The sequence below is a fragment of the Achromobacter sp. SX5 genome, assembly GCF_056711425.1.
The window spans coordinates 2,638,288-2,866,264 of the sequence record NZ_CM160041.1 but is presented as its reverse complement, the minus strand read 5'-3'; the positions used below and the strand labels follow the sequence as shown (position 1 = coordinate 2,866,264).

Annotated in this window: 195 protein-coding genes and 1 pseudogene (2 of these 196 running past the window's edge); 103 read left to right on the top strand and 93 right to left on the bottom strand. The window is 67.9% G+C overall.

Annotation, left to right across the window (positions count from 1 at the left end; genetic code table 11):
- Positions 1 to 45: the 3' portion of a sensor domain-containing diguanylate cyclase gene (locus AC1M14_RS13530; protein WP_348639085.1), read on the top strand. It extends 1,452 nt beyond the left edge of the window; 45 of the gene's 1,497 nt are visible here — the last part of the coding sequence; the start codon falls outside the window, past its left edge; it ends in the stop codon at positions 43 to 45.
- 8 nt (positions 46 to 53) lie between these two features.
- On the opposite strand, the gene AC1M14_RS13525 is transcribed toward AC1M14_RS13530, so the two are convergent.
- Complete coding sequence (locus AC1M14_RS13525; RefSeq protein ID WP_479729795.1) at positions 54 to 788, bottom strand: spermine/spermidine synthase domain-containing protein; 735 nt, start codon at positions 786 to 788, stop codon at positions 54 to 56.
- A gap of 191 nt (positions 789 to 979) precedes the next feature.
- Entirely contained in the window at positions 980 to 1,132 is a 153-nt protein-coding gene (locus tag AC1M14_RS13520; protein WP_168202119.1) for a hypothetical protein, read from the bottom strand.
- Between the two features lie 353 nt (positions 1,133 to 1,485).
- Between AC1M14_RS13520 and AC1M14_RS13515 the strand changes: the two genes are divergently transcribed.
- Positions 1,486 to 1,998, top strand: coding sequence for a GFA family protein (locus AC1M14_RS13515; RefSeq protein ID WP_102771183.1), 513 nt, complete (start codon positions 1,486 to 1,488; stop codon positions 1,996 to 1,998).
- Positions 1,999 to 2,013: 15 nt separating this feature from the next.
- On the opposite strand, the gene AC1M14_RS13510 is transcribed toward AC1M14_RS13515, so the two are convergent.
- Complete coding sequence (locus AC1M14_RS13510) at positions 2,014 to 2,355, bottom strand: Rdx family protein (protein ID WP_102771184.1); 342 nt, start codon at positions 2,353 to 2,355, stop codon at positions 2,014 to 2,016.
- 70 nt (positions 2,356 to 2,425) lie between these two features.
- On the opposite strand from AC1M14_RS13510, the gene AC1M14_RS13505 reads away from it, so the two are divergent.
- Positions 2,426 to 3,625 carry a multidrug effflux MFS transporter gene (locus tag AC1M14_RS13505; protein ID WP_479729794.1) on the top strand — a complete coding sequence of 400 codons (1,200 nt, stop codon included), beginning with the start codon at positions 2,426 to 2,428 and terminating at the stop codon, positions 3,623 to 3,625.
- A 66-nt stretch (positions 3,626 to 3,691) separates the two neighbouring features.
- On the top strand, positions 3,692 to 4,543 hold the full coding sequence (locus AC1M14_RS13500) for an enoyl-CoA hydratase (protein WP_258231311.1): 852 nt from the start codon (positions 3,692 to 3,694) through the stop codon (positions 4,541 to 4,543).
- Here the strand turns inward: AC1M14_RS13500 and chrA are convergent.
- Positions 4,468 to 5,724 (bottom strand): chromate efflux transporter, encoded by a 1,257-nt coding sequence (chrA, locus tag AC1M14_RS13495; protein WP_111825142.1) that lies wholly within the window; start codon positions 5,722 to 5,724, stop codon positions 4,468 to 4,470. The two genes, AC1M14_RS13500 and chrA, sit on opposite strands and share 76 nt — an antisense overlap.
- Positions 5,725 to 5,923: 199 nt before the next feature.
- Here chrA and AC1M14_RS13490 point away from each other — a divergent pair, with 199 nt between their 5' ends.
- Complete coding sequence (locus tag AC1M14_RS13490) at positions 5,924 to 6,403, top strand: carboxymuconolactone decarboxylase family protein (protein WP_102771186.1); 480 nt, start codon at positions 5,924 to 5,926, stop codon at positions 6,401 to 6,403.
- A 1-nt stretch (position 6,404) separates the two neighbouring features.
- Here AC1M14_RS13490 and pdxR read toward each other — a convergent pair whose 3' ends face one another.
- A complete protein-coding gene (pdxR, locus tag AC1M14_RS13485) occupies positions 6,405 to 7,808 on the bottom strand; it encodes a MocR-like pyridoxine biosynthesis transcription factor PdxR (RefSeq protein WP_479729793.1) in 1,404 nt (467 codons plus the stop codon).
- Positions 7,809 to 7,873: 65 nt separating this feature from the next.
- Here pdxR and AC1M14_RS13480 point away from each other — a divergent pair, with 65 nt between their 5' ends.
- The 3 genes from AC1M14_RS13480 (at position 7,874) to AC1M14_RS13470 (ending at position 9,556) form a co-directional block, all read left to right on the top strand.
- Positions 7,874 to 8,341, top strand: coding sequence for a GNAT family N-acetyltransferase (locus AC1M14_RS13480; protein ID WP_479729792.1), 468 nt, complete (start codon positions 7,874 to 7,876; stop codon positions 8,339 to 8,341).
- Complete coding sequence (locus tag AC1M14_RS13475) at positions 8,338 to 8,961, top strand: FMN-dependent NADH-azoreductase (RefSeq protein ID WP_479729791.1); 624 nt, start codon at positions 8,338 to 8,340, stop codon at positions 8,959 to 8,961. The genes AC1M14_RS13480 and AC1M14_RS13475 overlap by 4 nt, the downstream gene beginning before the upstream one ends.
- Positions 8,962 to 9,115: 154 nt before the next feature.
- On the top strand, positions 9,116 to 9,556 hold the full coding sequence (locus AC1M14_RS13470) for a hypothetical protein (protein ID WP_111825138.1): 441 nt from the start codon (positions 9,116 to 9,118) through the stop codon (positions 9,554 to 9,556).
- A gap of 11 nt (positions 9,557 to 9,567) precedes the next feature.
- On the opposite strand, the gene AC1M14_RS13465 is transcribed toward AC1M14_RS13470, so the two are convergent.
- The 3 genes from AC1M14_RS13465 to AC1M14_RS13455 form a co-directional block, all read right to left on the bottom strand.
- Complete coding sequence (locus tag AC1M14_RS13465) at positions 9,568 to 11,178, bottom strand: arylsulfatase (protein ID WP_102771191.1); 1,611 nt, start codon at positions 11,176 to 11,178, stop codon at positions 9,568 to 9,570.
- 77 nt (positions 11,179 to 11,255) lie between these two features.
- The gene (locus AC1M14_RS13460; RefSeq protein ID WP_209165388.1) at positions 11,256 to 12,230 is read right to left on the bottom strand and encodes a transporter; all 975 of its coding nucleotides are present in this window, start codon (positions 12,228 to 12,230) and stop codon (positions 11,256 to 11,258) included.
- A 160-nt stretch (positions 12,231 to 12,390) separates the two neighbouring features.
- Positions 12,391 to 13,965, bottom strand: coding sequence for a TerC family protein (locus tag AC1M14_RS13455; protein ID WP_209165389.1), 1,575 nt, complete (start codon positions 13,963 to 13,965; stop codon positions 12,391 to 12,393).
- 370 nt (positions 13,966 to 14,335) lie between these two features.
- Here AC1M14_RS13455 and AC1M14_RS13450 point away from each other — a divergent pair, with 370 nt between their 5' ends.
- The 4 genes from AC1M14_RS13450 (at position 14,336) to AC1M14_RS13435 (ending at position 18,065) form a co-directional block, all read left to right on the top strand.
- On the top strand, positions 14,336 to 15,049 hold the full coding sequence (locus tag AC1M14_RS13450; protein ID WP_111825546.1) for an MgtC/SapB family protein: 714 nt from the start codon (positions 14,336 to 14,338) through the stop codon (positions 15,047 to 15,049).
- 84 nt (positions 15,050 to 15,133) lie between these two features.
- Entirely contained in the window at positions 15,134 to 15,901 is a 768-nt protein-coding gene (locus AC1M14_RS13445) for an endonuclease/exonuclease/phosphatase family protein (RefSeq protein WP_111825132.1), read from the top strand.
- Entirely contained in the window at positions 15,898 to 17,091 is a 1,194-nt protein-coding gene (clsB, locus tag AC1M14_RS13440; RefSeq protein ID WP_111825130.1) for a cardiolipin synthase ClsB, read from the top strand. The genes AC1M14_RS13445 and clsB overlap by 4 nt, the downstream gene beginning before the upstream one ends.
- Positions 17,088 to 18,065: a lysylphosphatidylglycerol synthase domain-containing protein gene (locus AC1M14_RS13435; RefSeq protein WP_111825129.1), complete on the top strand. Its 978-nt coding sequence runs from the start codon at positions 17,088 to 17,090 to the stop codon at positions 18,063 to 18,065. Before clsB ends, AC1M14_RS13435 begins: the two co-directional genes overlap by 4 nt.
- Here AC1M14_RS13435 and AC1M14_RS13430 read toward each other — a convergent pair.
- The 4 genes from AC1M14_RS13430 to AC1M14_RS13415 all read right to left on the bottom strand — a co-directional run bounded on the left by AC1M14_RS13430 (position 18,062) and on the right by AC1M14_RS13415 (position 21,743).
- Complete coding sequence (locus tag AC1M14_RS13430) at positions 18,062 to 19,171, bottom strand: DUF748 domain-containing protein (protein ID WP_479729790.1); 1,110 nt, start codon at positions 19,169 to 19,171, stop codon at positions 18,062 to 18,064. The genes AC1M14_RS13435 and AC1M14_RS13430 overlap by 4 nt on opposite strands.
- 132 nt (positions 19,172 to 19,303) lie before the next feature.
- Positions 19,304 to 19,642 carry a DUF883 family protein gene (locus AC1M14_RS13425; protein WP_209165391.1) on the bottom strand — a complete coding sequence of 113 codons (339 nt, stop codon included), beginning with the start codon at positions 19,640 to 19,642 and terminating at the stop codon, positions 19,304 to 19,306.
- A complete protein-coding gene (locus AC1M14_RS13420; RefSeq protein WP_479729789.1) occupies positions 19,629 to 19,916 on the bottom strand; it encodes a hypothetical protein in 288 nt (95 codons plus the stop codon). Before AC1M14_RS13420 ends, AC1M14_RS13425 begins: the two co-directional genes overlap by 14 nt.
- 54 nt (positions 19,917 to 19,970) lie before the next feature.
- Positions 19,971 to 21,743 (bottom strand): thiamine pyrophosphate-requiring protein, encoded by a 1,773-nt coding sequence (locus tag AC1M14_RS13415; RefSeq protein WP_479729788.1) that lies wholly within the window; start codon positions 21,741 to 21,743, stop codon positions 19,971 to 19,973.
- Between the two features lie 194 nt (positions 21,744 to 21,937).
- Here AC1M14_RS13415 and glgA point away from each other — a divergent pair, with 194 nt between their 5' ends.
- The 8 genes from glgA to treY are packed head-to-tail and all read left to right on the top strand — an operon-like array spanning position 21,938 to position 40,870.
- Positions 21,938 to 23,503 (top strand): glycogen synthase GlgA, encoded by a 1,566-nt coding sequence (gene glgA, locus AC1M14_RS13410; protein WP_479729787.1) that lies wholly within the window; start codon positions 21,938 to 21,940, stop codon positions 23,501 to 23,503.
- Between the two features lie 12 nt (positions 23,504 to 23,515).
- Entirely contained in the window at positions 23,516 to 26,704 is a 3,189-nt protein-coding gene (locus AC1M14_RS13405) for a maltotransferase domain-containing protein (RefSeq protein WP_479729786.1), read from the top strand.
- Between the two features lie 14 nt (positions 26,705 to 26,718).
- A complete protein-coding gene (gene treS / locus AC1M14_RS13400; RefSeq protein WP_479729785.1) occupies positions 26,719 to 30,078 on the top strand; it encodes a maltose alpha-D-glucosyltransferase in 3,360 nt (1,119 codons plus the stop codon).
- Entirely contained in the window at positions 30,075 to 32,261 is a 2,187-nt protein-coding gene (gene glgB / locus AC1M14_RS13395) for a 1,4-alpha-glucan branching protein GlgB (protein ID WP_479729784.1), read from the top strand. Before treS ends, glgB begins: the two co-directional genes overlap by 4 nt.
- A 38-nt stretch (positions 32,262 to 32,299) precedes the next feature.
- Positions 32,300 to 34,411 (top strand): glycogen debranching protein GlgX, encoded by a 2,112-nt coding sequence (glgX, locus tag AC1M14_RS13390; RefSeq protein WP_111825123.1) that lies wholly within the window; start codon positions 32,300 to 32,302, stop codon positions 34,409 to 34,411.
- Entirely contained in the window at positions 34,408 to 36,195 is a 1,788-nt protein-coding gene (treZ, locus tag AC1M14_RS13385) for a malto-oligosyltrehalose trehalohydrolase (RefSeq protein WP_479729783.1), read from the top strand. Before glgX ends, treZ begins: the two co-directional genes overlap by 4 nt.
- Positions 36,192 to 38,249, top strand: a complete 2,058-nt coding sequence (gene malQ / locus AC1M14_RS13380) for a 4-alpha-glucanotransferase (protein ID WP_479729782.1) — start codon at positions 36,192 to 36,194, stop codon at positions 38,247 to 38,249. Before treZ ends, malQ begins: the two co-directional genes overlap by 4 nt.
- Positions 38,246 to 40,870 (top strand): malto-oligosyltrehalose synthase, encoded by a 2,625-nt coding sequence (gene treY / locus AC1M14_RS13375; RefSeq protein WP_479731771.1) that lies wholly within the window; start codon positions 38,246 to 38,248, stop codon positions 40,868 to 40,870. Before malQ ends, treY begins: the two co-directional genes overlap by 4 nt.
- Positions 40,871 to 40,948: 78 nt before the next feature.
- Here treY and AC1M14_RS13370 read toward each other — a convergent pair whose 3' ends face one another.
- Both AC1M14_RS13370 and AC1M14_RS13365 read right to left on the bottom strand, forming a co-directional pair.
- Entirely contained in the window at positions 40,949 to 41,116 is a 168-nt protein-coding gene (locus tag AC1M14_RS13370; RefSeq protein WP_168202118.1) for a hypothetical protein, read from the bottom strand.
- Between the two features lie 150 nt (positions 41,117 to 41,266).
- A complete protein-coding gene (locus AC1M14_RS13365; protein ID WP_102771207.1) occupies positions 41,267 to 42,181 on the bottom strand; it encodes an EAL domain-containing protein in 915 nt (304 codons plus the stop codon).
- 340 nt (positions 42,182 to 42,521) lie between these two features.
- On the opposite strand from AC1M14_RS13365, the gene AC1M14_RS13360 reads away from it, so the two are divergent.
- A complete protein-coding gene (locus AC1M14_RS13360) occupies positions 42,522 to 43,355 on the top strand; it encodes a universal stress protein (RefSeq protein ID WP_102771208.1) in 834 nt (277 codons plus the stop codon).
- A gap of 43 nt (positions 43,356 to 43,398) precedes the next feature.
- On the opposite strand, the gene AC1M14_RS13355 is transcribed toward AC1M14_RS13360, so the two are convergent.
- Both AC1M14_RS13355 and AC1M14_RS13350 read right to left on the bottom strand, forming a co-directional pair.
- The gene (locus tag AC1M14_RS13355; RefSeq protein ID WP_102771209.1) at positions 43,399 to 43,551 is read right to left on the bottom strand and encodes a DUF3309 family protein; all 153 of its coding nucleotides are present in this window, start codon (positions 43,549 to 43,551) and stop codon (positions 43,399 to 43,401) included.
- 49 nt (positions 43,552 to 43,600) lie between these two features.
- On the bottom strand, positions 43,601 to 43,762 hold the full coding sequence (locus tag AC1M14_RS13350; protein WP_181390871.1) for a hypothetical protein: 162 nt from the start codon (positions 43,760 to 43,762) through the stop codon (positions 43,601 to 43,603).
- Positions 43,763 to 43,862: 100 nt separating this feature from the next.
- On the opposite strand from AC1M14_RS13350, the gene AC1M14_RS13345 reads away from it, so the two are divergent.
- Positions 43,863 to 44,930 carry a DNA topoisomerase IB gene (locus tag AC1M14_RS13345; RefSeq protein ID WP_479731770.1) on the top strand — a complete coding sequence of 356 codons (1,068 nt, stop codon included), beginning with the start codon at positions 43,863 to 43,865 and terminating at the stop codon, positions 44,928 to 44,930.
- Here the strand turns inward: AC1M14_RS13345 and AC1M14_RS13340 are convergent.
- Positions 44,916 to 45,179, bottom strand: a complete 264-nt coding sequence (locus AC1M14_RS13340) for a hypothetical protein (RefSeq protein ID WP_102771211.1) — start codon at positions 45,177 to 45,179, stop codon at positions 44,916 to 44,918. The genes AC1M14_RS13345 and AC1M14_RS13340 overlap by 15 nt on opposite strands.
- 147 nt (positions 45,180 to 45,326) lie before the next feature.
- Here AC1M14_RS13340 and AC1M14_RS13335 point away from each other — a divergent pair, with 147 nt between their 5' ends.
- From AC1M14_RS13335 to AC1M14_RS13315, 5 genes are all read left to right on the top strand, one after another.
- Positions 45,327 to 45,656, top strand: a complete 330-nt coding sequence (locus AC1M14_RS13335) for a four-helix bundle copper-binding protein (protein ID WP_111825116.1) — start codon at positions 45,327 to 45,329, stop codon at positions 45,654 to 45,656.
- Between the two features lie 74 nt (positions 45,657 to 45,730).
- The gene (locus tag AC1M14_RS13330; protein ID WP_102771213.1) at positions 45,731 to 46,072 is read left to right on the top strand and encodes an ElaB/YgaM/YqjD family protein; all 342 of its coding nucleotides are present in this window, start codon (positions 45,731 to 45,733) and stop codon (positions 46,070 to 46,072) included.
- A 75-nt stretch (positions 46,073 to 46,147) separates the two neighbouring features.
- Positions 46,148 to 47,047, top strand: coding sequence for a non-homologous end joining protein Ku (gene ku / locus AC1M14_RS13325; RefSeq protein ID WP_479731769.1), 900 nt, complete (start codon positions 46,148 to 46,150; stop codon positions 47,045 to 47,047).
- 20 nt (positions 47,048 to 47,067) lie between these two features.
- The gene (ligD, locus tag AC1M14_RS13320) at positions 47,068 to 49,536 is read left to right on the top strand and encodes a DNA ligase D (RefSeq protein WP_479731768.1); all 2,469 of its coding nucleotides are present in this window, start codon (positions 47,068 to 47,070) and stop codon (positions 49,534 to 49,536) included.
- Between the two features lie 62 nt (positions 49,537 to 49,598).
- The gene (locus AC1M14_RS13315; protein ID WP_102771216.1) at positions 49,599 to 50,486 is read left to right on the top strand and encodes an SDR family oxidoreductase; all 888 of its coding nucleotides are present in this window, start codon (positions 49,599 to 49,601) and stop codon (positions 50,484 to 50,486) included.
- Between the two features lie 18 nt (positions 50,487 to 50,504).
- Here AC1M14_RS13315 and AC1M14_RS13310 read toward each other — a convergent pair whose 3' ends face one another.
- The 3 genes from AC1M14_RS13310 to AC1M14_RS13300 all read right to left on the bottom strand — a co-directional run bounded on the left by AC1M14_RS13310 (position 50,505) and on the right by AC1M14_RS13300 (position 51,971).
- A complete protein-coding gene (locus AC1M14_RS13310) occupies positions 50,505 to 51,113 on the bottom strand; it encodes a DUF4142 domain-containing protein (protein WP_247747696.1) in 609 nt (202 codons plus the stop codon).
- A complete protein-coding gene (locus AC1M14_RS13305) occupies positions 51,110 to 51,682 on the bottom strand; it encodes a hypothetical protein (RefSeq protein WP_479731767.1) in 573 nt (190 codons plus the stop codon). The genes AC1M14_RS13310 and AC1M14_RS13305 overlap by 4 nt, the downstream gene beginning before the upstream one ends.
- 70 nt (positions 51,683 to 51,752) lie before the next feature.
- Positions 51,753 to 51,971: a hypothetical protein gene (locus tag AC1M14_RS13300; RefSeq protein WP_102771218.1), complete on the bottom strand. Its 219-nt coding sequence runs from the start codon at positions 51,969 to 51,971 to the stop codon at positions 51,753 to 51,755.
- Between the two features lie 125 nt (positions 51,972 to 52,096).
- Between AC1M14_RS13300 and AC1M14_RS13295 the strand changes: the two genes are divergently transcribed.
- Positions 52,097 to 52,477 (top strand): hypothetical protein, encoded by a 381-nt coding sequence (locus tag AC1M14_RS13295; RefSeq protein WP_111825110.1) that lies wholly within the window; start codon positions 52,097 to 52,099, stop codon positions 52,475 to 52,477.
- A gap of 4 nt (positions 52,478 to 52,481) precedes the next feature.
- On the opposite strand, the gene AC1M14_RS13290 is transcribed toward AC1M14_RS13295, so the two are convergent.
- Complete coding sequence (locus tag AC1M14_RS13290; protein WP_479731766.1) at positions 52,482 to 53,858, bottom strand: sigma-54-dependent transcriptional regulator; 1,377 nt, start codon at positions 53,856 to 53,858, stop codon at positions 52,482 to 52,484.
- Positions 53,859 to 54,123: 265 nt separating this feature from the next.
- Between AC1M14_RS13290 and AC1M14_RS13285 the strand changes: the two genes are divergently transcribed.
- Together AC1M14_RS13285 and AC1M14_RS13280 are read left to right on the top strand one after the other, a co-directional pair.
- The gene (locus AC1M14_RS13285) at positions 54,124 to 55,038 is read left to right on the top strand and encodes a sigma-54-dependent transcriptional regulator (RefSeq protein WP_209165478.1); all 915 of its coding nucleotides are present in this window, start codon (positions 54,124 to 54,126) and stop codon (positions 55,036 to 55,038) included.
- Positions 55,039 to 55,231: 193 nt separating this feature from the next.
- On the top strand, positions 55,232 to 56,629 hold the full coding sequence (locus AC1M14_RS13280; protein WP_247747697.1) for an RNA polymerase factor sigma-54: 1,398 nt from the start codon (positions 55,232 to 55,234) through the stop codon (positions 56,627 to 56,629).
- Here the strand turns inward: AC1M14_RS13280 and AC1M14_RS13275 are convergent.
- The 3 genes from AC1M14_RS13275 to AC1M14_RS13265 form a co-directional block, all read right to left on the bottom strand.
- On the bottom strand, positions 56,626 to 59,616 hold the full coding sequence (locus AC1M14_RS13275) for a PAS domain-containing protein (protein ID WP_479731765.1): 2,991 nt from the start codon (positions 59,614 to 59,616) through the stop codon (positions 56,626 to 56,628). The two genes, AC1M14_RS13280 and AC1M14_RS13275, sit on opposite strands and share 4 nt — an antisense overlap.
- Before the next feature lie 55 nt (positions 59,617 to 59,671).
- Positions 59,672 to 60,355 (bottom strand): DUF2325 domain-containing protein, encoded by a 684-nt coding sequence (locus tag AC1M14_RS13270; RefSeq protein WP_479731764.1) that lies wholly within the window; start codon positions 60,353 to 60,355, stop codon positions 59,672 to 59,674.
- Between the two features lie 62 nt (positions 60,356 to 60,417).
- Positions 60,418 to 61,671 carry an MFS transporter gene (locus tag AC1M14_RS13265; protein ID WP_479731763.1) on the bottom strand — a complete coding sequence of 418 codons (1,254 nt, stop codon included), beginning with the start codon at positions 61,669 to 61,671 and terminating at the stop codon, positions 60,418 to 60,420.
- A 127-nt stretch (positions 61,672 to 61,798) separates the two neighbouring features.
- Here AC1M14_RS13265 and AC1M14_RS13260 point away from each other — a divergent pair, with 127 nt between their 5' ends.
- Positions 61,799 to 62,695 carry a LysR family transcriptional regulator gene (locus AC1M14_RS13260; RefSeq protein ID WP_102771226.1) on the top strand — a complete coding sequence of 299 codons (897 nt, stop codon included), beginning with the start codon at positions 61,799 to 61,801 and terminating at the stop codon, positions 62,693 to 62,695.
- A gap of 110 nt (positions 62,696 to 62,805) precedes the next feature.
- Positions 62,806 to 64,446 carry a mucoidy inhibitor MuiA family protein gene (locus tag AC1M14_RS13255; protein WP_479731762.1) on the top strand — a complete coding sequence of 547 codons (1,641 nt, stop codon included), beginning with the start codon at positions 62,806 to 62,808 and terminating at the stop codon, positions 64,444 to 64,446.
- Here the strand turns inward: AC1M14_RS13255 and AC1M14_RS13250 are convergent, their stop codons facing one another.
- Both AC1M14_RS13250 and AC1M14_RS13245 read right to left on the bottom strand, forming a co-directional pair.
- On the bottom strand, positions 64,447 to 65,757 hold the full coding sequence (locus AC1M14_RS13250) for a ferric reductase-like transmembrane domain-containing protein (RefSeq protein ID WP_209165408.1): 1,311 nt from the start codon (positions 65,755 to 65,757) through the stop codon (positions 64,447 to 64,449). It abuts the gene before it with no gap.
- A 127-nt stretch (positions 65,758 to 65,884) separates the two neighbouring features.
- Positions 65,885 to 67,111 (bottom strand): EAL domain-containing response regulator, encoded by a 1,227-nt coding sequence (locus AC1M14_RS13245; protein WP_102771228.1) that lies wholly within the window; start codon positions 67,109 to 67,111, stop codon positions 65,885 to 65,887.
- Between the two features lie 227 nt (positions 67,112 to 67,338).
- Between AC1M14_RS13245 and AC1M14_RS13240 the strand changes: the two genes are divergently transcribed.
- From AC1M14_RS13240 to AC1M14_RS13215, 6 genes are all read left to right on the top strand, one after another.
- Positions 67,339 to 68,460: a 3-deoxy-7-phosphoheptulonate synthase gene (locus tag AC1M14_RS13240; RefSeq protein WP_479731761.1), complete on the top strand. Its 1,122-nt coding sequence runs from the start codon at positions 67,339 to 67,341 to the stop codon at positions 68,458 to 68,460.
- Between the two features lie 31 nt (positions 68,461 to 68,491).
- Positions 68,492 to 68,962: a hypothetical protein gene (locus tag AC1M14_RS13235; RefSeq protein WP_102771230.1), complete on the top strand. Its 471-nt coding sequence runs from the start codon at positions 68,492 to 68,494 to the stop codon at positions 68,960 to 68,962.
- A 256-nt stretch (positions 68,963 to 69,218) separates the two neighbouring features.
- Positions 69,219 to 69,932, top strand: coding sequence for a response regulator transcription factor (locus tag AC1M14_RS13230; RefSeq protein WP_102771231.1), 714 nt, complete (start codon positions 69,219 to 69,221; stop codon positions 69,930 to 69,932).
- 11 nt (positions 69,933 to 69,943) lie between these two features.
- Positions 69,944 to 70,813, top strand: coding sequence for an HpcH/HpaI aldolase/citrate lyase family protein (locus tag AC1M14_RS13225; protein ID WP_111825102.1), 870 nt, complete (start codon positions 69,944 to 69,946; stop codon positions 70,811 to 70,813).
- Positions 70,814 to 70,837: 24 nt separating this feature from the next.
- Complete coding sequence (locus tag AC1M14_RS13220) at positions 70,838 to 71,863, top strand: alpha/beta hydrolase family protein (RefSeq protein WP_111825101.1); 1,026 nt, start codon at positions 70,838 to 70,840, stop codon at positions 71,861 to 71,863.
- 113 nt (positions 71,864 to 71,976) lie between these two features.
- The gene (locus tag AC1M14_RS13215; protein WP_479731760.1) at positions 71,977 to 73,608 is read left to right on the top strand and encodes an ATP-binding cassette domain-containing protein; all 1,632 of its coding nucleotides are present in this window, start codon (positions 71,977 to 71,979) and stop codon (positions 73,606 to 73,608) included.
- Between the two features lie 16 nt (positions 73,609 to 73,624).
- Here the strand turns inward: AC1M14_RS13215 and AC1M14_RS13210 are convergent, their stop codons facing one another.
- Positions 73,625 to 75,217, bottom strand: coding sequence for a sulfatase family protein (locus AC1M14_RS13210; protein ID WP_479731759.1), 1,593 nt, complete (start codon positions 75,215 to 75,217; stop codon positions 73,625 to 73,627).
- Positions 75,214 to 76,176: a Bug family tripartite tricarboxylate transporter substrate binding protein gene (locus AC1M14_RS13205; RefSeq protein WP_479731758.1), complete on the bottom strand. Its 963-nt coding sequence runs from the start codon at positions 76,174 to 76,176 to the stop codon at positions 75,214 to 75,216. The genes AC1M14_RS13210 and AC1M14_RS13205 overlap by 4 nt, the downstream gene beginning before the upstream one ends.
- A gap of 126 nt (positions 76,177 to 76,302) precedes the next feature.
- On the opposite strand from AC1M14_RS13205, the gene AC1M14_RS13200 reads away from it, so the two are divergent.
- Positions 76,303 to 77,241, top strand: coding sequence for a LysR substrate-binding domain-containing protein (locus tag AC1M14_RS13200; RefSeq protein ID WP_111825098.1), 939 nt, complete (start codon positions 76,303 to 76,305; stop codon positions 77,239 to 77,241).
- Here AC1M14_RS13200 and AC1M14_RS13195 read toward each other — a convergent pair.
- A complete protein-coding gene (locus tag AC1M14_RS13195; RefSeq protein ID WP_209165413.1) occupies positions 77,226 to 78,062 on the bottom strand; it encodes an IclR family transcriptional regulator in 837 nt (278 codons plus the stop codon). The genes AC1M14_RS13200 and AC1M14_RS13195 overlap by 16 nt on opposite strands.
- A gap of 114 nt (positions 78,063 to 78,176) precedes the next feature.
- Here AC1M14_RS13195 and AC1M14_RS13190 point away from each other — a divergent pair, with 114 nt between their 5' ends.
- From AC1M14_RS13190 to AC1M14_RS13175, 4 genes are all read left to right on the top strand, one after another.
- Positions 78,177 to 80,531: a cytochrome P450 gene (locus AC1M14_RS13190; protein ID WP_479731757.1), complete on the top strand. Its 2,355-nt coding sequence runs from the start codon at positions 78,177 to 78,179 to the stop codon at positions 80,529 to 80,531.
- 135 nt (positions 80,532 to 80,666) lie between these two features.
- Positions 80,667 to 81,530 (top strand): archaetidylserine decarboxylase, encoded by an 864-nt coding sequence (gene asd, locus AC1M14_RS13185; RefSeq protein ID WP_102771240.1) that lies wholly within the window; start codon positions 80,667 to 80,669, stop codon positions 81,528 to 81,530.
- Positions 81,531 to 81,633: 103 nt separating this feature from the next.
- Entirely contained in the window at positions 81,634 to 82,863 is a 1,230-nt protein-coding gene (locus tag AC1M14_RS13180) for an alpha-hydroxy acid oxidase (protein WP_479731756.1), read from the top strand.
- A gap of 86 nt (positions 82,864 to 82,949) precedes the next feature.
- Positions 82,950 to 84,110: a metallophosphoesterase gene (locus AC1M14_RS13175; RefSeq protein ID WP_479731755.1), complete on the top strand. Its 1,161-nt coding sequence runs from the start codon at positions 82,950 to 82,952 to the stop codon at positions 84,108 to 84,110.
- Positions 84,111 to 84,115: 5 nt separating this feature from the next.
- Here the strand turns inward: AC1M14_RS13175 and AC1M14_RS13170 are convergent, their stop codons facing one another.
- Positions 84,116 to 84,571 (bottom strand): Lrp/AsnC family transcriptional regulator, encoded by a 456-nt coding sequence (locus AC1M14_RS13170; protein ID WP_479731754.1) that lies wholly within the window; start codon positions 84,569 to 84,571, stop codon positions 84,116 to 84,118.
- A gap of 91 nt (positions 84,572 to 84,662) precedes the next feature.
- Here AC1M14_RS13170 and AC1M14_RS13165 point away from each other — a divergent pair, with 91 nt between their 5' ends.
- The gene (locus AC1M14_RS13165; RefSeq protein ID WP_479731753.1) at positions 84,663 to 85,871 is read left to right on the top strand and encodes an MFS transporter; all 1,209 of its coding nucleotides are present in this window, start codon (positions 84,663 to 84,665) and stop codon (positions 85,869 to 85,871) included.
- Positions 85,872 to 85,895: 24 nt separating this feature from the next.
- On the opposite strand, the gene AC1M14_RS13160 is transcribed toward AC1M14_RS13165, so the two are convergent.
- Together AC1M14_RS13160 and AC1M14_RS13155 are read right to left on the bottom strand one after the other, a co-directional pair.
- On the bottom strand, positions 85,896 to 86,873 hold the full coding sequence (locus tag AC1M14_RS13160) for a GGDEF domain-containing protein (RefSeq protein WP_102771244.1): 978 nt from the start codon (positions 86,871 to 86,873) through the stop codon (positions 85,896 to 85,898).
- A gap of 169 nt (positions 86,874 to 87,042) precedes the next feature.
- Positions 87,043 to 87,864, bottom strand: a complete 822-nt coding sequence (locus AC1M14_RS13155; protein ID WP_209165418.1) for a MetQ/NlpA family ABC transporter substrate-binding protein — start codon at positions 87,862 to 87,864, stop codon at positions 87,043 to 87,045.
- 146 nt (positions 87,865 to 88,010) lie between these two features.
- Here AC1M14_RS13155 and rocD point away from each other — a divergent pair, with 146 nt between their 5' ends.
- From rocD to AC1M14_RS13135, 4 genes are all read left to right on the top strand, one after another.
- Positions 88,011 to 89,219 carry an ornithine--oxo-acid transaminase gene (gene rocD, locus AC1M14_RS13150; RefSeq protein ID WP_111825092.1) on the top strand — a complete coding sequence of 403 codons (1,209 nt, stop codon included), beginning with the start codon at positions 88,011 to 88,013 and terminating at the stop codon, positions 89,217 to 89,219.
- A 25-nt stretch (positions 89,220 to 89,244) separates the two neighbouring features.
- Positions 89,245 to 90,186, top strand: a complete 942-nt coding sequence (gene rocF / locus AC1M14_RS13145; RefSeq protein ID WP_102771247.1) for an arginase — start codon at positions 89,245 to 89,247, stop codon at positions 90,184 to 90,186.
- A 208-nt stretch (positions 90,187 to 90,394) separates the two neighbouring features.
- The gene (locus AC1M14_RS13140; protein WP_102771248.1) at positions 90,395 to 91,603 is read left to right on the top strand and encodes an ABC transporter substrate-binding protein; all 1,209 of its coding nucleotides are present in this window, start codon (positions 90,395 to 90,397) and stop codon (positions 91,601 to 91,603) included.
- A gap of 33 nt (positions 91,604 to 91,636) precedes the next feature.
- Complete coding sequence (locus AC1M14_RS13135; protein ID WP_102771249.1) at positions 91,637 to 92,695, top strand: alcohol dehydrogenase; 1,059 nt, start codon at positions 91,637 to 91,639, stop codon at positions 92,693 to 92,695.
- A gap of 6 nt (positions 92,696 to 92,701) precedes the next feature.
- Here the strand turns inward: AC1M14_RS13135 and AC1M14_RS13130 are convergent, their stop codons facing one another.
- Positions 92,702 to 93,211 carry an RES family NAD+ phosphorylase gene (locus tag AC1M14_RS13130; protein ID WP_102771250.1) on the bottom strand — a complete coding sequence of 170 codons (510 nt, stop codon included), beginning with the start codon at positions 93,209 to 93,211 and terminating at the stop codon, positions 92,702 to 92,704.
- Between the two features lie 40 nt (positions 93,212 to 93,251).
- On the bottom strand, positions 93,252 to 93,719 hold the full coding sequence (gene parS, locus AC1M14_RS13125) for a type II RES/Xre toxin-antitoxin system antitoxin (RefSeq protein ID WP_102771251.1): 468 nt from the start codon (positions 93,717 to 93,719) through the stop codon (positions 93,252 to 93,254).
- Between the two features lie 183 nt (positions 93,720 to 93,902).
- Between parS and AC1M14_RS13120 the strand changes: the two genes are divergently transcribed.
- Together AC1M14_RS13120 and AC1M14_RS13115 are read left to right on the top strand one after the other, a co-directional pair.
- A complete protein-coding gene (locus AC1M14_RS13120) occupies positions 93,903 to 94,280 on the top strand; it encodes a DUF423 domain-containing protein (protein WP_102771252.1) in 378 nt (125 codons plus the stop codon).
- Positions 94,281 to 94,347: 67 nt separating this feature from the next.
- Complete coding sequence (locus AC1M14_RS13115) at positions 94,348 to 95,310, top strand: DMT family transporter (RefSeq protein WP_102771253.1); 963 nt, start codon at positions 94,348 to 94,350, stop codon at positions 95,308 to 95,310.
- Here AC1M14_RS13115 and AC1M14_RS13110 read toward each other — a convergent pair.
- Positions 95,261 to 95,899: a glutathione S-transferase family protein gene (locus AC1M14_RS13110; RefSeq protein WP_102771254.1), complete on the bottom strand. Its 639-nt coding sequence runs from the start codon at positions 95,897 to 95,899 to the stop codon at positions 95,261 to 95,263. The two genes, AC1M14_RS13115 and AC1M14_RS13110, sit on opposite strands and share 50 nt — an antisense overlap.
- On the bottom strand, positions 95,896 to 97,065 hold the full coding sequence (locus tag AC1M14_RS13105; RefSeq protein ID WP_479731752.1) for a PQQ-dependent sugar dehydrogenase: 1,170 nt from the start codon (positions 97,063 to 97,065) through the stop codon (positions 95,896 to 95,898). Before AC1M14_RS13105 ends, AC1M14_RS13110 begins: the two co-directional genes overlap by 4 nt.
- Before the next feature lie 116 nt (positions 97,066 to 97,181).
- Here AC1M14_RS13105 and AC1M14_RS13100 point away from each other — a divergent pair, with 116 nt between their 5' ends.
- Positions 97,182 to 97,802: a glutathione S-transferase family protein gene (locus AC1M14_RS13100; RefSeq protein ID WP_102771256.1), complete on the top strand. Its 621-nt coding sequence runs from the start codon at positions 97,182 to 97,184 to the stop codon at positions 97,800 to 97,802.
- Here the strand turns inward: AC1M14_RS13100 and AC1M14_RS13095 are convergent.
- Positions 97,799 to 98,782 (bottom strand): LysR family transcriptional regulator, encoded by a 984-nt coding sequence (locus AC1M14_RS13095; RefSeq protein WP_479731751.1) that lies wholly within the window; start codon positions 98,780 to 98,782, stop codon positions 97,799 to 97,801. The genes AC1M14_RS13100 and AC1M14_RS13095 overlap by 4 nt on opposite strands.
- 132 nt (positions 98,783 to 98,914) lie before the next feature.
- Here AC1M14_RS13095 and AC1M14_RS13090 point away from each other — a divergent pair, with 132 nt between their 5' ends.
- The 3 genes from AC1M14_RS13090 to cuyB are packed head-to-tail and all read left to right on the top strand — an operon-like array spanning position 98,915 to position 102,106.
- Positions 98,915 to 99,892, top strand: a complete 978-nt coding sequence (locus tag AC1M14_RS13090) for a Bug family tripartite tricarboxylate transporter substrate binding protein (RefSeq protein ID WP_102771258.1) — start codon at positions 98,915 to 98,917, stop codon at positions 99,890 to 99,892.
- Positions 99,893 to 99,894: 2 nt separating this feature from the next.
- Entirely contained in the window at positions 99,895 to 101,361 is a 1,467-nt protein-coding gene (locus AC1M14_RS13085; RefSeq protein ID WP_479731750.1) for an N-acyl-D-amino-acid deacylase family protein, read from the top strand.
- A gap of 55 nt (positions 101,362 to 101,416) precedes the next feature.
- On the top strand, positions 101,417 to 102,106 hold the full coding sequence (cuyB, locus tag AC1M14_RS13080; protein WP_247747699.1) for a cysteate racemase: 690 nt from the start codon (positions 101,417 to 101,419) through the stop codon (positions 102,104 to 102,106).
- A 124-nt stretch (positions 102,107 to 102,230) separates the two neighbouring features.
- Here the strand turns inward: cuyB and AC1M14_RS13075 are convergent, their stop codons facing one another.
- From AC1M14_RS13075 to AC1M14_RS13050, 6 genes are all read right to left on the bottom strand, one after another.
- Positions 102,231 to 102,932: an ABC transporter ATP-binding protein gene (locus AC1M14_RS13075; protein ID WP_102771261.1), complete on the bottom strand. Its 702-nt coding sequence runs from the start codon at positions 102,930 to 102,932 to the stop codon at positions 102,231 to 102,233.
- On the bottom strand, positions 102,932 to 103,699 hold the full coding sequence (gene livG, locus AC1M14_RS13070) for a high-affinity branched-chain amino acid ABC transporter ATP-binding protein LivG (protein ID WP_102771262.1): 768 nt from the start codon (positions 103,697 to 103,699) through the stop codon (positions 102,932 to 102,934). Before livG ends, AC1M14_RS13075 begins: the two co-directional genes overlap by 1 nt.
- Positions 103,696 to 104,931 carry a high-affinity branched-chain amino acid ABC transporter permease LivM gene (locus tag AC1M14_RS13065; protein WP_168202115.1) on the bottom strand — a complete coding sequence of 412 codons (1,236 nt, stop codon included), beginning with the start codon at positions 104,929 to 104,931 and terminating at the stop codon, positions 103,696 to 103,698. The genes livG and AC1M14_RS13065 overlap by 4 nt, the downstream gene beginning before the upstream one ends.
- On the bottom strand, positions 104,931 to 105,857 hold the full coding sequence (livH, locus tag AC1M14_RS13060; protein ID WP_479731749.1) for a high-affinity branched-chain amino acid ABC transporter permease LivH: 927 nt from the start codon (positions 105,855 to 105,857) through the stop codon (positions 104,931 to 104,933). Before livH ends, AC1M14_RS13065 begins: the two co-directional genes overlap by 1 nt.
- Positions 105,858 to 106,047: 190 nt before the next feature.
- A complete protein-coding gene (locus AC1M14_RS13055) occupies positions 106,048 to 107,163 on the bottom strand; it encodes a high-affinity branched-chain amino acid ABC transporter substrate-binding protein (RefSeq protein WP_102771265.1) in 1,116 nt (371 codons plus the stop codon).
- 337 nt (positions 107,164 to 107,500) lie between these two features.
- A complete protein-coding gene (locus AC1M14_RS13050) occupies positions 107,501 to 108,406 on the bottom strand; it encodes a LysR substrate-binding domain-containing protein (protein WP_479731748.1) in 906 nt (301 codons plus the stop codon).
- Positions 108,407 to 108,521: 115 nt separating this feature from the next.
- Here AC1M14_RS13050 and AC1M14_RS13045 point away from each other — a divergent pair, with 115 nt between their 5' ends.
- The 3 genes from AC1M14_RS13045 to AC1M14_RS13035 are packed head-to-tail and all read left to right on the top strand — an operon-like array spanning position 108,522 to position 111,546.
- Positions 108,522 to 109,685 (top strand): CaiB/BaiF CoA transferase family protein, encoded by a 1,164-nt coding sequence (locus AC1M14_RS13045; protein ID WP_479731747.1) that lies wholly within the window; start codon positions 108,522 to 108,524, stop codon positions 109,683 to 109,685.
- On the top strand, positions 109,682 to 110,485 hold the full coding sequence (locus AC1M14_RS13040) for a citryl-CoA lyase (protein WP_479731746.1): 804 nt from the start codon (positions 109,682 to 109,684) through the stop codon (positions 110,483 to 110,485). Before AC1M14_RS13045 ends, AC1M14_RS13040 begins: the two co-directional genes overlap by 4 nt.
- 44 nt (positions 110,486 to 110,529) lie before the next feature.
- Complete coding sequence (locus AC1M14_RS13035) at positions 110,530 to 111,546, top strand: Bug family tripartite tricarboxylate transporter substrate binding protein (RefSeq protein WP_479731745.1); 1,017 nt, start codon at positions 110,530 to 110,532, stop codon at positions 111,544 to 111,546.
- Positions 111,547 to 111,631: 85 nt separating this feature from the next.
- Here the strand turns inward: AC1M14_RS13035 and AC1M14_RS13030 are convergent, their stop codons facing one another.
- Together AC1M14_RS13030 and proC are read right to left on the bottom strand one after the other, a co-directional pair.
- The gene (locus AC1M14_RS13030; RefSeq protein WP_102771271.1) at positions 111,632 to 112,186 is read right to left on the bottom strand and encodes a queuosine precursor transporter; all 555 of its coding nucleotides are present in this window, start codon (positions 112,184 to 112,186) and stop codon (positions 111,632 to 111,634) included.
- Positions 112,183 to 113,016 (bottom strand): pyrroline-5-carboxylate reductase, encoded by an 834-nt coding sequence (gene proC, locus AC1M14_RS13025; RefSeq protein WP_479731744.1) that lies wholly within the window; start codon positions 113,014 to 113,016, stop codon positions 112,183 to 112,185. Before proC ends, AC1M14_RS13030 begins: the two co-directional genes overlap by 4 nt.
- Before the next feature lie 194 nt (positions 113,017 to 113,210).
- Here proC and ugpB point away from each other — a divergent pair, with 194 nt between their 5' ends.
- The 4 genes from ugpB to AC1M14_RS13005 all read left to right on the top strand — a co-directional run bounded on the left by ugpB (position 113,211) and on the right by AC1M14_RS13005 (position 117,615).
- Positions 113,211 to 114,524, top strand: coding sequence for a sn-glycerol-3-phosphate ABC transporter substrate-binding protein UgpB (ugpB, locus tag AC1M14_RS13020; RefSeq protein WP_102771273.1), 1,314 nt, complete (start codon positions 113,211 to 113,213; stop codon positions 114,522 to 114,524).
- Positions 114,525 to 114,721: 197 nt separating this feature from the next.
- Complete coding sequence (gene ugpA / locus AC1M14_RS13015; protein ID WP_102771274.1) at positions 114,722 to 115,603, top strand: sn-glycerol-3-phosphate ABC transporter permease UgpA; 882 nt, start codon at positions 114,722 to 114,724, stop codon at positions 115,601 to 115,603.
- An 18-nt stretch (positions 115,604 to 115,621) separates the two neighbouring features.
- The gene (gene ugpE, locus AC1M14_RS13010; RefSeq protein ID WP_102771275.1) at positions 115,622 to 116,473 is read left to right on the top strand and encodes a sn-glycerol-3-phosphate ABC transporter permease UgpE; all 852 of its coding nucleotides are present in this window, start codon (positions 115,622 to 115,624) and stop codon (positions 116,471 to 116,473) included.
- Between the two features lie 53 nt (positions 116,474 to 116,526).
- Positions 116,527 to 117,615 (top strand): sn-glycerol-3-phosphate import ATP-binding protein UgpC, encoded by a 1,089-nt coding sequence (locus tag AC1M14_RS13005; RefSeq protein WP_102771276.1) that lies wholly within the window; start codon positions 116,527 to 116,529, stop codon positions 117,613 to 117,615.
- A gap of 48 nt (positions 117,616 to 117,663) precedes the next feature.
- Here the strand turns inward: AC1M14_RS13005 and AC1M14_RS13000 are convergent, their stop codons facing one another.
- The 5 genes from AC1M14_RS13000 to AC1M14_RS12980 form a co-directional block, all read right to left on the bottom strand.
- Entirely contained in the window at positions 117,664 to 118,554 is an 891-nt protein-coding gene (locus AC1M14_RS13000; protein ID WP_479731743.1) for a MipA/OmpV family protein, read from the bottom strand.
- A gap of 34 nt (positions 118,555 to 118,588) precedes the next feature.
- Positions 118,589 to 119,683, bottom strand: a complete 1,095-nt coding sequence (locus AC1M14_RS12995; protein WP_479731742.1) for a serine hydrolase domain-containing protein — start codon at positions 119,681 to 119,683, stop codon at positions 118,589 to 118,591.
- Between the two features lie 117 nt (positions 119,684 to 119,800).
- Complete coding sequence (locus AC1M14_RS12990; RefSeq protein WP_102771279.1) at positions 119,801 to 121,114, bottom strand: ATP-binding protein; 1,314 nt, start codon at positions 121,112 to 121,114, stop codon at positions 119,801 to 119,803.
- The gene (locus tag AC1M14_RS12985) at positions 121,107 to 121,808 is read right to left on the bottom strand and encodes a response regulator (RefSeq protein WP_102771280.1); all 702 of its coding nucleotides are present in this window, start codon (positions 121,806 to 121,808) and stop codon (positions 121,107 to 121,109) included. The genes AC1M14_RS12990 and AC1M14_RS12985 overlap by 8 nt, the downstream gene beginning before the upstream one ends.
- Before the next feature lie 95 nt (positions 121,809 to 121,903).
- On the bottom strand, positions 121,904 to 123,031 hold the full coding sequence (locus AC1M14_RS12980) for a branched-chain amino acid ABC transporter substrate-binding protein (RefSeq protein WP_111825079.1): 1,128 nt from the start codon (positions 123,029 to 123,031) through the stop codon (positions 121,904 to 121,906).
- Positions 123,032 to 123,299: 268 nt separating this feature from the next.
- Between AC1M14_RS12980 and AC1M14_RS12975 the strand changes: the two genes are divergently transcribed.
- The 7 genes from AC1M14_RS12975 (at position 123,300) to AC1M14_RS12945 (ending at position 139,698) form a co-directional block, all read left to right on the top strand.
- Positions 123,300 to 123,896 (top strand): RBBP9/YdeN family alpha/beta hydrolase, encoded by a 597-nt coding sequence (locus tag AC1M14_RS12975; RefSeq protein WP_102771834.1) that lies wholly within the window; start codon positions 123,300 to 123,302, stop codon positions 123,894 to 123,896.
- 720 nt (positions 123,897 to 124,616) lie between these two features.
- Positions 124,617 to 132,224 carry an SDR family NAD(P)-dependent oxidoreductase gene (locus AC1M14_RS12970; RefSeq protein ID WP_479731741.1) on the top strand — a complete coding sequence of 2,536 codons (7,608 nt, stop codon included), beginning with the start codon at positions 124,617 to 124,619 and terminating at the stop codon, positions 132,222 to 132,224.
- A gap of 7 nt (positions 132,225 to 132,231) precedes the next feature.
- Positions 132,232 to 133,572: an aminotransferase class I/II-fold pyridoxal phosphate-dependent enzyme gene (locus AC1M14_RS12965; protein WP_479731740.1), complete on the top strand. Its 1,341-nt coding sequence runs from the start codon at positions 132,232 to 132,234 to the stop codon at positions 133,570 to 133,572.
- Between the two features lie 120 nt (positions 133,573 to 133,692).
- On the top strand, positions 133,693 to 135,756 hold the full coding sequence (locus AC1M14_RS12960) for a capsular polysaccharide biosynthesis protein (RefSeq protein WP_479731739.1): 2,064 nt from the start codon (positions 133,693 to 133,695) through the stop codon (positions 135,754 to 135,756).
- On the top strand, positions 135,753 to 136,961 hold the full coding sequence (locus AC1M14_RS12955) for a capsule biosynthesis protein (protein WP_479731738.1): 1,209 nt from the start codon (positions 135,753 to 135,755) through the stop codon (positions 136,959 to 136,961). The genes AC1M14_RS12960 and AC1M14_RS12955 overlap by 4 nt, the downstream gene beginning before the upstream one ends.
- 21 nt (positions 136,962 to 136,982) lie before the next feature.
- Positions 136,983 to 138,260, top strand: coding sequence for a Vi polysaccharide biosynthesis UDP-N-acetylglucosamine C-6 dehydrogenase TviB (gene tviB / locus AC1M14_RS12950; RefSeq protein ID WP_479731737.1), 1,278 nt, complete (start codon positions 136,983 to 136,985; stop codon positions 138,258 to 138,260).
- A gap of 61 nt (positions 138,261 to 138,321) precedes the next feature.
- A complete protein-coding gene (locus AC1M14_RS12945) occupies positions 138,322 to 139,698 on the top strand; it encodes a glycosyltransferase family 2 protein (RefSeq protein WP_479731736.1) in 1,377 nt (458 codons plus the stop codon).
- 13 nt (positions 139,699 to 139,711) lie between these two features.
- Here AC1M14_RS12945 and AC1M14_RS12940 read toward each other — a convergent pair whose 3' ends face one another.
- The 14 genes from AC1M14_RS12940 to AC1M14_RS12875 form a co-directional block, all read right to left on the bottom strand.
- Entirely contained in the window at positions 139,712 to 141,091 is a 1,380-nt protein-coding gene (locus tag AC1M14_RS12940; protein WP_479731735.1) for a glycosyltransferase, read from the bottom strand.
- 284 nt (positions 141,092 to 141,375) lie between these two features.
- A complete protein-coding gene (locus AC1M14_RS12935; protein ID WP_479731734.1) occupies positions 141,376 to 145,431 on the bottom strand; it encodes an FkbM family methyltransferase in 4,056 nt (1,351 codons plus the stop codon).
- 51 nt (positions 145,432 to 145,482) lie between these two features.
- A complete protein-coding gene (locus tag AC1M14_RS12930; protein WP_479731733.1) occupies positions 145,483 to 146,142 on the bottom strand; it encodes an ABC transporter ATP-binding protein in 660 nt (219 codons plus the stop codon).
- Entirely contained in the window at positions 146,139 to 146,948 is an 810-nt protein-coding gene (locus AC1M14_RS12925; RefSeq protein ID WP_479731732.1) for an ABC transporter permease, read from the bottom strand. The genes AC1M14_RS12930 and AC1M14_RS12925 overlap by 4 nt, the downstream gene beginning before the upstream one ends.
- A gap of 2 nt (positions 146,949 to 146,950) precedes the next feature.
- Complete coding sequence (locus AC1M14_RS12920; protein ID WP_479731731.1) at positions 146,951 to 147,928, bottom strand: polysaccharide biosynthesis/export family protein; 978 nt, start codon at positions 147,926 to 147,928, stop codon at positions 146,951 to 146,953.
- A 133-nt stretch (positions 147,929 to 148,061) separates the two neighbouring features.
- Positions 148,062 to 149,168: a KpsE/RkpR family capsule polysaccharide export protein gene (locus AC1M14_RS12915; protein ID WP_479731730.1), complete on the bottom strand. Its 1,107-nt coding sequence runs from the start codon at positions 149,166 to 149,168 to the stop codon at positions 148,062 to 148,064.
- A 213-nt stretch (positions 149,169 to 149,381) separates the two neighbouring features.
- Positions 149,382 to 150,977 carry an LTA synthase family protein gene (locus AC1M14_RS12910; protein ID WP_479731729.1) on the bottom strand — a complete coding sequence of 532 codons (1,596 nt, stop codon included), beginning with the start codon at positions 150,975 to 150,977 and terminating at the stop codon, positions 149,382 to 149,384.
- Positions 150,970 to 151,776: an SDR family NAD(P)-dependent oxidoreductase gene (locus AC1M14_RS12905; protein ID WP_479731728.1), complete on the bottom strand. Its 807-nt coding sequence runs from the start codon at positions 151,774 to 151,776 to the stop codon at positions 150,970 to 150,972. Before AC1M14_RS12905 ends, AC1M14_RS12910 begins: the two co-directional genes overlap by 8 nt.
- Complete coding sequence (locus AC1M14_RS12900) at positions 151,769 to 152,842, bottom strand: phytanoyl-CoA dioxygenase family protein (RefSeq protein ID WP_479731727.1); 1,074 nt, start codon at positions 152,840 to 152,842, stop codon at positions 151,769 to 151,771. Before AC1M14_RS12900 ends, AC1M14_RS12905 begins: the two co-directional genes overlap by 8 nt.
- Before the next feature lie 102 nt (positions 152,843 to 152,944).
- Positions 152,945 to 153,445 (bottom strand): Dps family protein, encoded by a 501-nt coding sequence (locus AC1M14_RS12895; protein WP_102771297.1) that lies wholly within the window; start codon positions 153,443 to 153,445, stop codon positions 152,945 to 152,947.
- 117 nt (positions 153,446 to 153,562) lie between these two features.
- On the bottom strand, positions 153,563 to 154,513 hold the full coding sequence (locus AC1M14_RS12890; RefSeq protein ID WP_102771298.1) for a LysR substrate-binding domain-containing protein: 951 nt from the start codon (positions 154,511 to 154,513) through the stop codon (positions 153,563 to 153,565).
- 62 nt (positions 154,514 to 154,575) lie between these two features.
- A complete protein-coding gene (gene recG, locus AC1M14_RS12885) occupies positions 154,576 to 156,666 on the bottom strand; it encodes an ATP-dependent DNA helicase RecG (RefSeq protein ID WP_479731726.1) in 2,091 nt (696 codons plus the stop codon).
- Between the two features lie 42 nt (positions 156,667 to 156,708).
- Positions 156,709 to 157,095 (bottom strand): Rid family detoxifying hydrolase, encoded by a 387-nt coding sequence (locus tag AC1M14_RS12880; protein WP_102771300.1) that lies wholly within the window; start codon positions 157,093 to 157,095, stop codon positions 156,709 to 156,711.
- 45 nt (positions 157,096 to 157,140) lie between these two features.
- On the bottom strand, positions 157,141 to 158,076 hold the full coding sequence (locus AC1M14_RS12875) for a LysR family transcriptional regulator (RefSeq protein ID WP_479731725.1): 936 nt from the start codon (positions 158,074 to 158,076) through the stop codon (positions 157,141 to 157,143).
- 99 nt (positions 158,077 to 158,175) lie between these two features.
- Here AC1M14_RS12875 and AC1M14_RS12870 point away from each other — a divergent pair, with 99 nt between their 5' ends.
- Genes AC1M14_RS12870 through AC1M14_RS12860 form a run of 3 tightly spaced genes read left to right on the top strand, consistent with a single transcriptional unit; the run spans position 158,176 to position 160,916 of the window.
- Complete coding sequence (locus AC1M14_RS12870) at positions 158,176 to 159,537, top strand: acyclic terpene utilization AtuA family protein (protein WP_479731724.1); 1,362 nt, start codon at positions 158,176 to 158,178, stop codon at positions 159,535 to 159,537.
- A complete protein-coding gene (locus AC1M14_RS12865) occupies positions 159,534 to 159,917 on the top strand; it encodes an AtuA-related protein (protein ID WP_111825063.1) in 384 nt (127 codons plus the stop codon). The genes AC1M14_RS12870 and AC1M14_RS12865 overlap by 4 nt, the downstream gene beginning before the upstream one ends.
- 36 nt (positions 159,918 to 159,953) lie before the next feature.
- Positions 159,954 to 160,916 (top strand): Bug family tripartite tricarboxylate transporter substrate binding protein, encoded by a 963-nt coding sequence (locus AC1M14_RS12860; protein WP_111825062.1) that lies wholly within the window; start codon positions 159,954 to 159,956, stop codon positions 160,914 to 160,916.
- A 156-nt stretch (positions 160,917 to 161,072) separates the two neighbouring features.
- On the opposite strand, the gene AC1M14_RS12855 is transcribed toward AC1M14_RS12860, so the two are convergent.
- Positions 161,073 to 161,849 carry a ferredoxin--NADP reductase gene (locus tag AC1M14_RS12855; protein ID WP_102771304.1) on the bottom strand — a complete coding sequence of 259 codons (777 nt, stop codon included), beginning with the start codon at positions 161,847 to 161,849 and terminating at the stop codon, positions 161,073 to 161,075.
- A 338-nt stretch (positions 161,850 to 162,187) separates the two neighbouring features.
- Here AC1M14_RS12855 and AC1M14_RS12850 point away from each other — a divergent pair, with 338 nt between their 5' ends.
- The 3 genes from AC1M14_RS12850 to AC1M14_RS12840 all read left to right on the top strand — a co-directional run bounded on the left by AC1M14_RS12850 (position 162,188) and on the right by AC1M14_RS12840 (position 165,833).
- Entirely contained in the window at positions 162,188 to 163,231 is a 1,044-nt protein-coding gene (locus tag AC1M14_RS12850; protein WP_111825061.1) for a Fe(3+) ABC transporter substrate-binding protein, read from the top strand.
- Positions 163,232 to 163,380: 149 nt separating this feature from the next.
- Positions 163,381 to 165,051: an ABC transporter permease gene (locus tag AC1M14_RS12845; protein ID WP_102771306.1), complete on the top strand. Its 1,671-nt coding sequence runs from the start codon at positions 163,381 to 163,383 to the stop codon at positions 165,049 to 165,051.
- 5 nt (positions 165,052 to 165,056) lie between these two features.
- The gene (locus AC1M14_RS12840) at positions 165,057 to 165,833 is read left to right on the top strand and encodes an ABC transporter ATP-binding protein (RefSeq protein ID WP_102771838.1); all 777 of its coding nucleotides are present in this window, start codon (positions 165,057 to 165,059) and stop codon (positions 165,831 to 165,833) included.
- Positions 165,834 to 165,839: 6 nt separating this feature from the next.
- Here the strand turns inward: AC1M14_RS12840 and AC1M14_RS12835 are convergent, their stop codons facing one another.
- From AC1M14_RS12835 to AC1M14_RS12825, 3 genes are all read right to left on the bottom strand, one after another.
- Complete coding sequence (locus AC1M14_RS12835; protein ID WP_479731723.1) at positions 165,840 to 166,817, bottom strand: Bug family tripartite tricarboxylate transporter substrate binding protein; 978 nt, start codon at positions 166,815 to 166,817, stop codon at positions 165,840 to 165,842.
- 62 nt (positions 166,818 to 166,879) lie between these two features.
- Positions 166,880 to 167,785: a pirin family protein gene (locus tag AC1M14_RS12830; RefSeq protein WP_102771308.1), complete on the bottom strand. Its 906-nt coding sequence runs from the start codon at positions 167,783 to 167,785 to the stop codon at positions 166,880 to 166,882.
- Positions 167,786 to 167,866: 81 nt separating this feature from the next.
- A complete protein-coding gene (locus AC1M14_RS12825) occupies positions 167,867 to 168,565 on the bottom strand; it encodes a pirin family protein (protein ID WP_479731722.1) in 699 nt (232 codons plus the stop codon).
- A 170-nt stretch (positions 168,566 to 168,735) separates the two neighbouring features.
- Here AC1M14_RS12825 and AC1M14_RS12820 point away from each other — a divergent pair, with 170 nt between their 5' ends.
- Positions 168,736 to 169,650, top strand: coding sequence for a LysR family transcriptional regulator (locus tag AC1M14_RS12820; protein WP_102771839.1), 915 nt, complete (start codon positions 168,736 to 168,738; stop codon positions 169,648 to 169,650).
- 21 nt (positions 169,651 to 169,671) lie between these two features.
- Here AC1M14_RS12820 and ntrC read toward each other — a convergent pair whose 3' ends face one another.
- The 5 genes from ntrC to rdgB form a co-directional block, all read right to left on the bottom strand.
- Entirely contained in the window at positions 169,672 to 171,165 is a 1,494-nt protein-coding gene (gene ntrC / locus AC1M14_RS12815; RefSeq protein WP_479731721.1) for a nitrogen regulation protein NR(I), read from the bottom strand.
- Entirely contained in the window at positions 171,165 to 172,229 is a 1,065-nt protein-coding gene (glnL, locus tag AC1M14_RS12810; protein ID WP_102771311.1) for a nitrogen regulation protein NR(II), read from the bottom strand. Before glnL ends, ntrC begins: the two co-directional genes overlap by 1 nt.
- A 159-nt stretch (positions 172,230 to 172,388) precedes the next feature.
- Entirely contained in the window at positions 172,389 to 173,801 is a 1,413-nt protein-coding gene (gene glnA, locus AC1M14_RS12805) for a type I glutamate--ammonia ligase (protein ID WP_102771312.1), read from the bottom strand.
- Positions 173,802 to 173,985: 184 nt separating this feature from the next.
- Positions 173,986 to 175,209, bottom strand: coding sequence for a radical SAM family heme chaperone HemW (gene hemW, locus AC1M14_RS12800; RefSeq protein ID WP_479731720.1), 1,224 nt, complete (start codon positions 175,207 to 175,209; stop codon positions 173,986 to 173,988).
- A 7-nt stretch (positions 175,210 to 175,216) separates the two neighbouring features.
- Complete coding sequence (rdgB, locus tag AC1M14_RS12795) at positions 175,217 to 175,840, bottom strand: RdgB/HAM1 family non-canonical purine NTP pyrophosphatase (protein WP_102771314.1); 624 nt, start codon at positions 175,838 to 175,840, stop codon at positions 175,217 to 175,219.
- A gap of 108 nt (positions 175,841 to 175,948) precedes the next feature.
- On the opposite strand from rdgB, the gene AC1M14_RS12790 reads away from it, so the two are divergent.
- The gene (locus AC1M14_RS12790) at positions 175,949 to 177,799 is read left to right on the top strand and encodes an EAL domain-containing protein (RefSeq protein WP_102771315.1); all 1,851 of its coding nucleotides are present in this window, start codon (positions 175,949 to 175,951) and stop codon (positions 177,797 to 177,799) included.
- A gap of 183 nt (positions 177,800 to 177,982) precedes the next feature.
- On the opposite strand, the pseudogene AC1M14_RS12785 reads toward AC1M14_RS12790, so the two are convergent.
- Positions 177,983 to 179,368 (bottom strand): annotated as a pseudogene (locus tag AC1M14_RS12785) (methyl-accepting chemotaxis protein); the annotation flags it as partial.
- A gap of 230 nt (positions 179,369 to 179,598) precedes the next feature.
- Between AC1M14_RS12785 and AC1M14_RS12780 the strand changes: the two are divergent.
- Entirely contained in the window at positions 179,599 to 180,756 is a 1,158-nt protein-coding gene (locus AC1M14_RS12780; RefSeq protein ID WP_102771317.1) for an acyl-CoA dehydrogenase family protein, read from the top strand.
- 2 nt (positions 180,757 to 180,758) lie between these two features.
- Positions 180,759 to 182,135, top strand: a complete 1,377-nt coding sequence (locus AC1M14_RS12775; RefSeq protein ID WP_479731719.1) for an MmgE/PrpD family protein — start codon at positions 180,759 to 180,761, stop codon at positions 182,133 to 182,135.
- A 39-nt stretch (positions 182,136 to 182,174) separates the two neighbouring features.
- On the opposite strand, the gene rph is transcribed toward AC1M14_RS12775, so the two are convergent.
- On the bottom strand, positions 182,175 to 182,930 hold the full coding sequence (rph, locus tag AC1M14_RS12770; RefSeq protein ID WP_102771319.1) for a ribonuclease PH: 756 nt from the start codon (positions 182,928 to 182,930) through the stop codon (positions 182,175 to 182,177).
- A gap of 165 nt (positions 182,931 to 183,095) precedes the next feature.
- Between rph and AC1M14_RS12765 the strand changes: the two genes are divergently transcribed.
- From AC1M14_RS12765 to AC1M14_RS12715, 11 genes are all read left to right on the top strand, one after another.
- Positions 183,096 to 184,037, top strand: a complete 942-nt coding sequence (locus tag AC1M14_RS12765; RefSeq protein WP_102771320.1) for a YicC/YloC family endoribonuclease — start codon at positions 183,096 to 183,098, stop codon at positions 184,035 to 184,037.
- A 189-nt stretch (positions 184,038 to 184,226) separates the two neighbouring features.
- Entirely contained in the window at positions 184,227 to 184,511 is a 285-nt protein-coding gene (locus AC1M14_RS12760; RefSeq protein ID WP_479731718.1) for a helix-turn-helix domain-containing protein, read from the top strand.
- Positions 184,512 to 184,733: 222 nt separating this feature from the next.
- Positions 184,734 to 185,774, top strand: a complete 1,041-nt coding sequence (locus tag AC1M14_RS12755; RefSeq protein ID WP_479731717.1) for a sugar ABC transporter substrate-binding protein — start codon at positions 184,734 to 184,736, stop codon at positions 185,772 to 185,774.
- The gene (locus AC1M14_RS12750) at positions 185,771 to 187,285 is read left to right on the top strand and encodes a sugar ABC transporter ATP-binding protein (RefSeq protein ID WP_479731716.1); all 1,515 of its coding nucleotides are present in this window, start codon (positions 185,771 to 185,773) and stop codon (positions 187,283 to 187,285) included. The genes AC1M14_RS12755 and AC1M14_RS12750 overlap by 4 nt, the downstream gene beginning before the upstream one ends.
- 7 nt (positions 187,286 to 187,292) lie before the next feature.
- Positions 187,293 to 188,312 carry an ABC transporter permease gene (locus tag AC1M14_RS12745; RefSeq protein ID WP_479731801.1) on the top strand — a complete coding sequence of 340 codons (1,020 nt, stop codon included), beginning with the start codon at positions 187,293 to 187,295 and terminating at the stop codon, positions 188,310 to 188,312.
- A gap of 37 nt (positions 188,313 to 188,349) precedes the next feature.
- A complete protein-coding gene (locus AC1M14_RS12740; RefSeq protein ID WP_479731715.1) occupies positions 188,350 to 189,627 on the top strand; it encodes an L-fuconate dehydratase in 1,278 nt (425 codons plus the stop codon).
- A 3-nt stretch (positions 189,628 to 189,630) separates the two neighbouring features.
- On the top strand, positions 189,631 to 190,515 hold the full coding sequence (locus AC1M14_RS12735; protein ID WP_479731714.1) for an L-fucono-1,5-lactonase: 885 nt from the start codon (positions 189,631 to 189,633) through the stop codon (positions 190,513 to 190,515).
- 23 nt (positions 190,516 to 190,538) lie between these two features.
- Positions 190,539 to 191,315 carry an SDR family oxidoreductase gene (locus tag AC1M14_RS12730; RefSeq protein ID WP_479731800.1) on the top strand — a complete coding sequence of 259 codons (777 nt, stop codon included), beginning with the start codon at positions 190,539 to 190,541 and terminating at the stop codon, positions 191,313 to 191,315.
- Between the two features lie 11 nt (positions 191,316 to 191,326).
- Positions 191,327 to 191,677 (top strand): L-rhamnose mutarotase, encoded by a 351-nt coding sequence (locus tag AC1M14_RS12725; RefSeq protein WP_102771326.1) that lies wholly within the window; start codon positions 191,327 to 191,329, stop codon positions 191,675 to 191,677.
- A gap of 61 nt (positions 191,678 to 191,738) precedes the next feature.
- Positions 191,739 to 191,990: a type II toxin-antitoxin system Phd/YefM family antitoxin gene (locus tag AC1M14_RS12720; protein ID WP_479731713.1), complete on the top strand. Its 252-nt coding sequence runs from the start codon at positions 191,739 to 191,741 to the stop codon at positions 191,988 to 191,990.
- Positions 191,987 to 192,409, top strand: coding sequence for a PIN domain-containing protein (locus AC1M14_RS12715; protein WP_479731712.1), 423 nt, complete (start codon positions 191,987 to 191,989; stop codon positions 192,407 to 192,409). Before AC1M14_RS12720 ends, AC1M14_RS12715 begins: the two co-directional genes overlap by 4 nt.
- A 49-nt stretch (positions 192,410 to 192,458) precedes the next feature.
- On the opposite strand, the gene AC1M14_RS12710 is transcribed toward AC1M14_RS12715, so the two are convergent.
- Positions 192,459 to 193,946: an amino acid permease gene (locus AC1M14_RS12710; RefSeq protein ID WP_246842422.1), complete on the bottom strand. Its 1,488-nt coding sequence runs from the start codon at positions 193,944 to 193,946 to the stop codon at positions 192,459 to 192,461.
- Positions 193,947 to 194,176: 230 nt separating this feature from the next.
- Positions 194,177 to 195,676, bottom strand: coding sequence for an AMP nucleosidase (locus AC1M14_RS12705; RefSeq protein ID WP_440130614.1), 1,500 nt, complete (start codon positions 195,674 to 195,676; stop codon positions 194,177 to 194,179).
- Positions 195,677 to 195,937: 261 nt separating this feature from the next.
- On the opposite strand from AC1M14_RS12705, the gene AC1M14_RS12700 reads away from it, so the two are divergent.
- A complete protein-coding gene (locus AC1M14_RS12700) occupies positions 195,938 to 196,537 on the top strand; it encodes a C40 family peptidase (protein WP_102771329.1) in 600 nt (199 codons plus the stop codon).
- Between the two features lie 40 nt (positions 196,538 to 196,577).
- Here the strand turns inward: AC1M14_RS12700 and AC1M14_RS12695 are convergent, their stop codons facing one another.
- On the bottom strand, positions 196,578 to 197,348 hold the full coding sequence (locus AC1M14_RS12695; protein ID WP_479731711.1) for an SDR family oxidoreductase: 771 nt from the start codon (positions 197,346 to 197,348) through the stop codon (positions 196,578 to 196,580).
- Positions 197,349 to 197,546: 198 nt separating this feature from the next.
- On the opposite strand from AC1M14_RS12695, the gene AC1M14_RS12690 reads away from it, so the two are divergent.
- The 5 genes from AC1M14_RS12690 (at position 197,547) to AC1M14_RS12670 (ending at position 202,441) form a co-directional block, all read left to right on the top strand.
- Complete coding sequence (locus tag AC1M14_RS12690) at positions 197,547 to 198,236, top strand: c-type cytochrome (protein WP_479731710.1); 690 nt, start codon at positions 197,547 to 197,549, stop codon at positions 198,234 to 198,236.
- The gene (locus tag AC1M14_RS12685) at positions 198,233 to 199,147 is read left to right on the top strand and encodes a c-type cytochrome (protein ID WP_479731709.1); all 915 of its coding nucleotides are present in this window, start codon (positions 198,233 to 198,235) and stop codon (positions 199,145 to 199,147) included. The genes AC1M14_RS12690 and AC1M14_RS12685 overlap by 4 nt, the downstream gene beginning before the upstream one ends.
- Positions 199,148 to 199,243: 96 nt before the next feature.
- The gene (gmk, locus tag AC1M14_RS12680) at positions 199,244 to 199,876 is read left to right on the top strand and encodes a guanylate kinase (RefSeq protein WP_168202110.1); all 633 of its coding nucleotides are present in this window, start codon (positions 199,244 to 199,246) and stop codon (positions 199,874 to 199,876) included.
- A gap of 44 nt (positions 199,877 to 199,920) precedes the next feature.
- Entirely contained in the window at positions 199,921 to 200,124 is a 204-nt protein-coding gene (gene rpoZ, locus AC1M14_RS12675; protein ID WP_102771334.1) for a DNA-directed RNA polymerase subunit omega, read from the top strand.
- Between the two features lie 22 nt (positions 200,125 to 200,146).
- Positions 200,147 to 202,441: a RelA/SpoT family protein gene (locus tag AC1M14_RS12670; protein ID WP_111825041.1), complete on the top strand. Its 2,295-nt coding sequence runs from the start codon at positions 200,147 to 200,149 to the stop codon at positions 202,439 to 202,441.
- A gap of 12 nt (positions 202,442 to 202,453) precedes the next feature.
- On the opposite strand, the gene glnQ is transcribed toward AC1M14_RS12670, so the two are convergent.
- From glnQ to glnH, 3 genes are all read right to left on the bottom strand, one after another.
- On the bottom strand, positions 202,454 to 203,182 hold the full coding sequence (gene glnQ, locus AC1M14_RS12665; RefSeq protein ID WP_102771335.1) for a glutamine ABC transporter ATP-binding protein GlnQ: 729 nt from the start codon (positions 203,180 to 203,182) through the stop codon (positions 202,454 to 202,456).
- Entirely contained in the window at positions 203,179 to 203,835 is a 657-nt protein-coding gene (glnP, locus tag AC1M14_RS12660; RefSeq protein ID WP_102771336.1) for a glutamine ABC transporter permease GlnP, read from the bottom strand. The genes glnQ and glnP overlap by 4 nt, the downstream gene beginning before the upstream one ends.
- Positions 203,836 to 203,909: 74 nt before the next feature.
- Complete coding sequence (gene glnH, locus AC1M14_RS12655) at positions 203,910 to 204,662, bottom strand: glutamine ABC transporter substrate-binding protein GlnH (RefSeq protein ID WP_102771337.1); 753 nt, start codon at positions 204,660 to 204,662, stop codon at positions 203,910 to 203,912.
- Positions 204,663 to 204,824: 162 nt separating this feature from the next.
- On the opposite strand from glnH, the gene AC1M14_RS12650 reads away from it, so the two are divergent.
- Positions 204,825 to 205,859, top strand: a complete 1,035-nt coding sequence (locus AC1M14_RS12650) for a C45 family autoproteolytic acyltransferase/hydolase (RefSeq protein ID WP_479731708.1) — start codon at positions 204,825 to 204,827, stop codon at positions 205,857 to 205,859.
- Between the two features lie 36 nt (positions 205,860 to 205,895).
- Here the strand turns inward: AC1M14_RS12650 and AC1M14_RS12645 are convergent, their stop codons facing one another.
- From AC1M14_RS12645 to nudC, 3 genes are all read right to left on the bottom strand, one after another.
- Positions 205,896 to 209,519: a hydantoinase B/oxoprolinase family protein gene (locus tag AC1M14_RS12645; RefSeq protein ID WP_479731707.1), complete on the bottom strand. Its 3,624-nt coding sequence runs from the start codon at positions 209,517 to 209,519 to the stop codon at positions 205,896 to 205,898.
- 102 nt (positions 209,520 to 209,621) lie between these two features.
- Positions 209,622 to 210,131: a winged helix DNA-binding protein gene (locus tag AC1M14_RS12640; RefSeq protein ID WP_102771340.1), complete on the bottom strand. Its 510-nt coding sequence runs from the start codon at positions 210,129 to 210,131 to the stop codon at positions 209,622 to 209,624.
- Between the two features lie 130 nt (positions 210,132 to 210,261).
- Positions 210,262 to 211,032, bottom strand: a complete 771-nt coding sequence (nudC, locus tag AC1M14_RS12635; protein ID WP_102771843.1) for an NAD(+) diphosphatase — start codon at positions 211,030 to 211,032, stop codon at positions 210,262 to 210,264.
- A gap of 280 nt (positions 211,033 to 211,312) precedes the next feature.
- On the opposite strand from nudC, the gene AC1M14_RS12630 reads away from it, so the two are divergent.
- The 4 genes from AC1M14_RS12630 (at position 211,313) to AC1M14_RS12615 (ending at position 215,481) form a co-directional block, all read left to right on the top strand.
- Complete coding sequence (locus AC1M14_RS12630; protein WP_111825036.1) at positions 211,313 to 212,287, top strand: TRAP transporter substrate-binding protein; 975 nt, start codon at positions 211,313 to 211,315, stop codon at positions 212,285 to 212,287.
- Positions 212,288 to 212,294: 7 nt separating this feature from the next.
- Positions 212,295 to 212,795: a TRAP transporter small permease gene (locus AC1M14_RS12625; RefSeq protein WP_111825035.1), complete on the top strand. Its 501-nt coding sequence runs from the start codon at positions 212,295 to 212,297 to the stop codon at positions 212,793 to 212,795.
- On the top strand, positions 212,788 to 214,089 hold the full coding sequence (locus AC1M14_RS12620; protein ID WP_102771343.1) for a TRAP transporter large permease: 1,302 nt from the start codon (positions 212,788 to 212,790) through the stop codon (positions 214,087 to 214,089). The genes AC1M14_RS12625 and AC1M14_RS12620 overlap by 8 nt, the downstream gene beginning before the upstream one ends.
- A gap of 321 nt (positions 214,090 to 214,410) precedes the next feature.
- Positions 214,411 to 215,481 carry a porin gene (locus tag AC1M14_RS12615; protein ID WP_111825034.1) on the top strand — a complete coding sequence of 357 codons (1,071 nt, stop codon included), beginning with the start codon at positions 214,411 to 214,413 and terminating at the stop codon, positions 215,479 to 215,481.
- A 37-nt stretch (positions 215,482 to 215,518) separates the two neighbouring features.
- Here AC1M14_RS12615 and AC1M14_RS12610 read toward each other — a convergent pair whose 3' ends face one another.
- From AC1M14_RS12610 to AC1M14_RS12580, 7 genes are all read right to left on the bottom strand, one after another.
- Positions 215,519 to 216,319 carry a putative hydro-lyase gene (locus AC1M14_RS12610; RefSeq protein ID WP_440130615.1) on the bottom strand — a complete coding sequence of 267 codons (801 nt, stop codon included), beginning with the start codon at positions 216,317 to 216,319 and terminating at the stop codon, positions 215,519 to 215,521.
- 2 nt (positions 216,320 to 216,321) lie between these two features.
- A complete protein-coding gene (locus AC1M14_RS12605; protein ID WP_479731706.1) occupies positions 216,322 to 217,674 on the bottom strand; it encodes an amidase in 1,353 nt (450 codons plus the stop codon).
- A 54-nt stretch (positions 217,675 to 217,728) separates the two neighbouring features.
- Complete coding sequence (locus AC1M14_RS12600) at positions 217,729 to 218,412, bottom strand: DUF2848 domain-containing protein (protein ID WP_209165458.1); 684 nt, start codon at positions 218,410 to 218,412, stop codon at positions 217,729 to 217,731.
- A 73-nt stretch (positions 218,413 to 218,485) separates the two neighbouring features.
- Positions 218,486 to 219,769 (bottom strand): TRAP transporter large permease, encoded by a 1,284-nt coding sequence (locus AC1M14_RS12595; protein WP_102771346.1) that lies wholly within the window; start codon positions 219,767 to 219,769, stop codon positions 218,486 to 218,488.
- A complete protein-coding gene (locus tag AC1M14_RS12590; protein ID WP_102771845.1) occupies positions 219,766 to 220,386 on the bottom strand; it encodes a TRAP transporter small permease subunit in 621 nt (206 codons plus the stop codon). Before AC1M14_RS12590 ends, AC1M14_RS12595 begins: the two co-directional genes overlap by 4 nt.
- 141 nt (positions 220,387 to 220,527) lie before the next feature.
- Complete coding sequence (locus AC1M14_RS12585; protein ID WP_102771347.1) at positions 220,528 to 221,574, bottom strand: TRAP transporter substrate-binding protein; 1,047 nt, start codon at positions 221,572 to 221,574, stop codon at positions 220,528 to 220,530.
- Between the two features lie 334 nt (positions 221,575 to 221,908).
- Positions 221,909 to 222,814: a LysR family transcriptional regulator gene (locus tag AC1M14_RS12580; protein WP_102771348.1), complete on the bottom strand. Its 906-nt coding sequence runs from the start codon at positions 222,812 to 222,814 to the stop codon at positions 221,909 to 221,911.
- An 86-nt stretch (positions 222,815 to 222,900) separates the two neighbouring features.
- Here AC1M14_RS12580 and AC1M14_RS12575 point away from each other — a divergent pair, with 86 nt between their 5' ends.
- Both AC1M14_RS12575 and fabV read left to right on the top strand, forming a co-directional pair.
- Positions 222,901 to 223,860, top strand: a complete 960-nt coding sequence (locus tag AC1M14_RS12575) for a DMT family transporter (RefSeq protein ID WP_111825031.1) — start codon at positions 222,901 to 222,903, stop codon at positions 223,858 to 223,860.
- 75 nt (positions 223,861 to 223,935) lie between these two features.
- Complete coding sequence (gene fabV / locus AC1M14_RS12570) at positions 223,936 to 225,126, top strand: enoyl-ACP reductase FabV (protein WP_479731705.1); 1,191 nt, start codon at positions 223,936 to 223,938, stop codon at positions 225,124 to 225,126.
- A 1-nt stretch (position 225,127) separates the two neighbouring features.
- Here fabV and serB read toward each other — a convergent pair whose 3' ends face one another.
- On the bottom strand, positions 225,128 to 225,838 hold the full coding sequence (gene serB, locus AC1M14_RS12565; protein ID WP_102771351.1) for a phosphoserine phosphatase SerB: 711 nt from the start codon (positions 225,836 to 225,838) through the stop codon (positions 225,128 to 225,130).
- 9 nt (positions 225,839 to 225,847) lie between these two features.
- Positions 225,848 to 226,756 carry a LysR substrate-binding domain-containing protein gene (locus tag AC1M14_RS12560; protein WP_479731704.1) on the bottom strand — a complete coding sequence of 303 codons (909 nt, stop codon included), beginning with the start codon at positions 226,754 to 226,756 and terminating at the stop codon, positions 225,848 to 225,850.
- Between the two features lie 250 nt (positions 226,757 to 227,006).
- On the opposite strand from AC1M14_RS12560, the gene AC1M14_RS12555 reads away from it, so the two are divergent.
- Positions 227,007 to 227,977, top strand: partial view of an ABC transporter ATP-binding protein gene (locus tag AC1M14_RS12555; RefSeq protein ID WP_209165462.1) — the 5' portion only. It continues 106 nt past the right edge of the window; 971 of the gene's 1,077 nt are visible here — the first part of the coding sequence; it begins with the start codon at positions 227,007 to 227,009; its stop codon lies beyond the right edge, outside the window.

Below are 227,977 nucleotides of genomic sequence, written 5' to 3'. Positions count from 1 at the left end.
GCCAAGCAGCAGGGCCGCAACCGCGTGGTGACGCACGCGCCCTGACCCGTCTTTCAGTCCACGACGGGCCACAACCCGGGCGCGATGCGCGTCCACAGCTCGGCGCTCATGGCCTCGGGCTTGTGCGCGGGCAAGCGGGTGCGGCGCTTGAGGCGGCCGCCCTTGCAGGCGAACACGATGCGATGCGCCAGCGAGGTGTCGCTGACCTCCACCACCGATCCGGCAAAGCGCTGCCGGATGCGGCCGAGATAGCGTTGGGTATTGAAGTCCGACGCATGGAAGTTGCACACCATCAGCCCCTCGGCGGCCAGGGCGCGCCAGCACGCTTCGTAAAAGTCCGCGCTCGCCAATTGCGGCGCGATGCCGCCGATCTGGAAACCGTCGACCAGCACCGCGTCATACTCGTCCCGGTAGTTCCGGATCAGCTCGGCGCCGTCGCCTTGCAGCACCGTGAAACGCTCGTCGTCGTCGGGCACCAGGAACGAATCGCGCAAGGCGATGACCTGCGGATTGATCTCGTAGACGTCGATGCGCGCCGACGGCAGATAGCGGTAGCAGAACTTCGCCAGCGACCCGCCGCCCAGGCCCACCATGGCGATGCGGCGCGGCTCGGGATTGAGCAGCAGAAACCCCATCATCAGGCGCGTGTACTCCAGGTTCAGCGCGTAGGGATCGCCGGTCCACATGCGGCTCTGTATCTCTCCGCGCGAGAACATCAGGGAACGCGAGGTCGGCGTGACATAGATGAAGGGCCTGACCATCGGGCGGCTGAAGGGGCTTTCAGGCATACCGGGTGCTCGCTATCGGAAAAGTCGCGCCAACGGCGGCGCAGGCGCAGGCCGCCGCGCGGCGCGTGGGCCGCAACGGCGGGAACTGCGGTGCGTGAATGCAGCACCGCCTGCGGCGGCGCGGCGCGCCATCGCAGGCGGATACGTGGAGAGGGCCGGCCCGGACGGGCCGGCCGACACAGGCTTGGGGCTTAGGCCGTCGAGCGCGAGGCCTCGCGGTCCTGGTGGGCGTCGGCCTTGGCCGCGGCGGTCTTGGCGTCGGTGTCCTGCTTGGTCTCGGGCGCCTTCCAGTTCAGCGGCGGAATCTCGAAGCGCGACTTCTTGCTGGCCAGTTGATGAGACATGGGCGTTCTCCTGTTCAGGGCGTATGGCTTGCCCGGCACAAGCGCGATACGCAGGATTCAAGCGCGCCCGGGATGCGGCTCCCTGGCGGGATGCGGGCGCATGCTAGGCGGGCGGCGCTGGCGAAGCAACGGCCGGAACGCGCCCGGCCATCGCTGGAAAGTTCTGGCTTGCGTTGTTGATATTCGTTGTTGATATTGTTCGTTGGCTGCCAGATAAAGAATTTTAGCATCATTTTGCGCGAAATAGAAGCCCCTGACGCAATCGCCCCGCTACCTTGTCGCGATTGCCACTGCCCTCGCCCGTGACGCGCCGATACACTGGCCGCGTCGATTCCTGCTCCTGGAGATCCGCGATGTCCGACGCTCCCATCGAAGGCGGCTGCGACTGCGGCGCGGTCCGCTACCGCCTGGCCAGCCCGCCCATGTTCGTGCATTGCTGCCACTGCACCGTATGCCAGCGCCACTCGGGCAGCGCCTTCGGCATGAACGCACCCATCGAGACCGACCGCGTCACGCGGTTGAGCGGCGAGCTACGCCGCTACCCGGCCGGCAAGACGGCCGACGACGGCGAAACGGCGGTGGTGGTGCGCTGCGCCGCCTGCGCCGGCTATCTGTGGAGCCACCACCCGGCGTTCGGCGAGGCGGTGGCCCTGATCTACGCGGGCACCCTGGACCGCCCCGCCGACTTTCCGCCGGGCGCGCATTGTTTCGTGCGCTCCAGGCAGCCCTGGCTGCGCCTGCCCGAGGACGTGCCGGCGGCCGACGAGTTCTACGACCAGGAAGCCTGCTGGCCCGAGGCCAGCAAACGGCGCCTCGAAGCGGCGCTGGCCGCCAGTCGGCGGCGGCCGTGGACGCCCAAGGCGTGAACGCGGGGTCCGGCGTCAGGCGTCGGGCTGCTTGCGGGCAATGGCGGCGGCCGCGCCGTCGTCGCGCTCGTGGCCGTCGATATGGCCCAGCGGACGGCCCGGGTCGAGCCGGTCGCGCACGCGCTGCTTGAGGATCTTGGCTTCGGGAAATCCGCCGTCGCTCTTGCGGTCCCAGATCAGGTCGCCGTTGTAGGTGACCTGGAAAATCCCGCCCGTGCCCGGCTGCAGCACCACCTCGCCCAGGTCGGTCGAGAAGGTGGACAGCAGCTCCTGGGCCATCCAGGCCGCGCGCAGCAGCCACTGGCACTGGGTGCAATAGAGGATCACGATACGGGGTCGCAGGGCGGGCGCGTTCATGAGGCGATTCTCCTTCGTTCATGGATAATATCGGGTTTTCCCGGGTTCGCAACGAACCCCGAGCCTGTCCATGAAGTCTGCATTATCTCCCCGTGGCCAACGCTGGCTGATCGGCCTCCTGATGGGGCTGGTCACGCTCACGCCGATGGGCATCGACATCTACCTCCCTTCCCTGCCGGCCATGGCGCAGGATTTCGGCCGGCCCGTCACCGCGCTGCAGGCCAGCATCACGCTGTTCATCTTCGCCGTGGGCGTGGGCCAGGTGCTGATCGGCCCGCTGGCCGACCGCTACGGCCGCCGCCCGGTGGCGGTAGGCGGGGTGCTCGCCTATCTGCTGGGATCGGCGCTGGGGGCGGCGGCCGGCTCGCTGGAAGTGTTCTACGCGGCCCGCGTGATCCAGGGGCTGGGCGCGTGCTCGGCCTCGCTGGTGGCCTTCGCGGCGGTGCGCGACTGCTTCAGCCCCGCGGTGGGCGCGCGCGTCTACAGCTATCTGAACGGGGCGTTGTGCACCGTGCCCGCGCTGGCGCCGCTGGTGGGCGGCGCGCTGGCGGTGCATGCGGGCTGGCGCAGCACGTTCGCGTTCATGGTGCTGTTCGCGCTGGGGCTGGCGGCGCTGCTGGCGTTGCGGTTCGAAGAGACGCGGGCCGCGCCCGGCCGGCCGCAAGGCCCGCTCTACAGCCTGCGGCGCTACGCGCCCATCGTGGCCAGCGGCCGCTTTCTGTACTTCGCGGCGTTCGGCATGGCCGGCATGGCCATGATCCTGGTGTTCGTGGCGGCCGCGCCCGTGGTGCTGGTGCAGGAACTGGGCTATTCCGAATTGGGATTCTCGGCCTGGTTCGGCGGCAACGCGGCCATCAATATCGGCGCGTTCTTCCTGGCGCCGGCCTTTATCGCGCGCTTCGGCCGCCACGCCATGGTGCGGGTCGGCATGGCCGCGCTGCTCGCGGCCGCGGCCATGCATCTGGCGGCCTGGCTGTGGCTGCCGCTGTCGGCCGGGGCCTTCATGCTGCCGGTCGCGGTGCTGACCGTGGGCTTTTCGCTGGCGCTGGGCTCGGGCCTGAGCCTGGCGCTCGAACCCTTCGCCGAACGCGCCGGCACCGCGGCCGCGGTCTACGGCCTGTTCCAGATGAGCGGTTCGGCCCTCATCGCCACGCTGCTGGTCGACAGCGGCATGCCGCCGCAGGCCGCCATGGCCTCGATCGGCGCGGCTATCGTGGCGCCGCTGCTGTTGCTGTCGGGCGGCATGGCGCGCCGCCTCGCGGCCGGCTGAGCCGCCGGTTTTCTTTCCACCACGCAGGGCTTAGTATCTTCCGGGAAATCACAACCTGGAGGAGACATGGAGAGCCCGATTCTCGAGCGCACGGACGAAGGCGGCGTGGTGACCCTGCGGCTGAACCGCCCGGGCCAGTTCAACGCGCTGTCCGAAGCCATGCTGGCCGCGTTGCAGGCGCAGATCGACGCCCTGGCCCGCGACGCCGACGCGCGCTGCGTGGTGCTGGAATCCGCCGGCCGGGCGTTCTGCGCCGGCCACGACCTGCGCGAGATGCGCAGCCAGCCGTCCCTGGACTATTACCGCGAGCTGTTCAGGAAGTGCGGCAGCGTCATGCAGGGACTGCAGGCCCTGCCCGTGCCCGTCATCGCCAAGGTGCGCGGCGTCGCCACGGCGGCCGGCTGCCAGCTGGTGGCCAGCTGCGACCTGGCGGTGGCGGCAGATAGCGCCACGTTCGCGGTGTCGGGCATCAACGTGGGGCTGTTCTGCTCGACGCCGGCGGTGGCGCTCAGCCGCAACGTGTCGGCCAAGCGCGCCTTCGAGATGCTGGTGACCGCCCGCTTCATCGACGCGGCGCAGGCGCGCGACTGGGGCCTGATCAACGACGCCGTGCCCGAAGCGGAATTGGACGCGCGCGTGCAGGCCCTGGTGAACGACATCCTGGCCAAGAGCCCCACCGCGATCCGCTACGGCAAGCGCATGTTCTACAAGCAGCGGCAGATGGCGCTGGCCGACGCGTACGATTATGCCGGCGACGTGATGGCCCGCAACATGATGGAGGCCGACGCCTGCGAAGGCATCGACGCTTTCCTGCAGAAACGGGCGCCGCGCTGGCAGGACGTTCAGCCCAGCCAGCCCAGCGCCCAGCCGCCCGCGGCGGCGATCAGCACCACCCAGACCGGCGACCATCGGGCGTAGACCAGCAGCGCGAACAGCAGCAGCGCCAGCGCGAAGTCGGTGCGCCCGCGGATGGCGCTGGCCCAGACCGGATCGTACAGGGCCGACAGCAGGATGCCGACCACGCTGGCGTTGACGCCCGCGATCAGGTTGCGCACGCCGGGCCGCAGCCGCAGGCTTTCCCAGAAAGGCAGCGCGGCCGCCACCAGAAGCGCCCCGGGCAGGAAGATGGCGACCAGCATGGCCAGCGCGCCGGCCCAGCCCGACAGCGGCCCCGGCGACATCGCGCCCAGGAAGCCGGCGAAACCGAACAGCGGCCCCGGCATGGCTTGGGCCGCGCCATAGCCGGCCAGGAACTCGGCGTCGGACACCATGCCGCCGCCGACCGCGGCCGATTCCAGCAGGGGCAGCACCACGTGTCCGCCGCCGAACACCAGGGCGCCGGCGCGGTAGAAGCCATCGAGCTGGCGCGCCAGCGGCTGGCCGGTCAACGCCGCCCAGGCCGGCAAGGCGGCCAGCAACAGCACGAACAGGGCCAGCGCGGCGTAGCCGGCGCGGCGCGACACGGCCTGGCGTTCGACCGCCAGCGCCGGGCGCGCCGGCACTTGCAGCGTGGCCGCGCCGATGACGGCGCCCAGCAGAATGGCGGCCACCTGCCCCAGCGCGCCGGGCACGGCCAGCGTGACGAGCGCGGCCGCCACCGCCAGCGCGGCGCGCGTGCGGTCGGGACAGAGCGAGCGGCCCATGCCCCATATCGCCTGCGCGATGACGGCGACCGCCGCGACTTTCAGGCCGTGGATGGCGGCTGATCCGGACAGCCAGCCGAACTGCGCCAGCCCCGCCGCGAACAGCCCCAGCGCTACGGCCGTGGGCAGCGTGAACGCCACCCACGCGGCCAGCATGCCGGCCCAGCCGGCGCGCTTCAGGCCGATGGCCATGCCGACCTGGCTGCTGGCCGGCCCGGGCAGGAACTGGCACAGCGCCACCAGATCGGAATAGGCGTATTCGTCCAGCCAGCGGCGGCGCTCCACGAATTCGGCATGGAAGTACGCCAGGTGCGCCACCGGTCCGCCGAAAGAGGTCAGGCCCAGGCGCAGGAAAACCAGGAATACCTCGAAGACGGAACCCGGACCGGGCTGGACGCGGGCGGGCGCGGTGGACTGGCTGGCGACGTGTTCGTCGTGGGAAGGCGGCTGCGGCATGGGACGGGGCTTCATCGGCTACGGGGCATGAGTATCCTGCCCTCGCTTCAAGCTTATAGCCGGGCGCCGCGGCGGATTCAACCGGCGCCCGCCCGAATATGGCCCATAACGAAATACCGTTCATGGCACTTCTGCGCCGGGCGCGCCGGCCGCATGCTACGGGCTCTGGATTTCTCCCGAGACATCGACAGGAAGCAATATGACTCAGCGATTGAATTACTTCGAGACCACGCCCGAACTTTCGAAGAAATACCTGGAATTCAGCACCGCGCTCAAGAAGTCGGCGGTGGTCCGGGAATTCGGCCATCTGGTCGATATCCGCGCCTCGCAGATCAACGGCTGCGGCTTCTGCCTGGACATGCACGTCAAGCAGGCCAGGATCGAAGGCGAACGCGAACTGCGGCTGCACCACGTCGCGATCTGGCGCGAATCCACCCTGTTCTCGGCGCGCGAGCGCGCCGCGCTGGCCTGGACCGAGGCCGTGACCACGCTGGCGCCGACCGGCGTGTCCGACGAAGCCTACCGCGCCGCGCGCGCCGAGTTCAACGAGGCCGAATTGTCGGAACTGACGCTGCTGATCGTCGGCATCAACGGCTGGAACCGCCTGAACGTGGCGTTTCGCACGGCGCCCGGCTCGGCCGACGCGGCCTATGGCCTGGACAAGGCCGGGCTGAATTAACTCACATCAACGCGCGGATGCGCAGGCCGAGTTCGCGGGCCTGCGCCGCCGACGCGATGTTGGTGAAGCTGAGCAGCAGCCCCGGCTGCCCGCCCGGTCCGGCATACCAGCGCGACACGGCTTCGGCGAAGAGGCCATGCTCGACCATGCGCTGCGCCAGGCGCCGGTCCCCCTGGCCGGCCCGCAGGCGCGCCACCATGTGCATGCCGCCCGGTTGCGGCTCGATCCGCAGGCGCGTGCCCAGCGCCTCGGCCAGCCCGGCGGCCGCGGCCTCGCGGCGCTGCGCGTACAGCCTGCGCATGCGCTGGATATGGCGGCCGAAATGGCCTTCGGCCATGAATGCCGCCAGGATGGCCTGAGTCAGGCCCGGCGCGCCGCCGCCCAGCCAGCACAACTGCTCGAAACGCGCGCTCAAGGTTTCGGGCACCACCAGATAAGCCAGCCTGAGCCCGGGAAACAGCACTTTGCTGAAGGTGCCCGCGTACAGCACGCGGCCCTGCCCGTCCAGGCTTTTCAAGGCCGGCAAGGGCCGGCCCACGTAACGGTATTCGCCGTCGTAATCGTCCTCCACGATCCACGCGCCGCTGCGCTGCGCCCAGTCCAGCAGCGCCTGGCGGCGCGGCAGCGACAGCGACATGCACAGGGGGCTTTGGTGCGCGGGCGTCACCACCGCGCCGCGCGCGCCCGGCGCGCGTTCGATGCCGGTATCGACCATCAGGCCGTCCTGATCCACCGGCACCGGCGCCGGGCGCAGCCGCGCCTGCTCCAGCAGCAGCCGCGTCGGCGGATAGCCGGGATCTTCCATCCAGACTTCGTCGCCCGGTTCGAACAGGGCCTGCAGCACCAGGCGCAGCGTGTGGTTGTAGCCGGACGTGATGAACACCTGCGCAGGCTGGCAATGGATGCCGCGCGCCACCTGCAGATAGGCGGCGGTGGCGGCGCGCAAGGCCGGCAGGCCGCTGCTGGGCGGATAGGCCAGTTCCGTGGCCTGCAGCCCGCGCAGCTGCCTGGCCCCCAGCCGCGCCCACAGCTTGCGCGGAAAGGCGTCCAGCGCCGGCAGCCCCATCTGGAACGGCAGGATGCCGGACCAGCGCGGCCAGGCCGGCACGTCGTGCGCCGGCGGCTCGGGCGCGGGCGGCGCCGGCGCGCCGGCCTGCGGCTGCAGATCGGGCGAGACCACCGTGCCCGCCTGGCCGCGCGCCTGGATATAACCCTCGGAGGCCAGCAGCGAATACGCCACCTCCACCGTGCCGCGCGCCACGCCCATCTCCTTGGCCAGCGAACGCGCCGACGGAATGCGGTCGCCCGGCTTGAGCGTGCCCTGGACGATCGCGCCGCGAAAGCGCTCGTAGACCTGCCGGTACAGGGGGCCGGCCTCGCGGTCCTGGGGAGATGCACGACTCATGGCATAGTCCAAAAATCAAAATATGGCTCTGGGAATTATGGCATGCGCCGCCTACCATGGCAGCCATGACACCTGATCCCGACCTCCCCCTGCGCCACCTCGAAACGCCCGACGAGGTGAGCGCCTGCCTGCCGCTGATGCGCGAGCTGCGGCCCCACCTGGACGATGCCGAAGACTTTCTGGAACGCGTCGCCCGCATGCGCCACGAACGCTACCGACTGCTGGCCGTCATGCGCGACGGCCAGGCCGTGGCGCTGGCCGGCTACCGCTTCCAGGAAAACCTGGTGTACGGCCGTTTTCTGTACGTGGACGACCTGGTCGTCTCGCCCGCGCTGCGCGGCGGCCGCCACGGCGCGCGGCTGCTGCAGGCGCTGGACGAACTCGCCCGCGGCGCCGGCTGCGCCCGGCTGGTGCTCGACACCGGCCTGGGCAACGCGCTGGCCCAGCGTTTCTATTTCCGCCAGGGCCTTTTGACCAGCGCCATCCGTTTCGGCAAATCCCTGCACGTACCCGTGGAGACCCCCGCCCCATGAGCATTCTGCGCATTATCTGCAGCCCGCGCGGCCGCGCCTCCGAAAGCTACCGCCTGTCGCAGCGCATCGTCGAGCGCATCGCCGGCGCGGCCTCGGCCATCGTCGACGTCGACGCCAATACCCTGCCGCACGTGGACCCGGACTATGCCGCCGCGCTCAGCGCGCGCCAGGACCCCGGCGGCCCCGCGCTGGAGCGCGGCGCGCTCAGGCGCTCGGCCGAACAGATACGCCTGTTGCGCGAGGCCAGCCACATCGTGATCGCCACGCCCATGCACAACTTCACGGTGCCGTCCTCGCTGAAGGCCTGGATCGACCACGTGGTGCGGGTGCGCCATACCTTCAGCATCACGCCCGAGGGCAAGGTCGGCAGCCTGCCCGGGCGGCCGGTGTACGTGGCGATCGCGTCGGGCGGCGACTTCTCCAGCAGCGATCCGCGGCGCCAGCAGGACTTCCTCACGCCCTATCTGCGCTATGTGCTGGGCACCGTCGGCCTGACGGACGTGACGTTTTTCTCGGTGCAGGGATCGGTGCGCAGCCCGGTGGAACTCGAGGCGGCGCGCGGCCGCGCCGAGGCGGCGATCGCCGCGCATCCGTTCGAGGCGCGCGCCATCGCGGCCTAGCCTCAACCTTAGGGATACCCCCTCTCATGCTTGCGGCTACCGCCGCAAGCAGGGTCCATGCGCGGCGCATTGACACTGCCGAATGGCGGGCACTACGCTTTTTGCAACACGCTCTCCACCTAAGGATGGCGGGGCTTACGTGCAGGAGCGGACCATGATTTTGCATCGAGCGGTGTTGTGCGCGGCCGCCGTCCTGGCCTTGAACGGCTGGGCGGCGCCGAGCGCCGAGGCGGCGTGCAGCGAGGAGAAAATCCAGGCCATGGCCGAGGACGGCCGCTCGACCCGTTCCATCGCGCGCGCCTGCGGCATGTCCAACGCCAAGGTGCGCGGCGTGATCGAAGGCATCGAAGCCGGCGCGGTGGTCAAGGCGCTGCCCGTGGAACCGGCCAAGCCGGTCCAGGTCCCGGAGCCGGACCCGGCTGCCGGCAAGCTGCCCGCCGGCAGCGCCCTGGCGCGCTGCGATTGCCAGGGCTGGATGCCCGCCGGCGAGAAGGCCCCGGAAAGCCGCTGCCAGAGCGGCATGTCCATCACCGCGCCGTGTCCCGGTTACTGCCCGCCGCGCGGCATCGCGCCGTGGCGGCGGGTCTGCAGCTGACGCAGCCGGCCCTACTTCGCCTCTTTCTTGTCCTGCGCCTTGAAGTGATCGGCAATGGACTTGTGCACGCGCTCCTGCACCTGGTCGATGCTGAAGCTGGCGGGCCGCTGGCTCGGCGGATAGGTCACGAAGGTTTCCATGAACGCGGTGGCCTTCATCGTGCCGATCTCGGTCAGGTAGGCGTTCTTGCCCAGCCAGTCGTTGTATTGGTCGGACGTGATGTCCGCGCGCTCGTACGGGTCCATTCTCAGGTTGAAGACCTTGGGCACCCGCAGGCAGACGAACGGTTCCTGCCAGATGTTCAGATTGCCCGGCGCGCGCTGTTCGCAGAACACGACCTTCCAGTCGTCGTAGCGCATGCTGACCAGGATGCCGTCATCATTGAAGTAATAGAAATCGTTGCGCGCGCTCTTGTCCGACTTGCCGGTCAGGTAGTCGAGCTGGTTGTAGCCGTCCAGGTGCACCTTGAAGTTGGTGGGGTTTCCAGGCGGCGTCCAGCCCTTGAGCAAGCGGTCCTTGATGGACGTATCGCCAGCGGCCGCCAGCAGCGTCGGGAACCAGTCCATGCCGGACACGATGCCGCGCTTGATCTGGCCCGCCGGGATCTTCCCGGGCCAGCGGACCATGGCCGGCACCCGGAAAGCGCCTTCCCAGTTGGAATCCTTCTCGCTGCGGAACGGCGTGGTCGCGGCGTCCGGCCAGCTCCACTGGTTGGGGCCGTTGTCGGTGGTGTACACCACGATGGTGTTGTCGGCGATGCCCAGGTCATCGAGCTTTTTCAGCAGCTTGCCCACGTCCTCGTCGTGTTCGAGCATGCCGTCGGCATAGTCGTTGCCTGGCATGCCGCTCTTGCCCTTGTTCTCCGGACGGACGTGGGTATAGACGTGCATGCGCGTGGTGTTCATCCACACGAAGAACGGCTTGTCGCCCTTGCCGTGCTTGTCGATGTAGTCCAGCGCCGCGCCCACGGTCTCGTCGTCGATGGTCTCCATGCGCTTCCTGGTCAGCGCCCCGGTGTCTTCCACCTTGCCGTCGGCCGAGGCCTTGACCACCCCGCGCGGCGAGAAGTTCTTCACGAACGGATCGTTGGAATCCTTGGGCCAGTACGGGCGCTCGGGCTCTTCCTCGGCGTTCAGGTGGTACAGGTTGCCGAAAAACTCGTCGAAGCCGTGCCGGGTCGGCAGGTATTCGTCCTTGTCGCCGAGGTGGTTCTTGCCGAACTGCGCCGTGACATAGCCCTGCGCCTTCAGCGCTTCGGCGATGGTGATGTCGCCTTTCTGCAGGCCGACCGAGGCGCCCGGCGCGCCGACCTTGGTCAGCCCCGTGCGCAGCGGCGATTGCCCGGTGATGAAGGACGACCGGCCGGCGGTGCAGCTGTTTTCACCGTAGTAATCGGTGAACTTCACGCCCTCCTTGGCGATACGGTCGATGTTGGGCGTCTCGTAGCCCACCACGCCTTCGCCATAGGCGCTGATGTTGGTCTGCCCGATGTCGTCGCCGAAGATCACCAGGATGTTCGGCTTCTTGCCCGACGCGTCCTGGCTCTGCGCTTGTGCGCCGCCCGTGGCCGCGAGGCCTGCCGCGGCGACAAGCGCCGCACTCAACAGCTTTCTTGCATTCATCGCTTTTCCTCGGAAGATCAGGCCAGTTCAGCGGCCGGCCGTGCCGCCAGGCGGGAAACCGCCCCGCCCGCTACGCCTCAGAACACCAGCGTGGCGGTCGCCATGACCGTGCTGGTGCTGTCCAGGCGGTTGGTGCTGCTGATCGTGGGCACCCATCGCAGCGACAGCGACAGCGAACGCTGGTCAGCCAGCTTTCTGTCGTAGGTCACGATGGGGCCCAGCGCCCAGTCCCTGCCCTTGAACCCGTTGAGCCGGTCGGCCGTGGGGCCCTTGTCGCTGCCCAGCTGCTGGATGGTGCCCAGGATCAGGCCGGCGCTGAAGCCGTTGCTGAAGACCTTGCGGCCCATCACGTCCATGCTGAACAGCGGCGCGTTGCGGTAATCGGTGGCGCTGTTGCGCGTATAGAACTGGAAGCCGGCGACCGTGTCGATCTGGAAGCCGGACTCCGGAAAGATCCCCGTGTAGGCCACCTGCGGGATGAAGGTCCAGTTGTTCAGGCTGGGGTTGGCCATGTCGTTGGCGTTGTACTTGCCGGTGGGCGCCCACACGTTCAGGCTGAGCGCCAGGTGCGAGGTCTCGGAGAAGTGGTAGCCGGCGATGATGGGCGAGAAATACAGGTCGAACAGGTTCGACGCGGTGTCGTCCTGGCTGACGCTGCGCCCGCCCGCGCCGGCCAGGGTGGAGGTCACCTTGTTCCACACGTAGGGCACGGTGATGCTGGAAGCGAAGTTCCAGCGTCCCGGCCCGGTGTCCCAGGTCTTGAGCAGGGTCGCCAGCGTGAACGAGACTTCGGCGTCCAGGCCCAGCGAGGTCCGGCCCGCGACCGGCACCTCGCGGCTGCCGCCGATGCTGCCGTCAAGGTAGATCTGTGAAAGATTGACCGCCCAGATGGGTTGCGGCGAGACGATGCCGGCGTTGGGCTGGACATTGGTGCCGGTGATCTGCCGTCCCAGCGCGCCTTCCGTGGCGTGCGCGGCGCCCGGGGTCGCCAGCGCGGCCAGCGCCGCGCAGAGCGCGGCCGTGCCCTTGAATCCAGACCTCGTGTTGCCCATGCGATGTACCACCTGTAGCGATAACCAAAAGCAAAGACACTAACTGAGCCTGGAGCGGACGCGCTGCCCGGGCTGCGGATAAGACCAGTCAAATCCTCAATACAGGGTCAGATAATCGCACAACAGCGACAGTTTTTCCAACTACCCGGACGCGCGGATTTCAATCGTGGCCGGCGCCCACATCGCCGCGGCTGGCCCGCACCTGGTCGATGCGCAGGCCGTCGCGCCGCGTCACCTCGAAGCGCCAGTCGCGCCAGGCGATCGTGTCGCCCGGCTCGGGAATGCGGCCGGCGGCGCGCAGCAGGCAGCCCGCCAGCGTGGCGTCGGGGTAATCGTCGGCCAGCGCCGGCGCCTCCAGCAGGCGCGCGGCCTCGCCCACCGCCAGCCGGCCGTCCAGCAGCCAGGAGCCGTCGGACAGGCGCAGCGACTCCGACAGGTCGGCCTGGTGCTCGGGCAGATCGCCCGCCACCGCGGTCAGCACGTCCATGGGCGTGACCAGCCCCTCGCAGACGCCGTGCTCGTCCACCACGATCAGCATGTGATCGCGGCTGGCGCGCAGCTCGTCCAGCACCTTGAGCACCGGCATGGTCTCCAGTACGTAGCGCGGTTCGCGCGCCAGCTCGACCAGGTCGATCGGGCCGGGGGTCTGCAGCCTGGGCAGCACGTCCTTGAAGTGCAGCACGCCCAGCACGTTGGCCGGGTCGCCCGCGCACAGCGGCAGGCGCGAATGGCCGCCGCCGAACTTGCGGACCACGTCCTCGGGCGTGTCGGCCACGTCCAGCCAGGTGATGTCGCCGCGCGGCACCATGATGGAACGCACGTCGCGCGCGCCGATGGACAGCACCCGTTCGATCATGGTGCTCTCCTCGGGCGCGAAGGCCGGCTCCTCGCCCGCGCCGTCGACCAGCGCAACCACCTCGTCTACCTGCGCGCCGGCCTGGCCGGCGGGGCTGGCGCGCAGCAGCCGCAGCACGGCCTGCGCCGTGCGCTGGCGCCGGCCCAGCGCATGCGCGCCGCGGGCGCGGTTGCGCCGCGCCAGCTGGTTGCACAGCTCGATCAGGATCGAGAAGCCGATGGCGGCGTACAGATAACCCTTGGGCACGTGAAAGCCCAGCCCTTCGGCCACCAGGCTGAAGCCGATCATCAGCAACAGGCCCAGGCACAGGATCACCACCGTCGGGTGGCGCGCCACGAAGGCCATCAGCGGACGGCTGGCCAGCATCATCACCGCCATCGCCACGATCACGGCGATCATCATGATGCTCAGGTCCTGCACCATGCCCACCGCGGTGATCACCGAGTCCAGCGAGAACACCGCGTCCAGCACCACGATCTGCAGGATCACCTGCCAGAACACGGCGTGCTGCGGCCGCTGGCCGGCGTCGTGGGCGGCGCCGCCTTCGACGCGCTCGTGCAGTTCCATCGTGCCCTTGAAGAGCAGGAACAGGCCGCCCAGGATCAATATCAGGTCGCGCCCGGAAATCTCCGCGCCCAGCAGCGTGAACAGCGGCTCGGTCAGCGTCACCACCCAGGCGATGCTGGCCAGCAGGCCCAGGCGCATCACCATCGCCAGCGTCAGGCCGATCAGGCGGGCGCGGTTGCGCTGCGCCGGCGGCAGCTTGTCGGCCAGGATGGCGATGAACACCAGGTTGTCGATGCCCAGCACAATTTCAAGCACGACCAGGGTCGCCAGGCCCAGCCAGGCGGTGGGGTCGGTCATCCAATCGAAAATCATCGAAGTTCCACGTATAGCGTGATGGAGCGCGCCAGCGCGCTCCCGGAATCGTCAGGGGAATGGCGCAACGGACGCGCGCGCGGCGGCGCGCGGCAGCCCAGGCGCGGCGTGGCGGCCCCGGATCGGGCCAGACGGATATCGTGGAACGGCCGCGGCATGCGGCCGGAGGAAGGGGTCGGGCGCCGGCGCGGCGCCGGCCTAGAGGGAGGCTCTTCGTTCATAAATGGCGGACGGCCGGGACTGCCTGCCGTCCACCTTGCTCTCTTTCTTACTGGAACCTGAATATTACCTGAATCTGGCCCATCGCCCGGTGTCATCAAACAAACCGCATGCATGCCCGATCATGGCGCGCCGCCGTACCGAGGACACCATGAAGAATTTCGACAACATCCAGCTGCTCACCCTGGCCAATACCCTGGTCAGCCTGCTCACCGCTTTCGTGCTGGGCGCGGTGGTCGGTTTCGAGCGCCAGTTCCGCCAGCGCACGGCCGGGCTGCGCACCAACGTGCTGGTCGCGGTGGGCGCGGCGATCTTCGTGGACATGGCCTTCCTGGTGGGCGGCGACGACGGCGGCGCGCGCGTGATTTCCTACGTGGTGTCGGGCGTGGGCTTCCTGGGCGCCGGCGCCATCATGCGCGAGGGCGGCAGCATCCGCGGCCTGAACACCGCGGCCACGCTGTGGGGCTCGGCGGCGATCGGGGCGTGCGCCGGGGCCTCGCTGATGCTGGAGGCGGTGGCCGCCACCGTGTTCGTGCTGGCCGCCAACACCCTGCTGCGCCCTGTGGTCAGCTACGTCAACCGCCAGCCGGTCGATGCGCAGACCACGGAAGTGACTACCGTCATACACCTGATCGCCACCACGGCGCAGCGCCAGGCCGCCATGATGGTGCTGGAAGACGTGCTCGAGGCCGAGCAGCTGCCGCTGTCCGAGCTGAAGATCGACCAGTTCGGCGAAGACGAGGTCGAGATCGAGGCCGCGCTCAGCGAAGCCTCGGTCGACGAACTGGACCTGGACCGGGTGGTCGCCAGCATCGCGGCCTCGCCGGCCGTGCGCACCGCGTTCTGGGCGGCCAGGACGGTGTAAAGGCGGCGACGCGGGGTTACGCCCGCTTACCTTCCGGGCACGCGGCTTGCTCGGCAGGCGCGGATCGCCCATTCCGGAGCCCGCATGCCCGCCTCGCACTATATCGACGCCACCACGCTGACGGTGCTGACCGTCAACACGCACAAGGGTTTCACCAGTTTCAACCGCCGTTTCATGCTGCACGAACTGCGCGACGCGCTGCGGGCGGCGGGCCCGGACATCGTGTTCCTGCAGGAGGTGCTGGGCGAACACCAGGGCCATGCCGAGCGCCACCGCTCCTGGCCCGCGCTGTCGCAGTACGAGTTCCTGGCCGACACGCTGTGGACCGACTACGCCTACGGTCGCAACGCGGTCTATCCGGCGGGCCACCACGGCAATGCGGTGCTGTCGCGCTACCCCATCGAACGCTATGAAAACCACGACGTCAGCGTCAGCGGCCACGAACGCCGCGGCATGCTGCACTGCGTGCTGCGCGTGCCCGGGACGCCGACGCCGGTGCACGCGGTCTGCGTGCACCTGGGGCTGCTGGAGCGCCACCGGGGCCGCCAGCTGGCGCAATTGTGCGAACTGGCGGCCGACGGCGTGCCGGCCGCCGAACCCCTGCTGATCGCCGGCGATTTCAACGACTGGCGGCTGCGCGCCGACGGCCCGATGCGCGACTGCGGCACCAGCGAAGTCTACAGCTCGCGGCTGGGCCGGCCGGCGCGCACCTTTCCGGCGCGCTGGCCGCTGCTGCGGCTGGACCGCATCTACGTGCGCGGCGTGCGCGACTGGCGGCCGCTGCCCATGGCGTCGCGCGTCTGGTCGCGCCTGTCCGACCACGTGCCGATCAGCGCGGAGATCGCCCTATGAACCTGAGCTGGCGCGGGAACAACCGCTACACGCTGCTGGAAAACGGCACCGGCTATTTCCCCGCGGTGCTCGACGCCATCGCGCAGGCCCGCAGCGAAGTGCTGGTCGAGACCTTCATCCTGTTCGACGACACCGTGGGCCGGGAGATCCGCCAGGCCCTGATCGACGCGGCGCGCCGCGGCGTGAGCGTGGACCTGACCATCGACGGCTACGGTTCGGACGAACTGAGCGAGGAATTCCTGGGCGGCATGACCGACAGCGGCATCCGCGTCCACATCTTCGACCCGCGCCCGCGGCTGCTGGGCGTGCGCACCAACGTATTCCGGCGCATGCACCGCAAGATCGTGGCCGTCGACCGCCGCTGCGCCTTCGTGGGCGGCATCAATTTCTCGGCCGACCACCTGCCCGACTTCGGCCCGCAGGCCAAGCAGGACTACGCCTTGCGCGTCGAGGGGCCGCTGGCCGCGGATATCGCCGACTATGCGCGCGCGCAGCTGGGCGGCGAGCGGCCGCGGCGGCGCGGCCGGCGGGCCGCCATCCTGGAGCAGATGCCGGCCGGCGACGGCGGTGGCCGCCTGGTGGTGCGCGACAACGTCGATCACCGCAACGACATCGAGCGCCATTACCGCGCCGGCGTGCGGGCGGCGCGCCACGACGTGCTGATCGCCAACGCCTATTTCTTTCCCGGCTACCAGCTGCTGCACGACCTGGCCGACGCGGCGCGGCGCGGCGTGCGGGTCAGGTTGCTGCTGCAGGGCGAGCCCGACGTGCTGGTCGCGCGGCTGGCTGCCTCCATGCTGTACGACTACCTGATCGACGCCGGCGTGGAGATCTACGAATACTGCAAGCGGCCGCTGCACGGCAAAGTGGCCTGCGTGGACGGCGACTGGGCGACCGTGGGGTCCAGCAACCTGGACCCGCTGAGCCTGGCGCTCAACCTGGAGGCCAACGTGATGGCGCGCGACCGCGCGCTCAACGCCGAGCTGCGCCGCAGCCTGGAGCGGCTGATCGAGCAGGACTGCCGCCAGATCGAAATGTCGGTGGGCTCCAGGCGGCGCCTGCGGCGGCTGTGGATAGGCGTGGTGGTGTTCCACTTCCTGCGGCGCTTTCCGGCCTGGGCCGGCAGCCTGCCAGCGCACAAGCCCAGGCTGCAGTCCCTGCCCCTGCCCACGGAAAGAGAGACGGCATGAGAGTCTTCCGCTCCACCCTGACGCGGGCGCTGCGCCATCGCTGGCCGCGCCTGAAGCGGATTCTGCCGGCGCTGGTGCTGGCGGTCGTGGCCGCCCTGCTCATCCACTTCGGCCGCGCCGTGGACTGGCCCCAGGTCTGGGTCTCGATGCGCGCGATTCCGGGGCGCACGATCATGCTGGCCTGTGCGCTGGTGGCCGCCGGCTACCTGGCCTACGGCGCCATGGATCTGCTGGCCAAGCGCTACACCCGCCACACCCTGCCCTGGCCCAAGGTGCTGGGCGTGGCGATGACCAGCTATGCGCTGAATCTCAATCTCGGGGTCCTGCTGGGCGGGCTGGGCGCGCGGCTGCGCCTGTATGCGCGCCTGGGATGCCGCAAGTCGGTCGCCACCCGCGTGGCGCTGTTCTCGGCCGCGACCAACTGGATCGGCTTCGGCTGGCTGGCCGGCGCGCTGTTCGTGGCGGGCGCGGTGCCGTTGCCGCAGGGCTGGGGCCTGCGTCCGGACGTGCTGCGCCTGCCGGGCGCGGCGCTGCTGGCGCTGGCCGCCGCCTACGTGGGCTTCTGCGCGCTGGCGCGCCGCCGCAGCTGGACCTGGATGGGCCAGCATGCCAGTTTGCCGCACTTGGGCATGGCGGTCGCGCAAAGCCTGGTGGCGGCAAGCTCGTGGGCCATCATGGGCGCCATCATGTACGTGCTGCTGCAAGGCAAGGTCGGCTATCCGGCGGTGCTGGGCGTGCTGATGTGCACCAGCTTCGCGGCCGTGCTCATCCGGGTGCCGGGCGGGCTGGGCACCACCGAAGCCATCTTCGTCGCGGCGCTGGCGCCGGGGATTCCCGCGCCCGAGGTGCTGGGCGCGGCGCTGGTGTACCGCGCGCTCTACGCCTTCGCGCCGCTGTGCCTGGCCCTGCTGGCCTTCGGGCTGGCCGAATGGCGGCTGCGACACGGGCCGCACGCCTCCACGCCGGCGGCCTAGGGAGTAGGATCGAGCAGGTCCGACAAGGCGTTGCCCAGGCTCTTGACCGCGCCCGCCACGCCTTCGGCGGCGCCCTCCGCGCCCACCCCTATCGCATGCCCGAAGCCTTGCGCCACCTGGGCGGCGAAGCCGCGCGTGACCGAGAACCTGGGGCTGTCCAGGTCGCCCGACAGCGCGAACTCGAAGCGCACCGCGCCGGCCTCGTCCTTGAGCGCGGCCAGCACCGCCTTGCGCGGCAGCGAAAACAGCGAACCCTCGCCGCTGAACCTCAGGCCGCGCAGCGCCACCGTGCCCGCGGCCCGCAACTGGCGGCGTTCGATCACGGTGTTCATGTCCAGGTCCATCGCGCCGGCGGCCAGCGAGCCGGCGCCGTTGTCGGCCAGGTAAGGCGCGGCGTGGCGCACGCCCATGTTGCGCACGCTGACCTTGATGTCGGCGTCCGTGCCGCCCACCACCAGCCAGCCTTGCGCGCTGACCGTGGCGTTGGCCCCGCCCTGCTGGTCGATCCGTCCGTTGAACTCCATTTCGCTGCGCGCGCCGTCGTCGGGCATGACCAGCGGGCGCAGCCGCGCCTGCACGCCGGTGAAGGCGATGCGGTGCGGCGGGCGCGATATCGCGGCGTCTTCGAAAGTCAGGCGGCCGTCCTGCAACTGCAGATCGGCCACCCGTATCGGCTGGCGGTCCCGCCCGCGGCCGTCGCCGGCATCGCCGGTGCGCAGCGCCGCCTGCAGGGCCGGCGCGATGTGCAGGCTGCCGTCCGGCTGGCGCAGCACCGCGAAGTCGAAGCCTTCGACCGACACGCGCGTGAACACGGTTTCATGGCGCAGCAGCGCCGGCCAGTCCGGCTCCAGCACCACGCGGCGCGCCCGCACGTCGGCCTGGCCGGCCGCGCCGCGCACGATCACGTCGGTCAACACCACCTGGCGGTATCCCACCTCCACGTCGGCCACTTCGCTGCGCGGCCCCAGCAGGTTGGCGATGCGCTGCTGCGCGATGCGCAGCGCCGCGAACGCCAGCACCGCAGCCACCGCCGCAAACAGCACCAGCACCGCCAGGGCGTTGCCCCACGGTGACCGGCCGCTCGGCGCGACTGCGTTCGTGCTCATCGTGCGTTCCCGAAACAAGGAAAGGAACCGGGCCGTGGGGCCTCGCTCGCGCGCGGCCCCGCACCCGGCACAACCTGTGCATCCTCCTGGATACCTCGCCGATCATCAATGGGTTAAATGGATGAGGCCCGCTCAACGGCGGCGGTGGTCGGACATCATGCAGACGCCGGCCAGCACGCCGACCAGCGCCGCCGCCGCGATGCTTTTCCACGCGTTCTCGTGCACGTACTCGTCGGCCGCGTGCGAGGCGTGGCGGGCCCGGTCCCAGGCGAGGCGCTCCCAGCCGCTGGCCTGTTCGCGCGCGGCCTCCAGCTGCTGCTTGAGGCGGTCGCGGGCCGCTTCGATTTCGGACCCGCCGTAGCTGGCCGTGCTGCGCAACAGCGCCTCCGTTCCGGAGATGAGGTCGCGCACCGTGCGCGCCGAACTGTCGGCCGGATGGAATATGCCGCGCAATCCTTCATGCTTGCTCATAGGGTCTCCTTGAAAAACTCCGCCGCCCGCCCTGTGCGGCGCGGATGCGCACGCATTCCGCAAGCGGCGTGCCCGCCAGCCGGTCTATGCCCGGCGTCTGCTGCGGGTCCAGGCCCGGCATGGGATTGGGCAGGCTGTCCGGCGGCCAGCGTCCGTTCTTGTCGGTCTTGCGGCCGCCCGGATCGGGCGTCGGCTGCTCGGCCGGGCTCTGGTCCGGCGGGGACTTGCCGCCTTCGGCGTTGTCGGGGGAACCGGGCGATTTGGGTTCTGCCATGATGGCCTCCTGAACTGTGCGCAAACGCAATATGCGGAGCCGGCGGGCGCGGCGTCAGCCCGCCCACCACTGCTTGATCGTGGCGCGCAGCGCCGCGCCGCCAGCGGCCGCGTCTTCCTTGCGCAGCGCGCGCACGTAGGCGGCGACCTGCTTGGCCGGTATGTGCGGCGGCAAGGGCGGCATCTCGGGATCGGTCACCATCTCCAGCACCACGGGCCGGGCGGCGGCCAGCGCGCGGTCCCAGGCGGGGCCCACGTCCTGCGGGTTCTCGACCCGTATGCCTTCCAGGCCCAGCAGCCGGCCGTAGTCCGCGTAGGAAAACGCCGGCAGCCATTGCGAGTCCGCGAAACGCGGGTCGCCGCCCATCACGCGCTGCTCCCAGGTCACCAGGTTCAGGTCGCCGTTGTTCAGCACCATGACGATCAGGCGCGGATCGGCCCAGTCCTTCCAGCGGTGCGAGATGGTGATCAGTTCGTTGATGCCCAGCATCTGCATGGCGCCGTCGCCCACCAGCGCCACCACGGGACGCTCGGGATAGGCCAGCTTGGCCGCCACCGCGTAAGGCACGCCGCAGCCCATGGTGGCCAGCCCGCCCGACAGCGAGCCCATCATGCCCTCGCGCAGGTCCAGGTCGCGCGCGTACCAGTTCGCCGCCGAGCCCGAGTCGCAGGTGACGATGCACTGCTCGGGCAGGCGCTGCGACAGTTCCAGGAAGGGGCGCTGCGGATTGAGCGGACGAGCCTCGACCATGGCGCGCTCGCGCACCGTGTCGCGCCAGCGCGCCACCTGCTTCTCGATGCGTTCGCGCCAGCGGCGCGCCGTCTTGCGTTCCAGCATCGGCATCAGGGCCTGCAGGGTCAGCCGGCTGTCGCCCACCAGGCCCAGCTCGACCGGATAGCGCAGGCTCAGCTTGCGGCCGTCGCGGTCGATCTGCACCGCGCGCGCCTGCCCTTCCTCGGGCAGGAACTCGGCGTAGGGAAACGAGGTGCCCACCATCAGCAGCGTGTCGCACTCGTTCATCATGTCCCAGCTCGGCTGGGTGCCCAGCAGGCCGATGCTGCCCGTCACGTAAGGCAGGTCGTCGGGCACCGCGGCCTTGCCCAGCAAGGCCTTGGCCACGCCCGCGCCCAGCAGCTCGGCGGCCTGGCGGACCTCGGCGCCCGCGTCCAGCGCGCCCGCGCCCACCAGCATGGCGACGCGCTCGCCGCGGTTGAGGATCTCGGCCGCATTGCGCAAGGCCGCCTCGTTCGGCACCGCGGCATGCGAAGTCACGCCGATGCCGGTGTACACGGCGCCATGTTCGCGCGGCGGGCTCTCCACTGCCGGCAAATCCTGCACGTCGTTTGGAAAAATGACGCAGGTCACCGCGCGCCGCTCCATCGCGATGCGCATGGCGCGGTCGATCACGTGGCGCGCCTGCCCGGCGGTGGCGGCCATCTGCACGTAGTCGTGCGCCACGTCCTTGAACAGGCTGACCAGATCGACTTCCTGCTGGTTGTCGCCGCCCAGCGCGCTGCGGGCCTGCTGCCCCACCAGCGCCACCACGGGCTGGTGATCCAGCTTGGCGTCGTACAGGCCGTTGAGCAGATGGATCGCGCCTGGCCCCGAGGTCGCCATGCACATGCCCACCTGTCCCGTGAACTTGGCATGCGCGCAGGCCATGAAAGCGGCGCTTTCCTCATGCCGGACCTGGACGAACTCCAGCGGTTCCTGCGTGCGGCCGAAGGCGCCGATCAGGCCGTTTATCCCGTCGCCGGGATACCCGAACACCCTTCTGACGCCCCATTGGGACAGCCTTTCGAGGACGAAGTCCGACACAGTTTTCATACCCAGCTCCTGTCATGGTCGCGGTCCGTGGACACGACGCCAGCGGCAGCAAGCCCCATTCCTGCTGCGGGGCGCTCGGATACAAAAGAAAACAATGCGGCGGCGGTTTGGGCACGGCGCTTGCGGCTGTCAGGGTTTTCCGCGGCTGCGTCGCACTTTTTTATCCGGCGCGGCCCGATACACCGGGAGCAGGCATGGCGAAGACTAGAACCCTGATCGTGGCCGGCGAGGCATTTCCCCTGGCCAAAACGGGCGGCCTCGGGGACGCCATCACGGGCATGGCCCGCGCGCTGGCCCAGGCAGGCACGCCGCTCATGGTGCTGCTGCCCGCCTACCGCGGCGTGCGCGCCCGCCTGGAGCGCGTCCGCGTGGTGGCGCCGCTGCACAACCTGCCGGGCGGCGATGCGCGCCTGCTGGCCGGCCGCTGCCCGCAGTCGGGCCTGGATTTCCTGCTGCTGGAGAACGACGGGCTGTACGACCGCGCCGGCATCTACCTGGACGAACAGGGCGTCGAATACGCCGACAGCGCGCTGCGCTACGCGGCGCTGGCCCATGCCGCCGCGCGCGTGGCCGGCGGCCTGCCCGGCGTCGCGCGCCCCAATCTGGTGCATGCGCACGATTGGCACGCCGGCCTGGTGCCATTGCTGTTGCATGCGCAGGGCCTGCACGCGACCCGCAGCATCATGACCATCCACAACCTGGCGTTCCAGGGCCGCTTCCCGATGGAGTGCGCGGCCGAACTGGGCATTCCCGAACGCTACCGCAACGGCGAAAGCATAGGCGCCTGGGGACAGCTGAATTTCCTGAAGGCCGGCATCCGCTATGCCGACCGCGTGACCACGGTCAGCCACAACTATGCGCGCGAAATCATGACCCCGGCCTTCGGCTGCGGGCTTGACGAACTGCTGCGCCGCCGCGCCGACGACCTGCTGCCCATTCCGAACGGCATCGACAACATCCTGTGGAACCCCGCCCGCGACCCGCACCTGGGCGCGCTGCGCTATTCGGCGCGCGACCTGTCCAACAAGGCGCGCTGCAAGGCCGCGCTGCAGCATGAGTTCGGCCTGGACGTGGACGCCGGCACCACGCTGATGGCCATGGGCAGCCGCCTGACCGAACAGAAGATGGCCGACGTGGCCGCGGCCGCCCTGCCCGAGGCGCTGGAACGCCATCCCGGCCTGCAGGTCACGATCCTGGGCCAGGGCGACCACCGTCTGGAACAGGCGCTGCAGGCGCTGGCCCAGCGTTATCCCGGACGCTGCGCGGCCCATATCGGTTATGACGAGGCGGCCGCGCACCGCCTGCATGCCGGCGCCGACATCCTGCTGCACGCGAGCCGTTTCGAGCCCTTCGGCCTGACGCCGCTGTACGCCATGCGCTACGGCGCGCTGCCCATCGGCTCGCGCGTGGGCGGCATGGCCGACACCATCGAAGATCCGGGGCCGCGCGCGCCGCTGTCGGCGATGGCCTCGGCCAACGGCCTGCTGTTCGACGGCGACAGCCCGGCGGCCATGGCCGAGGCGATCGCGCGCGCTATGGCCCTGCGCGAGCACGCCATGCTCTGGCGCACCATGCAGCGCAACGCCATGAGCGCCGACTTCAGCTGGCGCTCGGCCATCGGCCTGTACGCCAGCCTGTACCGCTCGCTGGCCGAACCCGAAACCCTGGAAGCCATGCCGGCGCGCGCCGACCGCGCCGCGGGCGCGGCCGCGCTGGGCGTGCGCCAGCCGGCCGGCGGCGCCGTGCCGGCGCCCGTGTAAGGAGACCGCCAGGTGCCGCCCACGACCGCCGCCATCGCCACCCAGGCGCCGCTGCGCCTCTATCACGCCCGCGGCGGCGCGCGCGAGCGGGAGCCCGCGGCTGCGCTCGGCCCGCGGCTTTACGAGCGCCTGCGCCAGCGCGGCTTCAACGCCGTGCTGCTGCCGGCGCCCTGGCTGCTGGATGAAGAAGGCGGCACGCAGGCCCCGCGCGACGCCGACCGCGCCCTGCTCGACGGCACCGAAGTTCCCATCACCGAGTGGTATCGGCGCGTGTCCGCCGAGCTGGCGGACCACGGCCTGGCGCTGTACGTGGATGTGGTGCTGGACCGCTCCACGCACGACGCGGTGGCCGCCACCGTCGGCCCCGACTGGTATCTGCCGCCGGCGGGCGACCCCGCGCGCGATCCGCGCCAGCCCGCGCAGGCGCGCCGGCTGCGCTATCTGCGCGACGGTCCGCTGCCGCCTGGCTTTCTCGCGGCCTGGACCGAACGGCTGGAACGCTGGGCCAGCCACGGCGTCACCGGTCTGGCCTTCCATGCGCCGCAACGTCTGGCTGGCGCGGACTGGGCCAGGCTGGCCGCGCAACTGCGGCGGCATCACGCCGGTCTGCAGCTGCTGGCCTGGGCGCCGGGCCTCACTCCGGCGATGCTGGCCGGACTGCGCGAGGCCAATTTCGACGGGCTGTTTTCCTCGCTGCCGTGGTGGAACTTCAAGGCCGAATGGCTGGCCGACGAAGACGCGCGGCTGCGCGCGCTGGCCCCGGTCATCGCCGCGCCGCCCCACCCCGCCGACACCCCGCCGCCGGCGCGCGGGCGGCGCGCCATCTGGTCGGCCGCGCTGTGCGCCGACGGCCTGATGCTGGACGACCGCGACGAACGCGAACTCCCCGATGTGGAGGCCGTGAACCAGTGGTTCGCGGACGCCCGCCTGCAAGGGCCGCTGCGCGTGGCCGGCGGGCGCGACGGCCGCTGCACCGTGCTGCTGCGCGGCACGGCCGAAGGCGCCACGGCAGCATTGGCGCTCAATCCCTCCACCGACGCGCAGGCCCTGCTGGACTGGGACGCGCTGGCGCCGATGCTGCCGCCGGCCGACATCGTCCCGCTGTCGCCGCCGGTGGGCGCGGCCGCGCCGGACAGCGCGCCGGCCGCCATGCTGCCGCCGGGCGACTGCGCGCTGTTCCTGCTGGAGCCGACGCTGCCGGTGCGCGAGCCGTCGCGCCGCCACCGTTCGCGCGCCGACGGCAGCGGCAATCCGCGCATCGCGGTCGAACGGGTCAGCCCGGCGGTCGACGACGGCGCGTTCGCGGTCAAATGCATTCCGCACGAGCGCATCGCCGTCCATGCCGACATCTACATGGACGGCCACGAACAGCTGGCGGCCGAACTGCGCTGGCGCGCGGCCGACGAAACGCGCTGGCGCGCCACCCCGCTGGCGCGCGGCCCCAACGACCGCTGGGAGGCCGTGTTCCGGCCGCGCCGCGTGGGCGCGCATGAATTCGTCGTCAGCGCCTGGCTGGACGCCTGGCAGACCTTCCGCCACGACCTGGAACTGAAGCACCGGGCCGGCCTGGACCTGCGGCTGGAGGTGCAGGAAGGCATGCAGCTTTTGCGCGAGGCGCTGGCGCGCGCCGGTTCCGCGGCCGACGCCGACGCGGTGCGCGAGGCGATCGAGCAGCTGGGCGCGCAGCCGCTGGCCGCCGACCCGGTCGCCGTGCTGCTGGACGAAGGATTGGCGCGGGCCATGCGGGCGCTGGACGACCGGCCGTTCGAGACCGTTAGCCCCACGCCCTATCCGCTCTGGGTGGACCGCTGCCAGGCGGGTTTTTCCAGCTGGTACGAGCTGTTCCCGCGCTCGCAGTCGCCCCATCCGGGCCGCCACGGCACCTTCGACGACGTCATCGCGCGCCTGCCGGACGTGCGCGCCATGGGCTTCGACGTGCTGTACATGCCGCCCATCCACCCCATCGGCCAGCGCAACCGCAAGGGCCGCAACAACAGCCTGCGCGCCGAGCCGGGCGACGTCGGCAGCCCCTACGCCATCGGGGCGCCCCAGGGCGGGCACGACGCGATCGAGCCGCAGCTGGGCAGCCTGGAGGACTTCCTGCGGCTGGTGGCGGCCGCGCGCGAGCAGGACATGGAGCTGGCGCTGGACTTCGCGATCCAGTGCTCGCCGGACCATCCGTGGCTGGCGCAGCACCCGGACTGGTTCTCCTGGCGCCCCGACGGCACGCTGCGCTACGCCGAGAACCCGCCCAAGAAGTACGAAGACATCGTCAACGTGTCGTTCTACGGCGCGCCGCCGCGGCGCGCGCGCCGGCTCGCGCTGTGGCGGGCGCTGCGCGACGTGGTGCTGTTCTGGGTGCGCCACGGCGTGCGCATCTTCCGCGTCGACAATCCGCACACCAAGCCGCTGCCGTTCTGGCAATGGATGATCGCCGACGTGCACGCGCAGTATCCGGACGTGATCTTCCTGTCCGAGGCCTTCACCCGCCCGAAGATGATGTACCGGCTGGCCAAGATCGGCTTCACCCAGTCGTACACCTACTTCACGTGGCGCAACGAAAAGACGGAACTGGCGGCCTACCTCGAGGAAGTGTCCAGCCCGCCGGCCGCGGACTTCTTCCGCCCGCATTTCTTCGTCAACACGCCCGACATCAACCCGTATTTCCTGCAGACCTCGGGCCGGCCCGGCTTCCTGATCCGCGCGGCCCTGGCGGCGCTGGGTTCCGGGCTGTGGGGCGTGTACAGCGGATTCGAACTGTGCGAGGGCGCGGCCCTGCCCGGCAAAGAGGAATACCTGGATTCCGAGAAATACGAGCTGCGCCAGCGCGACTGGCACGCGCCGGGCAATATCCGCGCCGAGATCGCGCGCCTGAACCAGATCCGGCGCTCCAACCCGGCGCTGCAAAGCCATCGCGGCCTGACCCTGGCCGACAGCGGCAACGACCGGGTGCTGGCCTTCTACAAGAGCACGCCGGGCCACGGCAACGTGGTGCTGGCCGCCATCAGCCTGGACCCGTTCCAGCCCCAGGCCGCGCGCGTCGAGGCGCCGCTGTGGCTGTTCGGCCAGCCCGACGCGGGCGCGCTCGCCGCCGAGGACCTGCTGGCCGAAACGCAGGAGTCCTGGCAGGGCAAGATCCGCGCCGTGACGCTGACCCCCGACCAACCCTATCGCGTGTGGCGCCTGTCGCTGCACGGATAAAGGCTACTCTTGCCATGACTAGCGAAACCCCGCCTCAGCACGACGACGGCCTCTGGTACAAGGACGCGGTCATCTACCAGCTTCACGTCAAGTCCTTCTTCGACTCCAACGACGACGGGGTGGGCGACCTGCCCGGGCTGATATCGAAGCTGGACTACATCGCCAACCTGGGCGTGAACACCATCTGGCTGCTGCCCTTCTATCCGTCGCCGCGGCGCGACGACGGCTACGACATCGCCGACTACCGCGGCGTGCATCCCGACTACGGCACCGTGGCCGACGTGCGCAAGCTGATCCGCGCGGCCCACGCCCGCGGGCTGCGCGTGATCACGGAACTGGTGGTCAACCACACTTCGGACCAGCATCCCTGGTTCCAGCGCGCCCGCGCCGCCAAGCCCGGCTCCGCGGCCCGCAACTTCTATGTCTGGTCCGACAACGACAAGGCCTACGCCGACACGCGCATCATTTTCTGCGACACGGAAAAATCCAACTGGACCTGGGACCCGGTGGCCAACGCGTACTTCTGGCACCGCTTCTATTCGCACCAGCCGGACCTGAACTACGACAATCCGCAGGTGCTCAAGGAAGTGCTGGCCGTCATGCGCTACTGGCTGGACATGGGCGTGGACGGGCTGCGGCTGGACGCGGTGCCCTACCTGGTCGAGCGCGAAGGCACCAACAACGAGAACCTGCCCGAGACCCACGCCGTGCTCAAGCAGATCCGCGCGGTGATCGACGCCGAATATCCGCACGCCCTGCTGCTGGCCGAGGCCAACCAGTGGCCGGAAGACGCGCAGGAGTACTTCGGCGCGGGCGACGAATGCCACATGTCTTTCCATTTCCCGCTGATGCCGCGCATGTACATGGCCATCGCCCAGGAGGACCGCTTTCCGATCACCGACATCATCCGCCAGACGCCGGACATCCCCGCCACCTGCCAGTGGGCCATCTTCCTGCGCAACCACGACGAACTGACGCTGGAGATGGTCACCAGCCGCGAGCGCGACTACCTGTGGAACGTCTACGCGGCCGAGCCGCGCGCCCGCATCAACCTGGGCATCCGGCGCCGGCTGGCCCCGCTGCTGGAACGCGACCGGCGGCGCGTGGAACTGATGAACAGCCTGCTGCTGTCCATGCCCGGCACGCCGGTGCTGTACTACGGCGACGAACTCGGCATGGGCGACAACGTGCACCTGGGCGACCGCGACGGCGTGCGCACCCCCATGCAATGGTCGCCGGACCGCAACGGCGGATTCTCGCGCGCCGACCCCGAGCGGCTGCCGCTGCCGGTGCTGATGGGGCCGCTCTACGGCTATGAGGCGGTCAACGTCGAGGCGCAGCAGCGCGACCCGCATTCGCTCCTGAACTGGACCCGCCGCCTGCTGGCGCAGCGCCGCCAGAGCCATGCCTTCGGCCGTGGCGCGCTGCGCTTCATCTTCGCCGGCAATCGCAAGATCCTGGCCTATCTGCGGCAATGGCAGGACACCACCATACTGTGCGTGGCCAATCTGTCCAACGCGGCCCAGCCGGTCGAGCTGCCGCTGCAGGAATTCTCCGGGCGCGTGCCGGTCGAGATGCTGGGCGGCACGCCTTTTCCCGCCATCGGCGAACTGCCCTATCTGCTGACGCTGCCGCCCTACGGCTTTTACTGGATGGACCTGAGCGTGGACGCCGCCCCGCCGGACTGGCACGCCACGGCGCCGGCCCAGATGCCTGAGCTGATCACGCTGGTGCTGCGCGCGCGCGGCGGCGCGGCATTGACCGACGCGTCGCGCGAGACGCTGGAGCGCGAAATCCTGCCGCAGTACCTGGCGCGCCAGCGCTGGTATCCGGCCAGCCAGCCCCCGGCCCGCGCGCGCCTGGCCTACGCCACGCCGTTCGGCGCGGCCGAGGGCGAGTACTACTGGGCCGAGGTCGAACCCGAGGACGGCGTCAGCGGCCTGCGCGCGCAGGCGCCCTTCGTGCTGTCCTGGGACGAAAGCGCCTTCATCCAGTACGCCATCGCGCGCGTGCGCCGCGGCGCCGAGGTCGGGCTGCTGGCCGACGCCTTCCTGCAGCCGGGCTTCGTGCGCGCCGTGATCGCGGCGCTGCGGGCCGGCAAGGAACTGGACGGACGCAGCGGCGGCAAGCCCGGCGACAAGCCGGGCGTCATCCGATTCCTGCCCGAGTCCGGCCTGGCCGATATCGAGATCCCCGACGACGCCGAGCTGCGCTGGCTCACCGCCGAGCAATCGAACAGCTCGGTCATCGTCGGCGGCGAACTGATCCTGAAGCTGATCCGCGCGGTGCAGCCCGGCGGCTCGCCCGAGGCCGAGATGACCCGCTACCTGACCCGCGCCGGCTACGCCAACGTGCCGGCGCTGCTGGGCGAGGTGCAGCGCGAGGACGCCGACGGCGTGATCCATACGCTGGCCATCGCCCACCGCTACGTCATCAATGAGGGCGACGCCTGGAACTGGACGCTGGACACGCTCAAGCGCACGCTGGCCAACGCGTTGCTGGTCGGCCAGGACCCCGGGGAATTCGAGCAGGGCCTGCAAGGCTATGCGGTGATGGCGGCCACCATCGGCGAGCGCCTGGCGCAGATGCACGCCGTCCTGGCCCAGCCCTGCGACGACCCGGCCTTCCGGCCGCGCCGCTGCAGCCAGGCCGACGCCGAGGCCCGCGCGCGCCAGATCCAGCGTCTGCTGGACCGCGCCGAACGCGACCTGCGCGCGCAGTACGACAAGCTCGAAGCGCCGTCGCGCGCCTGCGCCGAATGGTTCTTCGAGCACCGTGCCCGGCTCGCCGAACACGTGGCCGCCATGGCGCAGGCCGAGGCCGGCACCCTGCACCTGCGCATTCACGGCGACTTCCATCTGGGGCAGGTGCTGGTGGCACAGGCCGACGCCTACCTGATCGACTTCGAGGGCGAACCGGCCAGCAACCTGAAGGCGCGGCGCGCGCTGGCCTCGCCCTACCGCGACGTGGCCGGCATGCTGCGCTCCTTCGACTACGCGGCGGCGACGATGGCGCGCGCCGACGCCCTGGGCGGCCCCGCGGCCGACGCCAATGCCGGCGCGGGCGAAACCCCGGGGGACCCCGCCGCGGCAGCCGCCGAACTGCGCGACGCGCTGCTGGCGCGCTTCCGCCTGCGCGCGGCCGAAGCCTTCCTGCAGGGATACCGCGAGGCCCGCCCCTCCGACCTGATACCGGCCGATGCCCGCGAAGACTCGCTGCTGGCGCTGGCCCAGCTGGAGAAAGCAGCCTACGAAGTCAGCTACGAAGCCGCCCACCGCCCGGACTGGATCTCGATCCCGCTGTGCGCGCTGGCCGAACTGGCGCGCGGCCAACTGATGTCGGCCGCCATCGACGCCGAAGGAAAACCCTCATGAGCCAGGACGCCCCGACCGACACCGGCGCCGTGGACGCCGCGCAACTGGCCGCGCTGGCCGCCGGCCGCTGCCAGGACCCCTTCGCCATCCTGGGGCCGCGGCAAGGCTGGCTGCGGGTCTACGCGCCCGGCGCGCTGGCGGTCGAAGCGCTGGACGGCGACGGCATGCGCACGCCGCTGCGCGAACAGGCGCAAGGGCTGTACGCGGGCCGCGTGGATCACGCCCGCGCCGGCGACGGCGCCTCGTACCGGCTCGCCATCCGCTGGCCGGACGCCGAGCAGATCACCGCCGATCCCTACGCCTTCGGCCTGCTGCTGGACGAGGCCACGCTGGAGGCGCTGGCGCAAGGCAGCTGGCACGCCGCCGGCGAAGCGCTGGGCGCCCGGCTGGTCGATATCGACGGCGTGTCCGGCCTGTGCTGCGCGGTATGGGCGCCGAACGCCCGGCGCGTGGCGGTGGTCGGCGACTTCAACGGTTGGGACACGCGCCGCCACGGCATGCGCCTGCGCCACCGCGCCGGCGTCTGGGAGATTTTCATTCCCGGCGTGCGGCCCGGCGAGCGCTACAAATACGCCATCACCGACGCCGGCGGCCTTCAGCGGCTGAAGGCCGACCCCCATGCGCGGCGCAGCGAGGCGCCGCCGGACACCGCCTCCGTGGTGGACGACCCCGCGCCCTACGCCTGGAACGACGAGGACTGGATGCGGCAGCGCGGCGCGCGCCAGTCGCCCGGCGCCCCGCTGTCGATCTACGAAGTGCATGCGGGGTCCTGGGCCGCGCCGGCCGGCGGCGCCTGCCTGTGGGACCAGCTGGCCGACAAGCTGCCCGCCTACGCCCGCGCCATGGGCTTTACCCATATCGAGCTGATGCCGGTCATGGAGCATCCCTTCGGCGGCTCGTGGGGCTACCAGCCGCTGGGCATGTACGCGCCCACCGCCCGCCACGGCCCGCCCGAGGCCTTCGCGCGCTTCGTCGACCGCTGCCACCAGGCCGGCGTCGGCGTGATCCTGGACTGGGTGCCGGCGCACTTCCCCGATGACGCGCACGGGCTGGCGCGTTTCGACGGCTCCGCGCTGTACGAGTACGAAGACCCGCGCGAAGGCTATCACCCCGACTGGCACACGCTGGTCTACAACCTCGGCCGCACCGAGGTGAAGGCCTTCATGATCGCCAGCGCGCTGCACTGGCTGGGGCGCTTCCACGTGGACGGCTTGCGGGTCGACGCGGTGGCCTCCATGCTGTATCGCGACTACAGCCGCCAGCCGGGCCAGTGGATACCCAACCGCTACGGTGGACGCGAGAACCTGGAAGCCGTGCAGTTCCTGCAGGACCTCAACGGCGCCGTGCGCCAGGACCACCCCGACGCCATCATGGTGGCCGAGGAGTCCACCGCCTGGCCCGGCGTGACCGCGCCGGTGGCCGAGGGCGGGCTGGGCTTTCACTACAAATGGAACATGGGCTGGATGCACGACACGCTGCGCTACCTGGCGCACGATCCGGTGCACCGCAAGCACCATCACCACGACATCACCTTCGGCATGGTGTACGCCTACAGCGAGCGCTTCATCCTGCCGCTCTCGCACGACGAGGTGGTGCACGGCAAGGGATCGTTGCTGGCCAAGATGCCCGGCGACCTGACCGCGCGCCTGGCGACCCTGCGCGCCTACCTGGGCTTCATGTGGGCGCATCCGAGCAAGAAGCTGCTTTTCATGGGCGGCGAACTGGCGCAGCCGGCCGAATGGAACCACGACGCCGCGCTGGACTGGAACCTGCTCGACCAGCCCGGCCATCGCGGCGTGCAGCGGCTGGTGGCCGACCTGAACCGCCTGTACCAGGCGCTGCCGGCGCTGCACGCCACCGACGCCGATCCGGCCGGCTTCGCCTGGGCCGTGCTGGACGACGCCGACAACAGCGTGGTGGCCTTCGTGCGCGGCGACGGCCGCAGCCACCTGCTGGCGGTGTCGAACTTCACGCCCGTGGCCCGCCACGGCTACCGCATCGGCGTGCCGCGCGCCGGCCGCTGGGCCGAGGCGCTGAACACCGACGCCGCCGACTACGGCGGCAGCGGCCAGGGCAACCTGGGCGGGGCCAGCACCGGCGACACGCCCGCCCACGGCCAGCCCCAGGCGCTGTCGCTGACGCTGCCGCCGCTGTCCACGCTGTTTCTGCTGCACGAAGGCTGAATGGCCAAGGACCCCCCTGCTTCTATGGACCGACCGCTATGGATCCCACGCAACTGACCCGCATCCAGGGCGGCCAGCCCTACCCGCTGGGCGCGACCAGCGACGGGCTGGGCGTCAACTTCGCCGTGTTCTCGGCCAACGCCACGCGCATCGAGCTGTGCCTGTTCGACGCCAAGGCGCGCAAGGAACTGCGCCGCTTCGACCTGCCGGAATGCACCGACGAAGTCTGGCACGGCTATCTGCCCGACGCCCATCCCGGCCTGGTCTACGGTTATCGCGCGCATGGGCCGCACGATCCGCGCAATGGCCACCGCTTCAATCCGCACAAGCTGCTGCTCGACCCCTACGCGCGCCAGCTGACCGGCCCGCTGCGCTGGAGCGATGCGCTGTTCGGCTACCGCATGAACCACGCGCGCGGCGACCTCAGCATCGACCGGCGCGACAGCGCACCCGCCATGCCCAAGGCCATCGTGCCCGAGGAAGCCCCTTTCATCTGGGGCAACAGCCGCCCGCCGGCCACGCCGTGGCAGGACACCATCATCTATGAAGTGCACGTGCGCGGCGCCTCCATGCTGCGCGAAGACCTGCGCCCGCCGCTGCGCGGCACCTGCGCCGCGCTGGCCGATCCGCGCTTTATCGAGCACTTGCAGCGGCTGGGCGTGACCGCGGTGGAGCTGCTGCCGGTGCACGCCTTCCTGCAGGACCGCTTCCTGACCGAACGCGGGCTGCGCAACTACTGGGGCTACAGCACGCTGTCCTACTTCGCGCCCGAGCCGGCCTACCTGCAGCACAACCCGAACGAACTGCGCCAGGCCATCCGCCGGCTGCACGCCGCCGGCATCGAGGTGATACTGGACGTGGTTTACAACCACACCTGCGAAGGCAACGAAATGGGCCCCACCCTGTCCTGGCGCGGGCTGGACAACGCCAGCTACTACCGCCTGGTGCCGGGCGACGAGCGCTACTACATCAACGACACCGGCTGCGGCAACACCGTCAACCTGTCGCACCCGCGCGTGCTGCAGATGGTGACCGACTCGCTGCGCTACTGGGCCAGTTCCTACGGCGTGGACGGATTCCGCTTCGACCTGGGCGTCACGCTGGGCCGCGAAGGCACGGGCTACGATCCCGGCTCCGGATTCTTCGACGCGGTGCTGCAGGACCCGGCGCTGGCCCGGCTCAAACTGATTTCCGAACCCTGGGACGTGGGCCCGGACGGCTACCAGCTCGGCAATCATCCGCCCGGTTTCGCGGAATGGAACGACAAGTTCCGCGACGGCGTGCGCCGCTACTGGCGCGGCGACGACGGCATGCGCGGCGAGATCGCCGCCCGTCTTTGCGGCTCGCGCGAGCTGTTCGACCGCCGCCACCGCCGGCCCTGGGCCACGGTCAACTACGCGGCCTCGCACGACGGCTTCACGCTGGCCGATATCGTGTCCTACGACAACAGCCATAACGAGGCCAACGGCGAGAACGGCAACGACGGGCACGGCGAGAACTACAGCCGCAACTGGGGCGAGGAAGGCCCGACCCAGGACGCCGCCATCCTGGAAACCCGGGCGCTGGCGGCGCGCGCCATGCTGGCCTGCGTGTTGCTGTCGGACGGCACCCCCATGCTGCTGGCCGGCGACGAATTCGGCAACAGCCAGGACGGCAACAATAATGCGTACTGCCAGGACAACGCGGTGTCGTGGCTGGACTGGACCCAGGCGCAGAGCGACGCGGGGCGCGAACTGACGCGTTACGTCGCGCGCCTGGTCGCGCTGCGCCGCGCCCATCCCAGCGTGCGCGCCGCCCGCTACAGCGACGCCGCCCGCGAGCCCAGCCCGGGCGTGGCCGCCATCGCCTGGTTCGACGCCGCCGGCGCGCCGCTGGACCAGGCGGCGTGGGACGCCGAACAGGAACGCGTGCTGGCGCTGCGCCGCGCCGCCTCGCGCGAAGACGGCGGCGTCGACCTCACCCTGCTGCTGCTCAACCCGGGCGACGAGGCCGCGGTGTTCACGCTGCCCGCGCCGGCCGCGGCCTGGATACGCGAACTGGATTCGGCCACGCTGGCCCCGGCCGCGCCGCTGGCCGACGCCGCGGTCACGGTGGCGGCGCACAGCGTGGTGCTGCTGGCGGCCGCGCAGCTGAACGGAGACGCATCATGACGGCGGCCGGCGGCGGTTTCGGCGCCACGCTGCTCGACAGCGGCGTGACGCGCTTCCGGCTGTGGGCCCCCACCGCGCCGGCGGGCCTGGCGCTGGAGGTCGAAGGCCATGCCCCCATCGCGCTGCGCCCGGGCGCCGACGGCTTCGTGCAGGCGGACGTCGATTGCCCGCCCGGCGCGCGCTACCACTACCGGCTGGACGCCGATACCGTCATGCCCGATCCGGCCTCGCGCCTGCAGGACGGCGACGTGCACGGCGACAGCATCGTGGTCGCGCCCGACGGCTATCCCTGGCGCCACCCGGACTGGCGCGGCCTGCCCTGGGAACAGAGCGTGCTTTACGAAACGCACGCCGGCCTGGAAGGCGGCTACGCGCAGCTGGAGGCGCGCCTGCCGGCGCTGGCCGCGCTGGGCGTCACGCTGCTGGAACTGATGCCCATCGCCGATTTTCCCGGCCCGCGCAATTGGGGCTATGACGGCGTGCTGCCCTATGCGCCCGACACCGCCTACGGCACGCCCGAGGAGCTGAAGCGGCTGATCGACACCGCTCACGGCCTGGGCATGGGCGTGATGCTGGACGTGGTCTACAACCACTTCGGGCCGGACGGCAACTATCTGGCGCGCTACGCCGCGCCCTTCTTCCGCAAGGACGCGCACACGCCCTGGGGCGACGCCATCGACTTCCGCCAGCCGGCGGTCAGCCAGTTCTTCAAGGACAACGCGGTGTACTGGCTGACCGAGTACCGCTTCGACGGCCTGCGGCTGGACGCCGTGCACGCCATCGTCGGCCACCGGTGGCTGCACGAGTTGGCGGCCGAGGTGCGCCGCCGCGTCCCGGCCGAACGCCGCGTGCATCTGGTGCTGGAAAACGACGACAACCGCGCCAGCCTGCTTTGCGGCGACTATGACGCCCAATGGAACGACGACGCGCACCACGTGCTGCACCATCTGCTGACCGGCGAAACCCAGGGCTACTACGCCGACTACGCCGATCGCCCGGCCGAGGCGCTGGCGCGCTGCCTGTCCGAGGGCTGGCTCTACCAGGGGCAGCCCTCCCCCTACCGCGGCGGCGAGCCGCGAGGCGAGCCCAGCGCCGGCCTGCCGCCGACCGCCTTCGTGCTGTTCCTGCAAAACCACGACCAGACCGGCAACCGCGCCTTCGGCGAACGCCTGACCAGCCTGGTCGACGAGCCGGCGCGGCTGCGCGCCGCGGTCGCGCTGCAGCTGCTGGCGCCGCAGATTCCCTTGATCTTCATGGGCGAGGAACACGGCTCGCGCACGCCTTTTCTTTATTTCACCAGCCATGCCGATCCGGCGCTGGCGCAGGCCGTGCGCGACGGCCGGCGGCGCGAGTTCGCGCGCTTCGCGCAGTTTGCGGGGGCCGACGCGGCGCGGCGCCTGCCCGACCCGAACGACCCCGCGACCTGGCTGGCCAGCCACGCCGAACCCGGCGACGACGCGCGGCAATGGCTGGAGACCTATACCGCCCTGCTGCAGCTGCGCGCCCGCCTGATCGCGCCCAGGCTGGCCGGCGCGGTCAGCCTGGGCGCCAGCGCCGTGGGCCGCCACGGCGTGTTCGCGCGCTGGCGGCTGGCCGACGGCGCGCGGCTGGAGGTCTACGCCAACCTGGGGCCGCGCCGCCTGCCGCTGCCGCAGGCGCTGCTGCCGGGCGCGGACCTGTACGCCACGCTGCTGTTCGAATCCCTGGCCGGCGGACGCGATGGCCTGGCGCGCGGCGAACTTTGCGGCGACACCACCGTGTGGCTGCTGGAGGAGCCGGCATGAGCGCGGACGACGCTTTGTCGGCGCTGGCCGCCAGGGCCGGCATCGCGGAACACTGGACCGACGCGCGCCAGCGCCCGCAGCGCGTCTCGCCCGACGCCTTGCGGGCGCTATTGGCCGCCCTGGGCCTGCCCGCGGCCAGCGCCCGAGACATACGCGAAAGCGCGGACCGGCTGGACGAGGAAGCGGCGCGGCTGCCGCCGCTGCTCGCGGCGCGCGCCGGCGATCCGCTGAAACTGCCGCGCGACGCGCGCGGCGCGTATCAGATCCGCTGCGAGTCCGGCCGTTTGATCGAGGGCGCGGCCGGCCCCTTGCTGACCGCGCCCGACGAGCCGGGCTATCACGCGTTGTCCTTCGCTTCGGGACAGGACGCGGTGCTGGCGGTCGCGCCGCGCCGCACGCCGGGCATGGCGGAGCTGACCGGACAGGCCCGTCCGCGCAGCTGGGGCCTGTGCGCGCAGGTCTACAGCCTCCGGCGCGCGCCGGTCCCGGGCGGGCCGCAGCCGGAGGACGACTTCGGCGACTTCGGCGCGCTGCGCGAACTGGCGCGGCTGGCCGGCGCCCAGGGCGCCGACGCGCTGGCCATCAGCCCGGTGCACGCCATGTTTGCGGCGCAACCGGCGCGTTGCAGCCCCTACGCGCCGTCCAGCCGCTTGTTCCTGAACACGCTGTACGCCAATCCGGTGGCGGTGCTGGGCGCCGCGGCGCTGCGCCGCGCCCAGGTCGAGGAACCCGGCGGATACGGCGCGGCGCCCTGGATAGACTGGCCCCACGCGGGCGCGCGGCGCCAGCGCCTGCTGCGCGCCCTGCACCGCCAGTTCCAGGCGGTGGCCGCGACCGACCTGCGCCAGCAATACGCGCGCTTCTGCGCCGCGCAAGGCCAGGCGCTGCGGGATCACGCGGTGTTCGAAGCGCTGCACGCGGCGCGCGGCGGCGAGGATACGTCCTGGCCGCAATGGCCGGCGCAATGGCGCGACCCCGAGTCGCCTTGCGTGCGCCGCTTTGCCCGCCTCCATGCCCAGGAGGTGGATTTCCATTGTTTCGCGCAATGGCTGGCGGCCGAAAGCCTGGCGCAGGCGCACGCCGCGGGCCGCGAGGCCGGCATGCGGATCGGCCTGGTGGCCGACCTGGCGGTGGGCGACAGTCCGGACGGCAGCCACGCCTGGTCGCGCCAGGCCGACCTGATGCCGCGCATGGCCATCGGCGCGCCGCCCGATATCCATAACCCGCAGGGGCAGAACTGGGGCCTGACCGCATTCTCGCCGCGCGCGCTGGCGGCTTCCGGCTACGCCGCCTTCATCGACATGCTGCGCGCCACCCTGGCGCACGCCGGCGGCGTGCGCATCGACCATATCCTGGGCATGGCCCGGCTGTGGCTGGTGCCCGATGGCGCGCCGGCCGGCGGCGGCGCCTATCTGCGCTATCCGCTCGGCACGCTGCTGGCGCTGACGGCGCTGGAAGCGTGGCGGCACCGCGCGCTGGTGATAGGCGAGAACCTGGGCACGGTGCCCGCGGGCTTCGACGACACGCTGGCCGCGCACGGGGTGCTGGGCATGGACGTGCTGTGGTTCATGCGCCGGCCCGGCGAATCCGCCCCGTTCCTGCCCGCAAGCGCGTGGCCGCCGGCCGCCGCGGCCATGACGACCACGCACGACCTGCCCACGCTGCGCGGCTGGTGGGCCGGCCACGACATAGACTGGCGCGCCCGCCTCGGCCTGCTGGGCCCGGGACAAAGCGCCGACACGCTGCGCCGCGAACGCGCCGCCGACCGTGCGCTGCTGGCGCAGGCCATCGGCGCCGACGAGCGCACGGCGCCCGCCGCGCCGCCCGTGCCCGCGCTGCTGCGCTTCGTGTCTTCCGCGCCCTGCCCGCTGCTGCTGGCGCCGATGGAGGACCTGGCCGGAGCACTGGACCAGCCCAACATGCCCGGCACCATAGACCAGCATCCGAACTGGCGCCAGCGCCTGCCGCTGGACAACCGCGCCTGCTTCGAAGAGTCCGGCGCGCGGCTGCGGCTGGACGCGCTGCGCGCCGGCCGCGAGCGAGGCCCGCCATGACCGCCCCACGCGCCACCATCCGCCTGCAATTGCACGCCGGCTTCACGCTGGACGACGCCTGCGCGCGCGTGGGCTATTACGCGGACCTGGGCGTCAGCCACCTGTACCTGTCGCCCATCACCCGCGCGCGCGCCGGCTCCACCCACGGCTATGACGTGATCGACCACGGCTGCGTCAATCCCGAGCTGGGCGGCGAGCCGGCGCTGCGGCGCCTGGCGCAGGCGGCCCGCGGCCGCGGGCTCGGGCTGATCGCCGACATCGTGCCCAACCACATGGCCGCCCACCCGGACAACCGCTGGTGGCGCGACGTGCTGGCGCACGGCGCCGCCAGCGCGCACGCGCGCTGTTTCGACATCGACTGGGACCCGCCGGACGCCGCGCTGCGCGGCAAGGTGCTGCTGCCGGTGCTGGCCGAGCCCTATGGCGAGGCGCTGGCGCGCGGCGCGATCCGGCTGCGCCACGATCCGGACGGCGGCGCGCCCGCGCTGGAGGCCGCCGGCGCGCTGTATCCCGTGGCCGCGCCCTCGATTCCGCGCGGCCTGTCCGGCGCGTCGCTGGAGGATATGTACGACCCCGCGCGGGACGCGGGCCGCCGGCGCCTGCACGAACTGCTGGAACGCCAGCATTACCGGCTGGCGTGGTGGCGCACCGCGCCCGACCAGATCAACTGGCGCCGCTTTTTCGAAATCAGCGAACTGGTGGGCGTGCGCGTCGAGGACGAAGCGGTGTTTGAGGCGGTCCACGCGATGGTGCTGCGGCTATACGCCGAGGGCATCCTGGACGGCCTGCGCATCGACCACATCGACGGGCTGGCCGCGCCGGGAGCCTATCTGCGCCGCCTGCGCCAGCGCCTGGCCCGCGCCGGCGAGCCCTATGTGGTGGTGGAAAAAATCCTGGCCCCCGAAGAAAGCCCGGACCCGCGCTGGCGGACGGACGGCACCACCGGCTACGACTTCATGGACCAGGTCGGCGCGCTGCTGCACGCCCCGGACGCCGAAGCGCCGCTGCGCGTATTCTGGCAGGCCCTGACGGGCGACGTGCGCGCCCCGCGCGAGCAGCTGGAAGCCGCGCGCCGCCGCATGCTGGCGCGCCATTTTCCGTCGGAACGACTGGCGCTGGCGCGCTGCCTGGCGCGCATCGCCCGCCAGGACCTGCGCACCCGCGACTGGAGCGCGCAGGCCATCGACCGCGCGCTGTCGGCCGTGCTGACGGCATTTCCCGTCTACCGCAGCTATGCCGAAGACGGCGGGCGCGGCCAGGCCGACCGCCGCGTATGCCGCGCCGCCTTCGCGCGCGCGGCGCAACTGCTGCCGGCCCCGGCCGGCGGCGCCGACGCGGCCTTGCTGGAATTGCTGGACGGGTGGCTGGACGGCTCGCCGGGACCGGACCCCGAGGCCCGCGCGCTGGCCTTGCGCCGCTTCCAGCAACTGACCCCGCCGTTGGCCGCCAAGGCGCTGGAAGACACGCTGTTCTACCGTTACGGACCGCTGCTGTCGCGCAACGAGGTCGGCGCCGCGCCCGACTGCTTTGCGCTGGCGCCGGCCGAGTTCCTGGCGCGCACGCAGGCGCGCGCCCAGGCGCATCCGCGCGCCATGCTGGCCACCGCCACGCACGACCACAAGCGCGGCGAAGACGCGCGCGCCCGCCTGGCCGCGCTGAGCGAAATGCCGCAGCGCTGGCGCGATACCGCGCTGCGCTGGATACAGGCGCTGCCCGCGGCGAACGACGCGCCGACGCTGGCCGACCGCTATCTGCTGGTGCAGACCCTGGTGGGCGCGTGGCCGGCCGATTGGGGCGCGGGCGACGACATGCCGGACGACGCGGCGCTAGCGGACTGGTTCGGGCGCATCGGGCAATGGCAGACCAAGGCGCTGCGCGAAGCCAAGCTGCACACCAGCTGGACCGATCCGGACCCAGCCTACGAGGACGCCGCCCAGGGCCTGCTGGACTTCCTGCGCGCCGATCCCGCGGGCCGCGGATTGCTCGAAGAGATCGCCGCGTTCGCCGCCGGACTGGCGCCCGCCGGCATGGTCAACAGCCTGGTCCAGACCCTGCTGCGCAATACGCTGCCGGGCGTGCCGGACCTGTATCAGGGCACGGAGCTGTGGGACTTCAGCCTGGTCGATCCCGACAACCGCCGCCCGGTGGACTACGCCCGCCGCGAGGCGCTGCTGGCGCAGGCGCGTGCGGCTTCGGCCCCGGACCTGTCGGACGCGGCCTGGCGCAGCGGCGCGGTCAAGCTGGCGCTGATCCAGCGGCTGCTGGCGGCGCGCGCGCGCACGCCCGCGCTGTACGCCGGCGCCGATTGCGAGGCGGTGCCCGTGCACGGCCCCCGGTCCGGCCAGGTGCTGGCCTGGCTGCGCCGCCACGCCGACGGCGACGTGCTCATCGTCGCGCCGCATCTGTGCGCACTGGCGCTGGCGGACTATGCGCGCGGCCGCGCCGACGCCGCGCGAGGCTACTGGGCCGATACGGTGCTGCGCCTGCCTGCCGCCCGCTGGCGCAACGCGCTGGACGGCCGGCGCATGACGCTGCTGGCCGACGGCAGCCTGCCGCTGGCCGAAGCGCTGCGCGACCTGCCGGTGGCGCTCTGCCTGTCGGGGCCGCCTGGCGATGAATAGATAAAGGCCCTGCCCGGCAACCCGGACAGGGCCTGCGCCAGCGTCGCGCCTTGCGGCGCGGCGCGCGGCCTTGGGGCGTCAGCGCGGCATCTTGCTTTGCTGCCCCGGCGCATGGCCTTGCTGCTGGCGGCCCTTGTCGGCCTGCTGGCCGGATTGCTGCCCCGGCTGGCGACGGTCCCGCTGGTCTTCCTGGCTCTGCTGTTTCTGGGGCTGCTTCTGCTGGTCGGGCTGGTTCTGAGTCGACATTGCACGTCTCCTGATGAAGCGGACACACTCCGCCGGACTATGCAGAGCAACCCGCGTGCCCAAGGCCGACGGCCGGGCAACCCGACATGCAAGAGGGAAAAAACGCCAAGGACCGCGCGCCGGCCCGGTAAATTCTGCGCGGGCGCGCCGCTATTGCGTGGTGACGTGGCGCGTGCGACGCGCCGGCGGCGCGTCCTGGCGGGCGTCGTCATAGGCGTCCAGCCAGGTCGAGGCGTACGGGATGGGCGCGGCCAGCGCCTCGCCGCGCTCGCGCTGCGTGCGCAGGCGCATCATCAGTTCGTCCAGCGGCATGGGCCGGCCCAGCGCGAAGCCCTGCCCGTAGCGGCAGCCCGCGGCGCGCAGCGCGGGAATGTCGGCCACGTTCTCCACCCCTTCGGCGACCACCCGCCGGCCCAGCCGGTTGGCCAGCTCGGCCGCCGCCCGCAGCACCTCGAACGCTACGGCGCTGCGCCGCATACGGGTGACGAAATACTGGTCGATCTTGACTTCGGACAGCGGAATGGCCGAGAGCAGTTTCAGCGACGCGTGGCCGGTGCCGAAATCATCCAGGCTGACCTCGCAGCCCGCGTTCTCCAGCTTGAGCAGCGCCGCGCGCAGCACGTCGAGTTCGCGGATCGGCTGGTCTTCGGTGAGCTCCACGCGCAGCAGCGAAGCCGGCAGTTCGGCGGCGTGGATGCGGCCCAGCAGGAAGTCCACCGCGCGCTCGTCCGACAGCGTGGACGCGGGCGCATTGACCGCGAGGGGCACCGCGATGCCGGCGCGCCTGAGGGTGAGCAGCATGTCGATCGCGCGCAGGGACACGCGCTCGAAGAAGGCCCTGTCCAGGCCCAGCCGGTTGATTGCGGGAATGAATTCGCCGGGCATGACGATGCCCAGTCTCGGATGATGCCAGCGCGCCAGCGCCTCGGCCGACACGATACGGCCCGTCAACAGGTCCACCTGCGGCTGCAGCAGCACGCGCAGCCCATCCTTGCCATTTACCAATGCGGCGATCTCGTCGTCGCTCGCCACCGAGCCTGTGGAAGCCTCGTGATTCGACGTCATGCCGACGCTCCTTGCGTGCCACCGGGCAGAGCCTGCGCTGTCCGGGCGCAGAAAGCGGCACATTTGGACATGAGTATTCCCAGCTACAGCGTTTTTTATGCGATTTCCTATGTTTGTTCCAGGCAAATTTTCATATTTGACGCGGCAAAGATACAGAAGTGTGTCCATATGTACTCCGGCGGTCTTTAACGCGATGGCCGACACTTTTGGTTGCCAATGCGATGGCGGGGAGTTGCGGCCGTTCGTGGAAACTGAGTACGGGTTGACCCTTATCAAGGGCCGATCGCACCGAACGCGCAACCATGTTGTTGACCGATCACGTTCAACCCAGGAGGCCATCATGTACCGCCGCATTTCCGTACACCTCGATCACGGATTCGACTGTAAGCGCCGCACCGACGCCGCGCTCGGGCTGGCCCGCCGCCACAAGGCCGAGCTCGTCGGCATTTACGCCAACGCCGCGCCGCCGCAGTACTACTACGGCGAATCGGTGCTGATGTCGCGCGCCGCCAGCGTCATGGAGCAACTGCAGACCCAGAGCCGCGATGCGGTGCTGAACGGCTTTCTCGCCTCCGCCGCGGCCGCCGACGTGCCGGCGGCGGTGCGCGCCGGCGAAGCCTCGCCCAGCGCCACCGTCGCGGCGCTGGGCCGCGCCAGCGACCTCATCGTCGTCAGCCAGGAGAACCGCGAAGACGTCGAAGCCGCGCACGAGATCGAGTTCGTCGAGCAGACGCTGCTGACGGCCGGCCGTCCGGTGCTGGTGGTGCCGTCCATCGGCGCCTTCCCGGTCATCGGCGAGCGCGTGCTGTGCTGTTGGGATGGCAGCCGCGAAGCCGCCCGCGCGCTGGCCGACGCCGCGCCCATGCTGCGCCTGGCTTCGACCCTGATCGTGCTGACCATGGAGGAAGGCGAGTCGCGCGGCAAGGCGCAGATCGCGTTCGAGGACCTGGCCAGCTTCTGCGAAGCCCACGGCATGCCGGCACCCGAGCACGTGCGCCGCGACGTCAAGGGCGTGGGAGTGGGCAGCACCATCCTGAACGCGGCCGCGGACTTCAGCGCGGACCTGCTCGTCATGGGCGCCTATGGCCACAGCAAGCTGCGCCAGTGGGCGCTGGGCGGCGCCACCGCGTCGATCCTGAAAAACATGACCTTGCCGGTCATGTTCTCCCACTAGCGGGAACCGGGCGCGCGGTGTCCGCGCGCCCGCCGCCGCGCGCCTACAAGCGTCCGGTCAGCAGCATCACGATCAACACGATCAGCAGAATGCCCAGGATGCCGCTGGGGAAGTAGCCCCAGCCCCTGCTGTACGGCCAGGCCGGCACGGCGCCTATCAGCAGCAGGATGAGGATGATCAGCAGAATGGTCGACATGGCGACTCCTCGTCTTTATCGATTCGAGTTCTGGAACGACGGGCGGACATCACTTCCCGGGCGGGGTGATTTCCTTGCCGGGCGGCGACAGCGGGGGCAGATCGACGTCCGGTTCGTCGGTATCGGGGTCCACGGGCAGGTCGCCCGGCGGCGAACCCGGCGGAATCGGATCGGGTTTGGGTGGGACGTGCATATGGAAAAAAGTTTGCATGGCGGCCTCCTTCGGGAATCCCAGCCGCTTGCAGCAAGCGGCGTGCCCGGGCACGCGGGATGCTGCTTGCCGCGCTTCCTTCCACGCCTGCCCTGCCCGCATGAAATCCGTCCGCTCCACCGCTGCGTCCGCGCCGTCCGCCACCGCCGAGGCGGGCCTGGTCTATGTCGACGACGCCCGGCCCGGCTATACCCGAATGCGGGTCAACGGCCGCGCCTTCGCCTATCTGGACACGCAGGGACGCCGCATCCGCGACGCGGCAGAAATCGCGCGCATCGACGCGCTGGCGATACCGCCGGCCTATGAAAACGTGTGGATCTGCCCCACCCCGCGCGGACATCTGCAGGCCACGGGCCGCGATGCGCGCGGCCGCAAGCAGTACCGCTACCACTCCGACTGGACCGCGGTGCGCGACGCCGACAAATACCAGAGCCTGGCGGCCTTCGGGCTGGCGCTGCCGCGCGTGCGCAGGCGCGTGCAGCGCGACCTGGCCGCGCCCGGGCTGTCGCAGGACAAGGTCATCGCCACGCTGGTGCGGCTGCTGGAGACCACGCTGATCCGCATCGGCGCGCGCGAATACGCGCGCCAGAACCGTTCCTACGGCCTGACCACGCTCAAGCGCCGCCACGCCAGCGTGGCCGGCGGCCGCATCCGTTTCCGCTTTCACGGCAAGAGCGGCGTGGCGCACGACGTCAGGCTGGCCGACCGGCGCGTGGCGCGCGTGATCAAGCGCTGCATGGACATTCCGGGGCAGCAGCTGTTCCAGTACCTGGACGATGAAGGCGAGAGCCATCCGGTGGATTCGGGCGCGGTCAACGCCTATTTGCGCGAGGCCGGCGCGGGCGATTTCACCGCCAAGCATTACCGCACCTGGGCGGGTTCGGTGCTGGCCTTCGCCGCGCTGCAACGCCGTCCCGAGCCGGACCCGGCCCGCGCCCGCCAGGCGGTGGTGGAGGTCATCCGCCAGGTGGCGCAGCGCCTGGCGAACACGCCGGCCGTGTGCCGCGCCTGCTATGTGCATCCGGCCATCCTGGAGGCCTATCTGGAAGGCCGGCTGCCGCCGCGCGCACGCGCGCCGGACGGCCCGCGCGGGCTGGACGCCGACGAGCGCCGGCTGCTCGCCTTTCTGCAACGAGGCGGCCCCGGGCCTGGCTCAAAGAATCGATGAACGCGCGTTCTTGGCGCGCGGCTGCGGCGCCGAGCCGTCGGCCCAATTCGATTCGGTGCGATTGTCCACCACGGCGCGCCGGTCGCGCGCGGCTTCGTCCGGTGTCGAGGCGTCCGGCTTGTCCGGCATGCGCGGAACGTCGACGGGACCGCGAGGCGGCAGTATCTTAACGTTGTCTTGCGCGCCGTCCTGTGGCCCCTTGCGGGCGCGGGCGGACTTGCCATGTCCGGATTTGGCTGCGGGTTTCATGCGTATCTCCTTCCGGTTCCGGTCTTTCATGCTACGGCGTCGCGTGCGCCGGAAAAGCCCCCGGCGCGGCGAAATTGCAAGCGGATGTGCCCGCCCCGGCCGGGCACGCCGATTGCCGGCAGGCACGGCGGCTCACAAGGAGATGCAATGCGAGACTCAAATTTCGGCCTGTGTGTGCAAGCCTGCTACGAATGCGCCGTGGCCTGCGACGCGTGCGCCGCGATGTGCCTGCGGGAAGACGCCGCCGGCATGCAGCGGGCCATCGGCCTGTGCACGGATTGCGCCGCCGTCTGCCGGCTGTGCGCGGCCATGCTGGCGCGCGACGGCGAGTTCGCCAAGGGGCTGTGCGCCTTGTGCGCCCAGCTCTGCGACGCCTGCGCCCGCGCGTGTTCGGCGTCGCCGGCGCAGCATTGCCAGATCTGCGCCGGCGCCTGCCTGGGCTGCGCGCTGGCCTGCCGCGACATGCTCGGGCCCTGATCCCGACCCGTCTTGCGCGCCGTCCCGGGCCGGCTTGCAAGACGCTTTTCCAGCCCGACCGCCAGGAGCTTGCGATGGCCACTACCAACACCCCCCTGCCCTCCGATTTTCCCGAGAACGGCCCGGACAACAGCAGCCTGCGCCGCCGCGCGCGGCATCCGGAATCCTGGATCGACGAACTGGAGGCCACCCTCAACGATAAGGAAGCCACCGATCTGGAGGCGCTGCGCGAGCGGCTGTCGGAGCAGCTGCGCGCCACCCGGCGCAGCCTGCGCGACGCTTCCGACAATGCGGGCGACCTGATGCGCGAAACCATCGATTGCACCGAGGAGTACATCCATGCCCGGCCGTGGCAGGCGATCGGGCTGGTGGCCGGCGCGGCCTTTCTGTTCGGCGTGGTGGTCGGCCGCCAGTAGCGCGGCCGCGGCCGCATGCCCGGCGCCGGGCATGCGGCTTGCTGCTCATCGCGTCCCCGACCTCTGGAGGCGGCCATGCCGCGTACCATCTGGAAAGGCGCGATCTCGTTCGGCCTGGTGCACGTGCCCATCGTGGTGCATGCGGCCACGCGGCCGCAGCGCCTGGATTTCGACTGGATAGACCGGCGCGACGACGCGCCCGTCGGCTACCAGCGCATCAACAAGCGCACCGGCAAGCCGGTCGCCTCGGAAGACATCGTCAAGGGCTACGAGTACGAAAAAGGCGAATACGTCTACATGAACGACGAGGACTTCAAGCGCGCCAACGTCGCCGCCACCCAGACGGTGGAGATCCAGGGTTTCGTCGACGCCGCCGAAGTGCCGATCTATTACTACGACACCCCTTACTACCTGGCGCCGGACCGGCGCGGCGAAAAAGGCTACGTGCTGTTGCGCGAGGTGCTGCGCCAGGCCGGCAGGCTGGGGCTGGCGCGCGTGGTGCTGCACACGCGCCAATACCTGTGCGCGCTGCTGCCGCAGGGCGACGCCCTGATGCTGATCACGCTGCGCTACGCCGGCGAGATCCTGTCGGCCGAGGACCTGGACCTGCCCGCCGGCAAGACCGCCGCGCCGGCCGCGCGCGAACGCGACATGGCGTTGCGGCTGGTCGAGGACATGACCGGCCCCTGGGACCCGCAGGCCTATCGCGACGATTATCGCGAAGACCTGCTGGCGGCCATCGAAAAGAAGATCAAGGCCGGCCGCACCCACGTGCTGGCCGAAGCCGAGGACGGCGCGAAGGCGCCGCGCGAATCGGCCAAGGTGATAGACCTGATGTCGCTGCTCAAGCAGAGCATCGAGCAGCGCGGCGGCGCCCGCAAGGCGCCGGCCAAGCGCGCCGCGCCGAAGAAAAAGCCCGCCGCCAAGAAAACTGCCGCCAAGTCCGGCGCGTCCGCCAGGCGCAAGGCGGCGTGAGCCGGTCATAAGGAGTCCCCATGAGCGAACCGCTGGCCCAGTACCGCAGGATGCGCGACTTCACCGGCACCCGCGAACCCGCCGGCAAGGCGCCGCGTGCGCGCCGCGCCGGCGACCTGTCCTTCGTGGTCCAGCGCCACGAGGCGCGCGCGCTGCACTACGACTTCCGCCTGGAACTCGACGGCGTGCTGGTGAGCTGGGCCGTGCCCAAGGGCCCCAGCCGCGATCCGGACGTCAAGCGCCTGGCCATCAAGGTCGAGGACCACCCGGTCGAATACGGCAAGTTCGAGGGCGACATCCCCAAGGGCCACTACGGCGCCGGCCACGTGGACATCTGGGACCGCGGCACCTGGACGCCGGACGGCGATCCCAGGCGCGGACTGGCGCGCGGCCATCTGCGCTTCACGCTGCACGGCGGCACCCTGAACGGCGCCTGGGCCCTGCTGCGCCTGGGCAAGGAAGACAAGCAATGGCTGCTGCGCAAGCTGGACGACGACGCGGCGCTCGAAGGCGATGACGCCGAGGCGGCCCGCAAGGCCGAGGCGAAAAAGCCCGTCAAGGCGGCGAAGACGACGAAAACGACCAAAAGCGCCCGGCCGGCCACGCGCCGCGCGGCGCTGCCGGCCACGCTCGCGCCGCAACTGGCCACGCTGGTCGAGGCCCCGCCGCAGGGAACGGGCTGGTCCTACGAGGTCAAGTACGACGGCTATCGCATCCTGTGCCGCGTGCACGGCGGACGCGCGCGCCTGGTCAGCCGCAGCGGCATCGACTGGACCGCGCGCATGGCCGTGCTGGCCGACGCCCTGGATGCGCTGGACCTGCCCGACGGCTGGATCGACGGCGAGGTGGTCTGCCTGGACGAGCGCGGCATATCGGACTTCCAGCTGCTGCAGAACGCGCTGGACGGCCGCACCCAGGACCTGTCGTTCATGGCCTTCGACCTGCCCTACTGGGACGGCGAGGACCTGCGCGATCTGCCCCTGTCCGAGCGCCAGGCGCGCCTGGAGCAGGTGCTGGCCGCGCTGCCGGACGGCGTCCCCTTGCAGATGACGCAGCGCCTGGAGGTGGCCGACGGCACCGAAGGACGCGCGGCCTGGTCCGAAGCCTGCCGGCTGAGCCTGGAAGGACTGATCTGCAAGCGCCTGGATTCGCGCTACGTGGCGGGCCGGGGCACGGCCTGGCTGAAACTCAAGTGCCGGCCGCGCCAGGAATACGTGATCGGCGGCTACACCGCGCCGGCCGGCGCGCGCAAGCATTTCGGCGCGCTGCTGGTGGGCCTGCGCAAGGGTCGGAAGCTGGAATACGCGGGCCGCGTCGGCACCGGCTTCACCGCCGCCACCCTGGCCTCGCTCTACAAGAAGCTGCACGCGCTGGAGACGGACGCCAGCCCGTTCGCGGGCGAGCTGCCCGGCCCCGGGCGCTACGGGCAGAGCGCGGGCGAAATCCATTGGGTCAAGCCGGAACTCGTGGCGGAAATCCGCTACGCCAGCGTCACCCAGGACAAGCTGCTGCGCCAGGCTTCCTTCGTCGGGCTGCGCGAGGACAAGCCGGCCAGCGAGGTCGAGGGCGAACGGGTAGCCCCCCCGCCCGAGCCCCCCGCCGCCAGGACGGACAAGGCCGCCGACAAGGTGGGCCAGGTCCGCATCACGCATCCGGGCCGGGTCATCATGCACGATCCGGACACCACCAAGCTGGACCTGGCGCGCTATTACGAGTCGGCCGGCGATCTGATCCTGCCGCATCTGCGGGGCCGGCGCATCGCGCTGCTGCGCTGCCCGGACGGCACCGACGCCACCTGCTTTTTCCAGAAGCACATCAGCGGCCGGCTGCCCGAGGGCCTGGAACGCGACGGCGAACACCTGCTGATCCGCTCGCTGGAAGGCGTGCTGGCCATGGTGCAGCGCGGCGTCATCGAGTTCCATACCTGGGGCGCGCGCCAGCCGCGGCCCGACGAGCCGGACCGCATCACCATAGACCTGGACCCGGGCCCCGACGTGCAATGGCAGGCGGTCGCCGAAGGCGCGCAGCTGGCGCGCGGCCTGATGCAGGAAATCGGCCTGACGCCGTTCCTGAAGACCACCGGCGGCAAGGGCCTGCACCTGGTCGCGCCGATCCGCGCGACCCAGCCCTGGGACGTGGTCAAGGGCCTGGCGCGCGCGCTGGCCGACGAACTGGCGCGGGTCATCCCCGAGCGCTACACCTCCAATATGTCCAAAGTGCGCCGCCACGGGCGCATCTTCGTGGACTATCTGCGCAACGGCAACGGCGCCACCGCCATCGCGGCCTACTCGGCGCGCGCCCGCGCCGGCGCGCCGGTGTCGCTGCCCGTGGGCTGGGACGCGCTGGAATCCGGACGCGACTGGCGCGGCGCGGCCTGCAATATCCGCAACGCGGTCGAGCTGGCGCGCGAACTGGGCGATCCCTGGCAAGGCTACGAAGCGGCCCGCAAGACGGTGGGCCCGCGCATGCTGAAGAAACTGGGCCTGTAGCGCCGGCCGGCGCGGGAACGCGGATTGCTCGGTGGGTGCAGACACGCACCCAGGAGAGACATATGAGCAAACCCACCCAGGACAACACCGGCGCGCGGCCGCACCCGACCCCACCCATGCCCGGCCAGCATCTGGACAAGCCCGGCGAAGAAGCGGACATGGCGCTCAAGCCGCAGTACCAAGCCCCTTCCTATCGCGGCAGCGGCAAGCTCGAAGGCATGGCCGCCATCGTCACCGGCGGCGATTCCGGCATCGGCCGCGCGGTCTGCGTGCTGTATGCGCGCGAAGGCGCCGACGTGGCCCTGGTCTACCTGAACGAACACGAAGACGCCGAAGCCACCTGCCGCGCAGTCCAGGAAGAAGGCAGGCGCTGCGTGCTGATCGCCGGCGACGTGCAGGACCCGGCCTTTTGCGAGAGCGCGGTGCAGCAGGCGGTGCAGGCCTTCGGCAGGCTGGACATCCTGGTGAACAACGCCGCCTACCAGCAGCACACCGATACGCTGCCGGAGATCGATAACGACAAATGGGACCGGACGCTGCGCACCAACATCACCGGTTATTTCTACATGGCGCGCTCCGCCCTGCCTCATCTGAAGGCCGGCGCCGCCATCATCAACACCGGCTCGGTGACGGGCCTGCGCGGCAGCGCTAGACTGCTGGACTATTCCACCACCAAGGGCGCGATCCACGCATTCACGCGCTCGCTGGCGGCCAACCTGGCCGGCCAGGGCATACGCGTGAACGCGGTGGCGCCGGGTCCGGTGTGGACGCCGCTGAACCCGGCCGACCAGAGTCCGCAGGCCATCCGGGAGTTCGGCAAGAACACGGATTTCGGACGCCCGGCGCAGCCCGAGGAAATCTCGCCCGCCTACGTGTTCCTGGCCTCGCCGGTCTGTTCCAGCTACATCACCGGCATCGTGCTGCCGATCACCGGCAGCGCCGGCGACTGAGGCCGGGCCGCCGCCCCATCATTTGGGCGGCGCGATCGAGGCCGGCGCGTCGCGCGAGGCGGGCGACACCGCCGGCGCCTCGCCCTTGACCGGCGGCTGGATCTTGTCGCCGTTGGCGGGCCGGCCCTGCTGCAACTCGCGGCTCATGGCCAGGTGCTGGGTCACCACCGGCAGCACGCGCGTGGCGAAATCGCGCACCTGCGGGTCCTCCGACTCGCGCGCAGCGGTCTCGTACAGGCGGTTGGCCATGACGTGCGCGTCCACCGCGGCCCGCTTGGCGTAGACCACGTCGAAGTCCGCCCCGCTGCGGTTGCGCAGTTGTTCCAGCGTGCTGCGGTCCGGCTCGGACGGCTGGTCGGGCAGCGTCACCTGCTTGCGCTGCGCCAGCGTCCTCAGTTCTTTGTCGATGGCGCGATGCTGCTCCAGCATCTGCGCCGCATAGGATTTGACCGCGCGGCTGTCGGCGCGCTGCTGCGCCAGCCTTGCGGCCTCGATCTCGAACATGCCCGAGCCCGCAGCCGCCTGCAGAAAGCGCGCGTCGGACTCGGGCAGGTCCTGCGCCTGCAACGGCCCCAGCGCGGCCAGCAGCAGCGCCGCGGCCCAGGCGCGCATCCGCGGCGTGCTCATGCCGCTCTCCGGGGCGGGGTCAGGGGATCGAAGTCCTCCCACTTCCCTTCCAGCCAGCGGCCCTGCGCTCTTTCGATGTCCTTGCCGCCGGCCTGCCGCAGCACGCTGCGCGCCAGCGCATCGCGGTCCGGCGCGACGTGCAGCGCCAGCATGACGCCGGCCGGCCTCAGGTCCGGGTGCTCGTCGGGCGCGGCCGGCACGCCGGCACGTGCGCGCCGGCCGCGGCCCACGACCCACAGCGCGCCGGCCAGCGCGCCCAGGTAGGCGCCCACGCCGGCCGCGGCGATCACGACCAGGATGGAGGCGGCCAGCCGCGCCGCCACCAGCCCGCCGGCCAGCGCGAACAGCAGGCCCAGCACGGAAGCGCCGGCCACGGCGCCGAAGTGCCCGCCCTTGGCGTCGGGGTCGGCGACGCGGTCTCCGCCTATGGGAAACCGCGCGTGCTCGCCCGCCGTGTTGATGTAGAACGTATGGATGTCGTCCTCGGTGAAGCCCTGGTCGAAGAGCTGACGGGCCGCCACGGCGGCCTCGTCGAAGGTGTCGAATCGGGCGGCGACGATCAAGGCCATGGGAAACCTCCGGTACGGGAATGGCTTGCGGCTAGCCCAGCAACCGCCATGCCCGCGCGCCGGCTCCCGCCTATTTGCCGCCGGGACGCTTGCCCGGGTATTGGCCGCCCTCTTCGAACTCCGGCCCCTTCTCGTTCGGTTTCTTGTCGGCCGGGCGCGCCGGATGCGCCGGCGGCTTGCCGAAGCCCGGCTTGTCCGCGCCCAGCTTGCCGCTGCGATGCGCGGCTTCGGTCTCGTCCTGCGGCGTATTGGCGCGCGCGCCGCCGTCGCGTTTACGTTCGGTATCCATGCCGATCCCTCTCTTGCTGCAACGCGAACGGGTCTGCAAGCCGCATGCCCGGCCCGCCGGGAACGCCGCTTGCGTGTCGACGCCCGGGTCCGCGCGTGGTCGGACCACAACCCGAGGAGTCAACCATGAAACTGTCCCTAGCCGTTCTTCCTGCCGTGGCCCTGGGCCTAAGCGCGCTCGCCTTCCAGGCGCCGGCGCAGCCCGCGTCGGGCGCCGCCGCCGTGCGCAGCGACGACCAGATCGACGATCAGTACAAACTCGACAAGAAGCGCTGCGACGCGATGAAGGGCAACCAGAAGGACATCTGCCAGCAGGAGGCGGAAGCCTCGCGCGACAAGGCCAAGGCCGAGGCCAAGGCCGGCAAGCAGAAGGCCGAAGCCAACCGCGATGCCGCCAAGACGCGCAACGACGCCGACTACAAGGTCGGCAAGGAGAAATGCGACGCCATGTCGGGCAACGCCAAGGATGCCTGTATCGCGGACCTGAAGGCCCGCTACGGCAAATAAGGCCTTAGCGCCGCGGCGGGCGGGCCCCGGGCTCGCCCGGCAGCACGTAGCCCGCCGCGGCGTATTCCTCGAGCCGGTTGTACAGGGTTTTGGGGCTGATGCCCAGCATCGCCGCCGTCTGCTTCTTGACGCCGTTGCAGCGCTCCAGCGTGGCCAGGATGAGCCGCCGGTCCACCTCGGCCAGCGTCTCGCCCACCGGCACGCTGACGCGCCCGCCCGCGGCCGAGGCGCCCGACGGAGACACCTGCGGCGCCAGCATGTCGGCCTCCAGCACATTGCTGTCGGCCATGATGAAGGCGCGGCGCACGAAGTTCTTCAGCTCGCGCACGTTGCCCGGCCATTCGTACTGCTGCAGCCGTTGCAGCGCGGCCGGGGAAAAATCCTTGCTGGTGCCGGACTCCTGGTTCTGCGTGGCGAGAAAGCGCCGCGCCAGCAGCAGGATGTCGTCGCCGCGCTCGCGCAGCGGCGGCAGCTCCACCGGGAACACGCTGAGCCGGTAATACAGATCCTCGCGCAGCTTGCCGTCGCGCACCGCCTGTTCGGGGTTGCGGTTGGTGGCGGCCACGATGCGGATGTCGCAGGCGATTTCGCGGTTGGTGCCCACGCGCATGAACTGGCCCGTCTCCAGCACGCGCAGCAGCTTGACCTGCAGGTCCAGCGGCATCTCGGTCACTTCGTCCAGGAACAGCGTGCCGCCGTCGGCGCGCTCGAAGTAGCCCTTGTGCTGGCGGTCGGCGCCGGTGAAGCTGCCGCGTTCGTGGCCGAACATTTCGCTTTCGATCAGGTTGGGCGAAATCGCGCCGCAATTGACCGCGATGAAGGGCCGCTGCCGGCGCGGGCTGAGTTCATGGATGGCGTGGGCCGCCAGTTCCTTGCCGGTGCCGCTTTCGCCGATGACCAGGGTGGTGACGTTGGTGGGCGCCACGCGTCCCAGCTGGCGGTACAGGTCCCGCATCCGTTCGGAAGCGCCGTACATCTTGCCGAAACGTCCCGGCTCCTCGAACGGCTGGCCGGCCAGGTCGCCGCCCGCGCCCGCGGCGATGCGCGTGAGGATATCGTTCAGCCGCTCCATGCAGATGGGCTTGACCAGGTAGTCGGTGGCGCCCAGCCGCAGCGCCTGCACGGCGTTGTCCACCGTGCCGTGGCCGGTCATCACCACGACCTCGGCGCTGGCCGCGGCCGCGTTCTTGAAGATGTCCATGCCGCTGCCCTCGGGCAGGCGGACGTCGGTCAGGACCAGATCGGGCGCCTGCCGTTCGAGTTGGATCATCGCATCCTTGATGCTCGCGGCCAGCGCCACCGAAAAGCCGCTGTCCCGGCCTATTTCGGCCAGCGTTTCGCGTATCGCGGCGTCGTCGTCGACGATCAGCAAATGGGGCATTCCCTGCTCCTTGTTGAGCCACGGTTCAGCATAGCGGCTGGCGTCGCGCGATGGGTAAATATTGGATACTTTCCATCAACGTTTTCGAATACTTGCAACTGGTCGCATACGCCGCCGCGGCCGCCCTCTACGATGCAATCTGGACAACGGCCCGCGCCCGGGCCAAGGAATCCGCATGGCCAATCGCACTGTCAATGCCGCCGCGCGCGATGCCGCCGCCGCCTCCCCTTCGGCGCTGATGGACGCCGACGGCCTTTCGCCGGCGATGCAGAAACTGGCCTCCCAGCTCCGGCTGGCGGCCGCCACCGACGCCAGCGTCTTCATCGTGGGAGAAAGCGGCACCGGCAAGGAAATCGTCGCGCGCGCCATCCATGAAACCAGCGACCGCCGCGACCAGCCGTTCGTGGCCGTCAATTGCGGCGCCATCAGCGGCACGCTGGCGCACGCCGAATTGTTCGGCCACGAAAAAGGCAGCTTCACCGGCGCGGTGGCGCAGAACGCCGGCTATTTCGAGTACGCCAGCGGCGGCACGCTGTTCCTGGACGAAGTGACCGAAATGCCGCCCGATATGCAGGTGCATTTCCTGCGGGTGCTGGAATCGGGCACGTACCAGCGTGTCGGCGGGGCCGACCTGCTGCGCGCCAACGTGCGCGTCATCTGCGCCAGCAACCGCGACCCGCAGGCCGCCGTGGCCGAAGGCCGGCTGCGGCAGGATTTTCTGCACCGGCTGCTGGTGGTGCCGCTGCGCGTGCCTCCCTTGCGCGAGCGCGGCGACGACGCGCGGATACTGGCCCAGCGCTTCCTGGACGCGCTGAACCGCGAGCACGGCACGCAAAAAACCTTCTCCCGCGCCATGCAGGATGCGATTGCGCAGCACGATTGGCCGGGCAATGTGCGCGAGCTGCGCAACACGGTGCAGCGCGCCTATATCCTGGCCGACGCCGAACTCGACGCCAGCGCCCTGGCGCGGGCGCGCGACGTGCCTCGCGGCGAGCTGCGCGACGGCACGCTATGTCTGCCCGTCGGCATGCCGCTGGAACGCGCCCAGCGCGAGTACATCCTGGCCACGCTGGCCCACCACGAGGGCGACAAGCGGCTGGCGGCGCAGACACTGGGCATCAGCCTCAAGACCCTTTACAACCGGCTCGACGCCTACGGCCTGGACGTAGGCGAAAGCTGAACCGGCCGGCTGGGCAATTCTTACCGCGGCTTTGTAATACCGGCCCTGCGCGGCGCGTGCGGGCCGCCTGCCCGCCCGCCGCCGCGGCTGGCACGGAATTTGCATGTATACCAGGGTGCGCTGCCGTCCGGCGGCCCTCATCCTGGAGTCTCGATTGGGCTACCCTACGCAAGAATTGCGCCTGCGCCAGCAAATGACTCTGGCGCCCCGCCTGCAGCAATCGGTCAAGCTGCTGCAGATGACAGCCTTGGAATTCACCACCGCGGTGGAACACGCGCTGGCCACCAACCCGTTCCTGGAAAATCCCGAGGACGAACAGGACGGCGCGCCGGCGCCTGCCCCGCAGGCGCACGCCGCCCACGAAGCCCCTGCGCCCGAAGCGCCGGCGCCGGCTTCCGACGCCGACCAGCCGCCGCCCGATGCTCCTTCCTATTCGGGAGACTATCCCACCCGCGCCGCCGGCGACGGCTCGATCGACCAGGCCCAATGGGTCTGCGCCACGCCGTCCATGCACCAGCGCCTGTCGCAGGAACTGGGCAACTACCACCTGAAGCCGCGCGACCGCCTGCTGGCGGAGTTCATCATCGACGCGCTGGACGACGACGGCTATCTGCGCACCTCCCTGTGCGAGCTTTGCGGCAATTCCCAGGGCGAGTTCGATCCGCCGCCCGAAGAGACCGAATGGATGATGGCGCTGCGCCTGGTCCAGCAGCTCGACGCGCCCGGCCTGGCGGCGCGCGATCTGTCCGAATGCCTGATGCTGCAGCTGGCCGCCGACACCGAGGCCGCGCCGGAGACGCTTGCGCTGGCCCGCGACATCGTGCTGCGGCATCTGCCGCGCCTGGCCAAGAACGACAGCGCCGGCCTGCGGCGCGCCCTGGGCTGCACCGAGGACGCGCTGCGCCAGGCCTGCGCGCTGATCCGCAGCCTGGACCCCAAGCCCGGCGCGCGCTACAGCGCCGAGGCGCCGGCCTATGTGATTCCGGACGTGTTCGTGGACAAATGGCAGGCGCGCTGGCGCGTGCTGCCCAACCGCAACGCCATGCCCCAGGCCCGGCTGCACCGCACCTACGCCGACCTGTTCCGGCGCGCCCGCCTCGACGACCGTAGCCCCATGGCCCAGGAACTGCAGGAGGCCCGCTGGCTGGTGCGCAACGTCGAGCAGCGCTACACCACCATCCAGCGCGTGGCCGAGGCCATCGTCAAGCGCCAGCAGACCTTTTTCGAGTACGGCGACGTGGCCCTGCGCCCGCTGATGCTGCGCGAAGTGGCCGACGACCTGGACATGCACGAGTCCACGGTATCGCGCGCCACCGTGGGCAAATACATGGTGACGCCGCGCGGCGTGTTCGAGTTCCGCCACTTCTTCTCCCGCGAGCTGGCCACCGAATCGGGCGGCTCCTGCTCGGCGGCCGCGGTGCGCGCCCTGATCAAGGAAATGGTCGAGGCCGAGGACCCGGCCATGCCGCTGTCGGACGTGGCGCTGACCCAGCAACTGGCCGCCAACGGCATCCTGCTGGCGCGCCGCACGGTATCGAAGTACCGAGGCCAGTTGCGCGTGCCGCCGGCCGAGCTGCGGCGCCAGCATTAGGCGCCGGGCGCTCCCGCGGTCTGGAGCATGCGCTGCACACGTTCGCCCAGCGTGGCCAGCGAGAACGGCTTGACGATCAGTTCGATGCCGCGCTCCAGCAGGTCGCCGTTGCGTCCGGCCTTGCCGGCGTAGCCGGTCATCAGCAGCACCTTCAGGTCGGGATAGGCCGCCCGCGCCGCGTCGGCCAGCTGCCGTCCGTTCAGCCCCGGCAGGCCCACGTCGGTCACCAGCAGGTCGATGTCGCGCGTGGACAGCACCAGTTCCAGGCCGGCCTCGCCGTCGACCGCGGTATGCACCTGCAGGCCCTGCTCCACCAGGCATTCGTGCACCATGTCGCGCACGTTGGCGTCGTCCTCCACTACGACCACCACCGCCTTGCACTTCAGCGGCGGCGCCGGCTCCGCGGGCGCCGCGCGCCGCGGTGCGCATTCCTCCGCGCCTTCATGGCGCGGCAGCAGCAGCCGCACCGTGGTGCCCTGGCCCAGCGCGCTTTGCAGCGTCGCCGCGCCGCCGGCCTGCCGGGCGAAGCCGTAGATCATCGACAGGCCCAGCCCGGTGCCCTCTCCCTGTGGCTTGGTGGTGTAGAACGGATCGAAGGCGTGCGACAGCACTTCCGGCGTCATGCCGCAGCCCTCGTCGGAGACCGACACTTCCACGAACGGCCCCGGCTGCACTTCCAGCGCCTGCCGCAGCGACGGTTCGTCGCCCCGCAGGTTGCGCGCGGCCACCGTCAGTACGCCGCCTTGCGGCATGGCGTCGCGCGCGTTGATGACCAGGTTCAGCATGGCGTTCTCGAACTGGTTCTTGTCGCAGCACACGGTCCACAGGCCGGGCTCCACGTCGAAGGTGAGCCGTACCCGTTCGCCCGTGTAGCGGCGGAACAGATCGGCCATGGACTGCAGCGCCGACGCCACGCTGAACGGCTTGGGGTCTATCGGCTGGCGGCGCGAAAACGTCAGCAGGCGCTGGGTCAGATGGGCCGCGCGATTGGCAGAATCCATCGCCACCGCGACGAAGCGCAGCGCCTGTTCCGGCGTGCCCGCGCCGAGCTTGCGCTCGATCAGGTACAGGGCGCCGCTGATGCCTTGCAGCATGTTGTTGAAATCGTGGGCGATGCCGCCGGTCAGGCGGCCCACCGCCTCCATCTTCTGCGATTGGCGCAAGGCGGTCTCGGCTTCGCGCAGGGCCTCGGCCTGCAGCTTCAGGTCGGTGTCGTCGCGGCCCGCCATGTACAGGCTGTCGTTCGACCAGGACATGCTCCACGTGATCCAGCAATGGCCGCCGTCGCGCTTGAGCACGCGGTTCTCCAGGTGCCGCACGGTCTGCGCCGGCTCGCCGTCGGCCGGCCGGACCCAGGCCGCCAGCGTGGCCGCCAGGTCCTCGGCATGGATCAGCTCAGGCAGGCTCATGGACAGAAACTGCTCCGCGCTCCAGCCGAGGATCGTGCGCACCGCCGGGTTGACGCTGACGAAGCGGCCCTGCCGGTCGACCACCGCCAGCAGTTCCGGCGACAGCCGCCAGATGCGGTCGCGCTCGGCGATCGCGTCTTCCACGCGCTGTTCCAGCACGCGCGCGTACTGCGAACGCTCGACCGCGCCGCACATGCGCTCGACCACTTCTTCGATGAACGCGATGTCGGCGTGGCGCAGCCGGCTGCCGGCCTGCGGGCGCGCCAGCAGCGCCGCGTCCGACCGGCCCCAGCGGCGGGTCGGCACCACGATGGCCCACGGCCGGATATCGCCCTGGACCTGCGCCAGCAGAGGCTGCAAGTAGGTGGTGCGCCCGTGCTCCAGCGCGGCGTAGTATTCCTCGCCCAGGCGGTCCAGTTGCAGCGGCTCCAGGTTTTCGCTGTCCGCCGCCGAGCGCCAGCAGGCCGACAGCGCGGGCGGCGCCTCGCCGCCAGCCCCGTCCAGCACCGCGACCAGCCCCAGCGCCAGGTGCTGGCCCAGGCTTTCGCAGGCCGCCTGTTCGATGGCGGACTGCAGATGCAGTTCGCGCATGCGGTCGCCCAGCGCCAGCAGCAGGTTCTTGCGGTGCTGCCCTTCCCACAGCTCGCTTTCGGCCGCCTTGCGCGCCGTGACGTCCAGAAACAGCGCCATGATGCGGTCCGCTTCCACCTTGCGCACGCGCGCCTCGTACCAGGCCTGCCGGGGTGCGGGCACGGCGAACTCGAACTGCGCCGGTTCGCCGGTTTCCACCACCCGCGCGAAGGTGTCCATGATCTGGCCGGGCACGCCCGGGATCATCTCGCGCAGGGTGTGGCCCAGCGTGTCGCCTTCCTGCATGCCGCTCTGGCGCTCGAAAGCCGGGTTGACCTCCAGGAAGCGGAAGTCGACGATGCGCCCGTTCTCGTCGCGCAGGGCTTCGCTGAGGAAGAAGGCCTCCTGCATGCCTTCGAACATGGCGCGCCAGCGCTGGCCGCTGCGGCGCAGCGCGGATTCGGTCAGGTGGCGTTCGATGGCCAGCGCGGCGCTGCGCGTCACCAGCGCGATGGCGTCGATATCGTGCGCCGACGGCGCGCGCGGCGTGCCGTAGTAATTGGAGAACACTCCCAGCAGCCGGCCGTCGGGCGCCTTGATCGGAGTGGACCAGCAGGCGCGCAGCCCGTTGGCCAGCGCCAGGTCGCGCCAGCGCGCCCAGATCGGGCTTGTGGCGATGTCCTCGACATAGACCGGGCAGCCGGAGTGCGCGGCCGCGCCCCACGACGCCATGTCCGGGCCGATGGCCGCGCCGTCGACCGCGGCGTTGAACGCGGGCGGCAGGCTGGGCGCCGCGCCTTGCCGCAGGCAGCCCGCGGCTTCGTCGAACATCGCGATGGAAGTCCGCAGCTCCACGCTGGATTGCGCCTCGATGGCGTGCAGCACGTGCTCCAGCACCTGCGCCAGCGGCACGCCGGCGGCGATGCGTTCGAGCATGATGCGCTCATCCTCCAGACGGGCCAGGGTGTCCGTCCAGGGCAGCGCGACGCGGTCTCGCTTGGTCAGCATTTAGGCTCCCCCACCACCAAGACTGTATTGCGGGGGACGCCGGGCTGCCGAAACGCTAGGTAACTCGACGCAACGGTTCCCTGTCCAGCCGCAGCGCGCTCAAGGCTTCCGGCTTGTCGACCAGCACGCACTGCTTGCCCGTGCGGGTGCAATGGTTCTTCACGCGCCAGTAAGCGCCGTGGCTGACGCAGCCGGTCTGGCAGATGACCAGATCGGCCTGCACCAGGCTGGCTTCCAGCGCTTCGGCGCTGTGCGCGTCGCCGCTATGGCCCAGGTAGCGTCCGCCGGCCGTCTCCACCACCTTGCGCGTGAGCGCCAGGGCCACGGCGTCGGCGCCCACGCACAGCACGGACTTGCGCCGCAACGCCATCGCCGCCGGCATGCCGGCGGCGTCGGGCGGCCGCGCGCCGCCGCATTGGCTCTGCCAGGCCAGCCGTTCGCGCGACAGCGTGCGGATGCGTTCGATCAGCTGGGTCACGGTGCGCGCCAGCGCCGCGCGCCTGGGCAGCCCGGGCGCCGATAGCTCCAGCGCCTCGCGGTCCTGGCGCGCCCAGGCCAGCGCCGTATCGCGCACGATGACGGCGGCGCGCAGCCGCATGGTTTCGGCTTCGAGGTGGAGTATGCGCGCCGCCTGCGCGGTCAACAGGCGGCTGCAATGGGATTGGGCCTGGCCGTAGGCGGCCAACAGCGCGGCGTGTTCGCGCCGCAGGGTCTGGCAATCGGAGATGGAATCAGGCATCGCGGCTCTCGGATCGGAATGCATCAAGCCACGAGTTTAAATGAGAATTAATCGCTTTTGTGCTATGCCTGCTGCAAGGCGGCCGCTCGAGCAGCGCGCCGGTACAGGCCGGCGCTGATCGCCAGCGCCAGCGCCAGCAGCCCGCCGGTCATCGCCGCCACCCCGCCCCAGGCGCCGTCGGCCCAGAAGTGTCCGCCCAGGGAGCCCAGCACGCTGGAGCCCACGTAGTACACCAGCAGGTACAGCGCCGCCGCCAGCGCCTTGTAGCCCCGGGCCATCTGCCCTACCCAGCCGCTGGCCACCGCGTGGGCGGCGAAAAAGCCGAATGTGAACACCACGATGCCGGCGATCAGCACGGGCAGCGAGTCCGACAGCGTCAACAGCAGCCCGGCCAGGGCCAGGCCGGTGGCCGCGCACAGCATGAGGCCGCGGCCGTGGCGGTCGGCCAGCCGGCCGCAATAGGTGGAGGCGAAGATGCCCACCAGGTAGACCACGAAGATCGAGCCGATGAAGGTCTGGCTCAGCGAAAACGGCGGCTGCAGCAGCCGGAAGCCGACATAGTTGTAGACGGTGACGAAGGCGCCCATCAGCAGGCCGCCCAGCGCGAACAGCGCGCACAACGGGCCGTTCCGGAGGTGGGCGCCCACGCCGGCACGCACGTCGGCCCAGACGCCGCCCCAGCCGCGCCCGCGCTGCGCGCTGAAGCGGCGTGAAGCCGGCAGCAGCCAGGCGAACAGCAGCGCGGCCGCCATGCCCAGCACGCCCAGCGTGCCCAGCGCCGCGCGCCAGCCGAAATGGTCGGCCACCAGCCCGGTGATGACCCGGCCCGACAGCCCGCCGAAGGCGCTGCCGCTGATATACAGCCCCATCGCCAGGCCCAGCGTCTCCGGTTCGACTTCTTCGGCCAGATAGGCCATCGCGACCGCCGGCACCCCGCCCATCGCCACGCCCTGCAGCGCGCGCAGCGCCAGCAGGCTGTGCCAGTCCGGCGCCACCGCCGCGACCGTGCCCAGCAGCGCCGAGGCCGCCAGCGACAGCGTCATGACGCGCTTGCGCGGCAGCGACTGCGAAAACAGGCCCACCAGGAAAATGGCCGCGGCCAGCAGTCCCGTGCACAGCGACAGCACCAGGCTGCTTTGCGCCGGCGACACGCCGAATTCGTGGGTGAACAGCGGCATCAGCGGCTGCACGCAATACAAGAGCGAAAACGTGGAGAACCCGGCGGCGAACAAGGCCCACTGGGCGCGGTGCAGGCTGGGCGTTCCGCGGACGAGGTAATCGGAAGGTGCGGCGGGAGAAGGTATGGCGGCGGACATCTGGGTTCTCGAAAAACATCGGGCCGGAAGGACCGGCGCGCCCATTCAAGATAGACTTTTCCCTTGCATACGTCCAATATATGAAACTGCTACCCACCATATTTAATAACGATAGAACCGCGCCATCATGGAGTTGCGCCACCTGCGTTACTTCACCGCCGTCGCCGAAGAGCTGCATTTCACCCGCGCGGCCGCCAGGCTGGGCATCGGCCAGCCGCCGCTGAGCCAGCAGATCCAGCAGCTGGAACGCGAGATCGGCACCCCGCTGTTCCTGCGCCTGCCGCGCGGGATCGCGCTGACCGAGGCCGGCGCCCAGTTCCTGGAAGACGCGCGCGCCATCCTGGCCGGCGCCGACCGGGCCGTGGACACGGCGCGCCGGCTGGGCCGCGGCGAGCGCGGCGCGATCACCGTGGGCTTCACCGCCTCGGCCGTGTTCCATCCCTACCTGCCGCGCGCCATCCGCGCCTACCGCGACCGCTATCCCGGCGTGCGCATCACGCTGACCGAAAGCACCAGCGTGTCGCTGCTGCGCAGCCTGCGCGCCGGCGAGGTCGACGTGGCCTTCGTGCGCCCTCCCTATGTCGCCGACCCGGAGTTCGAGTCCGAGCGCGTGCTCAACGAGCCCATGCTGGTCGCCCTGCCGCCGGACCACAGGCTCGTGCGCAAGCGCGCCATCCCCATGGCCGCGCTGGCCGACGAGGACTTCGTGCTGTATCCGCGGCCCATCGGCGCAAGCCTGTACGACGCCATCCAGTCGGCCTGCCAGCGCGCGGGCTTCACGCCGCGCGTGATCCAGGAAGCTCCGCAGATGGCCTCCATCGTCAGTCTGGTCGCGGCCGGGGTCGGCATCTCGGTGGTGCCGGCGGCCATGCGCCACATGGGCGCGCAAGGCATCGAATACCGTCCGATCAAGGGCGACGCGCCGCACGCGCTGCTGGACATGGCCTACCGCCGCCACGACCGCTCCGCCGCGGCGTCCAACGCGGTCGAACTGCTGCGCGAGCTGGCGCACCCCGATTCCTGAAGTGCTTTGACACCTTCTGTAAAACCGGCGCCAGAGGGGCAATGTAAATTGTCGCGCTCGCCGGGTCCGCGGCCCGGCGCCGCTTCGAACTTCCATATAAAGGTGATCCCGTGCGACGTACTCTTCTGGCCCTGGCCATTGCGACGATTCCCGGCCTGGGCGCGGCCGCCGGGCTGCCCTCTTCCATCGGCGCCGTGACGGTCTACCAGGACCGCGCGGTCGTGACACGCAGCGCCAGCAGCGCCGAGCTGCCCGCCGGCGAGCACGAACTGGTGCTGGAAAAGCTGCCCGCATCCCTGCAGGAAAACTCGGTCCAGGTTTCCGCCAACAGCACCGGCCAGGCCACGTTGCTGGACGTGAAGGTCAGCGACGCCTTCCAGGCCGACGCCGCCAACGCCCGCGTCAGGCAGCTCGAAGACCAGTTGCGCGAACTGGAAGGCCGGCATGGCGCGCTTGAGGACGAGGCCGCGGTGCAGGACAACCAGCGCGAGCTGGTGCTGATGATGCAGCGCGGCGCCACCGAGCCGGGCAAGGACGGCGCGCGTCCGACGCTGGAAGAATTGAAGGCCATCCAGTCGCTCAGCGCGGACTCGCTTGCCCGTACGCTGGCCGCGCTGCGCCAGGTGGGCGAGCGCAAGGCGGGGCTGGAGCGCGACATCGAAGCCTTGCGCAACCAGCTGGCCCGGCTGCAGGACACGCAGGCCCGGCGCAGCAAGACCGTCACGCTGCGCGTGAACCTGGCGCGCGCCGGCAAGGTCGACCTGAACCTGACCTACGCCGTGGGCGGCGCCCACTGGACGCCGGCCTACGACGCGCGCCTGCGCCTGGCCGAGCGCAGCGTGGACCTGGGATATTTCGGCGTGATCCGCCAGAACACCGGCGAGGACTGGAACAACGTCAAGCTCACCCTGTCCACCGCGCGCCCCTCGCTGGGCGGCGGCGCGCCGGCGCTGCAGCCCTGGATCGTCGACGTGGCCGCCCCGCCGCCTCCGCCCGCGCCCACGGCCCGCAAGCAGGCCGAGATCGCGGCCGAGAGCCGCGCGCGCAGCGGCGCGCCGATGGAGGACGCCGCCTACACCCTGGCCAGGCCCGCGCCCCGGCCCGTGGAGGTCGTCACCGCGCAGGTGCAGAACGAAGCCACCAGCGCCTCGTTCCAGATCAAGAACCCCGCCACGCTGCCTTCGGACAACACCACCCAGCGCGTGGCCATCGCCGCCGCCAAGCTGCCGGCCACACTGCAATACCAGTCCACCCCCGCGCTGCGCGAAACCGCCTACTTGACCGCGCAGGCCAGCAACGACACCGCCTTCCCGTTCCTGGCCGGGCCGCTCAATACCTACCTGGACGACGCTTTCGTGGCCGCCGGCCGGCTCAAGGCGGTGATGCCGGGCGAGAAGATGGACCTGGCGCTGGGCGCCGACGACGGCGTCTCGATCAAGCGCGAACTGGTCAACCGCTATACCGAGAGCACCGGCTTTTCGGGCAGCGGCCAGCGCGTGACCTACGAATACAAGTTCACGGTCAAGAACAACAAGGCCACCAAGGAGCGCATCAGCTTCAAGGACCGCCTGCCGGTCTCGCGCAACGAGAAGATCACGGTCAAGCTGCTGTCGCCGGCCGAGCGCGACATCAAGCGCGAAGCCGACGGCCGGATCGCCTGGGACTGGGAACTCGAACCGGGCAAGACGCGCGAAACCGTGTTCAAGTTCTCGGTCGACTACCCGGCCGACGTCGAGGTGTCCGGCCTCTGATCAGCGCATCTGGAAGGCTTCCTGGTGGAAGAGCTCGCCTACCGGCATGCCGCGGCGATGCAGCCCGTCCTTGAGCGCGTCGGCGAACCCGATCGGACCGCAGAACCACACGCTGGGCCAGGGCATGCCCGGCTTGTGGTCCGCGGCCAGCTCGGCCGCGCTGAGCGGCCGTTCGGTATCGCTGTAGCGGATCTTCAGCGTCACGTTGGGAACGTGCGCGCACAGCGTCTTCAGCCGTTCGGCGAACGGCGCCTCGTCGGCGTTGCGCACGCAGTAATACAGCGTGGCGTTCGGCGCGCGGGCCGGCTCGGCCTGCAGCGACTCCAGCCATGAGATGAACGGCGTGACGCCGATGCCGGCAGCCACCCAGATCTGCGGGCGGCCATCGTCGCGCTCGAAATCGAAGCAGCCGTAAGGCCCCTCTATGGTCACGGCCTGGCCCACCTTCAGGCTTTTCTGCAGCCGCCGCGTGTAGTCGCCCAGCGCCTTGATCGAGAACTCCACGCGGCCCGTGCCGTCGTCGGCGCCCGACACCGTGAACGGATGCGCGCCTTCGCGCCGGTCCGCCGTCAGGAAGGCGAACTGCCCGGCGCGGTGATGCCAGTCGCCCTCCACCCTGCAGGTCAGCGACAGGATGTCGTCGGACAGCGCGTCGATGGCCAGCACCTGGCCCTTGTAGCGCCGCGAACGGCCGATCAGCCCGGCCAGCGCCATCAGCGCGCACACGCCGCCCACCGCCGTACAGGCGGCCAGCACCCAGCCGACCGGCTGGCTCCACCATGCCGCCGGCGCCAGCACCACGCCATGGAACGCCACCACCAGGAAAATCACGGCCGAGATCCGGTGCACCTGCCGCCAGATGTGATACGGGAAGCGGCGCCACAGCGTCAGCAGCACCAGCGCCACCAGTATCCACACCGCCCATTCGCCGATGTCCTTGGCCGAGCCGCGGAACATGTCCAGCAAGGCGGCCGTGCGCGGCGTCTTGGGTACGGGATCGAACATGGCCAGCAGCACCGGCTTGCCCACCTTGATGAGGTAGTGGGCCGCGGCCAGCGCCGTGGCCAGGATGCCGCTCCATTTGTGCAGCCGGTACATCTTGTCCAGCCCGCCCAGCCGCGTCTCCAGCCACATCGGCCGCACCGCCAGCAGCATGATCAGCGTCATCACCGCGTAAGCGGAAAGCCCGGTCAGCAGGATCAGCTGATCGCGCACGATCCAGACATTGAGTTCGGCGAGGGGCAGCGCGCTATAGGCACCGGCCCACGCCAGCAAACAGACCAGCAGCACCGCAGCAAGGATGCGTCGCATCGTTCCATCGCTCCATTTGAAGGTCCGGGCGCCCGCCGACCGGCAAGGCGTCCCTATATCAATGGTAGCGCGGCGCGGCCGCCTGCCCGCCGGCCCGCGGGCAAGCGCTTGATTGCGGTCAAGCCGTTCAGTGCTGGCGACAGAATTCGATGAAGGCGTCCGGCTCCAGCGGCATGGAGATGCCGTAGCCCTGCGCCACGTCGCAGCCGAGTTCGCGCAGCAGCTGCAGGTCGCGCTCGTGTTCCACGCCTTCGGCCACCACGCGGCGGCCCAGCACGCGGCCCATTTCGATCGCGGCGGCCACCACCGCGCGCGAGGCCGGCTCGCGATGCATGTGCACGATGAAGTCGCGGTCTATCTTGAGCTCGGTGAACGGCATCGCCGAGAACAGCCGCATCGAGGCGATGCCGGCGCCGAAATCGTCCATCGCCAGCTCGAAGCCGCGCACCCGCAGCAGGTTCAGCACCGAGGACAGCGCCAGCCAGTCGGTGACCGGCTCGTCCTCGGTCAGCTCGACCTTGACCAGCCGCGCCGGCAGGCCGGCCTGCCCGACGCGCTGCTCCAGCAGCGCGGGCAGGTCGCGGGTGCACAGCGTGGACGCCGAGGCGTTGATCGCGATGGGCACCGCGATGTCCTGGGCATGCATGCGGCCGAGCACCTCGATGACGCGGTCGGTGACACGGCTGAACAGCATGCGGTCCAGGCCCAGCCGGTGCGCGGCCGGCACGAAATCCACCGCCGGTATGGCGCCCAGTTCGGGATGCTCCCAGCGCGACAGCGCCTCGGCCGCCAGCACGCGGCCGGTGGACAGACTCATCTGCGGCTGCAGCACCACGCTCATGCCCTGGCCGGTGATCAGCGCGTGCCCCAGCGCCACTTCCATCACGTCGCGGCGCACGGCATTCGGCTGCGGCGAGGCCGCGTCGTGTTCGTCGATGCTGCGCAGCGCGGTCTTCATGGCCTGTTGCAGGGCGCTGCGCGAAACCGGCTTGGACAGCGCCTGGGCCGACGGGCAGCCGGCCTGCAGCGCCAGGCGCACGTGCGATTGCAGCAGCTCGTCGCTGAGGCTGCTGATCCAGATGATGGGAGGCATGCGCTTGAGGCGGCCGGCGTCGACCAGGCGGCGCAGCTCGTTGGGCAGGCGCGTGCCGTCGCCCTCGCCCACCACGATGTCGCTGATGACCACGTCGTAGAACTGGCGCGTCAGCGCGCCGACGGCCTCGGCGCTGCTGCCCAGCCCCGCCACCCGCCGAAAACCGAACGCCAGAAGCACGTTCTGCAGATAGGCGCGTTCGACGGGATGGTCTTCCACGAGAAGAATCCGTCGGGTCGCGCCGGCGTCGGTCTTAGGCATTGTCTACCGTCCTAGTCGAATAGGGCGGGCCCTTGCAGGCGGCCGCAGGAACACTGTAGCCGCAATGCTACGTTATCGGTGCAGGACCTGTCCTTATCGCTAACGGGTTAATGCCATAGCGTCGCCGATAGACGTAGAAATCGGCCCATCAGCCGGACGTAGGCAACCGGACGGCTGCGCGGTGCGATAATGGCGGTCTTTCCCGCATCTACGGCACGGAGCTTCCCTTGACCCGCATTGACGATCCCCTGCACGACCGCGAGGTCGGCACGGCCGACTCCACCCAGGACAATACGCGCACGGACGACACCCGCATCGGCGCCGTGCGGCCGCTGATCTCACCCGCCCTGCTGCAGGACGAACTGCCGGTATCGAGCGAGATCCAGATGCTGGTCGAACGCAGCCGCGCCGAAATCGCCGACGTGCTGCACGGCCGCGACGACCGCCTGGTGCTGGTGGTCGGCCCCTGCTCCATCCACGACCGCGACCAGGCCATGGAATACGCCGGCCGCCTGCGCGCCGCCGCCGAGCAGTACCGCAAGGATCTGCTCATCGTCATGCGCGTCTACTTCGAGAAGCCGCGCACCACGGTGGGCTGGAAAGGCTACATCAACGACCCGCGCCTGGACGGCAGCTTCCGCATCAACGAAGGCCTGCGCCGCGCGCGCGAACTGCTGCTGGACATCAGCGGCCTGGGCCTGCCGATCGCCACCGAATTCCTGGACCTGCTCAGCCCGCAGTACATCGCCGACCTGATCTCCTGGGGCGCCATCGGCGCGCGCACCACCGAAAGCCCCAGCCACCGCCAGCTCGCCTCCGGCCTGAGCTGTCCGCTGGGCTTCAAGAACGGCACCGACGGCGGCGTGCAGATCGCCGCCGACGCCATGGTGGCCGCCAGCGCCAAGCACGCCTTCATGGGCATGACCAAAATGGGCATGGCCGCCATTTTCGAGACCCGCGGCAACCAGGACACCCACGTCATCCTGCGCGGCGGCAAACAGGGCCCGAACTACGACGCCGCCAGCGTCGACGCCAGCTGCGCCGCGCTGCGCGCCGCCGGCCAGCGCGAACAGGTCATGATCGACTGCTCGCACGCCAACTCCAACAAGTCGCACCTGCGCCAGGTCGACGTGGCGCGCGACATCGCGGCCCAGCTGGCCGCGGGCGACGCGCGCATCACCGGCGTCATGATCGAAAGCCACCTCGAAGAAGGCCGCCAGGACCTCAAGGCCGGCCAGCCGCTGCGCCACGGCGTCTCCATCACCGACGCCTGCCTGGGCTGGATCCAGACCGAGCCGGTGCTCGACATGCTGGCGCAGGCGGTGCGCCAGCGCCGCGCCCGGGCGTAAAAGGCGGCGTCACAGGCACGGTGTCTTCGATATGGAAAGCAGCTTCTCCGCCCCGCCCCTCCCCACCATCTTCCTGTACACGCAGGAGCAGCGCGGCAACCAACTGGTCGAGTCGCGGGTGATCGGCATGCTGTCCGACGTCTCCGGCTCGGACAAGCTCATCGTGGTGCAGGACCCGCATAGCGGCCTGCAGTTCATCTACCGCATCGACCACGAAAGCAGCAACCTCGACGCCGCCGCGCTCACCGACCAGGACGCCTCGCGCTTCGACGGCAGGCACACCATCCAGATCGACGCCATGTCCTACCGCCTGGGCACGGCCGAGAACGCGATGAAGCTGCTGCGCGGCAAGACCCAGTGGGTGCAGGACAAGGGCGCGGTGCTGTCCGTCCTGCTGCAGAATGCCGCGGCGCGCAAAACGCGCTTTTCCGCGCTGCGCATCACGCGCGACCGGCTGCGCCAGGTGCCCGCGGGCGTTCCGGTCGAGCGCCTACCCGCCTGAAGCGGCGGTATCCACAGGTCCGGCGCTTATCCACAATTTCTGTGGATAAGAATGGCTCGCGCGCACGGCTGATGGCCTTTCGGGCGATGCCGCAGGGGCTGCTCAATTTTTGACCACCCCTGCCTGCGCCCGCTTGCCGATGCCGCAGTGCGGCGTTGATGATATTCTCCGCCGATAACAAGCCTCGGATGGAAGGAGCGGATAGCGTGTTAGCCCTTGGAGCGCCCCTCGTGCAAGCGCTGGCGCCATATTCGCCGTGACCATCGTCATCGTCGACGACCACCGGGACTGGCGCGATACCATCGCCGAGTTCATCGCCGACCTCGGCCTGGGCGGTCCCATCCTCACCGCCGGCTCGCTGGCCGAGCTGGACCGCCTGCTGCTCGACGTGACCCCGGGCATCCTGGTGCTGGACGCCATGCTGCCCGACGGCGACGCGCTGACCCGCGTATCGCACCTGCGCACCAGCTTTCCGTCCATGGGCATCATCATGCTCACCGGACGGCTGCTGAGCGAAGACAAGGTGTCCGGCCTGAGCCTGGGCGCCGACCACTACCTGACCAAACCCGTCAACCTGGCCGAGCTGGGCGCCACCCTGGTGGCGCTGGCCCGCCGCCTGCGCGTGGTGCCCGGCGACGGCGAGGCCCGGCCCGGCGGCTGGCGCTTCGATCCGGCGCGCCGCGTGCTGCTCTCGCCCGGGCAGGTGCGCGTGGACATCACCGACACCGAAAGCCGGCTGGTCGGCGCCCTGGTCCAGGCCGCCCCGCTGCCGCTGTCGCGCGCCCGCCTGATCGAGGCCCTGGGCGCCAGCGCAGCGGCCTACGACACCCACCGGCTCGATGCGCACGTGCACCGGCTGCGCCGCAAGCTGCGCGAACAGACCGGCGGCGACCTCGGCATCCGCACCGTCTACGGCGTGGGCTACGTCTGCACCGAACCCGTGCAGATCGTCGGCGGCGTCCAACCCTGAGAATCCCGACCATGCACTCCCCTATCCGTCCCCGCCGTTCCGTCCTGTACATGCCGGGGGCCAACGCCCGCGCGCTCGACAAGGCGCGCAGCCTGGACGCCGACGTCCTGATCCTGGACCTGGAAGACGCCGTCGCGCCCGACGCCAAGGCGCAGGCGCGCGAACAGGTCGCCGCCGCCCTGCGCGCCGGCGGCTACGGACGGCGCGAATGCGTGGTGCGCGTCAACGCGCTGGACACGCCCTGGGGCCGCGACGACGTACGCGTCATCGCCCGCGCCGGCGCCGACGCCGTGCTGCTGCCCAAGGTGCAGTCGGCCGCCGAACTGGCGGCGCTGGCGCAGGCGCTGGACGAAGCCGGCGCGCCCGCCGGCCTGCCGCTATGGGCGATGGCGGAAACGCCGCTGGGCTTTCTGCGCCTCGACGCCATCGCCGGCGGCCATCCCCGGCTGGCCGCCATCGTGGTCGGCACCTCCGACCTGGTCAAGGACCTGCACGCCCGCCACACGCCGTCGCGCGAAGAAACCCTGCTGGCGCGCTCGCTGGCGGTGATGGCGGCGCGCGCCCACGGCCTGGCCGTGCTGGACGGCGTGCACCTGGACCTGCACGACGACGCCGGCCTGGCCGCGGCCTGCAAGCAGGGGCGCGACCAGGGCTTCGACGGCAAGACGCTGATCCACCCGAAACAGATCGCGGCCGCCAACGCCGCGTTCGCGCCCACCGAGGACGAACTGGCCGGCGCGCGTCGGCGCCTGGAAGCCTGGCGCGCGGCGCAGGCCGCCGGCCAGGGCGTGGCCGTGGTCGACGGCGCGCTGGTGGAAAACCTGCACGCGCAGGAAGCGCTGCGCGTGCTGGCGCTGGCCGAGGCCATCGCGCGGGCTTGAAATGCGCAAGTCAGGAGGGTATCTATGGAAAGCTCCAAGGTCGGCTATCGGCAAGGCCATGCCTACGATGCCTCTCGCCGGAACTGGTCGAATGACGGACCACGCCCTATTCGCTGGCACGCGTGGTACACCGCGACCCCCGATGCGGTCGAACGACCGCTCGCAGTCCCCTCCACGGAGCCCCTGTTCCTCATGGGAACGGTCGCGCGCGACGCGCCGATCAACGAGAAATGGCGGCAATACCCCGTCGTGCTGCTCTCGCACGGCACCGGCGGAACGGCGACGAGCCTGGGCTGGATCGCCCGAGCCTTGGCTGCCGCCGGGTATGTGGTGATCGGTGTCGATCATCACGGCAATACCGCTTCTGAGCCATACCGACCCGAGGGTTTCCTGTGCTGGTGGGAACGTCCGCGGGATCTATCCGTAGCGCTCGATTCGCTCGCAAACGAGGGGTTTTTCGCTGGCCGCCTCGATACCTCACGGGTCGCGTGCGTCGGCTTCTCTCTTGGCGGATATACGGCTGTCTCCATTCTCGGCGCAATCACCGATATGGATCGCTTCAACCAATGGGCTGGAACTTCAGACTCCGGCCGGGTGCCGCGCGAATTTCCGGGCCTCGGTGGTCATATTGAACCGTTGCTGCGTGATAGCGCGGTCTTTCGAACATCGTGGGAGCGCCAGTCCGCTTCCTGCGCCGACCCGCGGGTAAGGGTCGTTGTCGCCCTTGCTCCCGCGCCGCCGGTGCGCGCCTTCACGCCGAACAGCCTCGCCGAGATCGCGGTTCCCGTGACCGTGCTGGCGGGAGAAGCCGACCGTGAAGCGCCTATCGAACCCTGCGCCATGTGGCTGGCGGAACGACTGCCGCGTTGCAAACTGCATTCTCTTGGCGCTCATGTCGGACACTACACCTTGCTCTGCGCCGGGACCGAGGCTGGACGCAAGCTGGAGCCGGAACTGTGCATCGACCTCCCCGGCGTCGATCGTCAAGAAGTTCACAAGTCCGCCGTTCAACTTGCCCTGCAGGCGCTTGCCGCCGGTCTGCCAAGGTGAGGACCCGATCGCGGGCTTAGGGCGCCTACCGGGGATCTGTACAATACCGACCCTTCCCCGGTCCCTCTTTGCGCCGCAGCCTGCGGCGGGAGCGCGGCCGCGCCAGCTCCTCCATGATCCGCTTCCAACAAGTTTCACTCGCCCGCGGCGTCAAGCCGCTGCTCGACCGCGCCGACCTGCTCCTGAACCCGGGCGACAAGATCGGCCTGATCGGCGCCAACGGCGCCGGCAAGTCCAGCCTGTTCGGGCTGCTGCGCGGCACGCTGCACGCGGACCAGGGCGACCTGGACTTCCCGGCGAACTGGCGCATGGCGCACGTGGCGCAGGAGACGCCCGCGCTGGACCGTCCCGCCATCGAATACGCGATCGACGGCGACGTCACGCTGCGCCGCCTGGAAGCCGAGCTGGCGGCCCTGGAGGCCGAGCCCGAAAGCGCCGAGAACGGCCTGCGCATGGCCGACATCTACGCCGCGCTGGCCGACGCCGACGCCTACACCGTGCATTCGCGCGCCGAACAGCTGCTGACCGGCCTGGGCTTCACCCAGGCGCAGATGCATCTGCCGCTGACCAGCTTCTCCGGCGGCTGGCGCATGCGCCTGAACCTGGCGCAGGCGCTGATGTGCCCGTCCGACCTGCTGCTGCTGGACGAGCCCACCAACCACCTGGACCTGGACGCCATCATCTGGCTGGAGGACTGGCTCAAGCGCTATCCCGGCACGCTGATCGTGATCTCGCACGACCGCGATTTTCTGGACGGCGTGGTCAACGTCATCGTCCATATCGACGAACGCAAGCTCAAGCGCTACTCCGGCAATTATTCGTCTTTCGAACGCCAGCGCGCCGCCCAGCTCGAACTGGCGCAGGGCATGATGGAGAAGCAGATGCGCCAGCGCGCGCACCTGCAATCCTTCATCGACCGCTTCAAGGCGCAGGCCAGCAAGGCGCGCCAGGCGCAAAGCCGCATCAAGGCGCTGGCGCGCATGGAGGAAGTGGCGCCGCTGCGCGCGGCCGCCGAGTTCTCGTTCGAGTTCCGCGAGCCGCTGCGCGCGCCCAATCCGCTGCTGACCATGGACCGGGTCAGCGCCGGCTACCGCAGCATCGACGAGGACACGCAGGCCGCCTCCGACAAGATCATCGTCTCGGGCATCAATTTCTCGCTGCAGGCGGGCCAGCGCATCGGCCTGTTGGGCATCAACGGCGCCGGCAAGTCGACCTTCATCAAGACCATCGCCGGCGAGCTGGATACGCTGGCCGGCGACACGCAGTTCAACAAGGGCCTGTCGATCGGCTATTTCGCCCAGCACCAGGTGGAGATGCTGCGCCACGACGAATCGCCGCTGTGGCACATGACCAAGGCCGCGCCCAACGTGCGCGAGCAGGAGCTGCGCAGCTTCCTGGGCAGCTTCAATTTCAACGGCGCCATGGCCACCAGTTCCATCGCGCCGTTCTCCGGCGGCGAAAAGGCGCGGCTGGCGCTGGCGCTCATCGTGTGGCAGCGCCCCAACCTGCTGCTGCTGGACGAGCCCACCAACCACCTGGACCTGGAAACCCGCGAGGCGCTGACCTCGGCGCTGGCGCAGTTCGAAGGCACGCTGGTGCTGGTGTCGCACGACCGCCACCTGCTGCGCGCCACCACCGACCAGTTCATCATCGTGGCCGACGGCAAGGTCAGCCCCTTCGACGGCGACCTGGACGACTACAAGAACTGGCTGTACCAGACCAAGCTGGGCGCCAAGGCCGCGTAAGCCGTCCCCGGGGCGGTCAGGCCAGCGCCGTGGGATACGGGCTGGTGTCGATGTGTTCCAGCATGCCGTAGGCCAAGCGCTCCATCAGCCGGGCGCGCACGCCGGCGTGGGCCGGGTCGTCCCACAGATTGCGCGTTTCATGCGGGTCCCGCGCCAGGTCGTACAGCTCGCCCCAGCGCGCGCCGTCGTACACGGTGGCGCGAAAGCCCTCGGCCAGCAGCGTGCGGCAGCGGATGCGGCTGTCGAAGCCCAGGATCACGCGCTGGCCTTCCTCTTCGATCATCAGCGCGTCGCGCAACGCCGTCTCGCGCCCCGCGATCAGGCCCGCCATATCGCGGCCCTGGATGCCGTTATAAGGCTGCACGCCGGCGCGCGCCAACACCGTGGGCGCCACGTCGATGGTGCTGAGCAAGGCTACGCTGGCCGCGCCCGGGCGGCCGGCCGAGGCCGGATCGCGCCAGATGAACGGCACCCGCGTCAGGCCGCGGTAGTGGATCGGCCCCTTCAGCATCAGCTGGTGGTCGCCGAGGTAGTCGCCGTGGTCGCTGGTGAAGATCACCACCGTGTTGGAGGCCAGGCCCAGCGCGTCCAGCTCCGCCAGCACGCGGCCGATCTGGTTGTCGATATTGGCGATGGACCCGTAGTTCAGCGCCAGGGCCTCGCGCGCCTCGCGCTCGTTGCAGGCGAAGATCGCCGGCGTGTGCCTGATCGCCGTGCCGGCGTCGCGCTGGGCGCGCAGCCAGGCCACGTGGGGAGGCGGCGGCTCGCCCGAATGGAAGGACGCCGGCAGCTCCATGTCCTCGGGCCGGTACATGTCCCAGAACCGGCCCGGCGGCGTGAACGGATGGTGCGGGTCCGGAAACGAACACTGCATGAAGAACGGCCGCCCCTGCGCCGCGTAGCCGCGCAGCGCCTCGATGCTGCGGTCGGCGATGTAGGCGGTGGGATACAGCGCTTCCGGCACGCGCGTGCGCCAGGCCTGGCGGATCTGCGTGAGCGCGTATTCCGGCGCGGGCGTGGCCTGCGCCGGGCCGATCATGGCTTCCACCTCGGGATACTCGCGGCGCAGCCAGCGGCGGTAATGGCCGTGCACGTCGTCGCTATGGTCGTCGACCAGGTCCACCTGCTCGAAGCCGTAGTACGGCAGGCTCAGGTCGTGGTCGTCGCGCTCCAGCCACAGCTTGCGCAGCTCCTGGTCGTAGCGCCCGGCGTCGGGCGTCACGGCCTCGTGCGGCAGCCGGTCTTCGGCCCGCACCGGCCAGGAAGGCGCGATGTCGGTCATGTTCTGCAGGTGCACCTTGCCGACCAGCGAGGTGCCGTAGCCGGCCTGGCGCATGGCTTCGACGAAGGTGCGGCTGCGCAGCGACAGCGCGATGCCGTTGTGGCGCGCGCCGTGCGCGGAAGGGTAGCGCCCCGTCATCAGGCTGGCCCGGTTTGGCATGCAGATGGGCGTGGCCACGTGCATGTTGTCGGCGCGCCAGCCGCCGGCGGCCAGCCGGTCCAGGTTGGGCGTGCGGACCACGCGGTTGCCATAGGCGCCGACATGGTCGGCGCGATGCTGGTCGGTGATGAACAGCAGGAAGTTCACGGGCTGGGCGGCCGGGGTCATTGCTTCGCTCCGGACTGTTCCACCGCGGCGCGCCAGGCCGGCATGTCGCGCGCGACCATGTCGCCGAACGCCTGCGGCGTCATGTAGATGGGCACCATGCCCAGCGGCTGCAGCGCCTGGGCGAAGGAAGCGTCGGTCAGCACGGCCCGCAGGTCCTCGCTCAGCCGCAACAGCACGGCCTGCGGCGTGCCCGCGGGCGCGAACAGGCCGATCCACGAACGCACCCCGACGTTGGCGGCCACGTCGGAGAACAGCGGCACGTCCGGCAGCGCGGCGTATTTCTCGGTATTGGCCACGCCCAGCACCTTGACGCGGCCCGACGCCAGGAACGGAATGGCCGGGGCGATCCCGCCTATCATCAGCGGCACGTGCCCGGCCACCAGGTCGGCCATGGCGGGCGCGGCGCCCTTGTACGGCGCATGCACCACTTCCAGGCCCGCGGCCCGCTTGAGCTGTTCCATGGCGAGCTGGTGCACCGTGCCCAGCCCGGGCGAGCCGTAGGTGTACTTGCCCGGGTTCTGCTTGAGCAGGCTGACGGCCTCGGCCAGCGTGGACGCCGGAAAGTCGGCGTTGGCCAGCAGCACCACCACGTTGTCCGCCACCAGCCCGACCGGCGCGAAGTCGCGCAACGGGTCGTACGGCAACTTGTCGTACAGCGCGCTGTTGATGCCGTGGGTGTTGGTGGTGCCCATCAGGAGCGTATAGCCGTCCGGCGCGGCCCGCGCCACCTGGCCGGCGGCGATATTGCCGCCCGCGCCCGGCTTGTTCTCCACCACCAGCGTGTAGCCGCGCGGCTCCAGGCGCTGCGCGAGCTGGCGCGTCAGCACGTCCACCGCGCCGCCCGGCGCGAACGGCACCACGATCTGCACCGGCCGCGCCGGATACGCCTCGGCCGCGGCGCCGGGCGCCGCCATGCCGCAGGCCCAGCCCGCCGCCAGGGCCATCCACAACCTTTTCATTGCTGTCTCCATCCCGGCGCCCTGTCCCGGCGCCTGATCTATCGAGCGGCAAGTATGCCCAGCCGGCTCGGGCGCTGTGAAATGAAATAAACTGAACTATTCATAACCGCAAGGATATGTTCGGCCATGACCAAGCGAGCCGGCACCCACCTCAAGCGGCGCCACGCCGAACTGCTGGTCGCGCTGGACGACGAGCGGCATCTCGGGCGTGCCGCCGAGCGCATGCACATGTCGCAGCCCGCCGCCTCCAAGGCCCTGGCCCAGCTGGAAGAACAGGTGGGCTATGCCCTGTTCGAACGCGGAACCCAGGGCAGCCACCCCACCCATGCCGGAATGGTTATGGTGCGCCACGCCCGCTACAGCCTGGGCGCGGCCGACCGGGTCGCCGCCGAACTGCAGGCGGCCGAAGAGCGCGGCGCCAGCCTGCTGCGCCTGGGCACCCTGCCCTCGGCCGCGCCCAGGCTCGCGCCGCAGCTGGTCGCGCACCTCATGCCGCAGGTCGAGCGGCTGGAGATCAAGCTGGTCGAGGGCGCGCTCAACGAATTGCTGGAAAAGCTGGCCCGCGATGAACTCGATATCGTGCTGGGACGCCTGGCCAGCCGCATGCTGCCGCCGGACTGCGACGTCATCCGCCTGTACGAGGAACCCATCGTGGCCGTCGCGCGCCCCGACCATCCTCTGGCCGGCCGCGACACCCTGGAAACCGGGGAACTGGCGCGCTGGCCCTGGGTGCTGCCGCTGGAGGACACGTTGATGCGCGAGCGGCTGGAAGAGGCTTTTCTGCGCGCCGGCGTGCGCGCGCCGGCGTCCAGCCTGCAGTCCAACTCACTGCTTGCGACGCTTGCGCTGCTGGCGCAGCACGACTGGCTGGCGGCGTTGCCCCGGGCGATCGCGCGCTATTGCGAACGGCAAGGCGGCGTCGCCATCCTGCCGCTGCGGCTGGAGGCGAACTTCGGCGACATCGGCGCCGTGATCAACCGCAACTCGGCCGGCGCGCCCGCAGTGCAGGCGGCCCTGGCGTGGCTGCGCGGCCAGGCCGCGGACGGATCTCAGCCGGCCCGGTAGCCCAGCAGCGCGCTGGCGGCCTCGGCCTCGCGCCGCAGCGCCCGGGCGATGGGCCCGTCCGGCGATGGATCGAAACCCCCGGTGGCGCCCAGCGCGGTCAGCGCCGCGCACGGCCGGCCGTCATGATTGAGCAGCGGCGCGGACACGGCGCTGATGCCCTTGAGGTTGGTGTCGCGCACCGTGGCGCAGCCCTGTTCCAGCACCTCGCGGCGCAGACGGCCGATCGGATCGGCGGGGTCGAGCTGCGCGCGCAGCTCGGCCGGGGCGCGCGCCAATTCCGCCTCCGCCAGGGCGCGCACCCGCGCGTCGTCCTGCAGGGACAGGAACACCCGGCCCGTGGCGGACCACAGCATCGACAGCACCGAGCCCATGCGCACGTTCACCGTGACCGGCAGGCCCGGCTCTTCGAAGCGCACGATGGTCGGCCCCTTGTTGCCCATGACCGCGATGAAGCAGGTCACCTCCAGCCCTTCGCGCAGCCGGATCAGCCCGGGTTCGGCCAGGCGGATGGGATCGGCCTGGCGCAGGGCCGCCAGGCCCAGCAGCATCGCTTCCAGGCCCAGGAAATACTGCTGGCTGGCGGCGTCCTGCGCCACCAGGCCCGCCTCCATCAGGCTCACCAGATAGCGGTGCACCTTGGCCGGGCTTTCCTCCAGGCGCGTGGCCAGCAGCGTCAGGCTGGCGCGCCCGCCCAGGCGGCCCAGCTCCTTCAACACCGCCATGCCGGTTTCGGCGGCCTGCACGCGCTGGCGCCGCTGGCGCGGCCGCGGCGCGTCGGCGGACGGGACGGAATTGGGGCTGGATTCGGAAGTCTGACTCATGGCGGCGCGAGGGATAGGCCGTCAGCCGGCGGCTGACCTGCCCGGAGATTACCCCAATTGAAAATTTACGCTATGCGTATATGATTTACGCAATTGTAATCCGGAGTGATCGTCATGGCCCAGCCCTCCCCGCAATCGCCTTCGCCCGCCGGCAACGCCGGCGGCTGTCCCGTCGACCACGCCGCCCTGGCCGCGGCCCGGGGCTGTCCCGTCAGCCCGCGGGCGGCCGAGTTCGACCCCTTCGGCGACGGCTATCAGCAGGACCCGCCCGAATACGTGCGCTGGGCGCGCGAACAGGAACCGGTGTTCTACAGCCCCAAGCTGGGTTATTGGGTGGTCACGCGCTACGACGACATCAAGGCCGTGTTCCGCGACAACCACACCTTCAGCCCGTCCATCGCGCTGGAAAAAATCACCCCCACCGGCCCCGAGGCCAACGCCGTGCTGGAAAGCTACGGCTACGCCATGAACCGCACCCTGGTCAACGAAGACGAGCCGGCCCACATGGCGCGCCGGCGCGCGCTGATGGACCCGTTCACGCCCGAGGCCCTCAAGCACCATGAGCCCATGGTGCGCCGGCTCACCCGCGAATACGTGGACCGCTTCATCGACGACGGCCGCGCCGACCTGGTCGACCAGATGCTGTGGGAAGTGCCGCTGACGGTCGCCCTGCACTTCCTGGGCGTGCCCGAGGAAGACATGGACCGGCTGCGCGAATATTCCATCGCGCACACCGTCAACACCTGGGGCCGGCCCAGGCCCGAAGAACAGGTCGCCGTGGCCCATGCCGTGGGCAATTTCTGGCAGCTGGCGGGCAAGATCCTGGACAAGATGCGCCAGGACCCCGACGCGCCGGGCTGGATGCAGTACGGCATCCGCAAGCAGCGCGAATTCCCCGACGTGGTCACCGACTCCTATCTGCATTCGATGATGATGGCCGGCATCGTCGCCGCGCACGAGACCACCGCCAACGCCTCGGCCAACGCCATCAAGCTCCTGCTGCAGCACCCCGAGGCCTGGCGCGAGCTGTGCGAAGACCCGGGCCTGCTGCCCAACGCGGTCGAGGAATGCCTGCGCCACAACGGCTCGGTCGCCGCGTGGCGGCGCCTGGCCACGCGCGACACCGAGATCGCCGGCGTCGCGATTCCCGCCGGCGCCAAGCTGCTGATCGTGTCGTCCTCGGCCAACCACGACGAGCGCCATTTCGCCGACGCCGACTTTTTCGACATCCGCCGCGAGAACGCCAGCGACCAGCTGACCTTCGGCTACGGCGCGCACCAGTGCATGGGCAAGAACCTGGCGCGCATGGAAATGCAGATCTTCCTGGAAGAGCTGACCCGCCGGCTGCCGCACCTGCGCCTGGCCGAGCAGCGCTTCACCTATGTGCCCAACACCTCGTTCCGCGGCCCCGAACACCTGTGGGTGGAATGGGACCCGGCCGCCAATCCCGAACGCCGCGATCCCTCGCTGCTGGCGCGCAGCCAGCCGGTGCGCATCGGCGAACCCTCCACCCACGCCATCAGCCGCAAGCTGGTGGTGACCTCGGTCGCCGCCGCGGCCGACGGCGTCGCGCGCATCCGCATGGCCTCGCCCGACGGCAAGCCGCTGCCGCGCTGGACGCCCGGCTCCCACATCGACATCGAATGCGGCGACACCGGGCTGTCGCGCCAATACTCGCTTTGCGGCGACCCGGCCGACAGCGGCGCGCTGGAGATCGCGGTGCTGCGCGAGGCCGATGGCCGCGGCGGCTCGGCCTGGGTGCATGAACACCTGCGCCCCGGAAGCAGCGTGCGGGTGCGCGGGCCGCGCAATCATTTCCGGATGGATGAAAGCGCCGCGCGCCTGATCCTCATCGCGGGCGGCATCGGCATCACGCCCATCAGCGCCATGGCGCGCCGCGCGCGCGAACTGGGCCTGGACTACCAGCTGCACTACAGCGGCCGCAGCCGCCGCTGCATGGCGCTGCTGGACGAACTGGCCGGGCTGCACGGCGAGCGCCTGCACCTGCACATCGGCGACGAAGGCGGCCGCAACGATTTCGCCGCCCTGCTCGCCCGGCCGGACGCCGGCGCCCAGATCTACGCCTGCGGTCCCGAGCGCATGCTGAGCGCGCTGCAGCAGGCCTGCGCGCACTGGCCCGAGGACGCCTTGCGCGTGGAGCATTTCCATTCCAGCCTGGCCACGCTGGACCCGTCGCGCGAGCATGCGTTCGAGGCGGAGCTGAAGGACTCCGGCATCGTGGTGCAGGTGCCGGCCGGCCAGACCCTGCTGGCGGCATTGCGCGGCGCCAACATCGACGTGCAGAGCGATTGCGAGGAAGGGCTTTGCGGGTCTTGCGAGGTGCGCGTGCTGGACGGCGCCATCGACCATCGCGACGTGGTGCTCACGCGCGCCGAACGCGAGGCCGGCCAGCGCATGATGGCCTGCTGCTCGCGCGCCCGCGAAGGCCGCATCGTGCTGGAGCTGTAGCGCGCGCCGCGCCGCAATACCCGGCGCCGCGCATTCGCCTGAAACGGGCCTGAACGCGTTACAATCCATGCCCCGCTCATCACGACGTCCCGCAACACGCGGGACGCGTTTTTTTGTCGCCGGGCCTTCCCAAGCATGCCGATCAAAGACCAATTATTTCTCGCCAGCCAGTACCTCGCGCCCCACCACCTGGTGTCGCGCCTTTTCGGTCTGGCCGCCGACTGCCGGGAACCCGCGGTCAAGAACTGGATGATCTCGCGTTTCGTGCGCCGCTACGGCGTGGACATGCGCGAGGCCCTGCAGGAAGATCCGCTGGCCTACGATTGCTTCAATGATTTCTTCACCCGCGCGCTCAAAGAAGGCGCGCGCCCCTGCGACGACGAGCCGGGTTCGGTGGTGTGCCCCGCCGACGGCGCCATCAGCCAGATGGGCGCCATCGAGCACGGCCGCATCTTCCAGGCCAAGGGCCATTCCTACGGCCTGGCCGAGCTGCTGGGCGGCGACGCCGAACGCGCCGCGCCGTTCCAGGGCGGCGAATTCGCCACCGTCTACCTCTCGCCCAAGGACTATCACCGCGTGCACATGCCGGTCGCCGGCACGCTGCGCGAAATGATCCACGTCCCGGGCCGCCTGTTCTCGGTCAACCCGCTGACGGCGCGCAACGTGCCGCGCCTGTTCGCGCGCAACGAGCGAGTGGTCTGCATCTTCGACACCGAATACGGGCCGATGGCGCTGGTGCTGGTGGGCGCGATGATTGTGGCCTCCATCGAAACCGTGTGGGCCGGGCTGGTCACGCCGCACAAGCGCCGCGTGCGCGCCGTGCGCTACGACGACGCCGCGCGCGCGCCCATCCATCTGGCCAAGGGCGCCGAAATGGGCCGCTTCAAGCTGGGTTCGACCGCCATCGTGCTGTTCGGGCCGGGCAAGATCCGCTGGGCCGACACGCCCGCGGTGCTGGGCCCCGTGCGCATGGGCGAACTGATGGCGCTGCCGGCCTGAAGCCGGCAGGGCTTGTTCTCCAAAATCGAATCTGGATGTCGGGATTTATTCGCTTTATGCGATGAATCCGCGTTGCTAGATTACGGGCTTTTGCGGGCCCGCCATGACATCCATCCTTCCGTCCGTCACCGTTCCCGGCAGCAGCCCCGCCGAGGCCTCGCGGCCGCTGCCGCGCGCGCTGCAACGCATGCTGTCGCTGGATGATTTCGAGGCCGCCGCGCGCCGCCGCCTGCCGCGCCCGATCTTCGGCTACATCGCCGGCGCGGCCGAAGACAACCAGTCGCTGCGCAGCAACCGCGAGGCCTTCGGCCGCTACGCGTTCGCGCCCCGCGTGCTGGTGGACGTGTCGCGCCGCAGCCAGCAGACCGAACTGTTCGGACGCCGCTACGCCTCGCCCTTCGGCATCGCGCCGATGGGCATCAGCGCGCTGTCGACCTACCGCGGCGACATCGTGCTGGCGCGCGCCGCCCGCGCGCAAGGCATCCCGGCCATCCTCAGCGGGACTTCGCTGATTCCGCTGGAAGACGTGATCCGCGAAGCGCCCGGCACCTGGTTCCAGGCCTATCTGCCGGGCGATCCGCAGCGCATCGACGCGCTGGTCGAACGCGCGCGCCGCGCCGGTTTCGAAACCCTGGTGCTGACGGTGGACATCCCGGTGTCGGCCAATCGCGAAAACAACGTGCGCACCGGCTTTTCCACGCCGCTCAAGCCCAGCCTGCGGCTGGCCTGGGACGGCGTCACGCGCCCGCGCTGGCTGGCCGGCACCTTTCTGCGCACGCTGCTCAAGCACGGCATGCCGCATTTCGAGAATTCCTTCGCCACGCGCGGCGCGCCCATTGTCTCGGCCTCGGTGCTGCGCGACTTCAGCGCGCGCGACCACCTGAACTGGGAACACGTGGCCCGCATCCGCCGGCAATGGCCCGGCGCGCTGATCATCAAGGGCATCCTGCACCCGCAGGACGCGGCGCTGGCCCGCAGCCACGGCGCCGACGGCGTCATCGTCTCGAACCACGGCGGCCGCCAGCTCGACGGCGCGATCTCGCCGCTGCGCGCGCTGCCCGGCGTGGTCGCGGCCGCCGGCGACATGACGGTGATGATGGACAGCGGCATCCGCCGCGGCAGCGACGTGCTCAAGGCCCTGGCGCTGGGCGCGCGCCACGTGTTCGTGGGCCGCCCCTTCAACTATGCGGCGGCGGTCGGCGGCGAGGCCGGCGTGGCGCACGCCATCGGCCTGCTGCGCGCCGAGATCGACCGCAACATGGCCATGCTGGGAATCAATACCTTGCGCGAAATGGACGCAGGCCTGCTGGCCCGCGAGAGCCTGGCAGATTAAGGCAGATTCGTATCGGCGGCGCTCCGGCCCCGGCATAGAATGGCGGTTCTTTTGCCATGCGCGCCCCGGGCGCGCCCGCGCCGCCGATGTCGCTACGCCAATCCACGTTTTTCCTGCGTTTCCTGACCCTGGGCGCGCTGGCCCACGTCTATGTGGGCGCACGCCTGATCCCCGACGCCCTGCTGGGCGGCGCCGGCTCGGCGGCGGCCATACTGTTGCTGGCGCTGTCCTGCATCCTGATTCCGCTGGGCATGCTGGCCCGCTCCTCGATGCACGCGCCCTGGGGCGACCGCAACGCCTGGGTCGGGCTCTTCGCCATGGGGCTGTTCTCGTCGCTGTTCGTGCTGACGGTGATACGCGACACGCTGTTGCTGCTGGGCTGGCTGGCCACGCTGCCGCTGGACGTCTCGCCGCCGTGGCGCGCGCTGCGCCAGGTCAGCGCCTGGGCGGTCGCGCTGCTGGCGCTGTGCGGCACGCTGGTGGGCCTGGTCAACGCGCGGCGGCGCGCCCGCATCGTCGACGTGGACGTGCCGATTTCGAACCTGCCGCCCGACCTGGACGGCTTCACCATCGTGCAGATCAGCGACATCCACGTCGGTCCCACCATCAAGCGAAACTACGTCCGCGCCATCGTCGACGCCGTCAACGGGCTGCTGCCCGACATGGTCGCCATCACCGGCGACGTGGTCGACGGCAGCGTGGAGCAGCTGGCCGCCCACACCCGCCCGCTGGGCGATTTGCGCGCGCCCTACGGCGTCTACCTGGTCACCGGCAACCACGAATACTATTCGGGCGTCACGCCCTGGGTGGCGGAGTTTCGCCGCCTGGGCCTGCGCGTGCTGATGAACGAGCATGCGGTGATCCATCCCCTGGGCCTGCCGATGGTGGTGGCCGGCGTCACCGACTACGGCGCCGGCGCCTACGATCCCCGGCACGGCAGCAGCCCCGCCGGCGCGCTGGCCGGCGCGCCGGCCGACGCCCGTCCCCGCATCCTGCTGGCCCATCAGCCGCGCAGCGCCGCCGCGGCCGAAGCGCTGGGCTTCAACCTGCAGCTGTCCGGCCACACGCATGGCGGCCAGTTCTTTCCGTGGGGATACTTCGTGCGCTTCCAGCAGCCCTACACCGCCGGGCTGCACCGCCTGGGCAATATGTGGGTCTACGTCAGCCGCGGCACCGGCTATTGGGGCCCGCCCAAGCGCCTGGGCGCGCCCTCCGAGATCACGCGGCTGCGGCTGCGCTCGTGTTGAACGCCTCAGGCGTTGTCCGGCAGCGGCCCGCGCTCCAGGTAGCTGGTCAGCGCGATGTCGCTGGTGGTGTTGGTGATGCCCTCGATCTGGTGGATGCGCGCCAGCAGCAGCTCCAGCGCCTGGGTGTCGCGCACCCGCACCTTCAGCAGCATCGCGCTTTTGCCGGTGATGGTGTGGATCTCTTCCACCTCGTTCAGTTCGGCCAGCCCCAGCACCTGCTGCGTGATGGTCCAGTTGGCCGTGTCCACGTGCACGAACGCCAGCAGCGGGCGCCCGATGCGCGCGCCGTCCAGCCGGGCGGCGATGCCCTTGATCAGCCCGTCGCGCTTGAGGCGCTTGGCCCGCTCGTGCACCGCCGGGGCGGAAAGGTTCAGCATCTTGCCCAGCTCCGCATAGCTGGGCGTGGCGTCGGCCGCCAGCAGCGTTAACAGTTTTCGGTCGCGGTCGTCTAGGTCTGACATTGGAATCGTGTTCTGCCGAACGGCATTCGAACTTTTATGGAATAAGGGAATATAGGAGTTAACCCTTATTTTATTCCAATAAAATCCCGGGATGCCGAATCGTGACACCCCCAGCAGTTCGCTGTCCAAATCCCCAGTTTCTTCCGTCCCCGCGCTGATGTTCGCCGTCAGCGTGGTGGGTTCCAACGGCCTGGCGCTCAGTCCGATCCTGAGCGACGTGGCGCGTTCGTTCTCGACCTCGGCGCTGACCATCAGCACCGCCATCTCGGCCTACGGCGCGGCCACGGCGGCCAGCGCCTTCCTGCTGGCCGCGCGCATCGACCGCATCGGCATCCGGCGCGCGCTGCTGTGCGCCATGGCCGTGCTGATCGCCGCGCTGGTCCTGTCCGCGGCCGCGCCGCACTGGATCGTGCTGACGCTGGCCCAGGCCCTGGCCGGCGGCGCGGCCGGCGTGATCCTGCCGGCCGCCTACGGCTCGGCCTCCCTGATCGCCCCGCCGGGACAGGAAGCGCGCACGCTGGGGCGCGTGATCGCCGGCTGGTCGGTGTCGCTGGTGGCCGGCGTGCCGCTGTCGGCCCTGATTTCCGACGCAGTGGGCTGGCGCGCCACCTACGCCACGCTGGCGCTGTGCGCCGCGGTCGCCGTGCTGGGCCTGCGCCGCCTGCCCGAGCGCCGCGCGGCCAACCCCGCTGCGCTGCGCCTGTCGCGCCTGCTGGCGCCGCTGTCCTACCGCGACGTGCCGGTCCTGCTGCTGGGCTGCCTGGCGTTCTCCGCGGCCTTCTACGGCGTCTACGCGTTCCTGGCCGATCACGTGCGCGCGCTGCTGGCGCTGTCGGCCGGACAGGTGGGCTTTATCGCGTTCGCCTATGGCGCGGGCTTTCTGCTGGCCGGCGTGACCGGCGCGCCGCTGATCGAACGCGCCGGTCCGCGCCGCGCGCTGCCGCTGGCGCTGGGCGTGATCGCCATGGTCTACCTGGGCCTGCTGCCGGCGGCCCATTCGCTGGCCGCGGTGCTCGCCGTCGCCGTGCTGTGGGGCGCCGCCTCGCAGCTCAGCCTCAACCTGCTGGTGCTGCTGCTATCGCGCGCCCGCCCCGACGAACGCGGCGCGGTGCTGGGCCTGAACACCTGCACCACCTACCTGGGTTCCAGCCTGGGCACCGCCATCGCCGGCACCATCTATACCCACGCCGGCTTCGAGGCGCTGGGACTGGCGGCCGCCGCCGCCCTGGCCTGCGCGGCCGCGGGCCTGCACTGGCGCCTGAACCGCGGGCGCGCCGCGCGCGGACGGGCCGCCGCCTGACCGGCGGGGAGGCGCTTCGGGGATTCAGATGCGGTATTGCACCGCGCAATCGCGTCCGGCGCGCTTGGCCTGATAAAGCGCGAAATCGGCCCGACGCAGCACGTCCGAGGCATTCGCGTCGTCGGGCGAAAACCGCGCAATGCCGCCGCTGACCGACAGCGTCACCGCTTCGCCGTCGATCTCGGCCGGGTTCTGGCGCAGGCTGGCGCGCAGCCGCGCGTAGACCGCCTGCGCCACGTCCACGTCCGCGCCGGCCAGCAGCACCAGGAATTCTTCCCCGCCCAGCCGGCCGATGGAATCGCATTCCCGCACGCAGGCGCGCAGCTGATCGCAGAAATGGCGCAGCGCGGCGTCGCCGCCCAGGTGCCCGTAGCGGTCATTGACCTGCTTGAAATAGTCCATGTCCAGCATCAGCACCGTATTCGGCCCGTCTTCGCCATGCCGGGCTTCAGCCTGCCGGTCTTCCACGCGCTTGAGGATCTCGGCCCGGTTCCAGCAATCGGTCAGGCTGTCGACCCGCGCCATGCGGGCCAGCGCGGCCTCGGTGCGCCGGCTGTCGGTGACGTCCATGCCGATATTGATCACCCTGCCGTCGGGCAGGCGGATGTTCGACCACAACACCGACAGGCGCTCGCCGTTGCGCGCCAGCGGATGCCATTCGCGAAACGAGCGGCTGGGCTGCGGGCCGACGGTGTCGATGACCCGCTGGCGCAGCTGCGGATCGGGATAGAACAGCGCCAGCGGCTCGCTGGCGGCCATAATCTCGGCGCTCGACCAGCCGAAACGCCGTTCGCAGGCTTCGTTCCACAGCGTGCAGCGGCCGTCCGGCCCGAAAGCGTTGATCAGCACCGGCGCCGTCTGGAACAGGGCCTCGTACTGGGCCACCACCTCGCGCAGGCGCTGCAGTTCCTGCCCGCACTCCGTCGCATCCAGCCCGGCCGGCGATCCTGGGGCCAGCGTCTGGACGCTGGCCGCGACGATATTGAACGGAGTACTGAGCATGGCTCTGCGATCGGTGGATGGCGGCGGCCGGCCAGGCCGGCGGATAAGCCGGACCGGTTACGCGGCATCGACGGCGCCGTCGTGCCTGGCTGGGATATGTCCGAGCCAGTATACGTTCGATATCCGCCGGCGACTGCCAAGAATCGTCAACGCCCGTCCGGGGAATTCCCTACCAGGGAAAGTCGATCAGATCGCCGTACAGGCTGCGCAGCTTGGCCTTGACCTCGGGCGACTGCTGATAGATGGAGATGAAGCGCAGCAGCCGCGGATCCTGCGCCCCTGCGGGCGTGGCGACCCAGCGGATGGCGTAGCGGCGCACGTTGACGGGGTCGGTGTTGTCGAACGCCAGCCCGTCCTTTTCGTCTATGCCCGCCTGCTTGGCGAAAGTGGTGTACGTGACCGACGCGGTCACGTCGTCGAAGGTGCGCGCCGACTGCGAACCCTCGATCTGTACGAACTTCAGCCGCCTGGGATTGTCGGTCACGTCTTCCAGCGCCGCCCGGTGGGCCACGCCGGGCTTGAGCTTGATCAGGCCCATGGACTCCAGCAGCAACAGGGCCCGCCCGGTGTTGACCGGATCGTTGGGCACCGCGATGGTCGCGCGTTCGGGCACCGCGTCGCCCTTTTTCAGCTTCTTGGAGAACAGCCCGATCGTGGTGGAATAGCCATAGGCCACCGGCACCAGGTTGGCGCCGCGGCGCTGGTTGAACAATTGCAGAAACGGTTCGTGCTGGAAGAAATTGGCGTCCACCGAACCGTCGGCCACCGCGATGTTGGGCAGCACCCAATCGTTGAATTCCACCAGCTCCACGTTCAGCCCTTCGCGCCTGGCCTGCTCGATGGCCAGTTCGGTGGCCGCGTTGGCCACGCTGGGGATCACGCCGATGCGCAGCGGCTTGTCCTGCGCCGTGGCGGCGCCCGCCGCGGCCAGAGCCAGCACGGCCGCGGCCGCGCCGCGCGTCAAAGTCGAAATCAGTCGTTGCAGCAGCATGAAAACCTTCCAGGAAGAAAACCGGCGCAGGCGCTATTGTGCAGCAGGCGCCGGCCGCGGCCGGCAAAGGCCTTGGTCATGCAATGGCAATCCAACGACCGGCCAGGAGCGCTAAGATGGCAGCAGTACGACCTCGGGAGAACCGCATGAGCGCCGTATTGACATCCCACCGCGACATGGTCGAAGACCAGCTGGGCGCGCACAACTACCACCCGCTGGACGTCGTGATCGCGCGCGGCAGCGGCGTCTGGCTCTACGACGTGGACGGCCGCCGCTACCTCGACTGCCTGTCGGCCTATTCGGCCGTCAACCAGGGCCACTGCCACCCGGCCATCCTGGCCGCCATGACGGAACAGGCGCAAAAGCTCACGCTGACCTCGCGCGCCTTCCGCCACGACCAGATGGCGCCCTTCTACGAAGACCTCGCCCGCCTGACCGGCGCGCACAAGATCCTGCCCATGAACAGCGGGGCCGAGGCGGTGGAAACCGCCATCAAGGCGGTGCGCAAATGGGGCTACGAAGTGCGCGGCGTGCCGGAGAACCGGGCCGAGATCATCGTCTGCGCCAATAATTTCCATGGCCGCACGCTGGGCATCGTCGGATTCTCCACCGACCCGGACGCCTACGGGCATTACGGCCCCTTCGCGCCGGGCTTCAAGATCGTTCCCTTCGGCGACTACGCGGCCTTCGAGGCCGCCATCACGCCCCATACCGTCGCCTTCCTGGTCGAACCCATCCAGGGCGAAGCCGGCGTGATCCTGCCCCCGGCCGGCTATTTCTCGCGCGTGCGCCAGCGCTGCACCGAACGCGGCATCACGCTGATCCTGGACGAAATCCAGACCGGCCTGGGCCGCACCGGCCGGCTGCTGGCCGAAGAGCACGAAGGCATCGAGGCCGACGTGACGCTGATCGGCAAGGCCTTGTCGGGCGGCTTCTATCCCGTGTCCGCGGTGCTGTCCAACGCCGACGTGCTGGGCGTGTTCCAGCCCGGCCAGCACGGCAGCACCTTCGGCGGCAACCCGCTGGCCTGCGCCATCGCGCGCGCCGCGCTGCGCGTGCTGACCGAGGAAGGCATGATAGAAAACGCCGCCGTGATGGGCGAGTACTTCCTGGAGCGTCTGCGGGCGCTGCCCGGCCCGGTGCGCGCCGTGCGCGGCCGCGGCCTGATGCTGGCCGTGGAGCTGGAACCGGACGCCGGCGGCGCGCGCCTGTGGTGCGAACGCCTGCAGGCACGCGGGATGCTGGTCAAGGACACCCACGGCCATACCCTGCGCCTGTCGCCGCCCCTGATCGTGACGCGCGACCAGATCGACTGGGCCTGCGACCAGCTCACCGCGGTACTATCCGCCCCCTGACCACGCCTTACGTCCGGAGCGCCACTTGCATCCCCATACCGCCAACCTGCCCCGCCGCATCGCGCTCATCGGCGCGCCCACCGACATCGGCGCCGGCGCCCGCGGCGCCTCCATGGGCCCCGAGGCCCTGCGCGTGGCCGATCTGGGCCCCGTGATCGAAGCCCAGGGCTTCGAGGTCGTCGACCGCGGCAATCTGTACGGCCCGGCCAACCCCTGGCAGCCGCCGGTCGAAGGCTACCGCCACCTGGACGAAGTCGCGGCCTGGAACCGGGCGGTGCACGACGCCGTGCACGACGAACTGAGCCAGGGCAACCTGCCCATTCTGCTGGGTGGCGACCATTGCCTGGGCATCGGCTCCATCAGCGCCGTGGCGCGCCACTGCCGCGCGGCGGGCAAGAAGCTGCGGGTGCTGTGGCTGGACGCGCACGCCGACTTCAACACCAACGCGCTCACGCCCACCGGCAACATCCACGGCATGCCCGTGGCCTGCCTGTGCGGCTACGGTCCGGCCCAGATCACCGGCCTGTCGGGCCAGACCCCCGACATCGAAGCCGGCTGGGTCCGCCAGATCGGCATCCGCAGCGTGGACCAGGGCGAGAAGCGCCTGGTCCACGAAGCCGGCCTGGAAGTGTTCGACATGCGCTACCTCGACGAAATGGGCATGCGCGCCACCATGCAGGCCGCGCTTGCCGGCCTGGACGACGACACCCACCTGCACGTCAGCTTCGACGTGGACTTCCTCGACCCCGAGATCGCCCCCGGCGTGGGCACCACGGTGCCGGGCGGCCCCACCTACCGCGAAGCCCAGCTGTGCATGGAGATGATCGCCGACACCGGCCTGATGCGCTCGCTCGACGTGGTCGAACTGAACCCGGCCTTCGACGTGCGCAACAAGACCGCGGAGCTGGCCGTGGACCTCATCGAAAGCCTGTTCGGCAAGTCCACCCTGATGCGCCGCGGCGTTTGAGGCAAGCAAGCCGCATTGCGGCACGCGCCCGCGCGATCCACCTAATTGACTTTGCCTGTACGTGAAAATAAATTCACGTGCAGGCATTTTTATTCACACTACAGAAAAAATTTTCAGTCGGCTGGAGCACCGACCGTCAGGCCAGATACACCGCGTCCCCAACCCCAATACCAATAATCGGCTCGCGCGCGGGCCGGGAGGCAAGCAGATGCGTATCACCCCCCTGTTGGCGGCCTTGGCCGCCGTCCTGGCCGCAGGCGCGGCCCAAGCCCAATCCGACGTGGTGCGCCTGGGCGTATCCAACGACCGTTCCGGCATTTACTCCGACCTGGGCGGACTGGGCTCGGAAATGGCGGTCCGCATGGCGGTCGAGGATTTCGGCGGCAAGGCGGCCGGCAAGACCGTGGAGGTCGTGGGCGCCGACAACCAGAACAAGGCCGACGTGGCTTCGGCGCTGGTGCGCCGCTGGTTCGACACCCAGAACCTGGTCGCGGTGGTGGACGGCGGCGCCAGTTCGGCCGGGCTGGCCGCGCAGGGCGTGGCCCGCGAAAAAGGCGGCACCGCGCTGATCAGCGGCGGCTTCGCCGGAGACTTCAGCGGCAAGCAGTGCAGCAACCTCAGCACCCAGTGGGCGCCCGACACCTACGCGCTGGCCAATGCGGTGGTCAAGAGCGTGGTCGAAAGCGGCGGCAAGTCCTGGTACTTCATCACCACCGACTACGTGTTCGGCAAGTCGCTGGAAGGCAACGCCACGCGTTTCGTGCAGAACGCCGGCGGCAAGGTCCTGGGCAGCACGCGCCATCCGCTGGGCGCGCTGGACTTCGCGTCCTTCCTGGTGCAGGCGCAATCGTCGCGGGCCGACGTGGTGGGCCTGGCCAGCGCCGGCGGCGACCTGGTCAACCTGATCAAGCAGGCCCAGGAATTCGGCCTGACCGGCGGCAAGCAGCGGCTGCTGACCTTCCTGACCTTCATCAACGACGTCCAGGCCATGGGCCTGCCCGTGGCCCAGGGGCTGACCTTTCCCACCGGCTTCTACTGGGACGCCGACGAGGACACCCGCGCCTGGACCCGCCGCTGGCAGGAAAAAATGGGCGTGACCCGCGCGCCGTCCATCGTGCAGGCGCTGAGCTACGTCGCGACCACCCATTATCTGCAGGCCGCCCAGGCCGCGGGCACCTTCGACGGCGCGGCCGTCAACCAGAAGATGCGCGAGCTGCCCATCACCACCAAGCTCATCAAGAACGCCCGCATCCGCCCCGAGGACGGCCGGGTCATCATGGACCTGTATCTGGTGGAAGTGAAAAAACCCGCCGAGTCCAAGTACGCCGGCGACTTCTACCGTATCCTGTCGACAGTGCCCGGCGACAAGGTATTCGTGTCGCTGGCCGACAGCGAATGCCCCAGCGTCAAGAAGTAATACCCCGGCAATACCTCACAACAGGAGACACCCATGAAGTGCTATTGCGTCGTGAACTTCCGCCAACCGCTAGAGGAAATGAACCCGCCCACGCCCACGCCGCAAGGGACGCAGGTGCTGCTCAAGGTTCGCGCGGCCGGCGTTTGCCACAGCGATATCCACTTGTGGGAAGGCGGCTACGACCTGGGCCAGGGCCGCACGCTGTCCCTGAAGGACCGCGGCGTTTCGCTGCCGCTGACCATGGGCCATGAAACCGTCGGCGCCGTGGTCGCGGCCGGCCCCGAAGCGCAGGGGCTGGCGCCGGACCGCAACTACCTGGTGTACCCCTGGATCGGCTGCGGCAAGTGCGCGCCCTGCCTGGCGGGCATGGAGAACCACTGCTCCGCCCCGGCCTGCCTGGGCGTGCACCGCGCCGGCGGCTACGCCGACCACATCCTGGTGCCGCACCCGCGCTACCTGATAGACATCGGCGACCTCGACCCGGCGCAGATCGCGCCCTACGCCTGCTCGGGCCTGACCACGTATGCGGCGCTCAAGAAGATCGGCGCCGACGTCTACCGCGAGCATCCCGTGGTGATCTTCGGCGCCGGCGGCCTGGGGCTGATGAGCCTGACCGTGCTCAAGGCGCTGGGCGGAGCCGGCGCCATCATGGTCGACATCGACCCGGCCAAGCGCCAGGCCGCGCTGGACGCCGGCGCGCTGGCGGCGATCGACGGCGCCGCGCCCGACGCGGCGCAGCAGATCATGGCGGCCGCGGGCGGCAAGCCGGTGCAGGCCGCGATCGACCTGGTCGGCGCGCCCGCCACCACTTCGCTGGCCTTCGACTTCCTGACCAAGGGCGGCAAGCTCGTCATCGTGGGACTGTTCGGCGGCGCCTCGTCGTGGCCGATCGCGCTGATCCCCATGAAGGCGCTGTCCATTATCGGCAGCTACGTGGGCAACCTGGCCGAACTGCAGGAATTGATGGAACTGGTGCGCGCCGGCAAGGTGCCTCCCATTCCGGTGCGCCGCCACGCCCTGGCCGAGGCCGACAGCGTGCTGGCGGCGCTGCGCGCCGGCAAGGTGGTGGGCCGCGCCGTGCTGACCGACTGAGCCGCCCTACCCGCGCAGCCGCGGATCGTAGATGAAGCGTTCGCGCCGCACCACCTCGATGCGGGCGGCGTCTGGATGCGCGGGGTTGATGAGCAGGTTGCAGTCCGGCACGCCGCGGCTGGCCACGATGGCGCTGGGCAGTTGCAGCAGCGCCGACACGCCCGAGGCGACCCAGTTGTCGCCCACGCCCTGCGCCGCCTCGGCAAAGGGCACCGCGTCCCAGAAGGGATAATCCTGCTGCAGCTGGTCGATATCCAGCACCTGCCTGGCTTCATAGACGGCGTGCGGCACGGCCAGCTCGATCAGGTAGCGGTTGGCCTGCTCCGAGGCGCGCGCCGCGAAATGCACCACCGTCTCCAGCACGGCCAGGGCCACGCAGGACGAGGTATAGACCACCGGCGTGCCCGGGCTGTTGTAGCGCCCGCCCACCGCGGCCGCGCCGCCGCCGCTGAGATCGTCGGCCCGGTACTTGCCGGCGGTGGTGCCGATGCGCCACAGCGAAACCTTGGCGCTCATCGGGCCGCGCCTTCAGGCCGTGTCTTTCGATACGCGCGGCTCATGCATAAACGCCCGCTGCCGCGCGCGCCAGCGTGTCCTCGACGATGCGGCTGCTGGCGTCGGACGTCAGCAGCGACAGCGGCTTGACGTTGCCCAGCGCCGGCACCGGCGTGTTGAGCCACTGCACCGCCTCTTCCTCGCTGCCCAGCACCTGGCGCGCCACCCTCACCACCCGCGCCACGCGGGCCAGGCGGTCGGATTCGCCCAGGGGCAGCATCAGGCCTTCGCGGGCCCAGCGCGACAGCGAGGCCGCCTTGACCTCGGTGATGGCCATGATTTCCGACTTGGGCACTTGCAGGTAGTCGGCGGCGTCGTCCACCATCTGCGCGGGCAGGCCGCGGCTGACGTCGCGCGCCATGTCGATCAGCGGGCTGTCGACCAGGCCGCGGAACAGCTGTCTGGTCCGCCTGGCGACAGGGCGCGCCGGGCGCTTGGTCGGGGCTTTATCGGCAAGGACGAGGGTCATGGGACGCTCCTGGGCCGCGCGGCGGCCTGTGTTCCAAATTGAATTTATGATAGCTCATTTGGAATTCAACCGGCAAGCCTCCGATCCCGGACCCGGCGCGGGGCGCGCGGTCCGGCCGGGGCCGGATTTGGGCCTATCATAGGCAGCTGTAACACGATTAGTCAGACACACGAAGGACAGACGATGACGGACCGGCAACTTACGATACTCGCAGCGTTGAATCTCCTGGTGGCGGTAGGCGCCGGCGCCTTCGGCGCCCACGGACTCAAGCGCATGATCACGCCCGAACTGCTGACGGTCTGGCAGACCGGCGTGCTGTACCACCTGATCCACGCGCTGGGCCTGCTCGCCATCGCCCTGCTGGGCGCGCGCTACGGTTCGCCGCTGCTGTCGGCCGCCGGCGTGGTGATGTTCGTGGGCATCGTGCTGTTCTCCGGCAGCCTGTACGTGCTGTCCTTGACCGGAACCCACCGCCTGGGCATCGTGACGCCTTTCGGCGGCGCGGCCTTTCTGGCCGCCTGGGCGATGGTGGCGCTGGCCGCCTACCGCGCCCAGCCCTGATCGCGCGCCGCGCCTTTTCCGTTTCCCCATACCCGGCGGCAGGAACCGCCGCTTTCCCAGGCTGTAGATGTCCACTTCCACCGCATTGCCCGCCGCCCAGAATCCATCCGCCGCCGCAGGCATCGCCTGCGTGGTGGGCGGCATTTTCTTCCTGACCCTGAGCGACGCCAACGCCAAGTGGCTGGGCGCCAGCTACAACCCGCTGCAGATCCTGTTCCTGCGCGCGCTGATCGCGCTGCCCTTCGTCATGACGCTGGCGCTGTGGCTGGGCGGCCGGCGCGTGCTGCGCACCACGCATCCCGGCCTGCACCTGACGCGCGGCGTCATCAACGTGGTGTCGGCCTGTTGCTTCTACCTGGGGCTGCGCGCGCTGCCGCTGGCCGAGGCCACGGCCATCGCGTTCGCGGCGCCGCTGTTCGTCACGGCGCTGTCCGTACTGGTCCTGAAAGAACGCGTGGACGGCAGGCGCTGGCTGGCGGTGCTGGCCGGATTCGCCGGCGTGCTGATCGTGGTGCGCCCCGGCACGCAGGCATTCCAGATCGCCACGCTGTATCCGCTGACCACCGCCCTGCTCTACGCGGTCATGATGATCACCGCGCGCGGCATCAGCCGCGGCGAAGGCATGCTGACCACCACGTTCTACATCGTGCTGGGCCAGTTGGTGTGCAGCGCCGTGGGGCTGCCCTGGGTCTGGCAGACGCCCGCCATGCAGGACCTGCCGTACTTCGGCGCCGTGGCGCTCTTCAGCACGCTGGGCCTGGCCCTGATCACGCAGGGCTTTCGCATCGGCCCGGCCTCGGTGGTCGCGCCCTTCGACTACACCGGCCTGATCTGGGCCACGGTGCTGGGCTGGATCTTCTGGCGCGAGGCGCCAGACGCCTACGCCTACCTGGGCGCGTTGTTCATCGCCGGCAGCGGCGTGTACATCGCCGTGCGCGAGGCGCGCGGCAAGTCGCGCGCGCGCCGTCCCGCGCCCGCGGTCACTCGGTCGGCGGCGGAAAATTCCGGCGCAGCACGCGCGCCACGTTAGGCTCCTGCGCGGCCTCGCGCGCCACCGCGGTCAGGGCCGGACAATTCGACTCGAACCAGGCCTGGCCGGGACGCCAGTGCGTCATCACGGTCACGTACAGGTCCAGCGCCGAGAAGCGCCGGCCCAGCATGTGGGGCGCGCCGGCCTGCCGCTCCAGTTCCTGCCACAGTTCGGCGCGCCGCATGTGCACGCGTTCGCGCAGCAGCTCGGCCGGCGCGCCTGCGGTGGTCCATTGCGGCGGATCGTCGCCATACGTGAAAGTGGGGTAGATCGCGCCCACCAGCCGCACCAGCAGGTTCAGGAAGCGCGCGCGCTCGGGCTTGCCCGGCGGCGGCGCCAGGCCGGCCTGCGGCGCCACGTCGTTCAGGTGCAGGATCATGGCCGCGCTCTCGGTCATGACCTCGTCGTCCGGCAGGATCAGCGTCGGCACCTGCCCCAGCGGATTCAGATGCAGCAGCCGGTCGCGCTGCGGCCCGGGCTTCAGATACGGAACGTCGGTCAGCGTGTGCGGCACGTTGGCCAGCACCAGCGCCATCTCGACGATGGCCGAGCCGCAGCCCGCGGACCCGATCAGCTCATACGGTTTCATCGCGTTCCTCCTCCCGATTGCGCCGGCGCCACCCGCAGCAGCTCGCCCGGCGAAGCGTCCGTCAACACGTACACATAACCGTCCGGCCCCAGCCGCACGTCGCGGATGCGGCTTTTGCGCTCGGCCAAAAGCCGTTCCTGCGCCACCACGCGATCGCCCTCCAGCGTCAGCCGGATCAGGTCCTGCGAGCCCAGCGCGCCGATGAATACGGAATTGCGCCACGCCGGAAAGCGATCGGCGTCATAGAACGCCATGCCGCTGATGGCGGGCGACTTGGGCCACCAGTACAGCGGCGGCTCCATGCCGGGCAGGCGCTCGCCCTTGGCCTCGGGTATGGGCCGCCCGGAATAATCGATGCCGTGGGTCGCCAGCGGCCAGCCATAGTTCTTGCCCGGCTGCACCAGGTTGATCTCGTCTCCGCCGCGCGGCCCGTGTTCGTTCTCCCAGATCTGGCCGGTCCACGGATTGAGCGCCAAGCCCTGCGGATTGCGGTGGCCGTAAGACCAGATCTCCGGCCGCGCGCCGGCCCGCCCGACGAAGGGATTGTCCGGCGGCACCGAGCCGTCGGCGTTGAGCCGCAGCACCTTGCCCTGCAGCTTGTCCAGGTCCTGCGCGGTGGGACGCTGGTTGTTCTCGCCCAGCGCGACAAACAGGTAGCCCTTGCGGTCGAACGCCAGCCGCGCGCCGTAATGCATGCCCGACGACAGCTTGGGCTCCTGGCGCAGCAGCACCTGGAAGTTCTCGAGCGCCGCGCCGTCGGCCGACAGGCGGCCGCGGCCGACGGCCGCGCCGCTCTTGGCGCCGCCGGCTTCGGCATACGAAAGATAGACATAGCGGTCGGCGGCGAAATCGGGCGAGAGCGCGACGTCCAGCAAACCGCCCTGCCCCTGCGCCAGCACCTTGGGCACGCCGGCCAGCGGCTGGGACAGCCCGCCCGAGGCGCGCCACACCCGCAGGCTGCCGGAACGTTCGGTGATCAGCATGTCGCCGCCGGGCAGGAAGGCCATGGACCAGGGGTGATCCAGCCCGCGCGCCACCACCTCGACGCGGGCGGCCACGGCGGGCGCCTCGGAAGCAGGATCGGAAGCCGCCGCAGCGGGGGCCGCGCACAGCGCGGACAGGGTCAGGAGCAAGGCGCGCGCGTGGGCGGCGTATCGTGGCGGCATGGACATCTCCGGCGGCAACTCGGTTGAGGCGTTGTGTCGGACCCGGCGCGCCGGTGGCGTACCATATCGGCCAGGGACAGGAGTCTCCTGTCCTACCTCCGTGGAGCACCCATCAGATGAAACTGTACTACATGCCCGGCGCGTGTTCGCTCGCTTCCCACATCGTCCTCGAATGGCTTGGCAAACCCTACCAGACGCACAAGCTCAGCCGCGATGAGCTCAAGGGCCCCGAGTTCCTCAAGGTCAATCCGCTGGGCGCCGTGCCCGCGCTGTCCGACGGCGACTGGACCGTGACGCAGAACGCCGCCATCCTCGAATACCTGGCCGAGCAGGCGCCGGAATCCGGCCTGATGGGCGACGGCAGCGCCCGCTCGCGCGCCGAAGTGCGCCGCTGGCTCGGCTTCATCAATTCCGACGTGCACAAGACCTTCTCCATGATCTTCGGCGCTTCCCGTTTCCTGGGCGAAGAAGGCGCGCAGAAGGAGCTGGCGGGTTCGGCCTCCAAGCTGCTGACCAAACTGTTCGCGCAGCTCGACGGGCAACTGGCCGGCAAGTCCTACCTGGTGGGCGACAAGCCGTCCATCGCCGACGCCTACCTCTACGTGGTGCTGCGCTGGGCGCATGGCAAGTCGGTCGACCTGACCGGCCTGGACAACCTGGCCGCGTTCTTCAAGCGCATGGAAGCCGACAAGGGCGTGCAGGCCGCGCTCCAGGCCGAAGGGCTGCAAGCCGCCTAAGGCGTAGCGACGCCCGGCGCAGCGGCGCCCGGCGTGGCGACGCCCGGCCCCTCGGCCTCCAGCGTCTTTTTCACCGCCGCCAGAAAGCGCCGCGCCAGCAGCGGCGGCGCGCTCAGGTTGGAATGCGTGGCCCAGATGTCCACCGAGGCCGGCGGCTCGATCGGGCGCAGCGCCATGTGCCCGGCCTGCTCCGGCGTGACGCACCAGGCGTCCACCAGCGCCGGCCCCAGCCCCTGCTGCACGAAGGCGCAGGCGGTCACCGGCGAATGCACCTCGATCGCGGCCGGACAGGCCGCCTGCCCGCCGAAGAACGGCTGCAAGGCGCGCGCCAGCGGCGTATCTTGCGGATAGCCGATCCATGCCGCCGTCGAAAAGTCCTCGGGGCGCACCACGGCGCGCGCGGCCAGCGGATGCGCCGGCGGCAAGGCGCAGACCACCGGCGCCTGCGCCAGGCGCAGCGAGGTCAGGTTGGGATGGTCCGGCGGCTGCATCGAAATGCCGATGTCCGCCTGGCCCGACAGAAAATACGCGGCCAGCTCGTCGAAAGTCACGCTGCGGAAATCGACCCGCGCGTCCGCGTTGCGGCTGCGCAGCCGCTCCAGCGCCCTGGGAATCAGGCGCTGCCCGAAACTGGCGCTGGCCACGATCTTCAGCATCCCCGCGCCCGACTGCGCCAGGCTGGCGGCCAGGTCGTTGACCCGCTGGATGCCGCCGTACACCTGCTCCACCTCGGCGTACAGCCGGCGGGCCTCGGCGGTGGGCGACAGCCGGCTCTTGACCCGGTCGAACAGCCGGTAGCCCAGGCGGCTTTCGGTCAGCGCCAGCACGCGGCTGACGGCCGGCTGCGACACGTGCAGCATGCGCCCGGCCCCGCTGATCGAGCCGGACATCATGATGGCCCGGAACACCTCTATCTGCCTCAGGTTCAAGGGTCTGCCGGCAGTCGGTCCGACCTCGTCCGAATAGGCGTCCATCTCCATTTTTCCCCCGCTCAGTCGCGCCAGATCGATAACGGCCGATTATAGGTTTTAGACATTTTTCGATGACGGCGCGGCCCGGGCCCGGGTGTAACCTGCGGCCACGATCACCATACAAACCAGGGGAAATCCATCATGCGCAACCGCTACCTCCGCGGCCTGGCCGCACTGGCGCTTGGCGTCACGCTCTCGGCCAGCGCCTTCGCCGCCGCCTATCCCGACAAGCCCATCACTTTCGTGGTGCCGTCCGCGGCCGGCGGCTCGCCCGACGTGCTGTCGCGCCTGATCACGACCCAGCTGGCGCGCGACACCGGCGCCACGCTGGTCATCGAAAACCGCCCCGGCGCGGCCGGCAACATCGGCATCACGCTGGTCAAGCGCGCCGCGGCCGACGGCTACACCGTGGGCTACGGCAACATCAACACGCTGGCCGTGAACCGCTCGCTCTTCAAGCGCCTGCCCTACGACGTGGACCAGGACCTCACGCCCGTCGCGCACCTGTTCGACCTGTACAACGCGCTCATCGTGCCGGCCGACTCCCCGGTCAAAACCGTGCAGGACCTGATCGACCGCGCCCGCAAGCAGCCCGGCCGGCTGTCCTACGGCGCCTCGGGCGTGGGCACCACCGGCCACATGGGCGGCGAACTGTTCAAAAGCATGGCCAAGGTCGACGTGATGTTCGTGCCCTATAACGGCGGCCCTGCGGCGATCCAGGACCTGCTGGGCGGACGCCTGGACTACCTGTTCGTCAACACCTCGGAGGCCGCGCCGCTGGTCAAGGCCGGCAAGGTCCGCGCCATCGGCGTCAGCAGCCTGAAGCGCCTGCCGCTGATGCCCGAGGTCCCGACCCTGGACGAAGCCGGCGTCAAGGGCTACGAGACCGTCTCCTGGGGCGGCGTGGTCGCGCCCAAGGGCACGCCGGACGACGTGGTGGCCACGCTCAACGCCGCCATCCAGAAGGCGCTGCAGGCCCCCGACGTGCGCGCCGGCCTGGCCACGCTGGGCGCCGAGCCCGCCGGCGGGTCGCCGGCCGACTTCAAGAAGCTGATCGACCGCGAAACCGCCAAATGGCGCGGCATCATCGAATCCGCCGGCATCGAGAAACTAGACTGAACATGACCGCAACGCGCTTGCAAGCAGACTTCATCGTGGCGGGCGCCACGCTCATCGACGGCGCCGGCGGCCCCGCCCGCCGCGGCGACCTGGCCGTCAGCGGCCAGCGCATCGCCGCCGTCGGCGAATTCGACCACCCGCCCGGCGCGCCCGTCATCGACGCGCGCGGCCTGGCGCTGGCGCCCGGCTTCATCGACTCCCACACCCACGACGACGGCTATCTGCTGGCGCATCCCGACATGCGGCCCAAGGTGTCGCAGGGCGTGACCACCGTGGTCACCGGCAACTGCGGCATCAGCCTCGCGCCGCTGGCGCGCGCCGAGATTCCGCAGCCGCTGGACCTGCTCGGCCCCGCCCCGCTGTTCCGCTACGCCAGTTTCGCGGCCTGGCTCGATGCGCTGCGCGCCGCGCCGCCCGCCGTCAACGTGGCGCCGCTGGTCGGCCACAGCACCTTGCGCGTGGCCGTCATGCAGGACACCTCGCGCGCGGCCGACGAGGCCGAGCGCGCCGCCATGCGCGAACTGCTGCGCGAGGCGCTGGACGCGGGCGCCTTCGGCGTGTCCACCGGCACCTTCTACCCGCCCGCCAGCGCCGCCACCACGGACGAAATCATCGACGTCTGCGCGCCGCTGCGCGGCCGCCCCGGCGTCTACGCCACCCATCTGCGCGACGAGGCCGACCATATCGTGCCGGCCATGGAAGAAGCGTTGCTGGTCGGGCGCGAGCTGGGCTGCCGCGTGGTGTTCTCGCACCACAAGCTGGCTGGCGAACGCAATCACGGCCGCAGCCGCGAAACGCTGGATCTGATCAGCCGCGCCGCCGCCGCGCAGCCGGTCTGCCTGGACTGCCACCCCTATCCTGCCACCTCCACCATGCTGCGGCTGGACCGCGCGCGGCTGGCCAGCCGCACGCTGATCACCTGGTCCAAGGGCTACCCGGGGGCCACCGGCCGCGACTTCGTCGAGGTCATGGCCGAACTCGGCCTGGACGACGCGGCCGCCGTCGAGCGCCTGGCCCCGGCCGGCGCCATCTACTTCCTGATGGACCCGGCCGACGTGTCGCGCATCTTCGCGCACCCGCTGACCATGGTCGGCTCCGACGGCCTGCCCTTCGACCCGCATCCGCATCCGCGCCAGTGGGGCACCTTCACCAACGTGCTGCGCACCATGGTGCGCGAGCAGCGCCTGCTGTCGCTGGAGTCGGCCATCCACAAAATGACCGGCCTGGCGGCCGACCAGTACGGCATCGCGGACCGCGGCCGCCTCCGGGAGGGGTATCATGCCGACTTGGTGCTGTTCGATCCCGCCACCGTCACAGACGTGGCCACTTTTTCAGCTCCCATTCAGGCAAGCCAGGGCATCCAGGCAGTTTGGGTCAATGGCAAGCGCGTGTGGGACGGGGAACGGACCGGCGCCGAACGCCCGGGCCAGGTTCTGACGCCCGGTGCAGCATCAGCTCGGAGTGAATAAAGTGAATAGCCATTCCCAGGGTTGTTACCTGGGTGTTTTGGGCGGCATGGGCCCCATGGCCGGCGCCGCTTTTGCCCTGCGCCTGGCGGCCCTGACGCCCGCCGCCGTCGACCAGCAGCACATCCCCACCCTGCTGCGCAACGATCCCCGCATCCCCGACCGTTCCAGCGCCCATATGGCGGGCGGCGAAAGCCCCTTGCCCTATATGGTCGAAGGCGTGCGCTTCCTGGAACAGTCCGGCGCGCAGCTCATCGCCATCCCGTGCAACACGGCCCACCTGTGGTACGAGCAGATCGCCGCCGCCACCCGCCTGCCGGTGCTGCACATCATCCAGGCCGTCATCGACGACCTGCGCCGGCTCGGCCTGCCGCGCGGGCGCATCGGCCTGATGGGCACGGCCGCCACGCTCAAGCTGGGCCTGTACCAGCAGCGCCTGCAGGCCCAGGGCTACGACTGCGTCGTGCCCGACGAGGACGAGGTCGAGCGCTACTGCATGGAATCGATCCGCGCCGTCAAGGCCAACCGCCTGGAAGACGCCTACGCGCCGGCCGCCGAATGCATCGTCCGCCTGCGCGCCCGCGGCGCCGACGCCGTGGTGCTGGGCTGCACCGAACTGCCGCTGGCCGTGCCGCACGCGCTGCGCCCCAGCCTGGGCGTGACCCTCACCGACTCCATCGACGCGCTGGCGCTGGCCGCCATCGGCCATTACCAGGCGGACCGGGAGCGGGAGCGGATCGCTGCATGATGGGTGCAGCGCGAGAATCCCGAAGCAAGAACCCGACTGTCGAACGCGCGAAACCCATCGCCCCCCAAAAACAAAAAAAGGCGCATCTCCCGATGCGCCCAATCTCCCTTCGCGGGGAAAAACCTCAACCGCCCAGGTACGCCTTGCGCACCTGGTCGTTGACCAGCAGGTTGGCGCCGCTGTCCTGCAGCACCACCCGGCCGTTCTCCAGCACGTAGCCGCGGTCGGCCACGCCCAGCGCCTTGTTGGCGTTCTGCTCCACCAGGAACACGGTCACGCCCTGCTCGCGGATCTCGCGGATGATGTCGAAGATCTGCGCGATCACCAGCGGGGCCAGGCCCAGCGTGGGCTCGTCCAGCAGCAGCAGGCGCGGACGCGTCATCAGCGCGCGGCCGATGGCCAGCATCTGCTGCTCGCCGCCCGACATCAGGCCGGCGCGCTGGCTGGCGCGCTCCTTGAGCCGCGGGAACAGGCCGTAGACGTGGTCGATGCCCGCCTCGATCTCGTCGCGCTTGGAGAAGAAGCCGCCCATCTTCAGGTTCTCGGCCACCGTCAGGTCCTTGAAGACCCGCCGCCCTTCGGGCGAGATGGCGATGCCGCTGCGCATGACGTGGTGGGTGTCCTTGTGGGTGATGTCCTCGCCCTCGAAGGTGATCCTGCCCTCGCGCGCCCGGGGATTGCCGCAGACCGTCATCAGCAGCGTCGTCTTGCCGGCGCCGTTGGCGCCGATGAGCGTGACGATCTCTCCCTTGTTGACCTCCACCGACACGCCGTTGAGCGCCTGGATGGCCCCGTAGTAGGTATGTATGTTTTCCAGCTTAAGCATCATTCCTCCCCGAGGTACGCCTTGATGACGCGCTCGTCGTTGCGCACCTGCTCGGGGGTGCCGGTGGTGATGGGCTTGCCGTGCTCCATGACGAGGATGCGGTCGGAAATGCCCATGATCAGGCTCATGTCGTGTTCGATCAGCAGCACCGCCACGCCGAACTCCCGCCGCAGCTGGTCGATCAGCGCCTGCAGGTCGCGCTTTTCCTGCGGGTTCAGGCCGGCGGCTGGCTCGTCCAGCATCAGCAGGCGCGGCTTGGTGATCATGCAGCGCGCGATCTCCAGGCGGCGCTGGTGGCCGTAGGCCAGGTTGCCCGCCTCGCGGTTGGCATACTCGCGCAGCCCCATGAAATCCAGCCACTGGGCCGCGCGCGCCAGCGCATCGGCCTCGGACTGGCGATAGGACTTGAGCTTGAGCAGCCCCGGCAGCAGCCGCGACTCCACCTGCGTGTGCTGGGCGACCAGCAGGTTCTCCAGCACGGTCAGCTGCTTGAACAGCCGCACGTTCTGGAACGTGCGCACCAGGCCGTGGCGCGCCACCTTGTGGCTGGGCAGGCCGGTGATGGCCTGGCCGTCCATGATGATCTCGCCCGCCGTCGGCGAATAAAAGCCGCCCACGCAGTTGAACACGGTGGTCTTGCCGGCCCCGTTGGGGCCGATGATGGCGAACACCTCGTCGGATTTGACTTCGAACGCCACGCTGTCGACGGCCAGCAGGCCGCCGAACCGCATGGTGAGCCCGGAAACTTTCAGCAATGCCTCGCTCATTTGGCCAGCTCCACGTGGGGACGCTTCATGGGCAACAACCCCTGCGGACGCCACATCATCATCAACACCATCACCAGGCCGAACATCAGCATCCGGTACTCGGCGAACTCGCGCGCCACCTCGGGCAGCACCGTCAGCAGCACGGCCGCCAGGATCACGCCCACTTGCGAGCCCATGCCGCCCAGCACCACGATGGCCAGGATCAGCGCCGATTCGATGAAGGTGAAGGACTCCGGATTGACCATGCCCTGGCGCGCCGCGAAGAACGCGCCGCCGAAGCCCGCGAACATCGCGCCCAGCGTGAACGCCGAGAGCTTGATGCGCGTGGGGTTCAGGCCCAGCGAACGGCAGGCGATCTCGTCCTCGCGCAGCGCCTCCCAGGCACGGCCGACCGGCATGCGGATCAGCCGGGTCGACACGAACAGCGTGATCAGCGCCAGCAGCAGCGCCATCAGGTACAGATAGATCACCATGTGCTGGTTCTCGAAGGTCCAGCCCATGAAGTCATGGAACGTGGTGCCCCCTTCCGTGCTGGCGCGGCGCGTCATCTCCATGCCGAACACCGTCGGCTTGGGAATGCCGGAAATCCCGTCCGGGCCGCCGGTCAGCGTGTTCAGGTTGATCAGCAGCAGCCGGATCATCTCGCCGAAGCCCAGCGTCACGATGGCGAGGTAGTCGCCCCGCAGCCGCAACACCGGAAAGCCCAGGATGAAGCCGAACAGCGCCGCCATCGCGCCCGAGAACGGCAGCGCTTCCCAGAAGCTCCAGCCGCCCCAGTGGTACAGCAAGGCGTACGTATAGGCGCCCACCGCGTAAAAGCCCACGAAGCCCAGGTCCAGCAGGCCGGCGAAGCCCACCACGATGTTCAGGCCCAGGCCCAGCATCACGTAGATCATCACCAGGGTGGCGATGTCCACCGAACTGCGGCCGGCGAAGAACGGCCAGATCACCGCGATCGCCAGGAGCAGCAGCGCCAGCGGCTTGTGGCTCTTGGCCGGCGCCGCCGGCAAGGTGGGCAGGCCCGTCTTGAGCTTCTGGAAGGGTTTGGCGATCCAGGGCCGCAGCAGCTGGAACACGAACACCACCGCGGCGGCGATCGCCACCAGCGACCAGTTGGCCTCCATGCTGGTGCGCGCGCCCTGGCGGATCAGTTGCAGGCCGAAGACCGGCGTGACGATGACCGCCGTCAGCACGGCCGCCATCGTGGCGTTTTTAAGAGTGTTGTTCGACATCAGACTTTTTCCACCTCAGGTTTGCCCAACAGCCCGGTGGGACGGAATAGCAGGATCAGGATCAGCAGCGAGAACGCCACGATGTCCTTGTACTGCGACGAGATGTAGGCGGCCGCGAAGGTCTCGGCCAGCCCCAGCAGCACGCCGCCGAGCATGGCGCCCGGGATGCTGCCGATGCCGCCCAGCACCGCCGCGGTAAAGGCCTTGATGCCTGCCAGAAAGCCGATGAAGGGATTGAGCTTGCCGATGGTGATGGCGATCAGCACGCCGCCCACCGCCGCCAGGATCGCGCCCATCACAAAGGTGAACGAGATCACCCGGTTGGTGTCGATGCCCAGCAGATTGGCCATTTGCATGTCCTGCGAGCAGGCGCGCGAGGCGCGGCCCATGCGCGAATACTTGATGAACAGCGTCAGCGCGATCATCAGCAGCACCGTCACCACGATGATCATCAGCCGCGAATACGGCACCGTCACATCGAAGTCGGAGCCCATCTGGAACTGCCAGGCGCCCGAGACCAGCGAAGGCACGGCCATGTCGCGCGCGCCCTGGCCCAGGGCCACCCAGTTCTGCAGGAAGATCGACATCCCGATGGCCGAGATCAGCGCCACCAGGCGTGGGCTGCCGCGCACCGGGCGGTAGGCCACCCGTTCCACGGAAAAGCCGTAGATGCCGGTGACCACGATGGACACGACCAGCATGGCCGCGATGATGAACGGCATCGGCAGGCCGCTGTTGGTGCCGATGGCGGTCAGTGTGACCAGGCCGACATAGGCGCCGATCATATAGATTTCGCCGTGGGCGAAGTTGATCATACCGATGATGCCGTAGACCATTGTGTAGCCGATGGCGATCAACGCATAGATCGCGCCCAGAGACAATCCATTGAAGAATTGCTGGGTAAGTTGGGGTATGAGGTCAGACATTATTTATCTTGCTCCAAATAGTTCCGGCTCCGGTAGAGAGACCCGGAGCCGGAAACCTGGGCGTATTTTATAAGGGCCTGCCGCCGCTTCCCGCCGCCCCCGCAGCGCTTTTGGCGCTTGCCATGCGGATGGCGGCAAAACGAGGACGACAGACCCTACACGCCGGCGAGCCGCCGGCGGGATCGCGAGTTTACAGCTGGGTCTTCTTGCCGTTCTTGTCCCACTTGTAGACCGCGAACTCGAAGTTCTTTAGGTCGCCCTTGGCGTCGTACTCGACCTTGCCGATCCCGGTGTTGAAGGTCGTCTTGTGCATGTAGTCGGCCACCTTGGCGGGGTCCTCGCCCACCGCGTTGATGCTGTCGGCCAGGATCTGCACGGCGGCGTACGCCGGCATCTGGAAGGCGCCGTCCGGATCGCGCTTGGCGTCCTTGAACGCCTTCACGATGCCTTCGTTGCCCGGCAGCTTGGTGAAGTCGGCCGGCAGGGTCACCAGCAGGCCTTCGATGGCCGGGCCGGCGATCGCCACCAGGTCCTGGTTGGCCGTGCCTTCCGGGCCCATGAACTGGACCTGCAGGCCCTGCTCGCGCGACTGGCGCAGCAGCAGGCCGAGCTCGGGGTGATAGCCGCCGAAGTACACCAGGTCCACGCCGGCCGACTTCAGCTTGGTGATGATGGCCGAATAGTCGCTGTCGCCGACGTTGATGCCTTCGAACATCGCCACGTTCACGCCTTCCTTGGCCAGCGTGTCCTTGACCTGCGTGGCCACGCCCGAACCGTAGGTCTGCTTGTCGTGCAGCACGGCGACCTTCTTGGGCTTGAGCGTCTTGGCGATGTAGTTGGCGGCGTACGGACCCTGCTGGTCGTCGCGGCCGATGGTGCGGAAGAAGAAATGCGGCTTGATGGTGTCGGTCACCAGCGGCGAGGTCGCGCCCGGGGTGATGCCGACGATGCCCTCTTCCTCATAGACCTTCACCGCGGCCACGGTCACGCCCGAGCACGCATGGGCCACGGCGAACTTGGCGCCGGAGTTGACCACGCGGTTGGCGGCGGGCACGGCCTGCTTCGGTTCGCAGCCGTCGTCGATCAGGATGGGCTCGAGCTTCTTGCCCTTGACCCCGCCCTTGGCGTTGATGGTCTCGATGGCCGTCAGCGCACCGGCCTGGATCTGGTCGCCGTACTGCGTGTTGGGCCCGGTCATGGGCTGGGGAATGCCGATTTTGATCGTGTCGGCTGCATGCACGGCGCCGGCCAGGGCAAGTGCACCAAGCGCGACGGCTACCGGGGTAAGACGATGCAGAAACTTCATGCGGAGTTCTCCAGCGAGGTTGTGAGCGGCTCTGTTCGGCACGCATTTACGGCATTTATTCCGATATTGCGCGACGCCCGTCGCCGGCTTCTTGGGCGAAATCACGATGTGGGCGGTATTCTGGAAGCAAGCCGCCACACTGTCACTGCGTGTAATCCCCAATATTTTTCGAGCCGCCTTTAATCGTGACGGATTGGCTCCGCAAGCCCATGAAATCGCAGGAGAATTCGCGAACAGAGCTTGCAAGACCGCTGGCGCACCCCACGAAAATCGTGCATGCGGGTTTATATGCGATGGCCATTAATACGACGTTTAACCGCGCATTCGAATACAGTACTTACTCGGGACTTACGGATAATGCGGCCTGCCCCAGCGCGCGCCTGCGCAATAGCGCCACGAATGCGCGGCATGCGCGGCTTTGCGGATGCGCATTATTGAATAGCAGGCCCGGCGTGCGCATGGGCGTGGGATTTTCCATGGGTATCAGGCGCAGCCCGGGGTCCGGCGCGATCGCGCTGGCCGCGGCGATGGCGCCCACGTTCATGCGCGCGACCATGCCCAGCATGGCGGCGATAGTGTTCATCTCCGCGACGACCTCGGGCGCCGCGCCCGCGGCCTGGAAACACTCGTCCAGGATCCGCCGCGTCGAAAACCCGGCCGGCAGCATCACCAGCGGCTCGCGATGCAGCTCGATCATGCGGATGCGCCGCCGCCCGGCCAGCGGATGGCTGGCCGACACCACCAGCACCAGTTCCTCGTTGAACAACGGCTCGAAGCGCAGCGCGCTGGCGCCTTCGGGCCGGTAGGCCACGCCGATGTCCAGCCGGCCGGCCTCCAGCTCGCTGGCGATGGCGTCTGCCGGCAACTCTTCGATCAGCACCTTCACCCCGGGGCTGCGCTGCAACAGCTGCGCCACGCAATCCGGAATGAAATTCAGATTGAAGGTATGGGTGGTGCCGACCCGAACCAGGCCCGTCACCAGCGCGACGTCCTGCTTGATCGCGCCCAGCCCCTGGTCGATCTCCCTGAGCGCGCGCTGGGCGTAGGCCAGGAAAGTCTCCCCCGCCTCCGTCATCACCACGCGCTTGCCGATGCGGTCGAACAGGCGCTGCCCCACCTCGTCCTCCAGTTGCCGGATCTGGTGGGACAGGGTCGATTGCGTCACGTGCACGCGCTCGGCCGCCCGCGTGAAATTCAGCGACCCGGCCAGCGCAATGAAGTACCGGAGATGCCGCAGCTCCATGTCTTGCCCCCAAACAATCGATGGCATCAATGATGATGGATGATATTAATCATTTTCATCTTTTCTCGGCGGCCGATAGTCTTGCGGTTCGCAGCAATCCGCAAGAGGAACACTCATGTCCAAGGTATTGGATGGCATCACCGTCATCGAACAGGGAACCTTCATTACCGGCCCCGCGGCCGCAATGCTGCTGGCCGACCTGGGCGCGAACGTCATCAAGGTCGAGCAGCCGGGCACGGGCGACCCGTTCCGCGCCTTCAAGGGCGGGCTGTACAGCCCGCACTACCAGACCTACAACCGCAACAAGCGCAGCATCGAACTCGACGCCAAGAACCCCGAGGACGCGCGCGTATTCGACGAACTGATCCGCGAGGCCGACGTCTATATCCAGAATTTCCGCCCCGGGGCCGCCGAGCGCCTGGGCGCCGGCGAGGCGCGGCTGCGCGCCATCAACCCGCGCCTGGTCTATTGCGCGATCAGCGGCTTCGGCCAGACCGGCCCGGCGGCCGGACGCCCGGCCTACGACACCGTGGCCCAGGCCGCCAGCGGATTCCTCAACCTGCTGGTGAATCCGGAACATCCCCGCGTCGTGGGGCCGGCCATCGCCGACTCGCTCACCGGCTTCTACGCCGCCTACGGCATTCTCGGCGCCCTGGTCGAACGCGCGCGCACCGGCGCGGGCCGCAGCGTCGAGGTCTCCATGCTGGAGGCCATGTGCCATTTCAACCTGGACGCCTATACCCATTACTTCGCCGAGAACGAAGTCATGGGCCCCTACAGCCGGCCCAGCGTCTCGCAGTCCTACGCCCTGACCTGCGCCGACGGCAAGAAGCTGGCCCTGCACATGTCATCGCCCGAGAAATTCTGGCGCGGCCTGGCCGACGCCATGGAACGCCCCGACATCCTGCAAGACCCGCGCTTCGCCACGCGCGAAGGCCGCATCGCCAACCATGCGGCGCTGATCGCCGTGCTCGACGGCGTGTTCGCCGGCCGTACCCGCGAACAATGGTGCCGCCGCCTGACCGAAGCGGACGTGCCGCACGCCCCCATGTACGACACGGCCGAAGCCCTGCAAGACCCGCAGGCGCGCCACCTGCAACTCGAAATCGAAGGCACGCATCCCACGCTGGGCCCCTGGCGCACCGTGCGCTCGCCCGTCAGCTTCGACGGCCAACGCGCCTGCGACGTGACGCCCCCGCCCCTGCTGGGCGAACACAACTCCCAGATCCGCGCCGCGTTGGCCAGCCGCAACCCCACTACCCCCCAGGACCCGTCATGAAAATCGGCAAAAGCACCATCCCCCGCACCGCCATCTGCACCTCCGACGAACACACCATCGTGGTGCGCGGCGAAGACCTGTGCAAAGACCTGATCGGCCGCATCTCCTTCACCGACTACTTCCATCTGCTGGTCACCGGCCGCCGCCCCGACGCCGCGGCCACCGCCGTGCTGGACGCCACCCTCGTCGCCATCGCCGAACACGGCTTCGTGCCCAGCGTGCAGGCCGCCCGCATGACGCTGGCCGCCGCGCCCGACGCCATGCAGGGCGCGGTCGCCGCCGGCCTGCTGGGCTGCGGCTCGGTCATCCTCGGCGCCTCGGAAACCGCCGGCCGGCTGTTGGCCGAAATCAAGGACTGCGCCGAACAGAAACAGATCGACCTGGACGCCGCGGCGCTCGACATGCTCAAGCGCTACCGCGCCGAAGGCAGGCCCATCCCCGGCTACGGCCATCCCCTGCACAAGACCCGCGACCCCCGCGTGGCGCGGCTGTTCGAGGTGGCGCGCGACTGCGGCTCGGACCAGACCTACGTCGAAATCGCCGAAGCCGTCGAACGCCAGATCCCCGAAGTGCTGGGCAAGGCCCTCAAGCTCAACGTCTCCGCCGCCATCCCGGCGGTGCTGCTGGGCGCCGGGTTTCCGCTGCAGGCCCTGCGTGGCGTGCCGCTGCTGGCCCGGACCGCCGGCCTCATCGCCCACCTCAACGAAGAACTCCAGCAGCCCTCGGGCTTCGCCCTCTCTTACCAGGCCACCCGCGAACTGCAATACGACGGCGAGGTGCCGGAACACCCCGCAGCATGACGCCCACCATATACGGCGCTAAAAACACACAGGAGACAAACATCATGCAACCGACCACCGCCCGCCCGCGGCCCGTCCGCCCCAACCCCATGCGCCGCGCCCTTGCGGCGCTGGCCCTGGGCGCCTGCGCGCTGGGTCTCGTCCCACAGCCGGCGCGCGCCGCCGCCTTCCCCGAACGCCCGATAAAAATGATCGTCCCGTTCGGCCCCGGCACCACCACCGACACCGTGTCCCGCATGCTGGCCGACGCCATGTCCAAATCGCTGGGACAACCCGTCATCATCGAAAACCGCGCCGGCGCCGGCGGCTCCATCGGCACCGAACTCGTCGCCCGCGCCCCGGCCGACGGCTACACCCTGGTCATGGGCACGGTCGGCACGCACGCCATCAACAAAGCCCTCTATCCCAAGCTCGGCTACGACCCCTTGCGCGACTTCAAGCCGGTCGCGCTGGTCGGCTACACCCCGACCCTGCTGGTGGTCGGCGCCGGCTCGCCGGTGCGCAGCCTCCAGGACCTGGCGGCCGCCGCCGCCAAACCCGGCGGCATCAGCTTCGCCTCCGCCGGCACCGGCACCTCCGGCCACCTGGCCGGCGAACTGCTCAAGTCGCGCCTGGGCGGCACCATGGTGCACATCCCCTACAAAGAAGGCAGCCAAGCCCTGACCGACGTCATGTCCGGCCAGACCCAGTTCATGTTCTACCACCCGCTGGCCGTGCTGCCGCACATCAAGTCCGGCAAGATGCGCGCGCTCGGCACCTCCGTCATGCGCCGCAGCGCCTCCGCGCCGGACGTGCCCACCATCGCCGAACAGCTGGGCGGCGAATTCGACCTGCAGGCCTGGTTCATGCTGTACGCCCCCGCCGCCACGCCCGCTCCCGTCCTGCAAACCCTGCGCGACTCCGCCGCCGCGGCGCTGTCCAGCCCGGACATCGTCGCCAAGCTCGAAGCCCAGGGCCTGGAGAAAAGCGACGTGGCCATGAGCGGCATCGACAAATTCGGCCAGGACGAACTGGATAAATGGTCCAACCTGATCCGGCAATCGGGAGCGCAGGCGAATTGAGGATCGCGGCGGTGTGGCGCGAGCGTGCCGCCGTTCGCCATGTGCCCATCCTCGCGGGCGGCTTGCGGTTCCCCGGTGTGGGCTTTCAGGCGTTGGCCGGTTTGGCCAGGTTCCACATCAGGGCGCGGAACGGCGCCAGCATGCTGACGTTGACCGCCAGCTTGACCGCCAGGTCGCCCAGCATCCAGGTGACCCAGGGCGCGCCGGTGGCGGCGAAGGCGACGCTGAAGAACACGGCGGTGTCGAGCATGGCGCCCAGCGTGCCGGAGACCAGCGGCGCGCGCCACCAGCGCTGGTCGCGCATGCGGTCGAAGACCTGGATGTCGGCCAGCTGCGCGCAGATATAGGCCAGGCCCGAGGCCAGCGCGATGCGCGGCGACGCCACCCATACCGATACGATCAGCGCAGCGGCAAAGCCGCACCAGGCCACGCGGCGCGCGGCCGCGGGACCGAAGCGGCGGTTCAGCAGGTCGGTGACCAGGAACGCCACCGGGTAGGACAGCCCGCCCCAGGTCAGCCAGTCGTTGAGCGGCACCTGGACCAGGATGTTCGAGCCCACCACCACCAGCAGCATGCACAGCACGGCGATGCCGAACTGCGTGCGGCTCATGGCCGGGAAGCGTCGCGCCGCCGTGCTCATTTGCCGAACTCCTGCGCCAGCTCGCGCGAGCGCCGCGCGGCCGCGGCCATGGCGTCTTCCACGATGCCGGCGAAGCCCGCGGCGCCGAAGGCGTCGAGCGCGGCGGCGGTGGTGCCGCCCTTGGACGTGACGCGTTCGCGCAGCGTGGACAACGGCTCGGACGATTCGGCGGCCAGGCGCGTGGCGCCGGCCAGCGTGCCCAGGGCCAGCTGCTTTGCCTGCTCGGCCGTCAGCCCGACCTTCTGGCCGCCGGCGACCAGCGCCTCCAGGAACAGGAATACGTAGGCCGGGCCGCTGCCGGACAGGGCCGTCACGCCATCGAGCGCGGCGTCGTCCTTGACCCAGACCACCTCGCCCACGCTGGACAGCAGTTCTGCCGCCAGTTCGCGGTCGGCCTGGCCGACGCCGTCGAGCGCGGCCAGCCCGGTCATGCCCGCGCCCACCAGGGCCGGCGTGTTGGGCATGCAGCGCACCAGGCGCTTGAACGGCGCCTCGGGCGTGCCCAGCCAGCCGGCCAGCGTGTCGGCGCGGATGCCGGCCGCGACGCTTACCACCAAAGTGTCTTCGCGCAACCACTGACGCGTGGAAGCCACAACGTCTTTCATGTTCTGTGGCTTGACAGCGAAAACCCATACGCGGGCGCGCGCGAGGGCCTCGTCGGGGGCCGTCGCGGTGGTCATGCCGCGGGCCTGCCAGGCGGCATGGGCCTCCTGGTTTATGTCAATGACATGGATGCGGTCGGCGGCGCATACTTTGCCCGCCAGGCCAGATGCCAGGGCGGCCGCCATATTGCCGCCACCAATGAACGCAATCGAAAGTTCGTTTTTCATAGCCGGCGATTGTAATCGGTAGTTCCCGTAGGGGAAAAAAGGAAAAATGTTCGTTCGCGCCTAAAACGCGCAATTTGACAGGCGTTTAGAGTGATGTGAAAGTCACGGTTTTGTCACAAACAATTCATAAGGTGTCGTGTTTTTCGTGCCCGGACACCCCGGTCGCAACACGCCCAACCTGGAGGAACCTCTCTATGCGATCCCACCGTATTGCCTTAACTTTTGCCGCCATCATGACGGCTTTTGCCGGCGCCTCGGCGCAGGCAGCCACCGAGATCCAGTTCTGGCACTCGATGGAAGGCGCCCTGGGCGACCGGGTGAACGGCCTTGTCGAAGAGTTCAACAAGAAAAACCCCGATTACCAGGTCAAGGCAGTTTACAAGGGCAACTACGGTGAATCCATGAACGCCGGCATCGCCGCGTTCCGCGCCGGCAATGCGCCCGACATCCTCCAGGTGTTCGAAGTCGGCACCGCCACCATGATGTACGCCAAGGGCGCCATCAAGCCGGTGCAGCAGATGTCCGAGGAAGCCGGCAACCCGATCGATCCGAAGGAATTCATCGGCGCCGTGGCCGGCTACTATTCGTCGGCCGACGGCAAGCTGGTGTCGATGCCCTTCAACAGCTCGACCGTGGTGTTCTACTACAACAAGGACGCCTTCAAGAAGGCCGGCCTGGACGCCGACAATCCGCCCAAGACCTGGGAAGAACTGGCCGCCGCCGGCCAGAAGCTGAAGGCCGCCGGCCAGGAATGCGGCTACACCACCTCGTGGCCGTCGTGGGTCCAGCTGGAGACGTTCTCGGCCTGGCACAACGTGCCGTACGCCACCAAGGACAACGGCTTCGGCGGCCTGGACGCGCGCCTGGCGGTCAACACCCCGCTGCACGTGCGCCACCTGGACAACCTGGCCAAGCTGGCCAAGGACGGCATCTTCATGTACGGCGGGCGCGGCGACGAGCCGAACTCGCTCTTCATCAGCGGCAAGTGCGCCATGATCACCGGCTCGTCGGGCCTGCGCGCCAACATCGCGAAGAACGCCAAGTTCGAATTCGGCACCTCGACCCTGCCCTACTACGCCGACGTGCAGGGCGCGCCGCAGAACACGATCATCGGCGGCGCCTCGCTGTGGGTCTTCGCCAACAAGAAGCCGGAAACCTACAAGGGCGTGACCGCGTTCTTCAAGTTCCTGGCCAGCCCGGAAATCGCCGCCCGCTGGCACCAGCAGACCGGCTACGTGCCCGTCACCAAGGCCGCCTACGAGCTGACCAAGAAGGAAGGCTTCTACGACAAGAACCCGGGCACCGAAGTCGGCGTCAAGCAGCTCAACGTCGAGACCACCGCGCAGTCGCGCGGCCTGCGCCTGGGCTTCCTGCCGCAGATCCGCGAGATCGAAGACGCCGAAATCGAACGCATCGTGTCGGGCAAGGTCTCGGCCAAGGACGGCGCGGAGAACATCGTCAAGCGCGGCAACGAGCTGCTGGAAAAGTTCGAGAAGAGTGTAAAGTAACGCCCCTCTGAATTGCCGGCCCGGTTCTATCAATCGGTATTTTCCATGCCGTGACAAGGACTTGGGTCATTCAGCACCACGCAGTACAAGGCTTAAGGCCCTGCTTTTCTGGGGCTTTAAGCCTGTCGCATTTTATGAAGGCGGTTTCAGGCGGCGGTTAATCCAACCGCCGTTTTTGTGTACCTTGGGTTCCCCCTATGGAAAAACGCGTTGTATTCGGGCACAAGACCCTGCCCTATCTGCTGCTCCTGCCGCAGATTGCCATTACGGTGGTCTTCTTCTTCCTGCCCGCCGGACAAGCCATGTGGCAGTCCATGCGGCTCGAAGACGCCTTCGGCCTGTCCTCCGAATTCGTCGGGCTGGATAATTTCATCGACCTGTTCTCGCAACAGGCGTACCTCGATTCCTTCCGCGTCACCGCGGTGTTCTCCATCCTCGTGGCGGTGGTGGGCCTGGGCGTGTCGCTGCTGCTGGCCGTCATGGCCGACCGCGTCATCCGCGGCGCCGGTCTCTACAAGACGCTGCTGATCTGGCCCTACGCCGTGGCGCCCGCCGTGGTCGGCGTGCTGTGGCTGTTCCTGTTTTCGCCTTCCGTCGGCATCCTGGCCGTGGCGCTGCGCCACGCCGGCGTCGACTGGAACCCGCGCCTGGACGGCAACCAGGCCATGCTGCTGGTGCTGATCGCCGCGGTATGGAAGCAGGTGTCGTACAACTTCCTGTTCTTCCTGGCCGGCCTGCAGTCGATTCCGCGCTCGCTCATCGAAGCCGCCGCGATCGACGGCGCCAGCCCGGCGCGCCGCTTCTGGAGCATCGTGTTCCCGCTGCTGTCGCCCACCACCTTCTTCCTGCTGGTGGTCAACATCATCTACGCCTTCTTCGACACCTTCGCCGTCGTCGACACGACCACGCAGGGCGGTCCCGGCACGTCGACCTCGATCCTGGTCTACAAGGTGTACAGCGACGGCTTCCGCGGCCTGGATCTCGGCTCGTCCGCGGCCCAGTCGGTGGTGCTGATGTTCATTGTGATTGCCTTGACGGTCGTGCAGTTCCGCTACGTCGACCGCAAAGTGCAGTATTGATTTTCGAGGCTGATAACAATGGTTGAACGCCGTCCCTGGCTGGATATTCTGGCCCACGTCATTCTGCTCTGCGGCGTGGCGATGGTGGCATTTCCGCTCTACGTCACTTTCGTCGCGTCCACCCAGACCGCGCAGGAAGTGGCTTCCGCGCCGATGTCGCTCATTCCCGGCAAGCATTTCGTCGACAATTACATGCAGGCCCTGTTCGGCGGCTCGTCGGGCGGCTCTTCGGGCGCGCCCGTGGGCCGCATGATGTACGTCAGCCTGATCATGGCGCTGGCGATTTCCATCGGCAAGATCGCCATCTCGCTGCTGTCGGCCTTCGCGGTGGTGTACTTCCGCTTCCCCGGCCGCATGTTCTTTTTCTGGATGATCTTCGTCACGCTGATGCTGCCGGTCGAAGTGCGCATCGCGCCCACGTACAAGGTGGTGGCCGACCTTGGCCTGCTCAACAGCTACGCCGGCCTGACGCTGCCGCTGATCGCCTCGGCCACGGCCACGTTCCTGTTCCGGCAGTTCTTCCTGACCGTGCCGGACGAGCTGATCGAGGCCGCGCGCATCGACGGCGCCGGGCCCATCCGCTTTTTCCGCGACGTGCTGCTGCCGCTGTCCAAGACCAGCATCGCCGCCCTCTTCGTGATCCAGTTCATCTACGGCTGGAACCAGTACCTGTGGCCGCTGCTGGTGACCACGCAGGAAGACATGTACCCCGTCGTCATCGGCATCAAGCGCATGATCAGCGGCGGCGACAGCGTGACCGAATGGAACATCACCATGGCCACCGCCATGCTGGCGATGATCCCGCCGGCGCTGGTCGTCATCCTGATGCAGAAATGGTTCGTCAAGGGTCTGGTCGACACTGAAAAGTGACCCCCGCTCTCCCGCCCTCGCCGCCCCAACACGACTCCGTATACGAATAACACATGGCTACTCTCAGCTTTCGCAACGTCAAGAAAACCTATGCCGGCAATGTGCCGGTCATCCATGGCATCGACATGGACGTCAAGGACGGTGAATTCATCGTCATCGTCGGCCCGTCGGGCTGCGGCAAGTCCACCCTGATGCGCATGGTCGCCGGCCTGGAGACGGTCACCAGCGGCGAGATCCTCATCGAGGACAAGGTCGTCAACAACCTGGAGCCGGCCGAACGCGACATCGCGATGGTGTTCCAGAACTACGCGCTCTACCCGCACATGACCGTGTTCGAGAACATGGCCTATGGCTTGAAGATCCGCAAGTTCTCCAAGGAAGAGATCAAGAAGCGCGTGGACGCGGCCGCCCAGATCCTGGAGCTGTCGCACCTGCTGGACCGCCGCCCGCGCGCGCTGTCCGGCGGCCAGCGCCAGCGCGTGGCCATGGGCCGCGCCATCGTGCGCGAGCCCAAGGTGTTCCTGTTCGACGAACCGCTGTCGAACCTGGACGCCAAGCTGCGCGTGGCGATGCGCCTGGAAATCATGAAGCTGCACCGCCGCCTGGGCACGACCAGCCTGTATGTGACGCACGACCAGGTCGAGGCCATGACCCTGGCCCATCGCATGATCGTCATGTACCAGGGCGTGCCCGAGCAGATCGGCACGCCGATGGAAGTGTTCGAAAAGCCCGCCTCCACCTTCGTGGCCGGCTTCATCGGCTCGCCCCCGATGAACCTGATGGAAGTGAACGTAGCCGGAGACGGCACGATGGAGACGGTGGACGGCACCCCGCTGGAAATCTCGCCGCTGGACGTGCCCGCCCCGGTGCGCGGCCGCAAGGTGATCCTGGGCATGCGCCCCGAGCACATGCTGCTGAACACGCAGGGCGTGCCGGCCGAAGTGGAAATGGTGGAAACGCTGGGCTCCGAGCAGCTGGTGCACTGCCGCTGCGGCAAGGCCACGCTGGTGGTCCGCTGCACCACGCGCCAGCTTTCGGAATCGTCGGCCAAGGTCGGCAACCGCGTCAACGTGGGCTCGGACGGCCGCCACCCGCTGCACTGGTTCGAACCCGATACCGGCCGCCGCGTGCAAGGCCTGTAAGCCTGCACATGCATCCCCGGCCCCGCGCGGGGCCGGCATTACTCCTGCTCAATACGTGTAGGTCACCATCGTGCCGATGGTGTATTGGTTGCGCTCGCGCACGATGGGACTGTCGGCGGCGTCGCCGAACAGGCGCCGCGCCTCCGCCCCCACCGTCCACGACCATGACTCGTCCAGCGGCAGCGTCCATGTCGCGCCCAGGCCCACGCTCTCCAGGCCGCCCTTGGGACTGTAGCGGCGATAGCCGGAATTGGCCGACTGGCGCGCGCTGACGCCATACCAGGTACGCATGTAGTTGCCGTCGCCGAAGGTGCCCGACAGCGCCACCGACACCAGGCCGGCCGCGCCTTCGTAGACCGTGGCGCCGGCGCCCAGGGTCAGCATGGTGTAGGCGCTGCCCACGTCGCTGTCGCCGCTCTTCTTGAAGGCGTGCGCCAGCGTCGCCGACAGGGTCACCGGGCCCAGCGTGGTCTCGGCGTCCATGCCGATCTGCGCGCGGCTTTTGATCTCGCCCATGCCGCGCAGCTTGTCCGACCCCTCGAAGCCATGCTTGCGGTCCTTGCGCGACGCGCTGGGCGCCAGGTAGAAGCGGAAGGTGCTGTCCAGCGCCTCGGTCTCCCAGCCCAGCCCGTGATCGGTGCCCAGGAAGAAGCCGTGCGGCCCGCGCACCCCCAGCCCGACGATGGGCACCGCCGAGCCTTCGTCGCTGCCGCTGTAGCGCGGCGCGTAGCCCACGCCCAGCGTCCCGTAGAACAGCCATTCGCCGGCCGGCCCTTGCGCGTCGGGCACGGTCAGGCCGCGTGAAGTGGCCCCGCGCTGGCCATAGACCGAATTGACGGCGACCTCGTCGGCGGCCAGGCACAGGCCCGGGCCCAGCGAGAGCAGGCAGGCCGCGCCGACGCGGCGCACGGACACGGACGAGCGAAGAATACGCTTCATGGGAGGGTTCCTGGAAACAGGTTGAGGAAAGGATTCAGTCGGCGTCGCCGCGCTGCCTGGCCTGGCGCATCAGCGCCATCGCCACCGCGGAGATCGAAGCCACCAGCGGCTCGCAGGTGTCGGAATTGCCCATGACCAGGACCGCCAGCTTCTCCCGCGGCGCCAGCACCCAGCGGGAATGGAAGGCCTCGGTCGCGCCGCGATGCATGCGCAGCGGCGCTTCGTCCATCATGTCCGCGCAGGGCGCGGCCAGCCACGACAGCGCCAGCCGGCATTCCAGGCCCATGCCGCTGGCCACCGTCTCCAGGTCCAGCACCGCGTGCGCCGAGCCGGCGCTCAGCACCCGCCTGCCCTCATGGGCGCCGCCGGCGAACAACATGCTGGAGAAACGCGCCATCTCGGTCGTGCTGAGCCACAGTCCGTCGGCCGGCGGATTGGCCTGCGGCGCCTCGGCCCACGGGTGGCCGCGCCGATAGCCCGCCGCGCGCAGCTGCAGCATGCGCGGCCCCGGCTCGAAGCCGGCGCGCGGCATGTTCACCGGCCGCAGGATGGCGCGGCGCATATAGGCGTCGAAGGGTTCGCCGGCCGCCTGCGCCAGCATGTCGCCCAGCAGCGCGTAGGCCATGTCGGCGCGGGCCCGGCCCATGGTGTCTTCCGGCGCGTCCGGACGGACCGCCATCAGGCCGCGCGCGGTGAAGGGATGCGCGCCCAGCCACTGCATGGCGTTGCGGCGCGGCTGCAGCTCCCAGTCCGGCAGCGCCTGCGAGGCCGGCCGGTCCAGCCCCAGCGCGCCGTCATCGGCGGCGCGCAGTACGCCGGCGGCGGTGACGACCTTGCTGATGGCCCCGACCCGGTACAGCGTGTCGCCGCTGGCCTTGCGGTGCCGCGCCACGTCGGCATAGCCGAAGCCGGTGCTCCAGACCACGCGCTGGTCGTCGACCAGCGCGATGGACAGGCCGGGCACGTTCTGCGCGTCCATGTCGTAGGCGATGCGCTGGGCCAGGTAGCCGATCACCGCCGCGTAGTCGCCCGGCGCGACGGCGGCGGGCGCGGCGGGCGGCACGCCCTGGCAGCCGCCGATCACGGCCAGCAGGGATGCGACGGCAAGCAGGCGGCTCAGGCAAAACATGGCGGACGGCGGCTCCTCTGAACGAAAGTGCCGTCATGCTAGCCATGCGCCTGCGCGCGATCTTTCCCGCTTTGTATGGAGTTTGTGAAGATCGTCGCGGGAGTTTGTGAAGTTGCTTTACGTACTGCGGCCCGGCGCGGAAAGCGCCTTCCACGCGATGACGAAGCGCGCCCCGCCCAGCGGGCTGTCTTCGGCGCGCACCGAGCCGTTGTGCCAGCGCGCCACCCGGCTCACGATCGCCAGCCCCAGGCCGACGCCGCCGGTTTCGCGATCGCGGCTTTCATCCAGGCGGATGAAGGGTTCGAAAATGCGCTCGCGATCCGCCGGCGCGATGCCGGGGCCGTCGTCGTCCACCATCAGCACGTACTCGCGCGCCGAACCGCCCAGCAGGCTGACCTGGACCCGGCCGCCCGCGTGCCGGATGGCGTTCTGCAGCAGATTCAGGAGCGCGCGCGTCATGTAGCGCTGGTGCAGATGCACCTCGGGCACCTGGCACTGCGCCACCTCGCAGCGCACGCCCGCCACGCCGGCCTCGAAACCCGCGTGCTGCACCACCGATTCGAGCCAGCCGCGCGCGTCCTGCGGCTGCAGCGCGACGCCGTCGCCCTTGTGCTCCAGCCGGGCGTACATCAGCAGTTCCGAGGCCATGCTGTCCAGCTCGGCCACGTCGCTCTTCATTTCCTCAACCAGGCGCCGGCGCGCCTCGGGATCGTCCTCGCGGTCCATCATGTCCAGCTCGAACGACAGCCGCGCGATCGGCGTGCGCAGTTCGTGCGAGACGGCGTTGGTCAGTTCCCGCTGGTTGCTGACCAGCGCGCTGATCCGCTCGGACATCTGATTGAAGGTGTCGCCCAGGCCCCGTATGGTGGAATGCCGCGACAGCCGGGCGCGCGCCTGCAGGTCGCCCTGCCCCATGCGCTGCGCCGCCGTCTTCAGCGCCTCCAGGTCGCGCCAGGTGGGCAGCGCCCACACCAGCATGAAAGCGCCCAGCAGCAGCGTCAGCGCCGAATACACCGCCACCAGCACCCAGGGCCCGACCGGCGGCTCGGCCGGCAGCTTCATTTCCAGCCATTGATCGCCCGGCCCCGGCAGCGCCGCCACGAAGGTCTGCATCTCGTCGCGGATGAAAAAGCTGCCCGCGGCGATGAGTTTGCGTTCGGCCTCGCTCGCCTCGAAGCTGGCGGCCGGCGCCACCCTCAGCCCCAGACCGTAGTGCGGCGCCAACCGGTCGCGCACATAGGCCTCGCGGTCGGCGGCGGGCACCTGGCCCAGCTCGCGCACCAGGCTGTACATCTGGCCGCGCACGGCCTGGCGCGTATAGCCTTCGCTCAGCGGCTCGAAAAGGTAGGAGGCCGAGCGGTCCACCACCTGGCTCGAAATCACGAACCCCACGGCCAGCACCACGAACAGCCGCAGGATGAACCTAAGCATCGTCGCCCTCTTGCGCCCTGGGCGAGAACAGATAGCCCTTGCCCCAGACCGTCTTGATGCGCGCCGGATCGCGCGGATCGTCGTCGAGCTTGCGGCGCAGCTTGCTCACGCACACGTCCACGCTGCGATCCAGCCCGTTGAACTCGATGCCGCGCACCGCGTTGAGCAAGTCGTCGCGCGTGAGCACCTGGCCGGCCTGGCTGGCCAGCGCCCACAGCATCTCGAACTCCATCGTGGTGAGATCGACTTCCACGCCGGCATGGACCACCGCGCGGTTGCGCCGGTCGATGGCCAGCGGGCCGAACTCCAGGCGCTCGGGCGGTTCGTCGGCCTGGCCGTGGCGCCGCAGCAGCGCCCGCACCCGCGCCAGCAGCACGCGCGGCTCGACCGGCTTGATCACGTAGTCGTCGGCGCCCGACTCCAGGCCCAGGATCTGGTCCAGGTCATCCTCGCGGGCCGTCAGCATCAGGATCGGCGCCGAGGAAAACGCGCGCAGGTCGCGGCAGACCTGCAGCCCGTCGCGGCCCGGCAGCATCAGGTCCAGGATGGTGATGGCGGGATCGTGGCGGCGAAACGCCTCCACCGCCTGGTCGCCGCGAAAGGCCTGCGCGACGTTGAAGCCGTGCTGCTCCAGGAACTGGGCGATCAGGCGCGAGAGTTTCGGATCGTCTTCGACGAGCAAAGCCTTGGTCATGGGTGTGCAGGATGAAATCGATGGCGAAATAAAAACCGGGCCGCAAGTCTAGCTCACGGCCCGGTCGGCATCACTGGGCGGCAGGCCGCCCGGGATTACTTGTAGACGGTCTTGGAGCCGTCCTTGTGCCAGACGAACACGTCGAACTCGAAGTTCGTCAGGTCGCCCTGCTTGTTCCACGACACCTTGCCGATCGGGGTATCGAAGGAGTTGGCGTGCAGGTACTTGGCGACCTTGGTGGGATCGTCCGTGCCCGCGCCCTTGATGCCGTCGGCGATGACCTGGGTGGCCGTGTAGGCCGTCATCTGGAAGGCGCCCGCGGCGTTGCGCTTCTTGGCCTGGAAGGCCTTGACGATGTCGGCGTTGGCGGCGTTCTGGGTGAAGTCGGCCGGCAGCGTCACCAGCATGCCTTCGACCGCGTCGCCGGCGATGGCGTTGATGTCCGGGTTGCCCGTGCCTTCCGGACCCATCCACTTGGCCTTCACACCCTGCTCGGCCGCCTGGCGCAGCAGCAGGCCCATTTCAGGGTGGTAGCCGCCGTAGTAGACGAAGTCCACGCCCTGGCTCTTGAGCTTGGTGATGACGGCCGAGTAGTCGCTGTCGCCAGCGTTGATGCCTTCGAAGAACGCCACGGTGACGCCGCCCTTTTCCAGGTCGTTCTTGACCGCGGTGGCGATGCCCTGGCCGTACGATTGCTTGTCGTGCAGCACCGCGACCTTCTTGGGCTTGATCTTGTCCAGGATGAACTTGGCGGCCGCAGGACCCTGCTGGTCGTCGCGCCCGATGGTGCGGAAGATGAACTCGTAGTTCTTGCCGTCGGTCAGGGCCGGCGACGTGGCCGAGGGGGTCACCATGACCACGCCCTCGTTGTTGTAGACGTCGGCGGCGGCGATGGTGGCGCCCGAGCACACGTGGCCCACGACGAAGCCGATCTTGCTGTTGACCACGCGGTTGGCGGCGACCGGGCCCTGCTTGGGCTCGCAGCCGTCGTCGATCACCACGGTTTCCAGCTTCTTGCCGTTCACGCCGCCGGCGGCGTTGATGCGCTCGATTGCCGTATCGACGCCCTCACGGACCATATCGCCATACTGGGTGACCGCGCCGGTGGTGGGGCCGACGACGCCGATCTTGATGGTTTGCGCCTGCGCGGCCGCGCCGAACGCCATGCCCGCGGCGACGCCCAGCGCGGCGATGACCGGGGTCAGACGGAATACTGGCTTCATGTTGGACTCCTCTAATGATTTGTAATCGTTAGTTCCGCACCCGTGCGCACGCCGGTTGTTTCCGTGTTCACGCCCGGTTACGGTGCATTAGCACGGCAAGCATACACTGAAAAATACCCCTGTTTGCAGGGCGCGCGACCCGCTTTTAGACGAGGGCGGCGCGTAAACCGCGGCGGCCGCCGCGCTCGCAGCCTTATGCCCGTCGCCGTATATGCAAAAGACGATTTATTCGTTTGAGTTACTAAAGCGGCGCGGCATGATGGCCGCCATGAGACTCCAACCGATCATCGTCCCGGGCTGGAAAAACTCCGGACCCGACCATTGGCAATCGCGCTGGGCCGCGTCCCTGCCGCTTGCGGTCCGCCTTGAACAGTGCGACTGGCAGAACCCGGTCGCCGCGCAATGGATCGCCACGCTGGCCGCGGAAGTGGATCGGGCCCGCAGCCCCGTGCTGCTGGTCGCTCACAGCCTGGGCTGCCTGGTCAGCGCCGCGCTGCCGGTGCCGCTGCGCGCCAAGGTCGCCGGCGCCCTGCTGGTGGCGCCGGCCGACGTGGAACGCGCCGACGCGCCCGAGTGCCTGCGCAGCTTCGCGCCCGTGCCGCGCCAGCCCTTGCCCTACCAGAGCGTCGTGGTCGCCAGCGACGACGATCCCTATTGCAGCCTGGACCGCGCCCGCGCCTTTGCCGGCGACTGGGGCAGCCGCATCGTCATCCTCTCCGGCGCCGGCCACATCAACGCCGACAGTGGCCTGGGCGACTGGCCGCAAGGCCTGAAACTGCTCGGCGCCCTGCGCCGCCGGGCGTCCTGGCGCATTCCCACCCCCGCCAAGCGCATCCCGCCCATTCCGCTCTACGACGCGTCCTAGACGCCCGCAGCCGTGCTGCGCGGTCATCCTGGTTGCGTAAAATCACGCATCCAGACTACTGTTTGCAACAGAAATGCACCGGAAATTCTTGTAATCGCCGGATGATTTCCGCAAACCTTTCAGCACACGCCACTTGCGCAACAACCCTTACGCCCAGTTGAAGCGTTTTGATTAATCTTGCTCCAATTTGGTTACATATGGTTGTTATCCTAGCGGCCGGGAACATCGGGGACAGGGAAATGACAGCTTACGCGCGCGCGGCGCTACGGGTTAACCCCGTCCGCCGCCATTCCTTCCCGGATTTAGCTGAATCTTATACATACAGTAAAATCGGCTCATATTCATCTAAATGTCACGGCGATTCGCCCGCGTCCAAACCATGCTCGCCGGTTATCGAGCAGGTTCGGCAGGCCATATCTCGTCGCCAGATCGACAAAATAAAAAATGAGAATGCAGAGCAATACTCTCGCGCCCCGGCTTCGGCGCAACCGCGGCGCCGGCGTCGCCATAACGCTATTCGCAGCGCCTGGACGGGAGCTTCCGGCCATCCCAGGCCGTCTATCCCGCGCCTGATTTTCCGGCGCGGGCTTCCCGCACTCCCGATCGTCGCAGCCGCCGGCCGTCCCGGCGCCGCAGCCTCGGCCGGCCCCGACCGCCATTGCGGTTCGACCGCCCTCATTTACCATCCCCCGCCGCGTGGCGGGGCCAGAAGGACTCTGCATGCGTAAGCGCGTTGCCGTCGTTGGACTTTCGTTTCGGTTTCCCAGCACCACCCATGACAGCTACTGGCCGGCCCTGCTGGAAGGCCGCGACCTGGTCACCCACGTCGAACAGGACCGCTGGTCCGCCGACGCCTACCTGCATCCCGCCAAAGACCATCCCGGCACCGCCTACACCTTTGCCGCCGGCTCCATCGGCGACGTCTCCGGGTTCGACGCAGGGTTCTTCGGCATCTCGCCGCGCGAAGCCGCGCTGATGGACCCGCAGCAGCGCCTGCTGCTCGAAATGAGCTGGGAAGCCCTGGAAGACGCCGGCATCGCGCCCTCCACCCTGCGCGGTTCGGACTGCGGCGTGTATATCGGCATCGCCAGCTCCGACTACGCCTACCGGCTGGCCGAAGACCTGAACGCCGTCGACGCCTCGATGGCGACCGGCAACACCGCCAGCATCGCCGCCAACCGCCTCTCCTACTTCTTCGACCTGCGCGGCCCCAGCATCGCCATGGACACGGCCTGCTCGTCCTCGCTGGTCGCCTTCCACCAGGCATGCCGCGCCATCCTGTCGGGCGAATGCACCCAGGCGCTGGCCGGCGGCGTCAGCCTGCACCTGCACCCCTACGGCTTCATCACCTTCTCCAAGGCGTCCATGCTGTCGCCGCGCGGGCGCTGCAACGTCTTCGACGCCTCCGGCGACGGCTACGTCCGTTCCGAAGGCGGCGGCATCTTCGTGCTGAAGGACTACGACCAGGCGGTCGCCGACGGCGACGCCATCCTGGCCGTGGTGGCCGGCAGCGCCGTCAACACCGACGGCCGCAAGTCCGGCCTCACCGTGCCCAGCGTGCAGGCCCAGGCCGCGCTGATGCGCCAGGTCTACGAACAGGCCGGCATCTCGCCCGCCGAGATCGACTATCTGGAAGCGCACGGCACCGGCACCGCGGTCGGCGATCCGATCGAAACCCGCGCCATCGGCCTGGCCCTGGCCCAGCAGCGCGGCAAGGACGCGCCGCTGCCCATCGGCTCGGTCAAGAGCAACCTGGGCCACCTGGAAGCCGCTTCCGGCGTGGCCGGCCTGGTCAAGGCCCTGTACGTGCTGCGCCACCGCGAGGTGCCCGCCACCATCGGCATCAAGACCCTCAATCCCAAGATCGAGTTCCAGGACTGGAACCTCGACGTCGTCACGCAGAACCGCAAGCTGCGCCCCGCCGGCAAGCTGGTGGTGGGCGTGAACTCCTTCGGCTTCGGCGGCGCCAACGCGCACGTCATCCTGGAAAGCGCCCCGCCGCGCAGCCCGGCCGCCGAAGGCAAGATGGCCAAGACCGCCCCGATCCCCGTTGTGGTCTCGGGCAAGACCCTGCCCGCGCTGCGGGCCGCGGCCGGCCGGATGGCGCAGACGCTGCGCGACCAGCCCGCCAAGTTCCTGTACAACGCCGCCTACCACGCCGCCATGCGCCGCGACTGGCACGGCGAGCGCGCCGTGGTGTTCGGCACCCAGTGCAACGCGGTGGCCGACCTGCTGCAGCAATACGCCGACAGCGGCGACGCCAAGCCCGGCCTGGTCGCCGGCAGCGCGCTGCCCGCCGCGCGCGGCCCGGTGCTGGTCTATTCCGGCAACGGCTCGCAATGGGCCAACATGGGCCGCCGGCTGCTGGCCGATCCGGTGTTCGCCGCCGCCATCGACGAAGTGGATGCGCTGTTCGCCCAGTACGCCGACTTCTCGCTGCACAAGGAACTGGCCGGCGAGAACGGCGACGACCGCTACGAACGCACCGAAATCGCCCAGCCCGCGCTCTTTGCGCTGCAGGTCGGCATCACCCGCATGCTGGCCCAGCACGGCGTGGTGCCGTCGGCCGTGATCGGCCACAGCGTGGGCGAAGTCGCCGCCGCCTGGGCCTGCGGCGCGCTGTCGCTGCCCGACGCGGTGCGCGTCATCTTCCAGCGCAGCCGCCTGCAGGGTCAGACCAAGGGCCAAGGCCGCATGACGGCCGTGGGCGTCAGCGGCGAAGAAGCGCTGGCCCTGATCGCCGAACATGGCCTGGGCGCAAGCGTGTGCGTGGCCGGCTTCAACAGCGGCCGCGGCGCCACCCTGGCCGGCGCGCCCGAAGCGCTGGCGGTGCTGGAAGCGGCGCTGGCCGAACAATCCCTGTTCCATCGCCGCCTGGACCTGGACTACGCCTTCCACAGCCCGGCCATGGACGCCATCGAGGCCGGCATCCGCGAATCGCTGGCCGGCATCGCACCGCGCGCGGCCGACGTGCCCTTTTATTCCACCGTCACCGGCGCGCCGCTGGACGGCGCCGGGCTGGACGCCGGCTACTGGTGGCGCAACGTGCGCGAAGCCGTGCGCTTCGAACAGGCCGCGCAGCAGCTGGTGGCCGAAGGCAATAACGTCTACGTCGAAGTCGGCCCGCACCCGGTGCTGCGCTCGTACCTGAACGACGCCCTCAAGGCCGGCGACCTGCAAGGCCGCGTGCTCAGCACCGCCACGCGCGGCGGCGACGATCCCGAGAAAATCTGGAACGCCGCCGGCCAGGCCATCGTCAGCGGCGGCCAGCTCGACCTGCAGTCGCTGTTCCCGTGGGCCGGCGCGCCGGTCGAACTGCCGACCTATCCCTGGCAGCGCGAACGCCACTGGCACCCGGTCACCCCCGAATCCCAGGGCCTGCTCACGCGCCGGCTGGCGCACCCGCTGCTGGGCTATCCCATGCAGCAGCACGAGCACACCTGGGAGAACCGGCTCGACACGCAATCCCATCCCACGCTGGCCGACCACGTCGTCGGCGACGCGGTCGTGTTTCCCGGCACCGGCTTCGCCGAAATCGCGCTGGCCGCCGCGCTGCGCTGGCAAGGCGGCGCCACCGACTGCGCCGAACTGGAAGAGCTGGAAATCCACGCGCCGCTGCTGCTCAGTGCCGCTCCCGGCAAGCTGCTGCGCCTGCTGCTCGATGACGGCGACGGCCGTTTCCGCATCACGTCCAAGGAAACCGGCAGCACCGAACCCTGGACCCGGCACGCCAGCGGCCGCCTGTTGCGCGAGCCGCGCCTGACCCGGCTGACCCGGCCCGCCCTGGTCCTGCCGGAACGCGCGCCCGACTTCACCGGCGACAGCCACAACGCGCTGACCCGCGCCGTGGGCCTGGACTACGGCCCGGCCTTCCGCGCCGTCAAGCACGGCTGGCTGGAGTCCGACGCCAGCGTGCTGGCCGTGCTCGAGCCCCAGCCCTGCCTGGCCGCCGAACTCGAAACCGCCCACCTGCACCCGGCGCTGCTGGACTGCGCGTTCCAGCTCATCATCCAGCTGCTGCGCGACGACCCGGCCATGGGCCTGGGCATCGCCTACGTGCCCGCCAAGATCGGACGCCTGAGCCTGCGCGCCAACGCCGGCCAGCCGGCCGCCGCGCGCGTGCGCCTGGAGCGCCGCGCCCCGCATTCGCTGACCGCCAGCTTCGAGCTGTACAACGCCGCCGGCGAGCAGATCGCCGCCGTCGAACAGGCGCGCTTTCGCAGCATCCGCCTGCGCAAGGCCGCGGCCGACCACCTCAGCTTCCTGGACAGCGTCGCCACGCCGCGTCCGCGCGCGCCGTTCGGCCCCAACCCGGTCGAACTCCAGACCCTGCGCGCCGCGCTGGCCGAAGCCGTCGCCGCCTGCACCGAAGGCGGCGCGCACGCGCGCTATGCCGACGAAGTCGATCCGCTGCTGGAAAGCCTGTGCGACAGCTTCGCGCTGGACGCCTTGCGCGCCATCGCGCCCGACGGCCGCCTGCTGCCGCAGGCCCTGATCACCGAACTGGGCCGCCACGCCCCGCAGGCCGCGCCCCTGCTGCGACATATCGCCGCCCGCCTGACGGCCGCCGGCTACGTCGAAGCGCAGGCGGCCGGCATCGCGCTGCCCGCCGACGACAACGGCGAAGGCGGCGCCACCGACATCTGGAACACGCTGCTGCGCGAATACCCCGACCACGCGCAGATCGTCCACGCCGTGGGCCGCATCGGCCTGCACCTGCCCGCGCTGCTGCGCGGAGAGGCCGACGTCGACCAGATCTGCCCGCGCGCCACCACGCCGGCCGTCATCAACCGCAGCCTGCTCGGCGCGGCCAGCGGCCAGCGCCTGGGCACGGCCCTGCGCGCGGTGCTGCAACAGGCCCAGGCGGCCCGCCTGCCCGGCCAGCGCCTGAGCGTCATGGAAGTCGGCCAGGCCGCGCCGCTCTTCAACTTCAACTGCTGCGACGCGCTGGACTTCAACGTCGCCGACTACTGCTACGCCTCGCCCGACGCCGACATGCTGGACCACGTCGGCCACCAGCAGGCGGAACGCCATCCCAACGCCCGCACCGAACGCATCGGCGAAGACGGCGACGCCCCGGCCGCGCGCTGCGACCTCGTCATCTTCCACTGCGAATTCGACACCCTGGACGCGGCCCTGGCCGCGCTCAAGCACGCCCGCGCCAGCCTGCGCGCGGGCGGCGTGCTGCTGTTCTGCGGCGCCCATCCGGCAGCCTGGGCCGACTTCGTCTTCGGCGCGCGCCAGCAATGGTGGCAGGCCGGCGAGAACGGCGAACAGCTCTCCACCCAGCAGCCTGCCGCCTTCTGGCAGGAAACCCTGCAATCCCTGGGCCTGCAATGCGACAGCCCGCTGGAATTCAGCCAATCGCCGGCCACCGGCGCCTATCTGCTGACCGCCAGCCTCGAGGCCGCGCAGTCGGCCGACACCGCGGCGCAGCCCGCCACGCCGGCGCGCTGGCTGATCCTGGCCGACCGCAACCCGGAACACGGCGCCGGCCTGGCGCCCGCGCTGCAGGCCAGCCTGGCCGCGGCCGGCCACCAGGTGCGCCTGGAGACCGGCGTCGCGCCCGAGGCGCTGGACGCCCTGCTGGCCGGCGACGCCGACGGTCCGGTCGAACACATCGTGCACCTCGACGGCCTGGCCTGGGCCGACGCCCACGAAACGCCCGACGAGCTGCTGGCCAAGCAGACCCGCCGCTGCGCGCTTGCCGCCGCCGTCATCCAGGCCTGCGAACGCACCCAGACGCCGGCCACCGTGTGGCTGGTCACCGCCGACGCCGCGCAATACCTGCGCCATGCGCCGGCCCCCGCCGCCATGCACGCGCTCAACGACGCCGCCCTGTGGGGCTATGGCCGCACCCTGGCCAACGAGGCGTCGAACTTCCGCATCCGCATGGTGGACCTGCCGCTGGCCCATGCCGGCGGCCTGGCCGACGCCCTGGCGCGCGAATTGTCCGCCATGGACGACGAAGACGAAATCCTGCTGGGCCCCGACGGCGAACGCTATGCGCCGCGCCTGCGCCTCGCCGCGCGTCCGGCGCCGGCCAGCCAGGCCACCGGGGCGCACGCCGTGCGCCTGGGCTTCGAATTCCCCGGCCAGCTGCGCAACCTGCGCTGGGAAGCCTGCCCCGCCCCGGCGCCCGCCGGCGACCAGCTCGAAGTGCGCATCGAAGCCACCGGCCTGAACTTCCGCGACGTCATGTACGCCCTGGGCCTGCTGTCCGACGAAGCCATCGAGAACGGTTTCGCCGGCCCCACCCTGGGCCTGGAGTTCGCCGGCACGGTCACCCGCGTCGGCCCGGACGCGGCCGGCTACCAGGTCGGCGACGCGGTCGTGGGCTTCGGCCCGGCCAGCTTCGGCGACCGCGTGCTGACCCGCCCCAGCGCCATCTCGCACATCCCCGAAGGCTTCTCGTTCGAAGCCGCGGCCACCATTCCCAGCACCTTCTTCACCGTCTACTACGCGCTGCACCACCTGGCGCGCCTCGAAGAAGGCGAGAAGATCCTGATCCACGGCGCGGCCGGCGGCGTCGGCATCGCCGCCATCCAGTTCGCCCAATGGCTGGGCGCCGAGATCTACGCCACCGCCGGCTCCGACGAAAAACGCGACCTGCTGCGCCTGCTGGGCGTGCGCCACATCTACGACTCGCGCTCGCTGTCCTACGCCGACGAGATCCTCGCCGACACCGACGGACGCGGCGTGGACGTGGTGCTCAACTCCCTGGCCGGCGAAGCCGTCAACCGCAACCTGCGGGTGCTCAAGCCCTTCGGCCGCTTCCTCGAACTGGGCAAGCGCGACTTCTACGAGAACACGCGCATCGGCCTGCGCCCGTTCCGCAACAACATCAGCTATTTCGGCATCGACGCCGACCAGCTGATGAACGAGCGCCCCGACCTCACCCAGCGCCTGTTCGCGGAGATGATGGCGCTCTTCCGCCAGGGCGCGCTGCATCCGCTGCCCTACACCGTCTTCGACGCCAACGACATCGTCGACGCCTTCCGCTACATGCAGCAGGCGCGCCAGATCGGCAAGATCGTGGTCACCTACCGCAACGGCATCAGCGGCGTGCACCATCCGGCGGCCCAGGCCGATCACAGCCTGGCGCTGCCGGCCGACGCCAGCTACCTGGTCACCGGCGGCCTGGGCGGCTTCGGCCTGCGCACCGCGCAATGGCTGGCCGAGCGCGGCGCGCGCAACCTGATCCTGATCAGCCGCAGCGGACCCGCCAACGACGCCGCGAAAGCCGCCATCGCCGCCTTCGAAGCACAGGGCGTGCGCGTCCACGCCGCCGCCTGCGACGTCACCGACCGCGACGCCCTGGCCGGCCTGCTGCTGGACACCGCCGCCACGCTGCCGCCGCTCAAGGGCGTGGTCCACGCCGCCGTGGTCATCGACGACGGCCTGGCCCGCAGCGCCAACGCCGAACAGATCCAGCGCACCCTGGCCGCCAAGGTCCTGGGCGCGCAGCACCTGCACGAACTGACCCGCGCGCTGCCGCTGGACCTCTTCATCTGCTATTCCTCGGCCACCACCCTCTTCGGCAACCCGGGGCAAAGCAACTACGTCGCCGCCAACGCCTGGCTCGAACGCCTCGCCGCCCAGCGCCGCGCCGAAGGCCTGCCGGCCACCTGCGTGCGCTGGGGCGCCATCGACGACGTGGGCTTCCTGGCCCGCAACGAAAAAATCAAGGACGCCCTGCAAAGCCGCATGGGCGGCGGCGCCCTGGCCTCCCAGACCGCGCTGGACGCGCTCGAAGCCATGCTGGCCGCCGACGCCTCCGGCCTCGGCGTGCTGGAACTGGACTGGCGCGCGCTGGCCCGCTTCCTGCCCACCTCCGGCCTGCCCAAGTTCTCCGACATCGCCCGCCAGGCCGGCGACGCCGGCGAAGAAGACAGCGGCGCCGACGACATCGCCCACCTCATCGCCACCCTGGACGACGAGGCCCTGCATGAGCGCTTCACCGACATGCTCAAGGCCGAGATCGGCGAAATCCTGCGCGTCGCGCCCGACAAGATCGAAGCCACCCGCTCGGTCTACGACATGGGCCTGGACTCGCTCATGGGCGTGGAACTGGTGGTCGCGCTGGAGAACCGCTTCGGCATCCGCCTGCCCGTCATGGCGCTCAACGAAAGCCCCACGCCGGCCAAGCTTGCCGAACGCCTGGTGCTGCTGCTGCGCGACGAACACGACGCCGGCGACGCCCTCACCGCCAGCGTGCAGCAGGTCGTCGCGCACCACGCCGCCGAAGTCGGCGCCAGCTCGGTCTCCGAATTCGTCGACGAGATCAAGCAGAACGGCAGCCTTCCCAAGCAACGCATGATCCAGTAGGCAAGACTTGAGCACCGTAAAAAAGCTGCCCGGCCTTGCCGCCGGCATCAAAGACAAACTCATCCAGCAAGCGCTGGAGCGCAAGCTGCGCCAGGCCGCCGCGCCCGCCGGCCAGGCGCTGGCGCGCCCCGCGGAAAAGAAAGCCGAGATCCCCGAGGAACACTACCGCTTCCATCTCCACCCCGGCTACCAGCAGCTGCGCATCATCAACGACGGCGCCAGCCGCCTCGGCGTCAAGAACCCCTTCTTCAAACTGCATGAAGGCACCGCCGGCGCCGCCACCCGGATCAGCGGCAACGGCTACATCAACTACGCCAGCTACAACTACCTGAACATGTCCGGCGATCCGGACGTGATCGCCGCGGCCAAGGCCGCCATCGACCGCTACGGCACCTCGGTGTCCGCCAGCCGCCTGGTCTCGGGCGAACGCCCCGTGCACCGCGAACTCGAAACCGAGATCGCCGCCCTCTACGGCGTGGACGACGCCATCACCTTCGTCAGCGGCCACGCCACCAACGTCTCCACCATCGGCTACCTCTTCGGCCCGCGCGACCTGGTGCTGCACGACGAACTGATCCACAACAGCGTCCTGCAGGGCATCCAGCTCTCCGGCGCGCGCCGCCTGCCCTTCCCCCACAACGACTGGGAAGCGCTCGACGCCATCCTCAACGACCAGCGCCGCCAGTTCGAACGCGTCCTCATCGTGCTGGAAGGCATCTACAGCATGGACGGCGACTACCCCGACCTGCCGCGCTTCATCGAGGTCAAGCAGCGCCACCGCGCCTTCCTCATGGTCGACGAAGCCCACTCCCTGGGCGTCATGGGCACACGCGGCTACGGCATCAGCGAACACTTCGGCGTCGACGGCAAGGACGTCGACATCTGGATGGGCACCCTGAGCAAGACGCTGGCCGGCTGCGGCGGCTACATCGCCGGCGAAACCGCGCTGGTCGAACACCTGAAATTCCTGGCCCCCGGCTTCCTGTACAGCGTCGGCATGCCGCCCAGCGTCGCCGCCGCGTCGCTGGCGGCGCTGCGCAAGATGAAGCAATCGCCCGACCGCGTGGCCGCCCTGCAGGCCCGCGGCCGGTTCTTCCTGCAACAGGCCCGCGCCGCCGGCATAGACACCGGCACCAGCACCGGCCTGGCCGTCGTGCCCGCCATCACCGGCAGCTCGCTGAAAGCCACGCGCGCGTCGGCCGAACTCTTCAAGCAAGGGATCAACGTGCAGCCGATTCTGTATCCGGCCGTGCCCGAGAAGTCGGCAAGGCTGCGGTTTTTTATTTCTTGTATGCATACGGAAGAGCAGATCGTGGCGACGATCAAGGCGTTGAGCTGTATTGGTTGATTGCTTTTTCTGATTGGGTTTGATCGCCAACCACCGAGTCGGACGCATCCGATCATTCCCGAAGTCACACCAAACGGTCCTGCGGCAACCTGGTCCCGATCGAATATCTGAGGAAAGTAAGTGCTCGGCACGTTCTCCAAAAAGCTCGCACAGATCCCTTGCTTACAGGCCCTATTGGGGCAGTCAGTAACGCATCTGCGGCGTGTGCGAGATGTCAGCAATCACGATATCAAGGCGATCATAGGCTGGGGATACCGCCCTAGTACCAGCAAGCCTAGAGAAACGGCCGCAAAGCTGAATATTCCGTTTATCGCGCTGGAAGATGGGCTGCTTCGCTCCTTCGGTACCGGAGCAACCCACCCTACGCTGTCCATGGTGGTAGATCATTCCGGAATCTACTATTCGTCCCTAAGCGCCTCCGACCTGGAAAAACTGCTGTCCTCGCCTGACGATGTGCTGGCCGGCGCCGGCGAAGCGCATGAAACTGCCCGCCGCTTGATCGTCGAGCACAACCTGAGCAAATACAATGCCGCTCCCGAATTGACTGCCCTGCCGGGCGATCCGACACGCCCACGTGTTCTGATCGTCGACCAGACGAGAGGGGATGCCAGTATCGAATATGGCATGGCGGACGCCAGTACGTTCCACACCATGCTGGCTTGCGCCCGCGCGGAACACCCGACGGCGACAATCTACATAAAGACGCATCCGGAGGTTAGCCGCGGCGACAAGGCTGGCCATTTTTCGGACATTTCCGCTGACGATCGCACCATACTACTGCGCGACCCGGTCAATCCCATGAGCCTGGTCAAGCGGATGGATCACGTATACGTCGTCACTTCGCAACTGGGCTTTGAAGCGTTGCTTGCAGACAAGCCAGTAAGCTGCTTTGGAATGCCTTGGTATGCGGGCTGGGGAGTAACAGATGACCGCCAGCAATGTCCTCGTCGCAAGCGCGCGCGCAATGTCGACGAGCTGTTTGCTGCGGCCTACCTGCACTACACGCGCTACCTCAATCCGGAAACGCATCAACCAGGCACGATCTTCGACGTAATAGCCTGGCTGCTTCGCCAGAAGGCGATGCAGGTCGATCAGCCAGGACGGACAATCGCCGTTGGATTTCGTCGATGGAAGTCCACAAATGTCGCGCCGTTTTTGGGCTTGGATGACCGCAAGATCCTCTTTGTCAAAGATGCTTCGGCCGCGGAAGAATTGAAACCCACCGCCCAGGACAGAATTGTCGTCTGGGGCGCAAAACCGGTTCCGGAACTGCAGAATCTTATCGAAGTATCTGGATCACGGCTGATCCGCATGGAAGATGGTTTCATACGGTCGGTTGGGCTGGGCTCTGACTTCATTCCTGCGCATTCGCTCGTGCTGGACAAGAGCGGCCTGTACTTCGATGCCCGCCAACCGAGCGACCTCGAAAAGCTGCTGAGCACACAATCATTCACTGTCGACGATCGGCTGCGCGCTCGCGCAGCCCGCCGACTGATCATCGACAATCAACTCACGAAGTACAACATTGAACCTGTTCAAGAACCGGAGTGGCGACAGCCAGGGCGCCATGTCGTACTCGTGCCGGGTCAAGTAGAAGATGACGCCTCGATCCTCTACGGCGCGGGAAACGTGCGGGACAATTTATCTCTCTTGAAAGCCGCCCGGGAAGCATGTCCGCGCGCGTTCATTGTCTATAAGCCACACCCGGACGTAGCGGTGCGCAACCGGAAAGGACGTATTTCCCAAGCCGAAGCGCTGCGTTATGCCGACACGGTTGAGACGAAAAGCTCCATCGTCAGTTGTGTCGCTGCGTGCGACGAACTGCACACCATGACGTCACTGAGCGGGTTTGAGGGTCTGCTTAGACGAAAGAAGGTTGTTGTCTACGGGCGGCCCTTCTACGCAGGCTGGGGACTGACAGAGGACCGCGATTTCGAGCCTGGACGGCCACGCAAACTTTCCCTGGAAGAGCTCATTGCCGGGACGCTTTTGCATTACCCCATCTATTGGGATTGGACGCTGAAAGGCTACACCACATGCGAAGCCGCATTACGGCAGATCATCAAGAAACGCGATGACCTGGTGAAGAAAGACAACCTGGCTGCGGTACGCAAAACTTATGTACAACGCCAATGGCACAAAATCGCGCTCTGGGCCAGAGCCGGCTTCGCGGTTTCCAAATGAGCACTAAGCGCCAATTCCTATTTCTACAGGGTGTGTGCTCTCCGTTCTTCCGCTGTCTGGCCGTCGCCTTGCAGCGCCGAGGGCACCGGGTACACAAGATCAACTACACAGTTGGCGACCGCGTTTACTGGCGCATGCCAAATGCGACCTCATATCGCGGGTCGCGCGGAGATCTGCGCGAGTTCTATCTGAAGCAATACAAAGAACTCGGCGTCACTGACATCGTGCTTTTTGGTGATTGCCGCCCCGTTCACAGGCCGGCGATCGATCTGGCCAGACAGTCAAATATCAATGTACATGTCTTCGAAGAGGGATACTTTCGTCCTTACTGGGTGACGCTGGAAAGGAATGGGGTTAATGGACATTCAACTCTCCCCAGAGACCCTGACTACTATCGCATGCGCGGCAAGGAAGTTCCGCGTTACGACAATGGTTCTGCGTTCATTTCTCCCTTTTGGAAACGCGCGGCTTACGATGTTGGCTACAACTTCTGGGCAGGACTGAATCCGATACTTCATCGCGGCGTCCAACGCCATGTGCCCTATTCTCCCGCGATCGAGTACGCAAGCTATGTCCGCAAGAGTTTGGGCGCCAAGCTCTGGAAGCACCACGCCCACCGCACGCAGCGCCGACTAACGGTTAGCGCCGGAGAACGCCCGTATTACCTTTTCCCCCTGCAGCTGACTACGGACTCCCAGATCACTCATCACTCCGACTTTTCGAATATGAGTGAAGCGATTTCACACGTGATTCAGTCCTTCTCTCAGCATGCCCCTGAACATGCTCGACTGCTGATCAAGGCGCACCCCCTCGATCCAGGTCTGCACAACTATTCACGGCAGATCCGGAAGCTCGGCAAGACCCACGGAGTCAAGGAACGGCTCACGTATATAGATGGAGGTCACCTGCCCACCTTGATAAACGCCGCCGAGGGCGTGGTGACCATCAACAGTACGGTTGGCGCCTCTGCAATCCTCCACGGCCGCCCGACGAAAGCCCTAGGCCGCGCGATCTACAACATGCCCGGGCTGACCTATCAGGGTGACCTTAACGAATTTTGGTGCGCCAAAGAGCAGCCGGACATTTCTCTCTTCAAAAGTTTCCGAAACGTCGTCATCCACGACACTCAGATCAACGGCGGCTTCTATTGCCGGACAGGAATCGAACTGGCCGTTGAAAACGCGCTCCCCCGCATACTCGCGTAATACGGAAGGCACCAGGCACAAATGAACAGGCTAGAAAACATCAATATCGCAATTATCGGGCTCGGCTACGTCGGACTTCCCTTGGCCGTAGAGTTCGGCAAGAAGCGTAACGTGACAGGCTTTGACATAGACGCCGACCGTGTCGCCGAGCTTCGCGCCGGCCATGATCGCACTCTTGAAGTAAGCGATGGCGAACTCAAAGAAGCGCTGCGTCTGACGTTTACGGACAACCGAGAAGCCCTCCGGCAGTGCAACGTTTATATCGTCACCGTGCCGACGCCAATCAATGAGTACAAGCAGCCCGACCTGACGCCGCTGGTCAAGGCCAGCGAGACCATCGGCGCGGTGCTCAAGCGCGGCGACATCGTCATCTACGAATCCACCGTCTATCCGGGCGCCACCGAAGAAGACTGCGTGCCGGTGCTGGAGCGCGTCTCGGGCCTGAAGTTCAACGTCGATTTCTACGCCGGCTACAGCCCCGAGCGCATCAACCCGGGCGACAAGGAACACCGCGTCAACACGATCAAGAAGGTCACCTCCGGCTCCACGCCCGAAGTGGCCGAGCTGGTCGACCAGCTGTACCGCGAGATCATCACCGCCGGCACGCACAAGGCTTCCAGCATCCGCGTGGCCGAGGCCGCCAAGGTCATCGAGAACACGCAGCGCGACGTGAACATCGCGCTGATCAACGAGCTGGCCCTGATCTTCAACAAGATGGGCATCGACACCGAGGCCGTGCTGCAGGCCGCCGGCACCAAGTGGAACTTCCTGCCGTTCCGTCCGGGCCTGGTGGGCGGCCACTGCATCGGCGTGGACCCGTACTACCTGACCCACAAGGCGCAGTCCATCGGCTATCACCCCGAGATCATCCTGGCGGGCCGCCGCCTGAACGACGCGATGGGGATTTATGCCGCAAGTCAGCTAGTCAAGGAGATGATACGACGCCGGATCCATGTGGATGGCGCGCGCGTGCTGATAATGGGCTTGTCCTTTAAAGAGAACTGCCCTGACTTGCGCAACACGCGCGTTATTGACATATACAAGGAACTCCAAAGCTACAACGTCGAGGTCGATGTCTACGACCCGTGGGTGAACTCGGACTCGGCATTTCACGAATATGGATTCAGGACGCTCGCGATTCCGCAGACCGGTGCGTACGACGGAATAATCATAGCCGTGGCTCACAACCAATTTCGAGAAATGGGAGCTGAGCAGATAAGACAGCTAGGCAAGACCGACCACGTGCTGTTCGATCTAAAGAATTTGTTCAGGAAAGAAGAAAGCGATATCCGGCTATAGCTTCCACGATAACCGATTGCGGGCGATCTCTGACACGACTATCGGAGTTTGGCATTGAACCATGCTCTATAAAAAGCTAGAACTTCTGCTGTTGCACCGCCTCATCCCTGGCCGCTGGCGCTCGCCCTATCAGCGTATCGCCTACGAACTCATGGGGCCGGCGCGTCAATCGTCGATACATCGCCTGCTGGACTGTGGTTTCAATGAGCGAGCGTCTCTGATACTGGAAGATTCGAACCTGGCCACGCCAGCGCTACTGGCGAGGAGCGCTTACGCCCGTGGCGACATTCAGTCCGCGCGCCAGCACCTTAATGTCGCACTCCGCCAGGCCACCACTACCCGGCTAGACGAAAAATATTCTATCAAGCTTCTTGCACGCCTCTTTCCTAGTGACGCGGGCGACTGGGCTCAACACCGAGGTGAAACGCGTTTGGCTGCGCAGATCTATGCAGCCATGCAGCCCAAGAAGGCGAGCAGCTTGCTCGCGCAGTACGAGCGAAATGGAGATGAGCACCTGCTAGTCGCCAACTCGTGTGACCGTCCATCCGAAAAGCTTGCCCACCTGAATCAATATTTCAACGAAATGGGCCTTAAGCCAATCCGGCTGGCGGACGAAAGCGGCCCATTTGATATCAACAATCTGCTACCAGAGGAAAAAGAACTACTCAGTGGAACGTCCAATCAGGATCTCCCCGAAATCTCGGTGGTAATGACAGTACACAACGGAGCCAACTACATCCGTAGCGCCGCTCTCTCGGTGCTTAACCAGCGCGACGTAGCAGCAGACCTGATTATTGTTGACGATGCCAGCACCGATGCAACTGCGTATGAAATATCGAGGTTGATCGCCGAAAATCCCCGCTGCGTTCGCACTCTTCGCCTTCCAAAAAATGTCGGCACCTACCGCGCAAAAAATATTGCGCTTCCCCTATGCGACAAGAAGTACGTAGCATTTCAGGATTCAGATGATTGGTCGCATCCCCAACGTCTCGCAACCGCAGTTTCCTGGCTTGAAAAATCGCCTCAGCACGTTGCGGCGACATGCCGATATGTGCGCCTCGGAACGGATGCCAATTTTTATTCACCCGCGAACTGGCCATTGCGCCAGTGGTCTCCAAATACCCTGATTTTCAAGAGAGAGACAGTTCTCAGCAAAATCGGTGGGTTTGACCCCGTAAAAACGGGAGGCGACACAGACTACTTTGAGCGTTTGCGCGCCGTCTTTGGCGACAAGCAGCTTGTCTATCATCAACAGCCACTCTTGATCGCCATGGGCCTGCCCTCGTCGTTAATGCACAATACGCTTACCGGAATCGATACGAGAGGATACTCAGCCCAGAGATTGGCTTACCGTGAAATGTGCGCCGAAAGAATATTAGCTTCCATAAAAAATAAAGGCAGCTTAACGCTGCCCATTAATACAGAAAACGATAGCTAGCATTTTCACAACGTTAGAATCGCTCCGACTTAAGGCTGCCTCCATAGCGGTCACGCTCTGCCTCTTCAATCAATCCGCCCCAGATCTCCGATATCCTTTCTCTACTGAAATCCTTCGATTTCATGTAGCAGTTTCGACGCAATCTGGTAGAGGTGTCACTTTTATCCAAAATTCTAATTATCCCCGCGGCCAGATCGTCAACAGCCCCAAACGGAACCTTGTACCCCGTTACCCCGTCTTCAACAAGCTCATGCGGGCCATAATTCACATCAAATGAAACCACAGGGCAAGAAAAAGCGTAGGACTCGAGGATGGGCATGCCGAACGACTCTCGCTCACTTGTCAAAATGGACACGGCAGCGCCTCTAAGTGCCTTCTGAGCGTTGATGCTATAACCCATCAAAAACACGCTACTTTCTAAAGACAAGGTTTTGATGAGTTCTTCAAGCTTTTGATGCTCTCCGCCTTGCCCATAGATTTCAAACCGCGCCGAAGGAACACTTTCAACAACCCGCGCGAACGCCCTGATCGCCATATCGACATGCTTTAGAGGCGTCAGAGAGGTTATATATACGCAGGTATCACTGCTGCGCTCCGTATAGCCCACGTCGTCGATACCACTTTCATGGGGAACTACTACCAGCCGGCTGTCCTGCCCTTGACTGGCAATCCAATGCTCGCGCTGATTATTAGTAAGGAAGACAAGAGCAGTAAAATCTTTCCAATGCTCATCGACGTTACCCCACGAAGGAATAGCAGCAGAATCCTTTTTCCTTATATTTACTTGTGTAGCCCCATGCGCGACCCTGTAATTGTAGAATCTCTTTCCTTTCTTTATGGCGCAGAATTTATCCCGAGTGTCGCCTTTCTCTATGTAAGAAGCGTCCTGAAAAACATGCACATGTTCAGCCTCTACAGAAACCTCTTCAATAAAATGCGCCCAAAATTCGCGAGAACCATGGAACCGTCTAATCAACGAGTTTCCGTCCACCAGTTCCACTTCCGGCGTATAGTCCCATAAGAAATTTTCTCCCAACGTAACCGCTCGCAGATAAACAGCATCGCTGTTCGGCCGGTAAAACTCAAATACGTTTCTTCCGTCCGGGAAGCTATACTTTTCACACCAATTCGCGCACCTTCTTTTTTCAGCGTAATTGCCTTGGCGAAGCAATCTCGCGATACTCGATTCACCCCGGATTTCCCCGGGAAAAACCTCTCTTGAAGCAAAATAATTGAATATATTGAAAAATTCGCAGCCTTCCAGATATCCCACGCCGCGCAAGTGATTTACGATGTACGAGTAATCTTCGCAATAATCAAAGGTAAGCACACACGATTCGGCAATTTTATACTCATTCAACGCGCTCGCTCGCCGCAAGGCGGAAATTGCCACACCACGAACCAGTGTCCGCAGCGAACTAAGCAGGAAAACTGCCTTTCTATTCATAATATTGATTAAGCCTATATTTTAATTATAACGGCAATTAAGCCTTTCCCCGGATAGCGCCGTACGGCACATCGAACCAGACAGCTACCATCATTGCGGCACAACTCTGCGGCCAGATTCACATTCATCCCCGTGGGCCTGCCCCTACGATATCGCACCGCGCGCAAGAATCAGAACAAACGCCCCGACCCTCGCGTCTCGGATTAATCAGGGCAAATCTTAGTCGCCTACTACGCCCTTCCCAATGTGAGCTGCATATGCAGTGATGCAGCGACCTGGCCAATATGTGCGCTTCTTGCCCGCGCGATCGCTGCACTACTATACATATTCCAAAGCGTGGAATCTTGATATATCGCCGCGCATGCCGCTGCAAACTCCTCGGGCGTATGCACCTGAATACCCGCAGTTGAGAGGCTTTCAGAATGAGATTGGGGCATTGGACGATATACCGAAGGCACGCCCAATCCTCCCGCCTCGACTGGAATCATTTCGTACGTTGCATGCGGAGTCAAGCAGCAGACAATTCGCTTCGCTGCGAGCCATTCCTCCCACGACCTGCCATGCGTATACGGCAGCACCGTCAGGCCGAGCTCCCTATCGATCTTGCCGCCATACTGCCGCACCGCATACAGCTTAACACCAGGAAGAGCGTGGCGAAGCGCCGATATCCAATCTTCAATCGCACCATTTACCAGCTTGTGGTTCAATAACTTTTGAAGATCGCCAAGAAATATCCCCTCAGTACTTCGGAAGCGAGCTCGAATGTCCGGACTAAAGTCGATAGACTTCGGAATACAAATCAGATTACTCCGGACATCGGCGAACGCCGCCTCATTCAATGCCGCGTACGTGAAAAGGCATGCTTTCACTCTATTTCCGTAGGACTTTGCCCATGCCTTGAGCTTCATGCGTATCCAATGCGTACGCGACTCCATCAAGTTGTAGGAGAGATTGACGTAAACCTGTTTTCCCGCCTTTGCGGATTGTTCAATAAGCGCTTCAACCGGCTCAAAATCTGGGCGTTCAGGATCTCCCGGATAAATCCAAACGATATCTGCTGGCTTGGCTTGATCAGATATGGTTTTAAATGGCTGAGATATCTCTACATCGATTACCCGGTGGCCTAGTGCGCGCAACGCCTGCGTGATAAGTCCTCCCGACTTGAGGATCCCTCCCTTCTTCCATCGATCGGCGTCAACACGGCCGACGTATGCGATTGTATGCGAAGCGCGAGAATACACTGGCTCAGGCTTATCTGCGCGCCAGTCCAACCATTCTTTGACGCATCTATTTTGGATTTCTCTGGTGTCGGCGCGAGAACCGGTTTTCTGCATCGACTCCCTATGGATCGGCTTGTCATCGGGAATATCGAGCGGAAGCGCTTCCGCCGCGTCATGCTTGATTACGACAAATGGCACTCGTTGCTTTTGACCAAGCAGAGCAAAGTACACATCTGCCATATTCGCAGTTAGAAAATCCCCATAGCGAACTTTCAGCGTGTCCGTGTGAAAAGACGAGCATCCTGTTCCCAAAATATGCACCGCAATATCTTCTGGCCGCCCCGACCTAAACGAGAAAACACGGCGCGAATCAGGACTATAGTAGTCGACGAACGGAGTTTTAAGTACCGAACCATGCCAACCTACTACGGCCTTTCGCCCATACTTTTCAATTGCATCAATGCAGTGTTGTACATAATAAGGTGGATATTCGATATCGTCGTCACAAGTAAAGAAGTATCCCGAGAAATTATCTACGTCATAGAACTTTCCCCGATCGCCCACGTCACCCTGCTGGTAAACGACACGAATCTTATCGCGTTGCAGAAATTTCGGGATCTCCGAATAGTCATTAAGATAAACGAGAATTTCGTCAGCCTGATCGTACAGACAATCAATTACACGAGATAGAGCCGTTCGCCTGATTTCTATCGACGCAATTCCTATTCTCACACGATCCCGATGAGAGTCTGCATCCGACGCGGCGGTTTGTGGCACCGTAGGAGGCAGGGTATTCGGCAGCGCCCTCGAAGAGAGAGGCGGATCCGACTTAATTCTCAATGAAGCTCTCTGAAGAGCGTTGGCATGTAGCTTCTTGAAGTCCTGTACTTCCCGAACTACTCTAGTTTCCAGCCGCTTCTCGAAAGACGCCCACGTTTCATATGGCTTGACAAGACCAAAAGTCAACGGCGAGATCAATTTCCTGACCTTTCCTACTGCCGCCCGCACTCCCGACGTATACAGCACGTTCAACCGCCGTGCAACGTAACGCGCGCGAACGCGCTCCGTCTGCACGGCAATAAGCAAACGGTTGACCTCCTCTTGCAGACGCCGCTCTTCCAGAAATGCGCGCTCGAGTTCTTGTTCCTTCGCCGCCAAGATCTGATTATTTTCAATACGAATGGCGTCCGAAGCTCTTGAGAACGCCTCCATTCTGTCGGACACGCCGTTCAGAAGTTGAGTTTCGAGCTGCTCAATCTTCTCGGAAAGCGTTGGAAGATCCTGCTTTGCCTCTCGTTCTATACGGGCTGCCAAAATGCTTCCAAGTCGCGATATCTCTCGCTGAACATGTTCCATCTTGCTTTCGACGGAATTGCTCAAGAGATGAACTGCCCCCATACTGCGCTTGATAAGCTCCTGATTCCTGGACGAATCGTCTCTCAATACACCCACAACCTGGTCGGACAACACTCCACCCAAAGCCGAAATTTTCTCATCTAAATCACGGAGTTTCTTCCCGAGATTCTCGACGGTTATTTTGAAAGACTGCGAGTGTTTTTCCAGAGATGCCTGCTGACGTGCGTCGCTTTCGGAGGCCTGGTTAACGATATTCGTGGACAGGGATTCGACGAGCCGAGTTACGACATCTGCAAGCGATGTCAATTCGACAACAAATTTGTCCGCAATCGCATGCAACGACAGCTCGCTGCGCTCCAATATTTCATATTGCCGAGCGGAGCTTTTCTCTTGCTTGATAAGTTCGGTGCCTAGTGTGCGAACGACCTCTTGTATGCTGTCAGCGAGCTTGCTGCCTTCTTCACTTATGGACTTCGCCAAAAGTTGAAAAACCTGCTCCTGCCGATCAATCCCTCGCGCCTGCACAACGGAGGTCGATTCCAACTTTTTCGAAAGGTCTGCGACGATTTCATTGAAGCTAGATTTATGAGCGACAGCTTCGTCACGCAACTCTTTGGCGAGTCTATTATTGGATTCCTCAGCCCGTCGCAGTTCCACATCGAACGACTTCGTCCGTGCTTCGTTATATGTCGCCAGTTCGCTCGATAAAATTCGAAACCGATGCTCAATAACCTCCGACAGCAGCTGATTCCGATGCCCTTGTTCTACGACGATCCCGGCCACAGCCGCCTTCAGTTCTCCGGATAGGATATCCAGATGTCTGAATACGGGCGCTGAGGATCCTGAAACGGCTTGAATCAGGTCTTTATGCCGGGCTTCAAAGGTGGAAGCCAGCTTGTCCAACTCCACCTTCGTAAGAACACCGCGCAGGTTCGACTCAATTCTGGCCAAATAGCTTTGCAGTATCCTTCTATTATGATCGACGTCATTCCTAATATAGAATAGTGATCGTTCCTGAAACTCGTCGAGTTTGGATTGGTGAACAAAAAAGTACGTCGGCGTAATTCCCCGCATGGATACGGGCACATACTGCAATTCGCCCAGAAAGTCGCTAATTTTTCCAAAGGCCACGCTGGTCTGGCCTTCGACTACAAGAACCGGGGCATCGCGTTTGAGAGTCTTCACTGCGCCTCGGAGAACATCCAGTTCCAAGCCCTCAACATCAATCTTTATCAGCGCAATAGATTGATTCTTTTCATAGAGCATCGAATCCAGGGTGGCCAGTGCTACATTGCCGTCTTGATCAGCGGTAAAGCTAGAAGCTCCGAGATTGCCTGCAACAATCTTCATACAACCACGCCCTTGTTCCGCGCCAAGGGCGACACGATGACATGACACTGAATCTTCTACTCGGTTCAGATGTACGTTCTGCACAAGCTGAGCAAATGCATTCTCGACTGGCTCAAATGCCACAACTCGCCTATTCAGGACAACCGAGAAGAATAGCGAGTGGTTTCCAATGTTCGCACCAACATCAACAAATAAGCCCTCGCCTACTCCAAGAGCCGCGATTTCATCTAAAACGTCGGATTCATAAAAAACTTTAGAATCAATAATTTTCTTTGCTATATAGTCAGCAGGATCTGTAAATTGAAAAGAGACAGACCTACCAGAGTGGGCGACACCATATATATTTCCGGAATTGTTCATTTCTTTTTAATTGGCAGGTAGTACGACAAATTTTTTAAAGAGGCAAATGCACTAAAGATTCTGGTAGGCCGCGATTCCCTTCTCCACATCTTCATATTGCTCGACTATCCCGCCCGCCTTAAGCAACACAACATAGTCACACATTTTCCGAACCTGCCCCATGCCATGGGTAACCAGTATGAGATTCGAAGTTCCGGTCCTTTCGGTAAACAGCTGTTGTGCTTTTTCCCGAAAATGAGCATCACCAACTGAAATGGCCTCATCAACGAGATAGTAGTCAAAGTTGAAGGCCAAGCTGAGCCCGAAAGCGACACGCCCCCTCATGCCTGATGAATACGTGTTCACAGGCAAGTCAAAGTACTCACCGATCTCGGCAAATTCCTCGACAAACTGAACTACTTTGCGAAGCCCATCACCATATGTGCCCTGCACTCTAGCAACAAATTTCACGTTTTGTCGGCCGGTTAACGATCCTTGGAATCCACCAGCCAAGCCGACTGGCCAGGAGATCGAGCTGTCGGTAACTATTCTTCCACTATCAGGGACATCTTGGCCGCCAAGCAGACGCATGAGAGTGGACTTGCCTGCCCCGTTTCTCCCAATTAGGGCAATATTTTTCTTTGAAGGCAACGAAAGGCAGAGATTCCGGAAAACGAACTTTCTGCCCTTGTTCGTCAAATATGATTTTGTGACGTTATCGACATTTATCATACGGCCACCAAATTCAACCGACGCAGCCGGTACAAAGCAAGACCAATAAATAGTGTCCCTAGAGAAACCGAGCATGCATACCACATACTTATGCCCAGAGTCTTTGGATAATTAGAGAACACATTGGCTCGCAATGAATCGATCAAATGCAGGTACGGATTCCACATCATGAACTTGTGAAAGCGCTCTGGAATCAGCCAAAGGGGGACCACGATGCCAGACAGAAAATATAGCGGCATGTACGAAAGCCGAATAAATGTTTTTGCTTCAGGCAACGCTTCGCCAACAATGCAAAATATCAGCCCCAACCCAAATGAGAACAAAACGCCAACGCCGATAACCAATGCCCACTCAATGGGACGATGTATGGACACGTCAGTTCCTACCCACATGCCCAAGCCGAATAGAACTAGTGCATATATACATGCCATTAATGCACACTCTACTACGACTCGGGCGATGATCGTATCGACAGGCTTTATCTGGCGATAAGCAAACAGTCCCTTATTTGCATTTACCGCCTCCATTCCCTTCAACGATATATTCTTGAACAATATGAATGGAATTATTCCTGCCACTAGAAACAACAAGAGGTCTAGCCCATTACTCGCCCGGCCACGCACCAGCGCATAAATTAGCATCAAAGCCACCATATGAGCCAAAGGCTCGAATAGTAGCCAGAACGCACCAAATCGATGCGAACCAAACCGTCCCCGCATTTCGCGTAGAACCAGTGCAAAAATCACTGCCCGCACGATTCTTATCGGGCTACGACGCTTTAGATTTGCTGCTGCCTGACCTTGCATTTTTAGAAATTCTCAATCGTTCGTCCGAGGACGAGTACCTGCACGATTGGCGAAATAATTTTTTGCCACTCGTATACGGCAGCGTTTGTCACATAAACCGCGTCTTCCGCCTGGACAAGAAATTGTCTGGCCAGAAACATGGATGCAGGTTCTTTTAGATTCAACCTAAAGACCTGCGCTACAGGTTTATCCTCGCCGTTCTGCTTGGCTAGTCGAAAAACGAATACTCCAGCAGCATCCGCTTTCACTTCATTAAGGCCCTTCACACTGCCTAACACCTCCAGCAAGCTCGGATTGTTGGACGGCAAGTCATGCAATCCCGGCTCGCCGACTGCCCCCATCGCAACGAATCGTTTACGTGCCCGTTCAAGGACAACCTCAGCTCCCGGCGACAAAACTTGATTATTTCCTGCAAGCAGATCTTCGTAGTTGAACTGATATGACTTCTTACCCGTGCGGACGATTACTCTAATAAGATGTGGCTCTAAGACCGGCCCCCCCGCTTGATTTATTGCGTCCAGCAGGGTCAATGGTCCTTGCAGGGCGGAAAATCGACCCGGTGCTTTTACAGCCCCAGCAACCAACACTGAGCCAGACAAATCCCCAGTAAGGGTTACCTGAACCTGCGCGTCACTCGTGATGCCTTTAAGCCTTTTCCGAATCAACGACTGCACATCGTCTGGAGTTTTTCCAGCCACATGTTCTCGACCGACGTAAGGCAGCGAGATAGTCCCCTTGCTGTCAATCCGAACATTTTCGAATACAGTCCCACCGGTGGCCAGCGGCGCAAAGACGGCTCCCTCAGTCGCCGAATCGGCGATCATAATTTTTAAAACGTCACCCGGGACTAGCTTGATGTCGGGCACTGTCGGCAAGGCCACAGTTCCGCTTGGCTCAGCCTCCGGCAATCTCATGTATGGACGAATCGTTTCCGCACTCAAATCTACCAATACGTAGTCTTGAGATTTTTCACTATTCATTACTGCGTACCGCGACGGGCCTGCCGAAGAAAGTAAGCTACCGCAACCGCTGAGTAGGAGCGGCAAGCATATCGCCGCAGCACGCAAACGTGACTGCCAAATTATTCTGTTCATGCTCAATATCACGGAAATTTTAGTCGCGATGATCCTCGATCGTTGCAATAACGAAACGAGCTATCCCATAAAAAAGCAGTAAGGCGAAGAATAAGGTAACGAGGTTGTATATTCTTTCCGGATGGTTGGCTCGGTCCGGCTTATTGGGAGAGACAACCGTGACGAGGCTCCGAAGTTTCTTGCTGGCCTCTATACGCGCTGATTCAACTGAACTCACGGCGAATTTGTATGCTTCTTCTGCAATAGCCGCGTCAATACTGAGATTACGGTAGCGCGAGGCTACCACGTTAAGCTTGTCGCCGTCCTTTTGAGAAACCAATCGCTGAATTTCAGATGCCAATTGCTGTTCCAGGGCACGGATCCGGTTCCTCTGCTGACGCACTTGGGGAGTATCGGCATTTAATGTGGCAGATAGTCCCTTCAGAGCGGTTCTTTCTTTAGTCAGGCTTGCCTCTAGCTCCGCAATGATTCCCGCCCTTGCTTTCGCAGCAGCTTCGGCATCAAGTAAATTGTTGGTACTTTGAAATGCCAACATATCTTCGCGCCGTTGCTCATACACTGCACGGGCCTTGGCTAGTTCGCCCTGTGCAAACGCCATTTGCTCCCGAGCCATGCGGTGCGATAACTCATTCACAAAGCGTTCGCTTTCTCCCAGCATTACCTTGAGAACATCCTCGGCAAAACTTGAATCAAACGCTTCGACGCTTACGGTTAATAGGCCCGTTTGCTCATCGAAATAGGCATTCACTATGCGGCGGTAATATTCCAGAACATCCTCTTGGGCAGCATCTTCAGCCAAAAAGAATAACGGATCGCGCCACCTGCCGGCGTAGTGAGAAGACCACTGCAACTTCTTTTGAAGTACATTCAACATATCTTGCGAAGTCAAAAATTCGCGAAGGTATAGAGTTTCTTCCCGGGAAGTCGGATTCAATCCGCTGAGCATCACTGCCAACCCGGGAATCTGAGGCGCTTCGTTGTTGCCAACTTGCCGCACAGCAACTTGGGCGGTGCTGACATAGCGGTCCAGGGCAAAGAAACTGTAGTAAAGAACAGCCACAATCATCGGAAGCCCGACAAGCCACAAAAATAGGCGTTTTGATTTTATTTTTTCGAAATTAATCATCTAGTCAGTTTTCAGAAATTCTACGAATTACGCCAATTGCTTCTTTGTTATTCTAAATGTATCCTGCATACTGTAACTTGTTCGTTGCGCGGGCATTGTACCGATATCTTTCAACTCAGCCGTTACGGGTACGCCCAGCGGAATTAAATAAATGAGTCTAAACATATTTGGTTGTAACTTTTCTTTGCTTGATAGCTGTAAAGGCCGTCTCCTTCAGCCCATCACCAAAGCCGCCCTGCGCAAGTAAGCTAACGCGATGTCGGCGATATGTCCCGACACCTCTTCCCCCCGCTTGCCCCCGCCGATTTGCCAGACGACGTAGCCTGTAGCCACCCCGAACACGCCAAGCGTTCGATACACCCCCGGCATGATCGGCACATGATCCCCAAAGATGCACAACGAAGCCGGCCTGCCCCGCCCCATCAGCACCTCCCTCACCCTCCCAAACATCGCATCCGCATTGCGCAGATGCCGCGCATAGGCCACCAGGTCCCGGCAACCGTCCGGCATCGGTCCCTTGAACACGTCCGCCACATCCGCCTCATCCACGCTCTCCCAATGCAGCGGTCCATGGTTCTCCATGGTGATCACGTGCAGATACAAGGGTTGGTCTGATTCTTGTTGCAGCATGTGAGCGATGTAATCGCCCAGCGCCCTGTCCCCCACGTAGGGGCCGTCCCGTCTGGCGTGCTGGAAGGCTTCGATGCCGATGAATTCGTCGAATCCCAGCAGCGGCAGGACCTTGTCCCTCCGGTAGAAGCTGCGGTGGTACGGATGGACGCAGACGGTGCGGTAGCCCAGCGACTTGAGGTATGACGCGATCGTCGGAAAGCCCTGGCCGGCCAGTCTGCGGTAGGGGTTGTATTGGTGGATGCCCAGTTCGTCCGGCCCCATGCCCGACAGGAAGGCGAATTCGGTGCGTACGGTGTTGGCGCCCCAGGCCGGGACTTTCAATTGGCCGTGGGCGATGGCTTCGGATTTGAGCTGGTCGAAGTTGGCCAGGATGTCTTCGCGCAGGATCTGGGGATAGGCGCGGCGGGCGTCGAAGAAGGACTCGCTCTGGATGACGACGAGGTCGGGCAGCGGGTCCGGCAGGGCGTCCGGGGGTTTGGCGTTGGCGAACGGGGCGCGGCTGCGCAGGTCTGCGTTGGGCTGGCGTTCGGCGCGGCCGTAGGCCCAGAGGGCCGCGATCAGGCCCAGGCGCCGCAGGTCGTTGCAGGCGTCGAAGCTGACGGAGTTGCGCCTGCCGGCAAGCATGGCCAGGGCCAGGCCGGCGATGGCCAGCGCGGCGGTGTGAGCGAAGAACGGGATGAGCGGCGCGGTGGGATCGAACAGGTGTTCCTGGGGCAGTTCAACGAACGATACCAGCCACAGGCCGGCGCCCGCGGTGACGGAGTCTTCCAGCGCCAGTCCGGCCCACAGGGCGGCGCCGTACCCTCCTCCGGCGGCCAACGCCCGCGCCAGGCCGAAGAACGGCAAATACAGGCGGGGATGCTTGATGGCGTCGGTGAAGTATTCGAAGTCGGGGTAGACGAAGGGTTCGCGCAGCGCGTGGTATTTGGCGTTGTTGACCAGGACGATGAGGAGCTGGATGGCCAGGACGTTGGCGACGGCGAAGTACGGGCGCCGGAACAGGGCGAGTTCGAGCGCGAAGGCCAGGGTCCAGACGCCGAGGTGCGCGCCCAGCGCGGCCGCGGGCCGGCGCCACGGGGCGACGGGGCGCGGCACGAGCAGAGTTTCGATGGCCCAGGTGAGCGCCAGTCCTATCAGGTAAGGCGGCAGCAGCGGGATCCAGAAGGCTTCAATCACCGTAGCCCAGCCTTTTCAGTATCCAGCCGGATACCGCGGGGTGGATGACGGAGAGCAGGAAGCATCCCAGGTTCAGCGGGAAGGGAAAGCTGATGCGGGCGCGGTTGGCCTGCAGGCCGCGGCGGATGACGCGGGCGGCTTTGTCGGCTTTCCAGAGGAAAGGCTTGGGGCCCGGCATGTCGAAGCACATCTGGGATTCGACGTACCCGGGCATGACGACGTTGAAGCGGATGCCCTCGGCGTCCAGGGCGTCGCGCATGGCTTCGCCGTAGGCTTTGACGGCGGCTTTGCTGGCGCTGTAGCTGGGGGTTTCGGGCAGGCCGCGCCAGGCCGCCAGCGAGCTGATGAGGGCGATCTGGCCGTGGCCGCGCCTGCGCATGGCGGGCAGCGCGCCGTGCACGGTGGCGAATACGGCTTTGACGTTGACGTCGAGCAGGCGGTGCACGTCGCGCCATTGTTCGCCTTGCTGCTGCGGGCCGGTGTTGATGTTGACGCCGGCGTTGGCGATGACGAGTTCGGGCATTTCGGCTTCGCACACGTCGGCCAGCCAGGCCATCAGCGCGTCATGGTCGCGCACGTCGAGTTCGTGGGTCAGGACGCGCGCGCCCAGCGCCTGGCAGGCGGCGCGCAGTTCCTGCAGGCGGTCGGCGTTGCGCCCCTGCAGGATCAGGGTCTTGGCGCCGGCGGCGGCGTATTCGAGCGCCAGGGCGCCGCCTATGCCGCCGGTGGCGCCGGTGATCAGGACGCAGCGGGGGAAACCGGGTTCGCGGGTTTCGGCACGGGGGTGGACGCTATTCATGGCCAGTATCGGTAGGCGCGACGCGGCGCCACGGGTTGCGGCGCAGGCCCAGGGCTTCGCCCAGGTCGCGGGCGCGCCAGTAGAGCGGCACGGTCCTGCCCTTCAGGCCGGGCAGGCCCTGGAGGTCCCAGCCGGTCCAGGGCAGGAAGGGGTTGCGGCGGCCGTAGCCCCAGATTTCGATGCGGGTGGACGGATGGCGGCTTGCGCCGCGGGCGTGGAAGCCGGAGGTGTCGGCGACCACCAGGGTGTTTTTCTTGACGGCGAAGGCCCGCGGCTCGGGGTAGCCCATGCGGCGCAGCGCGGTGCGCGAGACGCGCAGCGAGCCGCGTGCGCTCATGCGGTCGAGCGTGCAGGCGTCGATGGACTGGCGGCGCAGCCAGGCGAGCCTGCGGCGGTTGATGCGGTGCGAGCCGGGCACGTAGACGAAAGGCCCCTCTTCCGCGCCCACGTCGTTCAGGAACAGCCAGGCTTTCACGGTGGGATGGAAGGTGTCGGAATGCAGCTGCAGCTGCGGGTCCGCAGGCGCCGGGCGCGCGTGCGCCAGGATGGTCTGCAGGTAGTTCATGGGATGGCAGCGGAACGACCCGGCATAGCTGAGCAGCCCCAGCCATTGTTCGCCTTGCAGCAGCTGGCGCGTGGCCGGCATGTGTTTGAGCGCGCCGGCGTCCAGCGACATGCGGCGGGTGATGGCGTCGCCCTGCTCCATTTCGCGCACCTGGCCGGCGGCGCTGGCCAGTTCCCGTTCGACGGCGGCCAGCGTGGCCGCGGGCAGGAAATCGGGCTTGAGGATGAAGCCGTCGCGGTCGAAGTCGTTGCGGTCCTGTTCGTCCAGCAGGTGGGCCAGGCGTTTACGGCGACTGTCGGCCAGCCGCTGCGCCAGCCGCACGCGGGCGATGTGCAGGCCGGCGCGGTTCAGCCTGCGGCTGCCGAGGATGGGATTGTCTTTGAAGGATTTGGCTTCGGTCGCCAGCGCCAGCACCCACACCGGCGCGCAGAGCCAGCGCAGCCAGTGCGCGGCGGATGGGAAGGTGGCAGAACGTGGCGTCTGGGGCGTTTTCTTTGGCACGTCGCATAGACATGGCCGCCTCTCGGCGGCCATTGTCGGGGTTCACAAAGATCCGGCCGTCGGTAAGGACGGCCGGCCATTGTAAGCGAATCGCACTAAATTTTATTGAAGCAGGCTGCGCAGCATCCATGCGTTCTTTTCATGCACGTCCAGGCGCTGGGTCAGCAGGTCGGCCGTGGGCTGGTCGTTGGCGGCGTCGGCCTTCTCGAAGGCGGCGCGCGCGGTCTTGGCGACGGATTCGTTGGCGGTGACCAGCAGGCGCACCATTTCCAGGGCCTCGGGCACGGCGTCCGGCTCGGAGATGGACGAGAGCTTGCTGAATTCGCGGTAGGTGCCGGGCGCGTAGTGGCCCAGTGCGCGGATGCGTTCGGCGATGCTGTCGAGCGCGTTCCACTCTTCGGTGTACTGGGTCATGAACATCAGGTGCAGCGTGTTGAACATGGGTCCCGTGACGTTCCAGTGGAAGTTGTGCGTCATCAGGTACAGCGTGTACGAGTCGGCCAGCAGTTTGGACAGTTCGCCTGCGACGGCGGCGCGGTCCTTGTCCGAGATACCGATGTTGATGCGCGGAACGCTGGAGGTCTTCTTGGGGGACTTGGCCATTGCTAACTCCTGTTGGTGAAATTGCAAAACAAGAATACCACTGCGGGGATGATGATTTGCGGCAAAGTTGAGCGCCGGCGCCGTCAGGCGCGGCAGGTGTTGACGATGCGCAAGCGATCAGTCCTGCATCGCCGCGACTTCGTCGGTCAGCATCCGGACGCCGGGCAGTTCGCAGGCGTAGACGGCCTGCGCCAGCGCCTCGATGGCGGCCAGCCTGGGGAAGCTGCGGCGCCAGGCCAGCACGATGCGGCGCTCGGGCACCTGGCCTTCGAACGGCAGGTAGCGCAAGAGGCTGTTGGCCGGCGGCTGCTCGGGCACGGCGGTCACGGGCAGGACGGTGACGCCGATGCCGGCGGCCACCATGTGGCGGATGGTTTCGAGGGAGGAGCCTTCGAAGGTGCGCTGGATTCCGTCGCTGGCGGCGGAGAAGCGCGAGAGTTCGGGGCAGACTTCCAGCACCTGGTCGCGGAAGCAGTGGCCGCTGCCCAGCAGCAGCATGGTCTGCTGCTTGAGGTCCTGCGCGTCGATGGCCTTGCGCCGCGCCAGTTCGTGGTCGTTGGGCACGGCCACGACAAAGGGTTCGTCGTACAGGGGCTGCATGACGAGGCCGGCTTCGGGTAGCGGCAAGGCCATGATGGCACAGTCGATTTCACCCTGGCGCAGCAGTTCGACCAGCCGCACGGTGAAGTTCTCCTGCAGCAGCAGCGGCATCTGCGGGGTGCGCGCGATCTGCACCGGCACCAGCCTGGGCAGCAGGTACGGGCCGATGGTGTGGATGACGCCGACCCGCAGCGGGCCGGCCAGCGGGTCGTGGCCCTGGCGTGCGATTTCCTTGATGCTGGCGCTCTCTTCCAGCACTTTCTGCGCCTGGGCGACGATGCGCTGGCCGATGGGCGTGACGCCGACTTCGGCGCCGCCGCGTTCGAAGAGCGTGACGCCCAGTTCGTCTTCGAGCTTGCGGATCGCGACCGAGAGCGTGGGCTGGCTGACGAAACAGGCCTCGGCCGCGCGGCCGAAGTGGCGCTCGCGCGCGACGGCGACGATGTATTTGAGTTCGGTGAGAGTCATGGTGGACTACGCCCCCGCGGGTTGTGCGCCGGCGGCAGCGCCGGCGGTCGGTAGGTAATGGTTCATGTGCGCAGGAAATCCTCGCGCCCGCGCATCCAGCGCGCCAGATGGGCCTCGACGGCCTCGGGGTGTTCGGCGCGCAGCCATACGGCGGCGTCGCGCGCATCCTCGGCGATGGCGGCGTCGGTTTCCAGGTCGGCGAAGCGCAACAGCGCCATGCCGGACTGGCGCGTGCCCAGGAATTCGCCCGGGCCGCGCTGTTCCAGGTCGCGCCGCGCGATTTCGAAGCCGTCGGAGGTTTCGAACATGGCGCGCAGGCGTTCGCGCGCGACCTGCGACAGCGGGGTCTGGTAGAGCAGCACGCAGACCGATTCGGCGGTGCCGCGCCCTACCCGGCCGCGCAGCTGGTGCAGCTGGGCCAGGCCGAAGCGCTCGGCGTGCTCGATGACCATGAGGGAGGCGTTGGGCACGTCGACGCCGACTTCGATGACGGTGGTGGCCACCAGCAGGTCGATGTCGCCGTCGCGGAACGCCTGCATGACAGCGGCTTTTTCGGCTTGCGGCAGGCGGCCGTGCACCAGCCCGATGCGCAGGTCCGGCAGGTCGGCGCGCATGCCTTCGTAGGTGTCGACGGCGGTTTGCAGCTCCAGCGCCTCGCTTTCCTCGACCAGCGGGCAGACCCAGTAGGCCTGCTGGCCGCCGCGCGCGGCCTGGGCGATATGGGCGATGACTTCTTCGCGGCGCGCGTCCGAGACCAGCTTGGTCAGGACCGGCGTGCGCCCCGGCGGCAGTTCGTCGATGACGGACACGTCCAGGTCGGCGAAGAACGTCATGGCCAGCGTGCGGGGTATGGGCGTGGCGCTCATGTTGAGTTGATGCGGCACGATGCGCCCGCGCACGGTTTCGCCCTTGCGGGTGAGCGCCAGGCGCTGGCCGACGCCGAAGCGGTGCTGTTCGTCGACGATGGACAGGCCCAGGCGGTGGAATTCGACATGGTCCTGGATCAGGGCCTGCGTGCCGACCACCAGTTGCACGCTGCCGTCGGCGGCGGCGGCCGCGGCTTCGCGGCGCGCCTTGGCGGTGAGGCTGCCGCTGAGCCAGGCGACGTTGACGCCCAGCGGCTGCAGCCAGGACACCAGCTTGCGGAAGTGCTGTTCGGCCAGGATTTCGGTGGGCGCCATCAGCGCAACCTGGGCCCCGCCGGCGATGGCCTGGGCGGCGGCGATGGCCGCCACCACGGTCTTGCCGCTGCCCACGTCGCCCTGCAGCAGGCGGTGCATGGGGTAAGGCTTGGCCAGGTCGGCCGAGATTTCCTGGACCACGCGCTGCTGCGCGCCGGTGAGCTTGAACGGCAGCGCTTCGTACAGGCGCGCGACCAGGCCGCCGGGCTCGTTGCGCACCGGCAGCGCCTCGGCTTCCTTGACGCGGCGCGCGGCGCGCGCGGCCGCCAGCGAGAGCTGCTGGGCCAGCAGTTCGTCGAACTTGATGCGCCGCCAGGCCGGATGCACGCGGTCCAGCAGCGCGGCCTCGGATTCTCCCTGGGCGGGCGTGTGCAAGGCGCGGATGGCGGGCTCGAAAGGCGGCAGGTCGTAGCGGGCGCGGGCGGCTTCGGGCAAGGTGTCCGACAGGTCGGCGCGGTCCAGCGCCTGCGCGATGGCGCGGCGCAGCGTCAGTTGCGGCAGCCCTTCGGTGCTGGGATAGACGGGGGTCAGCGCGGTGGGCAGCGGCGCGTCGGCGCTGGTCATGCGCGGGTGGATCATCTCGCGGCCGAACAGGCCGCCGCGGACTTCGCCGCGCGCGCGCAGGCGCTTACCCACGGTGACTTGTTTCTGCTGGCTGGGATAGAAGTTCAGCCAGCGCAATTGGAGTTCGCCGCTCTCGTCGGCCAGGGTGGCGGTGAGCTGGCGCCGAGGGCGGTACAGCACCTCGGATTTGGTGATCTCGCCTTCGACCTGGGCCGGAAAGCCGGGCCTGAGCGTGGAGATGGGGACGACGCGGGTTTCGTCTTCGTAGCGCAGCGGCAGGTGCAGCACGAAGTCCTCGGGCAGCACCAGGCCCAGGTTACGGAGCTTGCGCTCCGTATCCGTCATGGCCTTGCCGGCGCCTTGGGTGTCGGCGCCGGATCGCTTGGAGGCTGCTGCCGCGGCCGGCATGAAGAAATAGACCCCCTGGGTGCGAAACGTCCCGGGCGGGTCCTACAGGACCAGGATGGCTTCGACCTCGAACTGCGCGCCCTTGGGCAGGCTGGCCACGCCGATGGTGGAGCGCGCCGGGAACGGCTGCGGAATGATCTCGGCCATGATGGCGTTGGCGGCGGTGAACTTGCCCAGGTCGGTCAGGAACAGCGTGAGCTTGACGACGTTGTCGAGCGTGCCGCCGGCCGCCTTGATGACTTCCTGCATGTTGGCGAAGGCCTGGCGCACCTGGGCGTCGAAGTTCTCGGAGACGAGGTCGCCGGTGCCGGGTTCGAGGCCGATCTGGCCCGAGAGGTAGACAGTCTTGGTGCCGCTTGCGGCAACCGCTTGCGAGTAAGGGCCGACCGCGGCGGGCGCGGTGTCCGTATGGATGATTTGCTTGCTCATGGGCGGAATCCTTGGGTGACGGATAGAAGCTACAACTATCGAAGTTTAAACAGCAATAGACATTCGCGAAAGTGGCGGAATGCCCGGTCCCTGATCGATATCTCCCCTGTGCTCGCGCAGCAGGTCGTACAGCGCCTGCGCGGCCACCGACAGCGTGCGGCCCTTGCGCCGCACCAGGTAGAGCGGCCGGGTCAGCGCCTTGCCGGCCAGCGGCACGATGCGCAGGTCCGGGCCGCCGAAATGGAACAGCGTCATGGCGGGCACCACCGAAATGCCCAGGCCGGCCCGCACCAGGCCGGTGGCGGTGGCCAGGTGTTCGACCTCGAAGACCGGCGCCGGCGCGTCGGCGCCGAAGGCCTGGTCCAGATGCTTGCGCACGCTGCTGCCGCGCGCCAGGTGGATCAAAGGATAGCGCAGGATGTCGCGCAGCCGGACGGCGCCGGCCTGCGCCAGTGGATGGTCGGCGCGGCACACCAGGTAGTAGCGGTCGGCGTGCAGGAATTCGCTGTCCAGGTCGGCCATGTCGGGGCGGCGCGAGGCCACGGCGAAATCCACCTGCCCGCCCTGCACCATGTCCAGGCACGGGTCGAGCAGCGCATCGCGCAGGTCCACCACGATGCCGGGATGGGCCTCGCGAAAGCGCGCCAGCAGCCCGGGCAGCCAGCCCGCGGCCAGCGAGGGCAAGGCCGCCAGGGCCACGCGCCCGCGGCGCCGCGCGGCGTGGTCACGCAGGTCGTCCATCACCAGTTCCATGTCGGCCAGCAGCCGCCGCGCGGTGGCGTCGAGGATGCGCCCTTCGGCGGTGAGTTCGACGTTGCGGGTGTCGCGGTCGAACAGGCGCAGGCCGGCGCTGTCTTCCAGCTGCCGGATCAGCGCGCTGAAGGCCGGCTGCGTCAGATGGCAGCGCTGCGCCGCGCGGGTGAAGTGCTTTTCTTCGGCCAGGGCCACGAAGGCGCGCAGCTGGCGGGCAGATAGATTCATGGCTTTTCTTTATGAATTGATCTGATCTTTCTATTTTACTGATTAGCTGGCGCTGCCTATAGTGGCCGCATACAGTGATTTCACCAGGCGGTTTTCTCCATGCCTTCAAGCTCTCCCCTGCTCATCGGCTGCGCGTCCGGGTTCTCCGGCGACCGCAGCGACGGCGCCGCGGCCGTGGTGCGCACGCTGGCCGCCCGCGGCGGCGGCGTGCTGATCTTCGAGACCCTGGCCGAGCGCACGCTGGCGTTGGCGCAGCTGGCCCGCAACGACGACCCGGAACGCGGCTACGAGCCGCTGCTGGACGAACTGGTCGGGCCGGTGCTGGGCGACTGCCTGCGCCACGGCATCAGCATCGTGGGCAATTTCGGCGCGGCCAATCCGGCCGGCGCGGCGCGCCGCATCGCCGCGCTGGCCAGCGAGCAAGGCCTGCCGGCGCCGCGCATCGCGGTGGTGCATGGCGACGCGCTCACCAGCGCCGCGCAGCGCGATGCCCTGCGCCAGCGCCTGGGCGCGGCGCTGGACGGGCTGGACGTGGTCAGCGCCAATGCCTATCTGGGCGCGACCGAGATCGCCGAGGCGCTGACCGCGGGCGCGCAGGTGGTGGTGGCCGGCCGCGTGTCCGACCCGTCGCTGACGCTGGGACCGGCGCTGGCCCATTTCGGCTGGCGGCTGGATGACTGGCCGCGCCTGGGCCGCGCCACCATGGCCGGCCATATGCTGGAATGCGGCCTGCAGGTGACGGGCGGCTATTTCTGCGTGCCGGGCCTGAAGGACGTGCCCGACGTGCACGCCGCCGGTTTCCCGATAGCCGAGATCCATGCCGACGGCGAGTTCACGATCGGCAAGGCCGACGCCACCGGCGGCATGGTGGATGCGCGCACGGTCAAGGAACAGCTGCTGTACGAAGTCCACGACCCGGCGCGCTATCTGACGCCGGACGTGGTGGCCGATCTGAGCCAGGCTACGGTGGAGGAACTGGGCGGCGACCGCGTGGCGGTGCGCGGCATTACCGGCCATGCACGGCCCGACGAACTGAAGGTGAACGTCTGCTACCGCGGCGGCTGGCTGGCCGAGGCCGAGATTTCGTACGCGGGCGTGCAGGCCGAGGCCCGTGCGCGGCTGGCCGCGGACATCGTGCGCAAGCGCGTCGATCCGGCGCTGCGGCTGCGCGCCGACCTGATCGGCGCCATCAGCATCCTGGGCGACGACGCCGGCGAGATGCGCCGCGCCCTGCCCGAGGGGCATGCGCGCGACGTGCGCCTGCGCATCGCCACCGAACACCTGGACCGCAAGCTGGCCGAGAGCGTGCTGCGCGAGGTCAACGCGCTCTATACCTGCGGCCCGGCCGGCGGCGGCGGCGTGCGCACTGCGCTGCGTCCGCGGCTGAACATGCTGTCCTGCACCCTGCCCCGCGCCGCCGTGCCCAGCGGCTGGTCTTTTCTCGAGGAGGCCGCGCAATGAGCCCCGAGCTGGTTTCCGTGCCCCTGTACCGCCTGGCGCACAGCCGTTCCGGCGACAAGGGCGATATCTCCAATCTCAGCCTGATCGCCTGGGACCCCGAATGCTATGAGGTGCTGGCCGCCCAGGTCAGCGAGGCCCGGGTCGCGGCCTGGTTCGGCTACCGGCGCCCGAAGCGGGTGACCCGCTACCTGCTGCCCACGCTGCACGCCATGAATCTGGTGCTCGAAGGCGTGCTGGACGGCGGAGTCAACGACGCACTGAATCTCGACACGCACGGCAAAAGCCTGTCGTTCCGTTTGCTGGACATGGCGGTGGACGTCAGCCCCGAGCTGGCCAGCCGGCTGCCCGACATCCCCGGCGACCGCCCAGCGGCCGCCTGATTGCAGTCCTTATAAGAAACACCACAGGAGACACCTATGCGCATTGCTTTCAAGGGCCGCCTGGCCCTGCTGCTGGCCGCCGCCCTGCCGTTGCCGGCCCTGGCCCAGTTCCCGGCCAAGCCCATCACCTTCATCGTGCCGTTCGCGGCCGGCAGCGCCACCGACCAGATCGGCCGCGCCATCGGCCAGGGCGTCACCGAACAGACCGGCCAGGCCGTCGTCATCGAGAACAAGCCGGGCGCCAGCGCCATGATAGGCGCGGCCGCCGGCGCGCGCGCCACGCCCGACGGCTATACGGTGCTGATCACCACCAACACCACCCATGCCGCCAACGAGCACCTGTACAAGAGCCTGACCTACGATCCGGTCAAGGACTACGCGCCGCTGACCCTGCTGGGCAAGGGCGGCCAGATCATGGTGGTCAACCCCGCCTCCCCGGCCAAGACGGTGGGCGAGTTCCTGGCGCAGGCCAAGAAGCAGCCCGGCAAGCTGAGCTTCGGCAGCGGCAGTTCCAGCAGCCGCATCGCCGGCGAGCTGCTGCAGCAGATGGCCGGCATCCAGCTGCTGCACGTCCCGTACAAGAGCAATCCGCTGGCGGTCACCGACCTGCTGGGCGGCCAGATCGACATGATGATCACCGACACCGCCACCGGCCTGCCCCAGGTGAAGTCGGGCAAGCTGCGCGCGCTGGGCGTGACCGGCACGGCGCGCTCCGCCCTGGCGCCCGACGTGCCCACCATCGCCGAAGCGGGCGTGCCGGGTTACGAGATGGGTTACTGGTTCGCGGCCTACGCGCCGGCCGGCACGCCGCCGGACGTGGTCAAGCGCCTGAATGAATTGCTGGTGAAGGCCACCCAGAGCGCGGCCGCCAAGCAGTTCTATACCCAGACCGGGACCGATCCCGCCACGTCGACGCCGGCGGAACTGGCGCAGTTCCAGCAGGGCGAGTCGAAGAAGTGGGGGGAGATTATCAAGAAGGCGGGGATACAGCCGGAATAAGGAAACGGGTCCATGTTTCTCGTAGGATGGGTATAGCGCGAGAGAGATTTCACAAGAACTCGAATATCAAGCGCGCGAAACCCATCATTACCCAACAAAAAACCCATCGCCATATACGCGATGGGTTTTTGTTTTCTTCCGGACAAGCGCAGCGGCTTATTTGTCCACGAACGCCCGTTCGACGACGTAGTCCCCCGGCTGGCCCACGCCCGGCGAGACGACGAAGCCGCGCTTGTCCAGCATGGCGCTGATGTCGGCCAGCATATGCGGGCTGCCGCAGATCATGGCGCGGTCGGTTTCGGGATTGATCTGGGGAATGCCGATGTCCTCGCAGAGCTTGCCGCTTTCCATGAGCTCGGTAATGCGGCCCTGGTTGCGGAACGGCTCGCGCGTGACGGTCGGGTAATAGACCAGCTTTTCGCGCACCACGTCGCCGAAGAATTCGTTGTTCGGCAGTTCGCGCTCGATGAAGTCGGCGTAGGCCAGTTCGCTGACCCAGCGCACGCCGTGCACCAGGATGACCTTGTCGAAGCGTTCGTAGACGTCCGGGTCCTTGATGATGCTCATGAAGGGCGCCAGGCCGGTGCCGGTGCCGAACAGGAACAGGTGCTTGCCGGGCTTGAGGTCGTCGACCACCAGCGTGCCCACCGGCTTGCGGCTGACCAGGATGGTGTCGCCCTCTTTCAGGTGCTGCAGGCGCGAGGTGAGTGGGCCGTTCTGCACCTTGATGCTGAGGAATTCGAGGTTTTCTTCGTAGTTGGCGCTGGCGATGCTATAGGCCCGCAGCAGCGGCTTGCCTTCGACTTCGAGGCCGATCATCACGAAGTGGCCGTTGTGGAACCGCAAGGCCGCGTCACGCGTCGTGGTGAAGGAAAACAGGGTGTCGTTCCAGTGGTGCACGCTCAGTACGCGCTCAGTATTGAAAGCAGCCATGTCGCATCTAGTTAGGGGCGGACGGCCCCCGGGCGTTGGGCCCGGCTTGCGCCGCGGGGTCAGGTCCCTACCGCACAAAAGACGCGGCAGGCATTAGGGTTGACCCTATTCTACAGGGTCTCGATGATAATTGCTCTCATTATTCCGTAATACCCTTATGCCGTCTTGATGGGGATCAAAGGATCGGCGCGTCCACTGACAGATAGTTGAATGACGCAAAGCTTCCTGGTATCGTCGCCTTCCAATTTGATAATCATTTTCGTTAGCAGACCGTTTTTGAGCAGCAGCAAGACGCCCGGCGCGGCTTGCTGCCGCAGCCCTAGCCGGAGCCCCTCCTCATGATCAAGCGTCCCCAATTGAATTCGCTGCTGCGCGCCCTGGCGCTGGCCGGCGCAGCCGCCTTCACCGTGTCGGCCAACGCCGCCGAGGAAGTCAGCCTCTACACCACCCGCGAGCCCAAGCTGATCCAGCCGCTGCTCGACGCCTTCACGAAGGAAAGCGGCATCAAGGTCAACACCGTGTTCGTCAAGGACGGCCTGCTCGAGCGCGTCAAGGCCGAGGGCGCCAAGTCGCCGGCCGACGTGCTCATGACCGTGGACATCGGCAACCTGCTGGACCTCGTGGACGGCGGCGTGACCCAGTCGATCAAGTCGCAGACTCTGGAATCGGTGATTCCCGCCAACCTGCGCGGCGCCGACGGCAAGTGGTATGCGCTGTCGCTGCGCGACCGCGTTCTGTACGTGGAAAAGGACCTGAAGCTGGAGAGCTTCCGCTACGAAGACCTGGCCGACCCGAAGTGGAAGGGCAAGGTCTGCATCCGCTCGGGCCAGCATCCCTACAACACCGCGCTGGTCGCCTCCATGATCGCGCATGACGGCGCCGAGGCCACCGAGAAGTGGCTGCGCGGCGTCAAGGCCAACCTGGCCCGCAAGGCCGCCGGTGGCGACCGCGACGTGGCGCGCGACATCCTGGGCGGCATCTGCGACATCGGCCTGGCCAACGCCTACTACGTGGGCCACATGAAGAACGCGCAGCCCGGCACCGACGCGCGCAAGTGGGGCGACGCCATCAAGGTCGTGCGCCCCACCTTCGCCAACGCCAAGAGCGGCGGCACCCACGTGAACGTCAGCGGCGCGGCCGTGGCGGCGCACGCGCCCAACAAGGCCAACGCGATCAAGCTGCTGGACTTCCTGGTTTCCGAACCGGCCCAGGCCCTGTACGCACAGGCCAACTACGAGTATCCCGTCCGCAAGGGCGTGAAGCTGGACCCCGTCGTCGCCAGCTTCGGCGAACTGAAGGTGGACCCGCTGCCGCTGACCGAGATCGCCAAGCACCGCAAGCAGGCCAGCGAACTGGTGGACAAGGTCGGTTTCGACAACTGATAAGCTCCCGGCGTGCCGCGCCATGCCGCGCGGCCGCGCCTTGGGGCAGTAACAGGCGCGCGGACGTATTTTGCCGGTCCGCGCGCAGGGCCTGCTCCCCTCTTTCGCGGGGGAGCAGGCCTTGCCTTTGATGCCATCGACTTTGAAGCATGCACACAGAATCTTTGCCCCGGCCGCTGCGTCTGCGCTGGACTGAACGCGGGGCCGGCTGGCTGGCCGGCGCCGCCCTGATCGCGCTGGCCGTGCTTGCGCCCGTCCTGACGCTGGGCTGGTGGGCGCTGGGCGGCGAACTGGCCCACTGGCAGCACCTCGCCCACTATGTATTGCCGCAGGCGCTGGCCAATACCGCCATGCTGCTGGCCGGCGTGGGCGTGGTGGTCACGCTGCTGGGCACGGGCGCCGCCTGGCTGGTGACGGCCTATGAGTTCCCCACCCGCCGGGTGCTGACCTGGGCGCTGCTGCTGCCGCTGGCGGTGCCCACCTACATCATCGCCTTCGCCTATCTGGACCTGCTGCATCCGATCGGCCCCATCCAAAGCGCGATCCGCGCGCTGCTGGGCTACGACAGCCCGCGCCAGTTCCGCCTGCCCGACCTGCGCTCGATCTACGGCGCGATCTTCGTGCTGGGCTTCGTGCTGTATCCCTATGTCTATCTGAGCACCCGCGTCATGTTCATGACGCAGGCCGCCAGCCTGCTGGAAGCCGCCCGCACGCTGGGCGCTGGCCGCGTGGCGGTGTTCTGCCGCGTGGCCCTGCCGCTGGCCCGCCCCGCCATCGTGGTGGGCGTGAGCCTGGCGCTCCTGGAAACCCTGAACGATATCGGCGCCTCGGAATTCCTGGGCGTGCAGACGCTGACGGTATCGGTCTACACCACCTGGGTGACGCGTTCCGACCTGGCCGGCGCGGCCCAGATCGCGCTGACCATGCTGGCGATCGTGATCGGCCTGATCCTGCTGGAGCGCCACGGGCGCAAGCGCCAGCGCTACGCCAATACCCAGCGCATGCGCCCGATGCAGCCGCGCCGGCTGCGCGGCACGGCTGCCGCGGCCGCGGTGGCGCTGGGCTGGATTCCGGTGCTGACCGGCTTCGTCGCTCCGGCGCTGTACCTGGTGGTGGAAACCTACAAGCGCCTGCATCTGGTGGGCGGCGTGTCGGACCAGTTGCTCAGGGGCTTGAGCAATACGCTGATCGTGGCCTTCAGCGCCACGCTGGTGACGCTGCTGTGCGGGCTGGTGGTGGCCTGGGCCGGGCGCACGCTGCGCGAAAGCTCGGGCTTCAATCCGGGCCGCGCCTGTGCCCGCATCGCCAGCCTGGGCTACGCGGTGCCCGGCACCGTGCTGGCCATCGGCCTGCTCACGCCGTTCGTGTGGATCGACACCGCGGTCGCCAAGGTGTTCGGCACCGGCGGCCTGTTCCTGATGGGCTCGATGGGCGCGCTGGTGTGCGCCTACGCCATCCGCTTCCTGGCCATCTCCACCGGGGCGCTGGAAGCCGGCCTGGCGCGCATTCCACCTTCGCTCGAACAGGCTTCGCGCCTGCTGGGCGAAAGCTCGGCCGGCACGCTGCGCCGCGTGCACCTGCCGCTGTTGCGCCCGGCGCTGGCCGCCAGCGCGCTGCTGGTGTTCGTGGACGCCATGAAGGAGCTGCCGGCCACGCTGCTGCTGCGCCCGATGAATTTCGACACGCTGGCCACCTGGCTTTATGCGGAAGCCGCCCGCGGCACGTACGAGGAAGGCGCCGTGGCGGCGCTGGCCATCGTGCTGGCCGGCCTATTTCCCGTCATTCTGCTGGCGCGGACCAATCTGAAAATGGGACATTGATCATCGTGCCCGATCTGTTAGAACTCGATCACCTTTCCCTGGCCTACGACACGCCCGCCGGCCTCAAGCCCGTGGTGCAGGACCTGACGCTGGGGCTGCCCGTGGGCCATATCGGCTGCCTGCTGGGCGAATCCGGCTGCGGCAAGACCACCGTGCTGCGCGCCATCGCCGGCTTCGAGCCGGTGCGCGCCGGCCGCATCCTGCTCGACGGCGCCGTGATCTCCTCGCCCGCCGTGCAGGTGGCGCCCGAGCTGCGCCGCGTCGGCATGATGTTCCAGGACTACGCCCTCTTCCCGCACCTGACGGTGGCGCTGAACGTGGCCTTCGGGCTGCGCAAGCTGGCGCGCGCCGAGCGCGCCCGCCGCGTCGAGGAAATGCTGGAACTGGTGGGCCTGGCGCATGCGGCCAACAGTTACCCGCACGAGATTTCGGGCGGGCAGCAGCAGCGCGTGGCCCTGGCGCGCGCGCTGGCGCCCTCGCCCGACCTGCTGCTGCTGGACGAACCGTTCTCCAACCTGGACGTGGACACGCGCGAGCGGCTGGCCTTCGAGGTCCGCGACATCCTCAAGAGCACCGGCCACACCGCCATCCTGGTCACGCACAACCAGGCCGAGGCCTTCGCCATCGCCGACCGCATCGGCGTCATGGCCAAGGGCTGCGTGGCGCAGTGGGACACGCCCTACAACCTGCACCACCATCCCGCCAACGACTTCGTGCGCGATTTCATTCGCCGCGAGGCGCTGGAAGAGCGGCGCGAGCAGGCCTACGCCCGGGGCCGCTGATTTCCCTCAGTCCGCCGACAGCTTGACCTTCTGCGACAAGGCCTTGAAGGCCTCGTGCTGGCTGCGGGTCAGGCGCTCGACCTCTTCGGGCGTGGAGCCGTAGGGCATGAAGCCGGCCTGCTCCAGCTTGTTCTTGACCTCGGGCAGCGCCAGCGCCCACTGGAACGCCTCGCTCAGCGCGCGGGTCGCCTCGGGCGGCATTTTCGCCGGGCCATAGACGGCGAACCACGGGTCCACCACCGCGGCCTCATAGCCCAGCTCGGCCAGCGTCGGCACCTCGGGCAGCGCGGGCGCGCGCTTGCTGCCGGTGACCGCCAGGGCCCGCACCTTGTCTGCCTTGATGTGCGGCAGCGAGGCCGGCAGGTTGTCGAACATCACCGGCAGGTGTCCGCCCAGCAGATCGTTCAGGCCCGGGGCGCTGCCCTTGTACGGCACGTGCTGCATGCCGGCGCCGGTGAGCTGGTCGAACATGACGCCGGCCAGGTGCATGGAGGTGCCGGTTCCCGGCGTGCCGTAGGACGTGCCCGGGTGCTGCTTGGCGTAGGCCACCAAGTCCTTGACGCTGCCGACCTTCAGGGCCGGGCCGGTTTCCAGCACCACGGTGGACGCGCCCAGCATGCTGACGCCGGTGAAGTCCTTGGTGGGATCGAACGGCATCGACGGATAGACGAAGGGATTGAGCGCGTTGGTCGAGATCGCGCCGAAGCCTATGGTGTAGCCGTCGGGCGCGGCCTTGGCCACGGCGTCCATGCCGATGTTGCCGCCCGCGCCCGGACGGTTCTCGATGATGACGGGCTGGCCCAGTTTTTCGGCCACTTTCTGGCCGGCCGTGCGCGCCACCAGGTCGGTGGTGCCGCCGGCGGTGTACGGAACGATGAAGGTGATCGGCTTGGCCGGATAGCCGGCGGCGAGCGCCGCCGAGGCGCCGTGGATCAGCGCCAGCGCGGCCAGGCCGCGCAGCGCGTTGACGGTGTAGCGATGCATGGTGTCTCCATCCCGGATTGTTGTTGAGTCGGGACGGGCATCATACCGCCGCGCCGGGCCGTTCAGGCGCGCGGCGCGGGCAGCGGGATGTACTCGGTTTCGTCGCCGGGCACCACCTGGTCGAAGCGGTTGCGCTGCCAGTCCTGCTTGGCCTGTTCGATGCGGTCCTTGCTGCTGGAGACGAAGTTCCACCAGACGAAGCGCGGGCCGTCCAGCGGCTCGCCGCCGAGCAGCGCGAAGCGCGCGGCGGTCTTCGCGCGGATCTGCACCGGCCGGCCCGGCGCGAAGACGATGAGACGCCCGCCTTCGAATTCCTGGCCGTCGACTTCCACGTTGCCTTGCGACACATAGGCCGCGCGCTCTTCATGCTCGGCCGGCAGCACCACGGTGGCGCCGGCCTGCAGCTGCAGGTCGCCGTAGAACAGCGGCGACAGCGTCTTGACGCCCGAAGTCTTGCCGAACAGCGAGCCGGCCACGACCTGGGCGCGCACGCCCTCGCCTTCGACCACCGGCTGCACGTCCAGCCCGTAGTGCGTAAAGCCGGGATCGGTTTCCTCGTGGGCCTTGGGCAGGCCGACCCAGATCTGCAGGCCACAGAGCTTCTGCGACGACTGCCGGCTTTCGGGCGAGGAACGCTCGGAATGCACGATCCCGCGGCCCGCGGTCATCCAGTTGACCTCGCCGGGCAGGATGGTCTTGACGCTGCCCACGCCGTCGCGGTGCACCATCGACCCCTCGTACAGATAGGTCACGGTGGACAGGCCGATGTGCGGGTGCGGGCGCACGTCTATGCCGGAACCCGGGGCGAATTCGATCGGGCCCATGTGGTCCAGGAACACGAACGGGCCGACGGCGCGGCGCTGCGCCGAGGGGATGGCGCGCCGCACAGAAAACCCGCCCAGGTCGCTGGTGCGCGGGACGACCACGGTTTCGATGGCGCTATCGCCTGCTTCGGACAAGGTGGACATGATGAGACTCTCCGGGTGTGGAAGTTGGGGCCTGCGGCCATCTTAAAGCCTGCCGGGCGCGGGATCGCGCCCGGCTTGGCCTCATGCCAGGTCGAACACCAGCACTTCGGCGTTCTTGCCGCCGCTCAGTTCGACGCGATCGGCGTCGGTGATGGCGGCCGCGTCGCCGGCCGCCAGCTCGACGCCGTTGACCACGATGCCGCCGCGCGCCACGTGCACCCAGGCGCGCCGGCCGGCGGCCAGTTCCAGCGTGGCCGATTCGGCGCCGTCGAACAGGCCGGCGTAGAGCCGCGCGTCCTGGTGGATCTTCATCGAGCCGTCGACGCCGTCGGCCGACACCAGGGCTTGCAGGCGGCCGCGCTTTTGCGCATCGCTGAACTCGCGCTCTTCGTACTCGGGCGCGATGCCGGCGACGTCGGGCTCGATCCAGATCTGCAGCATGTGCGTCTGCGTGTCGGGCGACGGGTTGAACTCCGAATGCATCACGCCGCGTCCGGCGCTCATGCGCTGCACGTTGCCGGGCAGGATGGTCGAGCCGCTGCCCATGCTGTCCTTGTGCGCGATCGCGCCATCCAGCACGTAGGTGATGATTTCCATGTCCCGGTGCCCGTGCGTGCCGAAGCCGCGGCCGGCGGCGATGCGGTCGTCGTTGATCACGCGCAGCGCGCCGAAACCCATATGGGCCGGGTCGTAGTAGTTGGCGAATGAAAAGGTATGGAACGAATCCAGCCAGCCGTGGTTGGCATGGCCTCGTTCGGCGGCGCGGCGTACGGTAAGCATTGCGGACTCCTTATTTCAATAATGTGAATGGTATTGCTGCCCAGCGCCTCGTTTCGTGCCTGGATGCCTGGGCTGCAACACCGGCATGAGTGATATTGTGCGCTCGCCGGCGGCCAGATTCAGCGTTATATTTTGACGGAATCATTCAAATAAATTGAATATAATTGGCCATGCAACCGATCACCCCTGAACTCCTGATCCTGGTCGACGCGATCGCCCGCCACGGCAGCTTCGCCAAGGCCGCCCGCGAACTGGGCAAAGTGCCTTCGGCCGTCACCTATTCCATCCGCAAGCTGGAGGACGGGCTGGACGTGCTGCTGTTCGACCGTTCCGGCCACCGCGCGCTGCTGACGCCGGCCGGCGAGACGCTGCTGCGCGACGGCCGCCACGTGCTGCAGTCGCTCGACGACCTGGCCTGCCGCGTCAAGCGCATCGCCACGGGCTGGGAGGTGGAGTTGCGCATCGCCGTCAGCGCGGTGCTGCCCTGGCGTCCGCTATACGACCTGATCGAGGAATTCCAGGCGCTGGAAAGCGCCACCACGCTGCGCTTTTCCAGCGAAGTGCTGAGCGGCGCGTGGGACGCGCTGACCGGGGGCCGCGCCGACCTGGCGATAGGCGCCGGCGCGGCCGGCGAACCCACCGGCCCGTATCGCTCGCAGGCCATGGGCCAGATGCAGTTCGCGTTCTGCGTGGCCGCGCATCATCCGCTGGCGAGTCTGCCGCAGCCGCTGTCGCGCGCCGACGTCACGCGCTATTGCGCGGTGGTGGTGGCCGACACCTCGCGCAACCTGCCGCCGCAGACCCGCGGCATCCTGGCCGAGCAGCCCACGCTGGTGATGCCCACGATGCAGGCCAAGATAGACGCCCAGGTGCGCGGCCTGGGCTGCGGTTATCTGCCGCTGACGCTGGCCGCGCCGTACCTGGCGCAAGGCGTGCTGGTGGCGTGCGAAACCGACGAAGGCATGTCGCCGACGGAACACCTGGCCTACGCCTGGCGCGCCGAGGCGCCGGGCGAGGCCTTGAAATGGTGGCTGCAGAAGCTGAAATCCCCGCGGCTGTGCGAAAGCCTGCTGGGCCTGGGCTGAGGCGTCCGCTCGTGGGCGGGCTTATTCGTCCTCGATGCCCAGGTCGCGCAGCTTGCGGGTGATGGTGTTGCGGCCTATGCCCAGGCGCGAGGCGGCCTCGACCCGGCGGCCGCGGCTGGCGTCCAGCGCGCTTTGCAGCAGGATCTTCTCGAACTGGCGGGTCAGCGTGGCCATGACCGCGGGTTCGCCGCGCTCGAGCCGGTATTGCGCGTCGCGCAGCAGCGAGTCCTGCCAGTTGCGCGCCGCGGCCTCGTCCTCGGCCGGCGCAGGCGCGGCCAGCACGGTGCAGCCGCCGGCCACGGGCGCGGCCGGGCGCGCCGCGGGGCTGGCGTAAGGCGGGTGCTCCATGGCGCGGATCTCCGGCGGCAGGTCGGCCGGCTCCACCGTCTGGCCCGGCGCCATCACCGTCAGCCAGTGGCAGAAGTTCTCCAGCTGGCGCACGTTGCCGGGAAAGTCGAACTTGGTCAGCACCGCCAGCGCCTCGGGCGTCAGGCGCTTGACCGGCACGCCCAGCGCGCGGGCGCTGGCGCTCAGGAAGTGGGCGGCCAGGGCCGGAATGTCCTCGGTCCGTTCGCGCAGCGGCGGCAGCCGCAGCCGGATCACGTTCAGGCGGTGGAACAGGTCTTCGCGGAACAGGCCCTGCTCGACCCGCTGCTCCAGCGGCTGGTGGGTGGCGGCCACGATGCGCACGTCGACCCGCACCGGCTGCGCGCCGCCCACGCGGTAGAAGCTCCCTTCGGCCAGCACGCGCAGCAGGCGCGTCTGCAGCTCGATCGGCATGTCGCCGATTTCGTCCAGGAACAGGGTGCCGCCGTGCGCTTCCTCGAAGCGGCCGCGGCGCAGGCTGCTGGCACCGGTGAAGGCGCCGCGCTCGTGGCCGAACAGTTCGGCTTCGAGCAGATCGCGCGGAATCGCGGCCGCGTTCAGCGCCACGAAGGGACCGCCGGCCCGCACGCCGTGCCCGTGCAGCGCGCGCGCCACCAGTTCCTTGCCGGTGCCGGATTCGCCGGTGATCAGCACCGTGACCTTGGACTGCGCCAGCCGGCCGATGGCGCGGAACACTTCCTGCATGGCGGTGGACGAGGACTGCGTCATCATCCAGCGTTCGTTGTTCTGGGCCGATTCGCCCTGCCCTTCGGCGCTTTCGGGCTGCGCCGATTCCTGCACGGCGCGCTGGATCAGCGCCACCGCCTCGTTCACGTCGAACGGCTTGGCCAGGTAATCGAAGGCGCCGCCCTGGAAGGCGGATACCGTGCTGTCCAGGTCGGCGAACGCGGTCATCACGATGACCGGCAGGCCGGCGTGGCGCTCCTTGAGCTGGCGCAGCAGTTCCAGGCCGTTGCCGCCGGGCATGCGGATATCGGACACCAGCGCGGCCGGCGTGTCGCGCGACAGCGCCTCCAGCACGTCGGAAGCCTGCGAGAAGCTGCGCGTGGGCACGCCGGCTCGGGCCAGGGCTTTTTCCAGGACCCAGCGGATGGCCTGGTCATCGTCGACGATCCATACGGGTTTCATCAGTGTGCGGGCTCCATCGGAAGAACCAGGCGAAACTCGGTGCGCCCGGGTCGGGATTCGAATTCGATGATGCCGCCGTGCTGCTGCACGAAATCCTGGGCCAGGCTCAGGCCCAGCCCGGTGCCGCCGGCGCGCGCCGTCACCAGCGGATGGAAGATGCGGTCTCGGATATGGTCCGGCACGCCCGGACCGTTGTCGATGATGGACAGCTCCAGCGCCAGGCGGTGCTGCCTGTGCGCCAGCATGACCTGCCGCGCCACGCGGGTGCGCAGCGTGACCACTCCGGGTTCGGTGTGCGGGCCCGCGGGCCGCGCGACCAGTTCCTGCGCGGCGTTGCGCGCCACGTTCAGGACGGCCTGCATCAGTCGGGCGGCATCGCCCTTCAGGTCGGGCATCGACGCGTCATAGTCGCGCAGCAGCGTGACCTCGTTGCGGAACTCGGCCTGGATCAGTGCGCAGACGCGCTCGCAGATCTCGTGGATGTTCACCGGCCGCGCATTCAGCGGCACCCGCTGCGGGCCGCTCAGGCGGTCCACCAGCGCCTGCAGGCGGTCGGCTTCGGAAATGATGACCTGGGTATATTCGGCCAGCGCCGCGCTGGGCAGCTCGGCCTCCAGCAGTTGCGCGGCGCCGCGCAGCCCGCCCAGGGGATTCTTGACTTCATGCGCCAGGTTGCGCAGCAGTTCGCGGTGCGCTTCGATTTCGTCGACCAGGCGGTGGTTGCGGTCGGCCAGCACGCGCTGCTCGATTTCGCGGGTTTCTATCAGCACGGGCCAGCGCTGGCCCGTCAGCCCGACGGTGGTCACCGAGACCTCGACGGATTCCGCGGCGCGGCGCAGGCTGCCCAGCTGCCTGACGTCGCCGTAACGGCCGGCGGCGGCGCGGTCGATGGAGGACTGTATGTTTTCCGGACTGTCGAACAGCGTGGCGGCGGAGTGCCCGCACAGCTGTTTGCGCGAGCGGCCGAACAAATCCTCGGCGGCCGCATTGGCGTATTCGATATGGCCGCGTTCGTTGACCAGGAAAACGGACGTCGCCAGCAGATCGAGAGCTTCTACATTCATTTTCTACATACCCGAATGTGAGGGGAAAGCGGCACCCGGCCCGCCCGCCGGGCGTGCGCCTGGCGGGCGTCGGACCGGGCCGCGAGCCGGCGGCGCCGGCGCGGCGGGCCCTGGTTTCTGCCCGTCACGCCGCTTTCCGCCGGCCGCAACCTCGAACGATCAGAGGCTGTAGTACATGTCGAATTCGACCGGGTGCGTGGTCATGCGCAGACGGTTCACGTCGCCCATCTTCAGGTCGATGTAGGCCGACAGCATGTCGTTGCTGAACACGCCGCCGCGGGTCAGGAACTCGCGGTCGTTGTCCAGCGCCTCCAGGGCCTGCTCCAGCGACGAGCACACGGTCGGGATCTTGGCGTCTTCTTCCGGCGGCAGGTCGTACAGGTTCTTGTCGGCCGGATCGCCCGGGTGAATCTTGTTCTGCACGCCGTCCAGGCCGGCCATCATCAGGGCCGAGAAGGCCAGGTACGGGTTGGCCAGGGGGTCCGGGAAGCGCGCTTCGACGCGGCGGCCCTTGGGGTTGCCCACGTACGGGATGCGGATCGAGGCCGACCGGTTGCGGGCCGAGTAAGCCAGCTTGACCGGGGCTTCGTAGTGCGGGACCAGGCGCTTGTACGAGTTGGTGCCGGGGTTGGTGATGGCGTTCAAGGCGCGGGCGTGCTTGATGATGCCGCCGATGTAGTACAGCGCGAATTCCGACAGGCCGGCGTAACCGTTGCCCGCGAACAGGTTCTGGCCGTCCTTCCAGATCGACTGGTGCACGTGCATGCCCGAGCCGTTGTCGCCGACAATGGGCTTGGGCATGAAGGTGGCGGTCTTGCCGTAGGCGTGGGCCACGTTATGGATGATGTACTTGGTGATCTGCGTCCAGTCGGCGCGCTGCACCAGCGTGCTGAACTTGGTGCCGATTTCGAGCTGGCCGGCGCCGGCCACTTCGTGGTGGTGCACTTCGACCGGCACGCCCATCTGTTCCATCAGCAGGCACATTTCCGAGCGCATGTCCTGGAACGAATCGACCGGGGGCACGGGGAAGTAGCCGCCCTTCACGGCGGGACGGTGGCCGGTGTTGCCGCCTTCGAAGTCCAGGCCGGTGGACCAGGAGGCCTCTTCCGACTTGATCTTGACGAAGGTGCCGGACATGTCGGTGTTCCAGGTCACGCCGTCGAACACGAAGAATTCGGGTTCCGGACCGAAGTAGGCGGTGTCGCCCAGGCCCGAGGACTTGAGGTAGGCTTCGGCGCGCTTGGCCAGCGAGCGCGGGTCGCGGTCATAGCCCTTGAGGTCCGACGGCTCGACCACGTCGCACGACAGGATCAGGGTCGGCTCTTCGCGGAACGGGTCCAGGTTGGCCGTGGCCAGGTCGGGGATGAGCAGCATGTCCGAAGCCTCGATGCCCTTCCAGCCCGGAATCGAGGAACCGTCGAAAGCCTGACCGCTTTCCAGCTTGTCTTCGTCGATCGCGGAGGTGGGCACGGAAACGTGGTGCTCACGGCCGACCGTGTCGGTAAAGCGGAAATCCACGAATTTCACTTCGTTGTCGGCGATCTGTTTCAGGACGTCTTTCGGGCTTGCCATGTCATCTCCATTAGATAAAAGGGTCGAGGGCCTTGCCCGTCGACTGGCATAAACGATGAAGCAATATGCGTGCCAGCTTTCGTCCCCGGGATTGCCCGGGGACGAATATGCGGAGAAGTGAAAATGTAGCACCATATTGGTGCAAAGCGTGGGGCACGACTGCCCCACTCTGGTGCAGAGCTTGCTACAGGAACATTTCCTGCAGGTCATTGAGGAAGCGCCATCCCAGTGCGGTGGCCCGCAGCCGGGTCGGATCGGCGTCCAGCAGGCCCCGTTGCGAGGCCGCCTCCAATTGGTGCGCAATCACGGCCAGCGACAGGCCGGTGCGTTCCTCGAAGCTGCTGGCCGGCACGCCCGCTTTCAGGCGCAGCGCGTTGAGCATGAACTCGAACGGCAGCTCGTCGGCCCCGACCTGGCGGCTTTCCGAGACATGGCTGCCGTCGCGGGCCAGCGCGGCCCGCATCCAGGAATCGGGACTGCGCAGCCGCGCCTCGCGCACGATGCGGTCGTGGAACGACAGCTTGCCGTGGGCGCCCGGGCCGATGCCCAGGTAATCGCCGAATTCCCAGTAGTTCAGGTTGTGGCGGCAGCGCGCCCCCGGCCTGGCGTAGGCCGAGACCTCGTAGCGGTCCAGGCCGGCCGCGGCCAGTTCGGCCTCGATCGCGTCCTGCATGGCCGCGCTGGCGTCGTCGTCGGGCAGGTCCTCGGGTGGAAACTTCGCGAACACCGTGTTGGGCTCCATCGTCAGGTGATAGAGCGACAGGTGCTCGGTGCCGAAGGACACGGCCTCGCGCAGGTCGGCCACACAGGCTTCCTGGGTCTGCCCGGGCAGCGCGAACATCAGGTCCAGGTTGACGCGCGGCGCGGCGCGCTGCGCCATCTCGATGGCCTTTCTGGCCTGGGCGGCGTCGTGGATGCGGCCCAGCTTCTTGAGCTGGACGTCGTCGAAACTCTGGATGCCGAGCGAAAACCGGGTCACGCCGCTGGCGGCGTAGTCGCGCAGGCGCCCTGCCTCGGCCGTGCCCGGATTGGCCTCCATGGTGATCTCGGCGTCGGGCCACAGGTTCAGGCAGGCGCGCAGCATGGCCAGCAGCTCGTCCAGGCCGGCGGCCGACAGCAGGCTGGGCGTGCCCCCGCCGATGAAGACCGACACTACCTGTCGGCCCCAGATGGAAGGCAGCGCCTGCTCCAGGTCGCTGCGCAGCGCGTCCAGATAGGCGCGTTCCGGGATCTCGCCGCCTGGCGCGGCGTGCGAATTGAAATCGCAGTACGGGCATTTGCGCACGCACCAGGGTACGTGCACGTAGAGCGACAGCGGCGGCAGGCTGGTCAGCACCGAGCCGCCGGCCGGCCGCGGGCGCGATGCCGACGCGCCCATATCGTTGCGGATGGGGATGATGATGGACATGCGTGCTTTATGCGTTGCCCAGCTTGCCCAGCAGTTCGCGCAGCGCGCGGGCGCGGTGGCTGACCTGGTTTTTCTCCTGCGGGTCCAGGCTGGCGGCGGTGAGCGCCAGGTCGGGCAGGTAGAAATGCGGGTCGTAGCCGAAGCCGTTGGCTCCTTCGGGCTGGTCGATGATCTCGCCGTGCCACAGGCCTTCGCCGATGAGCGGGCGCGGGTCGTTTTCCGAGCGCACCAGGGCCAGCACCGCCACGTACCAGGCGCTGCGGTCGGCCACGCCGGCCAGCTTTTCCACCAGCAAAGCGTTATTGGATTGGTCGGATTTTTCGCCGCCGTGCATCTGCGCGTAACGCGCCGAGTACACGCCCGGCGCACCGTCCAGCGCGGCCACGCACAGGCCGGAATCGTCGGCCAGGGCCGGCAGCCCGGTCAGGCGGCTGGCGTGGCGGGCCTTGGCCAGCGCGTTTTCGACGAAGGTGACGTGCGGCTCTTCGGCCTCGGGCACGTCCAGCTCGCCTTGGGGCACCAGTTCGATGCCCAGGGGCGCGAACAGGGCCGAGAACTCGCGCAGCTTGCCGGCGTTGTTGGACGCCAACACGACGCGGCGCAGGGAATCAGGGATCTTGGGAGAAGTCATAGCGCAAATTGTATAGGCGCGGCCAGACGCGCGCCGGCGCAACAAGCCGGACATAATTTCTTGTCATGATGAACAACTTGTCACTGAACGTATCTGAACGCACCGGCGATGGATCTCATCCCCAGCTCGTCCCGCCCGGCCGCGGCCCGCGCGACCTCCGCCCTTCCGGACCCCTCCTCTCCCATCAATCTCGCCGGCATATTGCGCCACCGCCTGCTGCATGCGCGCTACCAGCCGGTGATCGACCTGTCCCACAGCCGCGTCTATGGCCATGAAAGCCTGATCCGGGGGCCGGCCGACACCGCGCTGCATTTCCCCGACGCGCTGTTCGCCGAAGCCCGCCGCCAGGGCCTGCATCCGCAACTGGAGCTGGCCAGCTTCCGCGCCGGCGCCCAGGGCTTCCAGCGCCACGACGCCGCCGGCAAGCTGTTCCTGAACCTGTCCGGCTCGGCCCTGATCCATTACTGGAGCCTGTGGGGCGAGGACCTGCCGCGCCGCCTGCTCAAGGATTGCGAACTCGCGCCATCCAGCATCATCGTCGAACTGACCGAGCAGGACTCGCTGGCCGAGCAGATGGACGAGGCCGCCTGCGCCTTCGCCTGTCTGCGCGAATTCGGCATGCGCGTGGCGCTGGACGACTACGGCGTGGGCAATTCGAACCTGCGGCTGTGGTCCGAGATGCAGCCGGACCTGGTCAAGATAGACCGCTACTTCTTCCACGGCATCGGCCAGGACGAGCGCAAGCAGCAGCTGGTGCGCGCCATACTGAAGGTCGCGCAGCACCTGGGCACCGCCGTCGTGGCCGAAGGCATCGAAACCGCCGAGGACCTGGCGGCCGTGCGCGAACTGGACATCCGCTACGCCCAGGGCTGGTTCCTGGGCCGGCCCGAGGAAACCCTGGTGACCGAGCTGGCCCCGCGGCTGCGCGACACGCTGCGGCAGCGCGCGCCCGCCTCGCCGCCGCCGCGCGCCGCCGGCGGCACCGCGGCCAGCCTGCGTGTGCAGGCGCCGGCCGCCCGGCTGCAGGAGCACACCAACGACGACGTGCACCGGCTGTTCATCGAGCACAAGGAGATGCACGCGGTCGCGGTGGTGGACGCCGACAACCGGCCGGTGGGCATCATCAACCGGCGCGACTTCCTCGAACACTATGCGCAGCGCTACACCCGCGAGCTGTTCGGCCGCAACGCCTGCTCCAGCTTCATGAACGCCGAGCCGGTGCTGGTGGACCAGAACGTGTCCATCGACCAGCTCAGCCACGTGCTGATTTCCGAAGACCAGCGCTACCTGATGGACGGCCTGATCATCACCCGCGAGGGCCGCTACGACGGCCTGGCCACCGGCGAGACCCTGGTGCGCTCGGTGACCGAGATGCGCATCGAGGCGGCGCGCTACGCCAATCCGCTGACCTCGCTGCCCGGCAACATCCCCATCAGCCGCCACATCGCCGCGCTGCTCGAAGACGCGGACGACTTCACCATCTGCTATGGCGACCTGAACAATTTCAAGCCCTTCAACGACGTGTACGGCTATTGGCGCGGCGACGACATGATCATGCTGACCGCCGAGGTCATCAAGCGCCATTGCGACCCGCAGCGCGATTTCGTGGGCCACGTGGGCGGCGACGACTTCGTGGTGCTGCTGCGCAGCCCCGACTGGCTGGACCGCGCCCGCCGCATCATCGCGGAATTCAACGAGCGCGCCATCGACCTGTACGACGACGCCGGCCGCCGCAACGGCGGCATCGAGGCCGAGGACCGCTACGGCGTGCCGCGCTTCTTCCCTTTCGTGACGCTGGGCGTGGGCGCGCTGACCGTCACGCCGTCGCTATGCGAGCGCATCCGCCCGGAGGCCATCGCCTCGGCCGCCGCCCACGTCAAGCACAAGGTCAAGCATGGGAATCTGTCGCTGGTGACCGAGCGCTACGCCGGCGCCCCCCTGCCGAATCTCGATAGCTGAGGCCTGGGCCCCGGCGGCGATACGGAACACCGCCACCGCCTGCCGCAGGCCCTGCGCCTGGGCTTCCAGCGCGGCGGCGGCCGCCGCCGTCTGCTCGACCATGGCGGCGTTTTCCTGGGTGGCGCGTTCGATGTCGGCCACCGCATCGTTGACCGAGGCGATGCCGGCGGCCTGTTCGGCCGTGGCGCTGGAGATCTCCGCCACCAGCTGGGTCACCCGGTCCACCGACACGACCATGTCGCGCATGGTGTCGCCGGCCAGGCCCACCTGGCGCACGCCGGCCTCGACCCGTTGCGCGGAATCCTCGATCAGGCCCTTGATCTCGCGGGCCGCCTGGGCGCTGCGTTGCGCCAGCGAGCGCACCTCGCCGGCCACCACCGCGAAGCCCTTGCCCTGCTCGCCGGCGCGCGCCGCTTCCACCGCGGCGTTGAGCGCCAGGATGTTGGTCTGGAACGCGATGCTGTCGACCACCGCGACGATTTCCTCGATGCGGCGGGCGCTGTCGGCGATGCCGCGCATGCTGTGCACCACTTCTTCCACCGCCTGGCCGCCGCGCTGCGCGAGTTCGGTGGCGCCCAGCGCCTGGCGGCTGGCCTGGTCGGCGTTGCCGGCGGTGAGCTGCACGGTGTGGGACAGCTGCGTCAGGTTGGCGGCGGCTTCCTGCAGCGAATCGGCCTGGCGGGCGCTGCGCTCGGACATGTGGGCCCCGCCGGCGGCGATTTCGCTAGCGCCGGTATGGATTTCCTCGACCCCCTGCCGCACCGACGCCACCGCGGCCGACAGCCCGGTCTGCATGCGGCGCATGGCCGAGTACAGCACGCCGATTTCGTTGTCGCCGCGCATGGCGATGGCGCCGGTCAGGTCGCCGTCGGCGATGCGGTCGAAATGCGCGCCGGCCTCGTTCAGCGGGCGCAGGATGCCGCGGCGAAACGCCAGCCGGATCAGCACGGCCAGGATCAGCACGGCCGCCAGCACGCCGGCGGCCACCGCGATCACGCTTTCCAGCGTACGGCTGGCCTCGGCCACCGCGGCCTGGCCCTGCGCCCGGGCGTAAGCCTGGTAGGCGTCGGCCTGCTTGACGTAGGCCGCGCCGCTGGCCGGCAGCACCTTGTCCACCAGCCGGTTCACCTCGATCCCGTTCCAGCCCTTGATGGCCGCCAGCATGGGCGCGAGCGTCTGGCCGGCGAAGGCCTCGTGGGCGGCCAGCACCTGGTCGAACAAGGGCTTGCCCTGCGCGCTGGCGTCCGGGTTGGCGCGCAGCCGGCCCAGGCTGGCGACGGCCTGTTCCAGCAGTTCGGCGGCATGCGCCAGCGACTCGTCGCGCGCCTCCTGCAGACCGCTTTCCATGGCAGTCTTGGCGTCGGTGAGCGCGGCGCGGGCCTGGAACAGCCGGCTGGTCATGTCCGCCAGGTCGCTGGCCCGCTCGATGCTGCCCCGGCCCAGCGCCTCGATGCCGGCGCGGTTGTCGCGCAGCACGACGATGCCGGCGGCCGCCGCCACCGCGAACAGCACCACAAACAACGCAAGAATGGCCGACAACGCCGTCGTGACCCTGATGTTTTTCCGCATATCCGTCCGTCAGTAACCTTGCCGCCCGCGGCGGCACCGGCGGAAATTATGGGTATGCAGTTTGGCAATTTCTTGACACAACCCGGCCTTGCTCCTGACAAACGCCCGTCATGAAACTGCGCTTTTGCGAACAGGAACCCCGTATTAACCAATTGTGAATTGGCATGGCCGGCGCCTTGCGGCACATTCAACGCTGTACCGAACCATTACCACCCATCAGAAACAGCCTCATGCCCAACGCCCACGCCTACCAGGACATCCGCGAAGCCGTACGCGACCTCTGCGCCCAATTCCCCTCCGAGTACTTCCGCAAGATCGACGAAGAACGGGGCTACCCGGAAGCCTTCGTGCGCGCGCTGACCGAGGCCGGCTGGCTGGCCGCCCTGATCCCGCAGGAGTACGGCGGTTCCGGCCTGGGCCTGACCGAAGCCTCGGTCATCATGGAAGAGATCAACCGCAGCGGCGGCAATTCCGGCGCCTGCCACGGCCAGATGTACAACATGGGCACGCTGCTGCGCCACGGCTCCGAAGCCCAGAAGCGCGAATACCTGCCGCGCATCGCCGCCGGCGAACTGCGCCTGCAGTCCATGGGCGTGACCGAGCCCACCACCGGCACCGACACCACCAAGATCAAGACCACCGCCGTCAAGCGCGGCGACCGCTACGTGATCAACGGCCAGAAGGTCTGGATCTCGCGCGTGCAGCACTCGGACCTGATGATCCTGCTGGCCCGCACCACCCCGCTGGAGCAGGTCACGCGCAAATCGGAAGGCATGTCGATCTTCCTGGTGGACCTGCACCACGCCGTCAAGCACGGCATGACCATCCGCCCGATCCCGAACATGGTCAACCACGAGACCAACGAGCTGTTCTTCGACAATCTGGAGATCCCCGAGGAAAACCTGATCGGCGAGGAAGGCAAGGGATTCAAGTACATCCTGGACGGCCTGAACGCCGAACGCACCCTGATCGCCGCCGAGTGCATCGGCGACGGCTACTGGTTCGTCGACAAGGTCACCGCCTACGCCAAGGAACGCATGGTGTTCGGCCGTCCCATCGGCCAGAACCAGGGCGTGCAGTTCCCGATCGCGCGCGCCCACATCAACGTCGAGGCGGCCAGCCTGATGCGCTATGAGGCCTGCCGCCTGTTCGACGCGCACCAGCCCTGCGGCGCGCAGGCCAACATGGCCAAGCTGCTGGCGGCCGACGCGTCCTGGGAAGCGGCCAACGCCTGCCTGCAGTTCCACGGGGGCTTCGGCTTCGCCAACGAATACGACGTGGAACGCAAGTTCCGCGAGACCCGCCTCTACCAGGTCGCGCCGATCTCGACCAACCTGATTCTTTCCTACGTCGCCGAACACATCCTGGGCCTGCCCCGCTCCTTCTGACCATGACCGCAGCCAAAGACACCCCGCACCTGAGCGCCCAACTCGCGGCCTTTGCCGCCAATCTGCGCTACGAAGACATCCCCGCGCCGGTCCTGCGCCGCGCCGAAGACCTGTTGCTGGACTGCCTGGCGTCCATCCTGGCCGGCGCCTCGGCCCGCCCGGTGCAGGCCATCGAACGCTACGCCGCCACCATGGGCCCGGCCGACGGCCCCAGCGAAGTCCTGATCACGCGCCGCCGCACCACGCCGCTGTTCGCCGCGATGGTGAACGCGGCCGCGGCCCACGTGGTCGAACAGGACGACGTGCACAACGGCTCCGTGTTCCACCCCGCCGCCGTGGTGTTCCCGCCCGCGCTGGCCGTGGCGCAGGCGCTGGGCCGCAGCGGCCGCGACCTGCTGGTGGCCGCCGTCGCCGGCTACGAGGTCGGCATCCGCGTGGGCGAATACCTGGGCCGCTCGCACTACAAGATCTTCCACACCACCGGCACCGCCGGCACGCTGGCCGCCGCCGTCACCACCGGACGCCTGCTCAACCTGTCGCCCGAAGCCATGCTGCATGCGCTGGGTTCGGCCGGCACCCAGGCCGCGGGCCTGTGGGAGTTCCTACGCGACGCCGCCGACTCCAAGCAGCTGCACACGGCCAAGGCCGCCGCCGACGGCATCACCGCCGCTTACCTGGCGCAGGACGGCTTCACCGGCGCGCGCCACATACTGGAAGGCCCGCAGGGCATGGCGGCCGGCATGTCCACCGACGCCGATCCGGCGCGCCTGTGCGACCGCCTGGGCGAGCGCTGGGCCCTGGCCGAAACCTCGTTCAAGTTCCACGCCTCCTGCCGCCACACCCATCCGGCCGCGGACGCGCTGCAGCTGGCGCTGCGCGAACACAACCTGACCGAGGCCGACATCGAACGCGTCGTGGCTCACGTGCACCAGGGCGCCATCGACGTGCTGGGTCCGGTCGTCAACCCGCAGACCGTGCACCAGTCCAAGTTCTCGATGGGGACCGTGCTGGCCCTGATCGCGCGCCAGGGCCGCGCCGGCCTGGCCGAGTTCGACGCCGGCCTGGACGACCCCGGCGTCGCGGCCTTCCGCGGCAAGGTCGAAATGGAACTGGACCCGGAAGTCGACGGCGCCTATCCGCAGCGCTGGATCGGCAAGGTCACGGTCTACACCCGCGACGGCCGCCAGCTGCACAGCCGTGTCGACGAACCCAAGGGCGACCCGGGCAATACCCTGAGCCGCGCCGAGATCGAGGACAAGACGCTCAGCCTGGGCCGCTACGCGGACGCCGCGACCGAAGCCGAACTGCGCGGGCTGATCGCCGCGATCTGGGGGCTGGAGAAGGCCGACAAGGTGGGGATGCTGCTGGCGCAGGGGTGAAGGGCGCGGCGTGACGCGCCACCCGCCTGCGCCCCGGCATCAGGCCAACGCCGCGCGCTGCGCCTGCACCAGCCTGCCGATCCCGGCCTCGGCCAGCACCAGCATCGTATCCAGCTCGGCCCGGGTGAAGGTCGCGCCCTCGCCCGTGCCCTGCACCTCCACGAAGGCGCCGGCGCCGGTCATGATGACGTTCACGTCGGCGTCGCAGGCCGAATCTTCCTGGTAGTCCAGGTCCAGCACCGCGCGGCCCTCGACCAGGCCCACCGACACCGCCGCCACCGCGTCGCGGATCGGATTGGTCGCGAGGTCGCCGCGCTTCATCAGCAAGGCGACCGCGTCGGCCGCCGCGACCCAGGCGCCGGTGATGCTGGCGCAGCGCGTGCCGCCGTCGGCCTGCAGCACGTCGCAGTCCAGGTGCAGCGTGCGCTCGCCCAGCGCCTTCATGTCGAACACCGCGCGCAGGCTGCGCCCGATCAGGCGCTGGATTTCCTGCGTGCGGCCGCTTTGCTTGCCGCGCGCCGCCTCGCGGTCGCCGCGGGTGTGCGTGGCGCGCGGCAACATGCCGTATTCGGCGGTGACCCAGCCTTCCCCCTTGCCCTTCAGGAAGGGCGGCACCTTGTCCAGCACGCTGGCCGTGCACAGCACGTGGGTGTTGCCGGCCTTCACCAGCACCGAACCTTCGGCGTAGCGCGTGAATCCGCGTTCGAGGCTGAACGGGCGCAGTTCGTCGACGGCGCGGCCCGACGGGCGGGCGATGGTGGGGGCAGTGGTCACTGGCAGCTCCTGAGATGGCATGGATGGGGCGCATTGTACGGGCTGGGGCCGCAGGAACGCGCCGCTTGGAGTATCCTGCCGCGAGATACCCCGGTTCCAACGTCCCCGCCGGCCAGGCTGCGCCACGGCCGGCGGGCTTTGGCGCTACCGGGCCCCCGATACATGCATCACCAGGATACGCACACCATGATTCGCAGCATGACCGCCTTCGGCAACGCCCGCGCAGACCTGGAACAAGGCACGCTGGCGCTGGAACTGCGCAGCGTCAACAGCCGGTTCCTCGACCTGTACTTCCGCCTGCCCGACGAATTGCGCCACGTGGAGACGCCGCTGCGCGAACTCCTGACCGCCAATCTCGGGCGCGGCAAGGTCGAGATCCGCGTCTCCTATACGCGCAACGCCAGCGCCGACCTGTCCAAGCTCGATCCCGCCTGGCTCGAAGACCTGGCCGAACAATTGCAGGCCGCCCGCCGCATCCTGCCCGACATCGCCCCGCCGCGCCTGGTCGAACTGTTCAACTGGCCCGGCCAGCGCGCCAATGACGCGCTGGACCCGCAGGTCTGGGGCGCGGCCTGCCTGCAGGCCGCCCGCCAGGCGCTGATCCAGCTGCAGGAAGGCCGCGAACGCGAAGGCGAGCGGCTGGCCGGCATGATGCGCGAGTGTGCCGACGGCGTGGCCCGCATCGTCGACACCGTCCAGGCCCACCTGCCCCAGCTGCTGGCCGACCATCGCGACAAGCTCGCCGCCAAGCTGCGCGAAAGCGTGGAATCGGCCTTCCCGGGCGGCTTCGCGCACATCACCGGCGCCGAGCTGTCCGAGCGCCTGTCGCAGGAGGCCAACCTGTTCGCCCTGCGCATCGACGTGGCCGAGGAACTGTCGCGCCTGCGCTCGCACCTGGAAGAACTGCGCCACCTGCTCACCGACGGCGGCGGCAAGCAAGGCGGCAAACACGGCGACAAGAAACCGGCCGGCAGCGCCGGCAAGCGCCTGGACTTCCTGTTCCAGGAAATGAACCGCGAAGCCAACACCCTGGGCTCCAAGGCCGGCAGCATGGACGTCACCCGCGCCGCCATGGACCTGAAACTGCTGATCGAGCAGATGCGGGAACAGGCGCAGAACATCGAATGATGGATCGGGCGGCTCACGCCGTGGCGTCCGAGGCGTTTCAGCGCCGGGCCGCCCGAGTCTCGGGTCAATTGCTCTTCCTTCCACTAATCCATTGGATTAAAATGGAACGCGTACCAAGCCATGCACACGCAACGATCTGGCCAGCCTGGTCGAGATATTGGTGAGCATCTGGAAAGGGCGAGCGAAATCATGAGCACCGCATTCGACAGCATCAAGCAAGGCTTGCAGGAAGCGATTGCCCACGCCAAGGGCGACGCTCGTGGCGTGCGCGTGCATCGTCCCCGCAAGGTCGATGTGAAGGCCGTGCGCGCCAAAGTGGGCATGACCCAGGAGCAGTTCGCGGCTTGCTTCGGCTTTTCCACCGCGACCTTGCGGCACTGGGAGCGCGGCGACCGTTCCCCGAGAGGGCCGGCGCTGGTTCTGCTCAACGTGATCGAACGGAATCCCGAGGCGGTCATCGAAGCGCTCGCCTGAGTCATAAGCCTCAGTGCACAGACAACGCCCCGGCGGCCGCGCATGGCCGCCGGGGCGTTGTGCCGTTCATCTGGGAAAAATCCCAGAATTCGGGCGATCGGTAGCCATTTTTCCGCAGATGAATATATTGGTCGGCAGCAAATAAAGCTGTGACTGGCCGCTGGATCACGGCGCTTGCTACGCATCCCCTGCGACAACGGCGGCATCTGCGGAGACCAGATCATGAAAGCATTGCGCGCCATCCCGGCGCGGGCGCCGCGCCCGCGTTTTCTCCAACGACTGATATTGGCCATCGCATTGGCCGCGCCCGCCGCAGGCATCGCGCACGCCGCGGCCGCGGACAGGATCGGCGTCAACCTGCCGATGCTGACCTCGCCGTTCTGGCAGGCGTACAACGGCTACGTCCTGCAGTTCGCCAAGCAGCTCGAGGCCGACATCCTGGCGCCGGTCAATTCCAACCAGGACCCGGCCCAGCAGATCACCGACGTCTCCAACCTGCTCAATCTCGGCGCCAAGGGGCTGGTGGTCGCGCCGCTGGATTCGGCCGCCATCAGCCGCGCGCTGGAGCTGGCGGAACAGAAGAACGTGCCCGTCGTCGCCGTGGACGTGGCTCCCACCAAGGGCAAGGTGGCCATCGTGGTGCGCGCGGACAACCGCGCCTATGGCACCAAGTCCTGCCAATACCTGGGCGAGCACGTGAAATCGGGGAAGGTGGTGCAGATCATGGGCGACCTGGCCTCGGTCAACGGACGCGACCGCGCCGAAGCCTTCCGCGCCTGCATGAAAGACTACCCCGCCCTGACGGTGCTGGAGATCCCCGCCGGCTGGAAGTCCGACGCGGCCGCCGCGGCCCTGGACAGCCTGCTGTCGGCCAATCCGGACCTGAAGGGCATCTACATGCACGCCGGCGGCGTGTACCTGGCGCCGACCCTGCAGACCTTGCGGCGCAAGGGTCTGCTGCATCCGGCCGGCGACGCCAGGCATATCGTCATCATCAGCAACGACGGCATCGCGCAGGAGTACGACGCGATCCGCAAGGGCCATATCGACGCCACCCTGTCGCAGCCGGCCGACCTGTACGCCAAATTCGGGCTCTATTACGTCAAGGCCGCGATGGCGGGCCAGGCGTTCAAGCCCGGTCGGACCGACCACGGCAGCGTGGTGGTCGAAGTCCTGCCCGGGGTGCTTGAAGACCAGCTTCCCGCGCCCTTGGTGACCCGGCAGAACGTCGACGACCAGTCGCTGTGGGCCAACCAGCAATGAGCGCGCGGCAGCCGACGCCCGTGATGCAGGCACGCGGGCTGTCGAAACGGTTCGGCGCCACGTACGCGCTGCGCGACGTGAGCCTGACCGTGATGCCCGGCGAATCGCACGCGCTGCTCGGACGCAACGGGGCCGGCAAGTCGACGCTGGTCTCCATGCTGACCGGCCTGCGCCGGCCCGACGCCGGCGCCATCGCCTTCAACGGGCAGCCGGCTCCGCCGCTGGCCGACAGCATCGCGTGGCGCCGGCAGGTCGCCTGCGTGTACCAGCACTCGACCATCATCAAAGGCCTGAGCGTCGCCGAAAACCTCTTCATCAACCGCCAGCCGCTGCGCGGCGGCCTGATCGACTGGAAGGCGCTGCGCCGCCAGGCGCGCGACCTGCTCGACGCCTGGCAGATAGACGTGCACGAAGACGCGCGGGCCGGCGACCTGAGCGTCGAGGCGCGCCAGCTGGTCGAGATCGCGTGCGCGCTGTCGCACGGCGCGCGCTTCATCATCCTGGACGAGCCCACGGCCCAGCTGGACGGCGAGGAAATCAAGCGCCTGTTCCGCCGCATACGCGACCTGCAGGACGGCGGCGTCACCTTTCTGTTCATCTCGCACCATCTGCAGGAAACCTACGAAATCTGCCAGACCGCGACGGTGCTGCGCGACGCGCGCCATATCCTGACCCTGCCGGTGGCCGAGCTGCCCAAGGAAACGCTGATCGAAGCGATGACGGGCGAACGCGGCGGCCTGCAGATTCCGGACGCGGCCGGACGCCCGCGCCAGCTCCGCTCGCCCGTGGTGCTGGACGTGCGCGGCCTGCACGGCGCCGACTTCGCCAACGTCAGCCTGCTGGTGCGCAGCAAGGAAATCGTGGGCCTGGTCGGCAGCGCCAGCAGCGGCCGCAGCGGCGTGGCCGAGACGGTCGCCGGTCTCCGGCGCGCGGCCGGCGGCACGATCACGGTGCGTGACGAAGCCCTGCCGCCGGGAAACGTGGCGGCGGCGCTGGCGCGCGGCGTGGGCTGCGTGCCCCGGGACCGGCACCAGGAAGGCCTGGTGCTGACGCAGTCGGTCGGCGAGAACGCAACCATGACCATCCCGGGCCGGCTGGGCCGGTTCGGCTTCATTTGCCCGCGGCGCAAGCGGCAGTCGGCCCAGGCGGCGATCGATGCGCTGGACATCGCGGCCAGCGGCCCCGGGCAGATCGTTTCGGGCCTGTCGGGCGGCAACCAGCAGAAGGTCGTCATGGCGCGCGCGCTGGCCAATACGCCGGACGTGCTGGTGCTGATCGACCCCACGGTCGGCGTGGACATCAAGTCCAAGGAAGCCCTGCTGGCCGCGGTGGACGCGGTCAGGCAGGAAGGCAAGGCCATCCTGCTGTCGAGCAGCGAGCTCGACGACCTGCGCATCTGCGACCGCGTGCTGGTGATGACGCGCGGCGAGGTCACGGCCGAATTCGCGGCCGGTTGGAACGACAGCGAACTGATCGCCCGCATCGAAGGAGTCAGCCTGCATGAAAACTGATTCCGCCATGGCGGCGCACGCCAGCCCCGAGCCGACGATCCACGCCACGGGCAGGCGCCTGGGCGGCCGGCCCGGCCTGGGATGGCTGCGCGACTTCGCCCTGATTCCGGCCCTGGTCATCCTGTTCGTGCTGGGCGCGCTGGTCAGCCCCAGCTTCCTGACGCGCGACAACCTGATCGGCATCCTGGGCGCCTCGGCCGCGCTGGCGCTGGTGGTGGTGGCCGAAACCCTGATCATCCTGACCGGCAAGTTCGACCTGTCCGTCGAGTCCACCGTCGGCTTCGCGCCGGCCATAGGTGCGATGCTGGTCATCCCCGCGGCCGCGGGCGGCTTCGGCACGGAGCTGCCGGTCGCGGCGGGCCTGGCGGCGACGCTGCTGACCGGCGCCTGCGTCGGCCTGCTCAACGGCCTGCTCGTGGTCAAGCTGCGGCTCAACGCCTTCATCGTCACGCTGGCGATGCTGATCGTGCTGCGCGGCATGCTCGTGGGCGCGACCCGCGGCAGCACGCTGTTCGACATGCCGCAGCCGTTTTTCGCGCTGGCTTCCTCTACGCTGCTGGGCCTGCCCTGGTCGGTGTGGCTAGCGGCATTGGTTTTCGCGGCGGCCGGCGTCATGCTGCGCTACCACCGTCTGGGACGCGCCGTGTACGCGATCGGCGGCAACGCGCCGGCGGCGCGCGCGGCGGGCATCAACGTGGACCGCGTCACCTGGGGCGTCTTCACGCTGGCCGGAACGCTGGCCGCCCTGGGCGGACTGATCCTGACCGGCTATGTGGGCGCCATCAACGCCAACCAGGGCAACGGCATGATCTTCACTGTCTTCGCCGCGGCGGTCATCGGCGGCGTATCGCTGGACGGCGGCAAGGGCGGCATGTTCGGCGCGCTGTGCGGGGTGCTGCTGCTGGGCATGGTGCAGAACCTGCTGACGCTGGCCCAGGTGCCGTCATTCTGGATCCAGGCCATCTACGGCGCCATCATCCTGGGCGCGCTGATGGTGGCCAAGCTCACGGGCGAAAACCAGCAATGACCCACGACCGCTTGCGCAACTTCCCCATGGGGCGACCATGACCAGAATCCGATCCATGCGTGTGCTGGACCTGCGTTTTCCGACCTCCCGCCAGCTGGACGGCTCGGACGCGATGAATCCCGATCCGGACTATTCCGCGGCCTACGTGATCCTGGAGACCGACCAGCCCGGGCTCGAAGGCCACGGGCTCACCTTCACCATCGGCCGCGGCAACGAAATCTGCTGCGCCGCGATCAAGGCCCTGCGGCACCTGGTGGAAGGCCTGAGCCTGGACTCGATACGCGCCGACATGGGCGGTTTCTGGCGCCACGTCACCTCGGACAGCCAGCTGCGCTGGATCGGTCCGGACAAGGGCGCGATCCACCTGGCCACCGCGGCGGTGGTCAACGCGGCCTGGGACCTGTGGGCCAAGGCCGAGGGCAAGCCGCTGTGGCGCCTGGTCGCGGATCTCTCGCCCGAGGCGTTCGTGCGCGCCCTGGATTTCCGCTACATGACCGACGGCATCACGCAGCAGGAGGCGCTGGTCCTGCTGCGCCGGCAGGAAGCCGGCAAGACGCAGCGCATACGCACGCTGGAACGCGAGGGCTATCCCTGCTACACCACCTCGGCCGGCTGGCTGGGCTATGACGACGCCAAGCTGCGGCGCCTGTGCCATGAAGCCCTGGCCAGCGGCTTCAATCACATCAAGCTCAAGGTGGGCCGCGATCTGCACGCCGACATCCGGCGCGTGACGATCGCCCGCGAAGCGTTGGGGCCGCACCGGCACCTGATGCTCGACGCCAACCAGGTATGGGAAGTCGGCCAGGCCATAGACTGGGTGCGCCAGCTGGCCTTCGCCAAGCCCTGGTTCATCGAGGAGCCCACCAGCCCCGACGACGTGGAAGGCCACCGCGCCGTGAAGCTGGGCGTCGCGCCCATCAAGGTCGCCAGCGGCGAGATGTGCCAGAACCGCATCCTGTTCAAGCAGATGATCATGCGGGGCGCCATCGACATCGTGCAGGTCGACGCATGCCGGCTGGGCGGCGTCAACGAAGTGCTGCTGGTGCTGCTGCTGGCCGCCAAGTATGGCCTGCCGGTGTGCCCCCATGCCGGCGGCGTGGGGCTGTGCGAGTACGTGCAGCACCTGTCCATGATCGACTATGTCTGCGTCAGCGGGACGCGCGCCGGCCGCGTGACCGAATACGTGGACCATCTGCACGAGCACTTCATCGACCCCTGCGTCATACGCAATGCCGCCTATATGCCGCCGCGCGCCCCCGGTTTCTCGATCGAGATGAAACCCGAATCGCTGGAGCGGTACCGGCACCGCCCCTGAACCATGGCCACGCCCGCCGTCCCGCCGCGCATCGACGCGCACGTGCATTTCTGGCGCTACTCGGCCGAAGACCATCCCTGGATCGGCGCCGACATGCCCGCGCTCAGGCAGGACAGAAACCCGGCCGACCTGCTGCCCGCCTTGCAGGCGGCCGGGCTGGACGGCGTCGTGGCGGTGCAGGCGCGCGGCAGCATCGCCGAAACCGATTTTCTGCTGGAGCTGGCGCGCCGGCACGGCTGGATACGCGGCGTGGTCGGCTGGGCGGACCTAGCCGCCGGCGACCTGGAGGCGCAATTGGAAGCCTGGCGCGGCACGCCGCGCCTGTGCGGCCTGCGGCATCAGGTGCAGGACGAGCTCGATGCCGACGCCTTCCTGGCCTCGCCGGCGGTGCGGCGCGGCATCGCGTTGCTGCAGGCCCGGGGCCATGCCTATGACGTGCTGGTGCGCAGCCCTCAGATGGACGCCGCCGCGGCCTTTTGCGCCCGGCATGACGCGCACTGGCTGGTGCTGGACCACCTGGGCAAGCCGCCCCTGGCGGCCATGGCCTCGGACGCCGGCGCCCATGCCCGCTGGCGCGCCTCGCTAGACAAGTTCCGGGACATGGGGCACGTCGCGTGCAAGCTGTCCGGCCTGGTCACCGAGGCTGACTGGCGGCGCGGCCTGCAAGCCACGGACAGGGCCGACATCATCCGCTGTCTGGACGCCGCCTTGGGCGTCTTCGGACCGCGCCGGCTGATGTACGGCTCGGACTGGCCGGTCTGCCTGCTTGCCGGCGCCTATGGCGAGGCCCACCAAATCGTGGAGGACTGGGCGCGCGACCGCCTGTCGGCCGACGAACGGGCCGCGCTATGGGGCGGCGCCGCCGCGGCGTGCTACGGCCTGACCTGACCTTTCCGAAGAGCGAGGCTTCCATGGACCTGCACCTGCAAGACAAGACCATCTTCGTCACCGGCGGCGCCAGCGGCATCGGCGCGGCGATATCGCTGCGCCTGGCGCAAGAAGGCGCGATTCCGCTGATCTGCGGCAAGCGCCCGATGACGCGCGCATTCGAGCGCGAGTTGCTGGGCCTGCAGCCGAAGGCGCGCTGCTTCCTGTTCGACCTGACCGACGAGGCGGCCTGCCGCGACGCGGTCGAACAGGCCGCCGCCGCATGCGGACGCATCGATGGGCTGGTCAACAATGCCGGCGTCAACGACGGCGTGGGTCTGGACGCCGGACGCGCAGCCTTCGTGCGCTCGCTGGAAGCGAACCTGATCCACTACTACGTGATGGCCCACCACTGCCTCGCCCACCTGAAGGCAAGCCGCGGCGCCATCGTCAATATTTCGTCCAAGACCGCGGTGACCGGCCAGGGCGGCACCAGCGGCTATTGCGCATCCAAGGGCGCGCAACTCTCGCTCACGCGCGAATGGGCCGCGGCGCTGGCCCAACACGGCGTGCGCGTCAACGCCGTGGCGCCGGCCGAAGTCATGACCCCACTGTATCGGCGCTGGTTGGACGGCTTCGACGATCCGCCGCGCAAACTGGCGGACATCGTGTCCAGAATCCCCCTGGAACGCCGCATGACCACGTCCGACGAAATCGCCGACACCGTCGTATTCCTGCTGTCGGACCGCGCGTCCCACACCACCGGCCAGTGGCTCTTCGTCGACGGCGGCTACACCCACCTGGACCGCGCCCTGACCTGAACGAGACAGCCATGCGCCATTGCTACGCGCTGGACCTGCGCGACGACGCCGGATCGATCGCGCAGTACGAAGCCCACCACCGCCGCATCTGGCCCGAAGTGGCGGCGCACCTGCGCCGCCACGGCGTGCTGGGCATGGAGATCTACCGCCTGGGCACCCGCATGGTGATGGTGATGGACACCGACGACGCCGTATACGACCCCGAGGCCATGGCGCGGTCCGCCGGGAGCGACACCCGGCTGCGGGAATGGGAAGCGCTGATGTGGACCTTCCAGGCGCCGACGCCGTGGACGCCTCCTGGGGAGAAATGGACGCCGATGCGGCGCATTTTCAATCTGGACGAGCAGCCGCTCGCCACTTGATTGGCGCACTCGGGGATAGCCGTTAAAATCTGACTAGTCTAGTCAGAACCAGGAGGTAGGTATGCATGCCTGGCAAATGCAGGAAGCTAAATCCCGCTTGTCCGAACTCGTCAAGGCGGCCGCAAGCCAAGGTCCGCAGGAAATTACCGTCCACGGTCGATCTGTGGCGATCGTCCTTTCCCGGGCCGACTACGACAAGCTTGCAGGCACCGGAGAATCTCTCGTCGCCTTCATGCGCCGATCTCCGCTGGCCGGAGACGAAGATCTGGACTTTTCCCGTGACCGCAGCCTGACCCGCGAGGAAGGACTTTGAGCTATCTGATCGACACCAATGTCCTATCGGAATTGCGCCGGAAACAACCGGATGGCAACGTGGTCGGCTGGATGGAGAATTGCCCACCCACGGCGTTGTTCCTATCCGTACTGACGCTGGGGGAGCTGCGCAAAGGCATAGAGCAGATGCCGGATGACGACCGAAAGCGCCGCTACCTGGATTGGCTGGAGGTCGAGCTGCCCCGATTCTTCAGTGGGCGCGTGCTGGCCGTTGACGAAGCGGTAGCGGACTGCTGGGGACGCCTGATGGCCCAGGCCGGGCGGGCGATGCCCGCCATAGACAGTTTGCTTGCGGCCACCGCATTTACGCACAGACTGACACTGGTCACGCGCAACGAGCGGGACTTTCAACACCACGGCCTCGATATCATCAATCCGTGGGAATCCGCTCATCCCTAAGGACAGCGGCGTCCAGGCCATGCCGGCCCGGGTTCGATCCACCCCTGCCTCAGCGCGCCTCCCCCGCCGCCGGCTCGCCGCGCAGGGCCGAGTCCAGATACTCGCTGCGGGCGCGGGCGTCCGGGAATTTCATGTCGCGGTAGCTGACGAAGCGCGAGCCGCGGGCCAGGCGGTAGCCGGCCCAGATCAGCAGGAACAGCGGGATGCCGATATAGGTCGCGACCACGCCGCCCCAGTCGATCCGGTCCTGCAGAAAGGCCTGGTAGTTCTGGCCCAGCGTGATGACCAGGCACAGCACGAAGGCGAAGATCGGGCCGAACGGGAAGAACGGCGACACGTACGGCAGGTCCGCGAGGTTGTGGCCCTGCTTGAGGTAGCCGCGGCGGAAGCGGTAGTGGCTGATGGCGATGCCCAGCCAGGCGATGAAGCCCGTCATGCCCGAGGTGTTCAGCAGCCAGATGTAGACGGCGTTGGGGCTGAACAGGAAGGTGAAGAAGCACAGCGCGGCGACGGCCGTGGTGGCCAGCAGCGCCCACAGCGGCACGCCGGTGCGCGAGATGCGGCCGAAGATGCGCGGGGCCTTGCCCTCGCGGGCCAGGCTGTAGAGCATGCGCGTGGCCGCGTACATGCCGGAGTTACCGGCCGACAGCACCGAGGTCAGCACCACGGCGTTCATGACCGAGGCCGCGCCCAGCAGGCCGGCGCGTTCGAAGATCAGGGCGAACGGGCTGACGCTGATGTCCTCGACTTCGTTGCGCAGCAGGTGCGGGTCGGTATAGGGAATGAGCAGGCCGATCACCAGGATGGCCATCACGTAGAACAGCAGAATGCGCCAGAACACCTGGCGCACCGCGCGCGGCAGGTTGCGCGCCGGGTCCTTGGACTCGCCGGCGGCGATGCCGATCAGTTCGGTGCCCTGGAACGAAAAGCCCACCACCATGGCCACGCCGATCAGCGCGGCGAAGCCGCCCGCGAACGGCGCGTCGCCCACGGTCCAGTTCTCCAGCCCTCCGGCCTCGCCGCCGCGGATGATGCCCAGCAGCATCATCACGCCCATGGCCACGAAGGCCAGCACCGCGATCACCTTGATCAGCGCGAACCAGAATTCCGCTTCGCCGAAGCCGCGCGCCGACATCGCGTTCAGGCCGAAGGTCAGCAGCAGGAACAAGGCGCTCCAGTAAAAGCCCGGCACGTCCGGAAACCAGTACGCCATGACGAGCTGGGCCGCCACCAGGTCCACCGCCACCGTCACCGCCCAGTTGTACCAGTAGTTCCAGCCCAGCGCGAAGCCGAAGCCGTCTTCCACGTAGCGCGCGCCGTAGGTCGAGAACGAACCCGACACCGGCATGGCGGCGGCCAGTTCGCCCAGGCTGGTCATCAGGAAATACACCATCAGCCCGATCAGCACATAGCCCAGCAGCGCCCCGCCCGGGCCGGCCTTGGCAATGGTCGCGCCCGAGGCCACGAACAGGCCGGTGCCGATGGAGCCGCCCACCGCGATCATCGTCAGGTGCCGCGCGGACAGGGAGCGGCGCAGCTCCGACGGCCGCCCGGCCTGTGTCGCGCGCGAGCCGCCGGCGCGGCGTTCATCGTGTTCCGATGCTGCCAAAATGCATTCCTTCAGGTCATGAAGGCGCCCGCGCGGGTTGCGCCGGCGCCTGGGGATTTCCAAGCAACCGGCGAGAATAGCGCAATCGGCCCCGACTGGCGAAATGAAAGTGCTTCGGGGACGGATCAATGGGCCGCCGGCGGCGGCCCGCTGCGCGGCTACTGGAAGGCGGTTTCCATGAAGGTGCGCAGCTTGCGCGAATGCAGCCGTTCGGGTGGCATGCCGCGCAGGCGCTCCAGCGCCCGGATGCCGATTTCCAGGTGCTGGTTCACCTGGCGGCGGTAGAAGGCGCTGGCCATGCCGGGCAGCTTCAGTTCGCCGTGCAGCGGCTTGTCCGACACGCACAGCAGGGTGCCGTACGGCACGCGGAAGCGAAAGCCGTTGGCGGCGATGGTGGCGGATTCCATGTCCAGCGCGATGGCGCGCGATTGCGCGAAGCGCTCCACCAGTTCTAGGTGGTCGCGCAGCTCCCAGTTGCGGTTGTCGATGGTGGCGACCGTGCCGGTGCGCATGATGCGCTTGAGGTCCCAGCCCGACAGCCCGGCCACCTCTTCCACCGCCTGCTCCAGCGCCACCTGCACTTCGGCCAGCGCCGGCACCGGCACCCAGGTGGGCAGATCGTCGTCGAGCACGTGGTCTTCGCGCACGTAACCGTGCGCCAGCACGTAGTCGCCCAGCTTCTGCGAGTCGCGCAGGCCGGCGCAATGGCCCAGCATCAGCCAGGCGTGCGGCCGCAGCACCGCGATGTGGTCGGTGATGGTCTTGGCGTTGGACGGGCCCACGCCGATGTTGACCAGCGTGATGCCGGAATGGTCGCCGCGCACCAGGTGGTAGGCCGGCATCTGCGGCAGCCGCACGCCCTGCTCCTCGTTGCCCGGCCCGCTTTCGCCGCGCCGCGTGATGCGGTTGCCCGGCTCCACCAGCATTTCATAGTCTTCGTTGCCGCTGGCCATGAGCGCGCGGGCGCGCGCGCAGAACTCGTCGACGTAGAACTGGTAGTTGGTGAACAGCACGAAATTCTGGAAATGCGCCGGCGCGGTCGAGGTGTAGTGCTGCAAGCGGTGCAGCGAATAATCCACGCGCTGGGCGGTGAACGGCGCCAGCGGCTTGGGCTCGCCCTCTTTGCCGCGCCACGAGCCGTTGACGATGGCGTCGTCGGTCACGGCCAGGTCCGGCACGTCGAACAGGTCGCGCAGCGGCCGGCGCAGCGCCTCCAGGTGCTCGCCTTCGACGTAGGCGCCCTCGGGAAAGGCGAAATGCAGCGGGATGGGCGAATCGGATTCGCCCACTTCCACCGCCACGCGGTGGTTCTGCAGCAGCTGGCCGACCTGCTCGATCAGGTAGTCGCGAAACAGCGCCGGCTGCGTGATGGTGGTCTGGTAGATGCCGGGCTCGGCCACGTGGCCGTAGGAAAGCCGGGTGTCGATCGGGTCGTAGGTCTCGACCACGATGCGGATGGCGGGATAGTAGGCGCGGACGCGGGCGCGGCCGTTGCCGGCGCCCTGGAGCACGTCGTGAAACGCCGCCCGCAGGAACGCGGTATTGCGCGAGTAGATTTCGATCAGCCGCTCGACCGCCGACACGGCATCCTGGAACGGCTCGAAAGGCACGGGGTCCGGCCGGTTCATGGAAGACAACGGATGTACTGCGTTCATCATCGAGTTCTGCTCCCTTGCATATCCCGCCGATTATGCCCGAGCGCGGGTGTCCGGGAGCGTCATATTCCGGCGCCGGCGGACGGCGGCGGCCGGTAACGTCTGCCGACAACGATGCTGCATTGCACTACAAATGTAATGAAACTTTATTCCATTACAATGTCGTGGCAATCCGGGGTCATGCGTCCCGGAACCGCCCCCTTTCCGCCGGCTTGCCTGCCCAGGCAAAGCCATGCCGCCCACTCCGATTTCTGAAGTGACGTAATGACGCCGCCCACGCGAAAAGCCCGAACTGCCCGATTCCGCATCCCCGTATTCCTGTCAGCGCCCATCATCGCCCTGACGCTCTCCTGGATTCCCGACGCCGCCCAGGCGTCGCTGCGATCCGAACAAGCCCGCCCGACGCTCAACGGCCTGCGCCTGGCCCAGGAACCCACCGTGCCCACCCTGCGCGACCGCGTGGTGCAGGCCGGCCTGGACGCCATCGGCACCCCCTACAGCTGGGGCGGCGACGACGCCGAAGGTTTCGATTGCAGCGGGCTGGTGCTGTATGTGTTCCGCGAGATCGCCGGCCTGGAACTGCCGCGCACCGCGCGCGCCCAGCGCACCGCCGGCGAGTCGGTCGGCAACAAGAAAGAACTGCGCCCCGGCGACCTGGTGTTCTTCGCCACCCGCGGACGCGGCGTGACCTCGCACGTGGGCATTTATATCGGCCAGAACAAGTTCGTGCATGCGCCGCGCCGCGGCACCAAGGTGCGCGTGGACGAAATGCAGAATTCCTATTGGGCCAAGCGCTACGTCGGCGCGCGGCGCTACCTGGATACGAAACCGGGCCAGATGCTGGCCCAGGTCGATTCGAACTGACGGGTCGCTGCAAAGGCGCGGCGCCCCGCCGCGCCCGGTATCAGCCGCGCCCGACGAAAGGCATGTTGGTGGCCATGATGGTCATGAACTGCACGTTGGCGTCCAGCGGCAGGCGCGCCATGGCCGCCACCGCCTGGGCCACATGGGCCACGTCCATGCGCGGCTCGACCTTGGTGCTGCCGTCGGCCTGAAGAATGCCGGCGGCCATGCGCTCGGTCATGTCGGTGGCCGCGTTGCCGATGTCGATCTGGCCGCAGGCGATGTTGTACGGCCGGCAATCCAGTGAAATCGACTTGGTCAGCCCCGTCACCGCGTGCTTGGTGGCGGTATAGGCGATGGAGAACGGCCGCGGCGCATGCGCCGAGATCGAGCCGTTGTTGATGATGCGCCCGCCGCGCGGATTCTGCGCCTTCATCACGCGGATGGCGGCCTGCGCGCACAGGAACATGCCGGTCAGGTTGGTGTCCACCACCTCGCGCCACAGCGCCACCGGCAGTTCTTCGATGGGCATGGCCGGCGTGCCGCGCCCGGCGTTGTTGAACAGCACGTCCAGGCGGCCGTATTCCCGCTGCGTGACGTCGAAGAGCTCGCGCACCGCCTGTTCGTCCGATACGTCCGTGGGCACCACCAGCGCCCTCACCCCGTCTTCGCCCGCCGCCGTGCGGGTTGCCTCGAGCGGATCGCGCCGGCGTCCGGCCAGCACGACCCGATAGCCTTGCGCCAGGAATTCCAGCGCCACCGCGCGTCCTATGCCGGTGCCGGCGCCGGTCACCAGGGCTACGCGCGGGGGATCGATCTCGTTCGTCTGCATCGGATTCTCCTTGTTATCAATCCGCGAGATGCTACCCGAATCGCCTACCGGATGCTGCAAGCGAAGGTTCCAATCCGAACACCGTTTCCCCAGGCGTTACGCCATCAAACGACCGTTTTGGTGTTGATCCGTCACAAGTATTTATATAATTTTGGGGAATTAGCTTATTACCAGATTCACCACTACGGAGCAGGTTTCATGACCCCACGGTCCTTATCCGGCGCGCTCATGCTGGGCGCGCTGTACGCCGCCTCGGCGGCCGCCCAGGGCGCGCCAGATGGCAAACAGATCAGCACGCAGGGCGCCAACGGCGCGCCGGCCTGTATCACCTGCCACGGCGCGCGCGGCGAAGGCAATCCGGCCGCCGGCTTCCCGCAGCTGGCCGGCATGGGCGCGAGCTACCTGCAAGAGCAGCTCGACGCCATGGCCAACGGCTCGCGCGTCAGCCCGGTCATGGCCACCACGGCCAAGGCGCTGGACCCCGCGCAACGCGAAGCCGTGGCGCGCTATTACGCCGAACTGCCCTCGCCGCTGGACCTGGACCGCCTGGCCGCCACCGCCATGCAGCCGGCCAGGCCGGCCGACACCGGCGCCTGGCTGGCCACCCGCGGCGCCTGGGACAAGAACGTGCCCGCCTGCAACCAGTGCCACGGACCCGGCGGCATCGGCGTGGGCCAGAATTTCCCCGCGCTGGCCGGCCAGCCCGCGGCCTATCTCGCCGGACAATTGCGCGCCTGGCGCCAGGGCCAGCGCCCGCCCGGCCCGCTGGGCCTGATGCCGGCCGTGGCGACCCGCCTCTCGGAAGACGAAATCGACGCCGTCTCCGCCTACTACGCCGGCCTGCCCAAGGCCGCCACCTCCACCGCCGCTACCGGAGCAAAACAATGACCGCCCTGCGCCTGCTCTGCGCCGCCGCCGGCCTGGCCGCGTCCGCCTCGCTGTCGGCCGCCGAGCCGCGTCCTTCGTTCACGCCGCCTTCGGCCGCGTCCCTGCCCGACGACGAGTTCGGCAAGGCCGTGCGCGAAGGCGAGCAGATCTTCCTGCACACGCCGAAACTGGCCGGCAAGTTCGTCGGCAACGACCTGAACTGCGTCAGCTGCCACCTGGACGCCGGCCGCCGTCCCGATTCCGCCCCGATGTGGGCCGCCTACGTGCTGTATCCCGCCTATCGCGCCAAGAACGGCCACGTCAACACGCTGGCCGAGCGCCTGCAGGGCTGTTTCCGCTTCAGCATGAACGGCAAGGCGCCGCCGGCCGACGATCCCACGCTCACGGCCCTGCAGACCTATATGTTCTGGCTGGCCAGCAAGGCGCCCACCGGCGTCAAGCTGGAGGGCCAGGGCTACCGCAAGCTGCCGCCGCCGGCCAGCAAGGCCGACTACGTGCGCGGCAGCCAGGTCTACGCGCAATATTGCGCGCTCTGCCACGGCGCCGAGGGCCAGGGCCAGAAGAACGGCAAGCACTGGGTGTTCCCGGCCCTGTGGGGTCCGGATTCCTTCAACTGGGGCGCGGGCATGCACCAGATCGGCAACGCCGCCGGCTTCATCAAGGCCAACATGCCGCTGGGACAGGCCGGCATGCTGAGCGACCAGGAAGCCTGGGACGTCGCCTACTTCATGAACGCGCATGAACGCCCGCAGGACCCGCGCTATACCGAGTCGGTCGCGGCCACGCGGGCCAAGTATCACGACAGCGAGGATTCGCTGTACGGGATCGAGGTCAACGGCCATCTGCTGGGCAGCGAGGCGCCGGCCCCCGGCGGCAAGCTGAACGCGGCGGGCGCCAGTACCGGCGGCTGAGGATCGCGGAATATGCGGCGCGGCCAGGGTTTTCGCCCTGCCGCGCCGCGCGATTTGCTATCCTCTCAGTCTTAGCATTACGCCCCGATCACATTCATGCACGCCAACCCCGGAAACGTCTTCATGGTCGTCGCGCCCAGCGGCGCCGGCAAGTCCAGCCTGGTCAAGGCCTTGCTGCAGCAAGACCCTTCCATCCTGCTCTCCATTTCCTGCACCACCCGCGCCCCGCGCCCCGGCGAAGAAGACGGCCGCGAATACCGCTTCGTGTCCACGGCCGAATTCCAGCGCCTGCGCGAAGCCAACAACCTGCTGGAATGGGCGGAAGTGCATGGCAATTTCTATGGCACGCCGCGCGACCGCATCGACGAAGCCACCCGCGCCGGACGCGACGTGCTGCTGGAGATCGACTGGCAGGGCGCACGCCAGGTCCGCCAGCGCTTTCCGGGCGCGATCGGCGTGTTCGTGCTGCCGCCGTCCATCGACGAACTCGAAAGCCGGCTGAAGGCGCGCGGCCAGGACGAACCGCAAGTGATCGCGCGCCGGCTGATGGCCGCCGGCGGCGAAATCGCGCACGCGCCTGAATGCGAATATGTTATTATTAATCAAGAATTTAGCGTAGCCTTGTCGGAATTGACTCAAATAGTCAGCGCCGCCCGGCTACGTTTTTCGTCTCAGGCCGCCCGGCACAGCCAGTTGTTCTCGCAACTCGGCATCCCGGCCGAACACTGAAGCGCAAGCATTCTCCCTATCCTCCATCAGCACCAGGTGTCCTAATGGCTCGCATTACTGTCGAAGACTGTCTGACTCAAATCCCCAATCGTTTCAAGCTCACGCTGGCCGCGACCTATCGCGCCCGCGAGCTGGCGCAAGGCCATGCCCCGCGCCTGGACAGCAAAGACAAGCCCACGGTCACCGCCCTGCGCGAAATCGCCGGCGGCCTCACCGGCGTGGAAATGCTGCGCAAGGTTCCGACCTGATCCGATTCGGGGGGCGGCAAGCATGGCTTTTCCCGGGCTGAAGTACGCCTCATCTGGTCTGCTTGCCGCACTGCGCGCCGGCTCCCGTCTCGGGCGCCGCACGGGCAAGAAAGCCAAGAACCTCCCCGCGCCGCCGTCCGTCGCCGCCCAGGAAGCGGCGGACGCGACCGCCTCGCCGGTCGCCTCGCTGGCGCCGCTGACCGAAATCATCGGCAGCTATCTCGACAAGAAAGACGTGGAGCGCGTGCGCGAAGCCTATCGCTTCGCCGACCAGGCGCACCTGGGCCAGTTCCGCGCCAGCGGCTCGCCCTACATCTCGCATCCCATCGCGGTCACTGAAATCTGCGCCGGCTGGAAGCTCGACGCCAACGCCCTGTCCGCGGCGCTCTTGCACGATGTCATGGAAGACCAGGGCATCGCCAAGCACGAACTGGCCGAGAAATTCGGCCCCGAGGTCGCGGAACTGGTCGACGGCCTGTCCAAGCTGGACCGCCTGGACTTCGCCACCAAGGCCGAGCAGCAGGCCGAGAGCTTTCGCAAGATGCTGCTGGCGATGGCGCGCGACGTGCGCGTCATCCTCATCAAGCTGGCCGACCGCCTGCACAACATGCGCACGCTGGACGCGGTCAATCCCGAAAAGCGCCGCCGCATCGCCCGCGAAACCCTGGACATCTACGCGCCCATCGCGCACCGGCTGGGCCTGAACCTGCTGTTTCGCGAACTGCAGGACCTGTGCTTCGCGGCCATGTACCCGAACCGCTATCAGGTGCTGTACAAGGCGGTGCTGGCCGCGCGCGGCAACCGCCGCGAGGTCATCACCAAGATCGCCGATTCGGTGCGCGCCGCCCTGCCCGCCGCCGGCATCGAGGCCGAAGTCACGGGCCGCGAGAAAACCCTGTTCGGCATCTACCGCAAGATGGTCGACCAGAAGAAGTCGTTCTCCGACGTGCTCGACATCTACGGCTTTCGCGTCATCGTGCACACGCTGCCGGAATGCTATCTGGCGCTGGGCACGCTGCATCAGCTCTACCGCCCGGTGCCGGGCAAGTTCAAGGACTACATCGCCATTCCCAAGGTCAACGGCTACCAGTCCCTACACACCACGCTGGTCGGCCCCTACGGCACGCCGGTGGAATTCCAGTTCCGCACGCGCGACATGCATCACGTGGCCGAGGAAGGCGTGGCCTCGCACTGGCTCTACAAAGGCGCCGACCTGACGCTCAACGACCTGCAGAAGCGCACCCACCAGTGGCTGCAATCGCTGCTGGACATCCAGAGCCAGACCGGCGACTCCGGCGAATTCCTGGAGCACGTCAAGGTCGACCTGTTTCCCGACGCGGTCTATGTGTTCACGCCGCGCGGCAAGATCATCTCGCTGCCCCGCGGCGCCACGCCGGTGGACTTCGCCTACGCGATCCACACCGACATCGGCAACCAGGCGGTGGCGGCCAAGGTCAACGGCGAGTTCGTGCCGCTGCGCACCGAACTCAACAGCGGCGACACGGTGGAGATCGTCACCTCCCCCGCTTCGCGGCCCAATGCGCAGTGGCTCAACTACGTGCGCACCGGCCGCGCGCGCTCCGAGATCCGCCACTACCTGCGCACCGTCAAGTACGAGGAATCGGTGGCCTTCGGCGAGCGCCTGCTCGGCCAGGCCATGCAGGAACTGCGCATGCCGCTGCCGGCCACCGACGACCCGGCCTGGCAGAAACTGGCGCGCAGCACCGGCGCCAGCTCGCGCGAGGAAATCCTGGCCGACATCGGCCTGGGCAAGCGCCTGGCGGCCGTCGTGGCGCGCCGCTTCGCGCCCGAACACCAGCTGGTCGCCACCACCGCCGCGGCCGTGGACGAACTGACCTCGGCGCGCAGCGCGCCCATCCTGATCCAGGGCAACGAAGGCCAGGCCGTGCAACTGGCGCCCTGCTGCGGCCCGCTGCCGGGCGATCCCATCGTCGCCGGCATGCGCATGGGGCACGGGCTGGTGGTGCACACCGCGGACTGCCCCGTGGCGCTGCGCCAGCGACTGCGCGAACCCGAACGCTGGATCAACGTGGGCTGGGACGCCCACACCGCCAAGCACCTGTCCACGCGCCTGGACATCGTCACCCGCAACGAGCGCGGCGTGCTGGGAAGGCTGGCCGCCGAAGTCACCGCGGCCGACGCCAACATCATGCACGTCACCATGCACGACGACGCGGTCTCGACGGTATCGCTGCACCTGACCATCCAGGTCGACAGCCGCAAGCACCTGGCGCAGGTCATCCGCGCCATCCGCCACGTGCCGCAGGTGCAGAAGATCGTGCGGGTGAAGGGGTAGGCGCCGGCCGCGTCAGGCCACGTGCTGCAGGAAATCCTTCAACCGCTGGCTGGGCGGGTTGCCCAGCAGTTCGGCCGGCGGGCCGTCGTGGGCGATCTTGCCGGCGTCGATGAAGATCAGGCGGCTGCCGACCTTGCGGGCGAATTCCATTTCATGCGTGACGACCACCATGGTCATGCCCTCTTCGGCCAGGTCGCGCATGACCTTCAGCACCTCGTGGCGCAGCTCCGGGTCCAGCGCCGAGGTGGGCTCGTCGAACAGCATCAGCTTGGGCTTGATCGCCAGGGCGCGCGCGATCGCCACGCGCTGCTGCTGGCCGCCTGACAGCTCCGAAGGATAGTGGTTCATGCGCTCGGCCAGGCCGACCTTGGCCAGCAGGCCCTCGGCCAGTTCGCGCGCCTCGTCGCGGCTCTGGCCGCGCGTGTGCACCGGCCCGAACATGACGTTCTCCAGCGCCGTCATCTGCGGAAACAGATTGAACTGCTGGAACACCATGCCGGCTTCGCGGCGGATTTCGCGCACCTGCGCCGCCCCGCCCAGGACGCTCAGGCCGTCGACCAGCAGGTCGCCGCCGTTGATGGTTTCAAGCACGTTGATACAGCGCAGGAAGGTGGACTTGCCCGAACCCGACGGGCCGACCACCACCACCACTTCGCCCGCGTCGATGCTCAGCGAAATCTCGTCGAGCACCGTCGACTCGCCGAATCGTTTGGTGACTTCGTGAAATTCGACCATGCTCATAGTATGCGCATCCTTTTTTCGACCAGATGCAGCGTCAGCGCCAGCAGGCCGGTCAGGATCAGGTAGATGATGGCCACCGCCGACCAGATCTCGACCGCGCTGAAGTTGCTCGCCATGATTTCCTGGCCCTGGCGGGTCAGTTCGGCCACGCCGATCACGATGAACAGCGACGAGTCCTTCAGGCTGATGATGCACTGGTTGCCCAGCGGCGGGATCATGCGGCGAAACGCCACCGGCCCGATGATGTAGAACAGGATCTTGTGAAACGGCAGCCCCATGGCCTGCCCGGCCTCTTTCAGGCCCTTGTGCACGGACAGCAGCGAGCCGCGCACGATCTCGGAGATGTAGGCGCCCGAGTTGATGATGAGCGTGGCGATGGCGGCCCACTCCGCCTCGACCCGGATATCGGCCAGGAGCGGCAGCGCGAAGTAGATGAACATCACCTGCACGACGATCGGCGTGCCGCGGATGACCGCGACGTAGACCTGCGCGATGGCCGAAAGAATGGGATGCCCGTAGGCGCGGGTCACGCCCGATAGCGCCCCCAGCAGGAAACCGCCGACCAAGCCCCAGAAGGTGATCTTGATCGTCATCAGCGTACCCTCCAGCAGGTTGGGTAACGCGTCTTTGATTACAGTCCAGTCGAACTCCACGATAGTCCCCCCATGATCCGGCAAGGGGCGCCCGCAAGGCGCGGGCGCCCAGGTAGCGGTTCAAGCCCGGGACGTCAGGGCTTCTTGCCGAACCACTTCTCGTAGATCTTGTCGTATTCGCCGTTGGACTTGAGCGTGGCCAGCGCCTTGTTCACCTGCGGCACCAGGTCGCTGCCCTTGGGGAAGGCGATGCCGTAGAAGTCGCCGCTCTTGACCGAGCCGACCACCTTGACGCGGCCCTTGCCCGCCGTGTTGGCGTAGTACTGGACATTGGGCGTGTCGTGCACGGCGGCGTCCACGCGGCCGGTGGCCAGTTCCAGGTAAGCGTTGTCGATGTTGGGGAAGAGCTTGAGCTTGGCGTCCGGCACCTGGGCCTTCAGGAAGTCCACGGTGGCGGTGCCGGTCTTGACCGCGACGCTCTTGCCGGCCAGGGACTTGGCGTCCTTGATGTCGGTGTTCTTTTCGCCGACCAGGATGGACAGGCCGCTTTCGTAATAGGGATCGGAGAAGTCGACGACCTTCTTGCGGTCGTCGCGGATGGTGATGCCGGCCAGCGCGGCGTCGATGTTCTTGGTCTGCAGGCCGGGGATGATGCCGGCGAAGTCCATGGGCTGCAACTTGTATTTCAGGTTGAGTTCCTTGGCGATGGCCGCCCAGAGATCGACGTCGAAGCCCGTGTAGGTGTTGCCCTGCTTGAACTCGAACGGAACGAAAGCGGTATCGGTGGCGACCACCAATTCCTTGCCTTGGGCCTGGGCGGCGGAGACGGCGCCGAACATGGCCAGGGACAGGCCGGCCAGCGCGGCGGCGACTTTGCGTTTGATCATGAAACTCTCCTCTTGGGGAACCGTCGGCCCCCCTCGGTTGTTGTAAGGGCATGATTCCTGGGCTACACCGAGTCCTCGGGGCAACTTACCGAGGATCTTAACGCATCCCCTACACCGGCTGCTTCCGAAAAAATACAATCGGCTGGACACCCGGAGAATCACATGGCCTACAAGTACGTGCGCATCTGTGGAAACCGCCGCCAGGCCGGCGTGGCGCTGGGCAAGCTGGCCCGCCCCATCATGTCCGCCTATCTGGCGCAAAGCGGCACCTGGGAAGCCTTGCGGCCGTGGCGCGGCCACGCCTTCCTGGACGAACTCGGGCAGCAGGCCCGCGCCGCGCTGCCGGCGGTCTGGGAAGAGCTGGAGGGGCTGGCCGAGGGCCTGCGCCTGCCGCTGGAGGACGTGCTGCTGTGGAATTGCCGCGGCGACCTGCTGCACAGCACGGCCGACGGCTGCACGTCGGTGGCCCTGCGGACCGCCGACGGCGCGCGCTGGATCGCGCACAACGAAGACGGCGACCCTTACCTGCGCGGGCGCTGCCACCTGGTGGACGTGGCGCTGGACGACGCGCCCGGCTATCTGAGCTTCTACTATCCCGGCTCGCTGCCGGGCCACACTTTCGGGGCCAACCGCGCCGGCCTGGTCCAGACCATCAACAACCTGCGCACGCGCCAGCGCCATCCCGGCGTGCCGCGCATGCTGCTGGCGCGCGCCGTGCTCGACTGCGCCACGCTCGACGAGGCCGTGGCGCTCTTGCGCGCGCTGCCGCATTCGGGGGGCTTTCACCATCTGCTGGGCGCCGCGGACGACCCGCGCATGTTCAGCGTGGAGGTCGCGCCCGGCGCCACCTCGGTGCTCGATACCGGCCCGCGCTACGGCCATGCCAACCACATGGTGCACGCGCAGACCGCCGGGCTGGCGCAGGTCATCACCGATTCTTCGCGGGCGCGCCAGCACCGCATCGAGCGCATCGTGGACGGCTGGTCGGCCGGCGCCGGCAGCGCCGACCTGCTGGCCGCGCTGCACGACACCGAGGGCGATCTGCCCATTCTGCGCATGGCGGCGGACGATCCCGACGAGGAGAACACCCTCGCCACCGCGGTCTTCGAGATCCGCGACCCGGACGTGACGCTGCGCGTCTACGACCGCAGGAACAAGGCGGAGATCGCGCTGGACGTCATGTCGGAACCGGAGTGAAGCGCACGGGCACCGCCAGCGCGGCGCCCGGCGGCATCAGGCCTGTCCGTAGCCGCCGCCTCCCGGCGTCTCGATCACGAACACGTCGCCCGGATGCAGCTGCGCGCTGTCCTGCGGGCCCAGCTCCTCGACGCTGCCGTCGGCGCGCTCGACGGCGTTGCGGCCCATCGCGCCAGGCTGCCCACCGGCCAGGCCGAAGGGGGCATAGCGGCGGTTGTTCGACAGGATGGCCGCCGTCATCTCCTCCAGGAAGCGGACGCGGCGGATGCCGCCGTCGCCGCCCGGATAGCGCCCCGCTCCGCCCGAGCCCTTGCGGATCTCGTAGGACTCCAGCCGCACCGGAAAGCGGAACTCCAGCACTTCCGGATCGGTCAGGCGCGAGTTGGTCATGTGCGCCTGCACCACCGACGTGCCCGCGAAGCCCGGATCGTGCGGGCCGGCGGCGTCGATGCGCACCGGCCCCGCGCCGGTGCCCCCCGAGATGGTCTCGTAGTACTGATGGCGCGCGTTGCCGAAGGTGAAGTTGTTCATCGTACCCTGGCTGGCGGCCAGCACGCCGAGCGCGCCGTACAGCGCGTTGACGATGCACATCGAGGTCTCGACGTTGCCCGCCACCACCGAGGCCGGCGGATTCGGGCGCAGCATCGAGCCTTCCGGCAAGATGATGGACAGCGGCACCAGGCAGCCGTCGTTCAGCGGGATGTCGTCGTTGACCAGGGTGCGGAACACGTACAGCACCGCCGCCACCGCGATGGCGCCCGGCGCGTTGAAGTTGTTGTCCAGCTGCGGCGAGGTGCCGGTGAAGTCCACCACCGCGCTGCGCGCCTCGGTGTCCACCCGCACGGCCACGCGGATCACCGCGCCATTGTCCAGCGGGTACTCGTAGCTGCCGTCCTTGAGCACCGAGATCACGCGGCGCACCGCCTCTTCGGCGTTGTCCTGCACGTGCCCCATGTAGGCGCGCACCACGTCCAGGCCGAAGTGATCGCACATGCGCAGCAGTTCCTGCACGCCTTTCTCGTTGGCGGCGATCTGCGCGTGCATGTCGGCGATGTTCTGGTCCGGGTTGCGCGCCGGCCAGCGGCCGGAGCCCAGGATGCCGCGCGCCGCCGCCTCGCGGAACTCGCCGTTCTTGACCAGCTGGAAGTTGGTGAAGAGCACGCCTTCGTCTTCCACGGTCCTGGAATCGGGCGGCATGGAACCGGGCGTGGTGCCGCCGATGTCGGCATGGTGGCCGCGCGAGCCCACGTAGAACAGGATCTCGCGTCCCTCGCGGTCGAACACCGGGGTGATGACGGTCACGTCCGGCAAGTGGGTGCCGCCGTGGTAGGGATCGTTGACCACATAGGCGTCGCCGGGCGCCATGCGGCCGGCGTTGGCCTGCATGACGGTGCGCACCGACTCGCCCATGGAACCCAGGTGCACCGGCATGTGCGGCGCGTTGGCGATCAGGCGGGCCTGCGCGTCGAAGATCGCGCAGGAAAAGTCCAGACGCTCCTTGATGTTGACCGAATAAGCCGTGTTCTGCAGGCGGTAGCCCATCTGCTCGGCGATGGACATGAAGAGGTTGTTGAACACCTCCAGCATGACGGGGTCGGCCTGCGTGCCGATGGCGCGACGCTCCGGACGGGCCTCGACGCGGCGGATCACGAAGTGATCCTGCGCGGTCAGCTCGGCCTGCCAGCCCGGTTCGACCACGGTGGTCTGGTTGGGCTCGGAGATGATGGCCGGACCGGCCACCACGTCGCCGCCCGCCATGTCCTCGCGCACGTACAGGGGCGTGTCGCGCCAGGCGCCGCCGCTGTACATGCGCACGCTGCGGCGGGCGGCCAGCGCGCCTTCGCGCACCCGGGCCGCCTGCGCCGCGGCGACGCGTTCGCCGCCGCCGGTGGCCTCGACCGAAATGGTCTCCACCACCAGTTCGCGGTCGGGCATGAGGAAGGAATAGCGCTGGCGGTAGGCGGCCTCGAAATCGCGGCGCACCTGCTCCAGCCCGCCGTACGCGACTTCCAGCGCGGTGTCGGTGCCGCGGTATTTCAGGTGCAGGCGGCGCTGCACCGCGATGTCGCCCTCGGCCACGTGCTGGCGGCGCAGTTCGCCCACCGCCTGGCCCGCCAGTTCGTCCAGCTCGCCCGCCAGCTCGCCCATCAGTCCGGCGTCCAGCACCTTCTCCACCGTCTTCTGGCGCATGTCGGTCTGGTCGGCCAGGCCCATGCCGTAGGCCGACAGCACGCCGCCCAGCGGATGCGCGAACACGGTGGTCATGCCCAGCGCGTCGGCCACCAGGCAGGCGTGCTGCCCGCCCGCGCCGCCGAACACGGTCAGCGCGTACTCGGTCACGTCGTGGCCGCGCTGCACCGAAATGCGCTTGATGGCCTCGGCCATGTTGCCCACGGCGATTTCCAGGAAGCCCTCGGCCAGCTGTTCCGGCGTCATGTCGCGGCCGGTGGCGGCGCGCACTTCATCGGCCATGGCCTGGAAGCGCTGCGCCACCACGTCGCGGTCCAGCGCCTCGTCGGCGTTGGGGCCGAACACCTTGGGGAAGAAATCCGGCTGGATCTTGCCCAGCAGCACGTTGCAGTCGGTCACCGCCAGCGGGCCGCCGCGGCGGTAGCAGGCCGGGCCGGGATTGGCGCCGGCCGAATCCGGGCCCACGCGCAGGCGCGCGCCGTCGAAATGCAGGATGGAGCCGCCGCCGGCGGCCACGGTGTGGATGCTCATCATCGGCGCGCGCATGCGCACGCCCGCCACCAGGGTTTCGAACTCGCGCTCGAACTCGCCGGCGTAGTGCGACACGTCGGTGGAGGTGCCGCCCATGTCGAAGCCGATCACCTTGGGAAAGCCCGCCGTCTCGCTGGTGCGCACCATGCCCACGATACCGCCTGCCGGGCCGGACAGAATGGCGTCCTTGCCGCGGAAGCGGTGCGCGTCGGTCAGGCCGCCGCTGGACTGCATGAACATCAGGCGAATGCCGGGCAGCTCGCCGGCGACCTGGTCCACGTAGCGCTTGAGGATGGGCGACAGGTAGGCGTCGACCACCGTGGTGTCGCCGCGCGACACGAATTTGATCAGCGGGCTGACCTCGTGCGAGGCCGAGACCTGCGGAAAACCGATATCGCGGGCGATGGCGGCGGCGCGCGCTTCATGCTGCGGCGCGTGCCAGGCGTGCATAAAAACGATTGCAACGGCGCGGATGCCGGCGTCATGGGCGGCCTGCAGGCCGGCGCGCAGGCTGGCTTCGTCCAGCTCGCGGATCACCGCGCCGTCGGCCGCCACGCGCTCGTCGGCTTCGAACACCGACTCGTACAGCATCTCGGGCAGCGCCACGTTGCGGTCGAACAGTCGCGGCCGGTTCTGGTAGGCGATCCGCAAGCCGTCGCGAAAGCCGCGCGTGGTCACCAGCAGCGTGCGCTCGCCCTTGCGTTCGAGCAGCGCGTTGGTGGCCACCGTGGTGCCCATCTTCACGCATTCGACCTGCTCGGCGGGCACCGGCTGGCCGGGCGCGATGCCCAGCAGCTTGCGGATGCCGGCCACCGCCGCGTCGCGGTACTGCTCGGGGTTCTCCGACAGCATCTTGGCCGTGGTGGTGGTGCCGTCGGGACGGCGCGCCACGATGTCGGTAAAGGTGCCCCCACGGTCTATCCAGAATTGCCACTTCATAGGTGTCCTTGAATACAGAAAGCCGCCGCGGCGCTGGGCGCGGCCGGTTGCCAATGGCGGGGACTTGCCCCGGATCTTTATTGATATGGGTGCGCGGGCAGCTCAGAGCGACGTCGCGGCCCGGGCCGCCTGGTCGTACAGGCCGGACAGCGCGCGCAGCGTATGCGCGAGCTGGCGGCTGAACTCCAGCCCGCCCGCGCCCGGCGCGTTCAGGCCCGAGGTCAGGCACTGCTCGCGGATGTCGGCGTAGCGCTTGAGCACCGCCGCGCCCTCTTCCGTGACGCTGTAGAACACTTCCTTGCTGCTGCGTTCGCCGCGCACCACGCCGATGCGCTCCAGCTTCTTGAGCGAATAGCTGACGATGTGGGTGTCCTCGACGTTGAGCGTGAAGCAGATGTCGGCCAGCTTCTTGGCGCGCTGCCGGTGATAGACGTGGTGGAACACCATCACGTCGGTGGCGGTCAGGTCGGGCAGCCCGGCCGCGGCCATGCAGCGCACGGTCCAGCGGTCGAAGGCGTGGCCGGCGATCATCAGGCCGAATTCCACCTCGGACAGGTCAGGCGCGCTGCCGCTGGCGAGATGGGCCGATGAAGCGATCAAGGCGGATTTCATGGAATGCAGGAGCCGGTTTAGTCTGGACGAAATACTAATAATTTATCGACATTTCATCAATAAAAAGCCATCGCCAGACGGCCGATTTCCCCGCTTTACAGGGAATACCCCTAGGCCTTGGAAAAAATCGTCAGGGCGCCGACCAGCCCATCGGCAGATTGGCCCGGATCAGCGAGCCGGCAATGGAAATACGCGCCGCGATCTCGGGCATGGGATCGCCCGGGCCGAACCAGCGCGCGTCGGCGATCTCGTCTTCCTGCACGCGGATCTCGCCCGAGACGTAGTCGGCCGTGAACGCCACCATCAGCGAATGCGGGAACGGCCAGGACTGGCTGCCGAAGTACCGCAGGTTGCCGACCTTCAGGCCGACCTCTTCGAGCACCTCGCGGTGGATGGTCTGCTCGATGCTCTCGCCCGGCTCGACGAAGCCCGCCAGCGCCGTGTAGCGCGCCGTGGCCGTGGCGGTGTGGCGCGCCAGCAGGATGCTGTCGCCCTTGCGGATCAGCACCATCATGGCCGGCGAAATCCGCGGATAGGCCGAGAACCCGCAGGACGGGCAGCGCAGACAGAATTCCGTGGGCGAACGCTGCGCCCGCTCGCCGCAGGCGCCGCAGTAGCGGTGCGTGCGGGCCCATTCGGCGATCTGGTAGGCGCGCCCGGCCAGCGCCATGCGCTCGTCGTCGAGCACGCCGAACAGCGAACGCAGCTTGCGGAACGCATAGCCCTCGGGCGCGTCGACGCCGGGCTCCACGTGCACGGTGCGGTGGGGCGTGTCGGGCAGCATCCAGATCGGCTGCAGCACCTCGGCGCGCACGCCGATGCGTTCGCACAGATCCATGTCCGGCAGCACGCCGGAATCGGCTTGGACCAACAATTCATCACGACGAAAAACGAAATTCACGCGCAGCCTCGGCCCATGCAGTAAATAGCGCAATCTTAGAAGAAAAACAGCGGCCGCAAGCGGCGCGAACGCGCAGCGTCCAACGATTGAACCCTCAAGCATCGCGGGTCCGCGCGCCGCCCTAGGAATAACCCGTAAAGACGCGATTTCACGCGCCCCGCCGCCGCACGGCAACTTAGAATGGCACGGCTTTTCAGCTGCGCGTCATTGCCGCAGCGCTCGCTTTCGCAATGCCTGTCGGGCACCGCCCGGCTCTACCATACGCAAGGAAGAACCACCCATGTACAAGAAACTTTCCCTGTTGGCCGGCAGCATCGTCCTGGCGTTCAGCGCGGGCGCGCAGGCCCAGACCAAATGGGACCTGCCCAGCGCCTACCCGGCCAGCAACTTCCACGTCGAAAACCTGACCTCCTTCATCAAGGACGTCGACACGCTGTCGCAAGGCAAGCTGAAGATCACGCTGCACAACAACGCCTCGCTGTACAAGGCGCCCGAGATCAAGCGCGCGGTGCAGGGCAACCAGGCCCAGATCGGCGAAATCCTGCTGACCAACTTCGCCAACGAAGATCCGGTCTACGAACTCGACGGCCTGCCCTTCCTGGCCACCGGCTACGACGCTTCGTTCAAGCTGTACCAGGCGCAGAAGCCGTTCCTGGAGAAGAAGCTGAACGCGCACGGCATGACGCTGCTGTACGCCGTGGCCTGGCCGCCCCAGGGCATTTTCGCCAACCGCGACATCAAGCAGGTGTCCGACATGAAGGGCCTGAAGTGGCGCGCCTACAGCCCTGTGACGGCCAAGATCGCCGAACTGGTCGGCGCCCAGCCGGTGACGGTGCAGCAGGCCGAACTGGCGCAGGCCATGGCCACCGGCGTGATCGATTCCTACATGTCCTCGGCCTCCACCGGCTACGACACCAAGACCTACGAGTACATCAAGAAGTTCTACGACACCCAGGCCTGGCTGCCCAAGAACGCCATCATCGTCAACAAGAAGGCGTTCGACGCGCTCGATCCGGCCACCCAGGCCGCGCTGAAGAAGGCCGGCGCGCAGGCCGAGGAACGCGGCTGGAAACTGTCGCAGGAAAAGAACAAGTGGTACCAGCAGGAACTGGCCAAGAACGGCATGGAGACCATCCAGCCCACCGCCGAACTGAAGTCGGGCCTGTCGGAAATCGGCAAGCGCATGCTGGATGACTGGCTCAAGAAGGCCGGCGCGGACGGCCAGGCCATGATCGACGCCTACAAGAAGCAGTGATATTTCCATGCGCCGCTTTCTAGATGGTCTTTACGGCGCGGCCGGCCTGCTGGCCGGCCTGTGCACGATCGGCGTACTGGTTTCGGTGCTGGCCGCGATCATCGCGCGCCAGCTCCACATGAACATCCCCGGCACGGACGCCTATGCCGGGTACTTCATGGCCGCCGCCGGCTTTCTCGCCCTGTCCAGCACCTTCAAGCACGGCGAACACATCCGTGTGACGCTGCTGCTCAATTCGCTCAACCCGGCCGCCAGCCGCCGCCTGGACCTCTTCGCGCTGTCCGTGGGCTGCGTGCTGGCCGCCGCCTTCGCGTTCTTCAGCATCAAGCTGACGTACGACTCATGGCAGTTCAACGACATCTCCACGTCCAACGACGCCACGCCGCTGTGGATTCCGCAGATCAGCATGGCGATCGGCACGGTGCTGTTCCTGGTCGCCCTGATAGACGAACTGATCCGACGCCTACGCGGCCAGGCCGCCGCCACTTCGCAGCAAACCCATGAATGAAATTCTCGTCATTACCCTATTGGTCGTCTCGATCTTCGCGCTGCTGGGCTGCGGGGTCTGGGTCGGCCTGACCCTGGCGGGAACGGCCTGGATCGGCATGGAGATCCTCTCCAGCCGTCCGGCCGGCGACGCCATGGCCGTCACCATCTGGGGCGCGGCCTCCAGCTGGACCCTGACCGCGCTGCCGCTGTTCCTGTGGATGGGTGAAATCCTGTTCCGCACGCGCCTGTCGGAAGACCTGTTCAAGGGCCTCGCGCCCTGGCTCAACCGGCTGCCGGGCCGCCTGCTGCACACCAACGTGATCGGCTGCGCCATCTTCGCCGCGGTCTCGGGCTCGTCGGCGGCCACCTGCGCCACCGTCGGCAAGATGACCATCCCCGAGCTGACGCGCCGCGGCTACCCCGAGGACAAGATCCTCGGCACGCTGTCGGGCGCCGGCACGCTGGGCCTGCTCATCCCGCCTTCGATCATCATGATCGTGTACGGGGTGGCGGCGGACGTGTCCATCGCCAAGCTGTTCATCGCCGGCATCGTGCCCGGCCTGCTGCTGGCGGGGCTCTTCATGGGCTATATCGCCTGGTGGGCGATCCGCAATCCCAAGGCGGTGCCGGCGGCCGACCCGGGCCTGACCTTCATGCAGAAGCTGTCGCGCTCGCGCCACCTGATCCCGGTGCTGCTGCTGATCGCGGCGGTGCTGGGCTCGATCTATTCGGGCATCGCCACCGCCACCGAAGCCGCGGCGGTGGGCGTGGTGGGCGCGCTGATCCTGTCGGCGCTGCAGGGCTCGCTGAACCGCTCCAGCTTCATGCAGTCGCTGCTGGGCGCCACCCGGCTGTACTGCATGATCGCGCTGATCCTGGCGGGCGCGCAGTTCCTGACGCTGGCGATGGGCTACATCGGCCTGCCGCGCGCGCTGGCCGAGTGGATCGGCGGCCTGGGCCTGTCCCAGTTCGGGCTGATCATGGCGCTGATGGTGTTCTTCATCGTGCTGGGGTGCTTCCTGGACGGCATTTCCATCGTGGTGCTGACCATGGGCGTGCTGCTGCCGACGGTGCAGGCCGCCGGCCTGGACCTGATCTGGTTCGGCATTTTCATCGTGTTCGTTGTAGAAATGGCACAGATCACGCCGCCGGTGGGCTTCAACCTGTTCGTGCTTTCGGGCATGAGCGGCAGGGAATTGCCGTACATCGCGCGCGCCTCGATGCCGATGTTCTTCCTGATGATCCTGGCCGTGCTGCTGCTCTATCTGGTGCCCGGCATAGCGACCTGGCTGCCGCAGCACATGACGCTGTAGTGCCGGGCCCCTCGCCCCGAAAACCCCGGTTTGCACCGGGGTTTTTTATTTTTCCGGCGCTCTCGCGGTTTGCGATTCTGTAAACCCGGGAAAACGCCGAACGAATCCGTCCCCTGCTGGCGCGCCAACTTTTCTAGAATCCCGAGGCGCCCATGCCGCTTGCCGGCATGGGTTCAGTTGTGCCACCTGGGCGGCCGCCCGGACCCGCGCTTACCCCAAGCGTCGGAGCGGCCGGCCCGGCGCCCGGCGATCCGCCGCGCGCATCTGGCCGGGCCACAAGCCCGGCGCAACCAAGAACAGCTACATCAGGAGGAGACCCGCATGAAACGCATCACCCTATCGCTCGCCCTTGCCGGCCTGGGCATGGCCGCCGGCACGGCGTCCGCCGAGACCAGCGTCACCCTGTACGGTATCGCCGACGTCAGCATCCGCTACCTGAGCACCAGCTCCGGCGCGGTCGGCGAAGACGGCAGCCGAGTGTCGATGGAGAACGGCGCCATTTCCAACAGCCGCTGGGGCCTGCGCGGCTCGGAAGACCTGGGCGGCGGCAACCGCGCCTTCTTCCGCCTGGAGAACGGCATCAACCTGCAGAACGGCAGGGGTTCGGACACCAGCAAGGCCTTCAGCCGCCTGGCCTACGTGGGCCTGGACGGCGGCCAGATCGGTACGCTCACCCTGGGCCTGCAGAACACGCCGATGTTCGACCTGCTGGCCGATTACTTCGATCCGCTGACCGTGGGCAACTACGACCAGAACGCCTGGCTGCCGGCCGCCATGTCGCGCGTGCGCACCAACAACATGACCAAGTACGCCAATACCTTCGGCGACCTGTCCATGGTGCTGTCGTGGGCCAACGGCGAAGACTGGGACGACCACAAGGCCGGCCAGCAGTACGGCGCCAGCCTGCGCTACACCATCGGCCAGCTGGGCCTGGGCGCGGCCTACCAGCAGACCTACGCGGGCACCGATTCCGATCTGCGCCAGCGCGTCTGGAACCTGAACGCCTCGTACCAGTTCGACGGCGCCAAGCTGTTCGTCGGCTACTACAACGGCCGCGACGAAACCGGCTGGGTCAACGGCGTCATGGGCGGCACCACCACCGCCAACCTGGACCGCAAGGACAACGGCTACTTCGCCGGCGTCACGTGGCAGGCCACGCCGCGCTGGGCCATCACCGGCGCGGCCTACTTCGACCAGAGCAAGAACGTCGAGGAAGAAGGCGACAAGGGCAAGCGCTACGCGCTGGTCGCCGTGGCCGAGTACTCGCTGTCCAAGCGCTCGCAGCTGTACGGCACCGTGGACTGGAACAAGGTCAGCGACGCCGCCAGCGGCGAAATCGCCGGCAAGAGCAACCAGGTCGGCGCCGCCGTGGGCTTCCGCCACATCTTCTGATGTCTCTCGCGCCGGGCTCCGCGGAGCCCGGCTTGCGCTACACCGCCATCCGGCTGTTGATGAGATCGGTGACCAGCATGTGCCCGGGCGCATGCGTGATGCAGAATTCCGGCCGCACCGAGGCCACCACCGACTGCGGCGTCACGCCGCAGGCCCAGAACACCGGCATCTCCCCTTCCCGTATTTCCACCGCGTCGCCGTAGTCCGGGCGATCGATGTCGGCGATCCCGATCAGGGCCGGGTCGCCGAGGTGCACGGGCGCGCCATGCACCGACGGAAAGCGCGAGGTCACCTGGATCGCGCGGATCGCGTCGGCGGCCTTCAGCGGCCGCATCGACACCACCAGCGGCCCGCCGAACACGCCGGCCGGGTGCGTCTGGATGCTGGTGCGGTACATGGGCACGTTGCAGCCCTGCTCGATGTGGCGCACCGGCAGGCCGTTGTCCAGCATGGCTTCCTCGAACGAGAACGAACAGCCGATCAGGAACGACACCAGGTCGTCGCGCCAGATGTCGCGCACGTCGGTGGGCTCGGCCACCAGCTCGCCGTTCTTCCATACGCGATAGCGCGGAATGTCGGTGCGGATATCGATGTCCTCGCCCAGCTCGGGCAGCGCCGGATCGCCCGGCTCGGACATGGCCAGCAAGGGGCACGGCTTGGGATTGCGCTGGCAGAAATGCAGGAAATCCGCCGCCAGCGCGCGCGGCAGGATCGCCAGGTTGGCCTGCACGTGGCCCGGCGCCAGGTTGGCCGTGGGGCCGGTCAGCCGGCCGCTGCGGGCGTCCAGGCGCACCTGGCGCGCCGCCTGCGCGCCGGCTCGCATCGAATTGGCGATCATGGCTAGCCTCTCGCTTGCGTCAGCAGTTCCTCGACGGCCAGGCCGATGGCCAGCACGCGGCGGTCGGCGCCGTTGCTGGCCGCGATCATCAGACCTACGGGCGCCGTGCCCGCCGCATGGCAAGGCAGCGACAGCGCGCAGCCGTCCAGGAAGTTGATGAGCGTGGGATTGCGCAGGATCAAGCCGTTGGCCGCGTAATAGGCTTCGTCGGCGGCCAGGTCGGCCACCGCCGGCGCCACGATGGGCGTGGTCGGCATGATCAGCGCGTCGTAGCCGGCGATGCGGTGGTCCACCGCCGCCACCCAGGCCTCGCGGGCGTCCAGCAGGTCCAGGTAGTCGGCCGCGCTCATGTCCTTGCCGCGCATGATGCGCGACACCACGCGCGGGTCGTAGCGCTGGCCGGCGCGCGCGATCAGGTCGCGGTGCCAGGCCCAGGCCTCGGCCGCGGTGAAGCCGCCCTTGGCGTTGATGGCGGCCAGCTGCGCGAATTCCGGCACGGCGATCTCGTCGACCAGCGCGCCGGCCTCGCGCAGCCGCGCGACCGCGGCCTCGAAGCTGGCGGCCACGTGGCTGTCCATGCCGTCCAGCGCCAGCGTGGTCGGCACCGCCAGGCGCAGGCCGCGCAGCGGCAGCGCCTGCGGCGCCGGGCCGCCGTCGCCCGACAGGATCGCGTCCAGCTCGGCGCAGCAGCGCACGCTGGCGGCGATGGGGCCGATCGAGTCCAGGTTGGCCGACAGCGGCAGCACGCCTTCCATCGACACACGCCAGGCGCTGGGCTTGAAGCCCGTCAGGCCGCAAAGCGCAGACGGAATGCGCACCGAGCCGCCGGTGTCCGAGCCGATGGCGGCCACGGCCATGCCGTCGGTGACCGACACCGCCGCGCCCGAGGACGAGCCGCCGGGGATGCGGCCGGTGGCGCGGTCGTAGGGATTCAGGGGGGTGCCGTAGTGAGGGTTGATGCCCAGGCCCGAGTAGGCGAACTCGGTCATGTTGGTGCGGCCGATGATGACGGCGCCGGCGGCGATCAGGCGCTGCACCACTTCGGCGTTGGCGTCGGCGGCGGGTTCTCCGGCGCGCGCCACCGAGCCGGCCATCGTGGTCTCGCCCTCGACGTCGAACAGGTCCTTGATGCTGATGGGCAGGCCTTCGACGGCCGAGCGCACGATGCCCGCCGCGCGCAGCGTGTCCGACGCGCGCGCCTGGGCCAGCGCCGCCTCGGCATACAGTTTGGTGTAGACGCGGGCGCCCTCGCCCGCCTCGTCGCGGGCGCGGGCCAGCGCGGCCTCGGTGAGCGCCACGGACGTCGTGCGGCCCTCGTTCAGGGCCTGGTTCAGTTCGTTCAGGGTCGGAAACATAGTCATCCTGGTGCCGCTGGGCGGCTCAAGTACACACGGGGACGGCCGGCGGCCTCAGGCCACCACGGGCAGCGTCTCCACATGATAGCGGTGGCGCAGGCTGCGCTGGCGGCGCGGATCGTAGAGTTCCATGGTGAAGTCCACCGACGGGCGGATGCCGCCGATGGCGCCGACCGTGCCGCAGGTCATGCCCGCGCCCGCGGGCAGCACGGCGCTGCCGCCGGTGTAGCCGGCCACCAGGTCCTGCGGCGTGCGCAGCGAGGCCAGCGGGCCTTCCTGGTACAGCACTTCCGCGCCGTTCTCCACGATGTACGAGCGGATGACCAGCTCGTCCCAGTAGTCGGCCACGTCGGCCAGGCGCCATGCGCCCGTGGCCAGGGGCTTGACGCAGACCTGCTTGGACATGGCCACGCTATAGGTTTCGAGCTTGCGGTCGGTGTGGTCCGACGCGATGCTGACGTACATCTCGCCGTCGATCGCGAACACGAAAGTCTCGACCTCGCCGGAGGAATCCTCGCCCAGCGCCTGCACGGTCTCGTCCTGGGTCAGCTGGTTGGCGGCGATGCGGTAGTACAGCGGCACGCTGCTGGGACGCGGCACGCCGATGGCGGCCAGTTCCTCGATGTGGTGCTCGATGGCGGCCATGTCGCGTCCGGCCCAGCCGGCCACGATCACGGAATTGAACTCGACTTCCACCCGGCGCGGCTGGGAATCTTCGATCTGGAATACGGCTTTCATATCTGTCCTGCGGAATCTGAGAGGTAAAGGACGCGGCGCCCGCCGCGTCCGAAAGAAGGTTTGCGGCGGCGCCCTAGCCGAACACGCGCGGCAGCCACAGCGCCAGGTCGGGCCAGAACGCCAGCAGCGCGAGCATCACGAACATGGCCGCCACGAACGGCAGGCTGCCGACGATGACCGCGTTCATGGACCCGCTCTTGCGCAGGCTCTGCACCACGAACAGGTTCAACCCGACCGGCGGCGTGATCAGCGCGGCCTCGACCAGGATGATGATCACGATGCCCAGCCAGATGGGATCGAAGCCCAGGCCGATCATGATGGGCGCCACGATGGGAATGGTGGTGATCATCATGGAGAGGGTTTCCATGAAGCAGCCCAGCACCAGATAGAAGATCACCAGGATCAGCAGCATCCAGCCCGGCGACAGGCCCAGCCCCGAGATGGACTGGGTCAGCGCGTCGGTCAGGCCGGTGGCCGACATGACGAAGTTCAGGAAGCTGGCGGCGATCACGATCAGCATGATCATGGCCGTCGAACGCATGGTGCCTTCCATCACCTCGCGCAGCATCGACCACGTCAGGCGGCGGAACCAGGCGGCCAGGATCAGCGCGCCCAGCACGCCCAGCGCGGCGGCCTCGGTCGGCGTGGCCAGGCCGGCGTAGATGGAGCCCACCACCAGGAAGAAGATCCCCATGGGCGGCGCCAGGTGCACCAGGCTGGCGATGCGCTGGCCCCACGTGGCCTGGACCTTCTTGCCGCCCCACGACGGCTTGGCCACGCAGGCCAGGACCACGGTCAGCATGAACAGCGCCGCCATCGCGAAGCCCGGGATGATGCCGGCCAGGTACAGCTTGGGCACCGAGGAATTCGTCAGCACGCCGTAGATGACCAGGTTGATGGACGGCGGAATCAGGATGCCGAGCGTGCCGCCGGCGGCCAGGCTGCCCAGGAACAGCGGCTCGTTGTAGCCGTACTTGCGGATCTGCGGAATGGCCACCGTGCCCACGGTCGCGGCCGTGGCCACGCTGGAGCCCGAGGTCGCCGAGAACAGCGTGGAGGCGCCGATGTTGGCGTGCATCAGCCCGCCCGGCAGCCACGACAGCCACAGGCTCATCGCGCCGTACATGCGCTCGGCGAAGCCCGCGCGCAGCAGCACTTCTCCCAGCATGATGAACAGCGGAATCGCCACCAGCAGGAATTCGTTGTTGGTGCTCCAGGAAATCTCGCCGATGGCGCGCGTCAGCGGCAGCATGGAAAAGAGCGGGTCCAGGATCAGGCCCAGCACGCCCAGCGCGGCGCCTACGGGAATCGACAGGCCGATCAGCACCAGCAGCAGGATCAAAGCGGTGGAAATCATGCGGCGTCTCCCTTGACCATGCGCTCGCCGGCGGCGGCTTCTTCTTCAGCTTCTTCCTGCGCCGAGCGCACGCCGCAGATGTTCCTGACCAGTTCGATATCGCCGGTCACCAGCGCCGCCGAGGCGCGCGCCAGCATCAGCGCCACCGTCACGCACATCCACGCCAGGCCCAGCGCCCACAAGCCCTGCGGAATCCACAGCGGCGTCGCAAGCGGCGTATTGGCCGCGGACTTCTGCGTCCACGAGGCCTGCACCACTTCGGAGGCGTAATACGTCAGGTACACCATGAAAACCGCCAGCGCCACCAGCGAGATCCAGTCCAGCACCGCGGCGACGCGCACCGGCATGTGCTGATAGAGCACGTCCACGCGCACATTGGCCCGCTGCAGCGTCGCGAACGCCAGCGCCCACGAGGTGCTGATGGCGAAGGCGTAGCTGGACAGCTCATCGGCCCCGCCAGTCGTGAACCCCAGAAATTTACGCGCGAGCACATCGAACGAAATCAGCAGCACGCTGGCCACCGTCAACGCGCCGCCGGCCCACACCGCCAGCCGCGAAAAACTCTCCGCGCGCCGCAATATGCCGCCCAGCAGGCGAAAGTGTTCGGTTTGAGTCATAAAAAAACCTTTGAAAAACAGCCGCAAACCCTAGCCACCCTACGCACCAGGCACATCCCATCGGGATGCCGAGGATCCGGCTCCGCCGGTCCTCAGGCATGCCCCCCTGGGGGGGAAGCGCGCAGCGCTTCGGGGGGGGCTCTACTTCTTCGCCACGACGCCCAGCGTCTTGCCGATCGTGGCGTTGAAGTCGTTCACGCATTGCGCCGAGCAGCGCGCGGCCCACTTGGGCAGCACGGCTTCCTGCGTGACCTTCTTCAGCAGTTCGCGGTCCGCGTCCGTGGGCTGGACCAGGACCATCTTGCCCTTGACCGGGTACGGGCACGCGGCCGCGCCGGTGTTGCAGTCATAGCCCTCCTGGGTCTGGCGCGCCGCGGCGTCCCAGATGTCGTCGACCAGGGTCTTCACGTTGGTCTGCAGGAAGCTGCGGACCTTGGGATCGAGCTTGTCCCAGGCCTTCTGGTTGACGGCGTGGATCTGCTGGTTCCAGTTGATCGGCAGCGCCACCAGGTGGGTGGAGACCTCGTACCACTTGGCCGAGTAGCCCGACAGCGAACCCGTGATGGCGCAGTCGACCACCTTGTTCTGCAGCGCCGGCACCACTTCGCCGAACGCCATGGTCACGCTGGAGCCGCCCAGCGCCTCGACGAACTCGGCCGTGGTGCGGCTGCTGGTGCGGACCTTCTTGCCCTTGATGTCGGCCAGGCCCTTGATCTCGGCGTTGCAGAACAGCACCTGCGCGGGATAGGTCGAGATGCCCAGCAGCTTGACGTTGCTGCCCTCGCCGTACAGCTTGGCGTAGACCGGCTCGAATGCGTCGGTCACGGCGCGCGCGGTCTTGACGTCGGGCGCCAGGCCGGCCAGGTCGATCGCCTCGTTGATCGGGTTGTCGCTGGCGAAGTACGCCAGCGTGGCGGTGCCGAACTCGACCACGCCCTGCGACATCAGGCGCAGCAGCTCGGGACCCTTGAGGCCCATTTCGTTGAAACCCTTGATCGTGGCCGTGACCTGGCCCTTGGAGAGCTCGGGGATCGTCTTGGTCCAGAACGGTTTTTCGTAGTCGTTGTAGGCGGTCAGGTTGCTCAGGCCGCCCACCACCTTCAACTGGGTCTTGGGCAGGTCTTGCGCCTGGGCGGCGCCGGCGAGCAGGCCGGCGGCGACTGCGGCGAAAACTAGAGACTTTTTCATGGACAAAACTCCTAGCTGGCGGGATGGTATGCCGCGCGCGGGACCCCGTTATCCCGGTGGCGCGCGGATGGCTGATCGGGAGTCAGTAGCCCCGCGGCGATCGTAGATGCGCCGCCATTGCAGCGTCAGGGCCCGGGAGCGTCCAATCGTATGTTGCGATACGGGGGTATAAATATTTCTTGGGTCTGCCGGACGCGGGCTACGACTTTTTGCGCAAATCACGCTGTGGCGCGGCTTTGCGGGCCGCGGCGGCGGTTTTGCGCGGCGCCGCAAAAACGGCTTTCATAAAAATAGGGACACTGTCTGCTGGGGAAAACACCTACCCTGCCAACGGCTAGCAAGGCGTCCCGTCGCCGGCCTGGGCGGCCACTTTCTGGGCCATCTGCGCGATCACGCGCACCGCGTGGCTGTCCGGCCCCTGCACCCAGGTCGCGGTAAAGCTCAGCTGCGGCAAGGGGTCGGCCTGCACCCGCAGGATGCGCAGTTCGCCGCGCGCCAGCTCCTTGCCCAGGAACACCGGCGCGATCACGCTGGTGCCGATGCCGTCCTGGGTCATGCGCACCACCATCGACATGGAGGCGCTGCCGTACATGCGCGGCGCGGTCACGCCGGCGCGCGTCAGCATGTCGCGCACGACCCGGTACGGCGCGCTGTTGGACGGATAGGTGATGATGGGCAGCTTGCCGATGCGCTCCAGCGTCAGCGGCTCCGGTCCCAGGTCCAGCACCGGGCTGGCCACCCAGGCCAGCGGATAGGTGCACAGCGCCAGGTTCTCGACCCGCGCCTCCAGCACCGGCCCCATCAGGAAGGCCAGGTCGATCTGGCGCGACATCAGGTGCGAGCGCAGCACGTGCGTGGTGTCGACCTCGATCTCCAGCACCAGCGCCGGATAGTTGGTGTGGATGAGTTCGATCAGGGCCGGCAGCCAGGTCTGCACGATGGTCTCGGCCACGCCGATGCGCACGGTGCCCGTCATCACGTTCTGCTCGCGCGCGGCCTCGAACATGTCGCGCCGCAGCTGCAGCATGCGTTCGGCGTGCGACAGCAATTCATGGCCCTTGCCGGTGAGCTTGACGCCGCGCGCCTCGCGCTCGAACAGGCGCACGCCCAGGTCGGCCTCCAGCGAGGCGATGCGTTGCGATACCGCAGGCTGCGTGGTGTTGAGTTTTTCGGAGGCCGCGCGGAAGCTGCCCAGCGTGGCCACCCAGAAAAAAGTTTCGATGTTGCGTAATTCGATCATGAGCCTGTTCCCCCGGCTCGATGAGCGTATCATGTCAGCCGCCCGTCAGTACCCTGGAACAGGGCCCCAAATCAAGGAGTCTTCCGATGAACCCGGCCGATAGCGGTCGTACGCGCGCAGGCGCGCCCGCGGCCAGCGGCCCCATGCTGGGCGTGCTGTTTCTGGTGCTTTCGATGTGGGTCCTGTCCTGCCTGGACGCCAGCGGCAAGTGGGTCATGAGCGCGGGCGTGCCGCTACTGGTGCTGTCCTGGTTCCGCTACGCGGTGCACCTGGTGCTGGTGCTGGCGCTGGTGCTGCCGGCGCGCGGGCTGGGCATCGTGCGCAGCAAGAAGCCGCGCGAACAGATCCTGCGCGGCGGCTCCATGTTCCTGGCCACGCTGATGTTCTTCACCACGCTGAGCTACATCCCGCAGGCCGAGGCCACCGCCATCAACTTCCTCGCCCCGCTGCTGGTGCTGTCGGCCGCGCCCTGGATACTGCGCGAGCCGGCGCGCCTGTCGCGCTTCGTGGCCGCCGGCGTGGCCTTCGTCGGCGTCGTCATCGTGATCCGTCCGGGCGGCGGCCTGGACCCGGTGGGCACCCTGTTCGGCCTGCTCACGGCCTGTTGCTTCGCGGTGCAGTTCATCGCCACGCGCCGCGTGGCCGGCGACGATCCGTTCACCTCGCTGATCTGGAGCGGCGCGGTCGGCACCGTGGTGCTCACCCTCGCCCTGCCCTTCATCCTGCCGCCGGCCATGCCGGTGCTGCGCGCGCTGGCGCCGCAGGACTGGCTGCTGCTGATTTCCACCGGCATCACCGGCGGCCTGGGCCATCTGTTCCAGATCGCCGCCTACCGCCGCGCGCCGGCCTCGACGCTGGCGCCCTTCGTGTACCTGCAGATCATCAGCGCCACCGCGGTCGGCTGGCTGGTGTGGGGCCATTTTCCCGACGCGCTGACCTGGCTGGGCATCGCCATCATCTGCGCCAGCGGCATCTGCATCGGCGTGGTGGAATGGCGCCGCGGACGCGCGCCGGGCGCGCCGCTGGCCGACGCCCGCGCCCGCTGAGTCCTTGCCGGGCGGCTCCCGTACAATGCGGGTCGCCCTAGCGCTTTTCCCGATATTTCCCGAACCGAGGCCCTCATGATCATCAAGCCCCGTGTGCGCGGCTTCATCTGCGTGACCACCCACCCTGCCGGCTGCGCCGCCAACGTCAGGAACCAGATCGACTACGTCCGCGCCCAGGGGCCGATCGCCGGCGGACCCAAGCGCGTCCTGGTGCTGGGCGCGTCCACCGGCTACGGCCTGGCGGCGCGCATCAGCGCGGCCTTCGGCTGCGGCGCGCAGACGCTGGGCGTGTTCTACGAGCGCGCGCCCGAGGGCGGCAAGCCGGGCACCGCGGGCTGGTACAACAGCGCCGCCTTCCACGAAGCGGCGCAGGCCGCCGGCCTCTACGCCAAGAGCATCAACGGCGACGCGTTCTCCGACGAGATCAAGCAGAAGACCATCGAGGCCATCCGCCGCGACCTGGGCCAGGTCGACCAGGTGGTCTACAGCCTGGCCGCGCCGCGCCGCACCCATCCCAGGACCGGCGAGGTCTACAACTCCACGCTCAAGCCCGTCGGCGCGCCCGTCACCCTGCGCGGCCTGGACACCGACCGTGAAGTGGTCAGGGAATCCGTGCTGGAACCCGCCACCCAGGCCGAGATCGACGCCACCGTGGCGGTCATGGGCGGCGAGGACTGGCAGATGTGGATCGACGCGCTGCTGGAGGCCGGCGTGCTGGCCAAAGGCGCCACCACCACGGCCTTCACCTACCTGGGCGAGAAGATCACCCACGACATCTACTGGAACGGATCGATCGGCGCGGCCAAGAAAGACCTGGACCGCAAGGTGCTCGACATCCGCGCCAGGCTCGCCGCGCGCGGCGGCGACGCCCGGGTGTCGGTGCTCAAGGCCGTGGTCACGCAGGCCAGCTCCGCGATCCCGATGATGCCGCTGTACCTGTCGCTGCTCTTCAAGGTCATGAAAGAGCAAGGCACGCACGAAGGCTGTATCGAACAGGTCTACGGGCTGTACCGCGACAGCATTTGCGGCCCTGCGCCGATCCTGGACGAGGAAGGCCGGCTGCGCGCCGACCGCAAGGAACTCGATCCCGAGGTGCAGGCCCGGGTGCAGGCGCTGTGGCCGCAGGTCACCAGCGAGAACGTCTACCAGCTCACGGACTTCGCCGGCTACAAGCAGGAATTCCTGCGCCTGTTCGGCTTCGAGGTCGAGGGCGTGGACTACGAGGCCGACGTCGATCCGGCCGTCGAGATCCGCGGCCTGATCTGATTCAGGCGAACAGCTCCAGCAGGCGGTCCAGGCCGCCTTCGTCTATCGCCACCTTGGCTTCCTGGCGCACCACCGGCTTGGCCCGATAGCCCACCGACAGGCCGGCCGCGCGCATCATCGGCAGGTCGTTGGCGCCGTCGCCCACCGCGATGGCGCGCTGCGGCCCCACGCCCCGCGCCGCGCACACCTCCAGCAGCTTGCGGCGCTTTTCCTCGCCGTCGCAGATGTCGCCCCAGGGCTGCGGCAGCAGCCGGCCGGTCAGAAGGCCGTCGCGCACTTCCAGCACGTTGGCGCGCACGTCGTCCAGGCCCAGGCGCGCGCGCAGCCGGTCGGTAAAGCAGGTAAAGCCGCCGGTCACCAGCAGGCAGGTCAGGCCGGCCGCCTTGCAGGCCGCGATCAGCGTCTCGGCGCCGGGGTTGATGCGCACCCGCTCCTCGTAGACCCGGTCCAGCATCGCGGCCGGCATGCCGGCCAGCAGCGCCACGCGCTCGCGCAGGCTTTGCTTGTAGTCCACGCTTTCGCCGCGCATGGCGGCCTCGGTCAGCGCCGCGACTTCGGCCTTCTTGCCCATCAGGTCGGCCATCTCGTCCAGCGTCTCGATGGAGATCAGCGTGGAGTCCATGTCGAACGCGATCACTTTGTAGTCCGACAGCGCCAGCGGCGGCGCGATGCCGCGCCATTGCAGGCCGGGGTTGGACGTGGGCAGTAGCATGGGGAATTCCTAGGCGGGTTGCGAGGCCTCGCGCCCCTGGGCGCGCAGCCATTCGATGAATAATTGCGCCGCGGCCGCCGCCGGGCTGTCCGGGCGGTACAGCGCGTGGATGCCGGCGTTGGGCAGTTGCGGCTGCGTGAAGAGCGGGCGCAGCCGGTCGGCGCGGATGTCGTCGTCCAGCAGGCACCAGGGCGCCAGCGCGATGCCCAGCTCGTTCATGGCGGCCTGCATGCACAGGAACTGATGGTCGAACACCGGGCCGGGCAATTGCGCCGGCACGTCCACCTTGGCCAGCGCGAACCAGCGCGGCCAGTGGTCCATGCCGCCGGCGACCTTGAGCAGCGGATGGCCGAGGCAGTCCGCCGGCGCGGCCAGGCGGTTGCGCTCGATAAAGCGCGGCGAGGCCACCGGCACGTGGAAATCGTCCAGACAGTGCACACAGGTGAATTCCGGATGCGCCAGGTAGCCCAGGCGGACCAGCACGTCGCTGCCGGCGTCGCCGCCGCGGTCCAGGAACGGACGGCCCTGCGTGGTCAGCTGCACGTCGATGCCCGGATGCAGCGCCTGGAACGCCGACAGGCGCGGGATCAGCCACTTCATGGTCAGGGACGGCGTGGCGCTTACGCGCAGCGCGCCGCCGTAGCCGGGCGACTTCAGCTTGGCGGTGGCCGCGGCGATGCGCTCCAGGCTGGCCTGCACTTCGGGAAAATACGCCTGGGCGCAAGGCAGCAGCGCCACGCCGCGCGCCTCGCGCGCGAACAGGGGCTGGCCCACATACTCTTCGAGGATGCGGATCTGCTGGCTGACCGCGCTGTGCGTGATGCTGAGTTCTTCGGCCGCCGCGGTGAAACTGCGCAGCCGCGCCGCGACTTCGAACACCCGCAAGGCCTTCAGCGGCGGCAGGCTGGGCGCCGCCATCTCAATGGCGGCGCGCCCGGGCGCCCGTCCGGCGCCGCGCTATGCTGCGTTGTCCCACGTCTACCCTTGTCGTGTATTTATTCTCGGTGCCCGGCGTCGAACGCGCGCACACCCCTCCGTCCAGCCGCATTCTAGGGGATTGCGCGCGCGCCGACCTCTTAGAAAATCTAACGCCACGCCTTAAAAAACACTGCTGGTCGCGCCGCGCGCCCATTCCTATGATGCCGGGAACCTCATCGGGGAACCCAACATGGCATCAATCACGGTAGACGGCATCGTCAAGACCTTCGGCGGGCAGCAGGTGCTGCGCAACCTTTCGCTGCACATCCCGGACGGCGCGTTCTATACGCTGCTCGGCCCCAGCGGCTGCGGCAAGACCACCCTGCTGCGCTGCATCGCCGGCTTCTACGCGCCCGACGGCGGACGCCTGCTGTTCGACAAGGACGACGTGACCCACGTGTCCGCGCACCGCCGCGACATCGGCATGGTGTTCCAGGACTACGCGCTGTTTCCCGACAAGACCGCGTTCGACAACGTGGCCTACGGCCTGCGCGCGCGCGGCGTGGCGCGCGCCGAGATCGCACGCCGCGTCAACGAGGCGCTGGACAAGGTCGGCCTGCAGGCGCTGGCCGAACGCTTTCCCGCCCAGATGAGCGGCGGACAGCGCCAGCGCGTGGCCCTGGCGCGCGCGCTGGTGATCCGCCCGCGCGTGCTGCTGATGGACGAGCCGCTGTCGAACCTGGACGCCAAGATGCGGCTGCAGATGCGCGACGTGATCCTGGACCTGGTGCGCGAGGCCGGCATCACGACCGTGTTCGTGACGCACGACCAGGAAGAAGCGCTGGCCATGTCGGACCGCATCGCCATCATGGACCGCGGCGACATCGCGCAGCTGGGCACGCCGGAGGAACTCTATGGCACGCCGGTCAACGCCTATGTGGCGGACTTCATCGGCTCGGCCAACGTGATTCCCGTGCCCGCCAGAAACGGCCAGGCCGGCGCGCCGGCCGGACACGTGCGCTACGAACTCTGCGGCCTGGGCTTCGACGGCATGCAGGGCAGCGAGCGCCTGGACGATCAGGGCATCCTGATCGCGCGGCCCGAGGAGCTGGCGCTGATGGCGCCCACGCCCTACGTGCCCAACACCCTGCCCGGCAAGGTGCTGCGGCGCCAGTACCTGGGCTTCAAGACGGCCTACCGGATCGAACTGGCCAACGGCTC

Bases quoted from the DNA above. Each gene is read 5' to 3' on its own strand.
- AC1M14_RS13525 (WP_479729795.1), bottom strand. From the start codon at position 788: ATGCCTGAAAGCCCCTTCAGCCGCCCGATGGTCAGGCCCTTCATCTAT.
- AC1M14_RS13520 (WP_168202119.1), bottom strand. From the start codon at position 1,132: ATGTCTCATCAACTGGCCAGCAAGAAGTCGCGCTTCGAGATTCCGCCG.
- AC1M14_RS13515 (WP_102771183.1), top strand. From the start codon at position 1,486: ATGTCCGACGCTCCCATCGAAGGCGGCTGCGACTGCGGCGCGGTCCGC.
- AC1M14_RS13510 (WP_102771184.1), bottom strand. From the start codon at position 2,355: ATGAACGCGCCCGCCCTGCGACCCCGTATCGTGATCCTCTATTGCACC.
- AC1M14_RS13505 (WP_479729794.1), top strand. From the start codon at position 2,426: ATGAAGTCTGCATTATCTCCCCGTGGCCAACGCTGGCTGATCGGCCTC.
- AC1M14_RS13500 (WP_258231311.1), top strand. From the start codon at position 3,692: ATGGAGAGCCCGATTCTCGAGCGCACGGACGAAGGCGGCGTGGTGACC.
- chrA (WP_111825142.1), bottom strand. From the start codon at position 5,724: ATGCCGCAGCCGCCTTCCCACGACGAACACGTCGCCAGCCAGTCCACC.
- AC1M14_RS13490 (WP_102771186.1), top strand. From the start codon at position 5,924: ATGACTCAGCGATTGAATTACTTCGAGACCACGCCCGAACTTTCGAAG.
- pdxR (WP_479729793.1), bottom strand. From the start codon at position 7,808: ATGAGTCGTGCATCTCCCCAGGACCGCGAGGCCGGCCCCCTGTACCGG.
- AC1M14_RS13480 (WP_479729792.1), top strand. From the start codon at position 7,874: ATGACACCTGATCCCGACCTCCCCCTGCGCCACCTCGAAACGCCCGAC.
- AC1M14_RS13475 (WP_479729791.1), top strand. From the start codon at position 8,338: ATGAGCATTCTGCGCATTATCTGCAGCCCGCGCGGCCGCGCCTCCGAA.
- AC1M14_RS13470 (WP_111825138.1), top strand. From the start codon at position 9,116: ATGATTTTGCATCGAGCGGTGTTGTGCGCGGCCGCCGTCCTGGCCTTG.
- AC1M14_RS13465 (WP_102771191.1), bottom strand. From the start codon at position 11,178: ATGAATGCAAGAAAGCTGTTGAGTGCGGCGCTTGTCGCCGCGGCAGGC.
- AC1M14_RS13460 (WP_209165388.1), bottom strand. From the start codon at position 12,230: ATGGGCAACACGAGGTCTGGATTCAAGGGCACGGCCGCGCTCTGCGCG.
- AC1M14_RS13455 (WP_209165389.1), bottom strand. From the start codon at position 13,965: ATGATTTTCGATTGGATGACCGACCCCACCGCCTGGCTGGGCCTGGCG.
- AC1M14_RS13450 (WP_111825546.1), top strand. From the start codon at position 14,336: ATGAAGAATTTCGACAACATCCAGCTGCTCACCCTGGCCAATACCCTG.
- AC1M14_RS13445 (WP_111825132.1), top strand. From the start codon at position 15,134: ATGCCCGCCTCGCACTATATCGACGCCACCACGCTGACGGTGCTGACC.
- clsB (WP_111825130.1), top strand. From the start codon at position 15,898: ATGAACCTGAGCTGGCGCGGGAACAACCGCTACACGCTGCTGGAAAAC.
- AC1M14_RS13435 (WP_111825129.1), top strand. From the start codon at position 17,088: ATGAGAGTCTTCCGCTCCACCCTGACGCGGGCGCTGCGCCATCGCTGG.
- AC1M14_RS13430 (WP_479729790.1), bottom strand. From the start codon at position 19,171: ATGAGCACGAACGCAGTCGCGCCGAGCGGCCGGTCACCGTGGGGCAAC.
- AC1M14_RS13425 (WP_209165391.1), bottom strand. From the start codon at position 19,642: ATGAGCAAGCATGAAGGATTGCGCGGCATATTCCATCCGGCCGACAGT.
- AC1M14_RS13420 (WP_479729789.1), bottom strand. From the start codon at position 19,916: ATGGCAGAACCCAAATCGCCCGGTTCCCCCGACAACGCCGAAGGCGGC.
- AC1M14_RS13415 (WP_479729788.1), bottom strand. From the start codon at position 21,743: ATGAAAACTGTGTCGGACTTCGTCCTCGAAAGGCTGTCCCAATGGGGC.
- glgA (WP_479729787.1), top strand. From the start codon at position 21,938: ATGGCGAAGACTAGAACCCTGATCGTGGCCGGCGAGGCATTTCCCCTG.
- treS (WP_479729785.1), top strand. From the start codon at position 26,719: ATGACTAGCGAAACCCCGCCTCAGCACGACGACGGCCTCTGGTACAAG.
- glgB (WP_479729784.1), top strand. From the start codon at position 30,075: ATGAGCCAGGACGCCCCGACCGACACCGGCGCCGTGGACGCCGCGCAA.
- glgX (WP_111825123.1), top strand. From the start codon at position 32,300: ATGGATCCCACGCAACTGACCCGCATCCAGGGCGGCCAGCCCTACCCG.
- treZ (WP_479729783.1), top strand. From the start codon at position 34,408: ATGACGGCGGCCGGCGGCGGTTTCGGCGCCACGCTGCTCGACAGCGGC.
- malQ (WP_479729782.1), top strand. From the start codon at position 36,192: ATGAGCGCGGACGACGCTTTGTCGGCGCTGGCCGCCAGGGCCGGCATC.
- treY (WP_479731771.1), top strand. From the start codon at position 38,246: ATGACCGCCCCACGCGCCACCATCCGCCTGCAATTGCACGCCGGCTTC.
- AC1M14_RS13370 (WP_168202118.1), bottom strand. From the start codon at position 41,116: ATGTCGACTCAGAACCAGCCCGACCAGCAGAAGCAGCCCCAGAAACAG.
- AC1M14_RS13365 (WP_102771207.1), bottom strand. From the start codon at position 42,181: ATGACGTCGAATCACGAGGCTTCCACAGGCTCGGTGGCGAGCGACGAC.
- AC1M14_RS13360 (WP_102771208.1), top strand. From the start codon at position 42,522: ATGTACCGCCGCATTTCCGTACACCTCGATCACGGATTCGACTGTAAG.
- AC1M14_RS13355 (WP_102771209.1), bottom strand. From the start codon at position 43,551: ATGTCGACCATTCTGCTGATCATCCTCATCCTGCTGCTGATAGGCGCC.
- AC1M14_RS13350 (WP_181390871.1), bottom strand. From the start codon at position 43,762: ATGCAAACTTTTTTCCATATGCACGTCCCACCCAAACCCGATCCGATT.
- AC1M14_RS13345 (WP_479731770.1), top strand. From the start codon at position 43,863: ATGAAATCCGTCCGCTCCACCGCTGCGTCCGCGCCGTCCGCCACCGCC.
- AC1M14_RS13340 (WP_102771211.1), bottom strand. From the start codon at position 45,179: ATGAAACCCGCAGCCAAATCCGGACATGGCAAGTCCGCCCGCGCCCGC.
- AC1M14_RS13335 (WP_111825116.1), top strand. From the start codon at position 45,327: ATGCGAGACTCAAATTTCGGCCTGTGTGTGCAAGCCTGCTACGAATGC.
- AC1M14_RS13330 (WP_102771213.1), top strand. From the start codon at position 45,731: ATGGCCACTACCAACACCCCCCTGCCCTCCGATTTTCCCGAGAACGGC.
- ku (WP_479731769.1), top strand. From the start codon at position 46,148: ATGCCGCGTACCATCTGGAAAGGCGCGATCTCGTTCGGCCTGGTGCAC.
- ligD (WP_479731768.1), top strand. From the start codon at position 47,068: ATGAGCGAACCGCTGGCCCAGTACCGCAGGATGCGCGACTTCACCGGC.
- AC1M14_RS13315 (WP_102771216.1), top strand. From the start codon at position 49,599: ATGAGCAAACCCACCCAGGACAACACCGGCGCGCGGCCGCACCCGACC.
- AC1M14_RS13310 (WP_247747696.1), bottom strand. From the start codon at position 51,113: ATGAGCACGCCGCGGATGCGCGCCTGGGCCGCGGCGCTGCTGCTGGCC.
- AC1M14_RS13305 (WP_479731767.1), bottom strand. From the start codon at position 51,682: ATGGCCTTGATCGTCGCCGCCCGATTCGACACCTTCGACGAGGCCGCC.
- AC1M14_RS13300 (WP_102771218.1), bottom strand. From the start codon at position 51,971: ATGGATACCGAACGTAAACGCGACGGCGGCGCGCGCGCCAATACGCCG.
- AC1M14_RS13295 (WP_111825110.1), top strand. From the start codon at position 52,097: ATGAAACTGTCCCTAGCCGTTCTTCCTGCCGTGGCCCTGGGCCTAAGC.
- AC1M14_RS13290 (WP_479731766.1), bottom strand. From the start codon at position 53,858: ATGCCCCATTTGCTGATCGTCGACGACGACGCCGCGATACGCGAAACG.
- AC1M14_RS13285 (WP_209165478.1), top strand. From the start codon at position 54,124: ATGCAGAAACTGGCCTCCCAGCTCCGGCTGGCGGCCGCCACCGACGCC.
- AC1M14_RS13280 (WP_247747697.1), top strand. From the start codon at position 55,232: ATGACTCTGGCGCCCCGCCTGCAGCAATCGGTCAAGCTGCTGCAGATG.
- AC1M14_RS13275 (WP_479731765.1), bottom strand. From the start codon at position 59,616: ATGCTGACCAAGCGAGACCGCGTCGCGCTGCCCTGGACGGACACCCTG.
- AC1M14_RS13270 (WP_479731764.1), bottom strand. From the start codon at position 60,355: ATGCCTGATTCCATCTCCGATTGCCAGACCCTGCGGCGCGAACACGCC.
- AC1M14_RS13265 (WP_479731763.1), bottom strand. From the start codon at position 61,671: ATGTCCGCCGCCATACCTTCTCCCGCCGCACCTTCCGATTACCTCGTC.
- AC1M14_RS13260 (WP_102771226.1), top strand. From the start codon at position 61,799: ATGGAGTTGCGCCACCTGCGTTACTTCACCGCCGTCGCCGAAGAGCTG.
- AC1M14_RS13250 (WP_209165408.1), bottom strand. From the start codon at position 65,757: ATGCGACGCATCCTTGCTGCGGTGCTGCTGGTCTGTTTGCTGGCGTGG.
- AC1M14_RS13245 (WP_102771228.1), bottom strand. From the start codon at position 67,111: ATGCCTAAGACCGACGCCGGCGCGACCCGACGGATTCTTCTCGTGGAA.
- AC1M14_RS13235 (WP_102771230.1), top strand. From the start codon at position 68,492: ATGGAAAGCAGCTTCTCCGCCCCGCCCCTCCCCACCATCTTCCTGTAC.
- AC1M14_RS13225 (WP_111825102.1), top strand. From the start codon at position 69,944: ATGCACTCCCCTATCCGTCCCCGCCGTTCCGTCCTGTACATGCCGGGG.
- AC1M14_RS13220 (WP_111825101.1), top strand. From the start codon at position 70,838: ATGGAAAGCTCCAAGGTCGGCTATCGGCAAGGCCATGCCTACGATGCC.
- AC1M14_RS13215 (WP_479731760.1), top strand. From the start codon at position 71,977: ATGATCCGCTTCCAACAAGTTTCACTCGCCCGCGGCGTCAAGCCGCTG.
- AC1M14_RS13210 (WP_479731759.1), bottom strand. From the start codon at position 75,217: ATGACCCCGGCCGCCCAGCCCGTGAACTTCCTGCTGTTCATCACCGAC.
- AC1M14_RS13205 (WP_479731758.1), bottom strand. From the start codon at position 76,176: ATGAAAAGGTTGTGGATGGCCCTGGCGGCGGGCTGGGCCTGCGGCATG.
- AC1M14_RS13200 (WP_111825098.1), top strand. From the start codon at position 76,303: ATGACCAAGCGAGCCGGCACCCACCTCAAGCGGCGCCACGCCGAACTG.
- AC1M14_RS13195 (WP_209165413.1), bottom strand. From the start codon at position 78,062: ATGAGTCAGACTTCCGAATCCAGCCCCAATTCCGTCCCGTCCGCCGAC.
- AC1M14_RS13190 (WP_479731757.1), top strand. From the start codon at position 78,177: ATGGCCCAGCCCTCCCCGCAATCGCCTTCGCCCGCCGGCAACGCCGGC.
- asd (WP_102771240.1), top strand. From the start codon at position 80,667: ATGCCGATCAAAGACCAATTATTTCTCGCCAGCCAGTACCTCGCGCCC.
- AC1M14_RS13180 (WP_479731756.1), top strand. From the start codon at position 81,634: ATGACATCCATCCTTCCGTCCGTCACCGTTCCCGGCAGCAGCCCCGCC.
- AC1M14_RS13175 (WP_479731755.1), top strand. From the start codon at position 82,950: ATGTCGCTACGCCAATCCACGTTTTTCCTGCGTTTCCTGACCCTGGGC.
- AC1M14_RS13170 (WP_479731754.1), bottom strand. From the start codon at position 84,571: ATGTCAGACCTAGACGACCGCGACCGAAAACTGTTAACGCTGCTGGCG.
- AC1M14_RS13165 (WP_479731753.1), top strand. From the start codon at position 84,663: ATGCCGAATCGTGACACCCCCAGCAGTTCGCTGTCCAAATCCCCAGTT.
- AC1M14_RS13160 (WP_102771244.1), bottom strand. From the start codon at position 86,873: ATGCTCAGTACTCCGTTCAATATCGTCGCGGCCAGCGTCCAGACGCTG.
- AC1M14_RS13155 (WP_209165418.1), bottom strand. From the start codon at position 87,864: ATGCTGCTGCAACGACTGATTTCGACTTTGACGCGCGGCGCGGCCGCG.
- rocD (WP_111825092.1), top strand. From the start codon at position 88,011: ATGAGCGCCGTATTGACATCCCACCGCGACATGGTCGAAGACCAGCTG.
- AC1M14_RS13140 (WP_102771248.1), top strand. From the start codon at position 90,395: ATGCGTATCACCCCCCTGTTGGCGGCCTTGGCCGCCGTCCTGGCCGCA.
- AC1M14_RS13135 (WP_102771249.1), top strand. From the start codon at position 91,637: ATGAAGTGCTATTGCGTCGTGAACTTCCGCCAACCGCTAGAGGAAATG.
- AC1M14_RS13130 (WP_102771250.1), bottom strand. From the start codon at position 93,211: ATGAGCGCCAAGGTTTCGCTGTGGCGCATCGGCACCACCGCCGGCAAG.
- parS (WP_102771251.1), bottom strand. From the start codon at position 93,719: ATGACCCTCGTCCTTGCCGATAAAGCCCCGACCAAGCGCCCGGCGCGC.
- AC1M14_RS13120 (WP_102771252.1), top strand. From the start codon at position 93,903: ATGACGGACCGGCAACTTACGATACTCGCAGCGTTGAATCTCCTGGTG.
- AC1M14_RS13115 (WP_102771253.1), top strand. From the start codon at position 94,348: ATGTCCACTTCCACCGCATTGCCCGCCGCCCAGAATCCATCCGCCGCC.
- AC1M14_RS13110 (WP_102771254.1), bottom strand. From the start codon at position 95,899: ATGAAACCGTATGAGCTGATCGGGTCCGCGGGCTGCGGCTCGGCCATC.
- AC1M14_RS13105 (WP_479731752.1), bottom strand. From the start codon at position 97,065: ATGCCGCCACGATACGCCGCCCACGCGCGCGCCTTGCTCCTGACCCTG.
- AC1M14_RS13100 (WP_102771256.1), top strand. From the start codon at position 97,182: ATGAAACTGTACTACATGCCCGGCGCGTGTTCGCTCGCTTCCCACATC.
- AC1M14_RS13095 (WP_479731751.1), bottom strand. From the start codon at position 98,782: ATGGAGATGGACGCCTATTCGGACGAGGTCGGACCGACTGCCGGCAGA.
- AC1M14_RS13090 (WP_102771258.1), top strand. From the start codon at position 98,915: ATGCGCAACCGCTACCTCCGCGGCCTGGCCGCACTGGCGCTTGGCGTC.
- AC1M14_RS13085 (WP_479731750.1), top strand. From the start codon at position 99,895: ATGACCGCAACGCGCTTGCAAGCAGACTTCATCGTGGCGGGCGCCACG.
- cuyB (WP_247747699.1), top strand. From the start codon at position 101,417: ATGGCCGGCGCCGCTTTTGCCCTGCGCCTGGCGGCCCTGACGCCCGCC.
- AC1M14_RS13075 (WP_102771261.1), bottom strand. From the start codon at position 102,932: ATGCTTAAGCTGGAAAACATACATACCTACTACGGGGCCATCCAGGCG.
- livG (WP_102771262.1), bottom strand. From the start codon at position 103,699: ATGAGCGAGGCATTGCTGAAAGTTTCCGGGCTCACCATGCGGTTCGGC.
- AC1M14_RS13065 (WP_168202115.1), bottom strand. From the start codon at position 104,931: ATGTCGAACAACACTCTTAAAAACGCCACGATGGCGGCCGTGCTGACG.
- livH (WP_479731749.1), bottom strand. From the start codon at position 105,857: ATGTCTGACCTCATACCCCAACTTACCCAGCAATTCTTCAATGGATTG.
- AC1M14_RS13055 (WP_102771265.1), bottom strand. From the start codon at position 107,163: ATGAAGTTTCTGCATCGTCTTACCCCGGTAGCCGTCGCGCTTGGTGCA.
- AC1M14_RS13050 (WP_479731748.1), bottom strand. From the start codon at position 108,406: ATGGAGCTGCGGCATCTCCGGTACTTCATTGCGCTGGCCGGGTCGCTG.
- AC1M14_RS13045 (WP_479731747.1), top strand. From the start codon at position 108,522: ATGTCCAAGGTATTGGATGGCATCACCGTCATCGAACAGGGAACCTTC.
- AC1M14_RS13040 (WP_479731746.1), top strand. From the start codon at position 109,682: ATGAAAATCGGCAAAAGCACCATCCCCCGCACCGCCATCTGCACCTCC.
- AC1M14_RS13035 (WP_479731745.1), top strand. From the start codon at position 110,530: ATGCAACCGACCACCGCCCGCCCGCGGCCCGTCCGCCCCAACCCCATG.
- AC1M14_RS13030 (WP_102771271.1), bottom strand. From the start codon at position 112,186: ATGAGCACGGCGGCGCGACGCTTCCCGGCCATGAGCCGCACGCAGTTC.
- proC (WP_479731744.1), bottom strand. From the start codon at position 113,016: ATGAAAAACGAACTTTCGATTGCGTTCATTGGTGGCGGCAATATGGCG.
- ugpB (WP_102771273.1), top strand. From the start codon at position 113,211: ATGCGATCCCACCGTATTGCCTTAACTTTTGCCGCCATCATGACGGCT.
- ugpA (WP_102771274.1), top strand. From the start codon at position 114,722: ATGGAAAAACGCGTTGTATTCGGGCACAAGACCCTGCCCTATCTGCTG.
- ugpE (WP_102771275.1), top strand. From the start codon at position 115,622: ATGGTTGAACGCCGTCCCTGGCTGGATATTCTGGCCCACGTCATTCTG.
- AC1M14_RS13005 (WP_102771276.1), top strand. From the start codon at position 116,527: ATGGCTACTCTCAGCTTTCGCAACGTCAAGAAAACCTATGCCGGCAAT.
- AC1M14_RS13000 (WP_479731743.1), bottom strand. From the start codon at position 118,554: ATGAAGCGTATTCTTCGCTCGTCCGTGTCCGTGCGCCGCGTCGGCGCG.
- AC1M14_RS12995 (WP_479731742.1), bottom strand. From the start codon at position 119,683: ATGTTTTGCCTGAGCCGCCTGCTTGCCGTCGCATCCCTGCTGGCCGTG.
- AC1M14_RS12990 (WP_102771279.1), bottom strand. From the start codon at position 121,114: ATGCTTAGGTTCATCCTGCGGCTGTTCGTGGTGCTGGCCGTGGGGTTC.
- AC1M14_RS12985 (WP_102771280.1), bottom strand. From the start codon at position 121,808: ATGACCAAGGCTTTGCTCGTCGAAGACGATCCGAAACTCTCGCGCCTG.
- AC1M14_RS12980 (WP_111825079.1), bottom strand. From the start codon at position 123,031: ATGAAGCCAGTATTCCGTCTGACCCCGGTCATCGCCGCGCTGGGCGTC.
- AC1M14_RS12975 (WP_102771834.1), top strand. From the start codon at position 123,300: ATGAGACTCCAACCGATCATCGTCCCGGGCTGGAAAAACTCCGGACCC.
- AC1M14_RS12970 (WP_479731741.1), top strand. From the start codon at position 124,617: ATGCGTAAGCGCGTTGCCGTCGTTGGACTTTCGTTTCGGTTTCCCAGC.
- AC1M14_RS12955 (WP_479731738.1), top strand. From the start codon at position 135,753: ATGAGCACTAAGCGCCAATTCCTATTTCTACAGGGTGTGTGCTCTCCG.
- tviB (WP_479731737.1), top strand. From the start codon at position 136,983: ATGAACAGGCTAGAAAACATCAATATCGCAATTATCGGGCTCGGCTAC.
- AC1M14_RS12945 (WP_479731736.1), top strand. From the start codon at position 138,322: ATGCTCTATAAAAAGCTAGAACTTCTGCTGTTGCACCGCCTCATCCCT.
- AC1M14_RS12935 (WP_479731734.1), bottom strand. From the start codon at position 145,431: ATGAACAATTCCGGAAATATATATGGTGTCGCCCACTCTGGTAGGTCT.
- AC1M14_RS12930 (WP_479731733.1), bottom strand. From the start codon at position 146,142: ATGATAAATGTCGATAACGTCACAAAATCATATTTGACGAACAAGGGC.
- AC1M14_RS12925 (WP_479731732.1), bottom strand. From the start codon at position 146,948: ATGCAAGGTCAGGCAGCAGCAAATCTAAAGCGTCGTAGCCCGATAAGA.
- AC1M14_RS12920 (WP_479731731.1), bottom strand. From the start codon at position 147,928: ATGAATAGTGAAAAATCTCAAGACTACGTATTGGTAGATTTGAGTGCG.
- AC1M14_RS12915 (WP_479731730.1), bottom strand. From the start codon at position 149,168: ATGATTAATTTCGAAAAAATAAAATCAAAACGCCTATTTTTGTGGCTT.
- AC1M14_RS12905 (WP_479731728.1), bottom strand. From the start codon at position 151,776: ATGAATAGCGTCCACCCCCGTGCCGAAACCCGCGAACCCGGTTTCCCC.
- AC1M14_RS12895 (WP_102771297.1), bottom strand. From the start codon at position 153,445: ATGGCCAAGTCCCCCAAGAAGACCTCCAGCGTTCCGCGCATCAACATC.
- AC1M14_RS12890 (WP_102771298.1), bottom strand. From the start codon at position 154,513: ATGACTCTCACCGAACTCAAATACATCGTCGCCGTCGCGCGCGAGCGC.
- recG (WP_479731726.1), bottom strand. From the start codon at position 156,666: ATGCCGGCCGCGGCAGCAGCCTCCAAGCGATCCGGCGCCGACACCCAA.
- AC1M14_RS12880 (WP_102771300.1), bottom strand. From the start codon at position 157,095: ATGAGCAAGCAAATCATCCATACGGACACCGCGCCCGCCGCGGTCGGC.
- AC1M14_RS12875 (WP_479731725.1), bottom strand. From the start codon at position 158,076: ATGAATCTATCTGCCCGCCAGCTGCGCGCCTTCGTGGCCCTGGCCGAA.
- AC1M14_RS12870 (WP_479731724.1), top strand. From the start codon at position 158,176: ATGCCTTCAAGCTCTCCCCTGCTCATCGGCTGCGCGTCCGGGTTCTCC.
- AC1M14_RS12865 (WP_111825063.1), top strand. From the start codon at position 159,534: ATGAGCCCCGAGCTGGTTTCCGTGCCCCTGTACCGCCTGGCGCACAGC.
- AC1M14_RS12860 (WP_111825062.1), top strand. From the start codon at position 159,954: ATGCGCATTGCTTTCAAGGGCCGCCTGGCCCTGCTGCTGGCCGCCGCC.
- AC1M14_RS12855 (WP_102771304.1), bottom strand. From the start codon at position 161,849: ATGGCTGCTTTCAATACTGAGCGCGTACTGAGCGTGCACCACTGGAAC.
- AC1M14_RS12850 (WP_111825061.1), top strand. From the start codon at position 162,188: ATGATCAAGCGTCCCCAATTGAATTCGCTGCTGCGCGCCCTGGCGCTG.
- AC1M14_RS12845 (WP_102771306.1), top strand. From the start codon at position 163,381: ATGCACACAGAATCTTTGCCCCGGCCGCTGCGTCTGCGCTGGACTGAA.
- AC1M14_RS12835 (WP_479731723.1), bottom strand. From the start codon at position 166,817: ATGCATCGCTACACCGTCAACGCGCTGCGCGGCCTGGCCGCGCTGGCG.
- AC1M14_RS12830 (WP_102771308.1), bottom strand. From the start codon at position 167,785: ATGTCCACCTTGTCCGAAGCAGGCGATAGCGCCATCGAAACCGTGGTC.
- AC1M14_RS12825 (WP_479731722.1), bottom strand. From the start codon at position 168,565: ATGCTTACCGTACGCCGCGCCGCCGAACGAGGCCATGCCAACCACGGC.
- AC1M14_RS12820 (WP_102771839.1), top strand. From the start codon at position 168,736: ATGCAACCGATCACCCCTGAACTCCTGATCCTGGTCGACGCGATCGCC.
- ntrC (WP_479731721.1), bottom strand. From the start codon at position 171,165: ATGAAACCCGTATGGATCGTCGACGATGACCAGGCCATCCGCTGGGTC.
- glnL (WP_102771311.1), bottom strand. From the start codon at position 172,229: ATGAATGTAGAAGCTCTCGATCTGCTGGCGACGTCCGTTTTCCTGGTC.
- glnA (WP_102771312.1), bottom strand. From the start codon at position 173,801: ATGGCAAGCCCGAAAGACGTCCTGAAACAGATCGCCGACAACGAAGTG.
- hemW (WP_479731720.1), bottom strand. From the start codon at position 175,209: ATGTCCATCATCATCCCCATCCGCAACGATATGGGCGCGTCGGCATCG.
- rdgB (WP_102771314.1), bottom strand. From the start codon at position 175,840: ATGACTTCTCCCAAGATCCCTGATTCCCTGCGCCGCGTCGTGTTGGCG.
- AC1M14_RS12790 (WP_102771315.1), top strand. From the start codon at position 175,949: ATGGATCTCATCCCCAGCTCGTCCCGCCCGGCCGCGGCCCGCGCGACC.
- AC1M14_RS12780 (WP_102771317.1), top strand. From the start codon at position 179,599: ATGCCCAACGCCCACGCCTACCAGGACATCCGCGAAGCCGTACGCGAC.
- AC1M14_RS12775 (WP_479731719.1), top strand. From the start codon at position 180,759: ATGACCGCAGCCAAAGACACCCCGCACCTGAGCGCCCAACTCGCGGCC.
- rph (WP_102771319.1), bottom strand. From the start codon at position 182,930: ATGCCATCTCAGGAGCTGCCAGTGACCACTGCCCCCACCATCGCCCGC.
- AC1M14_RS12765 (WP_102771320.1), top strand. From the start codon at position 183,096: ATGATTCGCAGCATGACCGCCTTCGGCAACGCCCGCGCAGACCTGGAA.
- AC1M14_RS12760 (WP_479731718.1), top strand. From the start codon at position 184,227: ATGAGCACCGCATTCGACAGCATCAAGCAAGGCTTGCAGGAAGCGATT.
- AC1M14_RS12755 (WP_479731717.1), top strand. From the start codon at position 184,734: ATGAAAGCATTGCGCGCCATCCCGGCGCGGGCGCCGCGCCCGCGTTTT.
- AC1M14_RS12750 (WP_479731716.1), top strand. From the start codon at position 185,771: ATGAGCGCGCGGCAGCCGACGCCCGTGATGCAGGCACGCGGGCTGTCG.
- AC1M14_RS12745 (WP_479731801.1), top strand. From the start codon at position 187,293: ATGGCGGCGCACGCCAGCCCCGAGCCGACGATCCACGCCACGGGCAGG.
- AC1M14_RS12740 (WP_479731715.1), top strand. From the start codon at position 188,350: ATGACCAGAATCCGATCCATGCGTGTGCTGGACCTGCGTTTTCCGACC.
- AC1M14_RS12735 (WP_479731714.1), top strand. From the start codon at position 189,631: ATGGCCACGCCCGCCGTCCCGCCGCGCATCGACGCGCACGTGCATTTC.
- AC1M14_RS12730 (WP_479731800.1), top strand. From the start codon at position 190,539: ATGGACCTGCACCTGCAAGACAAGACCATCTTCGTCACCGGCGGCGCC.
- AC1M14_RS12725 (WP_102771326.1), top strand. From the start codon at position 191,327: ATGCGCCATTGCTACGCGCTGGACCTGCGCGACGACGCCGGATCGATC.
- AC1M14_RS12720 (WP_479731713.1), top strand. From the start codon at position 191,739: ATGCATGCCTGGCAAATGCAGGAAGCTAAATCCCGCTTGTCCGAACTC.
- AC1M14_RS12705 (WP_440130614.1), bottom strand. From the start codon at position 195,676: ATGATGAACGCAGTACATCCGTTGTCTTCCATGAACCGGCCGGACCCC.
- AC1M14_RS12700 (WP_102771329.1), top strand. From the start codon at position 195,938: ATGACGCCGCCCACGCGAAAAGCCCGAACTGCCCGATTCCGCATCCCC.
- AC1M14_RS12695 (WP_479731711.1), bottom strand. From the start codon at position 197,348: ATGCAGACGAACGAGATCGATCCCCCGCGCGTAGCCCTGGTGACCGGC.
- AC1M14_RS12690 (WP_479731710.1), top strand. From the start codon at position 197,547: ATGACCCCACGGTCCTTATCCGGCGCGCTCATGCTGGGCGCGCTGTAC.
- AC1M14_RS12685 (WP_479731709.1), top strand. From the start codon at position 198,233: ATGACCGCCCTGCGCCTGCTCTGCGCCGCCGCCGGCCTGGCCGCGTCC.
- gmk (WP_168202110.1), top strand. From the start codon at position 199,244: ATGCACGCCAACCCCGGAAACGTCTTCATGGTCGTCGCGCCCAGCGGC.
- rpoZ (WP_102771334.1), top strand. From the start codon at position 199,921: ATGGCTCGCATTACTGTCGAAGACTGTCTGACTCAAATCCCCAATCGT.
- AC1M14_RS12670 (WP_111825041.1), top strand. From the start codon at position 200,147: ATGGCTTTTCCCGGGCTGAAGTACGCCTCATCTGGTCTGCTTGCCGCA.
- glnQ (WP_102771335.1), bottom strand. From the start codon at position 203,182: ATGAGCATGGTCGAATTTCACGAAGTCACCAAACGATTCGGCGAGTCG.
- glnH (WP_102771337.1), bottom strand. From the start codon at position 204,662: ATGATCAAACGCAAAGTCGCCGCCGCGCTGGCCGGCCTGTCCCTGGCC.
- AC1M14_RS12650 (WP_479731708.1), top strand. From the start codon at position 204,825: ATGGCCTACAAGTACGTGCGCATCTGTGGAAACCGCCGCCAGGCCGGC.
- AC1M14_RS12645 (WP_479731707.1), bottom strand. From the start codon at position 209,519: ATGAAGTGGCAATTCTGGATAGACCGTGGGGGCACCTTTACCGACATC.
- AC1M14_RS12640 (WP_102771340.1), bottom strand. From the start codon at position 210,131: ATGAAATCCGCCTTGATCGCTTCATCGGCCCATCTCGCCAGCGGCAGC.
- AC1M14_RS12630 (WP_111825036.1), top strand. From the start codon at position 211,313: ATGTACAAGAAACTTTCCCTGTTGGCCGGCAGCATCGTCCTGGCGTTC.
- AC1M14_RS12625 (WP_111825035.1), top strand. From the start codon at position 212,295: ATGCGCCGCTTTCTAGATGGTCTTTACGGCGCGGCCGGCCTGCTGGCC.
- AC1M14_RS12620 (WP_102771343.1), top strand. From the start codon at position 212,788: ATGAATGAAATTCTCGTCATTACCCTATTGGTCGTCTCGATCTTCGCG.
- AC1M14_RS12615 (WP_111825034.1), top strand. From the start codon at position 214,411: ATGAAACGCATCACCCTATCGCTCGCCCTTGCCGGCCTGGGCATGGCC.
- AC1M14_RS12610 (WP_440130615.1), bottom strand. From the start codon at position 216,319: ATGATCGCCAATTCGATGCGAGCCGGCGCGCAGGCGGCGCGCCAGGTG.
- AC1M14_RS12605 (WP_479731706.1), bottom strand. From the start codon at position 217,674: ATGTTTCCGACCCTGAACGAACTGAACCAGGCCCTGAACGAGGGCCGC.
- AC1M14_RS12600 (WP_209165458.1), bottom strand. From the start codon at position 218,412: ATGAAAGCCGTATTCCAGATCGAAGATTCCCAGCCGCGCCGGGTGGAA.
- AC1M14_RS12595 (WP_102771346.1), bottom strand. From the start codon at position 219,769: ATGATTTCCACCGCTTTGATCCTGCTGCTGGTGCTGATCGGCCTGTCG.
- AC1M14_RS12590 (WP_102771845.1), bottom strand. From the start codon at position 220,386: ATGACTCAAACCGAACACTTTCGCCTGCTGGGCGGCATATTGCGGCGC.
- AC1M14_RS12585 (WP_102771347.1), bottom strand. From the start codon at position 221,574: ATGAAAAAGTCTCTAGTTTTCGCCGCAGTCGCCGCCGGCCTGCTCGCC.
- AC1M14_RS12580 (WP_102771348.1), bottom strand. From the start codon at position 222,814: ATGATCGAATTACGCAACATCGAAACTTTTTTCTGGGTGGCCACGCTG.
- AC1M14_RS12575 (WP_111825031.1), top strand. From the start codon at position 222,901: ATGAACCCGGCCGATAGCGGTCGTACGCGCGCAGGCGCGCCCGCGGCC.
- fabV (WP_479731705.1), top strand. From the start codon at position 223,936: ATGATCATCAAGCCCCGTGTGCGCGGCTTCATCTGCGTGACCACCCAC.
- serB (WP_102771351.1), bottom strand. From the start codon at position 225,838: ATGCTACTGCCCACGTCCAACCCCGGCCTGCAATGGCGCGGCATCGCG.
- AC1M14_RS12560 (WP_479731704.1), bottom strand. From the start codon at position 226,756: ATGGCGGCGCCCAGCCTGCCGCCGCTGAAGGCCTTGCGGGTGTTCGAA.